The organism is Streptomyces sp. SX-6 (genome assembly GCF_059089585.1).
In genome coordinates this window covers 56,591-287,276 of sequence record NZ_JBTHHU010000002.1, presented here as the reverse complement: position 1 = coordinate 287,276, position 230,686 = coordinate 56,591, and the positions used below count along the sequence as shown (strand labels likewise).

Annotated in this window: 116 protein-coding genes and 4 pseudogenes (2 of these 120 cut by a window edge); 59 read left to right on the top strand and 61 right to left on the bottom strand. The window is 73.2% G+C overall.

The features are described from left to right. The 4 genes from ACV530_RS03415 to ACV530_RS03400 form a co-directional block, all read right to left on the bottom strand. On the bottom strand, positions 1-1,062 hold the 5' portion of the coding sequence (locus tag ACV530_RS03415; RefSeq protein WP_494330698.1) for a cytochrome P450. Its footprint begins 132 nt before the window's first position; 1,062 of the gene's 1,194 nt are visible here — the first part of the coding sequence; it begins with the start codon at positions 1,060-1,062; its stop codon lies beyond the left edge, outside the window. A gap of 71 nt (positions 1,063-1,133) precedes the next feature. Next, positions 1,134-3,944 (bottom strand): amino acid adenylation domain-containing protein, encoded by a 2,811-nt coding sequence (locus tag ACV530_RS03410; protein ID WP_494330697.1) that lies wholly within the window; start codon positions 3,942-3,944, stop codon positions 1,134-1,136. 38 nt (positions 3,945-3,982) lie between these two features. After that, positions 3,983-4,807, bottom strand: coding sequence for an SDR family oxidoreductase (locus ACV530_RS03405; protein WP_494330696.1), 825 nt, complete (start codon positions 4,805-4,807; stop codon positions 3,983-3,985). 3 nt (positions 4,808-4,810) lie between these two features. After that, positions 4,811-5,509 carry a thioesterase II family protein gene (locus ACV530_RS03400; protein ID WP_494330695.1) on the bottom strand — a complete coding sequence of 233 codons (699 nt, stop codon included), beginning with the start codon at positions 5,507-5,509 and terminating at the stop codon, positions 4,811-4,813. Positions 5,510-5,841: 332 nt separating this feature from the next. On the opposite strand from ACV530_RS03400, the gene ACV530_RS03395 reads away from it, so the two are divergent. Together ACV530_RS03395 and ACV530_RS03390 are read left to right on the top strand one after the other, a co-directional pair. After that, positions 5,842-12,273 (top strand): amino acid adenylation domain-containing protein, encoded by a 6,432-nt coding sequence (locus ACV530_RS03395; protein ID WP_494330694.1) that lies wholly within the window; start codon positions 5,842-5,844, stop codon positions 12,271-12,273. After that, on the top strand, positions 12,270-27,644 hold the full coding sequence (locus ACV530_RS03390) for an amino acid adenylation domain-containing protein (RefSeq protein WP_494330693.1): 15,375 nt from the start codon (positions 12,270-12,272) through the stop codon (positions 27,642-27,644). Before ACV530_RS03395 ends, ACV530_RS03390 begins: the two co-directional genes overlap by 4 nt. A 272-nt stretch (positions 27,645-27,916) precedes the next feature. Here the strand turns inward: ACV530_RS03390 and ACV530_RS03385 are convergent, their stop codons facing one another. Then, positions 27,917-30,889 carry a non-ribosomal peptide synthetase gene (locus tag ACV530_RS03385; RefSeq protein WP_494330692.1) on the bottom strand — a complete coding sequence of 991 codons (2,973 nt, stop codon included), beginning with the start codon at positions 30,887-30,889 and terminating at the stop codon, positions 27,917-27,919. A 411-nt stretch (positions 30,890-31,300) separates the two neighbouring features. Between ACV530_RS03385 and ACV530_RS03380 the strand changes: the two genes are divergently transcribed. Genes ACV530_RS03380 through ACV530_RS03360 form a run of 5 tightly spaced genes read left to right on the top strand, consistent with a single transcriptional unit; the run spans position 31,301 to position 53,001 of the window. After that, positions 31,301-38,332 (top strand): amino acid adenylation domain-containing protein, encoded by a 7,032-nt coding sequence (locus ACV530_RS03380; RefSeq protein ID WP_494330691.1) that lies wholly within the window; start codon positions 31,301-31,303, stop codon positions 38,330-38,332. Then, positions 38,329-42,381 (top strand): non-ribosomal peptide synthetase, encoded by a 4,053-nt coding sequence (locus ACV530_RS03375; protein ID WP_494330690.1) that lies wholly within the window; start codon positions 38,329-38,331, stop codon positions 42,379-42,381. Before ACV530_RS03380 ends, ACV530_RS03375 begins: the two co-directional genes overlap by 4 nt. Further along, positions 42,381-51,347: an amino acid adenylation domain-containing protein gene (locus ACV530_RS03370; RefSeq protein WP_494330689.1), complete on the top strand. Its 8,967-nt coding sequence runs from the start codon at positions 42,381-42,383 to the stop codon at positions 51,345-51,347. The genes ACV530_RS03375 and ACV530_RS03370 overlap by 1 nt, the downstream gene beginning before the upstream one ends. After that, the gene (locus ACV530_RS03365; RefSeq protein WP_494330688.1) at positions 51,344-52,096 is read left to right on the top strand and encodes a thioesterase II family protein; all 753 of its coding nucleotides are present in this window, start codon (positions 51,344-51,346) and stop codon (positions 52,094-52,096) included. The genes ACV530_RS03370 and ACV530_RS03365 overlap by 4 nt, the downstream gene beginning before the upstream one ends. Before the next feature lie 29 nt (positions 52,097-52,125). Further along, complete coding sequence (locus ACV530_RS03360) at positions 52,126-53,001, top strand: TauD/TfdA dioxygenase family protein (protein ID WP_494330687.1); 876 nt, start codon at positions 52,126-52,128, stop codon at positions 52,999-53,001. A 3-nt stretch (positions 53,002-53,004) separates the two neighbouring features. On the opposite strand, the gene ACV530_RS03355 is transcribed toward ACV530_RS03360, so the two are convergent. Then, the gene (locus tag ACV530_RS03355; protein ID WP_494330686.1) at positions 53,005-53,595 is read right to left on the bottom strand and encodes an Rv1733c family protein; all 591 of its coding nucleotides are present in this window, start codon (positions 53,593-53,595) and stop codon (positions 53,005-53,007) included. A 165-nt stretch (positions 53,596-53,760) separates the two neighbouring features. Between ACV530_RS03355 and ACV530_RS03350 the strand changes: the two genes are divergently transcribed. Beyond that, on the top strand, positions 53,761-54,039 hold the full coding sequence (locus ACV530_RS03350; RefSeq protein WP_494330824.1) for a DUF1540 domain-containing protein: 279 nt from the start codon (positions 53,761-53,763) through the stop codon (positions 54,037-54,039). Here ACV530_RS03350 and ACV530_RS03345 read toward each other — a convergent pair. Continuing rightward, a complete protein-coding gene (locus ACV530_RS03345; protein ID WP_494330685.1) occupies positions 54,036-54,659 on the bottom strand; it encodes a CBS domain-containing protein in 624 nt (207 codons plus the stop codon). The two genes, ACV530_RS03350 and ACV530_RS03345, sit on opposite strands and share 4 nt — an antisense overlap. A gap of 93 nt (positions 54,660-54,752) precedes the next feature. Here ACV530_RS03345 and ACV530_RS03340 point away from each other — a divergent pair, with 93 nt between their 5' ends. From ACV530_RS03340 to ACV530_RS03325, 4 genes are all read left to right on the top strand, one after another. Further along, on the top strand, positions 54,753-55,208 hold the full coding sequence (locus ACV530_RS03340) for a hypothetical protein (RefSeq protein ID WP_494330684.1): 456 nt from the start codon (positions 54,753-54,755) through the stop codon (positions 55,206-55,208). Positions 55,209-55,463: 255 nt separating this feature from the next. Continuing rightward, positions 55,464-56,798: a nicotinate phosphoribosyltransferase gene (locus tag ACV530_RS03335; RefSeq protein WP_494330683.1), complete on the top strand. Its 1,335-nt coding sequence runs from the start codon at positions 55,464-55,466 to the stop codon at positions 56,796-56,798. 13 nt (positions 56,799-56,811) lie between these two features. Beyond that, a complete protein-coding gene (locus tag ACV530_RS03330) occupies positions 56,812-57,819 on the top strand; it encodes a zinc-dependent alcohol dehydrogenase family protein (RefSeq protein ID WP_494330682.1) in 1,008 nt (335 codons plus the stop codon). Between the two features lie 25 nt (positions 57,820-57,844). Then, on the top strand, positions 57,845-59,500 hold the full coding sequence (locus ACV530_RS03325) for a sensor histidine kinase (protein ID WP_494330681.1): 1,656 nt from the start codon (positions 57,845-57,847) through the stop codon (positions 59,498-59,500). Positions 59,501-59,840: 340 nt separating this feature from the next. On the opposite strand, the gene ACV530_RS03320 is transcribed toward ACV530_RS03325, so the two are convergent. Both ACV530_RS03320 and ACV530_RS03315 read right to left on the bottom strand, forming a co-directional pair. Then, entirely contained in the window at positions 59,841-60,515 is a 675-nt protein-coding gene (locus ACV530_RS03320) for a response regulator (protein ID WP_494330680.1), read from the bottom strand. A gap of 98 nt (positions 60,516-60,613) precedes the next feature. After that, positions 60,614-61,123, bottom strand: a complete 510-nt coding sequence (locus ACV530_RS03315) for a MarR family winged helix-turn-helix transcriptional regulator (protein WP_494330679.1) — start codon at positions 61,121-61,123, stop codon at positions 60,614-60,616. 116 nt (positions 61,124-61,239) lie between these two features. On the opposite strand from ACV530_RS03315, the gene ACV530_RS03310 reads away from it, so the two are divergent. Both ACV530_RS03310 and ACV530_RS03305 read left to right on the top strand, forming a co-directional pair. Continuing rightward, complete coding sequence (locus tag ACV530_RS03310) at positions 61,240-61,629, top strand: VOC family protein (RefSeq protein WP_494330823.1); 390 nt, start codon at positions 61,240-61,242, stop codon at positions 61,627-61,629. A 69-nt stretch (positions 61,630-61,698) separates the two neighbouring features. After that, a complete protein-coding gene (locus ACV530_RS03305) occupies positions 61,699-62,085 on the top strand; it encodes a hypothetical protein (protein ID WP_494330678.1) in 387 nt (128 codons plus the stop codon). Here the strand turns inward: ACV530_RS03305 and ACV530_RS03300 are convergent. The 4 genes from ACV530_RS03300 to ACV530_RS03285 form a co-directional block, all read right to left on the bottom strand. Next, on the bottom strand, positions 62,025-63,209 hold the full coding sequence (locus ACV530_RS03300; protein ID WP_494330677.1) for an acyltransferase family protein: 1,185 nt from the start codon (positions 63,207-63,209) through the stop codon (positions 62,025-62,027). The genes ACV530_RS03305 and ACV530_RS03300 overlap by 61 nt on opposite strands. 116 nt (positions 63,210-63,325) lie before the next feature. Next, positions 63,326-64,312 (bottom strand): non-homologous end-joining DNA ligase, encoded by a 987-nt coding sequence (gene ligD, locus ACV530_RS03295; protein ID WP_494330676.1) that lies wholly within the window; start codon positions 64,310-64,312, stop codon positions 63,326-63,328. A gap of 2 nt (positions 64,313-64,314) precedes the next feature. Next, positions 64,315-65,631, bottom strand: a complete 1,317-nt coding sequence (locus ACV530_RS03290; RefSeq protein WP_494330675.1) for a phosphoribosyltransferase family protein — start codon at positions 65,629-65,631, stop codon at positions 64,315-64,317. Positions 65,632-65,716: 85 nt separating this feature from the next. Next, positions 65,717-66,148, bottom strand: a complete 432-nt coding sequence (locus ACV530_RS03285; RefSeq protein WP_494330674.1) for an HIT family protein — start codon at positions 66,146-66,148, stop codon at positions 65,717-65,719. A gap of 36 nt (positions 66,149-66,184) precedes the next feature. On the opposite strand from ACV530_RS03285, the gene ACV530_RS03280 reads away from it, so the two are divergent. The 3 genes and pseudogenes from ACV530_RS03280 (at position 66,185) to ACV530_RS03270 (ending at position 69,108) form a co-directional block, all read left to right on the top strand. Beyond that, on the top strand, positions 66,185-66,955 hold the full coding sequence (locus ACV530_RS03280; protein ID WP_494330673.1) for a DUF72 domain-containing protein: 771 nt from the start codon (positions 66,185-66,187) through the stop codon (positions 66,953-66,955). A 177-nt stretch (positions 66,956-67,132) separates the two neighbouring features. Continuing rightward, a pseudogene (locus ACV530_RS03275) lies at positions 67,133-67,513 on the top strand (L,D-transpeptidase); the annotation flags it as partial. 41 nt (positions 67,514-67,554) lie between these two features. After that, a complete protein-coding gene (locus ACV530_RS03270) occupies positions 67,555-69,108 on the top strand; it encodes a long-chain-fatty-acid--CoA ligase (protein ID WP_494330672.1) in 1,554 nt (517 codons plus the stop codon). A 7-nt stretch (positions 69,109-69,115) separates the two neighbouring features. Here ACV530_RS03270 and ACV530_RS03265 read toward each other — a convergent pair whose 3' ends face one another. The 3 genes from ACV530_RS03265 to ACV530_RS03255 are packed head-to-tail and all read right to left on the bottom strand — an operon-like array spanning position 69,116 to position 71,520. Continuing rightward, entirely contained in the window at positions 69,116-69,745 is a 630-nt protein-coding gene (locus ACV530_RS03265) for a pyridoxamine 5'-phosphate oxidase family protein (protein WP_494330671.1), read from the bottom strand. A gap of 60 nt (positions 69,746-69,805) precedes the next feature. Beyond that, a complete protein-coding gene (locus ACV530_RS03260) occupies positions 69,806-70,435 on the bottom strand; it encodes an MBL fold metallo-hydrolase (protein ID WP_494330670.1) in 630 nt (209 codons plus the stop codon). Then, positions 70,435-71,520, bottom strand: a complete 1,086-nt coding sequence (locus tag ACV530_RS03255) for an S-(hydroxymethyl)mycothiol dehydrogenase (protein WP_494330669.1) — start codon at positions 71,518-71,520, stop codon at positions 70,435-70,437. The genes ACV530_RS03260 and ACV530_RS03255 overlap by 1 nt, the downstream gene beginning before the upstream one ends. 121 nt (positions 71,521-71,641) lie before the next feature. On the opposite strand from ACV530_RS03255, the gene ACV530_RS03250 reads away from it, so the two are divergent. Further along, entirely contained in the window at positions 71,642-71,926 is a 285-nt protein-coding gene (locus tag ACV530_RS03250; protein WP_494330668.1) for a hypothetical protein, read from the top strand. Between the two features lie 50 nt (positions 71,927-71,976). Further along, on the top strand, positions 71,977-72,171 hold the full coding sequence (locus tag ACV530_RS03245; RefSeq protein ID WP_494330822.1) for a hypothetical protein: 195 nt from the start codon (positions 71,977-71,979) through the stop codon (positions 72,169-72,171). Between the two features lie 29 nt (positions 72,172-72,200). Here the strand turns inward: ACV530_RS03245 and ACV530_RS03240 are convergent, their stop codons facing one another. After that, the gene (locus ACV530_RS03240; protein WP_494330667.1) at positions 72,201-72,635 is read right to left on the bottom strand and encodes a cold shock domain-containing protein; all 435 of its coding nucleotides are present in this window, start codon (positions 72,633-72,635) and stop codon (positions 72,201-72,203) included. A gap of 174 nt (positions 72,636-72,809) precedes the next feature. Here ACV530_RS03240 and ACV530_RS03235 point away from each other — a divergent pair, with 174 nt between their 5' ends. After that, a complete protein-coding gene (locus ACV530_RS03235; protein ID WP_494330666.1) occupies positions 72,810-74,036 on the top strand; it encodes an FUSC family protein in 1,227 nt (408 codons plus the stop codon). A gap of 25 nt (positions 74,037-74,061) precedes the next feature. Here the strand turns inward: ACV530_RS03235 and ACV530_RS03230 are convergent, their stop codons facing one another. The 3 genes from ACV530_RS03230 to ACV530_RS03220 form a co-directional block, all read right to left on the bottom strand. Further along, positions 74,062-74,922, bottom strand: a complete 861-nt coding sequence (locus ACV530_RS03230; protein WP_494330665.1) for an isocitrate lyase/PEP mutase family protein — start codon at positions 74,920-74,922, stop codon at positions 74,062-74,064. Positions 74,923-75,238: 316 nt separating this feature from the next. Further along, complete coding sequence (locus ACV530_RS03225; RefSeq protein ID WP_494330664.1) at positions 75,239-75,778, bottom strand: DUF4232 domain-containing protein; 540 nt, start codon at positions 75,776-75,778, stop codon at positions 75,239-75,241. Between the two features lie 129 nt (positions 75,779-75,907). Further along, on the bottom strand, positions 75,908-77,110 hold the full coding sequence (locus tag ACV530_RS03220; RefSeq protein ID WP_494330663.1) for a DUF418 domain-containing protein: 1,203 nt from the start codon (positions 77,108-77,110) through the stop codon (positions 75,908-75,910). Between the two features lie 173 nt (positions 77,111-77,283). Between ACV530_RS03220 and ACV530_RS03215 the strand changes: the two genes are divergently transcribed. Next, positions 77,284-78,396: a winged helix DNA-binding domain-containing protein gene (locus ACV530_RS03215; RefSeq protein WP_494330662.1), complete on the top strand. Its 1,113-nt coding sequence runs from the start codon at positions 77,284-77,286 to the stop codon at positions 78,394-78,396. A 9-nt stretch (positions 78,397-78,405) separates the two neighbouring features. Here ACV530_RS03215 and ACV530_RS03210 read toward each other — a convergent pair whose 3' ends face one another. Beyond that, positions 78,406-78,798 (bottom strand): hypothetical protein, encoded by a 393-nt coding sequence (locus ACV530_RS03210; protein ID WP_494330661.1) that lies wholly within the window; start codon positions 78,796-78,798, stop codon positions 78,406-78,408. Between the two features lie 277 nt (positions 78,799-79,075). On the opposite strand from ACV530_RS03210, the gene ftsH reads away from it, so the two are divergent. Further along, positions 79,076-80,986, top strand: coding sequence for an ATP-dependent zinc metalloprotease FtsH (gene ftsH, locus ACV530_RS03205; RefSeq protein WP_494330660.1), 1,911 nt, complete (start codon positions 79,076-79,078; stop codon positions 80,984-80,986). A 10-nt stretch (positions 80,987-80,996) separates the two neighbouring features. Here the strand turns inward: ftsH and ACV530_RS03200 are convergent, their stop codons facing one another. Next, positions 80,997-81,284 carry a DUF1876 domain-containing protein gene (locus ACV530_RS03200; protein ID WP_494330659.1) on the bottom strand — a complete coding sequence of 96 codons (288 nt, stop codon included), beginning with the start codon at positions 81,282-81,284 and terminating at the stop codon, positions 80,997-80,999. Between the two features lie 3 nt (positions 81,285-81,287). Continuing rightward, on the bottom strand, positions 81,288-81,509 hold the full coding sequence (locus ACV530_RS03195) for a DUF1918 domain-containing protein (protein ID WP_494330658.1): 222 nt from the start codon (positions 81,507-81,509) through the stop codon (positions 81,288-81,290). Between the two features lie 171 nt (positions 81,510-81,680). Here ACV530_RS03195 and ACV530_RS03190 point away from each other — a divergent pair, with 171 nt between their 5' ends. The 4 genes from ACV530_RS03190 to ACV530_RS03175 all read left to right on the top strand — a co-directional run bounded on the left by ACV530_RS03190 (position 81,681) and on the right by ACV530_RS03175 (position 87,817). Continuing rightward, complete coding sequence (locus tag ACV530_RS03190; protein ID WP_494330657.1) at positions 81,681-83,171, top strand: AAA family ATPase; 1,491 nt, start codon at positions 81,681-81,683, stop codon at positions 83,169-83,171. A gap of 51 nt (positions 83,172-83,222) precedes the next feature. Continuing rightward, entirely contained in the window at positions 83,223-84,056 is an 834-nt protein-coding gene (locus ACV530_RS03185; protein WP_494330656.1) for a methyltransferase domain-containing protein, read from the top strand. A 157-nt stretch (positions 84,057-84,213) separates the two neighbouring features. Continuing rightward, positions 84,214-85,776: an adenosine deaminase family protein gene (locus tag ACV530_RS03180; RefSeq protein WP_494330655.1), complete on the top strand. Its 1,563-nt coding sequence runs from the start codon at positions 84,214-84,216 to the stop codon at positions 85,774-85,776. Between the two features lie 109 nt (positions 85,777-85,885). After that, the gene (locus ACV530_RS03175) at positions 85,886-87,817 is read left to right on the top strand and encodes a potassium transporter Kup (protein WP_494330654.1); all 1,932 of its coding nucleotides are present in this window, start codon (positions 85,886-85,888) and stop codon (positions 87,815-87,817) included. A 108-nt stretch (positions 87,818-87,925) separates the two neighbouring features. Here ACV530_RS03175 and ACV530_RS03170 read toward each other — a convergent pair whose 3' ends face one another. Next, positions 87,926-88,345 (bottom strand): CBS domain-containing protein, encoded by a 420-nt coding sequence (locus ACV530_RS03170; RefSeq protein ID WP_494330653.1) that lies wholly within the window; start codon positions 88,343-88,345, stop codon positions 87,926-87,928. Between the two features lie 91 nt (positions 88,346-88,436). Further along, positions 88,437-90,854 carry an ATP-binding cassette domain-containing protein gene (locus ACV530_RS03165; protein ID WP_494330652.1) on the bottom strand — a complete coding sequence of 806 codons (2,418 nt, stop codon included), beginning with the start codon at positions 90,852-90,854 and terminating at the stop codon, positions 88,437-88,439. A 184-nt stretch (positions 90,855-91,038) separates the two neighbouring features. Between ACV530_RS03165 and ACV530_RS03160 the strand changes: the two genes are divergently transcribed. Continuing rightward, positions 91,039-91,470, top strand: coding sequence for a DUF6234 family protein (locus ACV530_RS03160; protein ID WP_494330651.1), 432 nt, complete (start codon positions 91,039-91,041; stop codon positions 91,468-91,470). Positions 91,471-91,480: 10 nt separating this feature from the next. On the opposite strand, the gene ACV530_RS03155 is transcribed toward ACV530_RS03160, so the two are convergent. Further along, complete coding sequence (locus ACV530_RS03155) at positions 91,481-92,470, bottom strand: quinone oxidoreductase family protein (RefSeq protein WP_494330650.1); 990 nt, start codon at positions 92,468-92,470, stop codon at positions 91,481-91,483. Positions 92,471-92,560: 90 nt separating this feature from the next. On the opposite strand from ACV530_RS03155, the gene ACV530_RS03150 reads away from it, so the two are divergent. Continuing rightward, entirely contained in the window at positions 92,561-92,896 is a 336-nt protein-coding gene (locus ACV530_RS03150) for an ArsR/SmtB family transcription factor (protein WP_494330649.1), read from the top strand. Here the strand turns inward: ACV530_RS03150 and ACV530_RS03145 are convergent. The 3 genes from ACV530_RS03145 to ACV530_RS03135 form a co-directional block, all read right to left on the bottom strand. After that, entirely contained in the window at positions 92,893-93,870 is a 978-nt protein-coding gene (locus ACV530_RS03145; RefSeq protein ID WP_494330648.1) for a CapA family protein, read from the bottom strand. The two genes, ACV530_RS03150 and ACV530_RS03145, sit on opposite strands and share 4 nt — an antisense overlap. 124 nt (positions 93,871-93,994) lie before the next feature. After that, complete coding sequence (locus ACV530_RS03140; protein ID WP_494330647.1) at positions 93,995-95,482, bottom strand: amino acid permease; 1,488 nt, start codon at positions 95,480-95,482, stop codon at positions 93,995-93,997. A gap of 329 nt (positions 95,483-95,811) precedes the next feature. Then, positions 95,812-96,789 carry an ArsR/SmtB family transcription factor gene (locus ACV530_RS03135; RefSeq protein ID WP_494330646.1) on the bottom strand — a complete coding sequence of 326 codons (978 nt, stop codon included), beginning with the start codon at positions 96,787-96,789 and terminating at the stop codon, positions 95,812-95,814. A gap of 159 nt (positions 96,790-96,948) precedes the next feature. Here ACV530_RS03135 and ACV530_RS03130 point away from each other — a divergent pair, with 159 nt between their 5' ends. Beyond that, on the top strand, positions 96,949-98,199 hold the full coding sequence (locus ACV530_RS03130; protein WP_494330645.1) for an alpha/beta hydrolase family protein: 1,251 nt from the start codon (positions 96,949-96,951) through the stop codon (positions 98,197-98,199). Between the two features lie 3 nt (positions 98,200-98,202). On the opposite strand, the gene ACV530_RS03125 is transcribed toward ACV530_RS03130, so the two are convergent. The 4 genes from ACV530_RS03125 to ACV530_RS03110 all read right to left on the bottom strand — a co-directional run bounded on the left by ACV530_RS03125 (position 98,203) and on the right by ACV530_RS03110 (position 103,128). Continuing rightward, on the bottom strand, positions 98,203-98,865 hold the full coding sequence (locus ACV530_RS03125) for a methionine ABC transporter permease (RefSeq protein WP_494330644.1): 663 nt from the start codon (positions 98,863-98,865) through the stop codon (positions 98,203-98,205). After that, the gene (locus tag ACV530_RS03120) at positions 98,862-99,893 is read right to left on the bottom strand and encodes a methionine ABC transporter ATP-binding protein (protein ID WP_494330643.1); all 1,032 of its coding nucleotides are present in this window, start codon (positions 99,891-99,893) and stop codon (positions 98,862-98,864) included. The genes ACV530_RS03125 and ACV530_RS03120 overlap by 4 nt, the downstream gene beginning before the upstream one ends. 5 nt (positions 99,894-99,898) lie before the next feature. Then, entirely contained in the window at positions 99,899-100,786 is an 888-nt protein-coding gene (locus tag ACV530_RS03115; RefSeq protein ID WP_494330642.1) for a MetQ/NlpA family ABC transporter substrate-binding protein, read from the bottom strand. Positions 100,787-100,899: 113 nt separating this feature from the next. Continuing rightward, a complete protein-coding gene (locus tag ACV530_RS03110; protein WP_494330641.1) occupies positions 100,900-103,128 on the bottom strand; it encodes a WD40/YVTN/BNR-like repeat-containing protein in 2,229 nt (742 codons plus the stop codon). A gap of 187 nt (positions 103,129-103,315) precedes the next feature. Between ACV530_RS03110 and ACV530_RS03105 the strand changes: the two genes are divergently transcribed. Continuing rightward, entirely contained in the window at positions 103,316-105,163 is a 1,848-nt protein-coding gene (locus ACV530_RS03105; protein ID WP_494330640.1) for a glycoside hydrolase family 15 protein, read from the top strand. A 25-nt stretch (positions 105,164-105,188) separates the two neighbouring features. Here the strand turns inward: ACV530_RS03105 and ACV530_RS03100 are convergent, their stop codons facing one another. After that, positions 105,189-106,379 carry a serine hydrolase domain-containing protein gene (locus tag ACV530_RS03100; RefSeq protein ID WP_494330639.1) on the bottom strand — a complete coding sequence of 397 codons (1,191 nt, stop codon included), beginning with the start codon at positions 106,377-106,379 and terminating at the stop codon, positions 105,189-105,191. Positions 106,380-106,577: 198 nt separating this feature from the next. On the opposite strand from ACV530_RS03100, the gene ACV530_RS03095 reads away from it, so the two are divergent. After that, positions 106,578-107,321 (top strand): HAD family hydrolase, encoded by a 744-nt coding sequence (locus ACV530_RS03095; RefSeq protein WP_494330638.1) that lies wholly within the window; start codon positions 106,578-106,580, stop codon positions 107,319-107,321. After that, positions 107,318-109,708 carry a glycoside hydrolase family 65 protein gene (locus ACV530_RS03090; RefSeq protein ID WP_494330637.1) on the top strand — a complete coding sequence of 797 codons (2,391 nt, stop codon included), beginning with the start codon at positions 107,318-107,320 and terminating at the stop codon, positions 109,706-109,708. The genes ACV530_RS03095 and ACV530_RS03090 overlap by 4 nt, the downstream gene beginning before the upstream one ends. An 11-nt stretch (positions 109,709-109,719) precedes the next feature. Here the strand turns inward: ACV530_RS03090 and ACV530_RS03085 are convergent, their stop codons facing one another. Further along, complete coding sequence (locus ACV530_RS03085) at positions 109,720-110,085, bottom strand: ArsR/SmtB family transcription factor (RefSeq protein WP_494330636.1); 366 nt, start codon at positions 110,083-110,085, stop codon at positions 109,720-109,722. A gap of 105 nt (positions 110,086-110,190) precedes the next feature. On the opposite strand from ACV530_RS03085, the gene ACV530_RS03080 reads away from it, so the two are divergent. Continuing rightward, positions 110,191-111,441, top strand: coding sequence for an MFS transporter (locus tag ACV530_RS03080; RefSeq protein ID WP_494330635.1), 1,251 nt, complete (start codon positions 110,191-110,193; stop codon positions 111,439-111,441). A 9-nt stretch (positions 111,442-111,450) separates the two neighbouring features. Here ACV530_RS03080 and ACV530_RS03075 read toward each other — a convergent pair whose 3' ends face one another. Continuing rightward, on the bottom strand, positions 111,451-112,170 hold the full coding sequence (locus ACV530_RS03075; protein WP_494330634.1) for a B3/B4 domain-containing protein: 720 nt from the start codon (positions 112,168-112,170) through the stop codon (positions 111,451-111,453). 103 nt (positions 112,171-112,273) lie between these two features. Between ACV530_RS03075 and ACV530_RS03070 the strand changes: the two genes are divergently transcribed. From ACV530_RS03070 to ACV530_RS03050, 5 genes are all read left to right on the top strand, one after another. Beyond that, a complete protein-coding gene (locus ACV530_RS03070; RefSeq protein ID WP_494330821.1) occupies positions 112,274-112,837 on the top strand; it encodes a GNAT family N-acetyltransferase in 564 nt (187 codons plus the stop codon). Between the two features lie 220 nt (positions 112,838-113,057). After that, positions 113,058-114,095, top strand: coding sequence for a GDP-mannose 4,6-dehydratase (locus ACV530_RS03065; RefSeq protein ID WP_494330633.1), 1,038 nt, complete (start codon positions 113,058-113,060; stop codon positions 114,093-114,095). A 243-nt stretch (positions 114,096-114,338) separates the two neighbouring features. Beyond that, complete coding sequence (locus ACV530_RS03060) at positions 114,339-142,670, top strand: type I polyketide synthase (protein WP_494330632.1); 28,332 nt, start codon at positions 114,339-114,341, stop codon at positions 142,668-142,670. Then, on the top strand, positions 142,667-148,117 hold the full coding sequence (locus ACV530_RS03055) for a type I polyketide synthase (protein WP_494330820.1): 5,451 nt from the start codon (positions 142,667-142,669) through the stop codon (positions 148,115-148,117). Before ACV530_RS03060 ends, ACV530_RS03055 begins: the two co-directional genes overlap by 4 nt. Positions 148,118-148,156: 39 nt before the next feature. After that, positions 148,157-154,231 (top strand): type I polyketide synthase, encoded by a 6,075-nt coding sequence (locus tag ACV530_RS03050; RefSeq protein ID WP_494330631.1) that lies wholly within the window; start codon positions 148,157-148,159, stop codon positions 154,229-154,231. Between the two features lie 67 nt (positions 154,232-154,298). Here the strand turns inward: ACV530_RS03050 and ACV530_RS03045 are convergent, their stop codons facing one another. Continuing rightward, a complete protein-coding gene (locus ACV530_RS03045) occupies positions 154,299-155,492 on the bottom strand; it encodes a cytochrome P450 (protein ID WP_494330630.1) in 1,194 nt (397 codons plus the stop codon). Between the two features lie 224 nt (positions 155,493-155,716). Here ACV530_RS03045 and ACV530_RS03040 point away from each other — a divergent pair, with 224 nt between their 5' ends. After that, positions 155,717-175,999 carry a type I polyketide synthase gene (locus ACV530_RS03040; protein WP_494330819.1) on the top strand — a complete coding sequence of 6,761 codons (20,283 nt, stop codon included), beginning with the start codon at positions 155,717-155,719 and terminating at the stop codon, positions 175,997-175,999. Positions 176,000-176,068: 69 nt separating this feature from the next. Here ACV530_RS03040 and ACV530_RS03035 read toward each other — a convergent pair whose 3' ends face one another. From ACV530_RS03035 to ACV530_RS03005, 7 genes and pseudogenes are all read right to left on the bottom strand, one after another. Continuing rightward, on the bottom strand, positions 176,069-176,923 hold the full coding sequence (locus ACV530_RS03035) for an ABC transporter permease (RefSeq protein ID WP_494330629.1): 855 nt from the start codon (positions 176,921-176,923) through the stop codon (positions 176,069-176,071). 64 nt (positions 176,924-176,987) lie between these two features. Further along, positions 176,988-177,980, bottom strand: coding sequence for an ATP-binding cassette domain-containing protein (locus ACV530_RS03030; RefSeq protein ID WP_494330628.1), 993 nt, complete (start codon positions 177,978-177,980; stop codon positions 176,988-176,990). A gap of 96 nt (positions 177,981-178,076) precedes the next feature. Next, positions 178,077-181,301 (bottom strand): annotated as a pseudogene (locus ACV530_RS03025) (type I polyketide synthase); the annotation flags it as partial. Between the two features lie 111 nt (positions 181,302-181,412). After that, entirely contained in the window at positions 181,413-181,604 is a 192-nt protein-coding gene (locus ACV530_RS03020; RefSeq protein WP_494330627.1) for a ferredoxin, read from the bottom strand. Positions 181,605-181,676: 72 nt separating this feature from the next. Beyond that, on the bottom strand, positions 181,677-182,855 hold the full coding sequence (locus ACV530_RS03015; RefSeq protein WP_494330626.1) for a cytochrome P450: 1,179 nt from the start codon (positions 182,853-182,855) through the stop codon (positions 181,677-181,679). Positions 182,856-182,884: 29 nt separating this feature from the next. Further along, complete coding sequence (locus ACV530_RS03010; protein ID WP_494330625.1) at positions 182,885-183,943, bottom strand: DegT/DnrJ/EryC1/StrS family aminotransferase; 1,059 nt, start codon at positions 183,941-183,943, stop codon at positions 182,885-182,887. Positions 183,944-184,005: 62 nt separating this feature from the next. Continuing rightward, positions 184,006-185,385, bottom strand: a complete 1,380-nt coding sequence (locus ACV530_RS03005; protein WP_494330624.1) for a glycosyltransferase — start codon at positions 185,383-185,385, stop codon at positions 184,006-184,008. Between the two features lie 706 nt (positions 185,386-186,091). On the opposite strand from ACV530_RS03005, the gene ACV530_RS03000 reads away from it, so the two are divergent. The 6 genes from ACV530_RS03000 (at position 186,092) to ACV530_RS02975 (ending at position 197,413) form a co-directional block, all read left to right on the top strand. Continuing rightward, on the top strand, positions 186,092-186,676 hold the full coding sequence (locus ACV530_RS03000) for a LuxR C-terminal-related transcriptional regulator (protein WP_494330818.1): 585 nt from the start codon (positions 186,092-186,094) through the stop codon (positions 186,674-186,676). Between the two features lie 215 nt (positions 186,677-186,891). Then, positions 186,892-189,672 (top strand): helix-turn-helix transcriptional regulator, encoded by a 2,781-nt coding sequence (locus ACV530_RS02995; protein WP_494330623.1) that lies wholly within the window; start codon positions 186,892-186,894, stop codon positions 189,670-189,672. Further along, positions 189,672-192,209 carry an AAA family ATPase gene (locus ACV530_RS02990; protein WP_494330622.1) on the top strand — a complete coding sequence of 846 codons (2,538 nt, stop codon included), beginning with the start codon at positions 189,672-189,674 and terminating at the stop codon, positions 192,207-192,209. Before ACV530_RS02995 ends, ACV530_RS02990 begins: the two co-directional genes overlap by 1 nt. Further along, a complete protein-coding gene (locus tag ACV530_RS02985; protein ID WP_494330621.1) occupies positions 192,206-194,920 on the top strand; it encodes an ATP-binding protein in 2,715 nt (904 codons plus the stop codon). Before ACV530_RS02990 ends, ACV530_RS02985 begins: the two co-directional genes overlap by 4 nt. A gap of 254 nt (positions 194,921-195,174) precedes the next feature. Further along, positions 195,175-196,803, top strand: coding sequence for a GMC oxidoreductase (locus ACV530_RS02980; RefSeq protein WP_494330620.1), 1,629 nt, complete (start codon positions 195,175-195,177; stop codon positions 196,801-196,803). A gap of 109 nt (positions 196,804-196,912) precedes the next feature. Further along, the gene (locus ACV530_RS02975; RefSeq protein WP_494330619.1) at positions 196,913-197,413 is read left to right on the top strand and encodes a GNAT family N-acetyltransferase; all 501 of its coding nucleotides are present in this window, start codon (positions 196,913-196,915) and stop codon (positions 197,411-197,413) included. Between the two features lie 33 nt (positions 197,414-197,446). Here the strand turns inward: ACV530_RS02975 and ACV530_RS02970 are convergent, their stop codons facing one another. Further along, positions 197,447-197,662: a hypothetical protein gene (locus ACV530_RS02970; protein WP_494330618.1), complete on the bottom strand. Its 216-nt coding sequence runs from the start codon at positions 197,660-197,662 to the stop codon at positions 197,447-197,449. Between the two features lie 9 nt (positions 197,663-197,671). Between ACV530_RS02970 and ACV530_RS02965 the strand changes: the two genes are divergently transcribed. The 7 genes and pseudogenes from ACV530_RS02965 to ACV530_RS02935 all read left to right on the top strand — a co-directional run bounded on the left by ACV530_RS02965 (position 197,672) and on the right by ACV530_RS02935 (position 204,619). After that, positions 197,672-198,610: a cation diffusion facilitator family transporter gene (locus ACV530_RS02965; protein ID WP_494330617.1), complete on the top strand. Its 939-nt coding sequence runs from the start codon at positions 197,672-197,674 to the stop codon at positions 198,608-198,610. A gap of 76 nt (positions 198,611-198,686) precedes the next feature. Beyond that, a complete protein-coding gene (locus ACV530_RS02960; protein ID WP_494330616.1) occupies positions 198,687-199,907 on the top strand; it encodes a sensor histidine kinase in 1,221 nt (406 codons plus the stop codon). Between the two features lie 3 nt (positions 199,908-199,910). Next, entirely contained in the window at positions 199,911-200,873 is a 963-nt protein-coding gene (locus ACV530_RS02955) for an FUSC family protein (protein ID WP_494330615.1), read from the top strand. A 78-nt stretch (positions 200,874-200,951) separates the two neighbouring features. Further along, positions 200,952-202,184 carry a cytochrome P450 family protein gene (locus tag ACV530_RS02950; protein WP_494330614.1) on the top strand — a complete coding sequence of 411 codons (1,233 nt, stop codon included), beginning with the start codon at positions 200,952-200,954 and terminating at the stop codon, positions 202,182-202,184. A gap of 266 nt (positions 202,185-202,450) precedes the next feature. Continuing rightward, positions 202,451-203,304 (top strand): annotated as a pseudogene (locus tag ACV530_RS02945) (PP2C family protein-serine/threonine phosphatase). A 63-nt stretch (positions 203,305-203,367) separates the two neighbouring features. Then, positions 203,368-203,865: a hypothetical protein gene (locus ACV530_RS02940; RefSeq protein WP_494330613.1), complete on the top strand. Its 498-nt coding sequence runs from the start codon at positions 203,368-203,370 to the stop codon at positions 203,863-203,865. A 46-nt stretch (positions 203,866-203,911) separates the two neighbouring features. Beyond that, positions 203,912-204,619: a histidine phosphatase family protein gene (locus ACV530_RS02935; protein ID WP_494330612.1), complete on the top strand. Its 708-nt coding sequence runs from the start codon at positions 203,912-203,914 to the stop codon at positions 204,617-204,619. A gap of 4 nt (positions 204,620-204,623) precedes the next feature. Here ACV530_RS02935 and ACV530_RS02930 read toward each other — a convergent pair whose 3' ends face one another. Further along, positions 204,624-205,217 (bottom strand): TetR/AcrR family transcriptional regulator, encoded by a 594-nt coding sequence (locus ACV530_RS02930; protein ID WP_494330611.1) that lies wholly within the window; start codon positions 205,215-205,217, stop codon positions 204,624-204,626. A 50-nt stretch (positions 205,218-205,267) separates the two neighbouring features. Between ACV530_RS02930 and ACV530_RS02925 the strand changes: the two genes are divergently transcribed. After that, a complete protein-coding gene (locus ACV530_RS02925; protein ID WP_494330610.1) occupies positions 205,268-206,182 on the top strand; it encodes a DUF2867 domain-containing protein in 915 nt (304 codons plus the stop codon). Here the strand turns inward: ACV530_RS02925 and ACV530_RS02920 are convergent. The 3 genes from ACV530_RS02920 to ACV530_RS02910 are packed head-to-tail and all read right to left on the bottom strand — an operon-like array spanning position 206,122 to position 207,920. Continuing rightward, positions 206,122-206,406 (bottom strand): YciI family protein, encoded by a 285-nt coding sequence (locus ACV530_RS02920; protein ID WP_494330609.1) that lies wholly within the window; start codon positions 206,404-206,406, stop codon positions 206,122-206,124. The two genes, ACV530_RS02925 and ACV530_RS02920, sit on opposite strands and share 61 nt — an antisense overlap. A 12-nt stretch (positions 206,407-206,418) precedes the next feature. Continuing rightward, positions 206,419-207,288 (bottom strand): LysR family transcriptional regulator, encoded by an 870-nt coding sequence (locus tag ACV530_RS02915; RefSeq protein ID WP_494330608.1) that lies wholly within the window; start codon positions 207,286-207,288, stop codon positions 206,419-206,421. Between the two features lie 20 nt (positions 207,289-207,308). Further along, a complete protein-coding gene (locus tag ACV530_RS02910) occupies positions 207,309-207,920 on the bottom strand; it encodes a TetR/AcrR family transcriptional regulator (protein WP_494330607.1) in 612 nt (203 codons plus the stop codon). A gap of 125 nt (positions 207,921-208,045) precedes the next feature. On the opposite strand from ACV530_RS02910, the gene ACV530_RS02905 reads away from it, so the two are divergent. Further along, positions 208,046-208,918: an NAD(P)-dependent oxidoreductase gene (locus ACV530_RS02905; protein ID WP_494330606.1), complete on the top strand. Its 873-nt coding sequence runs from the start codon at positions 208,046-208,048 to the stop codon at positions 208,916-208,918. 7 nt (positions 208,919-208,925) lie between these two features. Here ACV530_RS02905 and ACV530_RS02900 read toward each other — a convergent pair whose 3' ends face one another. Next, a complete protein-coding gene (locus tag ACV530_RS02900; protein WP_494330605.1) occupies positions 208,926-209,771 on the bottom strand; it encodes a siderophore-interacting protein in 846 nt (281 codons plus the stop codon). Between the two features lie 31 nt (positions 209,772-209,802). After that, entirely contained in the window at positions 209,803-210,831 is a 1,029-nt protein-coding gene (locus ACV530_RS02895; protein WP_494330604.1) for an ABC transporter substrate-binding protein, read from the bottom strand. Between the two features lie 120 nt (positions 210,832-210,951). On the opposite strand from ACV530_RS02895, the gene ACV530_RS02890 reads away from it, so the two are divergent. Genes ACV530_RS02890 through ACV530_RS02880 form a run of 3 tightly spaced genes read left to right on the top strand, consistent with a single transcriptional unit; the run spans position 210,952 to position 213,922 of the window. Beyond that, entirely contained in the window at positions 210,952-212,016 is a 1,065-nt protein-coding gene (locus ACV530_RS02890; protein ID WP_494330603.1) for a FecCD family ABC transporter permease, read from the top strand. Positions 212,017-212,027: 11 nt separating this feature from the next. Then, complete coding sequence (locus ACV530_RS02885) at positions 212,028-213,056, top strand: FecCD family ABC transporter permease (RefSeq protein WP_494330602.1); 1,029 nt, start codon at positions 212,028-212,030, stop codon at positions 213,054-213,056. A gap of 50 nt (positions 213,057-213,106) precedes the next feature. Continuing rightward, positions 213,107-213,922: an ABC transporter ATP-binding protein gene (locus ACV530_RS02880; protein ID WP_494330601.1), complete on the top strand. Its 816-nt coding sequence runs from the start codon at positions 213,107-213,109 to the stop codon at positions 213,920-213,922. Positions 213,923-214,021: 99 nt separating this feature from the next. On the opposite strand, the gene ACV530_RS02875 is transcribed toward ACV530_RS02880, so the two are convergent. The 7 genes and pseudogenes from ACV530_RS02875 to ACV530_RS02845 all read right to left on the bottom strand — a co-directional run bounded on the left by ACV530_RS02875 (position 214,022) and on the right by ACV530_RS02845 (position 222,949). After that, a complete protein-coding gene (locus tag ACV530_RS02875; protein WP_494330600.1) occupies positions 214,022-215,482 on the bottom strand; it encodes an MFS transporter in 1,461 nt (486 codons plus the stop codon). Between the two features lie 63 nt (positions 215,483-215,545). Further along, entirely contained in the window at positions 215,546-217,333 is a 1,788-nt protein-coding gene (locus tag ACV530_RS02870) for an IucA/IucC family protein (RefSeq protein WP_494330817.1), read from the bottom strand. Between the two features lie 90 nt (positions 217,334-217,423). Next, positions 217,424-217,900, bottom strand: a pseudogene (locus ACV530_RS02865) (GNAT family N-acetyltransferase); the annotation flags it as partial. Further along, on the bottom strand, positions 217,897-219,213 hold the full coding sequence (locus ACV530_RS02860) for a lysine N(6)-hydroxylase/L-ornithine N(5)-oxygenase family protein (protein WP_494330599.1): 1,317 nt from the start codon (positions 219,211-219,213) through the stop codon (positions 217,897-217,899). The gene ACV530_RS02860 and the pseudogene ACV530_RS02865, both read right to left, overlap by 4 nt. A gap of 42 nt (positions 219,214-219,255) precedes the next feature. Beyond that, positions 219,256-220,746 carry a pyridoxal phosphate-dependent decarboxylase family protein gene (locus ACV530_RS02855; protein WP_494330816.1) on the bottom strand — a complete coding sequence of 497 codons (1,491 nt, stop codon included), beginning with the start codon at positions 220,744-220,746 and terminating at the stop codon, positions 219,256-219,258. 221 nt (positions 220,747-220,967) lie between these two features. After that, positions 220,968-221,867 carry a trypsin-like serine peptidase gene (locus ACV530_RS02850; protein ID WP_494330598.1) on the bottom strand — a complete coding sequence of 300 codons (900 nt, stop codon included), beginning with the start codon at positions 221,865-221,867 and terminating at the stop codon, positions 220,968-220,970. Between the two features lie 83 nt (positions 221,868-221,950). Next, complete coding sequence (locus tag ACV530_RS02845) at positions 221,951-222,949, bottom strand: Lrp/AsnC family transcriptional regulator (protein ID WP_494330815.1); 999 nt, start codon at positions 222,947-222,949, stop codon at positions 221,951-221,953. A 131-nt stretch (positions 222,950-223,080) separates the two neighbouring features. Here ACV530_RS02845 and ACV530_RS02840 point away from each other — a divergent pair, with 131 nt between their 5' ends. Continuing rightward, positions 223,081-224,631, top strand: coding sequence for an MFS transporter (locus ACV530_RS02840; protein ID WP_494330597.1), 1,551 nt, complete (start codon positions 223,081-223,083; stop codon positions 224,629-224,631). Here ACV530_RS02840 and ACV530_RS02835 read toward each other — a convergent pair. Beyond that, a complete protein-coding gene (locus ACV530_RS02835) occupies positions 224,620-226,026 on the bottom strand; it encodes an FAD-dependent oxidoreductase (RefSeq protein ID WP_494330596.1) in 1,407 nt (468 codons plus the stop codon). The genes ACV530_RS02840 and ACV530_RS02835 overlap by 12 nt on opposite strands. Before the next feature lie 63 nt (positions 226,027-226,089). Beyond that, complete coding sequence (gene polX / locus ACV530_RS02830; RefSeq protein WP_494330595.1) at positions 226,090-227,811, bottom strand: DNA polymerase/3'-5' exonuclease PolX; 1,722 nt, start codon at positions 227,809-227,811, stop codon at positions 226,090-226,092. 101 nt (positions 227,812-227,912) lie between these two features. On the opposite strand from polX, the gene ACV530_RS02825 reads away from it, so the two are divergent. Then, positions 227,913-230,252: a tetratricopeptide repeat protein gene (locus tag ACV530_RS02825; RefSeq protein WP_494330594.1), complete on the top strand. Its 2,340-nt coding sequence runs from the start codon at positions 227,913-227,915 to the stop codon at positions 230,250-230,252. Here the strand turns inward: ACV530_RS02825 and ACV530_RS02820 are convergent. Continuing rightward, positions 230,242-230,686, bottom strand: the 3' portion of a protein-coding gene (locus ACV530_RS02820; protein WP_494330593.1) for a hypothetical protein. The gene runs 1,328 nt beyond the window's last position; 445 of the gene's 1,773 nt are visible here — the last part of the coding sequence; its start codon lies off the right edge, out of view; it ends in the stop codon at positions 230,242-230,244. The genes ACV530_RS02825 and ACV530_RS02820 overlap by 11 nt on opposite strands.

Below are 230,686 nucleotides of genomic sequence, written 5' to 3'. Positions count from 1 at the left end.
CATCCGGGCCAGCCTCCTGCCGATGCAGAAGTGGACGCCGCGGCCGAAGCCGAGGTGTGCGTTGGGGGCGCGGCCGGCGTCGAAGGTGTCCGGGTCGGCGAACTCGCGCTCGTCCCGGTTCGCCGCGCCGCACCACGCCATGACCATCTTGTCCTCGGGAATGCGCTGCCCCGCGACCTCCGCCCCGTCCAGGCTCACCCGCATGACGCCCGCGAGCGGGCTCAGGAACCGCAGGGACTCCTCGATCAGTGTCGGTATCAGGGAACGGTCCTCGCGCACCCGCGCCGCCTGGTCCGGGAACGTCATCAGACACAGCGCCGTGTTGCCGATGAGCAGCTCGGTCGTGTGGTGGCCGTTGATCAGCAGACGGTTCGCGATGTTGCACGCCGCGGCCTCGGACAGCCGCTCGCCCTCGAACTCCGTGTGGACGAGCTGGCTCAGCAGGTCCTCGCGCGGCTTCTGCCGGCGCTCCTTGGCCAGCGAGGCCCAGTAGTCGCGCATCTCCCGCAGCATGCCGAACCGGTCGTCCAGCGTGTCGTCCTGCTCCTTGATCTCCTCGGGGGTGTCCAACTCGGCCGCATCGCCGAGGAGTTCGTCCATCCACCTCTTGATCAGGCCGCGGTCGTCCTTCGGGACGCCCAGCAGGGCCGAGATCACGGTCACCGGCAGCGGGTTCGCGAAGTCGGCGACCAGGTCGAACCGGTCCCGGTCCGCCAGGCCGTCGAGCAGCTCATGGATGATCTCGTGCACCTGCGGCTCGAGAGCGGACACCAGCTTGGGCGCGAAGGCGTGGTCGACCAGCCCGCGCAGCTTGCGGTGCTGCGGGGGGTCCATCTGCGCGAAGTCGCCCTCCTTGACCCAGTCCTCGACCGGGGTGTTCACCAGACGCCACCCGTCGTTGGAGAAGACCTCGGGCCGGGTGAGCACCTCGATGACCTCCGGATAGCCGTAGACCATCCACATGTCCAGTTGCTCGTTGTATTCGACCATGCGGCCCGGTCGTTTTCCGGTCAGCCAGAATTGCTCCGGATGTATGTCCCACTGGTCAACAAGCGAAGTCATGGCGCATATCCCTCTCAAGGTCGTTGCAGGCAGGCATGGTTGGCCCCGTCCCGGCGACGGGACAAGGACGTTCACCGTGGCGACCGTTCTTCGACGAGCCTGATGAAACGGTCCGCCGTCGAATGCGCGTAGAGGTCGCGAGGGCTCAGCTCGGGAAATCCGCGGTCCCGCATCATGCCGAGCATGCGGACCACCAGCAAGGAATTGCCGCCCATTTCGAAGAAGTTGTCCCCGCCGCGCACCGGCGTGCGCAGGCAGTCGCTCCAGATCCCGAGAATGTCCCGGGCGATTCCCTCGGGCGCGGCATCGTCCGGGCCGGGTGCCCGGCCCTCCGTGGCGGCGGCCGTCGGCGGCGGCAGCCGGGTGAGGTCCGGCTTCCCGTTCGCCGTCAGCGGTATCGCGGGGATCGCGGTGAGCGTGGCCGGCACCATGTAATCGGGCAGGATACGGCGCGCGTTGTCGAGGATCCGCCGGGTGCCGGCACCGTCCACGGGAACGACGTAGGCGTCGATCCGGCGGCTCGCCGGGTCGCCCGCAACGGCCTCGCCCACCACGACGATCGCCGCGTCCACCCCCGGGTCGTCCGCCAACACGGACCGTATCTCGCCGAGTTCGATGCGATGCCCGCGGATCTTGACCTGGTCGTCGAGCCTGCCGAGGTGGTCAAGGGTGCCGTCGGGCCGCAGCCGGCCCTTGTCCCCGCTCCGGTACAGACGCTCGCCCGTGTCCGCGTCCACGACGAACCGCAGTGCCGTCAGCTCCGGCCGGCCGAGGTACCCGTTCGCCACGCCCGCACCGCCGACATGGATCTCCCCGGCGGCACCGGGAGGAAGCACACGCCCCCGCGCGTCCCGTACGGACACCGACCAGCCCGGCAGCGGCCTGCCGACCGAGCGGGAACCCGCCGCGACATCCGCCGGGGTGACCGTCCGCGCGGTCACGTGCACCGTGGTCTCGGTGATGCCGAACATGTTCACCACACGGCACCGCGCGGGCGAATGCCGCGCGAACCAGGGCGCCAGCATCCCCACGTCCAGCGGCTCGCCGCCGAACACCACCAGCCGCAGGGCGAGTTCGCCCTTCTCCTGGCGGTCCGCCGGGACGAGCTGGGAGAACGCCGAGGGTGTCTGGCTGAGGACCGTGACACGCTGTTCCGCCAGCAGCCGGTGGAACGCGCGCGTGTCCCGGGCCACCCAGTGGGAGACGACGACCAGCCGCCCGCCGGTGAGCAGACAGCCCCAGATCTCCCACACCGAGAAGTCGAAGGCGGCCGAGTGGAAGAACGTCCACACGTCGCCCGGGCCCAGCCCGAAGTCCGCCGACGTGGCGTCCAGCAGGGCCGCCACGTTCCGGTGCGGAACGACCACGCCCTTCGGGCGGCCCGTCGACCCGGAGGTGTAGATCACGTACGCGTCGTCGTCCGGGCTCCCGGGCTCCTGCCGTGCCCCGGCACCGCCCGGCGCGGCCGGCCCGCCGGGGGCCACGACCCGCAGTCCCGCGACGGGCGGGAACGTCCCGGAGTCCCCGACGACGAGCGCCAGTCGCGCGTCCTCCGCGATGTACCGGAGGCGGTCCGGGGGATAGCGCACGTCCATCGGCACATAGGCGCCCCCCGCCTTCAGCACGCCCAGCAGCGTCACGACCAGCGAGGCATCCCGGTCGAGGCACACCCCGACCCTGCTCCCTCGGGTGACGCCCAGCGCACGCAGCCCGGCCGCGACCTTGTCCGCCCGGTCGTCGAGCTCCCGGTACGTCAGTGTGCCCGCGTCGTCGACGAGGGCCACGGCCTCCGGTTGCCGTCGTGCCATGTCCGCGACGAGCTCGTCGATCCGGGCCGTGGCACGCGGGCGGACACCCGCCCCGCCCAGGCGCACGATCCGCCGGGCCTCCTCCGCCTCGACGAACGGGACCTCCAGCAATGGGCGTTGGCCGCCATCGCCGGCCAGCCAGGCGGCCAGCCGCTCGACGGACGCACAGAACGCCTCGGCCACGGCGGGGGAGAACGCGCCCTTGTCGAACCAGCACGCCCCCGCGAACACGGTCAGCGGAAAGACGGGCGCCTGGCACGGCACGTACGTACGGTCGTCGGCGGCCGACGCCAACACCACGCCCACCGCCGGAAGTTCGCCCCCGGCCGCGGACACCGGCGCGGACGCGGCGGCCACCCGCGCGAGGACATCCGCGGGCACCGCCTCCTCCGCGCCGGTGTCCGCGACGCGCAGCACCTCCGCACGCGCGGCGTCCCGCGCGGTGTCGAGCCACCCCAGCTCGACGCCCCGGACACCGCTGTACCGGGCGACGGCCAGCGCCACCGCGGCCGGCAGCACACGCCCGTCGCGGGGCAGGGCGAGGGGACGGGCACCGACCACGCCGGCGCGCCGCGGATCCCCGAGCCCCCACTCCGCGGTGGCCCGCACCGCCGGGGGCTCCGGGGCGGGGCGCTCCGGCAGGGGCGGGACACGGACGTCCGTACCGGGGCCGGAGACCAGCACGTCGGCGACGGCGTCCAGGACGGCGCGCGGCACCCGCAGGCGCTCCGCGACGAGCACGAGGTCCGCCGTCCCGTCGGCATACCGCAGCAGCACCGCGCGCAGCGGGACCGCACGGTCGCCGAGGGGCCGCAGCGCCTCGCGCCGCGCCCGTGCCCGCGCGGCCGGGGCGTCGTACGGCTCCGGCACGGCGGTCTCCCACAGCCGCACGTCCCCCAGCTCCGGCCGCCGCCGGACGACTTCGGCCAGGCGGCCGCGGATCCGCGGCGCGCGGTCCGGGCCGGGGAGGCGCAGGACCAGGCTGTGGCACAGGCGCCCCCGGCCGGGGAGGGGCAGGGCGTCGGGCGGTGCGAGCCGCCCCGGTTCGGTGAGCGGCTTCGCGGCTGTCGCCATGGTGCGGCCTCCTGCTGGCTCGGAGCGGTCCTGGACTCTCACCGGCTGGTGAATCCGCCGTCGACGGTGAGCACCGTGCCCGTCACCTGGCAGGAGTCGTCACCGGCCAGCCAGACGGCGGCCCCCGCGACGCCGGTCGTCTCGACGAGCGCGTTCATCGGCTGGTCCCGCAGGAAGACCTCCTCGTGCTCCTCGGCGGCGATCCCCAGCGAGGACGCGATCTCCCCGAGCATCCGGCCCTCGACCAGCGGGTTGTCGCGCACCGAGCCGGGGCACAGCGCGTTGACCCGCACCCGGAAGGGCGCGTAGTCGAGCGCCGCGGCCTTGGTCAGGCCGACGAGGCCGTGCTTGGCCGCCACGTACGCGGCGAAGTTGCGGTAGCCCACGAGCCCGGCGGTGGACGCGACGTTGATGACGCTGCCGCGCCGGCGCTCCGTCATGGAGGGGGCAACGGCTTTGATCATCCGCCAGGCGCCGGAGAGATCGGTGTCCAGCATGAGCTGCCAGTCCGGCTCGCCGATCTCGTGCACGGGCACGCCCGACGGCGCGGCGATGCCCGCGTTGTTGACGAGGACGTCGATGCCGCCGAAACGGTCGAGCGCCTCCTCCACCGCCCCCTGGACGCCCGCCGGATCGCGCACGTCGACCGCGGCGGTGACGACGGCGCTCCCGTGCTCCTCGCACAGGGCCGCCGTGTGCTCCAACTGGGCCCTGCTGCCGAGCGGATACCCGACCGCCTCGATGTCATGGCCGATGTCGAGGAGCATCAGGTCGGCGCCCTCGCACGCGAACCTGACGGCGCACTCCCGGCCCAGTCCACGCGCCGCTCCCGTGATCACGGCCGTCCTGCCCTTGAGCAACATCCGTCACCGCCCGGCGATGGTGCGCAGCAACTCGCCCGGCGCATCGGCCAGGTACATATGGCCGCCCGGCAGTTCGGTGTACCGGAATTCGGCCGAGGTGGCGGACCGCCACTGCTGTGCGTGCTCGCGCGAGACCAGGGCGTCGTCCGCGCCGCGCAGTGCCGTGACCGGCACGTGCAGGGGCTCGTCCGACGACGGTTTGTAGTTCTCGTGCATGGCCACATCCGCACGCAGCACGGGCAGCAGCAGCTCGCGCAGGTCGGAGTCGGCGAGAGCGTCGTGCCGGTATCCCGCGAACTCCTGCACCCGCTCCAGGAATTCGTCGTCGCCGAGCCCGGTCGCCCGTGCGTCGCGCCCGTGCCACGGCCCGGGCGAGCCGCTGACGTACACGTGCCGCGGACCGGGCCGGCCGAGCCGCTCCAGCTCGCGCGCGATCTCGTAGCCCAGCACGGCGCCGAGGCTGTGGCCGAACAGCGCGAACCGGTCCGCCCCGGCGAGGAGACCGGCGATCAGGGGCGCGAGGTGTGCGGCGGCCTCGGTCGCCTCGGTGAAGGGTTCGTCCAGGAACAGCTCCTCGCGCCCGGGAAGTTGCAGCGGAAGGATCGTGATGCCGTACGTCGGGACGTCCTTCCAGGCGCGGTAGAAGCCGGCGCCGCTCCCGGCGAATGGCAGGCACACCAACGACAAGGGTTCTGGCGACATGGGTTTCCTCGTTCTTTCTCGAACGATTTCGCCGGGAGGCTAACCCGGCCGGTGAATCACAGGCAATCATTCCGTCGGCATCCCGTCAGCATCCTGCGGAGCACCGGGAGTTGGCTGTCCTGTCGACAGGACGGGCGGTCGTCCCGGAGGCGGAAGGCGCTTGACCGGGTCCTCCCCGGGCGTGAAGCTGGGGTCCTTCCCGAGGCGGTGTGACGTGCCCGGCAGGAGCCACCCGGAGAAATCCCGGGTTTTCGCGCGGGAATTGATGTCGGGGGACACAGCGCAATGTGAACCGATTCTCCGATCCTCTTGTTCGGGTGGGGTGATGAACTGTGTGCGCGACGATTCCTGGGCTGTTCGCACGGCAGGCGGCAGCGACACCGGAGGCCGTCGCGGTCGCGTCCGACGACCGCTTCCTGACCTACCGGGAACTCGACGAGAGGTCGGCCCGGCTGGCGGCGGAACTGCTGCGGCGCGGCGTGGGCCCGGAGTCGCTCGTGGCGGTGGCGCTCCCGCGCTCGCCGGACCTCGCGGTGGTGCTGCTCGGTGTGCTCAAGGCCGGTGCGGCCTACCTGCCGCTGGACCCCGAATACCCCCTCCGGCGGCTCGAGTTCATGCTGCGTGACACCCGGCCGGCGCTGCTGATCGCCCCGTCCGGCACACTGGAAGCCCTCCCCGGCCCATGTCCGCGCGTCACGCCGGAGGACCTCGAGCGGGACGGTCCCGCACCGGCTCCGGTGGAGCACGCGGAACAGCTCGCGTACGTGATCTACACCTCCGGGTCGACCGGCACCCCCAAGGGCATCGGCATCACGCACCGGGACGTGGTGGCTCTGGCCGCGGACAGGCGCTGGCAGGGCGGTGCCCACGCACGGGTGCTGCTGCACTCCCCGCTCGCGTTCGACGCCTCGGTCTACGAGCTGTGGGTGCCGCTGCTCACCGGCGGCCGGGTCGTCGTGGGCCCGGACACCGAGCCGGTCCCCGCGGAACTGGCCGCCCTGGCCGAACGGCACGGCGTCACCGGGGTCTTCCTGACCACCGCGTTGTTCAACCTTCTCGTCGAGGAGGACGCGGGCTGCCTCGCCGGGCTCCGGGAGGTCTGGACCGGCGGGGAACGCGTCGTGCCGCAGTCGTTCCGGCTGGCCCGACGAGCCTGCCCCGACACCGTGTTCGTCCACGTGTACGGGCCGACGGAGACGACCGTGTTCGCCACGAGCCACCGCACGGACCCCACCGCGCCCGCCGGCGGGGACGTCCCGATCGGCCGGCCGCTCGACGGCATGCGTGCCCACGTGCTGGGCGAGGACCTGTCCCCGGTGCCGCCGGGGACCCCCGGTGAGCTGTACCTCGCGGGCGAGGGACTGGCCCGCGGCTATGCGAACCGGACGGCTCTGACCGCCGGGCGGTTCGTCGCCTGCCCGTACGGTCCCGCCGGCGAGCGGATGTACCGGACCGGGGACGTGGTGACGGCGACCCCGGACGGCGACCTCGTGTACCTCGGCCGCGCCGACGAGCAGGTGAAGCTCCGGGGCTTTCGCATCGAACCCGGCGAGATCGAGGCCGTGTTGCTGTCGCACCCCGGCGTGGGCCACGCGGCGGTGGTCGTCCACGGGGGATCCGGCACGGGAGCGGGCCGCCGGCTGGTGGGATACGTGGTGCCGTCCACGGCCGGAGGCGACCGCGAGTTCGCGCTCGCCTCCGGCTTCATGACCGGCGAGCTGCGGCAGTACGCGGCCGAGCGGCTGCCCGCCTTCATGGTGCCCGCCGTGTTCGTGGTGCTGGACCGGCTGCCGCTGACCCCCAACGGCAAGCTGGACCGGGCGGCGCTGCCCGCCCCCGAGTTCACGGGCGGCGCCTACCGGGCGCCCGGCACCCGCGACGAGGAGGTCGTCGCCGGACTGTTCGCCGAGGTGATCGGACTCGAACGGGTGGGCACCGATGACGACTTCTTCGCCCTCGGCGGCGACAGCATCCAGTCGATCCAGGTGGTGACGCGGGCCCGGGCGCACGGGCTGGTCCTCAGCCCGCGGGACATCTTCCGGCACCGCACCGTGGCCGACGTGGCGGCGGCCGCCAACCCGGCCGGACGTCCGGCCGGAGAGCCGGAGCCCGACGGGCTCCCGGGCGGCGGCGTCGGGCGGATGCCTCTGATGCCGGTGGCACGCTGGATCCGGGACCTCGCCCCCGGCTTCGGCCGGCTGCTGCAGGCGGTGGTGCTCGAACTGCCGCCGGGCATCGGCCGCGACGGCCTGGCCGCGACCGTGACCGCGGTCCTGGACCGGCACGACCTGCTGCGCGCGCGCCTGGAACCGGACGGCCTGCTCGTCACCCCGCCGGGATCCGTGGACGCCGGCACGCTGATCAAGCGCGTCGCCTGCGACGGCGCCTGGTCCGGCGAGGCCTGGCGCCGGCTGCTGGTCGGTGAACTGGACGGCATCGCACGGCGGTTGAGCCCGGAGCGCGGCGTGATGGCGCAATGCGTCTGGTTCGACGCGGCGTCCGGACCGGGCCGGCTGCTGGTGGGGCTGCACCACCTCGTGGTCGACGGCGTCTCGTGGCGCATCCTCATGCCGGACCTCGCCGCGGCCTGGTCCCGGATCCGGGCCGGCGAGCCCCCGTCGCTGCCGCCCGCCGGAACCTCGGTGCGCCGCTGGGCGCACGCGCTCGCCGAGGCGGCCTCGTCCCCGGAGCGCACGGCCGAGTTGGCGGTGTGGCGGTCGGTCGTGGAGGGACCCGACCCGCTGCTCGGATCCCGGCGGCTCGACCCCGCGACGGACGTCATGGCCACCGTGCGCAAGACGCGCGTCCTGCTGCCGGTTCCGGTCACCGAGGCACTGCTGACCGCCGTGCCGAAGGCGTTCCGCTGCGGCACGGGCGACGCACTGCTCGCGGGACTGGCGCTGGCGGTCGCCGCCTGGCGCCGCGCCCACGGCACGGACGAGCCGTCGACGCTGCTGCGGCTCGAGGGCCACGGCCGGGAGGAGGACGCGGTCCCGGGCGCGGACCTGTCCCGTACGGTCGGCTGGTTCACCACCGTGTTCCCGGTGCGTCTGGACCTCGCCGGCATCGACCTCGAGGACGCGTTCGCGGGCGGCCCGGCGGCGGGCGCGGCGCTCAAGGCGGTCAAGGAACAGCTGAGGGCTCTACCCGGCAAGGGCCTCGGCTACGGGCTGCTGCGCCACCTGAACGACGAGACCGCCGCGGTGCTGCGCGACCACCCCCTCGGGCAGATCGGGTTCAACTATCTCGGGCGGTTCTCGCGCGCGGACATGCCCGAGGAACTGCGCGGCCTGGGCTGGACGCAGACCGGCGACCTCACGGAGTTCGCCGAACTGGCCGAGCTCGACGCGGGCCACGACGCGGACATGCCCGCGCTGTCCGAAGTGGACGTCAACGCCATGGTCACCGACACCGCCGAAGGCCCCAGGCTGGGCGCGCTGTTCGGGTCACCCGCCGGCGTGCTGCCGCCCGAGGAGACGGAACGGCTGGCCGGGCTGTGGTGCACCGCGCTCGAGGGCCTGGCCCGGCACGCCGCCGGGCCGGGCGCGGGCGGGCCGACCCCGTCCGACGTGCCGCTGGTCCGCGTGGGCCAGGACGAGCTCGACGCATGGCGGAAGCGCTTCCCCGGCTTCGTGGACGTATGGCCCCTGACCCCGCTGCAGTCCGGCATGCTCTTCGAGTCCATGGCGAAAGACGTCGGGGGAACGGACTTCGACGCCTACCAGGTGCAGTACGTGCTCCCGCTGTCCGGGCCGGTCGACCCCGCCCGGATGCGGGCCGCCGGACAGGCCCTGCTGGACCGGTACGCCGTCCTGCGCACCGCGTTCGTGCCCGACGCCGCCGGGGACCTGACCGGGCTGGTCGTCGAGGGCGTCGCCCTGCCCTGGCGGGAAGCCGACCTGGGCGACGAGCCCGTCGACCGGCTGCTGGCCGACGACCTGGCGGCGCACTTCGACCCCGCGGCCCCGCCCCTGCTGCGGCTGACGCTGGTCACCCGGGGCACGGACCGTGCGGAGCTGGTCCTGACCGCGCACCACGTGCTGTTCGACGGCTGGTCGATTCCCCTGCTCGTACAGGACCTGCTCCGCCTCTACGCCACCGGCGGCGACGAGACGGCGCTGCCGCGCGTGCGGGGATACCGGGACTTCCTGGAGTGGCTGTCCGCACAGGACCGCACCGCGTCGGCCCGGGCCTGGCAGGAGGAACTCGACGGATTCGCCGAACCCGCCCTGCTCGCCCCCGCCGTCCCGCCCCGTCCCGGCCCGGCCGGGGTCGGGCGGACCGGGGTGCCGCTGCCGCCGGACACCGCCCGCGCCCTGGTGCGGCGGGCCGCGGAGACGGGCGTCACCCTGAACACCGTCGTCCAGGGAGCGTGGGCCGTACTGCTGAGCCAGCTGACCGGACGCCAGGACGTGGTGTTCGGGGCCACCGTGGCCGGGCGCCCGCCCGCGCTCCCCGGCGTGGAGTCCCTCGTCGGCCTGTTCGTCAACACCGTTCCGGTACGCGTGCGTTGTGCCCCCGGGGAAACCTTCGAGGACGTCCTGACCACGCTGCACGACCGGCAGGGCGCGCTGCTCGACCACCATCACCACCCGCTGCACGAGATCCAGCGGGCCACCGGACTGCCCACGCTGTTCGACACCTATGTCGCCTTCGAGTCCTTCCCGCTGGACCGGGCCGGGATCGCCGAGGCGGGCCGGCAGGCCGGTGTCACGTTCACGGGCCTGCGGCCGTTCGCCACCACGCACTACCCGCTGTCCGTGATGGCGCTGCCCGACGGCGGCACCTCCCTGCGGCTGGAACTGCAGTACCGCCGCGACGCCTTCGACGCCGCGGCCGTCGAGGGCATCGCGCGGCGCTTCGGACGGGTGCTGGAGCAACTGGCCGAGGATACCGGCCGCCGGGTGGGCACGGTGGACCTGCTGGACCCCGCCGAACGCGAGCTGCTGGCGCGGGAGTACGGCGACACGGCCGCGCCCGCCACAGCGGCGACGGTCCCGGAACTGTTCGAGCGGCAGGCGGCGCGGACACCGGACGCGGTCGCGGTGGAGTCCGGCGACGTCTCGCTCACCTACCGCGAACTCGACGAGCGCGCCGACCGGCTGGCCCGCGGGCTCACCGCTCGCGGCACGGGCCCGGAGACGCTGGTGGCCGTCGCCCTGCCACGGTCGGAACACCTGGTCGTCGCCCTGCTCGGCGTGCTGAAGTCCGGCGCGGCCTATCTGCCGGTCGACCCGGCGCATCCCCGGCGGCGCCAGGAGTTCCTGCTCGCCGACGCGGCCCCGTCCCTCGTCCTCACCGACACGGCGACCGCCAAGGCACTGCCCGGCACCGGCGTGCCCCGGCTGCTGCTGGAAGAGATCTCGGACGCCCCCGGAACACGCGGCCCGCGGCCGGGGCCGGGGCCGGACAACGCCGCGTATGTGATGTACACCTCCGGCTCCACCGGGACCTCCAAGGGCGTGGCCATCTCGCACCGCAATGTGACCAGTTGCCTGCCCGCGCTGGTGGCCTCCCTCGGAGTCGGTCCCGGCGCACGGATGCTGGCGAGCGCCTCCGTCGGCTTCGACGTGTCCGTGTTCGAGATCTTCTCGACCCTGTGCACCGGCGGCACCGTCGAAGTCGTCCGCGACGTCCTGACACTGGGCGAACGCCGGAGCTGGACCGGCAGTGTGATCAGCACGGTCCCCTCGGCCTTCGCCGAACTCCTCGACCACATACCGGGCAGGATCCGCGCCGAGACCGTGATGCTCGCGGGCGAGGCACTGCCCGCGGCACTGCTGCGGCGGATCCGGGAGGCGATCCCCGGGGTCCGGGTGGTCAACGGCTACGGACAGACCGAGACCTTCTACGCCACCGCGTACTCCCTCTCCGGAACCGACACATGGGAGGGCGGCTCCGCGGGCGCCCCGATCGGCAGGCCGCTCGACACCGTGCGGGTGTACGTCCTCGGCCCCGGGCTCCGGCCCGTCCCGCCGGGCGTGGTGGGGGAGTTGTACGTCGCCGGGGCCACGGTCGGCCGCGGCTACCGCGACCGCCCCGGGCTGACCGCCGCACGGTTCGTCGCCGATCCGTCCGGGCCGGCCGGGGCACGGATGTACCGCACCGGGGACCTGGGCCGCCGGACCGCGGAGGGCCTGCTCGAGTACGCCGGGCGCGACGACGCCCAGGTCAAGATCCGCGGCGCCCGGGTCGAGCCCGCCGAGGTCGAGGCGGCGCTGACCGCGCACCCCGACGTCGGCCAGGCGGCCGTCGTCGCCCGCGACGGCCGCGGCACGAGCACCGCACGGCAACTGGTCGCGTACGTTGCCCCGGGCGGGACGCCCGAGGAGCTGCGCTCCTTCCTGGCGGGCAAACTGCCCGACTTCATGGTGCCGACCGCGTTCGTGGCCCTGGACAGGCTCCCGCTGATGCCCAACGGCAAGCTGGACCGCGCCGCGCTGCCCGAACCGGAGCTCACCGGGGCCGCGTACCGCGCGCCGCGCACCGCCCGCGAAGAGACGCTGTGCCGGCTGTACGAGGAGGCACTCGGCGTCGAACGGGTCGGCATCGACGACAACTTCTTCGCGCTGGGCGGGCATTCGCTCGTGGCCGTCCGCCTGATCAGCCGCGCCCGTGCGGAGCTCGGCGCCGAGATACCGGTCAGCGCGGTCTTCACCCGCCCGACCGTCGCCGAGCTCTCCCACGAGCTCGGCGGCACCCTGGCCACACCCGGCAGGCCCCGCCTGCGCAGGATGACCGACCGACGAGGAGACGCGCAGTGATCCCCCTGTCCTTTGCGCAGCGGAGGCTGTGGTTCATCGACCGGTTCGAGGGCCCCTCCGCCACCTACAACCTGCCGTTCGTGCTCCGCCTGACCGGGGCACTGGACGTGAACGCGCTGGCCTCGGCCGTACGCGACGTGATCGTCCGGCACGAGAGCCTGCGCACGCTGTTCGTCGAGGGCGCGGACGGCCTGCCCGCACAGCAGGTCGTGCCTGTCGGTGAGTTGGACGTACCGGTGCCGGTCCTCGACATGGCCCCGGGCGCCGTGGCCGAGGCGGTGGCCCACCGCTTCGACCTCGCCGCCGAGATCCCGGTACGCGCCCGGATCCTGCGCCGCGGCCCCGAGGAGCACATCCTCGTCCTGGTCGTCCACCACGCCGCCGCCGACGGCGAGTCCATGGCGCCCCTGGGCCGCGACCTGGCCACCGCCTACACGGCCCGGCTGCGCTCCGATCCCCCCGCGTGGCCCGAACTGCCCGTGCAGTACGCCGACTACACGCTCTGGCAGCGGGAGCTGCTCGGTGACCCGGACGACCCCGCGAGCGTGCTGGCCACCCAGCTGGGGTACTGGCGCGACGAACTCGCCGGAGCCCCCCAGCAGATACGGCTGCCCGCCGACCGCCCGCGCCCGCCCGTGGCGAGCCACCGCGGCGGCATGGTCGAGTTCGCCGTCGAACCCGGACTCGTCGCCGCCGTCGAGGACCTCGCACGGGCCCGCGGCGTGACACCGTCGATCGTGATGCAGACGGCCCTGGCCGTCCTCCTGCACCACCTCGGCGCCGGACCGGACATCACCATCGGCTCCACGACCGCCGGGCGCGCCGACGAGGAACTGACGGACCTGGTCGGCTTCTTCGTCAACACCTGGGTGCTGCGCGCCGACCTGTCCGGGAACCCGTCCCTCGGGCAGGTCCTGGACCAGGTGCGCGACAAGGCCCTGCGCGCCTACGACCACCAGGACCTCCCCTTCGAACGGCTGGTGGAGGCCCTGAACCCGGAGCGTTCCACCGCCTACCACCCGCTGTTCCAGGTGATGTTCACCTGGCAGGGCAACGCCCGGCTCGACCTCGCGCTGCCCGGCCTGGACGCCGTACTGGAGGCCGTCCCCACCCGGACCGCCAAGTTCGACCTGGAGTTCAACTTCGCCACCCGCTCTCCCGGCGAGGGCATGCACTGCAACCTCGAGTACGCGACCGACCTGTTCGACCGGTCCACGGCCACGGACATCGGGGCGCGCTTCCTGCGCGTCCTGCGGTGCCTGGCCCAGGCGCCGGGGACGCGGGCGGGCTCCGTGGACGTCCTGGACTCCGCCGAGCGCGCGCTCCTCGCCGCGTACAACGACACGGCCGTCCCGACGCCCGAGGTGACCGTGCCCGAACTGGTCGCGCGGCAGGCCGCGTTGACACCCGACGGCATCGCGGTGGTCTTCGGGGAACAGGAGCTGACCTACCGGGAGCTGGAGGAGCGCGCCGACCGGGTGGCCCGCGCGCTCGCCCGGCACGGCGCCGGCCCGGAGTCCCTCGTGGGCCTGGCACTGCCGCGGTCGGCGGACCTGGTGGTCGCGATGCTGGGCATCCTGAAGTCCGGCGCCGCCTATGTGCCCGTCGACCCCCGCTACCCGAGCGCACGGCTGGACCGCATCCTCTCCGAGGCCCGGCCCCGGCTGATCCTGACCGACGAGGGCACCGACACGGCGGGGGTACTGCCCGACGACGGCACCCCCCGGCTCCGCTTCGGCGACATCGGCCCCGACGACGCCGATGCTCCGACAGTTCGGATCCGGCCCGGCAACGTGGCGTACGTGATGTACACCTCCGGCTCCACCGGGGCGCCCAAGGGCGTCGCCATCACCCACCACGGCGTGGTCAACGGCGTGACCCGGCTGGCCTCCACGGCCGAACTGCGGCCGGGGTCGCGCACGCTGGCAGGCACGTCGGTCAACTTCGACGTGTCGGTGTTCGAGATCGTCACCACCCTCGCCGCGGGCGGCACCGTCGAGATCGTCCGGGACGTGGTGGCACTCGGGGAACGGCCCGCCTGGTCGGGCAGCGTGATCAGCACCGTCCCCTCGGTCTTCGCCGAACTGATCGACGACATCGCCGGCCGCGTCACCGTGGACACCGTCGTGTTCGCCGGCGAGGCGCTGCCCGCGTCCCTGGTGCACCGGGTGCGCGAGACCTTCGACGGTGTCCGGGTCGTCAACGCCTACGGTCAGAGTGAGAGCTTCTACGCCACCGCCCACGTTGCCGCCTACGTCGCCGGCCCGGACGGACCCGGCGGCTCCGGCAGCGCACCGATCGGGACACCGCTCGGCAACATGCGCACCTACGTGCTCGGCCCCGGACTCTCCCCGGTGCCCCTGGGCGTCGTGGGCGAGCTCTACGTCGCGGGTGCGGTGGGGCGCGGCTACCACGGGCGGGCGGGCCTGACCGCCGAACGGTTCGTGGCCGACCCCTATGGCCCGGCCGGCTCCCGGATGTACCGCACCGGCGACCTCGCCCGCTGGAACGCCGACGGACAACTGGAGTTCGCCGGGCGCGACGACGCCCAGATGAAGGTCCGCGGCTTCCGGATCGAACCCGGCGAGGTCGAAGCGGCACTGACCGCCCACCCCGGAGTGGCCCAGGCCGTGGTGACCACCTGCCAACGGCCGGGCGGCACCCAGCTGGTGGGCTACGTCGTCCCCGTGGGCGTGGGCGGCATCGGTACCGTCGAGAGCCTCGGCCACATCGACGTCGACCTGACCGCGGGCGTCTCCGCGGCGGAACTGCGCACCTTCGTGGCGGGCCGGCTCCCGGAGTTCATGGTCCCCGCGGCCTTCGTGATGCTGGACCGGCTGCCGCTCGCCCCCAACGGCAAGCTGGACCGCGCCGCGCTCCCCGAACCGGAGTTCAGGAGCGGCGCGTACCGTGCGCCGGGCTCGGCGACCGAGGAGGTGCTCGCCGGGGCGTACGCCGAGGTGCTCGGCCTGGACCGGGTCGGGGTCGACGACGACTTCTTCGCCGTCGGCGGGGACAGCATCCGTTCCATCCAGGTGGTGTCGCGGGCACGGGCGCGGGGCGTGGAGATCACGCCGCGGCAGGTCTTCGAGCGCCGCACCGTCGCCGAGCTCGCCGCCGTGGCCGGCAGCACGTCCGGCGCGAGCACACGGCTCGCGGAACTGGAGGGCGGCGGCCTCGGCCGGATGCCGCTGCCGCCGGTGGCGGAGTACCTGCGCGAACTGGGCGGCGGCATCGACCGGTTCTCGATGTCGATGGTGCTCGACCTGCCCCGGGACATCGACGAGGCGGGACTGCACGCCACGCTGCGGGCCGTGCTCGACCGTCACGACGTCCTGCGATCCCGGCTGGTGGAGCGCGGGCTGGAGGTGGCTCCGCAGGGGTCGACTGACATTGCCGCTCTGATCCACCGGGTCGATCGCCCCTGGGACGAGACGGCAGCAGCCGCCGAACTGGACGCGGCGACGGGCCGGTTGGACCCGTACGGCGGTGTCATGGCGCAGTTGGTGTGGTTCGAGCGGGCGGGGCGGCTGTTGGTCGTCCTGCACCATCTGGTCGTGGACGGCGTGTCGTGGCGGATTCTGCTGCCGGACCTCGCCGAGGCGTGGCGGGCGGTGACGGACGGGCGTGTCCCCGAGCTGCCGGAAGTGGGCACGTCGGCACGGCGCTGGACGTACGCGCTGCGGGAGGAGGCGTCGGCCGGACGCCGGGTCGCCGAACTCGACCTATGGCGCTCGGTGGTTGACGGCCCGGATCCGGTTCTGGGTGCGCGGCGGCTGGATCCTGCGGTGGATGTGGTCTCCACCGTGGACTACGTGTGGGCTCGGGTGTCGCCGTCGGTGGCGGAGGCGTTGCTGACTGCGGTGCCTGCTGCGTTTCGTAGTGGTGCGGGTGATGGGTTGTTGGCGGCGTTGGCGCTGGCGGTGGTGAGGTGGCGGGGGGTGGACGAGTCGTCGGTGCTGGTGCGGCTCGAAGGCCATGGACGCGAGGATGTGATCGAGGGTGCGGATCTGTCGCGGACGGTGGGCTGGTTCACGAGCATGTTCCCGGTGCGCCTGGATGTCGATGCGGACGGGACGCTGGCCGACGCGGTGAAGGCTGTGAAGGAGCGGATGCTGGCGGTCCCGGACAAGGGGATCGGTTATGGTCTGCTGCGGTATCTGAACGAGGAGACGGGCGCGGAGCTGGCGCAATTCCCCACGGGGCAGATTTCGTTCAACTACCTGGGCCGGTTCTCGTCGTCGGACATGCCCGAGCATCTGCGGGGTCTGGGCTGGACGCAGGCTATGGGGACGGCGGAGTTGGTGGCGGCGCCGGACGCGGACATGCCTGCGTTGTCGGTGCTGGACGTCAACGCGCTGGTGACGGAGTCGGGTGCGCTCACGGCGCGGTTCGGGTTCCCGACGGGCGTGTTGTCCCGGGACGAGGTGCAGGAGCTGGCGGATGCGTGGTGTGCGGCCCTCGAGGAGCTGGCCGCACATGTGAGTACGCCCGGTGCGGGTGGACTGACGCCCTCGGACGTGCCGTTGGTGGCGGTGCGGCAGAGTGAGATCGAGGAGTGGGAGCAGCGGTATCCGGGGCTCGCCGACATCTGGCCGCTGACCCCGCTCCAGTCCGGGCTGCTCTTCCACGCGATGCTGGCCGACTCCGCCTTCGACGCGTACCACGTCCAGTTCGTCCACCACCTGTCCGGCCGGGTCGATCCCGGACGGATGCGCGCCGCGGGGCAGGCCCTGCTCGACCGGTACCCCGCCCTGCGGACCGCGTTCGTGCCGAACGCCGAGGGGGACCACGTCCAGGTCGTGCTCGACCGGGTGGAACTGCCCTGGCAGCACCACGACTTGAGCGGGGCGAGCCCCGAGGAGCTGGAGCGGCTGCTGGCGAGCGACCGCACCACCCACTTCGACCCGGCCGCACCGCCCTTGCTGCGCATGTCGCTGGTGACCCTGGGGCCCGACCGCGCGGAGCTGGTGTTCACGGCTCACCACGTCCTGTTCGACGGATGGTCCGTGCCCCTGCTGATGCGGGACCTGTTGCGCCTCTACGGCTCCGCCGGTGACGGATCGGCGCTGCCCCGGGTGCGGGGGTACCGGGACTTCCTGGCATGGCTGACGCGGCAGGACCGGGAGGCCGCCGCCCGCGCATGGGCCGACGAGCTCGCCGGGGTCGATGAGCCCACACTGCTCGTCCCGGGCGCCGGGGACGGGACGGCCACCGCGGACATCGGGCAGGTCGACGTCCCGCTGCCGGCCGACCTGGCGGTCACCCTCTCCCGCCGGGCCGCCGAGCTGGGGGTCACCCTCAGCGTGCTGGTGCAGGGCGCCTGGGGGCTCGTCCTCGCGGGGCTGACCGGACGCCAGGACGTGGTGTTCGGTGCGACGGTCTCGGGCCGTCCCGCCGCGGTGGACGGCGTGGACGCCATGGTGGGGCTGTTCATCAACACCCTGCCGGTACGCGTGCGCTGCTCCCCCGAGGACACCATCACTGCCCTGCTGACCTCCCTGCAGGACCGGCAGGCGGCCCTGCTCGACCACCACCATCACGCTCTGGCCGACATCCAGCAGGCCGCCGGCCTGAGCGCCCTGTTCGACACTGTCGTGGTCTTCGAGTCCTTCCCGGTCGACCGCGTGGGCATCAGCGAGGCGAACAGCGAGGCCGGTGTGACGATCACCGGGCTCACCCCCTACAGCGGCAGCCACTACCCGGTCGCGGTGGTGGCGGACGCGGATCCCCATCTGAGGCTCGCCCTGCAGTACCAGCACGACGCGATCGACCACGCCTCCGTGACGTCCATCGGCGAACGGTTCCTGCGGGTGCTGTGCCACCTCGTGGAGGACCCGTACGGCCGGGCCGGGCAGATCGACGTGCTCACTCCCGCCGAGCGGAAGCAGGTCCTCGAGGAGTGGAACGACACGGCGCACCCGGTGCCGTCCGTCACGCTCGTGGAGGCGTTCGAGGAGCAGGCCGCCCGTACCCCCGACGCCGACGCCGTGGTGTTCGAGGACACCGCCCTGACCTACGCGGAACTCGACCGGCGGGCGGACCGCCTCGCACACCACCTGGCCGCCCGCGGCGTCGGACCCGAGACCGTGGTCGGCGTGATGCTGCCCCGCTCGGCCGAGATGGTGGTCGCGCTGCTGGCCGTCCTGAAGGCCGGCGGCGCCTACCTCCCCGTCGACCCGGGCCTGCCCGCCGAGCGGATCGCCTTCCTGGAGGCCGACGCACGCCCCCTGCTCACCCTCACGGACATCCCTGCAATGGGCCCCGGAGACAGCCCAGTTCATCCCGCCACCCCGGCGCACCCCGCCTACGTCCTGTACACCTCGGGATCGACGGGCCGCCCCAAGGGAGTGGTGGTCGAGCACGCGGCCATCGTCAACCGGCTGCTGTGGATGCGGGACGCCTACGGCGTGGCCGCGGGCGACCGGATCCTGCAGAAGACCCCGCTGGGCTTCGACGTGTCGGTGTGGGAGGTGTTCCTGCCCCTGATCACCGGTGCCACGCTGGTCGTCGCGAAACCGGACGGCCACCGCGACCCCGCCTATCTGGCCGGGCTCATCCGGGACACCGGGGTCACCATCGCGCACTTCGTCCCCTCGATGCTCCAGGCGTTCCTCCAGGAGCCCTCGGCGGGCGCCTGCACCAGTCTGCGTGAGGTCGTCTGCAGCGGTGAGGCACTGCCCCCGCAGCTGCGCGACCACTTCCACACCGTTCTCGGCGCACGGCTGAACAACCTCTACGGCCCGACCGAGACTGCGGTCGACGTCACCGCCGCCCCCTGCACCCGCACGGACACCGGACCGGTGACCATCGGCCGCCCCGTGTGGAACACACGGACCTACGTCCTGGACGCCGGCCTCAGGCCCGCCCCGCCGGGCGTGGCGGGGGAGTTGTACATCGCCGGCGACCAGCTGGCCCGCGGCTACCTCGGCCGTGCTGCCCTGACCGCCGGCCGGTTCGTGGCCGATCCGTACGGTGCGCCGGGCAGCCGGATGTACCGCGCGGGGGACCGGGTCCGGTGGGACGAACAGGGGCGCCTCGAATTCCTCGGCAGGACCGACGACCAGGTCAAGATCCGGGGGTTCCGGGTCGAACCCGGCGAGATCGAGAACGTGCTCGCCGGCCATCCCGCCGTCGCCCGGGCCGCGGTGACCGCCCGCGAGACCGCCGGCGGCCCCCAGCTCGTGGGGTACGTGGTGCCCGAGCCCGGCACGGCACCGGAGGTGGCCCGCCTGTGCCGGCTCCGGCGGGAGGGCCGGCTGGACGGGGTGGAACTGCACGAACTGCCCAACGGGATGCCGGTGTGCGCCCGCAACCGCTCCAACACGCTCTACCTGTACGACGAGATCTTCGGCAGGAACGAATACCTCAGAGGAGGGATCGCTCTCCCCGAAGGCGCCTGCGTGGTGGACGTCGGCGGTCACGTCGGCCTGTTCTCGCTCTTTGTGAAGACGCAACGGCCGGACTGCACCATCCACGCCTTCGAGCCGATGCCCGAACTGGCCGGGATGTTCCGGCTCAACGCCGAACTGCACGACATTGACGTCGTGCTCACCAACTGCGCCCTGGGACGCGAGCCGGGCCGCGCGGAGTTCACCTACTACCCGGACATGTCGCTGCTCTCCGGCCGGTTCGCCGACGAGCACGAAGAACGCCGCATGCTGGAACGCGTCCTCCACAACGACCGCGACCGCGGCGCGGACGACGACGCCATGCTGGCCGAACTGCTCACGGACCGGCTGCGGAGCGTCCCGGTCGACGTCGAGATACGGACGCTCTCCCAGATGATCCGGGAGAACGGCATCACGGTCATCGACCTGCTGAAGGTCGACGCCGAGAAGGGCGAACTCGACGTCCTGCTCGGGATCGAGCCCGAACACTGGCCGATCGTCCGGCAGATCGTCGCCGAGGTCCACGACATCGACGGCCGTCTCGACACCATCACCGCCCTGCTGCACGAACACGGCTTCCGCACCATGGCGGAGAGTTCGCGCGAGCTCGCCGACACCGGCATGTACTCCCTGTACGCCGTGCGGCCGGACAACGCCCCAGTCACATCCGCGCCGTTCACGGAGGAGAAGCGCTGGTACACCCCCGGCCGGCTCGCCGACGACCTCCGGGCGCACGCTGGGGAGCACCTGCCGGAACACATGGTGCCGTCGGCCGTCGTCGTCCTCGACACGCTCCCGGTGACCGCGAACGGAAAGCTCGACCGGGCCGCGCTGCCCGCCCCCGAGTTCGCGGGCGGCGCGGAGACCTCCCGGGATCCCGGCACCCCGCAGGAGGAGATGCTCCGCACCTTGTTCGCCGAGGTGCTCGGCGTGGAACGGATCGGCGTCGACGACGACTTCTTCGCCCTCGGCGGGCACTCGCTGCTCGTCACCCGGCTCGTCAGCCGGATCCGTACGGTCATGGGCGCCGACGTGCCGATCCGCACCGTGTTCGACGCGCCCACCGTCGCGCTCCTGGCCGCACACGTCCCGGCCGGAACCTCGGCACAGCCGCGGCTGCGGCGGGCCGAACACCGGCCGGAGCGCGTGCCGTTGTCGTCCGCCCAGCGCAGGCTGTGGTTCGCGGACCGGTTCGACGGGCCGTCCGCCACCTACAACCTGCCGGTGCTCCTGCGGCTCGAGGGCCCGCTGGACGTGCCCGCGCTGCGGGCGGCCGTGCACGACGTGGTGGCGCGCCACGAGACCCTGCGCACCCTCGTCGGCGAGGACGACGGGGTGCCGTACCAGCGCATCCTGCCCGCCGGTGAGGCGGTGCCGGACGTCCCCGTCGTCGAGGCCGGGCCGGACGAGGCAGACCGTCTGGTGGCCGGGGCGGTGACCCATGTCTTCGACCTCGCCGCCGAACTGCCGCTGCGCGTACACGTCTTCCGGCAGGAGCCGGAGGAGCACATTCTGCTGCTGGTCCTCCACCACATCGCCGGCGACGGCGAGTCCCTCGCCCCGCTCACCCGCGACCTGGGAACCGCCTACGCCGCCCGGCTGCGCTCCGAGCCCCCCGCGTGGCCCGCACTGCCCGTGCAGTACGTCGACTACACCCTCTGGCAGCATGAGCTGCTGGGCGACGAGAGCGACCCTGCGAGTGTCCTGTCGGCTCAACTTGCCTACTGGCAAGGCGAACTGGCCGGAGTGCCGCAGCCGCTGGCGCTTCCGGCCGACCGTCCCCGCCCGGCGGTCGCGGGCCATCACGGCGACCTGGTGGAGTTCACCCTCGACCCCGCCCTCACCGCCGCGGTGGAGAACCTGGCCGTGGCACACGGAGCGACGGTTCCCATGGTGCTCCAGGCGGCGCTCGCGGTCCTGCTGCGCGACCTCGGGGGCGGTGACGACCTGGCCATCGGGTCCCCGATCGCCAACCGCACGGATGCCGCCCTCGCCGATCTCGTCGGCTTCTTCGTCAACACCTGGGTGCTGCGCGTCCGGATGCCCCGGGAGCTCTCGTTCTCCGGGGTACTGGACCAGGTGCGCGACAAGGCGCTCGCCGCGTACGACAACCAGCACGCCCCCTTCGAGCGGCTGGTGGAGCTCCTCAACCCCGACCGCTCCACCGCCTACCACCCGCTGTTCCAGGTCATGTTCGGCTGGCAGAACATCGCGGCCGGGGACTTCGCCCTCGACGGACTGCGCACGGACCTGAGGACCGTCGCCAACGGGACCGCGAAGTTCGACCTGTTCCTCACCATGGCCGACGTACCGGACCGCGGTGTCGTGGGCAACCTCGAGTACGCCACCGAGCTGTTCGACCGCTCCACGGCGGACGGCATCGCGGACGGCTTTGTCCGTATCCTGCACCGGCTCGTGGCCGACCCGGACGCGCCGCTCGGCACGCCGGACAACGCCGCGGCGGACCGTACGCCCACGCCGCAGCCGGCCCTCACCCGCCGCGCGGCCTACCGGGCACCGCGGTCGGCCGTGGAGTCCGTCCTGGCCGAGGTGTACGCGGAAGTGGTCGGCCTGGACCGGGTCGGCATCGACGACGACTACTTCCTCGTCGGCGGGGACAGCATCCGCTCGCTCCAGGTGGTGTCGCGGGCACGGGCGCGGGGTGTCGAGATCACGCCGCGGCAGATCTTCGAGCGCCGCACTGTCGCTGGGCTCGCCGCGGCTGCCGGCGGACGTTCCGGAGCACCCGAGGTGCTGGCCGAGCTGGAGGGCGGCGGCACCGGCGACCTTCCGCTGCTGCCCGTCGCCCGCTACGTGCGCGAACTCGGCGGCGGGTTCGGCAGGTTCGCCATGACCGCTGTCCTGGACCTGCCCGACGGCATCGACCGGGACGGTCTTCTCGCGGTCCTCGCCGCGGTCCTCGACCGCCATGACGCCCTGCGCTCCCGCCTCGTCCCCGACGGCGGCCTGCGCATCGCCCCGCCCGGCACGGTCGACCCGGCCCCGCTGGTGCGTCGGGTCGCCCGGGGCGAGGACTGGCAGCAGGTGGCCCAGGACGAACTGGATGCCGCAGCGGACCGGTTGGACCCGGAGCGCGGCGTGATGGCGCAGTTCGTGTGGTTCGAGCCGGCGGGTCGGCTGTTGGTCGTCCTGCACCACTTGGTCGTGGACGGCGTGTCGTGGCGGATCCTGCTGCCAGACCTCGCCGAGGCATGGCGGTGCGTACGGGACGGCGAGCCGATCACGCTGCCGGAGGCGGGGACGTCGCTGCGCCGGTGGGCGCATGCGATGCGGGACGAGGCGGGTGCTGAGCGTCGTGTCGCCGAACTGGCCTACTGGCGTGCGGTGGTTGACGGTCCGGATCCGGTGTTGGGTGCGCGGCGGCTGGATCCTGCGGTGGATGTGGTCTCCACCGTGGACTACGTGTGGGCTCGGGTGTCGCCGTCGGTGACGGAGGCGTTGCTGACTGCGGTGCCTGCCGCGTTTCGTAGTGGTGCGGGTGATGGGTTGTTGGCGGCGTTGGCGCTGGCGGTGGTGAGGTGGCGGGGGGTGGACGAGTCGTCGGTGCTGGTGCGGCTCGAAGGTCATGGACGCGAGGATGTGGTCGAGGGTGCGGATTTGTCGCGGACGGTGGGCTGGTTCACGAGCATGTTCCCGGTGCGCCTGGATGTTGATGCGGACGGGACGCTCGCCGACGCGGTGAAGGCTGTGAAGGAGCGGATGCTGGCGGTTCCGGACAAGGGGATCGGCTATGGTCTGCTGCGGTATCTGAACGAGGAGACGGGCGCGGAGCTGGCGCAATTCCCCACGGGGCAGATTTCGTTCAACTACCTTGGCCGGTTCTCGTCGTCGGACATGCCCGAGCATCTGCGGGGTCTGGGCTGGACGCAGGCTGTGGGGACGGCGGAGTTGGTGGCGGCGCCGGACGCGGACATGCCTGCGTTGTCGGTGCTGGACGTCAACGCGCTGGTGACGGAGTCGGGTGCGCTCACGGCGCGGTTCGGGTTCCCGACGGGCGTGTTGTCCCGGGACGAGGTGCAGGAGCTGGCGGATGCATGGTGTGCGGCCCTCGAGGAGCTGGCCGCACATGTGAGCACGCCCGGTGCGGGTGGACTGACGCCCTCGGACGTGCCGTTGGTGGCGGTGCGGCAGAGCGAGATCGAGGAGTGGGAGCAGCGGTATCCGGGGCTCGCCGACATCTGGCCGCTGACCCCGCTCCAGTCCGGGCTGCTCTTCCAGTCGCTGCTCAGCGACGCGGCGTACGACGCCTACCACGTGCAGATGGTCCACCACCTGGCCGGAGACGTGGACCCCGGACGGATGCGCGCCGCGGGGCAGGCGCTGCTCGACCGCCATCCCGCCCTGCGCACCGCCTTCGTCGGCGACATGTCCGGCGACCCGGTCCAGCTGGTGCTGGACGGCGTCGAGCTGCCCTGGCAGGAGGCCGACCTGAGCGCCCTCGGCGAGGACGAACGGGACGGCGCCTTCCGGCAGTTCCTTGAAGAGGACCAGGACCTTCACTTCGATCCGGCCGTACCACCGCTGATGCGGCTCTCCCTCGTGCGGTTCGGTTCCCACCGCGCCGAACTGGTCCTCACCGCGCACCACGTCCTGTTCGACGGATGGTCTCTGCCCCTGCTGATGCGGGACCTGCTGCGCCTCTACGGCTCTGCAGGCGACGCCTCGGCACTGCCGCGGCCGCCCGCCTACCGGGACTTCCTGGTCTGGCTTTCGGAGCAGGACCACGAACGGTCCGTACGCGCATGGGCGGACGAACTCGCCGGGGTCGACGAGCCCACCTTGCTCGTGCCCGCGGGGAGCCAGGACGCCGACATGGGCAACACGCAACGGCTCGAGGTCCCGCTGCCGGATGACGTCGCGGAGGAACTCGCCCGGCGCGCGGCCGAGTTGGGCGTCACCCTCAACACGGTCGTGCAGGGGGCCTGGGCGCTCGTCCTCGCGGGCCTGACCGGGCGCCAGGACGTGATGTTCGGCGGCACCGTGTCGGGCCGTCCCGCCGCGGTGGACGGCGTGGACGCCATGGTGGGGCTGTTCATCAACACCCTGCCGGTACGGGTCCGGCTCTCGCCGTGGGACAGCGTCGGCACGATGCTGACCGCACTCCAGAACCGCCAGGGCGCACTGCTCGACCACCACCACTGTTCTCTCACCGACATCCACCGCGCCGTCGGACTCCCGACGCTGTTCGACACGGTGACGGTGTTCGAGTCCTTCCCCGACGACGGCACCGGCGCGGACACCGACGACGCCGCCGGGATCACCATCACCGGTGCCGCCTCGTCGAACGGGACCCACTACCCCCTGGGCGTCGCGGCGGTCGCCGAACCCCGGTTGCGCGTGATCCTCCAGTACCAGTGCGACCTGTTCGACGCGGCGACCGCCGAAGGGATCGCCGCCCGGTTCGCCCGCGTCCTGCGGCGGATGGCGGCCGATCCGGACACCCCGGTCGGGGCGATCGACGCCTTTCGGCCGCCCGCCGGTACGTACGACCTGCGGATACCCCAGGCGACGGCACCGGAGCTGTTCTCCGCGCAGGCCGCCGCGACCCCGGACGCCACCGCCGTGCTCTTCGAGGGCACGCCACTGACGTACCGCGAGCTCGACACCCGCGTCGCCCGGCTCGCCCATGAGCTCACGGCACGCGGCGTGGGCCCCGAGACGGTGGTGGCGGTGGCACTGCCGCGCTCGCCGCAGCTCGTGGTGGCGCTGCTCGCGGTGATGCGGGCGGGCGGCGCGTACCTGCCCGTCGACCGGACCCTGCCCGACGAGCGCATCGCCTTCATGACGGCGGACTCCGGCGCCCGGCTGGTACTGACGGACGGGACGACGGCCCCGAAGCTGTCCTCGCTCCCGGTGCCGGTGCTGCGGATGGACCAGGTCGAGGACCGGCCGGACCGCCCCGCCCCCTGCGCGGCGGCGCTCGACGGCACCGCGTACGTCATCTACACCTCGGGCTCGACCGGGCGGCCGAAGGGCGTCGCCGTCACGCACCGCGGCGTGGCCGCCCTGGCCGCGGCACACGTCGAACGACTCGGTGTCACCGCCGCCAGCCGGATGCTGCAACTGGCCTCGCCGAGCTTCGACGTGTCGCTCTGCGAGACGTTCACGGCACTGCTGTCCGGCGCGACCCTGGTGATGGCCGGCCAGGACCGCCTGGCCCCCGGGACCCCGCTGGCCGACACGATCGCCGCGCACGGGGTGACCCATGCGATGATCCCGCCCGCCATGCTCGCGATGGTGCCCGCCGGCTCGATGTCCACGGTGGAGTCACTGGTGGTCGGCGGCGAGGTGACCCCGCCGGCACTGATCGCCGAGTGGGCGCCGGACCGCGAGATGGTGAACGTCTACGGGCCCACCGAGACCACGGCCTGCGCCACCATGAGCGCGCCGCTGGCCGCGGGCACCGGCCTGCCGCCGATCGGCCGGCCGGTCCCGGACACCCGGGTGTACGTCCTGGACGGTGCCCTGCACCCGGTGCCGGACGGCACGGCCGGCGAGCTGTACATCGCGGGCGCGGGCGTGGCCCGCGGCTACGTCGGCCGTCCCGGTCTGACGTCGGCGCGGTTCGTGCCGTGCCCGTACGGACGGCCCGGTGAGCGGATGTACCGCACGGGCGACATCGTGGTCCGTACCGCGGACGGGGAGCTGACGTTCCAGGGGCGGGCCGACGACCAGGTGAAGATCCGGGGCTTCCGGATCGAACCCGGCGAGATCGAGGCGGCACTGCTCGCCCATCCCGCCGTCGCACGGGCCGCCGTGGTGGTCGACGACTCCCACGACGACCGGCGCCTCGCCGGGTACGTCGTGCCGTCGGCGCACGACACCGACGGGGAACTGCCCGCGGAACTGCGCCGGCACCTGCGGGCGCGGCTGCCGGAGTACATGGTGCCCTCGGCACTGATGGTGATCGGCGAGATGCCGTTCACCAGGAACGGCAAGCTGGACCGGACGGCCCTGCCCGCCCCGGACCGGGGCGGGGCGCACGGCGGCCGCTCCGCCCGGACAGCGCGGGAGGAGATCCTGTGCGGCCTGTTCGCCGAGGTCCTGGAGACGGGCCGGGTGGGCATCGACGACGGCTTCTTCGCCCTCGGCGGGCACTCCCTCCTCGCCGCCCGGCTGGTCAACCGGATCCGCGTGGTGCTCGGCGCCGACCTGCCGATCCGGACGGTGTTCCAGTCGCCCACGGTCGCCGGACTGGCCGCGCACCTGGAATCCGGCGGCGCGGCAGCGGGCCCCACGGACCCCTTCGCCCCGGTCCTGCCCATCGCCGACGGCACCGGCCCCGCCTCCCCGCCCCTGTGGTGGATCCACCCCGGAGGCGGCATCTGCTGGCCCTACCTGGGATTCGCCGGCCTGCTCCCGGCGGACCGGCCGGTCCTCGGCATCCAGGCCAAGGGCTTCGACGGAACGACCCCGCTGCCCGCCTCCGTCGACGCCATGGTGGCCGACTACGTCGCCGAAGTGCTGGCCGTGCAGCCGGCGGGCCCCTACCACCTGGCGGGGCTCTCCATCGGCGGCACCCTCGCCCACGCGATGGCGGCGGAACTCCAGCGGCAAGGGCACGAAGTGGCGCTGCTGGCCCTGCTGGACAGCGTCCCCAGCGGCTACCTGGCGAGCCACGCACCGCCCACCGCGGCCGAGGTGCGGGAGTACTTCCTCGAGCACCTCACCGGGCTGACCGGCACCGACGACGGCGCGTCCTTCCTGGACAACGCGGTCTCGGTGATCGTCAACCACACGAGGCTGATGCCGGAATTCCGCTCCCCGGCCTACCGCGGCGATGTCCTCTTCTTCAACGCCGTGCCGAAGCCGGAGGGGTCCTTCGCGGACCTGTGGCGGCCGCACATCGAGGGCACCGTGCACGTCCACGACATCCACAGCGCGCACGGCGACATGTACCTGCCCGGGCCGGCCGCCGAGATCTGCCGGATCATCGGCGCCGCACTGTCCAAAAAGTGAGATTTTTTACCCTCCCCCCTTGACTGCGGACATATAAGGAGGAAACTGGCGAATACACCAGGCAACCGGTGAGAGCCGCACCAACCGGTGGAGACGTCCGTCGGACCGAGTGACCCCCATCTCGGCAACTGGCCAGGCCCCCGGAAGGGCACGTACCGGTAATCGGAGCCGTCGGCGACGACTGAGACTCACGAATCGGTATGGAGCGCCGGGGGCTGATTCCTGTCTCAGCCCTCTCAGCCCTCTCAGCCCTCTCAGCCCTCTCAGCCCTCTCAGCACTCTTCCCGCAGCCCGGCGACCACGCCCGCGATGCCCTGGACGGTCGGTTCGTCGAAGTACGCGTGCAGCGGGACGTCGACGCCGAGCCGGTCGAGGATCCGGGTCGAGATCTGGGTCATCGTGATCGAGTGGCCGCCGAGGTCGAAGAGGTTCTCGGTGTCGCCCAGCCCTGGGAGCCGGAGCACCTCGCACCAGATCTCCCGCACCGTCTCCAGCACGTCCTCCCCGGCCGTCTCCGGGGCCGCCGTCTCCTCGGGCGGGCACGGCAGCGCCTGCCGGTCGAGCTTGCCGTTCGGCGTGGCGGGCAGGGCGTCGAGGCGGACGAAGGCCTCCGGCACCATGTACGCGGGCAGCGCGGCCGCCAGCTCCCGGCGCAGCTCGCCCTCCTCCGCGCCGCCGACGTGATAGCCGACCAGCCGGCCGTCCCGGACCGCGGCGGCGGCCCGGGCCACACCCTCCACCGCGAGCAGCCGTGCCTCGATCTCGCCGAGCTCGATCCGGAAGCCCCGGAGCTTGATCTGGTCGTCGGCCCGGCCGAGGAACTCCAGCCGTCCGTCGGCGCGTTGGCGCACCAGGTCGCCGGTCCGGTACATCCGGCTCCCCGGCGGGCCGAACGGGTCCGGCACGAACCGCTCGCCGTCCAGCTCCGGCCGGCCGAGATAGCCGCGGGCGACACCGGCCCCGGCGAGATAGAGGCCGCCGGGGATACCGGCCGGTACGGGGGCCAGGTGCCCGTCGAGCACGAAGGCCCGCGTGTTCGCGAGCGGGCGGCCGATCGTCACCCGGTCCGCGCCGTCGGCGATCTCGTCGTACGTCGACCAGATCGTGGTCTCCGTCGGGCCGTAGACGTTGACGAGCCGGCCGGTCCTCGGACGTAGCCGCTGCGCCAGGGGCCGGGGGAGCGGTTCCCCGCCGGTGAGCGCGGTGACCGCGGGGGCGTCGAAGCCGGAGTCCAGCAGCATGGCCCAGCCGGTCGGGGTCGCCTGGACATGGGTGATCCCGTGCCGGGCGGCCAGCTCGCACAGCGCGGCGCCGTCGCGCGCCTGGCTCTCGCTCGCCACGACCACTGACGCACCCGTGATCAGGGGGAGGAGGAGCTCGAGGCCGGAGATGTCGAAGGACACCGAGGTCGACGCCAGCCAGCGGTCGCCGGATCCGGCGCCGAGCAGGTCCCGGACCGACAGCAACAGGTTGGCCAGCGAGCGGTGTTCGATCTGCACGCCCTTCGGGCGTCCTGTCGAGCCCGAGGTGTAGATGACATAGGCCAGGTCGCCGGGTGCCGGAAGGGGAGCCGGGGCGGGTGTGTCCGGGCCGTCGACGGCAGCGGCCAGGGCGGTGTCGTCGAGTGTGACGGCGGCCCGGGCGTCCGCGGTGATGAACTCGAGCCGGGCGGCCGGGTAGTCCGCGTCCAGCGGGATATAGGCCGCACCGGCCTTGAGGACGCCGAGCAGACCCGCGACGAGCCGTTCCGAGCGGCGCGCACGCACCGCGACGAGCGCGCCCGGGCCGATGCCCTCGCTCCGCAGCCGGGCCGCGACCCGCCCCGCGGCGGCGTCCAGCTCGGCGTACGTGAGCCGCCGGTCCCCGTGGATCACGGCGACGGCGCCGGGCCGCCTCGCCGCCTGCTCGGCGACGAGCTCCGGCACGGTCCGCGCCGGGTACGCCACGGCCGTGTCGTTCCCGGCGGACAGCAGCCGTTCGCGCTCGTCCCCGTCGAGCAGCGGGAGTGCCGCCAGCGGGGTACCGGGGGAGGCCAGCACCTGGCCGAGGACGGTCAGCCAGTGCCGGCCCACGCTCTCGGCTTCCTCGCGCGCGATCGACTGCGGCGGGTACTGGAGCATCACGGCGAACCCGTCGGCGGCGTCGACCAGTTCGATGCGCAGCGCGTTGCGGGCCGTGTGGTTGAAGAGTCCCCAGCCCACCGATGTGGTGAGCCCCGGAAACGCGGGCACGTCCGTCGGGCGGAAGTACGTCAGCGAGACCGGTGCGAGGGCGACGCCCGGCTTCACCCCGGTGCCGGCGCGCCCGAGCGGGACGTCGCGCACCCGGTACAGCTCCCGCAGCCCCGACCTGACCCCGCGCGCGAAATCCGCGAACGGAACGGTGCCTTCCGGGGCGGAGGAGAAGGGGAGTTCATTGACGTGGACACCGATGCGGCGCCGCTGCTCCGGCGTGCGGGTGCCGAGGTCGAGCGCCGTGACCGGCACCGCGTTGCCGTAGCGGAACAGGAGGGCGTGCACGGTGGCGAGGAGCAGCTCGAAGCGGGTCACCCCGATGCGTTCCGCCACGGGGCCGATCCGCTCGCGCAGTTCGCCGGGCAGCCGGAACTCCACCGCCTCGCCGGCCCGCACGCCCCGGACCGCCCGGTCCAGGCCGGGGAGCACCACGTCGTCGCCCACCGGCGGGCGGCCGGCCCAGTACCGCTGCGCGGCAGGTACGTTGGCGGCGAGCCGCCGCTCCTCGTCGTCCTCCGGCATGGCCGGGAGCTCCGGGAGCCCGGTGCCGCCGCCCCCGGTCCCGGCCCGGTAGTACGCGGCGAGGTCGGTGAGGAAGACGTTCATCGACGGCCCGTCGAAGACCAGATGGTGGACGACCACGAGCAGCCGGTGCGCGCGCGGGCCGATGACCTGGAGCACCAGGCGGCACAGCGGACCACGGGCGAGGTCGAACGGCGCGACGATGTGCTTCCGCGTGGCCTGTGCGCTCTCCTGCTCCACCACCAGCCCGGGCAGCCCGGCGGCCGGCACCAGGTGGGGTGCGCCGGCCCGGTCCTCGACCGCGCTGGTGAGTTCCCGGTGCCTGCGCAGGACGGCGGCGCACGCGCGCTCCAGCGCCGCCACGTCCAGCTCGCCGTCGAAGCGCGCGGCGAACGGGAGATGGTGCACGGCACCGCAGTCGTCGACCAACTCGTTGAACCAGATCCCGCTCTGCGCAGCGGAAGCCGGACGGGGCGGAGCAACAGCCATTCGGGCACGTCCTGTCGCCGTCGGGAGAAGTGCGGCTGAGGAGAGGCCCCACGCCGGTCGGTCCGCTCAATCTGCCCGACGGCAACCCGGATATGCAACATTCCCGCCGGACGCCACCGCTTCCCGCCGCCATTACCGCCGGTCATCGGCGAACCGTTTGCATCCGCCAAATGCCTCCGGACTACAGGGCGTTCGGAGGCGCGACTCGCCGCGGAGATGAGGTTCCGTCAGGCGCTGTGAGAAACGTCCGGGCAATTGACCATTGACACACTCGGAGGCCCTGATCAACGATCACGGAGACGTCACCCCACGCAATGCCTCCCGCAGAGGAAGAACCACGTGCCGGCGATTCACACGTCCAGGAAGCAGACCGCCATCGAGCCGCTGGCGCATCGCACAGCTCCTTTGGCAATGTCTTTTGCGCAGCGGCGGTTGTGGTTTCTGTCGCAGATCCAGGGCGCGAGCGAGGCCTACCACATGCCGCAGGCCTTGGTGCTGCGGGGCCCGCTCGATCGCGAGGCGCTGAGCCGCGCCCTCGACGCACTGGTGGCCCGGCACGAGGTGCTGCGCACCCGGCTGGTTCCCGCGGAGGGAGAGGCGCTCCAGCGAATCGACCCGCCGGACTCCGGATTCTCCCTGCACCTGCACGACCTTTCCGGCTGCCCCGACGCCGACGACCGGCTCGCCCTCCTGCAACAGGAGGAGATCACCGCCCCGTTCGACCTGGCCCGGGGCCCGCTGGCCCGCGGCCGCCTGGTGACGCTGGCCTCCGACCGGCACGTCCTGATGCTGACCTTGCACCACATCGCGTCGGACGGCTGGTCCATGGGCGTCCTCATGCGGGAACTCGGTGCCCTCTACACGGCCTTTGGGGACGGTGCCTCCGATCCGCTCCCGCCGCTGCCGGTGCAGTACGCCGACTACGCCGCCTGGCAGCGCCAATGGCTCGCCGACGGCGTACCGGCCGGACAGGGCGACCACTGGAGGAGGGCCCTGGCCGGCGCCCCGGCGCTGCTCGAACTGCCCACCGACCGGCCGCGCCCCGCCGAACAGGACTACCGCGGCGGACAGCTGCGGATCGACATCGACGCGGAACTCACCGCCGCCCTCAAGGACTTCAGCAGGCGCCAGGGCAGCACCTTGTTCATGACCGTACTGACCGGCTGGTCACTGGTGCTTTCCCGGCTGTCGGGACAGAAAGACGTCGTGATCGGCACACCCACGGCCAATCGCCGCCGTGCCGAACTCGAAGGCCTCATAGGATTCTTCGTCAACACCCTCGCACTGCGCATCGACCTTTCCGGCAACCCGACCGTGGCCGGTCTGCTGAAGCGCGTCCGTGATGTGGCACTGGGTGCCCTGCAACACCAGGACCTGCCGTTCGAGCAGGTGGTGGAACTCCTCAACCCGGCGCGCAGTCTCGCGCATTCTCCCGTGTTCCAGGCGATGTTCGCCTGGCAGAACAGCGAGGAGGGCGAGCTGAAGCTCCCGGGAATCGACGTGAAGCCTTTGCATTCCCCCTACCCGGTCGCCAAGTTCGACCTGACACTTTCGCTGGCGGAAGAAGACGGCCGCATTGCCGGAACCCTGGATTACGCGAGCGCATTGTTCGACGCCGCGACGGTCGAGCGCCACGTCCGGTATCTGCGGCGGATCCTGGAACAGATGGCCGCGTCCCCCGACAGCCCGGCGGACGCCCTCGCCCTGCTCGACGAGCGGGAGCACCACGAGCTCACGGTGGAGTGCAACGACACGGGAACTCCCGCGGCCGTACGCACTGTCCAGGAGCTGTTCGAGGAACGCGCGGCGCAGGAGCCGACGGCCGTGGCGGTCGTCTGCGAAGGACAGCAGCTGACCTACGCGGAGCTCAACACCCGCGCCAACCGCCTGGCCCACCACCTCCGCGACCGGGGCGTGGGCCCGGACACCCCTGTCGCGATCTGCGCCGACCGCTCGCCGGAGACGATCGTGGCCCTGGTCGCGGTGGCCAAGGCCGGCGGCGCCCATGTACCGCTCGACCCGGACCACCCGGCCGGGCGGCTGGCCCACATGCTCCGCGACAGCGGCGCCGCACTGCTCCTGACCCGCGAGCGGCTGCGCCCGTCCCTGCCGGACGGCACCGTCCCCGTGCTCCGTCTCGACGCCGACCGAGCCGACTGGGCGCAGGCCCCGGCGGACGACCCGGTTCCGGTCCGCCGGTCCGGCCACCTCGCCTACGTGATCTACACGTCCGGCTCGACCGGCCGCCCCAAGGGCGTCGCACAGACCTGGCGGACCCTCGACAACCTGGTCCACTGGCAGCTGCACCATGCGTCGGACGGCCCCGCACCCGCCACGGTGCTGCAGTTCGCCTCCCTCAGCTTCGACGTCTCCGTGCAGGAGATCTGGAGCACCCTGTGCCAGGGCTCCGCCCTCGTGCTGCTGGGCGACGGCCGCCACAAGGAACTCGGCGCACTGCGCCGCTTCATCGCCGAGCAGGGCGTACAGCGCGCTTTCCTGCCCGCGGCCGTCCTCCAGCAGATCGCCGGCCTCGACGACGGCACCGCGCCACTGCCGGCCCCCGGCTGCGACATCGTCACCGCCGGCGAGGCCCTGCGGATCGGCGACGAACTGCGCGCCTGCATCACGCAGTTGGGAGGCGGCGCGCTCCACAACCAGTACGGGCCCACCGAGACCCACGTCGTCAGCCAGCACACCCTGCCCTGCGCCGACGCCGCCGCATGGCCGGCGCTGCCACCGATCGGCACGCCCATCGCGGGCGCCCGGCTCTACGTGCTCGACGAGCGGCTCCGTCCGGCCCCCGTGGGCGTCGTCGGCGAGCTCTACATCGGCGGCGTAAGCCTCGCCCGCGGCTACCTCGGCCGCCCGGGACAGACCGCCGAGCGCTTCCTGCCCGACCCTTTCGCCGGGCCCGGCACCCGCATGTACCGCAGCGGCGACCTCGCCCGCCGACGGGCCGACGGCGCCGTCGACTTCGCGGGCCGCGCCGACGACCAGATCAAGCTGCGCGGCTTCCGCGTCGAACCCGGCGAGATCGAGAACGTGCTGCGGCAGACGGCCCAAGTCCGCGAGGCCGCCGTGCTGCTGCGCGAGGACATGCCCGGCGACCCGCACCTGACCGCCTACCTCGCCGGCGACGCCACCGTCCCGGCCGTCCGCGACCACCTGCGCCTCCACCTGCCCGAGCACATGGTGCCCACCCGCTGGGTGACGCTCGACCGCCTCCCGCTCACGGTCAACGGCAAGCTCGACCGGCGCGCCCTGCCCGCCCCGGACCACAGCACCGGCAGCGCCGCCTACGAGGCGCCGCGCACCGCACCCGAAGCACGCATGGCCGCGATCTGGGCCGAGGTGCTGCGCCGCGAACAGGTGGGCATCCACGACGACTTCTTCGCCCTGGGCGGTCACTCGCTGCTGGCCACCCGGCTCATCCACCTCGTCAACCAGCGCATGCAGGCGCACCTCTCGCTGCGCAGCCTCTTCGCCAACCCCGTGCTCGCCGACCTCACCGCCGAAGTCGTGCGCGGCGACACCGACGAGGCCGCCGCCTTCGTCTTCCCGCAGCTCGAACCCGACCCGGCGGGCCGGCACCGGCCCTTCCCGCTCACCGACATCCAGCAGGCGTACTGGGTCGGCCGCGAAGCCACCATCGAGCTGGGCGGCGTCGGCGCACACGGCTACCAGGAGATCACCCTGCCCGCGTTCGACGAGGAACGCTTCACCCGGGCACTCAACCGGCTGATCGCCCGCCACGACATGCTGCGCGCCGTCTTCCACGGCGACGGCACCCAGCAGATCCTCGAGACGGTCCCGCCGTACCGCATGCCCCGGCAGGACCTGCGCGGCCTCGACCGCGCCACCGCCGAGCAGCGGCTGGACGCGATCCGCGAACGGATGTCGCACCAGCTCCTGGACGCCGGCCAGTGGCCCCTGTTCGAGTTCGCCCTGACCCTGCTCGACGACGAGACCCGCCTGCACATCAGCACCGACGCACTCATCGTCGACGCTGCCAGCTGGCGCATCATCGAACGCGAGCTGACCCGGCTCTACACCGACCCCGACGCCGAACTGCCGCCCCCTGCCGTGGAGTTCCGCGACTATGTCTTGGCCGAACGCGCCCTGCGCGGCACACCGCGCCACGAACGCGCGCTGCGCTACTGGCGGCAGCGGGCACCCGAGCTCGCACCGGAACCCGGGCTGCCGCTGGTGCGCAGGCCCGAGACCATCGGACGGCCGCGCTTCACCCGCTACGAGCACACCGTGCCGGCGGAGCGCTGGAGCGCGCTGAAGGCCACCGCCAAGGCGCGGGGCCTGACCCCCTCGGTCCTGCTGCTGACCGCCTTCTGCGAGGTGCTGGCACTGTGGAGCAGCCGGCCGCGCTTCACCCTGAGCCTGCCGCTGTTCAACCGGCTGCCGCTGCACCCCGGCATCAACGACGTGGTCGGCGACTTCACCTCGCTGGTGCTCCTCGAGGCCGACATCGACGCCGGGGCCGGCTTCCTGGAGCAGGCCCGCGCGGTGCAGGAGCAACTCTGGCAGGACATCGACCACTCCGCGGTCAGCGGGGTCCAGGTCGCCCGCGAACTCTCGCAGGCGCGCGGCACCCGGCAGACCGCCATGCCCGTGGTCTTCAACAGCACGCTGAGCGAGCTCGCACCCGAGGCCGACGACCGCCGGCTGGCCGCCGCACTGGGCGGCGAGACCGCCCACAGCATCACCCAGACCCCGCAGGTGTGGATCGACCACACCATCTGGGAGTCCGAGGGCAGCCTCCACTTCAACTGGGACAGCATCGACGAGCTGTTCCCCGAGGGCCTCGTGGCCGCGATGTTCGCCGCCCACTGCGACCTGCTGGAGCGCCTGGAGGACCCCGGCGCCTGGGACACCGCCCTGGACGGACTGCTGCCCGCCGCCCGCTTCGCACCGCCCGCGCCGGAACTGCCCGGACCCCGGCCCCTGCTGCACGAACTGTTCGACCAGCAGGCGCGGGCGACGCCCCACGCGCCCGCGGTCCTGTCGCCCGACCGCAGGCTGACGTACGGCGAACTGCGCAATGAAGCCCGTCAGTTGGCCGCACGCCTGCAGGAGCGCGGCGTGCGCCCCGGCGAGCTGGTCGCGGTCATGGCCGACCGCGGCTGGGAACAGGTGACCGCCACCCTCGCCGTTCTGTACGCCGGTGCCGCCTACCTGCCCGTCGACCCGGAGCTGCCCGCCGAGCGGGTCGCGTACGTCCTCGAACGGGCCCGAGCCCGGCTGGTCCTGCTCCAGCCGGGACAGGCCGCGGCCCTGACCCTGCCCGACGGCATCGGCCGCCTGACCGTCGACAAGGCCTCCTGCGGCGAGGACGGACCGGCCCTGCGCCAGGCCGACCGGCACGAGACCGACCTCGCCTACGTCATCTACACCTCGGGCTCCACCGGCACGCCCAAGGGCGTGGTCATCGACCACCGCGGCGCCGTCAACACGCTCCTCGACATCAACGAGCGCTTCGCCGTCGGACCCGACGACCGCGTCCTGGCCCTCTCCTCACTGAGCTTCGACCTGTCCGTCTTCGACATCTTCGGCACCCTCGCCGCCGGCGCCGCCGTGGTCACACTCGCACCCGAGACCGCCCGCGACCCGGAGCACTGGCTCGAGCTGCTGCACGCCCACCGCGTCACCGTCTGGAACTCGGTGCCCGCATTGCTCGGCATGCTCGTCGAGTACGCCGAGGCCGGGCACCCGCTGCCGCCGTCCCTGCGGCTGGCCATGCTCTCCGGCGACTGGATCCCCCTGCCCCTCCCGGCACGGCTGCGCACCCTGCTGCCCGCCGCCGAGGTCCACAGCCTGGGCGGTGCCACCGAGGCGTCGATCTGGTCGATCCACCACCCCATCGGCGAGGTGGACCCGGCCTGGCGCAGCATCCCCTACGGCAAGGCCCTCGGCCACCAGCAGTTCCACGTGCTCGACGAGGCGCTGCGCCCCCGCCCCGTCTGGGTGCCCGGCCGGCTCCACATCGGCGGTATCGGCCTCGCCCGGGGCTACTGGCGCGACGAGGCCGCCACCGCGGCCGGCTTCCTCACGCACCCCGTCACCGGTGAACGGCTCTACCACACGGGCGACCTGGGCCGGCTGCTGCCCGACGGCGGCATCGAGTTCCTCGGCCGCGAGGACGGCCAGGTCAAGGTGAACGGCTACCGCGTCGAACTGGGCGAGATCGAGGCGGCTCTCGAGGACCACCCGGACGTACGGGCCGCGGTGCTGCGGCTCCTGGGCGACACCCACGGCGACAAGCGGCTCGCCGCGTATGTGGTGCCGGACGGGGACGGGCTCGACGCGGCCGCACTGGCAGGCCACCTGGCGGGCCGGCTCCCGGCCTACATGGTGCCGTCCTCATTCACCCTCCTCGACGCGCTGCCCCTCTCCGCCAACGGCAAGGTCGACAAACGCCGCCTGCCCGACCCGGCGCCCGAGCCCGAAGTCCCGCACGAGGACGCGGTGTTCGACGGCCCGGAGGAGGAGCGCCTGGCCGCCGTCGTGGCCGAGGTGCTCGGACGCGAGGACATCGCACCGCACGCCAACCTGCTGCAACTCGGCGCGACATCGATCGACATCGTCCGCATCGGCAACGCGCTCTCGGGCGAACTGGGCTTCCGTCCGCGCCTGGCCGACCTGATGCGGCAGCCGACCATCGCCGACCTGCTCACCATGTACCGCGACAGCACGGTCACCTCAGAAGAGACGCCGCGCACCGCGGAAGCCGTCATCGACGACCCCGGCGCGCGCAAGGACTTCAAAGCGGCCGGACGGGGCATCCGCGCCTTCGGCGACGGCGCACCGGCCGTCGCCCTCGCCGCACCGGCGGACCCCGCCTTCGACCGCCGCTTCGACGACTGGCGCTCCGTACGGCAGTTCAGCGGCGAACCCGTCACCGCCGGGACCCTGGCCGCCCTGCTCGCCTGCCTGTCGCAGCGCGAACGGGACGGCGGGCCCAAGCGTCTGTACGGCTCGGCCGGCGGCAGCTACCCCGTCCAGACCTACCTCTACGTCAAGCCGGGACGCGTGGCCGGCGTGCCGGGTGGCGCCTACGCCTACGACCCGGCGCGACACCGGCTCGTGGCACTCGGCGAGGGCCGCGAGCTCGGCGCCGACGCGTACGACTACTTTGTCAACCGGCCGGTGTTCGAGGCGGCGGCGTTCGGCCTGTACCTGGTGGCCGAACTGGCGGCCATCGAGCCGCTCTACGGCGACCGGAGCCTCGACTACTGCCGTATCGAGGCCGGGGCCATGGGGCAGCTCCTGACCATGGCGGCCGCGGAGCAGGGGCTGGGCCTGTGCGGCATCGGCTCGCTCGAGGAGGCCGCACAGCTCGACCCGCTCTTCGAGCTCGGCCCCACCCACCGGCTGATCCATTCGATGGTCGGCGGCCTCCGCCAGGCCGAGACGGAAGACATAGAGATTTGAACGCCCACGCATTGCTGGCCCTGTTCGACCGGCACGCCATCGTCCTCACGACCGACGGCGACAAGCTGCGCTTCACCGCGCCCCGCGGCTTCCTCACCCCCGAACTGCGGGAGTCGCTGGGGCGGCACAAGCAGGAGCTGATCGCCCTCCTGCGCGAGCGCGACGGTGACGGACACCCCCTCGTCCGCCGGTCCGCCCCGGACGCGCCCGTACCGGTGTCCTTCGCACAGCGGCAGCTGTGGTTCCTCGACCAGCTCGCGCCGGGCAACCCCTTCTACAACAACCCCGCCGCCGTCGACATCGAGGGCGCCCTCGACATCGCGGCGCTCGAGCGCGCCCTGACCGAACTGGTCCGCCGCCACGAGGCGTTGCGCACCGTGTTCGACAGCGCCGACGGCGAGCCGCGGCAGATCGTACGGCCCGCCGGGCCGGTGGCGCTCCCGGTCACCGACCTGACCGCGCTGCCCGCGGACGAGCGGCGGGAACGGGCCCGCCGGGCCGCCGAGGACGACGCGCGCGTACCGCACGACCTCTCCACAGGGCCCCTCTTCCGCAGCAGCCTGCTCAAGCTGGCCGACGACCAGCACCGCCTGCTGCTCAACGTCCACCACATCGTCGCCGACGGCTGGTCGGTCGGCATCCTCGTACGGGAGATCGGCGCGCTGTACGGCGGCGCCGCCCTGCCCGAATTGGCCGTCCAGTACGCCGACCACGCCCTGTGGGAACGGCGGCGCCTCGACGACGGACTGATCACGCGTCAATTCGCCCACTGGACCGAACGGCTCGACGGCGCTCCCACCCTGCTCGCCCTGCCCACCGACCGGCCGCGCCCGGCGGTGCAGCGCCACCGCGGCGGGCGCCACACGGTGACGGTCGGCGCCGGGACCGTCCGAGGGCTGCACGCGGCGGGACAGGCCGGGCAGGCGACGCTGTTCATGACGCTGATGGCAACGTTGTCGGTCCTGCTGTGGCGCTACAGCGGCCAGGACGACATCTGCGTCGGCACCCCCTTCGCCAACCGCAACCACCGCGAGGCCGAGGAGCTGATCGGCCACTTCGTCAACACCCTCGTCATCCGCAGCGAGTTGGACCCGGAGCAGTCCTTCGCCGAGCTGCTGGACCAGGTGCGCGACCACGTCCTGGACGCCTACGCCCACCCGGACCTGCCCTTCGACCGGCTGGTCGAGGAGCTCCGGCCCGAACGCCACACCAGCCACTCGCCGCTGTTCCAGGTGATGCTGGCCGTGCACAACATGCCCCGCGGCACCCTCGAGCTGCCGGGCCTGACCATGCGGCCCGCGCACACCGGCACCGGGGCCGCCAAGTTCGACCTCGCGGTCGAGGTGGAGGACGAGGCCGAGGGGCTGCGCGTCTCCTTCGAGTACGACACCGACCTGTTCGACGCCACGACCGCCGAGCGCATGGCCGGCCACTACGTACGGCTCCTGGAGCAGGTGGCGGCCGACCCCGCGCGCCCGGTCGGCGGGATGCGGCTGCTGAGCCCCGCCGAGCGGCAGCGCCAGCTGTACACCTGGAACGCCACCGCGCGGGAACTCGCCGCACCGGCCGACCTCGCCGCGCGCTTCGAGGCCCAAGTCCACGAGAATCCCGACCGATTGGCGCTCGTCTGCGACGGCGAACGCCTCGACTACGCAGCCCTGGACCGGCGCGCCAACCGCCTGGCCCACGCCCTCCGCGCCCGCGGCGCGGGCCCCGGCCGGCTCGTCGGCCTGCACACGCGGCGCACGGCCGACCTGGTCGTCGGCATCCTGGCCGTCCTCAAGGCCGGAGCCGCCTACCTGCCGCTCGACCCCGCCCTGCCCGCCGAGCGCCTCGCCCGCATCGCCGAGGACGCCGGACCCCTCCTGGTGCTCAGCGACGCGCCCGAACCGCCCGAGGACTGGCACCCGTTCGGCAAGACCGAAGCCGACGGCGCGCGTGACGACGCGCCCGATGTCGCCGTCCACCCGGCCGACCTGGCCTACGTGATCCACACGTCGGGCTCGACCGGCCGCCCCAAGGGCGTGGCGGTGAGCCACGGCAGTGTCGCCAACCTGCTCGACCACTGGCTCGCACGGATCGGCGCCGCACCCGGCGAGGCGGCGGCACTGTGGTCCGGCTTCGGCTTCGACGTCTCCGTCCAGGAGATCCTGCTGCCGCTCACCAGCGGCGGCACGCTGCACCTGGTGCCCGAGGAACTGCGCGGCGACCCCGAGGCGCTCATGGCCTGGCTGCGCACCCACCGCATCGCGCAGGCCTATCTGCCGCCCGCCTTCGTCACCTGGATCGGCGAGGACCCCGCGCAGCGGCTGGCCGGGCTGGCGCTGCGCCAGTTGCTGGTGGGGGTGGAGCCCCTGCCCGAGGACGGCCTGCACCGCATGCGGGAGATCCTGCCGGACCTGCGCATCCTCAACGGCTACGGGCCCACCGAGACCACCGTCTACAGCACCGCCTACCTCGACCCGAAGCCACTGGCACGCCAGTGCCCGATCGGCCGGCCCCTGGCCAACACCCGGGTGTACGTGCTCGACGAGCGGTTCGAGCCGGTACCGGTCGGCGTGGCCGGTGAGCTGTACGTGGCCGGTGCGGGCCTCGCCCGTGGCTATCTGCACCGGCCGGGGGCGACAGCCGAGCGCTTCGTGGCCGACCCCTTCGTCCCCGGCGAGCGCATGTACCGCACCGGCGACCTGGCCCGCTGGCTGCCCGACGGCAACGCCGAGTACCTCGGCCGCAGGGACGACCAGGTCAAGCTGCGGGGCTTCCGCATCGAGCCGGGCGAGATCGAGGCGGCACTGCGCGAGGTGCCCGGCGTGCTCGAGGCGGCCGTCCTCGTCGACCGCGACGCCGCGGGCGCACCGCGGCTCGTCGCCGGTATCGGCAGGGGAGAGGCGCCGCAACGGGAGCCGGGCGCATGGCGCGAGGCCCTGTCGCGGCGGCTGCCCGGCTATATGATCCCCGCGGCGTTCGTCGAGCTGCCGCACCTGCCGCAGACCGCGAACGGCAAGCTCGACCGGGCGGAGCTGCTGCGGCGCGCACAGAGCGACGGGCCCGTCCAGGTCAACCTCGCCAGCCCGCGCGACCACATCGAACTGACGCTGTATCAGATATGGAAGCGGCTGCTGCTCCAGCCCGGTATCGGCATCCGCGACAACTTCTTCGACATCGGCGGCAGTTCGATCTCGGCCATCAAGCTGGCGCACGCCATCCGCGAGGAGTTCGGCGAGACCCTGCCGGTCCGCGACATCATGCAGTACTCCACCATCGAGGCGCTGGGAGGACGGCTGCGGCAGGGCTCCTCGGGCCGGCCGCCGAGCAACCTGATCGAGTTCCGCAAGGGCACGGGCCACCGCCGGGTGGTGTGCGTCCACCCCGCCGGGGGCACCGCCTTCTGTTACCTGTCCCTGGCGAAGACCCTGCCGGAGGACTGCGGCGTTTACGGCATCCAGTCGCCCGGCGTCAACCCCGGCGAAGCCTTCCTGCCCACGATCGAGGCCATGGCCGAGTCGTACCTGCGGCTCATCGAGCCGCTGCCCGACGGCCCGTTGGTGCTCACCGGCCTCTCCTACGGCGGCCTGGTCGCGCACGAGATGGGCCGGCGGCTGGCACTGGCCGGCCGCACCGAGCTGAGCGTGGTGATGCTCGACTCCCAGGGCACGGACGACGAGGAACTCCGGTCGCGGATCGCACCGGTGGAACTCGCCGAATTCCGCGACAAACTCGTCAAGTTCAACGGTATGTACCCCGGCATCGACGACCGGCAGATCGACCAGTACTTCCGCATCTACAACCACAACCGGCTCAGCATGCGCGACTACACGGTCCCGCCGACCCCGGGCCGGCTGGTCCTGATGCAGGCCGCCGCGGACGGGCAGGACACCCCGTACCTGAGCGGGATACGCGACTTCTGGCGCCGCCGCTCCGCCGGGCTCGTCGTGGATTCCGTGCCCTGCGACCACTGGGAAATGCTGGAAACCGACGAAGTGCTGCGGGTCGCCGCACTGCTGGAGTCCGAGCTGGACCGCTGTCCGGCCCCGGCACGGGAGGCCTGATGGACACCGGACTCGTCGAGGGCGTCCTCGCACAGGCACGCCGTACCCCGGACGCCCTCGCGGTCTCCGACGGCACAACACGCCTCGACTACGCCGGACTCGACGCCGCCAGTGCCGCCGTCGCCCGCGCCCTGCACCGCCACGGCGTGCGCCCCGGCCAGGCGGTGGCCGTCCGCCTGCCGCGCTCCTGGCAGCTGGTCTGCGCCATGCTCGGCATCCTGCGGCTCGGCGCCGTGGTGGTCCCGCTCGACGCGCAGAGCCCGCCCGAGCGGCGCCGCCACATCCTGGCCGACTCGGCCAGTACGGCACTGATCCATGACGGCACCGGCGAACTGCCCGACGGGGTGCGGGCGTTGTCCGTCACGGAGCTGCTCGAGGACGGGCCGGACAGCCCGCTGCCCCCGTTCACCGCCCCGCCGGTCTCCTTCGTCCTCTACACCTCGGGCACCACCGGCCGCCCCAAGGGCGTCGAGGTGCGCGACACCGGCATCGTGCGGCTGGCCCGGCCGGGCTGGATCGCCCTCGATGACGCGCCGCGCTTCGCCTGCCTGTCCAACCCGGCGTTCGACGCGCTGACCTTCGAGGTCTGGGTGCCTCTCCTGGCCGGCGGCTGCTGTGTGATCCTCGGCGACGAGGAGGTGCAGACGCCCCACCTGCTGGCGGCCGCGCTGCGACGCGAGCGCATCGACACCCTGTTCGTCACCGCGGCACTGTTCAACGCCGTGGTCGACAAGGTGCCGGACTGCTTCGCGGACGCCCGCCAGGTGCTGGTGGGCGGCGACCAGCTCAACGCCCGCCTGATCGGCCGCTGGTACCGCGACAACCCCGGCAGCTCCGCCCGGCTCGTCAACGCGTACGGGCCCACCGAAGCCACCACCTTCGCCGTCTGGCACCCCGTACCGCGCGACTTCGACGCGGACCTCGTGCCCATCGGCCGCGCCCTGCCGGACACCGGGACGCTGATCGTGGCCGACGGCGACCGGCTCGCCGCGCCCGGTGAAGTCGGCGAACTCCACCTCGCGGGCACCGGCCTGGCGGCCGGATACCGCAACCTGCCCGACGAGACCGCGCACCGCTTCGTCCACCTGCCCTGGCACGACGGCGGCCGCACCCGCTACTACCGCACCGGCGACCTCGTACGCCGCGACGCCGACGGGGTCATCACCTGCCTCGGCCGCGCCGACCGCCAGGTCAAGGTCCGCGGCTTCCGCATCGAACCGGGCGAGGTGGAACGGCAGATCGAGGCCCACCCGGTGGTGCGGCAGGCCCACGTCTGCGCCCGCCGCGACGAGCACGGCGTGAACGAGCTGCTGGCCTACCTGGTGCTCGGGGCCGACGTGCCGTACGAGGACATCGACCTCCACTTGACCGCCGCCCTGCCGCCCTACATGCGCCCGCACCGGATCCACCGGGTCGAGCGGCTGCCGCTCACTGCCAACGGCAAGGTCGACGAGACCGCGCTGCTGTGCCGCGACGACGCGCTCTGGCGGCCCGACGGCGACGGCGCGGCCGCCACGGCCTGGCAGCGCGAAGTGCTCGAGCTGGCCGGCGAAGTGCTGGGCGCGGACGGGCTGCGGCCCGGCGACCGCTGGGTCGCCGCCGGCGGCGACTCCCTCAAGGCCCTGCGGCTGCGCTTCGAGGTACGGCGCCGGTGGGGCCGCGAGCTGCCTCAAGCGCTCGTCCTGCAAGGGGACTTCGCGCAGCTCGCCGCCGCGATCGCGGCAGGCCGGGCGACACGCGACACGCCGTACCCGCCGCCGTCCGCCCCGGCGGGGGCGCGCTCGGCGCCGGCCACCTCCGAGCAGCAGCGGCTGTGGCTCCTCCAGCAGCGCACACCCCGGTCCACCGCCTACAACGTCAGCCTGGCGTTCCGGCTGACCGGCACGGTCGACACCACAGCCCTGCGGCGAGCACTTCAGCGGCAGGTGGAGCGCCATCCGGCGCTGCGGACCGCCTTCGAGGCCGCGCCCGAAGGGCTGCGGCAGACGGTGGCCGACCCGTACGACCCGTGGACGGAACCCGGCACCGCAGGGGCGGAACAACTCCTCGCCGAGCCCTTCGACTTGGCGCAGCCGCAGATGTTCCGGGCGTACTGGCTGCCGCAGGACGACGGTGGGGAGCTGCTGCTGAGTCTGCATCACATCGCGGTCGACGGCTGGTCGCTCAACGTGCTCTTCCGTACCCTCTCGGCGGACTACGCCGCCGCGCTGCGCGGGGAGGAGACGGCGGACGAGGACGGGGCCGTGCCCACCCCGCTCGACTTCGCCGTCTGGCAGGCCGAGTGGTTCGCGCACCCTGCCTACTGTGAGCAGCGGGCAGCGTTGCGCACCCACTTCACGGAGGACTTCACGGAGGAGGAACCGGGAGAGCCGCAGGCCCTTTCCGGAACCCGGCTGCTGCACACCACCCTCGGCCCGGACCACCGCGCCGCGCTCGACCGGCTGGGTGCCGAACTCGGGCTCACCCGGTTCCAGCTGCTGCTGGGCGTGTTCGCCTGGAGCCTGTACGGCGTGACCGGCCGCACCCGCCCGCGCATCGCGGGCCCGGTGGCCAACCGGCCCGTGCAGGACTTCGAGGCGAGCGTCGGCATGTTCGCCAACACCGCTCTGCTGCCCGTGCGGTTGACACCCCACGACGACCTGCGCACCCAGGTCCTGCGGCACGCCATCGACGCGCAGGCGGTGCTCGACCGGCAGGACGTGGCCCTGGACCATGTGCTGGCCGACCGGCAGGTCCCGGCCGATGTGCCGCCCTTCGACTTCCTGTTCGTGCTCGAGAACACCGACTTCACGGCGCTGGCATTGCCGGGCTGCGACTCCCGCCCCGTGTGGCCGCAGTCCCACGACGCGAAGTGCCCGCTGACGATGTACGTGATCGAGCAGGCCACCGGCTTCGACTGCCTGTGGGAGTACGCCGACGGCCACTTCGACGCCGACGAGGCGCAGGCCATGGCCGACCTGTTCCGGCAGGGACTGGAGCGGCTCGCCGAGGGCGGGACGACCACCCTGGCCGCCCTGGTGGCCCCCTACCGCGACAGTCTGCCCGAGCCCGGCCGCGGCGACGGGATGACGCCCGCCGTCGCCACGGTGGCCGATGCCTTCGCCCGCCAGGTCCGCCTCACCCCCGGCGCACCGGCCCTCGTGGCCGAGGGGCGCACGCTGACGTACGCCCAACTCGACGCCCACGCCGCGGCATTGGCCGCCGAGCTGCAGACGGTCCGTCATCTTCCGCCGACGGACGGACGGCCCGGCCGCGTGGCGCTCTGGTTCGAGCCGTCGGCCGAACACGTGGTGGCGCTCCTGGCCCTGGCCCGGCTGAACCTCACCGCCGTACCGCTCGACCCCTCCTACCCCACGGCCTTGCTGCGGCAGGTCCTGGATCAGGCCGAGCCCCTGTGCGTCCTGCTGCCGCCGGGCGGTGAGGACGCCTTCGACGCGCTCGGCCGGGGACAACTGCCGTGCCACCCGGTCACCCTGACCACGACCGCCGAGGCCCCGCCCCTGCCGCCGCACGCCGGACGGCCGCTCTACACCCTCTTCACCTCCGGCTCCACCGGAACGCCCAAGGGCGTCCAGGTACCCGACAGCACCCTGTGCAACCTGCTGCAGTGGCAGGCCGAGTCCGGCGGCCTGGGGGAGCCCGCCGTCACCCTCCAGTTCTCCATGCTGTCCTTCGACGTCTCCTTCCAGGAGATCTTCACCACCCTGTGCGGCGGCGGCTGCCTCCACCTGGTGCGGCCCGGCCTGCGGCAGGACGCCCCCGCCCTGCTCGACCACCTCGAAGAGGCGGGCATCGAGCGCGTCTTCATGCCCTACGTGGCCCTGCAACTCCTCGCCGAACACGGAGCCCACCTCGGCCGTCACCCCTCACGGCTGCGCGAGGTGATCACCGCGGGCGAGCAGCTCGTGTGCACCGACGCCATCCGCCGCTGGTTCACCGGCCTGCCCGGCGCCCGCCTGTTCAACCACTACGGGCCCACCGAGACCCATGTGGTCAGCAGCCTCTGCCTCGACGGCGACCCGGCGCTGTGGCCGGAACGCCCGGCGATCGGCAGGCCCGTGGCCAACGCCTGGCTGCGGGTGGTCGACGAGGCCGATCAGCCCGTACCGCCGGGCCGGCCCGGCCGGCTGCTCATCGGCGGGCCGATGGCCGCGCCCTGCTACCTCGGCGACACCGAGCTCAACCGCACCCGCTTCACCGAACTGCCCGGCCTCGGACGCTTCCACCGCAGCGGCGACCGCGCCCGCTTCGACCGCCAGGGCCTGCTGCACTGCCTCGGCCGCGACGACGACCAGGTCAAACTGAGCGGCCACCGGCTCGAGCTGGGCCAGGTCGAGGCAGCCCTGCTGCGCCACCCCGCCGTCACGGGCGCCGTGGTGGTGCCCGACGGCGGACGGCTGGTGGCCTGTCTGCAGTGCCGCGGCGAGGCTCCGGACCCCGGAGACCTGGCGCGCCATCTGGCCCCCCTCCTGCCCGCCCACGTACGCATCGACCGCTTCCGCCGCCTCGACGTCCTGCCCCGCACCCCCAGCGGCAAGGCGGACCGCCGCCGGGCCCTGGCCGCACCCGGCGAGGACCTGCGCCCGCGCACCGCCGCCGCACCGGCACTCTCGCCCCTCGAGGCCCGGCTGGCCGAGCTGTTCGAGGAGGCCGTCGGCAGGCCCGTCGGACCCGAGCAGACCTTCTTCGACGCCGGAGCCACCAGCCTCGGCCTGATGCGCTTCCACCTGCGCTGCACCGCCGGAGAGGGACTGCCGCTGACCGTCCCCGACCTGTTCGAGCACGTCACCGTCCGCGGCCTGGCCCGCTTCCTGGACGGCCGCCCCGAGGAACAGCACACGGACCCCGCCACCGCCCCCGGCGAACCCATCGCCGTCATCGGCATGGCCGTCCGCCTGCCGGGCGCCCCCGACCTCGCCGCCTTCTGGGAGATGGTGCGCACCGGCGGCAGCGGCATCGAGCACTTCGACGCCGCCGACGGCCTCGTCGGCGCCCGCAGCCAGATGGACGGCCTGCTCGCCTTCGACCCCGGCCACTTCGGCATCAGCCGCCAGGAAGCCCGGCTGATGGACCCCCAGCAGCGCCACCTGCTGATGAGCTGCGCCCAGGCGCTGGCGCACGCCGGCATCGCCGACCCGTCCGGGCAGCGCATCGGCATCGTCGCCGGCTGCGGTGAGAACACCTACTTCCAGGCCATGCTGCGCGAAGCCGACCCGGCACACCTGCCCGACGGCTTCCGGCTCGCCCTGCACCACGACAAGGACTTCCTCGCCACCAAGGCGGCCTACCACCTCGGCCTGACGGGCCCCGCCCTCACCGCCCAGGCGGCGTGCGCCACTTCGCTCGTGGCCGTCCACCTCGCCGCCGGCCTGCTGCGCCAGGGCGACGCCGAGGTGATGCTGGCCGGCGGCGTGCTCGTCGACACCCAACTGAAGGACGGCTACCGCTACAAGCCCCAGCACATCTTCTCCCGGGACGGACACTGCCGGCCCTTCGGCGACGACGCGGACGGCACCGTCGGGGCCAGCGGCGTCGGTGTGGTGGTGCTCAAGCCGCTGAGCCTCGCACAGCGCGACGGCGACACCGTCTACGCGGTGATCACCGGCTCGGCCCTCAACAACGACGGCGCGGGCAAGCTCGGTTACAGCGCACCCTCGCTGGCCGGCCAGCGCGAGGTGATCCGCACCGCGCTGCGCCGCAGCGGCCGCGGAGCCGCCGACCTGGGCTACGTCGAGGCCCACGGCACCGGCACCCGGCTGGGCGACCCGGTCGAAGTCGGCGCACTGCGCCAGGCGTTCGGCCTCACGGAACCCGGCCACTGCGCGCTGGCCTCGGTGAAGAGCCAGATCGGCCATCTCGGCGCCGCCGCCGGTGTGGCCGGCCTGGTGCGTGCCGCCCTGGCCGTCCACCACGCGGTGATCCCGCCCAACGCCGGCTTCCGCCGCCTCAACCCGCAGATCGGCGACCCGGCGCCCTTCCACATCCCGGAGCGGGCCCTGCCCTGGCCCGACGGCCGGCCACGGGTCGCGGCGGTGAGCAGCTTCGGCATCGGCGGCACCAACGCCCACCTCGTGCTCGAGGCCGATGAACCCCCAACCTCCGTGCCGGACACGGCCGTTCCCTGCCTGACGCTCTCCGCGAGCAGCACGGCAGGCCTGCATGCCGACGCCGCCCGCATCGCCGACTACCTCGAGGCCCACCCCGAGGCGTACGGCCAGGTGCTGCGACACCTCCAGGCCGGACGCCCCGCACAGCGCCTGCGGATGGCGGCCGCCTGCGCCGACGCCGCCGCCGCGGTGGACTGGCTCCGTACGGCAGCCGGCACCGAAGTGACGCCCACCGGCACCACCGTGCCCGCCGGCGGCCGTACCGCCGCCGACCTGGCCGACGCCTGGCTGGCCGGTGACTCGATCGCCTGGCCCGCCGGACCGGCGCAGGCGCTGTGGGACTTCCCGCCGCCCGCCTTCGACCTGGCCGACTACGACTTCGAGCGCGCCGGCAGTGCCCCCGAACCGCCGCAACCGCCGCAGCGGCTCCCCGAGACCGAGTGGCTGCACCAGCCGCACTGGGTACGGCTGCGCCGCGCCGTCACCGGAACCCACCTGCCCCGCCCGGTCGTCGTGCTGACCGCCCGGCCCCTGGACACGGCGGCCCTGCGCCCCCTCGAGGCATCCGGCGCCCGGGTCGTACGGGTCAGTGCGGCCGACGGCTTCGCCCCGCTGCCGGACGGCAGTTACCACGTCGACCCCGCCGACCCGGCCTCGCTGCGGAAACTGCTCGAGGCGCTGGACGGACCCGCCACGGACGGCATCGACTGGCTGCACGCGCTGCCGCTGGACCTCGACGGGCCGGTGGGGGAGGACACCCTGGCCCGCGCCCGCTGGGCCTGCCTCGACACAACGGCCGCGCTGCTGCAGGCCGTTGGGAGCATGGCCCGGCCGCCGCACCTGCGCACCTGGTGGCTGTCGTACGACGCCCAGCCCGTCGACGGCACCGTACGGCGGCCCGAGGCCGGACTGCTGGCCGGAGTCAGCGAGGTCGCACCCCAGGAGTGCGCCGTCGACAGCCACTGGCTGGACCTGCCCGGCAACGACCCGGCCCATTGGGCACACCTGCTGCCCGCCCTGCTGGCCGAGGACGCACTGCCCCGGCGGCTGGCGCTGAGGCACGACTACTGGTGGCGGTCGGCCCTGCTGCCCGTGGCCGCACCCGCCGCGTCCGCGCCGTCGGCACTGCCCGCCGCACAGGGGGTCCACGTGATCCTCGGCGGCACCGGCGGCATCGGCAGCAGTATCGCGGCCTGGCTGCTGGAACGGACCGACTGCCGGGTGGTCCTGGTGGCACGACGGCCCCAACTGCCGCCCGCTCTGGAGCCGTTGGCCGGGCGGGTCCGGCTGATCGAGTCCGACCTGGCCGAGGAGGCGCCCGAAGCCGTACTGGCCCGGATCGCCCGCCACGCCGAGCGGGTCGACGGCGTGGTCCACGCCGCCGGTGTGGCGGCCGGCGGCCTGATCGCCCGCCGTGACACCGCCGCGATGCGGCAGGCGACGGCGGCCAAGCTGAACGGCGCCCTGGTCGCCGAGCGGCTGATCCAGCGCCACCGCCCGGCCTTCGCCCTCTTCTGCTCGTCCATGGCGGCCTGGTTCGGCGGCGTCGGCCAGCTCGACTACGCCGCCGCCAACGGCCTCCTGGACGCCTTCGCCCACCACGGGACGGCGGACGGGGCCACGCCGCGGACCGTCATCGGCTGGGACATCTGGAACGACACCGGCATGGCCCTCGACGCCCTGCGGACGGACGCCCGCCACCAGGCCCACCTGGCGGTCGGCCTGACGACGGAGGAAGGACAACGGCTGGTCGACCGCGCCCTGCGGCTGCAACTGCCGCACCTGCTCGTCTCCACCACGGACCTCGAACGGTCCCGCGACTTCTACGCGCCGCCCGTGAACGAACAGGCGGCTCCCGTCGAAGAAACCGACGGGGCCGTCGCGGAGCTCACCGATTGGCTGTGCCACTGGCTGGGGGCCGAGCACCTGGACCCGGCCGCCTCGCTCTACGACCTGGGCGCCGACTCGCTGACCCTGCTCGACATGATCGGCGAGGTGAAGCGGCTCTTCGGCGTGGAGCTCGACCTGGCCCGGCTGAGCCACCGCGTCAGCCTGGCCGAGGTGCTGGAACGGATCGGCGAGACGGCACCGGACCTGCCCGACAGCGACCCGGTGGCACTCGAGGTCTGGCAGGAGGGCACGGGACGGGACCTGCTGTGCCTCGTCCACCCGGTCGGCGGCGACATCCAGGCCTACCGGGCCCTGGTCGCGCGGCTCGACCCGCGGCTCACCGTCTGCCTGATCGCCGACCCCGCGCTCCGGCAGCCGGACCTGCCGCCCTGGACGCTCGGGGAACGGGCCCGGCGCTACCACGCCGCGCTCCAGCGCCGCTTCCCCCACGGCACTTGGCGATGGCAGCTCGCAGGCTGGTCGTTCGGGGCCTGGGTGGCGCTGGCGATGGCCGCCGAGGCGGAGGCGGCCGGACGGCCTGCGGACGCGCTCCATCTGCTGGACCCGCCGCCGCCCGGCGCCGGTGCAGGCTTCCGGGCATACGACGAGGCCCAGCTCGCGGAACTGTTCGCCCACGAGCTCCGCCAGGGCGGTGCGGACGGGGCGGCGGGCCCGGAGGCGCAGGCCTACACCGAGCGGCTGGCGCGCTGCTGCCGCGCCAACCTGGCCGCCATGGCGCACTACGAGCTGCCGCGGCCCACCCGTACCGCCACCCGGCTGTGGCTCGCGACCCGGCCGACGGCCGGCCTGCCGGACCACGGCTCGCCCGACGAACAACTACGGCTGTGGCAAGCCCACTTGCCGTCCCTGGCGGACGGGCGCTGTCTCGACGCCACGCACTACGACATCGTCCGGCCGCCGCATGCGCACGCGGTGGCCGAGGTCATCAACGCAGAAAGACTCCTGTGAACAACCCCAGCACCTGGTTCACCCCGGGCCCCGGCACCGAGGCCCCCGTACGACTGTTCCTCTTCCCCTTCGCCGGCGGCGGAGCCTCCGCCTTCCTGCCCTGGCAGGACGCGCTGGCCCCGCAACTGGAGCTGCGGATCGCCCTGTTGCCCGGCCGCGCACCCCGCCTGCACGAGCCGCCGCTGGGCGACATGGACGAACTCGTCGCCCGGCTCGCCCGGGCCGTCGCCGCCCTCGCCGACAAGCCCTTCGCCTTCTTCGGCCACAGCCTCGGCGCGCTCGTGGCCTTCGAGGTCACCCGCGAACTGCGCCGCCGGGGCCTGCCGGGCCCACAGACGCTGTGGGTGTCCGGCGCCGAGGGGCCGCAGACCCGCGCGGCCGGACCCCGCCTGCACGACCTGCCCGAAGCGGAACTGCTCGACGCCCTGCGCGGCTACAACGGCACACCCCCCGAAGTCCTGGCCAACCGGGAGCTCATGGAACTCCTGCTGCCCGGACTGCGCGCCGACTTCGCCCTGGACGAGCGCTACGCCTACCGCGCCGAGAAGCCCCTGAACGTACCCGTCCGCCTGCTGCTCGGCGACCGGGACCCCTACGTCGAACCGGACCGCGCCCTCGGCTGGGAGCGCGAGACCACCGGGCCGCTGCGCACGCACGTCTTCACCGGCGACCACTTCTTCATCGGCCCCCACCGGGAGGCCGTCGTCGCACTGCTCACCGGGGAAGCGCCGGACAGCCGCGCCGCCTGACGCCCCGACCCGCCACCACAGGAGGATCAATGGAACAGTTCGTACTGGACGCCCTCGAGCGCATCACCACACGACCGCGGGAGCCCTACACCACCATCGGCGTCGAACCGCTGACGCCGGTCATCGGCGCCGAGGTGTCCGGCGCGGACCTGTCGGCCGAACTCCCCGAGGACCGACTGGCCGAGATCAGGCGGGCGTTGCTGGAGCACCACGTGCTGGTCTTCCGCGACCAGGTGCTCTCGGCCGAGGACCACAAGCGCTTCGCCGCCTGCTTCGGCGAGCACCGCATGATGCCGCTGGCCGACCCCGAGAAGGGCGACCCGGCCATCCTCGAGGTGAGCGCCGACAGGAACTCCCGCTGGGTGGCCGGCGAGGACTGGCACACCGACGGCACCGCCGACGCCGAAGTCGCCCTCGCCCAGCTGCTCTACGTGACCCGCGTACCGGAGCCCGGCTGCGGCGGCGACACCCTGTTCGCCAACATGCACCTGGCGTACGACGTGTTGTCGCCCGCGATGAAGACGCTCCTCGAGAGCCTGACCGCGGTCCACGACGGGCTGATCCCGTGGAAGGGCTACACTCCGCCGCCCGAGTACGTCGTCCCCAGGAACGAGCACCCGGTGGTGGTGCGGCACCCCGAGACCGACCGCAAGATGCTGTTCGTCAACCGCGGCTTTACCTCGCACATCCCGCAGCTGTCGGAGCGCGAGAGCAGGACGGTGCTCGACATGCTGTTCGCCCACATCGAGGCCGAGCCCATGCTCCACTGCCGGGTCCGCTGGACGCCGAACACGCTCGTGCTCTGGGACAACCGCTGCACCCAGCACCACGCGGTGTGGGACTACTACCCCCACGCGCGCTACGCCCAGCGGGTCTCCGTCAACGGCTGGAAGCCGCAGGCCTGAGACTCACCGGCGCGAGCGTCCCGACCACTCGGGCTCCAGGCGGTCCCACTCCGCCTCCCAGCGCGCGTACCGTCTGCGGTCCAGCGCGAAGGCGACGGCCTTGTGCGTCCCGTACGCGGCCCCGGCCAGCGCGGCGGCCGAGATGCCGCCCATGAGCCAGCCGGTCGCCCCGGCCGACTCCATGCTCAGTGGCCGGCCGGTGACGGCGCCCTTGCCGTTCACCCAGATCCGTACGGGCGCCCCCTCGCGCGCGTTCGCCGGCACCCTCGCGGTGCCCGTACGGGTCCTGCCGTCGGTATCGGTCCAGCGCACCGGCGCGTTCTGCAGGCTGTCCCCGGAGGGGAAGGCGTCCTCGGGGACGCCGCGGCCGTCCCCCGCGACGTACGCCGTGACCTGGTGCCGGCCGGCGGACTGCGCGTGGGCGATGCGCGCCTGGCCGGCGTACGCGGCGGTGCCGACGGTGAACGGGACCGTGGCGAGCCCGGCGAGCAGGACGAGCATCAGCAGGGCGTCGAACCAGGCCTGCGTGCGCCCGTACGCGCGGCGCAGGGGCGGGCCGGGTCCCGCTGCGGACGGCTGACCCCGTGCGGTCATGGTGTGCCTCCCTCGGCCGGCGGCCAGGTGCTCTCTCCATGGTTACGCCATCGGCTGCTGCTGTCCGGGTGAACGGGTGCGGCCACCGGTGTCACCGCGCGGCACGGGAGGAAGGCATGCGGCGCCCGCGCGAGCCGGACCGCACAGCGAGGAGGACCCGTGGAAATGCCCCAGGTGGCCGTGTGCCAGGTCGAGGAATGCGCGTACAACCAGGACAGTGCCTGCCATGCGCTGGCCATCACGGTCGGTGACGCGGTGCACGCCCGCTGCGACACGTACTTCACCTTCCCCTCCAAGGGCGGCGACGCCTCCGCGACCGGCCGGGTCGGTGCCTGCAAGGTCTCCGGGTGCATGCACAACGTCGGCCTCGAGTGCCAGGCCCCCGGCATCACGGTGGGCGCCATGCAGGACGCGGCCGACTGCCTGACGTACGTCGCGCGTTAGCTCCCGGTGAGCTCGACCTCGACGTTCACGACGCCCTCGACGGTGCGGACGAGCCGGGCCAGCAGCGGGAGTGCTGCCGTGTCGGCCGGTGAGCCCGAGAGCGTGACGACGCCCTCCGCCACGCGCACGTCCACGGGGGGCGGTTCGCCGGGGAACAGGCGTGCCACGAGCTCGTCGCGCACCTCACGGGCGATGTCCGCGTCGTCGCGGAGGTAGACCTTGAGCAGGTCGCCACGGCTGACGATGCCGGTCAGCATCCCCTCCTCGTCCACGACAGGCAGGTGCGTGACGTTCTTGCGGGCCATGGCCCGGGCGGCCTCCGCCAGGGTCGCGCGGGCGTGCACGGTGACCGCGGGCGTGCTCATCAGCTCCTGGGCGCATGCCGTGTCCGCCTTCGGCTCGTCGCCGGCCTCCTTCGGCAGCAGGTCCGTCCCGGAGACGACGCCGACGACGCGGCCCTCGCCCGCCAGCACCGGCACCGCGCCGACCTTCCACTCCGCGAGCGTCCTGGCGATCTCCCTGTAGGAGGCGGTGCGGCTGACCGCCACGACCGTCCGCGTCATCACGTCGCCGACGGTGCGCGGGGCGTGACCCGTCTTCGGGCACGTCTCCGTGTTCATGTCCGGCTCCTTCCGAAGCGGTTGCGGGGGCATTGACGGACCGAGTGGCACGCGGGACGCTCGGCGCCTCGAACACGAAATCGGAGGGCCGTGGTGAAGAGACAGAGACCGTTACGCCTCGCGGTAGCGCTGGCCGTCACCGCCGCGGTGCTGGGCGCCGGGACGGTGACGGCGACCGCCGCCACGCCCGCACGGAGCCTCACGGCGGCCGTCGTGACCGACGACCCGACGCCGGAGGAACAGGACCACCTGCGGCAGGTGGCGGGCTCCATCTGGGACGACTCGCTGGCCGCCCAGTGGAACATGAACAGCGACGTGGCGGCCGTCCTCTCGACGGCGACCGGCGAGATCCTCAAGTGCTCCGAGGCCTTCGCCCTGGTGCCCAAGCCGCCGGGGTTCAGGCCCGGGATCGGCTATCTGGTCGGTTACTGGAAGAACATCCGTGACTACTTCCTGGTGGTGGCCAAGCACAGAACGTACGGCGCCTGCGTGAAGGCGACGGCCCTGAACTACCGCTCCGCGATCGAGATGGCCTCGGCGGGCATCTGACGCGAGCATCTGACGCGGGCGTCCGGCGAGAGTGGACGGGAAGGCCCATCCGCTTCTCGCGGATCCTGATTGCGCGGTGCACGGTCGTCAACCGCTTCTCCGCGTCTCTCCTCAGAGTCCTTCCCGTCACTTCCAGCACACCACGTAACGCCGCTTCCCGCCAGGCCCGGGCCGTCATCGTGCCCGGAGCACGGGAAAGGCCGATCCTGGAAGGAGCCGCAAGCCGCGCTCCGGGCGACCGGGGAGGTGCCGACGATGTCCGAAGCGACGACCACCGACCTCTACGAGGTCACGATGGCCCTCTCCTACCTGCGCGAAAGAATGACGCGCCCGGCGACATTCAGCCTGTTCGTCCGGGACCTGCCGCCCGACCGGGGCTTCCTCGTCGCCGCAGGGCTCGAATCGGTCCTCGACCATCTGTCGGCCCTCCGCGTCGACGCCGAGGACGTGGACACCTTCGCCGCCGCCCTGGGGCGGCCGGCCGAGGACCTGGAGCCCCTGCTCGGCCTCGAGTTCACCGGCGAGGTGCGGGCCATGCCCGAGGGACGCGTCGCACTGGCCGGGGAACCCCTGCTGGAGATCACCGCCCCGCTGCCGGAGGCCCAGTTCGCCGAGACCTACGTGCTCAACCGGATCAGCCACCAGACCGTCGTCGCCTCCAAATGCGCGCGCTGCGTCCTCGCCGCCGACGGCCGCCCGGTCGTGGACTTCTCCCTGCGCCGCACGCACGGCCCGGACGCCGGCCACCAGGCCGCCCGGCTCGGGGCGCTGGCCGGTTTCGCCGGGACCAGCAACGTCGCCGCCGCGCACGCCGCCGGCCTGCCCACGGTCGGCACGATGGCCCACTCCTACATCGAGGCGTTCGGGAACGAGGAAACGGCGTTCCGCGCCTTCGCCCGCGCCAACCCCGGCCCGGTGACCTTCCTGGTGGACACGTACGACACCGAGACGGGCGTGGCCACGGCGGCTCGCGTACTGCGCGACCTCGGGCCCGTCCCCGGGAGCGCCGTCCGGCTGGACAGCGGCAACCTCGAGAAACTGGCGGTACGGGCCCGCGCCCTCCTCGACGACGCCGGCCTGCCCGGGGTGCGGATCGTGGCGAGCGGCGGCCTGGACGAGTTCTCCGTGGACCGCCTCGTCCGCTCCGGGGCACCCATCGACGTGTACGCGGTCGGCACCCGCGTCGGCGTCTCGGCCGACGCCCCCTTTCTCGACTCCGCCTACAAGATCGTCGAGTACGACGGCCGCCCCGTGATGAAGCTGTCGGCGGCGAAGGTCTCCGCGCCCGGGCGCAAACAGGTCTTCCGCGGGCCGGGCTGCGTGGACGTCATCGGCCTCGAGGACGAACCGCCGCCCCCGGGAAGCGTTCCACTGCTGGAAACGGTCATGCGGAACGGGCGGCGCACCGCGGAGCGCCCCGGGCTCGGCGAGGCCCGGCGGCGGTGCGCGGCCGACCTCGCGGCCCTGCCGCCCGAGGCCCGGCGGATCCTGTCGCCCGTCGCACCCCGAGCGGCCCTGTCCGGCCTGCTCACCGCCCTCGCCGTCCGGGTACGGCACCGCATCGAACGGGAACTCGTCCCCGAGGCGTGACATGGAAGGCGCTGTGACGACCCGTGCCTGGGAGGTCGACCACCCCGCGCCAGCCGCGCGGCACCCGCTGCGGCGCGTGGAACGCCCGCTCGGCCCCCCGGAGACGACCGAGATCCTCGTCGAGGTGGCCGCGTGCGGCGTGTGCCGCACCGACCTGCACCTCGCCGAGGGAGACCTGCCGTCGCACCTGCCGCACTGCACCCCCGGCCACGAGATCGTCGGCCGGGTACGGGCCGCGGGACCGGACGCCGAGGGCTTCGCCCCGGGCGACCGCGTCGGCCTCGCCTGGCTCGCGGGCACCTGCGGCACCTGCCCGTACTGCCGGACCGGCCGGGAGAACCTCTGCCCGCACTCGACGTACACCGGATGGGACCGGCACGGGGGCTACGCCCTGCGCACCACGGCCGACTCCCGCTACGCCTACCGGCTGCCGGAAGGCCCGCCGGACGAGGAACTGGCACCGCTGCTGTGCGCCGGGATCATCGGCTACCGGGCACTCGAACGCGCCGCGCTCCCGCCCGGCGGCCGGCTCGGCATCTACGGCTTCGGTGCCTCCGCCCACCTCACCGCACAGCTGGCGATCGCCCGGGGCGCGACCGTCCACGTCCTCACCCGCGCCGAACGGGCCCGGCGCCTGGCCCTCGACCTCGGGGCGGCCTCCGCCGGCGGCTCCCACGACCCGCCCCCCGAACCCCTCGACGCCGCCATCCTCTTCGCACCGGCCGGCGACCTCGTCCCGGTCGCCCTCGCCGCCCTCGACCGCGGCGGCACCCTCGCCGTGGCCGGCATCCACCTCACGGACATCCCGGTCCTCCGCTACCAGCAACACCTCTTCCAGGAACGCACGCTGCGCAGCGTCACCGCCAACACCCGCGCCGACGGCCGTGCTTACCTCGCCGAGGCCGCCCGCAGGCCTCCTGTCGTACACGTGCAGCGCTACCCCATGAGCCGGGCCGACGAGGCGCTCGCCGACCTCGCCGCGGACCGGGTCACCGGAGCCGCCGTGCTGGTCACGGGCTGAGGCCGACTACCGTGTTCTCCGGATCATGGGGAGGACACACGTGGAGAACACCGGGAGCGCACCGGCGCGCCTGCACCGGCTGCGGATGGACGAGCTGCTGGAGGAACTCCAGGCCCGGCTGGACGCGGCACGCGGCACCCGGGACCGCGTCCACCACCTGCTCGAGGCCGTGCTCTCCGTCGGCCGCGGGCTCGACCTCGAACACGTCCTGCGGCGCATCGTCGAGGCCGCCGTGCTGCTCGTCGACGCCCGCTACGGCGCGCTCGGCGTGATAGGGCCCGACGGACGGACGCTGTCACAGTTCCTGACGGTGGGTCTGACGGACGAACAGACCGGCGCCATCGGGCCGTTCCCCTCCGGCCACGGCATCCTCGGCGAGCTCATCCACCACCCGCAGCCGCTGCGCCTGCCCACCATCCCCGGCCATCCCTCCTCGTACGGCTTCCCGCCCGGCCACCCGCCGATGCACAGCTTCGTGGGGGTGCCGATCCGGGTGCGCGAGCAGGTCTTCGGCAACCTGTACCTCACCGAGAAGCGCGACGCGGCGGACTTCGACGACGAGGACGAAGAGGTGCTCTCCACCCTCGCCGTGGCCGCCGGCGTTGCCATCGACAACGCCCGGCTGTACGAGGAGTCCACACGCCGCGAGCGCTGGCAGCGCGCGGGCACACAGGTGACGACCCGTCTGATGTCCGGCAGTGCCCCGCAGGACGTGATGACGCTCGTCGCCGAGCTGGCGAAGGAGAACACGGGCGCCGCGCTCGCCGCGTTCTCGCTGCCGCTGTCCGGCAGCGACGCGCTGACCGTCGAGGCGGCGGTCGGGGCGGGGGCCGACGGCGTGCTCGGCCGCGTCCTGCCCGCCGACGAGCCCCTCGCGGCGCTGGCCGCGTCCGGCCCCGCGGTGGCGGTGCCCGTCGAGTCGGACGGCGGCGGGGTGCGCGGGGTGCTGCTGCTCGTACGCGACGACGGAGGGCCGGAGTTCTCGGACGAGGAGACCGAACCGCTGCGCGCCTTCGCCGGCCAGGCCGCGCTGGCCATGGAACTCGCCGAACGGCGCGCAGACGCCGAGCAGCTGGCGCTGCTCGAGGACCGCGACCGGATCGCCCGCGACCTGCACGATCTGGCGATCCAGCGGCTGTTCGCGACGGGCATGACGCTGCAGAGCACCAGCCGGTTCATCGACCACCCGGCGGCCGCGGAGCGCGTTCAGCGCGCCGTGGACGACCTGGACGAGACGGTGAAGATCATCCGGTCGACGATCTTCGGGCTGCGCTCCCGGGAGACCGCGGACCGGCACGGGCTGCGCACCCGGGCGGTACGGACGGTGGGCGAGGCCGCCGCGGCCCTCGGCTTCGCGCCGAGCCTGCGGATGGAGGGCCTGCTCGACACCCATGTGCCGCGCACGGCCGTCGACGACGTGGTCGCGGTCCTGAGCGAGGCCCTCGCCAACGTCGCCCGGCACGCCCGGGCCGCCTCCGCGGATGTCGCCGTGGTCAACGACGGCCGGAACCTCGTGCTGACCGTCGCCGACAACGGCGTGGGCACGCCCCCCGGCGGCCGCCGCAGCGGCCTGCGCAACCTCGCGGAGCGTGCGGAGCGGCACGGCGGGCGACTGGACCTCGCACCGGGCCCGGACGGCGGCGGCACGGTCCTCACCTGGCGGATCCCCCTGCCGGCCTGAGGCCTGCGGCCCGGGGTGCGGTGCTCGCGCATTCCGCCGGCCCCTCGCCGCCGCGGCGCAACGCCGCTACGGCGGGTCTTTTCCGGGGGCTCCGGGGCATGGCCCCGGCCCTGGCCTTCGGCTCCCGGGGCCCGGCTCCCGGACCTCGGGCCCTAGCCTCCGGCCCTCATACGCCGGGCCTCGGGCCCTGAAGCCCGGGCCCCGAACGCCGGGCCGCGAACCCCAAACCCCGGGGCCCGGGGGCGGAGCCCCTGAGTTCTTTCCCGCCGCGGCGGCGGTCAGCCACGATGGTGGAGCCCGGCGGTGCCGAACCGGCAGCACTCACGGGCGCCGGACAGGCCTACGGCCTACGCGCCTCGGTCGCGAGCACCGCGGCCTGGATGCGCCGCTCGACGCCGAGCTTGGCGAGCAGCCGGGAGATGTGGTTCTTGACCGTCTTCTCCGACAGGTACAGCCGCAGGCCGATCTGACGGTTGGTGAGCCCGTCGCCGATGAGCTCGAGGATCTCGCGCTCCCGCGGGGAGAGGGCGGACAGCCGTGCGTCCTCCGGCTCGGCCTCCTCCTCGGCGCGCAGGCTGCTCATCAGGCGGGCGGTGGTGGCCGGGTCGAGCATGGACCGGCCCGAGGCCACGGTGCGGATCGCGGTGACCAGGTCGGCGCCCTTGATCTGCTTGAGGACGTACCCGGCGGCCCCCGCCATGATCGCGTCGAGCAGCGCATCGTCGTCGTCGAAGGACGTGAGCATCAGACAGGCCAGCTCCGGCATGCGGGAGCGCAGCTCCCGGCAGACCGTGACGCCGTCGCCGTCGGGCAGCCGTACGTCCAGCACCGCGACGTCGGGGCGGAGGGCGGGCCCGCGGGCGAGGGCATGGGCGATGGTGCCGGCCTCGCCGACGACGGTGATGTCGTCCTCGGTCTCCAGCAGGTCGTACAGCCCCCGCCGGACGACCTCGTGGTCGTCCACCAGGAAGACCCGGACCGGCCGCTCCGGGGAGAATGCCCTCGCCTGTTCCACAACCCGCTCCCGCTCCCTGTCCATGCTCCTCCGGCCTTCAGCGATCATGACCCCGGGCCCTCGCCGGCGCCATGGGCCGAACGGCCCATGGCCGCCCGTCAGCCCGCCGAGGCGGCCATCAGCCGCCGGAGCAGGTCGTTGAGGACGGCGGCTTCGTCCGGGGCGAGGGTGCTCAGCGCCTGCCGCTGCACGGCGAGTCCGGCACCGACCGCCTTCTCGATGAGCTCCAGCCCGGCGGGCGTGAGAATGACCCGTACACCGCGCCGGTCCTGCGGGTCGGGCGAGCGCGTCACGTATCCGGCGCGCTCCAGCTTGTCCAGCCGGCCGGTCATGCCGCCGGTGGTGAGCATCAGGGTGGCCGTGAGCTCGCGCGGGGAGAGCGTGTACGGCTCGTCCGCGCGCCGCAGCGTGGCGAGGACGTCGAACTCGCCGCGGCCGATGCCGAAGCGCGCGTACTCCTTCTCGATCCGGTCGCCCATCAGCCGGGTGATCCGGTAGATGCGGCCGAACGCGGCCATCGCCCCGGTCTCCAGGTCGGGGCGGACCCGGGCCCATTGCTCGATGGTGGCGTCGACGTGGTCCGGGCGGGCGGGGGTCTCGCGGTCCATGGGGCCAGTCTCGCACAGGAATGTTTCAGCGAAAAGAGACTTGACGCTAAGTAGCTTGCCGCTAAGCTAATTTTCGTCCACGAGAACACGAGACATGAGATCTGGGAGCAGTCATGGTGCGCGTGATCGGTTTCGACCACCTCGTCCTCAACACCGCCGATGTCGAGCGGTCCCTGGCCTTCTACTGCGGCAAGCTCGGCCTCGAGCCGGTCCGTGTCGACGAGTGGCGCGAGGGCAGGGTGCCCTTCCCGTCGGTGCGGGTGAGCCCGTCGACCATCATCGACCTGGTGCGCGGCCCCGAGGGGGCCGCGTCCGGATCGAACGTCGATCACATCTGCCTGGTCGTCGAGCCCCTCGACTGGCAGCAGGTCGTCGACTCGGGGGAGTTCACGGTCGTCGACGGGCCCGGCGAGCGGTTCGGCGCCCGTGGCACGGCGGTCTCGCTGTACGTGACCGACCCCGACGGCAACACCGTGGAGCTGCGTTGGTACCCGCAGGACGCCTGACGCGCGTCGATCTTGGGTAGGGAGTGCCGGGCTGTTCGACGCCCGTGCGTTCCCGACCAAGGAGGAAGCGTGCACCACGCCATCCGTACCGGACTCGTCGCCCTCACCGCCGCGGGCCTCGCGGCCCTCGCCGTGCCCACTGCGCGGGCCGAGTCGTCCGCGGCCTGCCGCAAGGGCGAGTTCTGCCTGTTCAGCGGGCCGCACCAGTCGGGGAAGGTGCTCTACCGGCTCGATGTGAAGGTGACCAGGACGGCCTTCACGTTCCCCGAGGTCGACGCGCTCGAGCCGCCGGTCGTGCCGCGGTCGGCGCACAACCCGATACCCGACTCCTTCGGCTGCATCGTGCGGCTCAACGACAAGCCGCACTTCGCCGGTGACGAGCAGGAGATCAGCGGCTACGGCGCCGCGGAGCTGACGGGCGCCCCGGTGGGCTCGATCACCCCCGACTGCGGCTGACCCGCACGCCGCGGCGGCCGCTCCCAGCGGCGGAAGACCGCCCACAGCCCGGCGAGCGCGAGGGCGAAGACCGGCAGCCAGCACAGCCGGACCGCGATCCAGCCAGGGGTCGTGGGCGCGGTGTGCAGGCCGGGCAGGGGACCGGTCGCGAGCCCTGCCGCGGTGACGGCCATCATCGCGGTCTGGTGCCAGAGGAAGACCGTCATGGCGGACATGTTCACCAGGGCCACGGCCGCCCACGCCGCCGGCCGCCGCATCGCGCGGCGCAGCGGTTCGCGCAGCAGCAGGGCCAGCCCGCACTGGGCGAGGCCGAAGGCGACGGCCGCCAGGGTGGGCGGGTTGAGGTTGGAGACGGCGGCGCCGGGCACCCCGACCATGCTCGCCGGGTAGCCGAACCCGGCGATGAGGACGGCCGTCGCCGCCCCTCCGCCGACCAGCAGCGCGAGCCCCGCGCGCCGCCCGGCGAACCTCCCCCGGGCACAGGCCGCGCCGAGCGTGTACGGGACGAACCAGCCCGCGGCCACGTTGATCCAGCCCGTCCAGGACGGGCCGTCCAGGCCGAAGCGGACCAGGTCCACGCACAGGACGACGGCGAAGGGCACGAGCGGGTGCGTCCGGACGGCCAGGGGAGTGGCGGCGGTCAGCGCCGCGAACACCAGCAGGAACCACAGAGGGTCGACCGCCAGCGCCACCAGGGTGTGCACCGTGTCCGGGTCCGTACCGGCCGCGGTCATCGCGCCGCACGCCACGGCCCACACGGCGAGCACGGCGGCGACGGGCCGGCCCAGCCGGGCCAGGCGTGCCCCGAGCCAGGCCCGGTGGCCCGTGCCGCGAGCCAAGGCGGCGGCGTGGCTGCGGGCGGCGCAGAGCCCGCCGACGAAGAAGAAGACCGCGAGGGTCTGGAACAGCCACGACACCGGCGCCAGCCACGGCATGCGCGCCAGCGGGCTCGTGCTGCTCAGCGCCCCGTCACCGGTGCCGACGAGAGCGGTCACCAGCCAGTGGCCGAGGACGACACCGAGGATCGCGAAGGCCCGCAGCGCGTCGACGGCACGGTCGCGGCCGGGCGGGGTCGCGTCGTCCACGCGGCGTGCGAGAGAGGCGAGGAGGACCGACGGAGTCATGGGGGGCGTCCTTCCGGCCGGGGATTCGTACGGCCGGACGATAGGGACGGGGTCTGCCGCCGGGCGTCACACCGGGGAGCCAAACCGGGGGTGGCACCCCGGTATGACGCGGCCGGTCAGGCCCTCCCCGGCCGCTCGCGGACCACGTCGGCGGCGGCCTTGTCGTCGCGCAGGCCCAGGAAACGGGGCTGGCGCAGCCGCCCGGCCCGCGTCCACTCGGTGAAGCCGACCTGCGCGACCAGCTCGGGGCGCACCCAGTGCACGCCCCGCTCCCGGACCTCGCCGTGGAACGGCGAGCGGTCCTGTTCCAGGGCCTCCAGCCGGCGGTGCAGCCGGCGCAGGGCCGCGTCGTCGAACCCGGTGCCCACCTTCCCCGCGCAGCACAGCTCCCCGCCCTCGTAGTAGCCCAGCAGCAGGGCCCCGAACCCGGTCCTGCCGCCGGACGGTTCGGTGAAGCCGCCGATGACGAACTCCTGGCCGGCGCCGCAGCGGAGCTTGAGCCAGTCCGGGGAGCGCCGGTGCACATAGGCGGCGTCGGCCCGCTTGGCGATCAGCCCCTCCCAGCCCCGGCGGCAGGCCTCCTCCAGGAGGTGCCCGCCGTCGCGGTTGCGGTGCGGGGTGAAGCGCAGGGGCGGCCGGAAGTCGAAGGCGTCGCGCAGCAGCACCTTGCGGGAGCGCAGGGGCAGGCCCGTGACGTCGGTGCCGTCCAGGCGCAGCAGGTCGAAGAGGTAGTAGACGACGGCGACCCCGCTCGCCCGCGCCCGTGCGGGGTTCGTGATCTGCATCCGCCGCTGCAGCCGGGCGAAGTCGGTGCGGCCCCGGTGCGGGGCGACGATCTCGCCGTCCACCGTGAAGTCGGCGAAGAGCTGGGCGCCCAGCGCGTCGGCGATCTCCGGGTAGGTGCCGTTCAGCGACTGGCCGCTCCGGGACCGCAGCCGCACCCGCCCCGCGCGGCACGAGGCGAGGACGCGCACCCCGTCCAGCTTCCGCTCGAAGATCCAGCCGTCGTCGAACGACCGGCGGTCGCCGGGCACCGCCAGCATGGGCTGCCCGATGTCGTCGGATCCGATGTCGTCGGACCCGATGTCGTCGGAGGGGCCCATCGTCACGAGGCCGCGGCGGGCGCCGACGGCGTCAGGTGCTGGGTGAACCAGTCACGGGCCAGCGCCGAGACGGTGTCCAGCGCCCCGGGCTCCTCGAACAGGTGCGTGGCACCCGGCACGACCTCGAGCCGGTGCTCGCAGCGCATCCGGGACGCCGCCTGCCGGTTGAGGTCGAGCACCGTCTCGTCGCTGCCCCCGACGACGAGCAGCGTGGGCGCGGTGACCTCGCCCAGCCGCGCCAGGGCCAGGTCGGGGCGCCCGCCCCGGGAGACCACGGCCGCGATGTCGCCCGGACTCGCGTCCGCCGCCGCCCACAGCGCCGCGGCGGCGCCGGTGCTGGCGCCGAAGTAGCAGACGGGCACGGACTGGCGGCGCAGCCAGACGGTCACCTCCGCCAGCCGGTGGGCCAGCGGCTCGACGGCGAACACGTTCGACCGGTCCGTGGCCTCGGCCGGGGTGAGCAGGTCGAACAGCAGCGTGCCCAGCCCCGCCTCGTTGAGCGCTTGCGCCACGGCGCGATTGCGCGAGCTCAGCCGGCTGCTGCCGCTGCCGTGCGCGAAGGCCACGACCGCGACGGCGCCGGCGGGCATGGTCAGATCGCCGTCCAGCGTGACGGTGCGGTGGTCCACCGCGAGCTGCACGGGAGCGGCGGTGTGGATGTGCGAGGCTGTCGCGGCCGGCGGGCCGACCGTGCTCTGCCGCAGCAGCGCGACGACCTCCTCGTCCTCGGTCTGGGAGAAGTCCCGGTACCACTCGCCGACCGCCGAGAAGAACGCGGGCGTCGACAGGCACACCAGCTCGTCCACCTCCGCGCGCAGCTCCTCCACCGCGTCCGGCGGGCCCACCGGCACCGCCAGCACCACCCGCGACGCGCCCTGGGCCCTGGCAACCCGGCAGGCGGCCGCCGCGGTCGACCCCGTCGCGATGCCGTCGTCCACCACCACCGCGGTCCGGCCCTCGAGCGGGATCCGCAGCCGGCCGCCGCGGAACCGCTCGGCCTGCCGGTCGAGTTGGGCCTCCTCGCTGCGCTGGACCTCGGCGAGATCGTCCTCGTCGACGCGGCTCATCCGCATGATGTCGTCGCGCACGACGCGGATGCCGCCCTCGCCGAGGGCGCCGAAGCCCAGCTCGCGGTGGTAGGGGACACCCAGCTTGCGGACGAGGATGACGTCCAGCGGGGCGTTCAGCTCCCGGGCGACCTCGAAGGCCACGGGGATGCCCCCGCGTGGCAGGCCCAGCACGACGGGATGCTCACTGCGCAGATGCCGCAGCCGCTGCGCCAGGCGGCGGCCCGCATCCGTCCGGTTGTCGAATCGCATGATCCACCTCCGGCTCCCGGTACGGCTCCGGACGACGGGACAGGCCCCGGTTCCAGTATTCGGCTTCCCGCGCGGCGGACCAACTTCACAGCCCGTCCCCGCCCAGCGCCGCCCGGACCCGGGCCGCCACCTGTGCCGCCTCCTCGTCCGAGGCGTAGCGCGTGCGCGGCCAGAAGAAGCCGCGCAGCCCGTCCTTGCGGTTGCGCGGCACGACATGGACGTGGAAATGCGGCACCGACTGACTGATCCGGTTGTTGGCGGCGACGAACGTCCCGGCCGCGCCCATGCCGCGCTCCACCGCCCCGGTCACCAGCTGCACCCCGGTGAAGAACGGGCCCACGTCCCCTGCGGGCAGGTCGGTCAGCGTCTCGGCGTGGCACCGGGGCACGACCAGCACATGGCCGGGGAACAGCGGCCGCGCGTCCAGGAACGCCACGGCCGTGTCGTCCTCGTACACCCGGTGGGCGGCCCGCTCGCCCGCCGCGATCGCACAGAAGACGCACATCTCGTCACTCATGGTGAAGATCTCCGGTGTCGGGGGAGGGATCGTCCCATGCCTCTCCTCATCGGAACCTCGGGATGGCAGTACGCGGACTGGCGGGGTGATCTCTACCCCGCCGGGGTCCCCCAGCGGCTGTGGCTGGAGGAGTACGCCCGTCACTTCGCGACCGTGGAGAACAACAACGCCTTCTACCGGCTGCCCTCCCCGGAGACCTTCGCCTCCTGGCGCGAGCGCACGCCCGAGGGGTTCGTGATGGCCGTCAAGGCCAGCCGCTACCTGACCCACATCAAACGGCTGCACGACCCGGAGGAACCGGTCGAGCGGCTGATGCGGCACGCGGCCGGCCTCGGCGGACGGCTCGGGCCCGTCCTGCTCCAGCTGCCGCCCACCCTGCGCGCGCACCCCGAGGCACTGGACGCCGCGCTCGCCTGCTTCCCCGCCGGAACGCGGGTGGCCGTCGAGCCCCGGCACACATCGTGGTGGACGGACGAGGTACGGGCCGTGCTCGAGCGGCACGGTGCCGCCCTGTGCTGGGCCGACCACGACTCCCGCCCGGTGACGCCCCTGTGGCGCACGGCCCCGTGGGGCTATGTGCGCTTCCACTGCGGGCGCGCCCGGCCGTTCCCGCGCTACGGGCGGCAGGCGCTGGCGACCTGGGCCCGGCGCGTCGCCGACGCCTGGCCCGACGAGGCGGAGGTGTACGCGTACTTCAACAACGACCTCGGCGGTGCCGCCGTCCACGACGCCGCCGCCTTCGCCCGGGCCGCCGCGGCCCTCGGACGCACCGTCAGCCGCACCCCGCTCGCCTTTACACAACGATGACGATAAACCGTCCGAATCTCGTGCAACCGTTCGATGATGTGCGTTGTCCAACGGTTCATGACAAGTACTCGAAGTGTGCTCACCAGACGGCTGGGCGTCCTGGTCGCCGCCGCGGGCCTCGCCCTGCCGCTCGCCGTCACGACGGGCGGGACCGCACAGGCCGCGTCGCACACCACGGCCCGCAAGTGCCCCACCAACAAGGGGCGGATCGCCTGCGTCGACCTGACCCGCCAGGTCAGCTGGATCCAGAACGGCAAGAAGATCACCTACGGCCCCGTGCACATACGCTCGGGCCGCAAGGGATTCACGACGCGCACCGGCCTGAAGAAGATCTACTGGCGCGACAAGAACCACGTGTCGAACCTGTACGACGTCCGCATGCCGTACAGCCAGTTCTTCGACCGCGGGCAGGCCTTCCACGCCATCAGCGGCAGCGTCTGGTCGCCCCCCGGCTCCCACGGCTGCGTCAACATGCGCCTCAGGGACGCCAAGGCGTACTGGAACATGCTCCGCACCGGCGACAGCGTCTATGTGTACGGCCACAAGCCGGGCACGTGAGCCGTCTGGAAGGCGCCGCCCCGCGGGGCTAGGCTGGCCCGGTGGCCGCTCCCACCGCGCAACACCCGCAGACACTCGGCGACTTGACGGCCCACTGGGCCGCCCTGGCACCGGAGCGCGAAGCCCTCGCCTTCGAGGACCGGCGATGGACGTGGCATCAGCTGCACCGGCGCAGCCGCCGGCTCGCCGGATGGCTGCGCACGGCCGGCATCGGCCGCGGCGACCGCATCGCCTTCCTCGACCGCAACCACTCCGCCTGCCTCGAGGCCACCTTCGCCGCCGGCGCCCTCGGCGCGGCCAACGCCGTGCTGAACTGGCGCCTGGCGCCTGGCGAACTCGCCCACGTCATCGAGGACTCCGGCGCCCGCCTGCTGTTCGTCGGCGCCGGCCTGCTGGAAGCCGTACGGCCCGCGCTCGCCGGCCTCCCCGCCGCCCCGCGCGTCGTGGTGGTCGGGGGAGAAGCGGACGCGTACGAGCAGGCGATCGCCGCCTGCGACCCCGCCGAGGACCTGCCCGGGGCCGCACCGGACGACACCTGCCTGGTCCTCTACACCTCCGGCACCACCGGCTTCCCCAAAGGGGCCGAACTCACCCACGAGTGCCTCATCCGCCACGCCGAGGCCGCCCACACGGTCCTCGCGTTCGGCGAGGGCGACCGCAACATCGTCGTCCTCCCGCTCTTCCACGTCGGAGGCATCGCCTTCGCCCTCACCGGCCTGCTGGCCGGAGCCCCGACCCGGCTGCTCCGCGACCCCGCACCCCGGGCCGTCTGCGAGGCCGTCGCCGACGGCGGTACCCACCTCCTGCTCGTGCCCGCCATGCTGGCCGGCGTCGTCGGCGCCGGGGCGGAGGTGACCGAGGCGTTCGGGCGGCTGCGTCACTGCCTCTACGGCGCCTCCCCGATGCCCCTGCCCCTGCTGCGCAGAGCCCTCGAGCTCTTCCCCGGCACCGGCTTCACGCAGCTGTACGGCATGACGGAACTCGCCGGCGCGGTCACCGCCCTCACCTCCGACGCCCATCACGACACCGCCCGGCCCGACCGGCTCACCTCCGCGGGCCGGCCCCTGCCGGGCGTGGAACTGCGGGTCGTCGGGACGGACACCGGAACGGACGTCCCGCCCGGCGAGGCCGGGGAGCTGTGGGTCCGTACCCGGCAGTGCATGAAGGGCTACCTCGGCAAGCCGGAGGCGACGGCCGCGACGGTCACCGAGGACGGCTGGCTGCGCACCGGCGATGTGGCCCGTGTCGACGACGGAGGCTTCGTCTTCATCGAGGACCGGCTCAAGGACGTCATCATCACCGGCGGCGAGAACGTGTACTCCGCCGAAGTCGAACGCGTCCTCGTCGAGCACCCCGCGGTGGCCGAGGCCGCGGTGATCGGAGTGCCCGACGAGACCTGGGGGGAGGCCGTGACGGCCGTCCTGACCCTGGCCGACGGCGCGGAACTCGACGAGGCCGGCCTGCGCGCCTTCTGCCGCGACCGCCTCGCGGGCTACAAGTGCCCGCGCACCGTCACCGTCGTGGACGCCCTGCCGCGCAACGCGACCGGCAAGGTCGACAAGGGCGCGCTGCGCAGGGCGGGTTCAGCGGGGTGACCGGCGGTCAGCCGTAGAGCCGCTCCGCATAGGCCGGCCCGTAGTAGCACTCGAGCTCCTCCAGGGAGTCGTCCGGCCGCTCCAGCTTCTTCGAGATACGGGCACGCGACGGCGCCGCCTCCGGATTCCACGTGCCGGACTTCCACAGCTCCGACCGCAGGAACGCCTTCGAGCAGTGGTAGAAGACCTCTTCGATCTCGACGACGATCGCGAGCTGCGGCCGGTGGCCCCGCACGGTCAACCGGTCGAAGAACGGCGCGTCACGCACCAGCCGGGCCCGGCCGTTGATGCGCAGCGTGTCCCCGCGGCCGGGTATCACGAAGATCAGGCCGACGTGCGGGTTGGACAGGATGTTGTGGAAGCCGTCCGCCCGCCGGTTGCCGGGCCGTTCGGGGATGACGATCGTCGTGTCGTCGAGGACCAGGGTGAACCCGGCGGGGTCGCCCTTCGGCGAGACGTCGCACGTACCGTCCGCGGCCGAGGTCGCCACCAGACAGAACGGCGAGCCCGCGAGCCACTGCCGGTCGACCTCGTCCAGGCGCGGCCGGGCCTTGAGCGCGACACGCTCGGCCGGCGGGCCGAGCAGCTCCCGCAGCTCGGCGGCATCGGAGATTTCCGTCAAGTCCGTTGTGTCCACGCGACGTTCCTTCCCTGCCGGTTCCGTTCTTCCCGCCACCGAGACTACGTCACACCACTGTCAGTGCCCCCGGGCGATCCACTCGTCCAGGTGGGACGCCTCGGCGCCGATCGTGGTCGGCTCCCCGTGACCGGTACGGACGGTCGTCGTGGGATCCAGCGTCAGCAGCCGGTCCCGGATCGACGCGACGATCGTCGGGAAGTCGGAGAACGACCGGCCGGTGGCACCGGGACCGCCCCGGAAGAGCGTGTCACCGGTGAACACCGTGTCAAGGGCGGGTGCGTGGAGACAGACCGCGCCCGGCGCATGCCCCGGCGTGTGCAGCACCGTCAGCTCCGTGCCCGCCACCCGCAGCACCTGACCGTCGGCCAGCTCCCCGTCGGGCTTGCGCTCCGGGTGCGTACGTTCCCACAGCGGCAGGTCGGCGGGGTGCAGCAGGACGGGGGCTCCCGTACGGTCCGCGAGGGCGGGGGCGGCGCCGATGTGGTCGTCGTGGGCGTGCGTGCACACGACGGCGACCAGCCGGCGGTCACCGACCGCCGCCGCGATCGCCTCTGCGTCGTGTGCCGCGTCGATCACGACGGCCTCGTGGTCGTCACCGACGATCCAGACGTTGTTGTCGACCTCCCAGACCCCGCCGTCCAGCGAGAACGTCCCGGAGGTGACGAGGTGTTCGATGCGGGCCGCCATCAGAACACCACCACCGAGCGCAGCACATCGCCCTGGTGCATCCGCTCGAACGCCTTCTCCACGTCGTCCAGCCCGATGGTCTCGGTGACGAACGCCGCCAGGTCGAGCCGTCCCTGCAGGTGCAGGTCGACGAGCATCGGGAAGTCCCGCGAGGGCAGGCAGTCGCCGTACCAGGAGGACTTCAGGGCACCGCCGCGCCCGAAGACGTCCAGGAGCGGTAGCTCCAGGGTCATCTCCGGGGTGGGCACGCCCACCAGGACGACCGTGCCGGCCAGGTCACGGGCGTAGAAGGCCTGCTTGTACGTCTCCGGGCGGCCGACCGCCTCGATGACGACATCGGCGCCGAAGCCCCCGGTCAGCTCGCGGATGGCCTCGACCGGGTCCGTGGTCCGCGAGTTGACGGTGTGGGTCGCGCCCATGCGGCGGGCCGTCTCGAGCTTGCGGTCGTCGATGTCGACGGCGATGATCCGCCCCGCCCCGGCCAGCCGCGAGCCCGCGACGGCCGCGTCGCCCACGCCGCCGCAGCCGATGACGGCGACCGAGTCACCACGGCCCACCTGCCCGGTGTTGATGGCCGCGCCGATGCCCGCCATCACCCCGCAGCCCAGCAGCCCGGCCACCGCGGGGGAGACCGCGGGGTCGACCTTCGTGCACTGACCGGCGGCGACCAGCGTCTTCTCCGCGAAGGCGCCGATGCCCAGCGCGGGGGAGAGCTCGCGCCCGTCGGCCAGCGTCATCTTCTGCCGGGCGTTGTGCGTGTTGAAGCAGTACTGCGGACGGCCCCGCAGACACGCCCGGCACTGGCCGCACACCGCACGCCAGTTGAGGATCACGAAGTCGCCGGGCGCCACCTCGGTCACGCCCTCGCCGACCGCCTCGACCACCCCGGACGCCTCGTGCCCCAGGAGGAACGGGAAGTCGTCGCTGATGCCGCCCTGCTTGTAGTGCAGGTCCGTGTGGCACACACCGCATGCCTGCACCCGCACGACCGCCTCGCCGGGCCCCGGGTCCGGCACCACGATCGTCTCCACCCGGACCGGCTCGTTCCTGCCCGGTGCGACGACTCCACGGACTTCCTGTGCCACGGGACTGCCCCTTTCTTGATCACAGCTGTGGGGCCACTCTCGCGCACGCCGGTGCCCGGCGTCCAACGGCCCGTCGGAGCGCGGCGCCGGTACCGTGGCCCGCAGGACCGAGGAGGAACCGATGGATGCCGTGCTGAGGACCGTGATAGACGGGGAACTCGTGGAGCTGCCCGCCACCGCCGCCGGCATCCGCTCCGCTCTCGAAGCCCTCGACGCGGACCGGGCCCGGGCCTTCGACCGGGAGATCGCGGGCCTGTCCGCCGCCGGGCTCCGTGCCGCCCTGATCCGCTGGGCCCTGGCGGCCACCGCGGCGGACCAGGAGGACGAGGATCTCTTCGACCGCCTCGAGCGGGGCGAGGACATCGGGGCCGTCTCCGGGGAGGCCGCCAGTCCGGAGTCGGCGTGAGCGGCTACCGCGTGCAGTACGCACCGCCCGCCGACCGGGTCCTCGCCGCCATGGACACCGCCCTGCGGGCCCGCTTCGACAGCGGCGTGCGGGGCATGGCGGACGACCCGTACGGACACGGCTCCGCCCCCATCGACACGGAGGAGGACCGGCGCGAGGCCACCGTTGCCGACGTCCTGATCCGCTACTACATCAGCCGGAGCGTCCTGACCGTCACCGTCGTCCGGGTCGTCCACCTCATATGAGTCCGCTTATGAGTCCGCTGCCGAGTCCGCTACGCCTCGACCCAGCCGTGGTGGGTCGCGACCCGCACCAGACGCTGGCGCACGAGCACGATCTGCTCCGCCGTCATCGTCGGCGCGGAGGAGAGGAGAGCCTCGGTGATCTCGTCGAGGAACTCCTTGGTGGTCAGGACGTCGCAGTCGCCGTCCTCCCCGCCGGAGTGCGCCGGGAACGCGGAACGCGACGCGGGGGCGCGGTCGACGAGCCGGACGTTGGAGGCCTTCAGACCCCGGTCGCCCTCCTCCACGGTGAACTCCACGAACGTGCCCGGAACGATCAGGCGCTTGTCGGCATCCACGTCGTTGACGTGCACGAAGACATCCTCACCGCCGGTGTCGGGCGCAACGAAGCCATAACCACGAAATTCGTCGAAGCGAATTATTTTACCCGTAACCACAGACAATTCCCCACCTACACCACGTGACATCACGGTCTGTTCGCAGACCCGAAGGGGACCATACTCACCGCCACACGCAGGCACAATCCCCGCGTAGGGGTAGGGACGTTGAGGGGATCCGGGCAGCGGAACGGCGGACCGCCGGCCGGGTGGCAGCTCCCGCGTCCCCGGGGCTTCACCGCCGCGAACGGGAATGCGGATATCGTGCCCGACCTCATCGAGCCCCTGGCGGCGCTGGCGCGACGGGGCAAGGAGCCCGCAGTCGCGCAGACGGTGCGCTCCACGGCCGCCGCGGTGATCTCGTACGTCGTGGCACTGACGCTCAGCAGGGAGCCCGCGCCGCTGACCGCGCCGCTCACGGCGCTGCTCGTGGTCCAGGTGACCCTCTACTCCACCCTCACCACCGGTATCCGCCGGGTGAACTCCGTGGTGGCCGGCGTGCTGATCGCCATCGGCTTCAGCGTCCTGGTGGGACTCACCTGGTGGAGCCTGGGCCTGATCATCTTCGCGTCGCTGGTCATCGGACGCTTCGTACGGGTGGGTGAATTCGTCCCCGAGGTGGCGATCAGCGCCATGCTCGTCCTCGGCGTCACCCGGGTGGCCGAGACCGCGTGGGACCGGGTGCTCGAGACCCTGATCGGCGCGGTCGTCGGGCTGCTGTTCAACGTGCTGCTCGTCCCCCCGGTGTGGGTCGAGCCTGCCGGCGAGGCCATCCTGGAACTGGCGGGCCGCATGCACGAGCTGCTGCGGCACCTCGGCGCGGCCGTCGCCCGGCCCGTCCCGGTGGCGGAGGCGGCCGCCCGGCTGCACGAGGCGCGGCGCCTGGACCACGACATCGCCGAGGTGGACGCCTCGCTGCGGCAGGCCGAGGACAGCCTCAGGCTCAACCCGCGGGTCAAGGAGGGCCTGCTCTCCCGGATCGTGCTGCGCACCGGCCTGGACGCGCTGGAGATCTCCGCCGTCGTACTGCGGGTGATGTGCCGGACGTTCACCGACCTCGCCAAGGAACGGATGGACGAGCCGCTGTTCCCGCCGAATGTGGCGACCGCCCTCGGGGACGTCCTCGGCCATCTCGCCCGTGCCGTCGAGAGCTTCGCCGTGCTGATCACCACTCAGGTGAGCGCCAGCGCCGAGGCGGCCGAGGCCCGGCTCGCCGAGGACCTCGCCATCGCCCGGCGGAGCCGGGACCGGGCCGCGCACCTTCTGCTCGGCGACGTGCGCCGCTACCCCCGCCAGTGGCAGCTGCAGGGAGCGCTGCTGGCGGAGGTCGACCGGGTGCTGGCGGAGCTGGACGTGGAGAAGAGGTCCGAACGTCTCTGGGAGGAACTCGACCGCCACTCCCGCGAGTTGCGGGAGCGGTGGCCGACGCTCCACCAGGTCAGGCACCGCCTGGTCAGGAGTCGCTTCGGCAGCCGCAGCAGCCGCTCCTGACAGCGGGTCCGGTCAGCGGGTCCGGTCAGCGCAGGGCCGGCTGCGCCGGGGCGTGGTGACGGCTGATGTTCTTCTCGAGCAGGCCCAGGCACTCGGAGACGCCCACGCTCGAGGGGGTGAACTCCGGCAGCCTGCCGTCGTCCTGCTTGAGCTGCGCCAGCGCCCCGTCCATCGCCGTCTGCGCGGCGAACAGGCACGGAGTGCTGTATATCGCCACGTCCACCCCGAGCTCGCTCAGCTCGGGCAGCGAGAGCCGGGGGGACTTGCCGCCGGCGATCTGGTTGAACAACAGCGGCTTGTCGCCGATGACATCGCGGACCTTGCGGATCCAGTCGACGCTGCGCACGCCGTCGACCAGGATGACATCGGCGTCCGTCGCCGCGAGCGCCTTGGCGCGGCGCAGGATCTCGGCCTCCTCCGTGGCGTCCGTACGGGCCACGACCACGAGGTCGCGCCGGGAGTCGAGCACCATCTCCAGCTTCTCGAGGTACTCCTCGAGCGGGAGCACCTGCTTGCCGTCCACGTGCCCGCAGCGGCGGGGGCGCTTCTGGTCCTCCAGGATCACGCCGGACGCGCCCATGGACTCGAGGAGTTGGACCATGTGGCACGCCGTCTCCGGGTCCACGTAGCCGTCGTCGATGTCGACCAGCAGGTGCTGCTTCGGGAAGGCCAGACGTAACCGCTGTACGAACGCCGCGATGTCGGACCAGGCGATGAACCCGATGTCCGGCAGGCCGTAGTGCGACGCGGCGAATCCGAAGCCGGAGACGAACATGCCGTCGTAGTGCTGGGCCGCGACCGAGGCGGAGAACATGTCGAAGACGCCGATGAGCGGCGTCGTGCTGTCGGATGCGATCGCTTCGCGTAGCCGATTCGGGTGGTTCACGATACCCTCCGGTGTGGGTTGCACGGCGTACCGCGCCGACCGCTGCCGCCAAGCTCGGGTCGGCCCGGATCGTGCCGTCGATCGAGGATTCCCGGGAGCTTGCTCGTCAAGACGGGCTCCCGGGTTTTCAGTTACCTCAAGAAGCGGCGTGGAGTCCTGGCATCAGACTCTGCCGCAAGTGCTGCGGTGAAGTGCCCCAACGCGAGCCCACATTCACTTGAACTCCTGTCCGTCACTTCTGCTCGGACATTAGTCAAGGATTGGTCATGCGGCAATATCGACCCGGTAAATTTGCCTGCGTTGGGGCGATTTCGCGTCAACCGCGCAGCGGCACCTTGTGCGCCACGGCCGTGATGTGCAGTTCGCCGAAGTCGACGAGGTCGTTCAGGGCGATGGTGCGGTGCGTCGTCGAACCGGGCGGAGTGACCTCCAGATAGGCGGCGTTGTGCGCCTCGGAGCCCGTGTGGGTCCAGGCGACGACGGCCTGCGCGCTCTGCCCGGGCTCGAGGTACACGAGCTTGTTGCCCGGGTCGTCCGCGTACCAAGTGGTGCCCCGCACCGCCTTGGTGGGCAGGTTCTCGTGCCGCGCGTTCTCGAGGCCGAGCCCCGGGTATCCGCGCATCGCACAGGTTCGGCCTGTCGTGTTCCTGAACTCCAGGGTGCCGCCCGCGTGGTTCATCCCCCCGCCGAGCCGCTCGGCGAATCCGATCCGCAGACCGGAGGTGTGACAGGTGGGGGTCGACGACGCCGCGGCGTCCTGTGCCGGGGCGGCCTGGGCGAGGCCGCCCGCGGCGGTGACGGCGAGCGCGGCGCCCGCGAGGGTGGCGCCCGCACGGCGCGCGACGGTGATGGTCATGAGTGCTCCTTCTCCGGTACGTCCCACGGCGGTTCCCCCGGTGAAGCTCACAGATGCTTCACCCGCCGTACCCATCAGGGCCATCTGCCCGCCTACCCATGGCCATAGCTGTGAACACCATGTGTCCGGTCACCTCAGATGACGGGCCGCCAGGGTGGCGTGATTCACCAGGTACTCCAGTGGCCCCCGGGAGAAGAACCGCAGCCAGACCACCGCCAGCACGGTGACGGTCGCGAGGAAGGCGAGCAGCACGTACGGCGACGACCCCGGCACGTTCTCGATGTCCAGCGCCCAGATCCCGGCGATGTTGAGCACGTAGGCGGTCAACGACATCCGGCCGACCGCCGTCAGCGGATGCGCCAGGCGCCGGAAGCGCGGCAGCGCGTCGACGGCGATCACGCAGAGCGCGAGGACGGCGACTGCCACCCCGGTGCTGCCGACGACCGACGGCGTGGTCTCGCTGTGCGGGGAGGCCGCCAGCAGCCAGGCCGGGGTGTCGCCCGTCGGATAGCCGGCCGTGTCCGACCACCACGAGACCGCGGCGGACGGCCCGCCGTCCCCCGCGCCGGGGAAGTCCGCCGCGAACAGCCGCAGCGCCAGCCACGATCCGCCGTACCCGAGCACGGCGAGCAGGATGCCGGTGGCGGCCAGCCGGATGCGTACGACCGCCGACGCGAGGTCGAGACGGGCGACGGCCATGCCGGCGATCACAAAGGGCATCCAGGTCAGCACCGGGTAACTGCCCGTGAAGAGGAGGTCGATGAAGCCTTCCGTGCCGCTGATCCGGGCGAGCGGGTCGTGAAGCGCCGCCCGCTCGGCCCAGGTGCCGCTCTCGATCAGGGACTGCGTCACGTACAGCACCTGCGGCAGCACCAGCGCCGAGACGGCCGCGACCATTGCCAGGGTCCGGGCCCGCAGCCGGTGCAGGGGGAGGGCGAGGACGAAGTACAGGCCGTAGTAGGCGAGGATCACGTCGACCTGGGTGCCCGCCATGGTGAGCGCGGTGCCCAGCGCGAGCAGCACGGCGGAGCGGATGAGGACCTTGCCCACGGCCTGCCGTCCCGCCCGGCCCGTCCTGGGTTTCGGGCGGCCCGTCATGAGGATCAGCGAGAACCCCGCCAGGAGGGCGAACAGTGCGGACGCCCTGCCATGGGCGGGCTCCATCAGCAGGCCGGAGATCCCGCCGTTGTCCGGATCCGGGCCGACATGGGCGGCGTACATGCCGAAGACCGCGATGCCACGGGCCAGATCGACACCGGCCAGCCGGATCTTCGGCGCGGGGTGGTGGTCCGTGCGGACCGGTAAGAGGGTGAGCGGAGCGTGGTGCGACATGCCTCCAGCGTGAGGCGGACGTCAAGGGGAACGGGGAGTTTTTCGTGGAATTTGTAAGGTGGTTGGGATCTGACGGCGCGTCGGACCATGCAACGCACCTGCACAGTGCGCCAGTTGGTGCTGACGTGACGCGGCTGCCGTGAGAGGTGCCATGTTGACGTACGATCGCGATCATGCCCGTATCGCCCTCCGCCACCGTCCTCGACCGCAAGGCCCTCAACCGTGCCTTCCTCGACCGGCAGTTGCTGCTCCGGCGCAGCGGGCTGACCGCGCTGGAGGCCGTCGAGCACCTGGTGGGCCTCCAGGCGCAGGCCCCGGTTCCGCCCTACTACGGTCTGTGGACCCGGCTCGCGGACTTCCGGCCCGAGGGCCTGGCACGCTCGCTCACCGACCGCGGCGCGGTGCGCATCGCCCTGATGCGCGGCACCGTCCACCTGGTCAGCGCCCGCGACTGCCGGGCGATACGGCCGTGGGTGCAGCCCTGCCTCGAGCGCGGCCTGAAGAGCGCGTACGGCGGGCAGTTGCACGGCCCGGAGGCGGCCGAGGTCGCCGCGGCCGGGCGTGAACTCCTCGCCGACGGGCCGCTGGGCTCCGCGGAGCTGGGCCGGCTGCTCCACGAACGGTGGCCCGCCCACACCCCCTCCGCTCTGGTCAACGTTGCGCGCGCCCTGCTGCCGCTGGTCCAGGCGCCGCCGCGCGGCGTGTGGGGACGGAGCGGACAGACCACCTACACCACGGCCGAGGACTGGCTCGGCGCCCCTCTCGACGCCGAGGCGGCACCGGACGCGCTCGTCCTGCGCTACCTCGCCGCGTTCGGCCCCGCCACCGTCAAGGACATCCAGGCATGGTCCGGCCTGACCAGGCTGCGCGAGGTGACCGAGCGGCTCCGGCCGCGCCTGGTGTCCCTGCGGGACACCGAGGGCAACGAGCTCCTCGACCTCCCCGACGCCCCGCGCCCCGGGGCGGACGTCCCCGCGCCCGTACGCTTCCTGGCCCCGTTCGACAACGCGATCCTCTCCCACGCGGACCGCCGCCGGATCATCAGCGACGAGCACCGCAAGGCGATCGGCACCAAGAACGCCCTCATCCCCGGCACCGTCCTGGCCGACGGCTTCGTCCGGGGCGCCTGGCGGATCGAGCGCGACCGCACCGCCACCACGCTGCACATCGAGCCCTTCGCGCCGCTGACAGCGCGGCAGCGCACCGAACTCGCCGAAGAGGGTGAGCGGTTGCTGCTGTTCGCGTCCGACGGGAACGGAGCCCGCGACCTGCGGTTCGCCGGCTGATCGCGGCGGCTACGCGCCCGGCAGCGGCGTCAGCCGCAGGCGGACCTCCAGCTCGTGCTCGCCCGGGACCGTGCCCCGCTCCTCGGTCCCGAAGACCGCCGCCAGCTCCTCCGTGACCTGGTGCACCGGGTCCGCCGCACCGAACAGATCCGCCTCGATGGTCTCCGGGAGCGGAACCGGCACGGCCTTCGCATGCGGCCGGCGCGCCCGGGTGTCGACGACCGTGCACCACACCAGCGGATTGCCCGAGCCCGAACGCGGGATGGCGGACCCGGCGGGGACCACGTCGGTGCCCCCGGGGAAGGCGGCCAGCAGGACGCCCACGACGGCGTCCGCGGCCTCCTGGCCGCAGCCCGTCAGATGGACACTGACGTGGTGCGCGCTCTCGGTGGTGCTGGTCACCGGTGCTCCTTCGCCGTCAGGCCGTCAAGTGGCCGCTGCCGTGCCGGGACTTGCCTCGACCGTACGGGACACCACGCCCCCCGGCACCCGGGCTGCGCCCATTCGCGCGACGCGCGACGTCCCCGGGGCGGACGGGGGCACTCTGGAAGGAGAGACAGCTGCGCCGAACGGCGCATGCAGGACCCGTTCGGCCCTGCCGACCACCGCCGGAATCCATGATCCTGGTGGCTGGGCACCGTGGCGTCGCCCACGGACGCCCGTGAAAGAGAGCGGTTCTGTGATCACACGAGTTCGCCTGCCGCACCGGCACCTGACGCCCCCGGTCCGGCCCGGACCGGAGGGACAACCGCCCCAGCGGCCGGCCCCGCAGCCCTCGTCCTCCTGGGGCCGGTGGATGCTGGCGCTCGTCCTGACGACGTTCGTGATCGTACTGCTGCTCGCCCGGGGCTTCTCCGGAGCGCCCCGCCAGCAGGAGTCGTACAGCGACTTCGTCGGCAAGGTGAACGCCGGACAGGTGCAGATGGTCGACATCAACGAGAAGGGAACTGTCACCGGCACCCTCAAGAACGGCACCCAGTTCACCACCCAGATCCCCACCGCCCTGGGCTCCGGCCAGCTCGAACAACAGCTGCAGTCGCACAGCGTCCAGATCACCGCCTCGCAGAGCAGCGGCGGCAGCCCCTGGCTGTCGATCCTGCTCGCCTTCCTGCCCCTGCTGCTCCTCGGCGGCTTCTTCCTGTGGAGCGCACGCCGGGCGGCCAGCTCGCTCACCGGCGGCATCAGCACCATCGGCCGCTCCCGGGCGAAGATCATCGAAGCCGAGCGGCCCACCACCGGCTTCGGCGACATCGCCGGGTACGACGGCGTCAAACAGGAGATCGGCGAGGTCGTCGACTTCCTGCGCAACCCCGACCGCTACGCCCGGGCGGGCGCCAAGGGACCCCGCGGCGTGATCATGGTCGGACCGCCCGGCACCGGCAAGACCCTCCTGGCCCGCGCCGTCGCCGGGGAGGCAGATGTGCCGTTCCTGTCCGTGACCGGCTCGGCCTTCGTCGAGATGTTCGTCGGCGTCGGCGCCTCGCGCGTACGCGACCTCTTCGACGAGGCCCGCAAGCGCGCCCCCTCCATCATCTTCATCGACGAGATCGACGCCGTCGGAGGCCGCCGGGGCGGCGGCACCCGGCTCGGCGGCAACGACGAACGGGAGCAGACCCTCAACCAGCTCCTCGCCGAGATGGACGGCTTCGACCAGGGCACCGGCATCGTCGTGCTCGCCGCCACCAACCGGCCCGACGCCCTCGACCCCGCCCTGCTGCGCCCCGGACGCTTCGACCGCCAGGTGACCGTGCCGCTGCCCAACCAGGCCGAGCGCGCGGCGATCCTCGTCGTCCACGCCCGCGGCAAGTCCCTCGACCCCGGCGTCGACCTGTCCACCGTCGCCCGCGCCACCCCCGGCTTCTCCGGCGCCGACCTCGCCAACCTCGTCAACGAGGCGGCGATCAACGCCGTACGGGCCGACCGCGCCACCCTCACGCCCGACGACCTGGACACCGCCCGCGACCGGGTGCTGCTCGGCCGCCGGGAGACCTCCAACGCGCTGCTCCCCGAGGAGCGGCGCTCGGTCGCCGTGCACGAATCCGGGCACGCGCTGGTCGCGGCGCTGTGCGAGCACGCCGACCCGGTGGCCAAGGTGACCATCCTGCCCGCGGGGGTCTCGCTCGGCGTCACCGAGCAGCTGCCCGAGGCCGAGCGCCACCTGTACACCGAGGGCTACCTCATCGACCTGCTCGCCGTGCGGCTCGGCGGCCGGGCAGCGGAACTGGTCGTCTTCGGCGAGGGATCCACGGGCGCGGCCAACGACCTGGCCGGGGCCACCCAGATCGCCACCCGCATGGTCCGGGAGTTCGGGCTGTCCCCGGCACTGGGCCCCATCGGCTACGCGTCGACGAGCCCGCAGTTCCTCGGCGAGAGCCCGGAGGACCTCCTGCGCCGGCCCTACTCCGAGCAGACCCAGCGCGTCGTCGACGAGGAGGTCGCCCGGCTCATCCGGCACGCCGAGGACCGGGCCCTGGCCATGCTCCGGGAGAACCGGCCCGCCCTGGACCGGCTCGCCGACCTCCTGGTCGCCAAGGAGACCGTCGACGGCTCCGTCGTCCTCGACGTGCTGCGCGGCGGCCCGGCGCCCTGACGGGGGAGCCTCAGAGCTCCCAGCCGTACATCGGCGACGTCCTGGGCTCCGGTGCCGCGCCCCTGGCCGCGACGTCCTTCTCGGCCGTGCCCAGCAGCTTCTCGCCGAGGTCGCGCAGGGCGCGGCCCGCCGCGAACTCGTCGCCGATCACCGGCACGTCCTTGTCACCGGGCGCGCGGCGGGCCGCTCCATGGCCCTTGAAGGACGCGGTTCCGGTGTCGAGGACCGCCTCCGCCTTCGTCGTTCCCTCGTCCTCGGTCAGGTCCACCCGGACCTTCCAGTTCGCCGTGTGGTGCATCGTTCACCCCTGGGTCGTCGGACGGGCCGTGCCCGTCCGTTCCGCCTGGCGCACATGCGCGTCGGGGCCGGGGAACACGAGGCTCACCCTCTGGCTCCCCTTCCAGCGCACGTCATAAGGGGGCGTGCCGTCGGTGTGGTGGAGGCCGACGATCTCGCCGTCCTTCTTGGCCGTGTCGGCGTGCCGGCTCTCGACAATGAGGTGATCACCAAGATGTGCGTGCATGATCATCGCCGCTTTCCGGGAGTCCTCTTTCCGGGAGTTCTCGGTTCTCCGGGAGTCTTTCGGTTTCTCTGTCCATTCTGCGCGCTCCGTCCCGCGCGGCGCGCGGGACGGCGAGGTCTACTGGAAGAGCAGGAGCACACCTCACCGCCCACCGAACGATGGGAGCGGCCCGTGCCACGACCGGACGCCGCCACCCTCCCCGCCAGACCGGCCGACATGTTCGACAGGGAGGCCGAGTGGGAGGAGCTCGTGCGCTTCGCGACCGGCACCGGCCCCGGCCCCGCGCTGGGCATCGTGTCCGGGCGGCGCAGGCAGGGCAAGTCCTTCCTGCTCGAGGCCCTCACCCGGGCCACCGGCGGCTTCTACTTCGACGCCCAGGAAGCGGTCGAGGCCGAGTCCCTGCGCCGCCTCGGCGACCGGTTCGCCGAGCACACCGGCGCCGCCCGGCCGCCCCGCTGGACCCGCTGGGAGGATGCCGTCGACGCCCTGCTCGCGCTCGGCGACCCGGGACCGCTGCCCGTGGTGATCGACGACTTCCCCCACCTCGTCCGGCAGAGCCCGGCCCTGCCGTCCGTCCTCCACGCCGCCGCCCTCCGGCAGGCCGGCGCCGGGGCGCCGGGGCGCCTGCGCCTGCTGCTGAGCGGCCCCACCACGACGGTGATGCACCGGCTCTTCAGCGGCCCCGCCCCGCTGCACGGGCTCGTGGGACTCGAGCTCACGGTGCGGCCGTTCGACTTCCGCGGCGCCGCCCGGTTCTGGGGCATCGACGACCCGCACCTCGCCGTCCTCGTGCACACGGTCGTGGGCGGCACCCCCGCCTACCGGCGCGACTACGTGTGCGACGACGCCCCCGCCGACGCGGCCGACTTCGACGCCTGGGTGTGCCGCACCGCCCTCAACCCCCGTGTCCCGCTGTTCTGGGAGTCGCGCCGGCTGCTGGAGGAGGAGACGGACCACGCCGACCGCGTGCTGTGCCACTCGGTCCTGGCCGCGATCGCCACGGGCTGCTCCAGCCGCGGGGAGATCGCCGCCTCGCTCGCGCACCCGCTCACCGGTGTCTCCCGCGCCCTGGCGCTGCTCTCGGACTGCCAGTTGCTGCGCGCCGAGCCCGACGCGTTCAAGCCGGGCCTGGCACGGTACGAGATCACCGAACCGCTGCTCGCCTTCGAGCACGCCGTCGCCTGGCCGCACCGCTCCGCCCTCGAGCAGGAGGGCGCCGCAGAGGTCTGGCGCCGGGCCCGCACCTGCTTCGAGACGGCGCTGGCCGCCCCGCACTTCGCCCGGATCTGCCGCCGCTGGGCCGTGGACCACGCCGGCCCCGCCACCTTCGGCGCCCGCCCCTCCTCGGCGTCCCACGGCACGCTGGACGACCCGGGGCAGGGCGAGGGCATCGACCTCGACGTCGTCGTCCGCGGCCCGGCGGACGGCCGCCCGGACACACTGCTGTCGGCCGGCCTCACACGGTGGGACGCGCCCATGGACACCGGCGACCTGGAACGCCTCCGCCACGCACTGGCCGTCCTCGCCGGCCGCGGCGAGGACACCGGCCACGCCCGGCCCGCCTGCTACGGCGCGGCCGGGTTCTCCTCGGGCCTGCGCGAGGCCGAGGCTGCGGGCGAGGTCGTCCTCGTCGGCCCCGACCGCCTCTACCACGGTGAATGACAGTACGGGGACGGAGGTTTGCGCCCCCTGAGGTGTGCGGAGGATTGGGTCATGGGTGACAACACGACCACGCGCGCCACGGACACCGCCCGCAACTACTACGACTCCGCCGACGTCGACGGCTTCTACGCCACCGTGTGGGGCGAGGACATCCACACCGGCATCTACGAGCATCCCGACGAGCCGGTCGCCCGGGCGACCCAGCGGGCCGACGCCGAGGTCGCCGCCCGGGTCGCCGACCTCCTCGGGCCGGACCGCACCGTCCTCGACCTCGGCTCGGGCTACGGCGGCGCGGCACGCCACCTCGCCCGCAACTTCGGCTGCCACGTGGTCGCCCTCAACATCAGCGACGTGCAGAACCGGCGGCACCGCGAACTCAACACCCGCCAGGGGCTCGACAAACTCATCGACATCGTCTCCGGATCCTTCGACGACATCCCCGCACAGGACGGGCAGTTCGACGTCGTATGGACCCAGGAAGCCGTCGTCCACAGCGGCGACCGGGCGCACACGCTGTCCGAGGCGGTCCGCGTCCTCGCCCCCGCCGGCGCCCTGGTCCTCACCGACATCATGGCGATCGACGACACCCACGAGGAGGCACTGCGCCCGCTTGCCGAGCGCCTCAACGTCAGCACCCTCCCCACACCGGCCTTCTACCGCGAACAGCTCACCCGCCTCGGACTCCAGGTGCGCTTCGATGACTTGAGCGAGAACCTGCTGCCGCACTATCGCCACCTCGCCGCGGACGTGAAGCGGCACGGCGGCGAACTCGCCGGTGCCGTGGGCGAGGAGTACCTGGAGCGACTGCGAACGAACCTTCCCCTGTGGGTCGACGCATGCGAGAAGGGGCTTCTCTCCTGGGGGATCTTCCACGGCCGCCGGTGAGCAACACGCGGTGAGCAACACGCGATGAACAACACACGGTGCGCACAAGGCGCGTGAGTACTCTTGGGCCCGCTCAAGTCGCCGCCGGGCTCCAGGAGGCCAAGTGAACCACCGTACGCGCACCGACCGTTCGCCGCTAGAGGGGACCTGCAGAGGCGTGTGGCCTGTCAGACGCGCACTGCGGCGCACCCTCCTGGCGGCGATGGTCTGCGCGGCGGTCCTGCCCTCCCTGGGCGCGTCAAGTCCCGCCAGGACAACGGGGGATCCGGAAGCGGCGACGGCCGCGTACCTGGAAGGCATCCGCGACGACAAGGACCGGCTGCGGGCCTTCCTCGAGGCGATGCCGAAGGGCGCGGACCTGCACAACCACCTCGACGGTGCGGCCTCCGCCGACCTGTTCCTGCGCCTCGCGTCGCAGGATCGACTCTGCATCGAGAAGGGCACGTTCCGCGCGGTGACGGGACCGTGCGCCGCGGGCAGCCGGCCCGCCGCCGACGCCGGGCACGACGAGGAGTTCCGCCGCGGGATCGTCCGCGCCTGGTCCATGCTGGACTTCGTGCCCGGACGGGAATCCGGGCACGACCACTTCTTCGCCACCTTCGACAAGTTCGCACAGGCGGCCGCCGGCCACATCGGCCTGCTGCTGAGCGAGGTCGCCGACAAGGCGGGGGAGCAGCACCAGTTCCACCTGGAGACCATGGTCACGCCCGCCCCGGAGGCCGTGGCCGCACTCGCCCGCAGGACCGGCTACGACGACAACCTGCCCAGGCTCCGGCGCACGTTGATGGCCGCCGGCGGGATCGGCCGACTGGTGGCGCTCGTGCACGGCCAGACGGACGCGGCCATGGCGGAGTTCCGGTCGGCGTCCCGGTGCGGAACCGCCGCGCCCCACGCCGGCTGCGCCCTGTCGGTGCGCCTCATCACCCAGGCGGACCGTACGGGCGCGCCCGTCCAGACTTTCACCGAGCTGCTGCTCGGCTTCGAACTGGCCCGGCACGACCGGCGGTTCGTCTCGGTCAATCTGGTCTCGCCCGAGGACGACCCTGCCGCGCTGCGCAATTACGGCCTCCACATGCGCATGCTGGACTGGCTGCACACGCAGTACCCGGAGGTCCCGATCGCCCTGCACGCCGGTGAACTCGTGCCGGGCCTGGTGCGGCCCGCGGACCTGCGTTCCCACATCCGGCAGGCGGTGCTCACCGGGCATGCGCAGCGGATCGGCCACGGTGTCGACGCGCGCTGGGAGGACGACCCGGAGGATCTGCAGTGGACGATGGCCGGGCGGCGGGTGCTGGTGGAGGTGCCGCTGACCAGCAACGCCCAGATCCTGGGCGTGTCCGGGCGCCGGCATCCTTTCGCCTTCTACCGCAGGCACCATGTGCCGGTCGCTCTCGCCACGGACGACGAGGGCGTTTCGCGGACCGACATCACGGCTGAGTACCAGCGGGCGACGAGCACGTACGGCCTGGATTACGCCGCGCTCAAGGAGCTGGCCCGTACGTCGCTCGAGTACGCGTTCCTGCCGGGCCGCAGCCTGTGGCGCGGCCGTGACGGGTTCACGGTGGTTCCCGAGTGCGTGCGGGTCCGTCCGGGCTCCGGGCGCCCCGGTGCGGCGTGCGCGAAGTTGCTGGCGGCGAGCCCGAAGGCGGCGGTGCAGTGGCGGCAGGAGGGGGCCTTCACGGCCTTCGAGCACGCCGTCGCGCGGGACCGGCGCCGGTGAGTCACCCGCCTGCCGCACGCACCTCCCGGTGGTGGTGCCACACGGTCGGTATCGTCCGCCGCAACGCACCAGACCTGCAGCACAGCAGCCCGTGCCGAGGAGGACCACCATGGCCGGCCAGCGGCACGAGACTCCGTCGGACGACTCGCACGACACGGTAAGCCTCGCGCTGATGATCGGTGCCCTCGGTGTGGTCTTCGGCGACATCGGGACCAGCCCGATCTACACCCTCCAGACCGTGTTCAACCCGAGCGACCCCCACCCCGTCCCGGTCACCACGCAGAACGTGTACGGGGTGGTGTCGCTCGTCTTCTGGTCGGTGGTGATCATCGTCCTGGTCACCTATGTGCTGCTGGCGATGCACGCCGACAACGACGGCGAGGGCGGCATCATGGCGCTGATCACCCTGCTGCGGCGATGGAGCTCCGAGCGGAGCCGGCGGGCCACCGTCACCCTGGCCGCACTGGGCATCTTCGGCGCATCGCTGTTCCTCGGCGACAGCATGATCACCCCGGCGATCTCGGTGCTCTCCGCGGTCGAAGGGCTCAAGGTCGTCGAGACGTCACTGGAAAGCGTGGTCGTGCCCGCCACCGCGGCGATCATCGTGGTGCTGTTCCTGATGCAGCGCAGGGGAACCGCGGCCGTGGGCCGGGTGTTCGGGCCCGTGATGATCGCCTGGTTCGTGGCCATCGGAGCGGCAGGCGTCGTCGGCATCACCGACCACCCGCAGATCCTCAAAGCGCTGTCGCCCACCTACGCCCTGGACTTTCTGACCGGCCATTTCGGCACCGCCTTCTTCTCCCTGGCCGCGGTCGTGCTCGCGGTCACGGGTGCCGAGGCGCTCTACGCCGACATGGGGCACTTCGGCCGCCGGCCGATCACCTACGTCTGGATGATCCTCGTCTTCCCCGCATGCGTGCTGAGCTACTTCGGCCAGGGCGCGCTGATCCTCGCCGCTCCGGACAAGATCAGCAGCCCGTTCTTCCTGCTCGTGCCCGACTGGGGACGGCTGCCGATGGTCCTGCTGGCCACGGCGGCGACGGTGATCGCCTCCCAGGCGGTCATCACCGGCGCCTACTCGGTCGCCTCCCAGGCCGCCCAGCTCGGCTACCTGCCGAGGCTGCGGATCGCGTACACCTCCGAGTCCACCATGGGCCAGATCTACGTTCCCTGGATGAACTGGCTGCTGATGGTCTCGGTCCTCACCCTGGTCTTCGCCTTCCGCAGCTCCGCGGCGCTGGCCTTCGCGTTCGGCATGGCGGTCACCGGCACCATCACCATCACCACCCTGCTGTTCTTCTACGTCGCCCGTGCGAAGTGGAGCACGCCCCTGTGGCTGGTCGCCGTCGGCGCGACCGTGCTGCTCTTCGTGGACCTGCTGTTCGTGGCCGCCAACCTGACCAAGCTCGTCCACGGGGCGTGGCTGCCGCTGCTGATCGGCGTCACCGCGTTCACCGTCATGACGACCTGGGAGCGCGGCCGGGAACTCGTCACCGCGGAACGAGCACGGCACGAAGGCTCGCTGAGCGAATTCATCGACCGTCTGCGCAGCGGGAAGGAGCCGACGCTCCGGGTGCCCGGCACGGCCGTCTTCCTCAACCGGGGCAAGCAGACCGCGCCGCTGGCCATGCGGGCCAACGTCGAGCACAACCATGTGCGGCACGACCACGTCGTGATCCTTTCCATCGAGACCGAGCCCGTGCCCCGCGTCCCGGCCGACCAGCGGATCGTCGTCAACGGCCTCGGCTACGCCGACGACGGGATCGTCCATGTCACCGCCCGGTTCGGCTACATGGAGACACCGGAGGTGCCCAGTGCGCTGGCCATGCTCGAACCGGCCGGAACCGAGGGGCAGTTGCAGCCCGACCAGACGTCCTACTTCCTGTCGAAGATCGAGCTCCGGCGCGGGAAGGCGCCGACGATGGCTCCCTGGCGCAAGCGGCTGTTCATCGCCACCTCCTACATCGCGGCCGACGCCGCCGAGTACTTCGGCCTCCCTCGCGACCGCACGGTCATCATGGGCTCGCACATCGAGGTGTAGGCGCGCTCTTCGAGGCGCTGGTCGTCGGCCACCGCGCCTCGGCGACCGGGCTGCCCTTCGCCCGCGTGCCGGGCGCCGCTGACGCCCGGCACGCGGGGGGGGGGCTTCCTACGACCGCGCGTAGACCATGCCCACGAACTCGGCGATCTGGTCGTCGGAGAGGTGCCGCGCCAGGTCCGCCTCGCTGATCATGCCGACGAGCTTCTTGTCCTCGATCACCGGCAGCCGCTTGATGCGGTGGCTCTCCATCTCGTTCAGCACGCCGTCGACGTCGGCGTTCGCATCGATCCAGCGCGGGGTGCCCTCGCAGAGCTTCGCGCATGTGGTCTTCGCCGGATCATGTCCCACGGCCACGCACTTCACGACGATGTCGCGGTCGGTGATGATGCCGCACAACCGCTCGTTCTGGTCGCTGACCGGCAGCGCGCCGACACCTAGCTGCTTCATCAACTGGGCGGCGCGGTCCAGGGTTTCCTCGCGGTATATCCACTGGGCGCCGGGGTGCATGATGTCCTTGGCCGTCGTCATGATCGCCTCCTGGCGTGGGTGACCCCCGGGCTCCATGCTCTCCCGGCGGGCCCCGGACCCCGCATCGGCGTACTCCATACGGGGGACGCCGTCAGCCGCCCACGTAGGCCGCGAGGTGCTCGCCGGTAAGCGTGGAGCGGGCGGCGACGAGATCGGCGGGCGTGCCCTCGAAGACGATCCGGCCGCCGTCGTGACCGGCACCGGGGCCGAGATCGACGATCCAGTCGGCGTGCGCCATGACCGCCTGGTGGTGCTCGACGACGATCACCGACTTGCCCGAGTCGACGAGCCGGTCCAGCAGGCCCAGCAACTGCTCGACGTCGGCGAGATGCAGGCCGGCGGTCGGCTCGTCGAGGACGTACACGCCGCCCTTCTCCGCCATGTGCGTGGCCAGCTTGAGCCGCTGCCGCTCGCCGCCGGACAGCGTGGTCAGCGGCTGGCCGAGGGTGAGATAGCCGAGCCCGACGTCGGAGAGCCGGCCGAGGATGCGGTGCGCGGCGGGCGTACGCGCCTCGCCGGCGGCGAAGAACTCCCCGGCCTCGGTCACGGACATCGCCAGCACCTCGCTGATGTCACGGCCACCGAGGTGGTACTCCAGCACCGACGCCTCGAACCGCTTCCCCTCGCACTCCTCGCAGGTGGTGGAGACGCCGGCCATCATCGCCAGGTCGGTGTAGATGACACCGGCGCCGTTGCACGTGGGGCACGCGCCCTCGGAGTTGGCGCTGAACAGCGCCGGCTTCACGCCGTTGGCCTTCGCGAACGCCTTGCGGATCGGGTCGAGCAGCCCCGTGTACGTGGCCGGGTTGCTCCGCCGCGAGCCGCGGATCGGAGCCTGGTCGACCGACACCACTCCCGCATCGGCCGCCCACGACTGTTGACACAGCGAGCCGTGCACGAGCGAGCTCTTGCCGGAGCCGGCCACGCCGGTGACGACCGTCAGCACCCCGAGCGGGATGTCGACGTCGACGCCCCGCAGGTTGTGCGTCGTCGCGCCGCGCACCGGAAGCAGGCCGCTGGGCTTGCGCACCGTCTTCTTGAGAGAGGCCCGGTCGTCGAAATGGCGGCCCGTGATCGTGCCCCCGGCCCGCAGCCCCTCGACGGTGCCCTCGAAGCAGACGGCGCCGCCCGCCGTACCGGCGCCGGGGCCGAGGTCGACGACATGGTCGGCGATCGCGATCACCTCGGGCTTGTGCTCCACGACGAGCACCGTGTTGCCCTTGTCCCGCAGGCGCAGCAGCAGGCTGTTCATCCGCTGGATGTCATGGGGGTGCAGGCCCGTGGTGGGCTCGTCGAAGACGTAGGTCACATCGGTGAGCGAGGAGCCGAGGTGGCGGATCATTTTGACGCGCTGCGCCTCGCCGCCCGACAGCGTGCCCGCGGGCCGGTCGAGCGAGAGGTAGCCCAGGCCGATCTCCACGAACGAGTCGAGCGTGTGCTGGAGCGTGGCGAGCAGCGGGGCCACCTTGGGGTATCCCCTGCTCGAAGAGCTTGGGGAAGGTTCGCGGAGGCCGCGGACCCAGTCGGCCAGGTCGCTGATCTGCATCGCGCAGGCGTCGGCGATGCTGATCTTCTTGATCTTCGACGACCGGGCGGCCTCGCTGAGCCGGGTCCCGTCGCACTCGGGACAGGTGGTGAAGGTGACCGCCCGGTCCACGAACTCCCGGATGTGCGGCTGCATCGCCTCCCGGTCCTTGGCGAGCATCGACTTCTGGATCCGCGGGACCAGGCCCTCGTAGGTCATGTTGATGCCCGCGATCTTCATTCTGGTCGGCTCGCGGTGGAGGAAGTCGTGCAGCTCCTTCTTGGTGAACTTGCGGATCGGCTTGTCCGGGGCGTAGAAGCCCGACTCGCTGTAGAGCCGGTAATTCCAGCCGCCCGCCTTGTACCCGGGGATGGTGAGGGCGTCCTCGGCGAGCGACTTGGAGTCGTCGTAGAGCTGGGTGAGGTCGATGTCGGTGACCGCGCCCCGGCCCTCGCAGTGCGGGCACATGCCGCCGGTGATGCTGAAGCTGCGCCGCTCCTTCACGGTCTTCCCGCCGCGCTCGAGCGTGACCGCGCCGGCTCCGCTGATGGAGGCGACGTTGAAGGAGAACGCCTTGGGCGAGCCGATGTGCGGCTTGCCGAGCCGGCTGAAGAGGATGCGCAGCATCGCGTTGGCGTCGGTGGCCGTGCCGACCGTGGAGCGGGGGTCGGCGCCCATCCGCTGCTGGTCGACGGTGATCACGGTCGTCAGCCCGTCGAGCACGTCGACCTCGGGCCGTGCCAGGGTCGGCATGAAGCCCTGCACGAAGGCGCTGTAGGTCTCGTTGATCAGCCGCCGCGACTCCGCGGCGATCGTGTCGAAGACCAGCGAGCTCTTGCCCGAGCCGGAGACGCCGGTGAAGACCGTGAGCCGGCGCTTCGGTATCTCGACGCTGACGTCCTTGAGATTGTTCTCGCGCGCGCCGTGCACGCGGATCAGGTCGTGGCTGTCGGCGAGCGTGTCCGTCTTCGGGGCCGTGCTCATCGTGTCTCCATCTGCCGGGCGGGGCCGCCTGTGGTCCGCTGTCCACCACGGTAGGGGTGGGGTCTGACAGCCTAGGCACGGCCCGGTGACCGCCGCTTCTCGATTCCTGACCGATTGCCCGGGCCACATACATGAGTACGCGTACTCATGCGCCCGCCTCGCCCGCGCGGGCAGCATGGTCGGCATGAACCTGCCTGTTGCCCCGCCGGCATTCGACGCCTCCGCCGGCTCCGCCCGGAGCCGGCGTGCCGACCTGGGTGCCGACATCGGCGCCGGGTGCGGCCTGGTGGTCCTGGAACTGGTCACCCTGGTGGGGATCTTCGGCTTCTGGCTCCTCTCCGGGTTCAACCTCGACCCCGGAAAGACCGTCAGGACCGACTCGTTGTGGGGCTATCTGGTGGCCGCCGCCGGAGTCGGTGTCTTGTCCGTCGTGGCGGCCGCGGTCGCCGCTCGCGCCCGGGCGATCGTGACCGTCATCAGCCAGGGCTTCATGGCCGCGGTGATCGCCTCCATCGTCCTCGGCGGTGTCGCGGTGCAGTCCCGCGAGGACGCGCGGGACTCGACCGCCGGGAACGCCTGCCACGATGCGCCGACCGTGTCGTGGTGCGACGGCTGACCGCAGGGCGTCAGTCGCCTGCCACGCGCAGCAGAAGCTTGCCCGTGCTGGTGCGGCTGCCCATCAGACGGTGCGCCTCCGCCGCGTCGGCGAGCGGGAATTCGGCTGTGACGGGAAGCTTCACCGTCCCGTCGGCCACCGTACGGAAGGCCCGCTCCGTCAGCTCGCGCAGCGCGTCCGGCGCCGTACCGGCCATGGCGAGGACGGAGAGCCCGGCCACCGCGTGGCCCCCGCCGCCCAGATCCTCCTGGCCCACCTGCCACGGCTCCGCCGAGCTCGCGTTGCCGAAGGAGACCAGGCGGCCGAAGGGAGCGAGAACGTCCAGGCCCGCGCGCAGGGTGTCGCCGCCGACCGGGTCGAGGACCAGGTCGACGCCCCGGCCGCCCGTCGCACGGCGCACGTCCTGCGCGAAGTCCGTGCCGGTGGTGTCGGTGAACACCTCGTCGTAGCCGTGCCGCAGGGCGTACGCGGCCTTCGCGGGCGAGGACACCACGCCGTACACCGCGCCTGCCCCGGCCGCCTTCGCCAGCTGGCCGACGACCGTGCCCACGCCGCCCGCCGCGCCCTGCACCAGCACCGTCTCGCCGGCCCGCAGCCGTCCCGTCTCGTGCACGAGGGCGTGCGCGGTCGGGAGTACGGTCGGCAGTGCCGCCGCGGTGCGCAGGTCGATCCCCTCGGGGAGCGCGAAGACGGCCGTCGCGTCGGCGACGGCGACCTCCGCGTAGCCGCCGTGCGGCAGGAACGCGGCGACGCTCTGCCCCGGCCGGAACCCGGCCACGCCCCGGCCCACCGCGCGGACGCGGCCGGAGACCTCCAGGCCCGGCCGGAACGGCAGGGACGGCACCCGGTAGCCCGTCGAACGGGCCTTGAGATCGGCGAAGTTGACGCCCGCCCAGGCCACGTCGACGCTCACCCGGCCCGGCCCCGGCTCGGGAACCCCGGCCTCCACCACCTCGAGCACCTCGGGACCGCCGTACTCCCGGACCTCAATTGCGCGCATGACAGCACACACCCCTCACCGAGTGTTCAATGAAAAGCGAACAGTCTGGAGTGTATGGTTGCCGTCGAACACTCGGCAAGGGGAGGACACATGACGGACTGTTCCGGCAGCCACCGCACCGCCCCCGTGCACATCCACCCCGACAACGTGCCCGTCCAGGCGGCCCTCTCGGCGCTCGCCGACCCCGTACGGATGCGGCTCGTACGGGAGTTGGCCGGTGCGGAGGACTGGTCGCGCAGTTGCGGGGGCTTCGATGTGCCGGTAGGCAAGGCCGCCCTCAGCCACCACTTCGCGGTACTGCGCGCGGCGGGACTGGTCGAGCAGCGGGACGAGGGGCCCAAGCGCGTCAACCGGCTGCGCCGTGCGGAGTTCGAGGCCCGGTTCCCGGGGCTGCTCGGTCTCGTGCTGCGCGAGGGAGACTTCTAGCCCGGCCGCGCCCACTCCACCACCAGCCGGCCGTCCTCCCGCTCCGTCACCGCGGTGCCGAGGGCCGCACAGGCGCGGGAGAAGCGGTGCCGGATCCATGCGCGGTCCACGTCGCGCGCCAGCACCGTACGGCAGTAGTCCAGGTACAGCGGCACGGCCTCGAGCCGGACCGGAACGGGACCGTCCAGCGTGACCAGGAACAGCAGGCCCAGGTCGTTGCGCAGCTGCGAGTCGACCGCGTAGTCGTCGACGAAGTCGCCCATGTCGTAGACGATCCGGTCGCCCACGCCGTGGAAGACGTGCGCCGAGTGCCCGGCGATCAGCGTCGCCCCCGCCGCGCGCAGCTCCGCCGCCGACCCCCGGACGTACGGCGGCGGACGCGAGGTCATGTTCGGCCCCCAGTGCGGCGTGACCAGCACGACGTCGGCCGCCTCCCGCGCCCGCGCCACCGCGTCGTACAGCCAGCCCGGCACGGCGTGCCGCAGGTCGGCGAAGGCGACGCCGGGGCGGTCCTCACCGGCGGCGAAGTCCTCCGGGTGGTCCGTGGCGCCGATCACGGCCAGCCGCAGCCCGCCGGCCTCCAGCACCGCGAACTCCCGGGCCGCGTGCACGTCCGGGCCCGCGCCCACTACCCGGACCCCGGCCGAGGACAGCAGCGCGAGCGTGTCCGCCAGGGCGTCGAAACCGAAGTCCAGGGCGTGGTTGTTGGCCAGCGTCACACAGTCCACGCCCAGCTCCGCCAGCACCGTGGCAGCGGACGGCGGGGCGCGGAAGAAGAAGGGCTTGCCCGGGGCGGGCCAGGGCTCGCCCCGGTCGGAGACACAGCACTCGAGGTTGAGGACGACCAGGTCGGCCTCCGCGAGGATGCCGGTGACCTCGTCGCACAGAAGCGTCCCCGGCCCGGACGCCGGCGCGAGCTGCTCGGCGACGCCGCGCCCCAGCATGGTGTCCCCGGCCAGGGCCACCGTGATCACTGCGGTACGCCTCCGTCCCTCCCCCTTCTCGTACCTCAAGTCTCGGCGCGCCCGCCGCCCGCCGCAAACACGAAGCCGCCGGGAGCAGCGCTGCTCCCGGCGGCGGTCATGTGGGGTACGGGCCCTACGGCTTGCCCGCGGCCTCCTTCAGCTCGGCCGCGCGCTTGACACGGTCCACTCGGCCGCGGACGAGGAACCAGCCGCCGACCAGGGCCGCCGCGATCAGCGGCAGGCACAGCACCGTGGTGCGGTCGGCGCCCTTGTCGGCTGCCATCAGACCCAGCACGGAGGCCAGGAAGACCAGCGTGATGATCTGGGTGTACGGCGCGAAGGGGAGGCGGTACTTGGGACGGGTGACCAGACCCTGCTTGGCGCGCCGCCAGAAGAGCAGCGAACAGAGCATGATCATGCCCCAGGTGCCGATGATGCCGATCGCGGCGAAGTTCAGGACGATCTCGAACGCGTCCGCGGGGACCACGAAGTTGAGACCGACGCCCAGAACGCAGAACCCGGCGGTGAGCAGGATGCCGCCGAAGGGCACCTGGCCCTTGTTCATCTTCGCGGTGAACTTGGGCGCCGAACCCGCCATGGCCATCGAGCGCAGGATGCGGCCGGTGGAGTAGAGACCGGAGTTGAGGCTGGAGAGCGCCGCGGTGAGGACGACCAGGTTCATCACGCCGGCCGCGTACGGAACACCGATCTTCGACAGGACGGTGACAAACGGGCTCTCGCCGCCGTGGAACGCGGTGTACGGCAGGAGCAGCGCGAGCAGGATGACCGAGCCGACGTAGAAGATGCCGACGCGCCACATGATCGAGTTGATCGCCTTGGGCATGATCTTCTCGGGGTTCTCGGTCTCACCCGCGGCGACGCCGCACAGCTCCACCGAGGCGTAGGCGAAGACGACGCCCTGGATGACGAAGAGCATCGGCATCACGCCGGTCGGGAAGATGCCGCCGTGGTCGAGCATGTTCGACAGGCCCGGGGTGCTGCCGCCGACGTCGTGCTGGGTCATCAGCAGGAAGATGCCGATGAACATGAAGACGACGAGCGCGCTCACCTTGACGATCGCGAACCAGAACTCCATCTCGCCGAAGTACTTCACCGAGATCAGGTTCACGGTGAGGACGACCGCGAGGGCGATCAGCGCGAGCACCCACTGCGGGACGCTGCTGAACAGGTGCCAGTAATGGGTGTACGTGGCGACGGCCGTGATGTCGGCGATGCCGGTGGTGGCCCAGTTGAGGAAGTAGAGCCAGCCGGCCGTGAACGCGCCCTTCTCGCCCATGAACTCACGGGCGTACGAGACGAACGCGCCGGAGGACGGGCGGTGCAGAACGAGCTCACCGAGCGCCCGGACGACGAAGAAGGCGAAGAGCCCGCACACCGCGTAGGCGATGAAGAGCGAGGGTCCCGCGGTGTGGAGCCGGCCACCGGCGCCGAGGAAGAGGCCGGTGCCGATCGCTCCGCCGATGGCGATCATGTTGACGTGGCGGGACTTGAGGTCCTTGCTGTATCCCGCGTCACCGGCGTCGACGTGGGGGGACGACGCCGGAGCCGGCGCGGACACGCCGGGCTGGGGATCGGCCGCAGTGAGGGTGCGGTCACTCATGGGGTACTTCGCCTTCGTTCGAGGGGGGAGCGGGCCAGGCCGCGCGAAGGTGGGTCATGGCACATGCGGCGGCAGCGGCCCGTGGGCCCACTGCCGTGCAAATCCATGCGCTGAATGGTGTGGGTGTTCCGTATTCACGTCAAGAGTTCAAGAACACGTTGTTTACATGTGCGCTTTTCGCAGGTCAGAAGCTTGTCAGGGGTGGTCGGGCCGCGTGCTGCTTACGCATAGCCCAGATTCCGGTTGTTACCGGCACTCCAGGAAGAACACACGGTTACATCGCATAAGCAAACGGTGGTGAAGTGGTCTCGATCACGAAGTGCCCCGGGTCACACGACAGAGGCGGAATCACCGCGTCCGCGCACCAGCAGGCTCCCCAGGGCGGTGCGCCGGTGCAGGACCGCCCGCCCCGCGCGGACCGTCGTGACCAGGCCCGCGCCGCGCAGGGCCGCGGCATGGGAGGAGGCGGTGGCATTGCTGACGCCCAGCCGCCGGGCCAGCCCGCTGGTGGTGTGCTCCTCCGCGAGCAGGAGCAGCGCGTCGAGGCGGGTCCGCCCGAGCACCCCGGCCAGCGCGCCGTCCGTGCCGCCCGCCCCGGCGAGCGGTAGCGGCAGGCCCGGACCGGCCGGGTACGTCAGGGCCACGGGCCCGCCCGGCGCATCGGCGAGGACCGGGTGACCGGGCCCGTGGAAAGTGGGCAGGAGCAGCACGCCCCGGCCGCCCGGCCGGACCTCGTACTCCCGGGGCGCCTGAAGCTCCCAGACGCCGCCGTGCAGCCGGCTCCCGGGAACGAGCGCGGTGAGCGCCGCACCGGCACCGTGCTCGGCCACGGTCAGGGCATGCCGGGTGAACTCGGCGTGGTGCAGGTCCTGCACCACGTCCCACACGGGGCGCAGGACCGTCTCGAACGCCGCGTGCTGCGCACGGCGCACGAGATGCCGGGCATCGGCATCGCCCCGGCGGAGACCGCGGATCCACGGCGGGGCCGTGTGCCGGGCATACACCCGCTCGATCTCGGTGCACACCAGCTCCCGCGGCGCGGCCAGGACGGCGTCCAGCCCTTCCTCCAGGGTGTCGCTGAACACGTCGAGGAAGCAGGGGGCCTCCATGCCGGGGACCAGCTCACCCAGCGGCACCGCGACATCGGGCAGCGAGCGGAACAGCCGCTGCCGCCAGCGGCCGAGGAGCAAGGGATCCGTACCGCTGCATAGCAGCACGAGGGCCGCGTTCAGCTCCTGCAGCGGGGCGGGCCGGGGCGCGAACCGGACACGGGCGAAGTCGTCGGCCGTGAAGTGGATCCGGATCACTGCTTCTCCCCGCGGCGCCGCGCCATCGTTTCGGGCAGGGTCGAAACCATCGCCTCGTGCCCCCGCCGTGCGCCAGGCTCCCGGTCGTGCCCCCGGCATTCACCCAGCAACTGCCGGACGGCACAAGGACCGACGTCACAGAGACGCAAGGGGAGGACCATGTCCCGCACGAACACGGCCGCCACCGGGGTGACCCGACGGACCGTCACCACATCCGCCGTCGCGGCCGCCGCGCTGCTGCTCACCGGTGGCACGGGCATCGCACAGACGCGGATACGGGAAAAGGTCGAGGTCGCCCTGCGGCTGCCCGCGCCCACCGGGCCGCACCGCATCGGGATCACGACGCTGTATCTCGTCGACCGCTCCCGCCGCGACCCGTTGACGCCCGGGATCCCCGTCCGGGAGGTGATGGCCACGGTGTTCTATCCGGCCAGGGCCGTCCGTGGCCATCGGCTCGCGCCGCAGATGACCGGTGGAGCGGCCAAGGTCTTCGGGGAGTACGACGTCTACGCCCACCCGTTGCCGAAGGCCGGTGTCGACTGGGCCGCCACCTCGACGCACGCGCACACGAACGCGCCCGCCCAGGCCGTACGGCGGCCGGTGCTGCTGTACAGCCCGGGAGGCGGTGACCCGCGCACCCTCGGCACCATGACCGCGGAGGAACTGGCGAGCCACGGCCATGTGGTGGTGACCGTCGACCATCCCGGGGACGCCAGTGCCGTGGACTTCCCCCGTGCGACCGCGTACCGGAAGGAGAAGGTCCGTACGACCTCGCTCCCCCCGCGGGACCCCAGGGAGGACCCGAGGCTCTTCCGTACCCTGATCGAGACCCGGATCGCCGACCTCCGCTTCGTGCTGGACCGGCTCGAGGACCTGGCGGCCGGGCGAAACCCCGACGCCGCGGGGCGCCCGCTGCCCGAGCACCTCGGCCGGGCGCTGGACCTGCGCCGCGTGGGCGTCTACGGCCACTCGGCGGGCGGCACCACGGCGGCCGAGGCGATGTACGAGGACCGCCGCATCAAGGCCGCGGTCAACCTGGAGGGCTATCTGGACTGGGCACCCGAACGGCCCGGGCGACCGGGGGAGTTGCTCCCGGTCGCCCGGCACGGTGCGGACCGGCCGCTGCTGCTCGTGGGGTCCGAGCGCTTCACGCACCGCCAGGAGCTGGAGAAGTCCTGGTCCGCCGTCCTCGCCCACCCCGGAGGGCACACCCGCCGACAGCGGATCGGCCGTGCCGCGCACCACGTGTTCACCGACTTCGCCGCCATGGCGCCCCAACTGCAGGACGCCGGGCTGATGTCCGCGTGCGAGAGGGCCGCGCTGATCGGCACGATCGGCCCGGCCGACTCGGTGCCCATGGTGCGCGGCCGGGTACGCTCGTTCTTCGCCCGGCACCTGCCGCCGCGCTGACGGTCACCTGCGCAGCACCTTGCGGGCCAGGAAGTTGCCCAGCAGCTGGGCGACTTGGACCAGCACGATGAGCACGGCGACGGTCACCACCATCACCGAGGTGTCGAAGCGCAGATAGCCGTACGACATCGCGAGGTGCCCCACTCCGCCGCCGCCCACGGTGCCGGCGACGGCCGAGAAGTCGATCAGGGCCACCAACATGAAGGTGAAGCCGAGGACAAGGGGTCCCAGGGCCTCCGGCACCAGCACGGTGAGGATGATGCGCAGCGGGCTCGCGCCCATCGACCGCGCGGCCTCGATCACGCCCGGCTCGACGGACAGCAGATTGCTCTCGACGATCCGGGCGACACCGAACGTGGCCACGACCACCATGGGGAACACCGCCGCGTCGGTGCCGATCGCCGTGCCGACCACGCCGCGGGTCACCGGGGAGAGCGCCACGATGGCGATGATGAACGGGATGGGCCGGACGACGTTGATCAGTGCACTCAACATGGCGTGCACGGCGCGGTTCTGCAGGAGGCCGCCCTTGCGGGTCGCGTAGAGCGCCAGGCCCACCGCCATGCCGAGGACGGCGGACAGGGCCAGGGTGACCAGCACCATGTACACGGTCTCGCCGGTGGCGTCGACGACCTTGACCCAGAATTCGTTCCAGTCGACCTTCACCGGACACCTGCCGTCGTCGTGTGCGGGGCGAGCCGGGCGAGGACGGCGTCGATGTCGGCGTCCTCGCCGCGCAGTTCGAGGGTCACGCCGCCGAGCGGGCGGTCCCGGACCTCCATGACGCCCGCGTGGGCGATCGTGAAGTCCACGCCGTGCTCGCGCAGCAGCCGGGACAGGCCGCCGTCCCCGTCCGGGTCCCGGCCGACCGGCACGGTGACCAGGCGTCCGCCGTGCCGGGCCCGCAGCCGGGCCAACTCCTCGTCGTCCGGCCGGTCCTGGAGCGCGGACCGCACGAACACCTCGGTGACGGGGTGCCGCGGCCGGGAGAAGACGCTGTGCACGTCCCCGGTCTCCACGACCCTGCCGTCGGCCATCACGGCCACGTGGTCGCACAGCGAGCGGACGACGTCCATCTCGTGTGTGATGAGGACGATGGTGACGCCCAGTTCACGGTTGACCCGCCGCAGGAGGGCGAGCACCTCGCGGGTGGTCTGCGGGTCCAGGGCGGAGGTCGCCTCGTCGCACAGCAGCACGCTCGGCGAGGTGGCCAGGGCACGGGCGATGCCCACCCGCTGGCGCTGGCCGCCGGACAACTGCTCGGGGTGGCGGCGGGCGTACTCGTCCAGACCCACGAACCGCAGGGCCTCCAGCGCCCGTTCACGTGCCGCGGCACGCCTCAGTCCGGACAGCCGCAGCGGGTAGACGACGTTGCCGAGCACGGTGCGCGAGCGGAAGAGGTGCACCTGCTGGAAGATCATCCCGATGGAGCGCCGCACTTCGCGCCGCTGCCGTTCGCTCATCGCACCGAGGTCCCGGCCGTCGATCAGGACGCTGCCCGACGTGGGCGCCTCCAGGTGGTTGACGATCCGCAGCAGCGTGCTCTTGCCCGCGCCGCTGTGGCCCACGATGCCGAAGACGCTGCCCCGCGGGATGGTCAGGGACACCCCGTCCACCGCCCGGTGGCCGGTCTCCTTGCCCCGGGTCTTCTTGCCCTGGGAGAAAGTCTTGCCGACGTCGCGTAGTTCGATCATCGCGGTCACTTCCCCTGCCCGTTCCCCTGCCCGGCGAGCCGGCCGAGTTCCTTCTCGAGCTCGGGCCGCGGGATGTCCACCTGGTAGCGGGCGCCCTTCGCCGAGTCGCGCACCGCCTTCTGCACCGTGCGCGAGCGGTACAGCTCCACGATCTTCCGTACGTACGCCTTGTCCTTGTCCTTCGCCCGGGCGGCGATGACGTTGACGTACGGGCGCGCGGTGGCGCTCTCGGGGTCGTCGTGGAAGACGGACCGTTCCACGCTGTAGCCCGCCTGTTCGGCGACCCCGGCGTTGATGACCGAGGCGGCGGTGTCCTTGAGGGCGCGCGGAGTCTGCTGGGCGTCGACCGGCGTGATCTTCAGGTGCCGCGGGTTGTCCGCGATGTCGTCCGGGGTGCCGTAGATGCCGGCCCGGTCCTTGAGCGTGACCAGCCCGGCCGCCTGGAGCACCAGCAGGGCGCGGCCCTGGTTGGACGGGTCGTCGGGGATCGCGATCCGCGCACCGTCCGGAATGTCGCCGGGCTTGCGGTACTTGAGCGAGTACAGCCCCATCGGCGCCACCGAGGTCGAGGTGACCGGCACGATGTCGGTGCCGTTCTGGGCGTTGAACTGGCTGAGGAAGGCGAGGTGCTGGAAGGCGTTGAGGTCGATGTCACCGTCGGACAGCGCCTTGTTGGGCAGCTGGTAGTCCTCGAACGTGACGACCTTGACCTTGATCCCCGCCTTCTCCGCCTCCTTCGCGAGCACGTCCCACTCGGGGTCCGCGCCGCTTACCCCGATCCGTACCTCGTCGCCGGCCTCCGGGCCGGACAGGCCGCAGGCCGACAGCAGGAGTGCGAGGGCGGCGGCTGCGGACGCCGCCGCGACACGGCGGCGGGAAAGGGCGTGGTGCATGGGAACTCATTTCCAGGCAGGAGAACGACTCTTGGATCGTATGGACGAATCGGCCAACTGCCTGGAAATGAAAGGAGCTGTTCATGGTTCTGCAAGAGAACTGAAGAAAAGGGCTACGGAACGCGGATCATCTGGAAGCCCCGCCCGAATGTGGCCGCGACCAGCCGGTGGTGGGCGCCGTCGTACTCCAGGGCGGACACCGGCACCAGCGGCAGCCCGGAGCCGAGCCGCCGCCAGCCGTGCCCGCGGGTGGTGAACACGCCCTGGTCGGTGGCCGCGTACAGGACGCCGTCACGGCCCTGGACCACGTCGTTCACCGGCGCCTGCGGCAGGTTCCCGGACAGGTCCCGCCAACTGCGGCCCCCGTCACGGGTGAACAGTAGGTGCGGCTGCGGTGAGCCGGAGCGGTAGCCGGAGAGCGCGACGTACGCCCGTGCAGGGTCGCGCGGATCGACGGTCACCCGCGTCACCCACGGCTGCCCCTCGAGCACCCGGGTCCAGTGCCCGCCCAGGTCACGGGTCACCCAGACACGGCCGTCGTCGGTGCCCGCCCACACCGTCCGGCCGTCGCGCGCGGGCGCGATGGTGGTGAGCGTGCCGTACGGATAGGAGTCCTTGCCCGGGCCGCCGGTCAGGTCGGGGCTGATCACCTGCCAGGTGGCGCCCCCGTCGGCCGAGCGGTTGAGCCGGTTGCCGCCGTAGTAGACGACCTTCGGATCCACCGGGTCGAGCCGGACCGGGGTGAACCAGCCGCGCCGGTCCGCCGTGGTGCCGTCCGAGAAGCCCGTCATCGTCGTGCCGCCGTCCGTGGACCGGGCACAGTCGCCGTACTGGGAGCAGGCGTAGACGCGGTCACGGTCCGTGGGGTCGATCAGGTTCTGCAGTCCGTCGCCGCCCAGGTACTCGTTGAACCGCGGCCCGCCCCAGGAGCGCACGGAACCGTTGTCCTGCGCGCCGCCGGAGATCCGGCCGGTGTCCTGCGGGGTGACGGCCACGCTGTACAGCTGGGTCCACGGCTCGTACACCGCCTTGCTCCATCCGCCGTCACCGGCCGCGTCCGAGCGGTAGACGCCGCCGTCGTTGCCCAGGTAGACGCGCGAGGGGCGGCGCGGATCCCAGACCATCGCGTGCTGGTCCGCGTGGACGGAGCCGCCGGCCGACCAGGTCGTGCCGCCGTCCTTCGAGGTCATCAGGCCGACCCCCGCCACATGGACGTGCCGGGCCCGGAGCGGGTCGACCCACACCTTCCCGAACCACCACGAGTAGCCGCCCTGCGACCGCTTCAGCGCCGGGCTGTCCGGCAGCCTCGACCAGGTGGTCCCGGCGTCGCCCGAGGTGAGGAACCCGGTGAAGTCGCCGTCCGCGCCGCCCGTGACGGCGTACAGCCGCCCCGGCTCGGAGGCGGCGACGCCGAGCCCGATGCGGCCGGTGCCGCCCTCCGGCAGCGGCAGGTCCAGCCGCCGCCAGGACGCCCCGCCGTCGTCGGAGCGCCACAGCCCGGACCCGGGGCCGCCGTACTCACGCCGCTCGGGCGTGCGGCGGTGGTCCCACAGCACCGCGTACACCCGGCCCGCGACGGCCGGGTCGAGCTGGACGTCGACGGCACCGGTGAACTCCCCGGGCACCCCCAGCACCCGCTTCCACGAGGCCCCGGCATCCGTGGACAGGTACACGCCCCGGTCACCGCCGGGGGAGTAGAGCGAACCGGTCGCCGCCACCAGCACCCGCGCCGGATCGCGCGGGTCCACCGCGATGGCGCCCACCGTCCCGGAGTCGCGCAGGCCCGCGAAGCGCCAGTGCGCGCCGCGGTCCGTCGAGCGGTACACCCCCGTGCCCTCGTACGTCAGGCTCCCGCCGCCCGGATTGGGCTCCCCGGTGCCCGCGTACAGGGTGCCGTCCGGCGCCGCGGCGACCGCGCCCATGGCCTGGGTGGCCCCCGCCGGCCACGCCGGGCGGAACGTGCGCCCGGCGTCGCCGGAGCGCCACAGCCCGCCGCTCGCCGACGCCGCGTAGAGGGTGTCCGCGCGCTGCGGGTCGAGGGCGAGCGAGACGACCCGCCCGCCGATGTTCACCGGGCCCAGCGGCTGCCACCGGCCCGGTGCCGTGGGCAGCGCCGCGGCCTCGTCCGCCGCACGCCGGTAGGCCTGGCGGGGCAGCGCCTGCCCGGGGATCGCCTTCTGCCGGTAGCTGTACTCGGCGGGCGCCGCCGGACCGCGGACCCGCCCCGGCGAGCCCGCGGCCGCGCCCACGGGCGGTGCCGGTGCCAGCAGAGCGGCGGCCGCCACCACGGCCACGGCGGCGATACGGCGGCGTAAGGATCTCGAGGATCTCGATGGGGTCACAGTGCACTCCTCGCACCACATTGGGAAGGACGCCTGCTGTGCATCACGAGGAGCAAGTCTCGACCAACTGCGCAGGGAACACCAGTAGTTGACAGCAGTCCGGCAGGACTCGCGGGCCCCGGGCGCATTCGCCCCGCCACGGCGGTATAACGGGTGGTGTGACCTGTCCCGCGAAGGAGGGGCACACATGAAACACGACCTCGGCGCGCACCCTGTGGCCTATCTCCCGATCGAGGACCACGGCATCATCGGCGACCTGCGCACGGTCGCCCTCGTGGGGGTCGACGGCACGATCGACTGGTGCTGCCTGCCCCGCTTCGACTCGCCCTCGGTCTTCGGCTCCCTCCTCGACTCCCGGCGCGGAGGCTCCTTCTCCGTCACGGTCCGGGACGTCGAGCGCACCAAACAGATGTACATGCCGGACTCCAACGTCCTGCTGACCCGCTTCCTGGCCGAGCAGTCCGTGGCCGAGCTGTACGACTTCATGGTCCCCGACCACCCCGCCTGCCCCGCCTCGAGCGCCCGCCAGATCATCCGCCAGGTCAGGGTGCTGCGCGGGCGGGTCACCGTCGACGTGCACTGCCGCCCCGCCTTCGACTACGGCCGCGCCCCGCACACGCTCACCACCGGCACCGGGGCAGGCGCCCGCTTCGACAGCCCGGCCGGATCACTGGCGCTGCGCTCGTCCGTACCGCTGTACGCCGCGGAGGACGGCGCGGCGCGCGCCACCGTCACCCTCGAACCCGGCCAGTCCCTGGCACTCGCCGCCCAGTGGGGCGGCGAGCCGGGCGGCATCGGCTGCGACGAGGCGACGAAGCTGCTCGACAGCACCCTCCAGTACTGGGACGGATGGCTGCGCCACTCCCAGTACCACGGCCGTTACCGGGAAGCGGTCGAGCGCTCGGCGCTCGCCCTCAAGCTCCTCGTCCACCAGCCCACCGGCGCCCTCGTCGCGGCACCGACGACCTCGCTGCCCGAGTCCTTCGGCGGCAGCCGCAACTGGGACTACCGCTACACGTGGATCCGCGACGCCGCCTTCACGCTCTACGCCCTGATGCGCCTGGGCTTCACGGAGGAGGCCGCGGCCTTCATCGACTGGCTCCACCAGCGCTGCGTCGAGGCACCGCCGGGCACCGGACTCCAGGTGCTGTACGGCATCGACGGCCGCTCCGACCTGCCCGAGACGGTGCTCGACCACCTCGAGGGCTACCGCGGCGCCCGGCCCGTACGCATCGGCAACGCCGCCGCGCTGCAGACCCAGCTCGACATCCACGGCGAGCTGATGGACTCCGTCTACCTCTACAACAAGCACGGCGAGCCCATCTCCTACGAGCTGTGGGAGGCCCTGGGCCGGCAGCTCGACTGGCTCGAGAAGCACTGGGAGGACCCGGACGACGGCATCTGGGAGACCCGCGGCGGCCCGCAGCGCTTCACCTACTCCGCCCTGATGACCTGGGTCGCGTTCGAACGGGCCCTGCGCATCGCCCGGCACCGCGGCATGCCGGCCCCCGTCGAGCGGTGGCGCGACACCGCGTCCGAGGCCTACCGCTTCGTCCAGGAGCGGTGCTGGGTCCCGGAACTCGGCGCCTACTGCCAGAGCGCGGACAGCACGACGCTGGACGCCTCCCTGCTGGTGATGCCGCTGGTGAAGTTCGCCGGGCCGAAGGACCCGCGCTTCCTGTCCACGGTCCGCCGGGTCGAGCAGGAGCTCGTCAGCGACAGCCTTGTGCACCGCTACTGCGCCGACGACGGACTGACCGGCGGCGAGGGCACGTTCAACCTGTGCTCGTTCTGGTACGTCGAGGCGCTCGCACGCGCGGGCCGGGTGGGCGAGGCACGCTACGTCTTCGAGAAGATGATCACCCACGCCAACCACCTCGGCCTCTACGCCGAGGAGATCGGCCCGGCGGGAGAGGCCCTGGGCAACTTCCCGCAGGCCTTCACCCACCTCGCCCTGATCAGCGCCGCCGTCAACCTCGACCGCGCGATCGGCGAGCGGCGCGCCCCCGTCTCCCGGCACTGCCGCCTGAGCTGACGATCCGTCACTTACCGCACAGTGATCACTTACCGCACAGTGCGTCGTCCGCCAGCCTGCGGGTGGCGACATTGAGGGTGACCAGGTCGGGGCTGCTCCCGGCGCTGGTGACCGACACCGCGACGGACCGCCGCCCGTCGGGCGTGACACCGGTGCGGGTGTAGGAGCCGAGCCCGTCGCCCTCGTGGTGCCAGTAGCCGCCGCCGCAGGACAGCGGGGTCCAGCGCAGCCCCAGACCGTACCCGCCGCGCGGCCACTCGGCCAGGTCCTCCTTCGCACCGGTGCGGGCCACGGTGTGCTGCATGGCGGCCAGTTGGGCCTTCGGGAGCAGCCTGCCGGTGACCAGGGCGCGGAAGAAGGTGTTCAGGTCGGCGGTCGTGCTCACCACCCCGGAGTCCGCGGTGTGCTGCAGGCTGTGCTCCGTCACGTCCAGCCGCGCCCCCGTGGGGGTGCGCAGGAACACGGTCGCGTGCGGGCCGGGCAGATAGGGGTTCGTGCCCGGCACGTAGGTGTGCCGCAGCCCGAGAGGAGCGATGATCCGGTGCTCGACCTGCTCCCGCCAGCCGAGGCCGCCCGCCTTCTCGGCGATCATCGCGGCGAGCAGGTAATTGGTGTTGGAGTACGCCCACCGCGGGTGGCGGTGGTCGGGGGTGAACAGCGGGCGGTGGCTCATCGCGAGGGCGACGAACTGCGCGGCCGGTGTGGCGTCGTACCGGTTCCCCTCGAAGTCCTGGGCGAGCTTGCGGGCGAGCTCGGGGTCGTTGACGTAGTCGAACAGCCCGCTGGTCTGCTGCAGCAGATCCCGGACCGTGATCCGGGACCCGTCGTTGCCGTTGCCGGAGACGACGCCGGGCAGCCACTTCTCCACCGTGTCCTCCAGCGACAGCCGCCCCTCGGCGGCCAGTTGGAGGACGACGACGGAGGTGAACGTCTTGGTCGTGCTGGCGATGCGGAACTGCGCGTCCCACGGCACCTGGCTCCCCGACCGCGCGCGGACGGCCCCCCGGCCGGTCTCCGCCTCGGCGAGGACGGTCACGTCCTTGCCCGCCGCCCGTACCGCCCGCACATCCGCCTCGAGCGCGGTGGCACCGGCACGCGCGGGCGCGCCCTGGGGGCGTGCCTCGGCGACGCCGCCCGCGAGCACGGCGACGGCCAGGGCCACCGCTCCCGTCCGGCCCGCTCTCGTCCAACGGCCCGTGCGTCCGTACGCGCGCATCACGCTTCCCTTTCGTCCCCTGGCCCGTTCCCGGGCCGGTCTGTTTCCGTGGATCCATCACATCAGCGCGCACGGCGGGGGACCATGGGCCCAGGGCACTGGTCCGAGGTGGTGCCAGCACCACCCTTGCGACGGCCTGAACGAGTGATTCACCGGGCGTACGGGCACCCGGTGGACGATCCCGGGAAAGGGGAGAGCGTGACCACCCTGGGCCTTCCCGACTCCGTACGCGCCTGTCTGTTCGACCTCGACGGCGTGCTCACACAGACGGCGACCGTGCACGCCGCCGCGTGGAAGGAGACGTTCGACGCCTATCTCGCCCGGCGCGACGGCCCCGGATTCCGCCCGTTCGACCCCGTCGCCGACTACGACGCGTACGTCGACGGCATGCCCAGGGCCGACGGCGTACGCACCTTCCTCGCCTCGCGCGGCATCCACCTGCCCGAGGGGGACGCCGGTGACCCGCCCGACCGCGACACCGTGCAGGGCATCGGCAACCGCAAGAACGCGCTCGTCCTGAAGAAGATCAGGGAGACGGGCGTCGACGCCTACCCCGGTTCCGTCCGCTATGTGCGGGCCGTACGGGACGCGGGCCTGCGGCGTGCCGTGGTGTCCTCCAGCGCCAACTGCCGTGACGTGCTGGTCGCGGCGGGCATCGAGGACCTCTTCGAGGTGCGCGTCGACGGTGTCGTCGCCGCGGAGCGGCACCTGCCGGGCAAGCCCCACCCGGACACCTTCCTCGCCGCGGCCCGCGAGCTGGGCGTGGCCCCGGACCGGGCCGTCGTCTTCGAGGACGCGCTCGCCGGGATGGAGGCCGGCCGGTCCGGGAACTTCGGCTACGTCGTCGGCGTCGACCGGGTGGGCCAGGCCGCCGCGCTGCGCGAGCACGGCGCGGACGTCGTCGTCGAAGACCTCGCCGAACTGCTGGGAGACACCCCTTGATCACTCACCCGGCCTATCTGGTCGACCCCTGGTGCCTGCGCGAGACCGAGCTCAATCTCGACGTGCTCTCCCAGAGCGAGTCGGTGTTCGCGCTCGCCAACGGGCACGTCGGCTGGCGCGGCAACCTCGACGAGGGCGAGCCGCACGGCCTGCCCGGCACCTACCTCAACGGTGTCTTCGAGTTCCGCGACCTGCCCTATGCCGAGGCCGGTTACGGCTACCCGGAGTCCGGACAGACCGTCATCAACGTCACCAACGGCAAGGTGATCCGGCTGCTCGTCGACGACGAGCCCTTCGACCTGCGCTACGGCAAGCTGCAGCGGCACGAGCGCGTCCTCGACTTCCGCACCGGCCTGCTGCACCGCACGGCCGAGTGGACCTCGCCGAGCGGCCGCAGCGTACGGGTCCGGTCGACCCGGCTGATCTCCTTCACCCAGCGCGCCGTGGCGGCCATCGCCTACGAGGTCGAGCCGCTCGACGGCGACGTACGGATCGTCGTCCAGTCGGAACTGGTCGCCAACGAGCAGCTGCCCGCCGCCAACGGCGACCCCCGCACGGCCGCCGAGCTGGAGAACCCGCTCGTCCCCGAGGAGCACTACGCCCACGGCTCCCGGATCCGGCTGCTGCACAGCACCGCCCGCAGCGGACTGAAGGTCGCGGTGTCGGCCGACCATGTCGTGGACGGCCCGGAGAAGACCGAGGCCTGCTCCGAGTCCAGTGAGACCCTCGCCCGGCTCACCATCACCTCGAGGCTGGGCGAAGGACAGCGGCTGCGTGTGGAGAAGTTCGTCGCCCACGGCTGGTCCGCCGTCCGGTCCGTGCCCGCCGTGCACGACCAGGTGGACGCCGCCCTCGCGGCTGCCGTCAGCACCGGCTGGGCCGGGCTGCTCGCCGAACAGCGCCAGTTCCTCGACGACTTCTGGTCCCGCGCCGACGTCGAGGTGGACGGGGACGCGGAGATCCAGCAGGCCGTGCGGTTCGCCCTGTTCCACGTCCTGCAGGCCGGCGCACGCGGCGAGGCGCGCGCCCTGCCCGCCAAGGGGCTCACCGGGCCCGGCTACGACGGCCACTGTTTCTGGGACACCGAGTCCTTCGTCCTGCCCGTGCTGACCTACACCGCCCCGCAGGCGGTGGAACAGGCGCTGCGCTGGCGCCACAACACCCTGCCCGCCGCACAGGAGCGCGCCGGCCAACTGGGGCTCCACGGCGCGGCGTTCCCCTGGCGGACCATCAACGGCGACGAGTGCTCGGCCTATTGGCCCGCGGGCACCGCGGCGTTCCATATCAACGCCGACATCGCCGATGCCGTCGTGCGCTACCTCTGCGCCACCGACGACGACGTCTTCGAGCAGGAGGTCGGACTGCCGCTGTTGGTGGAGACCGCCCGGCTGTGGCGCTCCCTCGGCCACCACGACCACCACGGGGACTTCCACATCGACGGCGTCACGGGGCCCGACGAGTACAGCGCGATCGCGGACGACAACCTCTACACGAACCTGATGGCCCAGCACAATCTCCGGGCGGCAGCGGCGGCGGCCGAACGCCACCCGGACCGGGCGGGCGTCCTGGGCGTGAACGACGAGGAGACCGCGGCCTGGCGCGACGCCGCCATGCGCATGACGCTGCCCTACAACGCCGAACTCGGCGTCCACGAGCAGTCCGCGGGCTTCACCGGGCACCAGATGTGGGACTTCCCGGGGACGGAGGACGACCAGTACCCGCTGATGCTGAACTTCCCCTACTTCGACATCTACCGCAAACAGGTCATCAAGCAGGCGGATCTGGTGCTCGCCATGTTCCTGCGGGGCGACGCCTTCACCCAGGAGCAGAAGGCCCGCAACTTCGCCTACTACGAGCAGCTGACGGTCCGTGACTCGTCCCTGTCCGCCTGCACCCAGGCGGTCATGGCCGCCGAGGTGGGGCACATGCGGCTGGCCTACGACTACCTGGGCGAAGCGGCCATGATGGACCTGTTCGACCTGGAGGGCAACACCCGCGACGGCATCCACATCGCCTCCCTCGCGGGCACCTGGTTCGCGCTCGTCATGGGCTTCGGCGGCATGCGCGACCACGGCGGGGGTGTGCTGGCCTTCGCCCCCAGGCTCCCCGAACAACTGGGGCGCCTCGCCTTCACCGTGCAGATGCTGGGGCGGCGGCTGCGGGTGGAGATCACGGGCACCACCGCGACGTACACCCTGCTCGAGGGCGAGGCCCTCGAGATCCGGCACTGCGGCGAGCCGCTGACCGTGGCGCCCGGGGCGCCCGAGTCCCGCCAGGTGCCGGCGCTGGCCGCCGGCCCCGCGCCGGAACAGCCGCCCGGCCGCGGCCCGGCACGACGCCGGGCCGTCGCCCACTCCGGCGAGCCGGAACCGGCGTCGCCGCACTGAGCCGGCGGCCGTCAGTCCGCGGGCGGCGTCCAGTCGGCGACGAGGCTGAGCAGGCCCGGGAAGCGGGAGTCGAGGTCGTCCACCCGCACATGGCTGCGGCGCTCCAGGCCGTACTGGCGCTGCCGGGTGACACCGGCCTCGCGCAGGGCGCGGAAGTGGTGGGTGAGCGAGGACTTGGGCCGGTCCAGCCCGAACCAGGCGCAGGTGTGGTCGAAGTCCTCGGATTCCAGCAGCAGTTTGCGCACGATCGTCAGGCGCAGCGGGTCGCTCAGCGCACCCATCACCACCTCCAGCCGCAGGTCCTCGACGGCTGGTTCCGGCAACGGGGCGGGCAGGTCGGCGGGTTCCGGCATGACCTTGACGGCGGGCCGTGTCATCGGTTTCTCCTCGCGACGGTCGGCTAAGTACGAGTTCCATCGTACTGCATGCTATGTTCGAGAAAACTCGTAGTGGAGCTCGTCAGCTCGTCAAAAGGAGTCCCCATGACGGACATTCGGCCTGCCCTCCTGGACGCACGGCCTGTCGCGCGGCACATCACGGAGGAGCGCCGCGTCGCGCCCCGGTGGTGGATATGGCTCGCGGCCTGGCCCGTGACCGCGGTGTTCGTGCTCTCCAACGCGGCGACGCCGCTCTACGTCCTCTGGCAGCGGGACATCGGATTCTCCAGAGGCATGCTGACCATCGTCTTCGCCTGCTACATCGCCGGGCTGATCGGCTCGTTGCTGGTGTCGGGCGTGCTCTCCGACCGGATCGGGCGCAAACCGGTCCTCCTGCCGGCACTGGCGCTCGCGGCGGCGGCCTGCGTGATCTTCGCGACCGCGACCTCCGTGGCGGCGCTCATGGTGGCCCGGCTGCTGACGGGCATCGCGGTCGGTGCGGTCGTCTCGGCGGGCATGGCGGCGGTCGCGGACGTGGCGGGACCGACGCGCAAGCGCCTCGCGGCGCTGCTGGCCTCGAGCGCGATGGTGCTCGGCGCGGGCGTCGGCCCCCTGCTGGCCGGCGTGCTCTCCGAGCTCGCGCCCGCCCCGACGACGACGGTCTTCCTGGTCGAAATCGTGCTGCTGGCCCTGGCGTTCGCCGTCGTCCTGAAGATGCCGGTGCAGCGCCCGGCCGGACGCGGCGCCGGGGCGTGGGTGCGGCTGCCGGGCGTGCCGCGGGACAACCGTACGCACCTGGTGCTCGGCATCGCGGTCTTCGCCCCCGGCATCACGGCCACCTCGTTCGTGCTCTCGCTGGGGCCGTCCCTGCTGGCCGGCCTGCTGGGCACGACCAGCCGCATCGTGGCCGGCGCCATGGCCTTCGTGATGTTCCTCGCCGCGACGGGAGTCCAGTTCGCGGTGCGCCGCCTGAGGCTGCGTCACCTCCTCGTCGCCAGTGCGGTGAGCACGGCCGCGAGCATGGTCGCCCTCGTCGCCGCGGTGCAGTTCTCGTCGGTCGTCCCCCTTGTCGTCGCGGCGGTGCTGGCCGGCGCCGGCCAGGGCATGGGGCAGCTCGGCGGGCTGTCCCTGCTGAACGCGGGAGTGCCCGCCGCGCGGCTGGCCGAGGCCAACGCGGCCATGAACGTGGGGGGTTACGTCCCCGCGGGCGTCCTGCCCGTCACGGCCGGCTTCCTGAGCGATGCCATCGGCCTGCCCGCCGGGGCGACGGTCTTCGGGACGGTGCTCATCGCCGTCGCGGTGACCGGCGGCATCGTCGTCACCCTCCTCCGCGGCCGGATCCCCGAGGCTGCCTGAGCCGTGCGGCTACCGCACCAGGCGCGAGGCGACTGTCGCGCCCGGGCTGCTCGCCAGCAGGGCCTCGGTGAGGGCGTCACCGGCGGCGTCCAGGGCGTCGTCGCCGAGCGGGCCGAGCGCGTCCAGGATGAACGCCGCCCGCGTGGTGCTGTGGGTGAGCCGGGTGCGGGTGCACTGGCGCCAGTTCCAGCGGCGGCACGTGACGCCCGAGTCGTCCCGCCACACGACCTCGCCCGGCGGGCAGTGCTCGGTCACGGCCTCGCCGCCCGCGGTCGTCTCGAACGGCTCGTCGCCCGTGGCGCGCACCAGTCGCGCCGCACCGGCGTAGTGGTCCAGGTCCTCGCCGCCGAGCGGCAGGACGTGCGCCACCGAGACCGCGTTGTAGATGTCGGTGAGCCGGTCCACCCGCGGCAGCCCCGCGTCCACCCGGCGCAGCAGCGCCTCCGCGCTGGGGCGGGTGCGCTGCGGCTTCGCCCCGAAGGCGCGGAACGCCTCGCGCCAGGCGGCCAGGTGCGGGTGCTCCTCCACCGGCATCCCGGCGAGCCAGGCCCGCGCGGTCTCCTCGGCCGCGGTGAGCAGCCGCTCGCTCGCCTCGTCGCTCGGCCCCGGGCGCAGCCCCTCCGCGGCGACGACCAGGGCGCGGTAGTCGGGTCGCAGTTCCCGTACGGCGGGATCCACGGTGACGGTGTCGAGCCAGGCCTTGAGGTCGGCGGTGTCTGCTGCGGCCATGAACACTCCAGGATCAGTATTGTGTACTGGATGGTTCTTTGAAATGTACCATCCGCAAAAAGGGCAGGCGCCCGGCGGCGGACGAGGTCACACTGCCGTGATGCTGACCATCCGAGCCGCGCTCACCGCGGACCTTCCTCTCCTCCAGGACCTGGAACGTGCCGCCGGCCTGCAGTTCCGTGACATCGGCATGCCGGAGATCGCCGACGACGCCCCGCCGTCGCTCGAGGAGCTCGACCGCCACCGGCGGGCCGGGCTCGCCTGGGTCGCGGCCGACGGAAGCGGCCCCCCGGCGGCCTACCTCCTCGCCGAGCCCGTCGACGGCGACCTCCACGTGGAACAGGTCTCGGTGCACCCGGACAGCGCCCGGCGCGGGGTGGGCCGGGCGCTGCTGGACCACCTCGCCGACCGGGCCGCCGCCGACGGCATCCCGGCGCTGACGCTGACCACCTTCGCCGAGGTGCCGTGGAACGCCCCCTACTACGCGCGCTGCGGGTTCCGGATCCTGGCCGACGGACAACTCACGCCGGGCCTGCGGGAGATCAGGCGCAAGGAGGCCGCCTGCGGCCTGGACCGGTGGCCGCGCGTGTGCATGCGACGGCCGGTCCCGGCAGCGGCTCCTCAGGCGAGGCCGAACACCTCGATGTCGTCCTCCATCGGCCGGTAGCGCCCCGGATCCGTGTCGACGCTCATGCCGCGCTGCTCCGGTGGGTGGCGATGTGCTGCTCGAGCGTCCGGTCCGGCCTATTCGTGGCCATTTTGGCGCACACGCGCCCGAAGACTCGGAAATTCCTTAGGTCGCTCCGTGGTTCCGTGAGCCTGCCGAGCGCTGGGTGAGGACGTGTGGCCCTCGACCGGCTTTGTCCGTGGCAGTGAAAGGGGACCGAATGTCCAAGTGCGCGCTGATCACCGGGATCACCGGGCAGGACGGCTCGTACCTCGCCGAGCATCTGCTCGCCGAGGGCTACCAGGTGTGGGGCCTGACCCGGGGTCAGGCCAACCCCCGCAAGGACCGGGTGGCCAAACTGATACCGGATCTGTCCTTCGTGGACGGTGACTTGATGGACCAGGGAAGCCTGGTCACGGCTGTGGACATGGTGCAGCCGGACGAGGTGTACAACCTCGGGGCGGTCTCGTTCGTCCCCATGTCCTGGCAGCAGCCGGAGCTCGTCACCGAGGTCAACGGCACCGGGGTGCTGCGGATGCTCGAGGCCATCCGGATGGTGAGCGGGCTGGGGAAGTCCTCCGGCGGGAGCGACGGGCACGGCCAGATCCGCTTCTACCAGGCGTCGTCCTCGGAGATGTTCGGAAAGGTGGTGGAGTCGCCGCAGAGCGAGCGGACCCCCTTCCACCCGCGCAGCCCGTACGGGGTGGCCAAGGCGTACGGCCACTACATCACCCAGAACTACCGGGAGTCGTACGGGGTGTTCGGGGTCTCGGGGATCCTCTTCAACCACGAGTCGCCCCGCCGCGGGGCGGAGTTCGTGACGCGGAAGATCTCCCTGGCGGTCGCTCAGATCAAGCTGGGCATGCAGGACAAGCTGCTGCTCGGCAACCTCGACGCGGTCCGCGACTGGGGCTTCGCGGGGGACTACGTCCGCGCCATGCACCTGATGCTCCAGCAGGAGCGGGCCGGGGACTACGTGGTGGGCACCGGCCGAATGCACTCGGTACGGGACGCCGCGCGCATCGCCTTCGAGGCCGTGGACCTGGACTGGGAGGAGCACGTCGTGGTGGACCCGGCCCTGGTGCGGCCCGCCGAGGTCGAGACGCTCTGCGCCGACCACGGCAACGCCAGCCGGGAACTGGGCTGGGAGCCCGAGGTCGGCTTCGAGGAGCTGATGCGGATGATGGTGGAGTCCGACCTCCGCCAGGCCGGCTACCAGCGGGACCACCGCGAACTGCTCGCCGCCGCCGGCTGGTAGGGCTCGCCGGCGAACACCCTGCTCACACCCGCCACGGAAGCCCGGGTCGGCCGACTCTAGGGAATTCCGTGGCCCCGCCCGCCGAGACTGGGCGTGTGGCGTGCGGGAAGTCGAGCAGTGCCCCGGGCGGGGCCTCCTGATGACTCAGTCGCTGTGGAACAGCCATCCCGAGTACCGGATGTCCACATCGAAATCCTCTGCTGTCCGTCGGTCTTGAGATGGGTTGAGTTGAACGTGGCGAAGATGGACAAGGAACAGAAGCTCCGGGACTACCTGAAGCGGGCGAGCGCCGATCTGCGGCGGTCCCGGCAGCGGGTGGGCGAACTGGAGGCGGCGGCCCGCGAGCCCATCGCGATCGTGGGCATGAGCTGCCGTTTCCCCGGGGGCGTGACGACCCCCGAGGAACTCTGGTCCATGCTCGTCGCGGGCGAGGACGGCGTCACGGAGTTCCCCGCCGACCGCGGGTGGGAGTCGGTGACGGAAGACGTCGGGAACGCGGCGGAGTTCCACGGCGGATTCCTGCACGACGCAGCCGAGTTCGACGCCGGATTCTTCGGGATCTCCCCGCGCGAGGCCCTCGCGATGGACCCCCAGCAGCGGGTGCTGCTGGAGTCCTCCTGGGAGGCGTTCGAGCGGGCCGGCATCGACCCGGCCGCGGTCCGGGGCACCCGGACGGGCATGTTCGTCGGGGCCATGCCCCAGGAGTACCGGGTCGGCCCGGAGGACGACGTCCAGGGCTTCACCCTGACGGGCAACACCACCAGCATCCTGTCGGGCCGGCTCTCCTACTTCTTCGGGGCCGTGGGCCCGGCGGTGACGGTCGACACCGCCTGCTCGTCCTCCCTGGTGGCCCTGCACCTGGCCGCCCACTCCCTGCGTCAGGGCGAGTGCTCCCTGGCGCTGGCCGCGGGCGTCACGGTGATGTCCTCGCCCACCACGTTCGTGGAGTTCAGCCGCCAGGGCGGGCTGTCCGCCGACGGCCGCTGCCGTTCCTTCGCCGACTCCGCCGACGGCACCGGCTGGGCCGAGGGCGTGGGCGTACTGGTCCTGGAACGGCTCTCGGACGCCCGCCGCAACGGGCACGAGGTCCTGGCCGTCGTACGGGGTTCCGCCGTCAACCAGGACGGTGCCTCCAACGGACTGACCGCCCCCAACGGCCCCTCCCAGCAGCGGGTGATCGAGCAGGCGCTGGTCAGCGCGCGGCTCTCGGCCGACGAGGTCGACGTCGTCGAGGCGCACGGCACGGGAACCACCCTCGGTGACCCGGTCGAGGCCCAGGCGCTGCTCGCCACCTACGGCCGCAACCGCGCCGAGGACCGCCCGCTGCTGCTGGGCTCCGTCAAATCGAACCTCGGTCACACCCAGGCGGCGGCCGGCATGGCCGGCGTCATCAAGATGGTGCTGGCCATGCGGCACGGCACGCTGCCCCGCACGCTGCACGTCGACGCGCCGTCCACGCACGTCGACTGGACGGCGGGGGCCGTACGCCTGCTGACCGAGCAGGTCCCGTGGCAGCGGGGCGAGGCGCCGCGCCGGGCCGGCGTGTCCTCGTTCGGCCTCAGCGGCACCAACGCGCACACGATCCTGGAGGAAGCGTCGTCCGCGCAGGAGGACACGGAGGAGACGGGGGACACCGGGGAGACGCCCGAAGCCGTCGAGCCGATCGCCGCGGGCGCCGCCCCCTGGCTGGTCTCCGGCCGTACCCGGGAGGCCCTGCGCGCCCAGGCGGCCCGCCTGCTGGACTTCCTCACCGCCCGCCCCGGCCTCGCCCCCGTGGACGTGGCCCACTCGCTGGCCACGGCCCGCTCCGGCCTCGAACACCGCGCCGCGTTCACCGCCGCCGACCGCGACGCGGCCCTCGCCGCCCTCACCGCACTGGCCGCCGGCGAACCCGCGCCGGGCCTGGCCCAGGGCGCCGTACAGGGCCGCGCCAAGCTCGCCTTCCTCTTCGCCGGCCAGGGCTCCCAGCGGCCGGGCATGGGCCGTGAACTCCACGCCCGCTTCCCCGTGTTCGCCGCCGCGCTCGACGAGATCCTCGCCCACTTCGACGAGGGCCTCGAACGGCCCCTGAAGGACGTGCTGTTCGCCGCCGAGGGCACCCCCGAGGCCGAACTGCTGAACGGGACCGGCTACGCACAGCCCGCCCTCTTCGCCCTCGAGGTCGCGCTCTACCGGCTCGCCGAATCCCTCGGCGTCAAGCCGGACTTCCTCGCCGGACACTCCATCGGCGAGATCGCCGCCGCCCACGTGGCCGGGGTCTTCTCGGCGGCCGACGCCGCGGCCCTGGTGCTCGCGCGCGGCCGGCTCATGCAGGCGCTGCCCGCAGGCGGCGCCATGGTCGCGCTGGAGGCGACGGAGGACGAGGTCCTGCCGCTGCTGGAGGACCGGCGGGACCGGGTCTCGATCGCGGCGGTCAACGGGCCCGACGCGGTCGTCGTCGCCGGCGCGGAGGACGAAGTCGCCGCCGTCGCCGGGCACTTCGCCGAGCTGGGCTGCAAGACCAAGCGGCTGAAGGTCTCGCACGCCTTCCACTCCCCGCTCATGGAACCCATGCTCGAGGAGTTCCGCGCCGTCGTCGCCGGCCTCACGCCGCAGGCGCCCGTCATCCCGGTCGTCTCCGGCCTGACCGGCACCCTCGCCACGGTCGAGCAGCTGACCTCCCCCGACTACTGGGTGGACCACGCCCGGCACGCCGTCCGGTTCGCCGATGCCCTCGCCTGGCTGAGCGGTCACGGCGTCGGCACCTTCCTCGAACTGGGCCCCGACGGCGTCCTGTCCGCCATGGCCCAGGCATGCCTCGACGGCACCGCCGAGGACGCCCCCGAGGACGCCCCCGAGGACGCCCCCGCCACGCTCGCCGTGCTGCGGCCGGGCCGCCCCGAGGCCGAGACCCTCACCACCGCACTGGCGGGCCTGTACGTCCGGGGCACGGCCGTCCGGTGGGAGCCCTGGTTCGCCGACACCGGAGCCCGGCGCACGGACCTCCCCACGTACGCCTTCCAGCGCCGCCGGTACTGGCCCAAGAGCCTGCCCGCACACGCGGGCGATGTCCGTGCCGCGGGCCTGGGCGCCGCCCGTCACCCGCTGCTGGCGGCGGCCGTGTCGGTCGCCAACTCCGACGGCCTGCTGCTCACCGGCCGGCTGTCGCTGCGCACCCACCCCTGGCTGGCCGGTCACGCCGTGCGCGGCACCGTCCTGCTCCCGGGCACCGCCTTCCTGGAGCTGGCCGTCCGCGCCGGGGACGAGACCGGCTGCGGCCGCGTCGAGGAACTCACCCTGGCCGCCCCCCTGGTGCTGCCCGCCGAGGGCGGCGTGCAGGTGCAGGTGTGGGCCGGCAGCCCGGACGAGTCCGGCCGCCGCGCGCTGAGCATCCACTCCCGCCCCGACGGGCCGGAGGAGCTGCCCTGGACGCAGCACGCCGCCGGCACCCTCGTCGCCGGCGAGCACCGTACCGGCTTCGACGCCACCGTCTGGCCCCCCGCCGGCGCCCAGCCGCTCGACCTCGACGGCTTCTACGACCGCATGAACGACGGCGGCTTCGCGTACGGCCCGCTGTTCCGGGGCCTGCGCGCCGCCTGGCGCGCCGGTGACGACGTCTACGCCGAGGTGGCGCTGCCGGAGACGGACGCCGCCGACACCGGCTCCTTCGGCATCCACCCGGCCCTGCTGGACGCCGCCCTGCACGCCTCGGCCTTCGCCGGCCTCGGCGGGCAGGCCCAGGGCGGCCTGCCCTTCTCCTGGCAGGACGTGACCCTGCACGCGAGCGGGGCGACCACCGTCCGGGTCAGGCTGACCCGGACCGACGACGACGCGGTGGCGATCGCCGTCGCCGACCCCACGGGCGCCCCCGTGGCCTCCGTCGGCTCGCTCGTCCTGCGCGCCATGCCGGACGCGGAGCTGACCGCCGCCTCCCTCGCCCGCGACGCCCTGTTCGAGCTGCGCTGGGCCCCGCCGGCAGACCCCGCCGGAGCCGAGCCCGCCACGGTCGGTGTCCTCGGCCCGGACCTCTTCGGTCTCGCCGGGGCCCTGGCCTCGCCCGACCGCACCGTCACCGCCCTGACCGGCCTGGACGCCGCCGTCGGTGCCCCGGACGTCGTGCTCGTCCCCGTCGCCGGTACCACCGGCGACGACCCGGTCGCCGCCGCGCACACCCGTACCGCCCAGGTCCTGGAGCAGCTGAAGGCCTGGCCGGCGAGCGAGCCGTACGCCGGCTCCCGGCTGGTCTTCGTCACCCGCGGCGCGGTCGCCACCGACGGCCGGCGGGCGCCGGACCCGGCGGCCGCCGCCGTCTGGGGCCTCGTACGCGCCGCGCAGACCGAACAGCCGGGCCGCTTCGGCCTGTTGGACCTCGACCCCGCCGGGCCCGCCACACCGGCGCTCGGCCGCGCCCTGGCCATGGACGAGCCGCAGACCGCCGTCCGCGACGACGCCGTGCTCGTGGCCCGCCTCGCCCGCGCCCGGACACCGGAGCCCGGCACCCCGTGGAACCCCGAGGGCACCGTGGTGCTCACCGGCGCCACCGGCGGCCTGGGCCGCGTCCTGGCCCGGCACCTGGTCGCCGAGCGCGGCGTACGGCACCTGCTGCTCGTCAGCCGCCGGGGCGCCGCCGCCGAGGGCGCCGACGAGCTCGTCGCCGAACTGACCGGACACGGCGCGCGCGTCGCCGTCGAGGCGTGCGACCTCGCCGACCGCGCCGCCGTGGACCGGCTGCTGGCCGCCGTGCCCGCCGAACACCCCGTCACCGCCGTCGTGCACAGCGCCGGCACCCTCGACGACGGCGTGATCGAGTCGCTGACCCCCGAGCGGATCAGCGCGGTGCTGCGTCCCAAGGCCGACGCCGTATGGCACCTCCACCAGGCCACCCGGGGACTGGACCTGGCCGCCTTCGTCGTCTTCTCCTCCCTCTCCGGCACCGTGGGCGCGGCGGGCCAGGGCAACTACGCCGCCGCCAACGCCTTCCTCGACGCCGTCGCCCAGCTCCGCCGCGCCGACGGGCTGCCGGGCCTCTCCCTCGGCTGGGGCCCGTGGGCGCCCACCGGCGGCATGACCGGCGGGCTGACCGACGCCGACCTCCGGCGCCTGGCCCGCCTGGGCACGCCCGCGCTCACCGAGGACCAGGGCGTCGCGCTCTTCGACGCCGCGGTCGCCGGCACAGCCGCCGTCCTGCTGCCGGTCCGGCTGGACCTCTCCGTGCTGCGCGTCCAGGACGAGGTGCCGGCGCTGATGCGCGGCCTCGTCCGTACCCCCGTCCGCCGCGCGGTGGTCTCCGGCTCGGAGACGGCCGTCAGCCTCGTCCAGCAGCTGTCCCGGCTGGACGAGACGGGCCGCGCCGAGGTGGTACGCGACCTCGTGGCCGGCCAGGTGGCCGCCGTGCTCGGCCACTCCGGGGCCGCCGAGGTCGACGCGGAGCGCTCGTTCCGCGAGCTGGGCTTCGACTCGCTCACCGCCGTGGAGCTGCGCAACCGGCTCCGCACGGCCACCGGCCTGCGCACCGCCGCGACCGTGGTCTTCGACTACCCGACCGTCGCCGCGCTCGCCGCGCACATCCTCGGCGAGCTCATGGGCTCCGAGGCCGCCGTCACGGCCGCCGCCCCCCGCGCCGCGGGCGACGAGGACCCCGTCGTCATCGTCGGCATGAGCTGCCGCTACCCGGGCGGCGTCGCCTCGCCCGAGGACCTGTGGCGGCTGGTCAGCGAGGGCACCGACGCCATCTCGGGCCTGCCCACGGACCGCGGCTGGGACCTGGAGACGCTCTACGACCCGGACCCGGACCGTCTCGGCACCTCGTACAGCCGCTTCGGCGGATTCCTGCACGAGGCGCCCGAGTTCGACCCCGCGTTCTTCGGCATGAGCCCCCGCGAGGCCCTGGCCACCGACTCGCAGCAGCGGCTGCTGCTGGAGGCGTCCTGGGAGGCCGTCGAGCGGGCCGGGATCGACCCGGTGTCCCTGCGGGGCAGCCGCACCGGCGTGTTCGCCGGTGTCATGTACAACGACTACTCCGCCGCGCTCGCCGGCGGGCAGTTCGAAGGCCATCAGGGCAGCGGCACCGCGCCGAGCATCGCCTCCGGGCGTGTGTCCTACGCCCTCGGGCTGGAGGGCCCCGCCGTCACCGTCGACACGGCCTGCTCGTCCTCGCTCGTCGCCATGCACTGGGCGATGCAGGCGCTGCGCGCGGGGGAGTGCTCGCTCGCCCTGGCCGGCGGCGTCACGGTGATGTCGACGCCGGGCGCCCTCATCGAGTTCTCCCGGCAGCGCGGCCTGTCCCCGGACGGCCGCTGCAAGGCGTTCTCCGACAGCGCCGACGGTGTCGGCTGGGCCGAGGGCGTGGGCGTACTGGTTCTGGAACGGCTCTCGGACGCCCGCCGCAACGGGCACCGGGTCCTGGCCGTCGTACGGGGTTCCGCCGTCAACCAGGACGGTGCCTCCAACGGGCTGACCGCCCCCAACGGCCCGTCCCAGCAGCGGGTGATCCGGCAGGCGCTGGCAGGCGCCGGACTGACCGTCGCGGACGTCGACGCGGTGGAGGCGCACGGCACCGGCACCACGCTCGGCGACCCCATCGAGGCCCAGGCCCTCCTCGCCACCTACGGCCAGGACCGCGACCCGGCGCGTCCGCTGCTGCTGGGCACCGTCAAGTCCAACATCGGCCACACCCAGGCGGCGGCCGGCGTGGCCGGCGTCATCAAGATGGTCATGGCCATGGACCGGGGCGTGCTGCCCCGCACCCTGCACGCCGACGAGCCGTCCTCGCACGTGGAGTGGGACACCGGAGCGGTGCGCCTGCTCACCGAGGAGACCGGCTGGCCGGAGACCGGCCGGCCGCGCCGGGCCGGCGTCTCCTCCTTCGGCTTCAGCGGCACCAACGCGCACATCCTCCTCGAAGCGGCCCCCGACCCGCGCGACGAGCCCGGACAGCCGTCGCTCGTACCGGCCGCCGTGCCGTGGACCCTCTCCGGCAGGAGCCGGGCCGCGCTCCGCGACCAGGCCGCCCGCCTGCGGTCCTTCCTCGACGACCGCCCCGCGGCCGACCCGGCGGACATCGGCCTCTCCCTGGCCACCACCCGCACGGCCTTCGACCAGCGGGCCGTCGTGACCGGCGACCGCGACGAACTGCTGCGCGCGCTCGCCGCGCTGGCCGCCGACCGGCCGGACCCCGCGCTCACCGAGGGCGAGACCGGCGGCGCCGGCAAGCTGGCCGTGGTGTTCTCCGGGCAGGGCAGCCAGCGCCCCGGCGCGGGCCGTGAACTGTACGCGCGCTTCCCCGCGTTCGCCGCCGCCCTCGACGAGGTGACGGCCGCGCTCGACCCGTACCTGGACCGCCCCCTCAAGGACGTCCTGTTCGCCCAGGAGGGCACCCCCGAGGCGGAGCTGCTGGGCCACACCGCGTGGACCCAGCCCGCACTGTTCGCCATCGGCGTCGCGCTCCACCGCCTGCTGCGCACCTGGGGCATCCGCCCCGACGTGCTGCTCGGCCACTCCATCGGCGAGATCACCGCCGCGCACGTCGCGGGCGTCCTCTCGCTGCCCGACGCGGCCCGCCTGGTGACCGCGCGGGGACGGCTGATGCAGGAGCTGCCCCCCGGCGGCGCGATGATCTCCCTCCAGGCCACCGAGGACGAACTCGCGCCGCTGCTCGCCGGGCGCGAGCACGAGGTCTCCGTCGCCGCCGTCAACGGCCCCCACAGCGTCGTGGTCGCCGGGGACCTGGCCGCCGTCGAGGAGATCGCCGCCCACTTCGCCGACCGGGGCCGCAAGACCAAGCGCCTCGAGGTCAGCCACGCCTTCCACTCGCCGCTCATGGAGCCCGCGCTCGACGGGCTGCGCGAGGTCGCCGCCGGGCTCACCTACCACGCGCCGGACGTGACCGTCATCTCCGGCCTGACCGGACACCCCGCCACCGACGACGAACTGCGCTCCGCCGACTACTGGGTCGCGCACGCCCGCGGCGCCGTACGCTTCGCCGACACCATGCGCGCCGCGCACGACCGCGGCGCCGGCACCTTCCTCGAACTCGGCCCCGACAGCGTGCTCTCGGCCGCCGCCCAGGACGCCCTCGGCGACGACGCGGACGCGCACATCGTCCCGATGCTGCGCACCGGGCGCGGCGAGGAGCGCTGCGCGGCCACCGCCCTCGCCCGGCTGCACGTGCGCGGCACGGCCGTCGACTGGCCCGCGTACTTCGCCGGCACCGGGGCCCGTACCGTGGACCTGCCCACGTACGCCTTCCAGCACGAGCGCTACTGGCCCGAGGCCGCCGCCCCGGCCCGCGTCCCGCAGGCCGCCGCCGACCCCGCCGACGCCGAGCTGTGGGGCGCCGTCGAACGAGGCGACGCCGCCGGGCTCGCCGGGCTCCTCGGCCTGCGCGACGAACAGCACGCCTCCCTCTACGCGCTGCTGCCCGCCCTGTCCTCCTGGCGCCAGCTCCGGCAGGAGAAGGCCCTGCTGGACTCCACCCGCTACCGCGTCGCCTGGCACCCGGCCCGGCCGGCCGCCGCCCCCGTTCTGGACGGCACCTGGCTGGTCGTCACCGCCGAAGGGACCGACGGCGACGAGATCCTGGACGCGCTGCGCGGCCACGGCGCCCAGTTCGAGACGCTCGTCCTGGACGCCGCCTGCCACGAGCGCGCCGAACTCGCCGCCCGCCTCGACGCCGTACGCGATCCGGAACGGCCCCTCTCCGGCGTGCTGTCCCTGCTTCCCCTCGCCGACGGGCCCGGATCACCGGCCGCCGGACTGCCGGCCGGGCTCGCGCTCAGCCTCGTCCTGATCCAGGCGCTCGCCGACACCGAACTCGCCGCGCCCGTCCGGACCCTGACCCGGGGCGCGGTCACCACCGGCGCCGCCGACCCGCTCACCAACCCGGTCCAGGCGGCGGTCTGGGGCCTGGGCCGCGTCGCCGCCCTGGAACACCCCCGGCTGTGGAGCGGCCTGATCGACCTGCCGCCCGTCCTCGACGGCCCCGCCACCCAGCACCTCGTCAGCGCCCTCGCCGCCCGGGGCGGCGAGGACCAGATCGCCATCCGCGCCACCGGCGCGCTCGGCCGGCGCCTGGTCCGCCACCCGCTCGCCGAACTGCCCCCGGCCGGCGCCTTCACCGCGCGCGGCACCGTGCTCGTCACGGGCGGCACCGGAGCGCTCGGCGCCGAGGTCGCCCGCTGGCTCGCCCGCAGCGGCGCCGGCCACCTCCTGCTCACCAGCCGCCGCGGCCCCGACGCTCCCGGAGCCGCCGAACTGGCCGCCGAGATCGAGGACTTGGGCGCCCGGGTCACCATCGCGGCCTGCGACACCGCCGACCGCGACGCGCTCGCCGCGCTGCTCGCCTCCGTACCGGACGAGCACCCGCTGACCGGCGTCGTGCACGCGGCCGGCGTCGGCCAGGCGGCCGCCCTCACCGACACGCCCCTGGCCGCCGCCACCGAGGCGATGGCCGCCAAGATGCTCGGCGCGGCCCACCTCGACGCCCTCCTCGACGGCCACGAACTCGACTTCTTCGTCCTGGTCTCCTCGATCGCCGGCGTGTGGGGCAGCGCCGGGCAGAGCGCGTACGGCGCCGCCAACGCCTACCTCGACGCCCTCGCCGAACACCGGCGGGCCCGTGGCCTGCCCGCGACCTCGGTGGCCTGGGGCCCCTGGGGCGAGCTCGGCATGGCCACCCACGAGGCCGTGGCGGACCACCTGCACCGAACCGGGCTGCGCTTCCTCGCCCCCGCCACCGCCCTCGCCGAACTGCGCCGCGCGGTCGTCCAGCAGGACGTCACCGTCACGGTCGCCGACATCGACTGGGAGCGCTACCACCCCGTCTTCACCTCCGCGCGCCCCAGCCTCCTCTTCGACGAGCTGGCCGACGTCCGGGCCCTCGGGGACGACGGCGGCGAGAGCGCCGCACCGGAGTTCGCCGCCCGCCTGCGCGGCCTCGGCGAGGACGAGCAGGAACGGCTGCTGTCCGACCTGGTACGCGCCGAGGCGGCCGTCGTCCTCGGCCACGCCTCCACCGACGGCGTCTCCGAACGGCGGGCCTTCCGCGAGGCGGGCTTCGACTCGCTGACCGCCGTGGAACTGCGCAAGCGCCTCTCCACGCTCACCGGCCTGGCCCTGCCCGCCACGCTGGTCTTCGACTACCCGACCCCCGGCGTCCTCGCCCGCCATCTGCGCGCCGAACTCCTGGGCACGGGCGCCCGGTCGGCCGCGCCCGTGGCCGTACCGGCACCGGGCGGCTTCGACGAGCCCGTCGCCATCGTCGGCATGAGCTGCCGCTTCCCCGGCGGAGTCCGCTCCCCGGAGCAGTTCTGGGAGCTCGTCTCCGACGGCGTCGACGCCATCTCCGACTTCCCCGTCAACCGCGGCTGGACCACCGGCCTGTACCACCCGGATCCGGACAACCCCGGCACCACGTACTCCACCCAGGGCGGATTCCTGCACGACGCGGGCGAGTTCGACGCCGGATTCTTCGGCATCTCGCCCCGCGAGGCGCTGTCGATGGACCCCCAGCAGCGGCTGCTGCTGGAGACCACCTGGGAGGCGTTCGAGCAGGCCGGCATCGACCCCTCGGCCGTCCACTCCACCCCGACCGGGACCTTCATCGGCTCCACCTACCAGGAGTACGGGTTCGGCCTCGACGACCCCTCCGCCGGCCACCTGGTCACCGGCACCAGCCCGAGCGTGCTCTCCGGCCGGCTCGCCTACCTCTTCGGCCTCGAAGGTCCGGCGGTCACCGTCGACACGGCCTGCTCCTCGTCCCTGGTCGCCCTGCACCTCGCCTGCCAGTCGCTGCGCAACGGCGAGAGCTCGCTGGCCCTGGCCGGCGGCGCGACCGTGATGACCAACCCCAGCCCCTTCGTCGCCTTCAGCCGGCAGCGGGCCCTGGCGGGCGACGGCCGCTGCAAGGCGTTCTCCGACGGCGCCGACGGCATGACCCTCGCCGAGGGCGTCGGCATCCTCGTCCTGGAACGGCTCGCCGACGCCCGGCGCAACGGGCGCGAGATCCTCGCCGTCATCCGCGGCTCGGCCATCAACCAGGACGGCGCCTCCAACGGCCTGTCCGCCCCCAACGGCCCGGCCCAGCAGCGCGTCATCCGCCAGGCCCTCGCCAACTCCGGCCTGGCCCCGGCGGACATCGACGCCGTCGAGGCGCACGGCACCGGCACCGCCCTCGGCGACCCCATCGAGGCCCAGGCGCTGCTGGCCACCTACGGCCGGGACCGCGACGCCCGGCACCCGCTGCTCCTCGGCTCGGTGAAGTCCAACATCGGCCACACCCAGTCGGCGGCCGGCGTGGCCGGCGTCATCAAGATGGTCATGGCGCTGCGCCACGGCGAACTGCCGCGCACCCTGCACGCCGACACCCCCTCCAGCCACGTCGACTGGACCCCCGGCACGGTCTCCCTGCTGACCGGGGGCGCCGACTGGCCCGACGGCGAGCGCCCGCGCCGCTGCGCGGTCTCCTCCTTCGGCATCAGCGGCACCAACGCCCACACGATCCTCGAAGAGGCCCCCAAGGCGGCCCCCGTACCGGAAGCGGAGCCGCCGGCCCCGGCCGGCGGAGCCGTCCCGTGGGTGCTGTCCGCGCGGACCCCCGGCGCCCTGCGCGCCCAGGCCGCCAGCCTCGCCGCCCTGCTCGACGGCGAACAGCCGCCCGCCGCCCTCGATACCGGCCACTCCCTCGTGGCCACGCGCACCCTCTTCGACCACCGCGCCGTCGTCGTCGGCACCACCGACGACGACCGGGCGGCCGCGCTCCGGGCCCTCGGCGAGGGGCAGTCCGCCCCGGGCATCGTCCAGGGCACCGCCGACACCGACGGCCGGACCGTGTTCGTCTTCCCCGGCCAGGGCTCCCAGTGGGCCGGCATGGGTGCGCGACTGCTGGACGAATCCCCGGTCTTCGCCGAGCGTCTGCGCGAATGCGCCGCCGCCCTCTCGGCGTTCACCGACTGGTCGCTGCTCGACGTCCTCCGCCAGGCCGAGGGCGCGCCCACCCTGGACCGCGTCGACGTCGTCCAGCCCGCCTCGTTCGCCGTCATGGTCTCGCTGGCCGAACTGTGGCGCGCCCACGGCATCACCCCCGACGCCGTCGTCGGCCACTCGCAGGGCGAGATCGCCGCCGCCGCCGTCTCCGGCGCCCTGTCGCTGGAGGACGCCGCCCGGGTCGTGGCCCTGCGCAGCCAGGCCATCGCCCGGGTGCTGGCAGGCTCCGGCGGCATGATGTCCGTCCCGCTGCCCGTGGCCGACGTCGAACGGCGCCTCGCCGCGTACGAGGGCCTGTCCGTCGCCGCCGTCAACGGCCCCCGCTCGGTGGTCGTCTCCGGCGCTCCCGGGCCGCTGGAGGCCCTGCTGGCCGAGCTGGCCGCCGAGGACGTCCGCGCCCGGCGCATCGCCGTGGACTACGCCTCGCACTCCGCGCAGGTCGAGCTGTTGCGGGACGAACTCCGTGACGCTCTCGCCCCGGTCCGCCCCCGCCCCGCGCAGGTGCCGTTCTTCTCCACGGTCACCGGCGACTGGCTCGACACCACCGGGCTCGACGCCGGCTACTGGTACACCAACCTCCGGCAGACCGTCCGCTTCGAGCCCGCCGTACGTGAACTCCTCGCGCAGGACCACCGCTTCTTCATCGAGGTCAGCTCCCACCCCGTCCTCGCCATGGGCATCCAGGAGACGGCCGAGGCGGCCGACACCCGGGCCGCCGTGCTCGGCACGCTCCGCCGCGAGACCGGCGGCACCGACCGCTTCCTGACCTCGCTCGCCGAGGCCTTCGTCCGGGGCGCGGCCGCCGACTGGTCCCGCGTCTTCGCCGGCACCGGGGCCCGCCGGGTGCCGCTGCCCACGTACGCCTTCCAGCGCGAATACCTGTGGGCCGTCCCCGCCGCGCCGCAGGACCGGCACGAGACCGACCCGGCGGACGCCGAGTTCTGGACGGCGGTCGAGGCGGAGGACGTCGACTCCCTCGCCTCCAGCCTCCGCCTGGACCGCACCGCCCTGGGCCCGGTCCTCCCGGCGCTGTCGCACTGGCGCAAGCGCCGCCGCGACCTGTCGACCGTGGATTCCTGGCGCTACCGCCCCACGTGGAAGCCGCTGACCGGCCTGCCCGCCGCCACCCTGACCGGCACCTGGCTGGTCGTCACCACCGAGGACACCGACGCCGAGGACGTCATGGACGCCCTCGCCGCCCACGGCGCCGAACCGCGCACGCTCGTCCTGGACGACGCCTGCCAGGACCGTACGGCCCTGGCCGCGCGCCTCGCCGCACTCGACGGCCTCGCGGACCTCACGGGCGTGGTGTCCCTGCTGGCCGCCGCCGAGGAGCCGGACGACCGGCACCCGGCGCTCGCCACCGGGCTCGCCCTGACCGTCGCGCTCGTCCAGGCGCTCGGCGACGCCGACCTCGGCGCACCCCTGTGGTGCCTGACCCGGGGCGCCGTCTCCACCGGCCGCGCCGACCGGCTGACCCGGCCCGTCCAGGCCCAGATCCACGGCCTCGGCTGGACGGCGGCCCTCGAACACCCGCAGCGCTGGGGCGGCGTCGTCGACCTGCCCGAGCACCTCGACCGGCGCGCCGCCGAACGCCTGGCCGCCGTCCTCACCGGCCGCACCGGCGAGGACCAGCTCGCCGTCCGCGCCTCCGGCGTCCTCGCCCGCCGCGTCGTCCGCGCCGCCCCGTCGGACGCGGACCCGGCCCGCCCCTGGTCCCCCCGGGGCACCACCCTCGTCACCGGCGGCACGGGCACGCTGGCTCCGCACCTGGCCCGCTGGCTCGCCCGGCAGGGCGCCGGGCACATCGTGCTCACCAGCCGCCGCGGCCCGGCGGCACCCGGCGCGGCGGACCTCGTACGGGAACTCGCCGAGCTGGGCTGCGAAGCCACCTACGCCGCCTGCGACCTGACGGACCGTGACGCGGTGGCGGAAATGCTCGGCGCGCTCAAGGCCGACGGCCGCACCGTCCGTACGGTCGTGCACACCGCCGTCACCATCGAGCTCGCGACGCTCGCCGACACGACCCTCGACGACTTCGCGCGGGTCATGGACGCCAAGGCCACCGGCGCCCGGCACCTCGACGAACTCCTCGACGACGACGAACTCGACGCCTTCGTCCTGTACTCCTCCGCCGCCGGCATGTGGGGCAGCGGAGCACACGCCGCCTACGTCGCCGGCAACGCCTACCTCAACGCCCTCGCCGAGCACCGGCGGGCCCGGGGCGCCCGCGCCACCGCCGTCTCCTGGGGCATCTGGGCCGACGACCTCAAGCTCGGCCGCGTCGACCCCGGCCAGATCCGCCGCAGCGGACTCGTCTTCATGGACCCCCAGCTGGCCCTCACCGGACTGCGGCAGGCCCTCGACGACGACGAGACGGTCCTCGCGATCGCCGACGTGGACTGGGAGCGCTACCACCCCGTCTTCACCTCCGGGCGGCCCGCCCCGCTCTTCGACGAGCTGCCCGAGGTCCGGCGGCTGACCGAACAGAACACCGAAGTCACGGAATCCGGCAACGAGTTCACCACCAGGCTCCTCGGGCTGGCGGCCGCCGAGCAGGACCGCCTCCTGCTCGATCTGGTACGCGCCGAGGCCGCCACCGCGCTCGGCCACGCCTCCCCGGACACCCTCTCCGAGCAGCGGGCCTTCCGCGACGTCGGCTTCGACTCCCTCACCGCCGTCGACCTGCGCAACCGGATCGCCGCCGTCATCGGGCTGGCCCTGCCGAGCACCATGGTCTTCGACCACCCCAACCCGCTCGCGCTCGTGGCCTACCTGCGCGACGCGATCGCGGGCGCCCGCACCGGGTCCTCCGCCGCCGTGCCCGCCGTCGCGGGATACGCCACCGACGAGCCCATCGCCATCATCGGCATGAGCTGCCGCTACCCGGGCGACATCACCTCCCCGGAGGACCTGTGGCGGATCGTCACCGAGGGCGGCGACGTCACCGGCGAGTGGCCCACCGACCGGGGCTGGGACACCGAGGGCCTCTACGACCCCGACCTCGGCCGGCCGGGCCGCACCTACTCGACCCGTGGCGGCTTCCTCCACGACGCCGCCGATTTCGACGCCCCCTTCTTCGGCATCTCGCCCCGCGAGGCGCTGGCCATGGACCCGCAGCAGCGGCTGCTGCTGGAGACCTCCTGGGAGGCGCTGGAGCGTGCCGGCATCGACCCCGCCACCCTGCGTGGCAGCAGCACCGGCACCTTCATCGGCGCCAGCTACCAGGACTACGCCGCCAACGCCGCGACCCCGGCAGGCGGCGAGGGACACGCCATCACCGGCACCATCTCCAGCGTCCTGTCCGGCCGCCTGTCCTACACCTACGGCTTCGAGGGCCCGGCCGTCTCGCTCGACACGGCCTGCTCCTCGTCCCTGGTCGCCCTGCACCTGGCCTGCCAGTCGCTGCGCAACGGTGAGAGCTCCCTCGCCCTCGCCGGCGGCGTCAGCATCATGTCCACGCCGTTCTCGTTCATCGGCTTCAGCCAGCAGCGGGCGATGGCGGCCGATGGCCGCTGCAAGGCCTACTCCGACGCCGCCGACGGCATGAGCCTGGCCGAAGGCGTCGGTCTCGTCCTCGTCGAGCGGCTCTCCGACGCCCTCCGCAACGGGCACGAGGTCCTGGCCGTCATCCGGGGCTCCGCCGTCAACCAGGACGGCGCCTCCAACGGGCTCACCGCCCCCAACGGCCCGTCCCAGCAGCGCGTCATCCGCCAGGCCCTCGCCAACGCCGGAGTGGCCGCCGCCGACGTCGACGTCGTCGACGGACACGGCACCGGCACCGCCCTCGGCGACCCCATCGAGGCCCAGGCCCTCCTCGCCACCTACGGCGAGAACCGCGACCCCGAGCGGCCGCTGCTGCTCGGCTCGGTCAAGTCCAACATCGGCCACGCCCAGATGGCGTCCGGCGTCGCCAGCGTCATCAAGATGGTCATGGCCATGCGCCACGGGACCGTCCCGCAGAGCCTGCACATCGACCGGCCCTCCTCGCACGTCGACTGGAGCTCCGGCGCCATCCGGCTGCTCACCGAGCCGCTGGCCTGGCCCGACGCCGGGCACCCGCGCCGCTCGGCCGTCTCCTCCTTCGGCCTCAGCGGCACCAACGTCCACACCGTCCTCGAACAGGCCCCGGACCGGCGGCCCGAGGAGCCGGCGGCGGACCCGGCCGGGGTGCTGCCCCTGACGCTGTCCGGCCGTACCGAAGCGGGCCTGCGCGCCCAGGCCGGCCGGCTCCTGACCCACCTCGCCGACCACCCCGGGACGCCGCTCACCGACCTCGCCCACTCCCTCGCCACCACCCGGGCCGCCCTGGAGCACCGCGCGGCCGTCGTCACCGACGATCACGACGCGCTCATCCGCGCCCTGACCGCCCTCCGCGACGGCACCCCCGACGGCGGCCTGATCACCGGCGGCCGGAGCCGCGGCCGCCTGGCCTTCCTCTTCACCGGCCAGGGCAGCCAGCGTCCCGGCATGGGACGCGAGCTCTACGAACGCCACCCCGTCTACGCCGAGGCCCTGGACGCCGTACTGGCACGCTTCGACCTCGAACTCGACCGCCCGCTGCGGGAGATCCTCTTCGCCGCCCCGGACACCCCCGAGGCCGCGCTGCTCGACGACACCGGCTACACCCAGCCGGCCCTCTTCGCCCTCGAAGTGGCCCTGTTCCGGCTCGCCGAGTCCTGGGGCCTGCGCCCCGACTACGTCGCCGGGCACTCCATCGGCGAGTTCGCCGCCGCGCACGCGGCCGGAGTCCTCTCCCTGGAGGACGCCTGCACCCTCGTCGCGGCCCGCGGCCGGCTGATGGCCGCCCTGCCCGCCGGCGGCGCCATGGCCTCCGTCGAGGCGGCCGAGGACGAGGTACTGCCGCTGCTCGCCGGGTACGAGGGGCGCGTCTCCGTCGCCGCCGTCAACACCCCGACGTCCCTCGTCGTCGCGGGCGACGAGGACGCGGTGCTCGCCGTCGCCGCCCGGGTCGAGGAGCTCGGCCGCCGCACCAAGCGGCTGCGCGTCAGCCACGCCTTCCACTCGCCGCACATGGACGCGATGCTGGCGGACTTCGCCCGCGTCGCCGCGGGCGTCACCTACCACGCGCCCGTCGTGCCGCTGGTGTCCACCGTCACCGGCGACCTCGCCACGGCCGACGAGCTCGGCACGCCGGAGTACTGGACCGGGCAGGTCCGGGGCACCGTCCGGTTCGCCGACGCCGTCCGCCGCCTCACCGGACACGGTGTGACCACCTTCTTCGAACTCGGCCCGGACGGAGTGCTCTCCGGCGCCGTACGCGGCACCGTCGACGCGGACAGCGGCGCCGTCGCGGTCCCGGCGCTGCGCCGCGACCGCCCCGAGGACCCGGCGCTCACCACCGCCCTCGCCCGCCTCCATGTGCACGGCGTACGGGTCGACTGGCCGGCGGTGTTCGCCGGCACCGGCGCCCGGCGGACCGAGCTGCCGACCTACCCCTTCCAGCGCGAGCGCTACTGGCCCGAGACGCCCGCCGGGACCACCGCCGACGCGGGCCCCGCCGACGAGGCGGACGCCGCGTTCTGGTCGGCGGTCGAGCGCGCGGACCTCTCGTCCCTGGGCACCTCCCTGGAGCTGGACGACGACACCCTCACCGCCGTCGTCCCCGCCCTGGCCTCCTGGCGCCGCAAGCGCCGGGAGCACGCCACCGTCGACGGCTGGCGCTACCGGGTCACCTGGAAGCCCCTCACCGGCCCGGCCGGCCCCGCACTCCCGGCCGGCACCTGGCTGGTGCTCGCCCCGGCCGGCGCCGCCGACCCGGCCTGGCACGACGCGGTCGTGGGCGCCCTCGGCACCGACACCGTCCGCGTCGACGTCACCACCGCGCTCCGCGCCGGCCTGGCCGGCCGCCTGCGGCAACTGGCCGAGGAAGGCCACGAGTTCACGGGTGTACTGTCCCTGCTCGCGACGGACGACGCGTACGACGAGGACGGCGTCCCCGCCGGCCTGTCGCTGACGACGGCCGCCGTCCAGGCCCTGGGCGACGCCGGCATCGAGGCGCCCCTGTGGTGCGTGACCCGCACCGCCGTGGCCGTCGGCCGCTCCGAACAGCCCGCCCGCCCGGCCCAGTCGGCCGTCTGGGGACTCGGGCGGGTCGCCGCTCTCGAACACCCGGAGCGCTGGGGCGGCCTCGTCGACCTTCCCGACGAGCTCACCGGCCCCACCCTGCGCCGGCTGGCCGCCGTACTCGCCGGAAGCGACGGCGAGGACCAGCTCGCCGTACGCGCCACCGCGACGTACGGCCGCCGGCTGGCCCACCACCCGGTCGGGGACGCCCCCGCGCCCGCCGGGTTCCGGCCCGCCGGCACCGTGCTCGTCACCGGCGGCACCGGCGCCCTGGGCGGCCATGTCGCCCGCTGGCTCGCCGCACGCGGCGCCGAGCACCTGCTGCTGGTCAGCCGGCGCGGCGCCGACGCCCCGGGAGCCGGTGAACTCCGCGCCGAGCTGGCAGACTTGGGTGCCCGGGTCACCCTGGCCGCCTGCGACATCGCCGACCGCGACGCGCTCGCCGCCGTCCTGGCCGCGATCCCCGAGGAGCACCCGCTCACCGCGGTGTTCCACACCGCCGGCACCGTCGACGACGGCGTCATCGACGCGCTCACCCCGGAGAAGTTCGCCGCCGTCCTGCGCGCCAAGGTCACCGCCACGCTCGCCCTCCACGAGGCGACCCGGGGCCACGACCTCACTGCCTTCGTGCTGTTCTCCTCGATCGCCGGCACCCTCGGCGCGCCCGGTCAGGGCAACTACGCCGCCGCCAACGCCTTCCTCGACGCCTTCGCCGAGCACCGCCGCGCGGCGGGCCTGCCCGCGACCTCCATCGCCTGGGGTCCCTGGGCCGAGGCGGGCATGGCCGCCGACGGGGCCGGCATCGAGAGCCGGGTCCGCCGCGGCGGCTTCGCCCCCATGGCCCCCGAGGCGGCCCTCACCGCCCTGCGCCACGCGATCGAGCACGACGCCACGGTGCTGACCCTCGCCGACATCGACTGGGCGCGCTACGCGGAGGCCTTCACCGCGCTCCGCCTCAACCCCTTCGTCGGCGACCTGCCCGAACTGCGCCGCACCGGCACCACGGTGACGGCCGGGACAGCGGAGACCGCCCTGCGGGAACCGGCCCTGCGCCGGCAGCTCGCCGGGCTCTCCCCGGCCGCCCGCCCCCGGTTCGTCCTCGACCTCCTGCGCGGCCAGGTGGCCGCCGTCCTCGGACACTCCGGCACCGGGAACATCGGCGCCGACCAGCCCTTCAACGACCTCGGCTTCGACTCGCTGACCATCGTCGAACTCCGCAACGCCCTGACCGCCACGACCGGCCTGAAACTGCCCGCCACACTCGTCTACGACCACCCGACCCCGCTCGCCCTCGCCGACTTCCTGCTCGCCGAGCTCCTCGACACACTGCCCGACACCGGCCCGGCCCTCCCGGACCCGGCCGGCCGGGCGGCCGACGACGACCCCGTCGTCATCGTCGGCATGAACTGCCGCTTCCCCGGCGGAGTCCGGTCCCCCGAGGACCTCTGGCAGCTGCTGATCCGCGGCGGGGACGCGATCTCCGGCTTCCCCGCCGACCGCGGCTGGGACCTCGACGCGCTCGCCCAGGGCGCCTCGGCCACCCTCGACGGCGGATTCCTCGACGGCGTCGGCCTCTTCGACGCCGCCTTCTTCGGCATCTCGCCCCGCGAGGCGCTGGCCATGGACCCCCAGCAGCGCCTGCTGCTGGAGACCGCCTGGGAGGTCTTCGAGCGCGCCGGCATCGACGCGACCACCCTGCGCGGCAGCCGCACCGGCGTCTTCGTCGGCACCAACGGCCAGGACTACGTCAACCTCCTGCGCCGGGGCACCGCCGACGTACGCGGCCACGTCGCCACCGGCAACACCGCCAGCGTCATGTCCGGCCGGCTCTCGTACGCCTTCGGCTTCGAGGGCCCGGCCGTCACCGTCGACACGGCCTGCTCGTCGTCGCTCGTCGCCCTGCACATGGCCGCCCAGTCCCTGCGCAGCGGCGAGAGCACGCTGGCGCTGGCCGGCGGTGTGTCGGTCATGTCCAGCCCCGACGCCTTCACCGAGTTCACCGTCCAGGGCGGGCTCGCCCCCGACGGCCGCTGCAAGGCGTTCGCCGACGCGGCCGACGGCACCAGCTGGGCCGAGGGCGTGGGCGTCCTCGTCCTCGAACGGCTCTCCGACGCCCGCCGCAACGGCCACGACGTCCTGGGTGTCGTACGCGGCACCGCCGTCAACCAGGACGGCGCCTCGAACGGCCTGACGGCCCCCAACGGGCGCGCCCAGCAGCGCGTCATCCGCCAGGCCCTCGCCGACGCCGGCCTCGCCCCCGCCGACGTCGACGCCGTCGAGGCCCACGGCACCGGCACCCGGCTCGGCGACCCCATCGAGGCCCGGGCCCTCGCCGCCGCCTACGGCCGGGACCGGCACCTCCCGCTGCTCCTCGGCGCGGTCAAGTCGAACCTGGGCCACACCCAGGCGGCCGCCGGCGTCGCCGGCATCATCAAGACGGTCCTGGCGATGCGGCACGGCACCCTGCCCCGGACCCTGCACATCGACACCCCGTCCACCCACGTCGACTGGACGGACGGCACCCTCTCGCTCGTCACCGAGCAGCAGGCGTGGCCGGAGACCGGGCACGCCCGCCGGGCCGGCGTCTCCGCCTTCGGCGTCAGCGGCACCAACGCCCACGTCATCATCGAGCAGGCGCCGGAGCCGGAGCCCGCGGCGGACGAACCCGCCACGGCGCCGGGGCCGCTCGTGCCCTGGCCGGTGTCGGGCAGGTCCGAGGCCGCGCTGGCGGCACAACTGGAGCGGATCTCCGCACTGACCGGCCCGTCGCCGGCCGACGTGGGGTACTCGCTGGCCACCGGCCGGGCCGCGTTCGCCCACCGCGCCGTCCTGCTGGCCGACGGCGGGCAGGTCACGGAACTCGCCCGCGGCACCGTCCAGGACGTCACCGGGAAGCTCGCGGTGCTGTTCTCGGGCCAGGGCTCGCAGCGGATCGGCATGGGCCGGGAGCTGTACGCGCGCTTCCCGGTGTTCGCCGGGGCGCTCGACACGGTGGCGGCCCACTTCGACGCCGAGCTGGAACGGCCGCTCCACGACGTGATGTCCGGCGCCGTGGACGGGCTGGACGAGACCGGCTGCACGCAGCCGGCGCTGTTCGCGCTCGAGGTGGCCCTGTTCCGGCTCGTCGAGTCGTGGGGCGTGAGCCCGGACCTCGTCGCCGGCCACTCGATCGGCGAGATCGCGGCGGCGCATGTGGCGGGGGTGTTCTCGCTGGAGGATGCCTGCCGTCTGGTGGCGGCGCGTGCGCGGCTGATGCAGGCACTGCCCGCCGGCGGCGCGATGGTCGCCGTCCGGGCCACCGAGGAGGAGGTGGCCGCGCGGCTGGTCGACGGCGTGTCGATCGCGGCGGTCAACGGCCCCGAGGCCGTCGTCCTCGCCGGGGACGAGACCGAAGTACTGCGGATCGCCGGGGAGTTCACCGCCGAGGGTCGCAAGACACAGCGCCTGACGGTCAGTCACGCGTTCCACTCGCCGCTGATGGAACCGATGCTGGACGGTTTCCGCCGGGTCGTCGAGGGCCTGTCCTTCGAAGCACCGCGGATTCCGGTCGTGTCGAACGTGACCGGTGAGCTCGCCACGGCGGAGCTGCTGTGCTCGCCCGAGTACTGGGTGCGGCATGTCCGCGAGACCGTGCGCTTCGCCGACGGCGTACGCGCACTGGCCGCCGAAGGCGTCTCCGCCTTCCTGGAACTGGGCCCCGACGGCGTGCTGACGGCGATGGCCCAGCACAGCCTGGACGGCGCCCCGGTGGCCGTGTCCGCCCTCCGCAAGGACCGGCCCGAGGAGCAGGCCCTGCTGACCGCCCTCGCGCGCCTGCACGTGGCGGGTGTCGGGGTGGACTGGGCCGGACCCTTCACCGGTACCGGTGCCCGCCGGGTCGGCCTGCCCACGTACCCGTTCCAGCGCGAGTGGTTCTGGCCGGAGAGCGCGCCTGTGAGGCAGGGTCAGGAGGACCCCGCCGACGCCGCGTTCTGGGCCGCGGTGGAGTGCGGGGACCTGGAGTCGCTGTCGGCCGGCCTCGGCCTGGACGACGCCTCTCTGTCGGCCCTCGTGCCCGCCCTGGCCTCCTGGCGCCACCGGCGCGCCGAGCGCTCGACCGTCGACGGCTGGCGCTACCGCGTGACGTGGAAGCCGCTCACCGGCACCGCGCCGGGCGCCCTCACCGGACCGTGGCTCGCGCTCGTCCCGGCGGGCAGCGCCGACGACGAGTGGACCGCCGCCGTGGTCGCGGCCCTCGGCGACGACGCCGTACGCGTCGAGGCCGACGGCATCGCGCGACTCGCCGGCCGGGAAACCGCTTTCGCGGGTGTCGTCTCGCTGCTCGCGGACACGTGGCAGGGCGAGGCGATACGCGCCCTGGCGGAGGCCGGTATCGACGCCCCGCTGTGGTGTGTCACCCGTGGCGCGGTGTCCGTGGGGCACACGGACACCGAGGTGAACACCGCCCAGGCCGCTCTATGGGGACTCGGGCGGGTGACCGCCCTGGAGCACCCCGGGCGCTGGGGTGGTCTCGTCGATGTGGCGCACGTCCTCGACGAGCGCTCGGCGGACCGGTTCCGCGCCGTCCTGTCCGGCACCGAGGACCAGGTGGCGCTGCGGCCCGCCGGCGCCTTCGGGCGCAGGCTGGTGCGTGCCACCGCCGATGCCCAGGCGGCGCCCTGGCAGCCGTCCGGTACGGTCCTGGTCGCCGGCGGAGCAGCCGGCTCCGGAGGCCACGTCGTCCGCTGGCTCGCCGAGCAGGGAGCCGGGCACATCCTGCTGGCCGCACCGGACGCGGCTGAGCGGAACACCGAACTCGACGGCATGAGCGACCGGTTGACGCTCGTCGCCTGTGCCCCGACCGACACCGAAGCGCTCCTGACCGCGCTCGCCTCGCTCCCGGAGACGCAGCCGCTGACCGCGGTGGTGTACGCCGACGAGCCCGGAGCGGGTACGGACCTGGCAGCGCTGCACGCGAACGTCGAGAGCCTGGCGGCCGTGGCCGAGACGGCCGTCGACGACCGGCCCCTGGACGCGTTCGTCCTCTTCTCCTCCGTCGCCGGCACCTGGGGCGCGAGCGGCCGGGGAGCGGAAGCCGCCGCCGGAGCCCTGCTGGATGCCCTGGCACGGCAGTACCGGGCGCGCGGACTGCGTGCCCTGTCGGTCGCCTTCGGCGGCTGGGCGGAGCTCACCGACGACAGCCTGACCGCGCATCTGCGGGCCAACGGGCTGCCCGTGATGGACGCCCGGCGGGCCCTGTCGGCGCTCGCCCGCTCGGTCGACGACGCCGCCTCGGTGACGATCGCCGACGTGCGGTGGGACCGGTTCGCGCCGGCCTTCACCCGTAACCGCCGCAGCACCCTCTTCACGGACCTGCCCGAGGCCCGCGAGGCCCTGGCGGGCCCCGACGGCACCGGCCGGGACACGGCGGTCGCCGCGCCCGGACTCCGGGCGGACCTCGCGGCCCGCCGGGCCGCCGAGCGTACGGACGCACTGCTGGCCGTGGTCCGCGCCGAGGTGGCCTCGGTGCTCGGGTTCGCCGACGCCGACGCCGTCCCCACCGGACAGACCTTCCGGGACCTCGGCTTCGACTCCCTGACCGCCGTCGACCTCCGCAACCAGCTCGCCACCGCGACGGGCCTGTCCCTGCCCGCCACGCTCGTCTTCGACTACCCGACGGCCGAGGCGCTGGCCGGCCACCTGCTGGCCGAACTCCTCGGCGAGGACGGCGAGAACGACGCCGAGCGGGCCGGGACGGCCGCCGTACCGGCGCGGGGCGCCACCACGGCCGACGACCCCGTGGTGATCGTCGGCATGAGCTGCCGCTACCCCGGCGGCGTCCGCTCGCCCGATGACCTGTGGGACCTGATCGCGGCCGGCGGCGACGCCATCGGCGGCTTCCCCACCGACCGGGGCTGGGACCTCGACCGGCTGCTGCGCGGCGACCGGGACGGCCGCGGCCGCACCGTCGCCCGGGAGGGCGGATTCCTCTACGACGTGGCGGACTTCGACCCCGGCTTCTTCGCGATCTCCCCGCGCGAGGCCATGGTGATGGACCCGCAGCAGCGCATCCTGCTGGAAGCCTCCTGGGAGGCCCTGGAGCGGGCCGGCATCGACCCGGCCGGGCTGCGCGGCGGTGACACGGGCGTGTTCATCGGCGGCGGCTCCGGCGACTACCGGCCCGAGGCGGGCCAGCTCGGCCACGCGCAGACCGCGCAGTCGGCCAGCCTGCTCTCCGGCCGGGTGTCCTACTCCCTCGGCCTGGAGGGCCCGTCCGTCAGCGTCGACACGGCGTGCTCGTCCTCGCTGGTGGCCCTCCACCTGGCCGCCCAGGCGCTGCGCAACGGCGAGTGCCCGATCGCGCTGGCCGGCGGTGTGACGGTGATGTCCACCCCGGTGAACTTCGTCGAGTTCGGGGAGATGGGAGCCCTCGCGCCGGACGGCCGCTGCCGGGCCTTCTCGGCCTCGGCCGGCGGCACCGGCTGGTCCGAGGGCGTCGGCGTCCTCGTCCTCGAACGCCTCTCGGACGCCCGCCGCAACGGGCACGAGGTCCTCGCGGTCCTGCGCGGCTCGGCGATCAACCAGGACGGCGCCAGCAACGGCATCACCGCCCCCAACGGCCCCTCGCAGCGCCGCGTCATCCGCCGGGCCCTGGCCGACGCCGGGCTGGCCCCGGCCGACGTGGACGCCGTGGAGGCCCACGGCACCGGCACCACCCTGGGCGACCCCATCGAGGCACAGGCGCTGCTGGCCACCTACGGCCAGGACCGCGAACGTCCGCTGCTGCTGGGCTCGTTGAAGTCCAACATCGGACACACCCAGGCGGCCGCCGGCGTCGGCGGCGTCATCAAGATGGTCCTGGCGATGCGGCACGGCGTCCTTCCCCGGACCCTGCACGTCGACGAGCCCTCGGCGCACGTCGACTGGACCGCGGGCGCCGTCGAGCTCCTGACCGACGCGACCGCGTGGCCGGAGTCCGGCCGCCCGCGCCGGGCGGGCATCTCCGCCTTCGGCGCCAGCGGCACCAACTCCCACGTCATCATCGAGCAGCCCGCACCGGCCGGCGCGCGGCACCGGCCCGCCGAGGAGGACCACGGCCTGCTGCCCGTACCCGTCTCGGCCGCCGCGCCGGACGCGCTCCGGGACCAGGCCCGGCGACTGCACACCTACGTGACCGAACGCCCCGAACTCACCGTCACCGAGCTCGCGCTGTCCACGGCGACCCTCCGGTCGGCCTTCACCCATCGGGCCGCAGTCCTCGCCGGCAACCGCGACGACCTGCTCCAGGGCCTGGCCGCGCTGGCCGACGGCCTCGACACCCCGCGGGTCGTCCGGGGCGACACCGAGGCGCGCCGGGGCAAGCTGGCGGTGCTGTTCTCCGGCCAGGGCTCGCAGCGCGTCGGGATGGGCCGGGAACTCGCCGCCCGCTTCCCGGTGTTCGCCGAGACCCTCGACGCCGTGACGGAGCGTCTGGACGCCGAGCTGCAACTCCCGCTCCGGGAGGTCATGTTCGGCGACGCGGAACGGCTGAACGAGACCGGATACACCCAGCCCGCCCTGTTCGCCATCGAGGTGGCACTGTTCCGGCTCGTCGAGTCCTGGGGCATCCGCCCGGACTTCGTCGCGGGCCACTCCGTCGGCGAGATCGCGGCGGCGCACGTGGCGGGAGTCTTCTCCCTGGCGGACGCCTGCCGGCTCGTGGCCGCCCGGGCGCGGCTGATGAACGGCCTGCCCGCCGGTGGCGCCATGGTCGCCGTCAAGGCCACCGAGGAGGAGGCGCTGACGCACCTGACCGACGGCGTCTCGATCGCCGCCGTCAACGGCCCGGACTCGGTGGTCCTGTCCGGCGACGAGGCCGCCGTCCTCGCTCTCGCCGAGAAGTTCACGGCCGACGGGCGCAAGGCTAGGCGTTTGCGGGTCAGTCATGCGTTTCACTCCCTGCACATGGACGCCATTCTCGAGGACTTCCGAGAGGTCGCCCGGAGCATCGCCTACGACGCCCCGGCGATCCCGCTCGTGTCCAACCTGACCGGCGAGGCGGCGACCGGGCAGCAGGTGTGCTCCCCGGACTACTGGGTGAGCCATGTCCGTGAGGCCGTCCGCTTCGGCGACGGCGTACGCACCCTCGCCGGGCGCGGCGTGTCCGTCTTCCTGGAGCTCGGCCCCGACGGCTCGCTGTGCGCCATGGCCCAGGACACCCTCGACGCCCTGTCCGCGCAGGCGGTGACCGTACCGGCCCTGCGCAAGGACCGCGGCGAGGAGGCGGCCGTGCTCACCGCGCTCGCCCGGCTGCACGTCGGGGGAGCGAACCCGGACTGGCCCGCCGTGCTCGGGACGGACGGGACCGCACCCCGCCGCACCGACCTGCCCACCTACCCGTTCCGGCACCTGCGGTTCTGGCCGGAGACGCAGCCGGACGCCGGCCCGGCCGGCGGCGAGGACGACGGCTTCTGGTCGGCCGTCGCGGACGAGGACTTCGCCTCGCTGGAGGCGACCCTGAACGTCGACGGCGACGCGCTGTCCAAGGTGCTCCCCGCCCTCGCGGACTGGCGCCGCCGGCGCGGCGACCTGAACACCGTCGACGGCTGGCGGCAGCAGATCACCTGGAAGCCGCTGACCCCCGGGTCCGCCCGGACCCCGGCGGGCCACTGGCTCGCCGTGCTCCCGGCCGGACACGCCGGCGATCCCTGGACCGCCGACGTCCTGGCCGCCCTCGGCCCGGACCTCACCCGCCTGGAGGTCGACGGCCCCGACCGCGAGGAACTGGCCGGACGGATACGGCAGTTGACCGCCGACGGACGCGAGTTCGCCGGAGTGGTCTCCCTGCTCGCCCTCGCGGAGGCACCCGCCCCCGCCGGACCCGCGCTCACCACGGCCCTGATCCAGGCGCTCGGCGACGCGGACCTCCCCGCACCCCTGTGGTGCGTCACCCGGGGCGCGGTCGCGGCCGGCCCGTCCGAGCCGCTGCCCGGACTCGTCCAGGCCGCCGTATGGGGACTCGGCCGGGTCGCCGCTCTCGAACACCCGGAGCGCTGGGGCGGCCTGATCGACCTGCCCGGCACCCTCGACGAACGGTCCGTGGAACGCCTCGCCGCCTTCCTCGCGGCCCCCGGCGACGAGGACCAGGTCGCGATCCGGCCCTCGGCCGTACTCGGCCGCCGCCTGGTGCCCGTACCGGCCGGGCGGACCGCACAGGAGTGGAGGCCCACCGGCACCGTCCTGATCACCGGCGGCACCGGGGCACTCGGCGCCCATGTGGCCCGCGAGCTGGCCCTCGCGGGAGCACGGCACCTGCTGCTCGTCAGCCGCCGGGGCGCGGACGCACCCGGCGCCGACGGACTGCGGGCCGAACTCACCGCCCTGGGCGCGGAGGTCACCCTCGCCGCCTGCGACGCGGCCGACCGCGAAGCGCTCGCCGCGGTCCTCGCGGACATCCCGGCGGAGGCTCCCCTCACCGGCGTCGTCCACACCGCGGGCATCCTCGACGACGGCGTGCTCGACAGCCTCACTCCGGACCGCTTCGAGGCCGTCTTCCACGCCAAGGCCGCCTCCGCCCTGGCCCTGCACGACCTCACCCGGGACCTGGACCTGGCGGTGTTCGCCCTGTTCTCCTCCACGTCCGGCGCCGTCGGCAACGCCGGCCAGGCCGGCTACGCCGCCGCCAACGCCGTCCTGGACGCCCTCGCCGAACAGCGCCGGGCCGAGGGCCTGGTGGCGACCTCGATCGCCTGGGGCCCCTGGAACGGCAGCGGCATGGCCGCCGACGGAAGGGCCGCCGAGGTGGCACGGCGCACCGGACTCCGGCCGCTGGACCCCGTCCTCGCCGTCACGGCACTGCGCCGGGCCGTCATGGACGGCCGTCCCGCCGAGGTCGTCGTCGACGTCGAACACGACCGGTTCGTACGGCACTTCACCGCCGTACGCCCCAGCCCGCTCCTCGCGGAGCAGGCCGGCGCCACGGACCGCACCGCCGCGCCCGGCGCGGAGCAGGCTCCCGGCACCGGCCTGCGGGAGCGGCTGACGGGGCTGTCGCCCGCGCAGCGTTCCGCGGCCGTACTGGACCTGGTACGCACCCGGGCCGCCGCCGTACTCGGCCACTCCACGGCCGACGCCGTCGGCGCCGACCGGGCGTTCCGGGACCTCGGCTTCGACTCCCTCAGCGCGGTCGAGCTGCGCAACCAGCTCAACGCCGCGACGGGACTGAGCCTCGCCGCCACGCTCGTCTTCGACCACCCGAACCCCGCCGACCTCGCAGGCCACATCCTCGGCCTGCTCGTCCCGGAGAGCGGGCCCCGCGGGACGGACGCCGACGGCCTCGACCAGTCCGGCCTCAGGGCCCTTCTCGCCACCGTCTCCATGGCCCAGCTGCGCGAGATCGGCGTACTCGAACCCCTGCTGAAGCTCGCGGCCGCGCAGACCGCGGCACCGGACGGCGGCGAGGACGACGCCACGACGGAGGCGCACGCCTACGACGAGTCGATCGACGCGATGGACATCGCCGGCCTGGTGCAGGCGGCACTCGACAGCAATTCCCACCAAGAGCGCTGAAAGAGCGGACCATGACCACATCCAGCGAAAGCGTCGTCGCGGCCCTCCGGGCCTCGCTCAAAGAAGCCGAACACCTGCGCCGGCAGAACCGCAAGCTCGTCGCCGCGGCCACCGAGCCGATCGCGATCGTGGCGATGAGCTGCCGGTACCCGGGCGGCGTGCACTCGCCCGAAGACCTGTGGGAGCTCCTGGCCGCCGGCGAGGACGCGATCGGCGCGTTCCCCACGGACCGCGGCTGGGACCTGGACGCCCTGCGGGACGCCGGAGTCGACCGGCGCGGAAACGCCGTCAGCCAGGAAGGCGGATTCCTCGACGGCGCCGGCGACTTCGACGCGGACTTCTTCGGGATCTCGCCGCGCGAGTCCCTCACCATGGACCCCCAGCAGCGGCTGCTGCTGGAGACCTCCTGGGAGGCGATCGAGCGGGCCGGCATCGACCCGGTGTCGCTGCGCGGCAGCCGCACCGGCGTGTACGTCGGCACGAACGGCCAGGACTACGCCTACCTGCTGGTGCGTTCCCTGGCCGACGCCACCGGCGACATCGGCACCGGAATCGCCGCCAGCGCCACCTCCGGCCGGCTGTCCTACACCCTCGGCCTGGAGGGCCCGGCGGTGACCGTCGACACGGCCTGCTCCTCCTCGCTCGTGGCCCTGCACACGGCGGCCCAGGCCCTCCGGGCCGGCGAGTGCTCCCTGGCCCTGGTCGGCGGAGTCAACGTCATGTCGTCCCCCGGCTCCCTGATGGAGTTCAGCCGGCAGGGCGGGCTGGCGGCGGACGGCCGGTGCAAGGCGTTCGCGGACGCGGCCGACGGCACCGGCTGGTCCGAGGGGGTGGGTGTCCTCCTCGTCGAGCGCCTGAGCGACGCCCGCCGGAACGGTCACCCCGTGCTCGCGGTCGTACGGGGTTCGGCCGTCAACCAGGACGGCGCCTCCAACGGCTTCACCGCCCCCAACGGCCCGTCCCAGCAGAGGGTGATCCAGCAGGCCCTGGCGAGCGCCGGGCTGACGGCCTCGGACGTGGACGCGGTGGAGGCCCACGGCACGGGAACACCGCTCGGCGACCCGATCGAGGCGCAGGCGCTGCTGGCCACATACGGTCAGGACCGCCCCGAGGACCGGCCGTTGCTGCTGGGTTCGGTGAAGTCCAACCTCGGACACACCCAGGCGGCGGCCGGCGTGGCGGGGATCATCAAGACCGTCATGGCGATGCGGCACGGTGTGCTGCCGCGGACCCTGCACGTGGACGCGCCGTCGTCCCATGTGGACTGGTCGGCCGGTGCGGTGGAGCTGCTGACGGAGGCTCAGGAGTGGCCCAAGTCGGACCGGCCGTGGCGGGCGGGCGTGTCGTCGTTCGGGATCAGCGGCACCAACGCGCATGTGATCCTGGAACAGGCGGACGCGGCCGAGGAGCCGTTGACAGATCCGGACCCCGTGCCCGACCTGGTGCCGTGGCCGGTGTCGGGCCGGTCCGCGGAGGCGCTGGCGGCTCAGATCGAGCGGATCTCGTCGCTGCGGGGTACGGCATCCCCGGTGGACATCGGGTTCTCGCTCGCCTCGGGCCGTTCGGCGTTCGAGCACCGGGCGGTGCTGCTGGCGAAGGACGGCGAGCTGACCGAGGCGGCCCGGGGCCGGGCGGAGACGGGTCGTCAGCTCGCGGTGTTGTTCTCGGGTCAGGGTGCGCAGCGGGTGGGGATGGGCCGGGAGTTGTACGGCCGGTTCCCGGTGTTCGCGGAGGCGTTGGATGCGGTGCTGGCGTATTTCGATGGTGAGTTGCGGGAGGTGATGTTCTCCGACGCCAGGCGTCTGGACGAGACCGGTTATACGCAGCCTGCGTTGTTCGCTGTCGAGGTGGCGTTGTTCCGGCTGGTGGAGTCGTGGGGTGTGCGGCCGGATTTCGTGGCGGGGCATTCGATCGGTGAGGTGGCGGCGGCACATGTGGCGGGGGTGTTCTCGCTGGAGGATGCCTGTCGTCTGGTGGTGGCGCGTGCGCGGTTGATGCAGGTGCTGCCGGTGGGTGGTGCGATGGTCGCGGTCCAGGCCGCGGAGGACGAGGTGTCTGCGCGGTTGGTCGACGGTGTGTCGATCGCGGCTGTCAACGGGCCCGAGTCCGTGGTGATCGCCGGAGACGAGGCCGAAGTCCTGCGGATCGCGAAGAAGTTCACCGCCGAGGGGCGTAAGACCCAGCGGCTGTCGGTGAGCCACGCTTTCCACTCGCCGTTGATGGACCCGATGCTGGAGGACTTCCGGCAGGTGGTCGCCGAGGGGCTGTCGTTCCAGGCGCCGGAAATCCCGATGGTGTCGAACGTGACCGGCGGGATCGCCACCGAGGAACTGGTGTGCTCGGCCGACTACTGGGTGCGGCATGTCAGGGAGACTGTGCGGTTCGCCGACGGGGTGCGCGCCCTGGCGGCCGAAGGAGCGTCTGTTTTCCTGGAGTTGGGTCCGGACGGTGTGCTGACGGCGATGGCTCAGCACAGCTTGGACGGCAGTGGCGGTCAGGTGGCCGTGTCGGCTCTGCGCAAGGACCGGTCGGAGGAGTCGGCGCTGCTGACCGCGCTCGCCCGCCTGCACGTGGCGGGAGTCGGCGTGGACTGGGCCGGATTCTTCGCCGGTACGGGCGCCCGCCGCGTCGACCTGCCGACGTACCCCTTCCAGCACGAGCGGTACTGGCCGCAGCCCGCCGCGCTCGCCGGGGATGTGGCCGGCGCGGGTCTTCAACCGGCCGGGCACCCCCTGCTGGGGGCGACGCTCACCCTCGCGGACTCCGGCGAGGTGGTGCTCACGGGCAGGCTGTCGTTGCGGACGCACCCGTGGCTGACCGACCACGCCATAGGCGGCAACGTGTTCTTCCCCGGAACCGGCTTCCTGGAACTGGCGATGCGCGCCGCCGACCACGCCGGCTGCGACCGCGTCGAGGACCTCGTCCTCATGACGCCGCTGGTGCTCCGGGAGGAGGGTGCCGCGCAGGTGCAGGTGCTGGTCGGGCCCGCCGACGAGGCGGGCGCCCGCACGGTCTCCGTACATTCGCGCCCGGACGGCGACCCGGACCGGCCGTGGGTGCAGCACGCGGGCGGCACGCTGACCAGCGGAGAGCGGATCGTGGACTTCGGTTCCCCGGTCTGGCCGCCGCAGGGCTCGGTGGCCGTCGACCTGGAGGACTTCTACGAGGGGACCGGCTACGGACCGGCCTTCCAGGGCCTGCGCTCGGTGTGGCGGTGCGAGGACGGTGCCTGCGTCGAGGTGGCGCTGCCGGGCCGGGTCGCCGAGGAGGCAGGGGCCTTCGGGATCCACCCGGCGTTGCTGGATGCGGTGTTGCAGACGCACCGGATGGCCGGTGTCGGCGGCGAAGACGATCAGTTCCTGCCCTTCGCCTGGCGGGGTGTGTCGCTGCACGCGGGCGGCGCCTCGGTGCTGCGGGTCCGGGTGGTGAAGACCGGTGAGGACTCGATGTCCATCGCGGCCGTCGACGTCGAAGGCGCCCCCGTCCTGTCCGCCGAGGCGATGGTGATGCGGGCCTACCAGGCTCCTGCCGCCGGCCGGTCGGCGACGCGAGGCGGCGCGGAGCAGGGCTCACTGTTGTCACTGGACTGGGTCGAGGCTCCCGAGGTGTCGTCCGCTGCGTCCCGGTGTGTGTCCCTGGGTACCGATGAGCTGGGTGTGGGCGCGTCGGTCGCATCCCTGGCGGAGCTCGCCGGCGACGAGGACTTCGTCGTGGTTCCTGTGTCCTCCGGTGCGGGCGACGATGTCCCGGCTTCCGCCCATGAGTTGACGGCCTGGGTCCTTGGCCTGCTTCAGGAGTGGGCGGGCCTGGAGGCCGGTGCTGCGCGTCTGGTGTTCGTGACGTGTGGGGCCGTGTCGGCCGGTGCGGGCGAGTCCGTACGTGATGTGGCCGCGGGTGCGGTGTGGGGTCTGGTGCGCTCGGCGCAGTCGGAGTACCCCGGGCGGATCGCGCTGGTGGACCTGGAGGACCAGGACGGGGATCTCGTGACGGTGCTCGCGGATCTGCCCGGCCTGCTGGCCGGTGGCGACGGCCAGTTCGTGCTGCGTGACGGTGTTGTCCGGGTGGGTCGGCTCGCTGAATCGGGCACTCCTGGCGGCGAGTCGGGGCGGCTCTGGGATCCGGAGGGGACGGTACTGGTCACGGGTGGTACTGGTGGTCTGGGTCGTGATCTGGCCCGGCACTTGGTGGCCGGGCGTGGTGTGCGGCATCTGCTGTTGGTGAGCCGGAGTGGTCCCGGAGCGCCGGGTGCGGGTGAGTTGCGGGAGGAGCTGGCTGCCCTCGGTGCCGAAGTGACGGTCTGTGCGGCCGATGTGGCGGATCGTAAGGCGGTGGACGCGATCGTGGGCTCGGTGCCCGCCGCGCATCCGCTGACCGCTGTGATCCACACGGCCGGTGTGCTCGACGACGGTGTGATCGCCTCCCTGACCCCGGACCGGCTGTCGGCGGTGCTGCGCCCGAAGGTGGACGCCGCCTGGCATTTGCACGAGGCCACCAAGGACCTCGACCTGGCCGCGTTCGTCCTGTACTCCTCGATCTCCGGTGTGCTCGGTGCTGCGGGGCAGGGCAACTACGCCGCCGGAAATGTCTTCCTCGACTCGTTGGCCTCGTACCGTGCGGGCCAGGGCCTGCCCGTGCAGTCCCTCGCCTGGGGCGCCTGGGGCCAGGGGAGTGGTATGACGGCCGGTCTTTCCGGCGCGGACATGCAGCGGATGGCCTCCTACGGGACCGCACCGCTGAACCTCGAGCAGGGCTTGGCCCTGTTCGACGCCGCCACCGTGAGCGGCGCGGCCCACCTGGTCGCGATAGGCCGGTCCTCGGGGACGGTACGCGCCCAGGGGCCCGTACCGGCGGTGCTGCGCGGGCTGGTCAAGGCTGCCCGTCGCACGGCCGTGAGCTCCACGGGCGGTGCCGCGGCAACGGCGACGCTCGCTCACCGGCTGCGGCTGGCACGCCCGGAGGAGCGTACCCGCCTGATGGTCGATCTGGTGTGCACCGAGACTGCTGCCGTACTCGGGCACGCCTCGGCCAAGAACGTCGACGCCCGGCGGGAGTTCAACGAGCTGGGCCTCGACTCCCTGACCTCCGTCGAACTGCGCAACCGGCTCGCTGACCTCACCGGACTGCGGCTGAGCGCCACACTGGTCTTCGACTACCCCAACCCCACCGTCCTCGCCGACCACTTCGTCGCCGAGCTGGTGGACGAGGCCGCCACGGGCCCGGCCCTCCTGGCGGAACTCGAACGGCTCGGCTCCGTGCTCGCCGCCAGCGAGCCCGACGCCCGTACCAGGGCCGACGTCGCCGGTCGGCTGGCGCGGATCCTGGACGACTGGCGGGGCGACGCGGCGGAGGAGAACGGCGCAGGAGTCGCCGAGCGGATCGAGGCCGCGAGCACCGACGAGATCTTCGCCTTCATCGACAACGAGCTCGGCCGTCACAGCGATCGCTGAGTCCGGCCCCCCTTTTTTTGATACGGAAGGTTCCACGGCATGCCGAACGACAAAAAGCTCGTTGACTACCTCAAGTGGGTCACGAACGACTTGCACCAGACCCGCCAACGGCTTCGAGAGGTCGAGTCCGCCAAGCAGGAGCCCATAGCGATCGTCGGGATGTCCTGCCGGCTGCCGGGCGGCGTGCGGTCGCCGGAGGAATTCTGGCAGTTGCTGAGCGAGGGCCGGGACGGCGTCTCGCCGTTCCCCAAGGACCGAGGCTGGGACCTGGACCTGCTCGTCGGCGACGGAAGCGGCAGCAGCGCGACCGCCGAGGGCGGCTTCGTCGACGCGGCCTCGTTCGACGCGCACTTCTTCGGCATCTCGCCCCGCGAGGCCGTGACGATGGACCCCCAACAGCGCATCCTGCTGGAGGCGTCCTGGGAGGCACTGGAGTGTGCCGGAATCGACCCCGTGTCCCTGCGCGGCACCGAGACCGGCGTCTTCGTGGGCACGAGCGGCATCGACTACGTCAACACCGTGATGAACTCCCGCGAGGACATCGAAGGGCACGGCAGCACCGGCCTCATCGCCAGCATCCTGTCAGGCCGGATCTCGTACAGCTTCGGTCTGGAGGGCCCGGCCGTCACCCTCGACACCGCCTGCTCCTCCTCGCTCGTCTCACTGCACCTGGCGGCCCAGGCGCTGCGCTCCGAGGAGTGCTCGCTGGCGCTGGTCGGAGGCGTGACGGTGATCTCGACGCCGATGAGCTTCATCGGATTCAGCCGGCAGGGCGGGCTGGCGGCGGACGGCCGGTGCAAGGCGTTCGCGGACGCGGCCGACGGCACGGGCTGGTCCGAGGGGGTGGGTGTCCTCGTCGTCGAGCGCCTGTCCGACGCCCGGCGGAACGGTCACCCCGTGCTCGCGGTCGTACGGGGTTCGGCCGTCAACCAGGACGGCGCCTCCAACGGCCTGACGGCGCCCAGTGGTCCGTCGCAGCAGCGAGTGATCCGGCAGGCGCTGGCGAGCGCCGGGCTGACGGCCTCGGACGTGGACGCGGTGGAGGCGCACGGTACGGGTACGCCGCTGGGTGACCCGATCGAGGCGCAGGCGCTGCTGGCGACGTACGGCCAGGGGCGCGATCCCGAGCGTCCGCTGCTGCTGGGTTCGGTGAAGTCCAACCTCGGCCACACGCAGGCGGCGGCCGGTGCCGCAAGTCTCATCAAGATGATCCTGGCGATGCGGCACGGTGTGCTGCCGCGGACCCTGCACGTGGACGCGCCGTCGTCCCATGTGGACTGGTCGGCCGGTGCGGTGGAGCTGCTGACGGAGGCTCAGGAGTGGCCCAAGTCGGACCGGCCGTGGCGCGCGGGCGTGTCGTCCTTCGCCATCAGCGGCACCAACGCCCACGTCATCATCGAGCAGGCACCGGACGCCGAGGAGCCCGAGGTCGAGGAAGGGCCGCGGACCTCGCCGTCGGCCGTGCCGTGGCTGCTCTCCGCGAAGTCCGAGGAGGCACTGGCCGCGCAGCTCGAGCGGGTCTCCGCGCTGACCGACCGGTCGCCTCTCGACCTGGGCTTCTCGCTGGCGACCACCCGGGCGCATTTGGAGCACCGCGCGGTACTGCTGGCCGAGGGCGGCGACACCGTCGAGGTGGCGCGCGGATCCGCCGGGCACGCGGCCGGGAAGCTCGCGGTGTTGTTCTCGGGTCAGGGTGCGCAGCGGGTGGGGATGGGCCGGGAGTTGTATGGCCGGTTCCCGGTGTTTGCGGAGGCGTTGGATGCGGTGCTGGCGTATTTCGACGGTGAGTTGCGGGAGGTGATGTTCTCCGACGCCAGGCGTCTGGACGAGACCGGTTATACGCAGCCGGCGTTGTTCGCTGTTGAGGTTGCGTTGTTCCGGCTGGTGGAGTCGTGGGGTGTGCGGCCGGATTTCGTGGCGGGGCATTCGATCGGTGAGGTGGTGGCGGCGTATGTGGCGGGGGTGTTCTCGCTGGAGGATGCTTGCCGTTTGGTGTCGGCGCGTGCGCGGTTGATGCAGGCGTTGCCGGTGGGTGGTGCGATGGTCGCGGTCCAGGCCGCGGAGGACGAGGTGTCTGCGCGGTTGGTCGACGGTGTGTCGATCGCGGCTGTCAACGGACCGGAGTCCGTGGTGATCGCCGGTGTCGAGGCCGAAGTCCTGCGGATCGCGGAGAAGTTCACCGCCGAGGGACGCAAGACCCAGCGGCTGTCGGTGAGCCACGCCTTCCACTCGCCGTTGATGGACCCGATGCTGGAGGACTTCCGCCGGGTGGCGGAGGAACTGTCCTTCCAGGCGCCCCGGATCCCCGTCGTCTCGAACGTCACCGGCGAGCCGGCCGCGGAAGAGCTGCTGTGCTCGGCGGATTACTGGGTGCGGCATGTCAGGGAGACCGTGCGGTTCGCCGACGGCGTGCGCGCCCTGGCGGCCGAAGACGTCGGCGTCTTCCTGGAGTTGGGTCCGGATGGTGTGCTGACGGCGATGGCTCAGCACAGCTTGGACGGCAGTGGTGGTCAGGTGGCCGTGTCGGCTCTGCGCAAGGACCGGTCGGAGGAGTCGGCGCTGTTGACCGCGCTCGCCCGCCTGCACGTGGCGGGTGTCGGCGTGGACTGGGCCGGATTCTTCGCCGGTACGGGCGCCCGCCGCGTCGACCTGCCGACGTACCCCTTCCAGCGCGAGCGCTTCTGGCCCCGGCCCGCCGCGCTGTCGGGGGACGTCACCGGGGCGGGCCTCCGCCCTGCCGAACACCCCTTGCTGGGAGCGACGTTCACTCTGGCGGGCTCCGGCGAGACGGTGTTCACGGGCAGGCTGTCGTTGCAGTCGCACCCGTGGCTGGCCGACCACGTCATGGGCGGCACTGTGCTCTTCCCGGCCACCGGCTTCCTGGAACTGGCGATGCGCGCCGCCGACCAGGCCGGCTGCGACCGGATCGAGGAGCTCGTCCTGATGACTCCGCTGGCGCTCCCGGAGGACGGCGCCGCGCAGATCCAGGTGCTGGTCGGGGATGTCGACGAGACGGGCGCCCGCGCGGTCTCCGTGTACTCGCGTGCCGACGGCGTCTTCGACCAGCCGTGGGTGCAGCACGCGCACGGCACGCTGGTAGCGGGGGAGCGGGTGGCGGAGTTCGGTTCCCCGGTCTGGCCGCCGCGGGACGCGGTGGCCGTCGACCTGGAGGACTTCTACGAGGGGACCGGCTACGGACCGGCCTTCCAGGGCCTGCGCTCGGTGTGGCAGTGCGAGGACGGCGCCTGGATCGAGGTCGCCCTGCCGGACGAAGTCGCCGCGGAAGCCGGCACCTTCGGGATCCACCCAGTGCTGTTCGACTCGATGCTCCAGTCGCGCCGGCTGGCCGGTGTCGGCACCGAGGGCGACCAGTTCCTGCCGTTCGCCTGGCAAGGGGTGTCGCTGCACGCCGGGGGAGCCTCGGTGCTGCGGGCCCGGGTGACGAAGACCGGCGAGGACTCGGTGTCCATCGCGGCCGTCGACGTCGAAGGCACACCCGTCCTGTCTGTCGACGAGCTCATTCTGCGCGGTGGTCAACTCGACTCTGCGAAGACCCCGTTGAGCGCGGGTCGCAGCGCTCTGCTGTCGCTCGACTGGGTGGCGGCGCCCCCCGGAACGGCATCCGCCGCACCCCGGTGCGTGTCCCTGGGCGCCGACGAACTGGGTGTGGGCGCGTCGGTCGCGTCTCTGGCGGAGCTCGCCGGCGACGAGGAATTCGTCGTGGTTCCGGTAACCGGCGCGGGCGGCGACACGCCTGCCCGTACGCACGAGCTCACCGCCTGGGTCCTTGGCCTGCTTCAGGAGTGGGCGGGCCTGGAGGCCGGTGCTGCGCGTCTGGTGTTCGTGACGTGTGGGGCCGTGTCGGCCGGTGCGGGTGAGTCCGTACGTGATGTGGCCGCGGGTGCGGTGTGGGGTCTGGTGCGCTCGGCGCAGTCGGAGAACCCCGGGCGGATCGTGCTCCTCGACCTGGAGGACCAGGCCGGGGATCTCGTGAAGATCCTCGCGGACATGCCCGGTCCGCTGGCCGACGGTGACGGCCAGTTCGCGGTGCGCGACGGCGGCATTCGGGTGGCCCGGCTGGCCGAATGGGCCGGTGACGCCGAGGAGTCGGCGCGGGCCTGGGACCAGGACGGGACGGTACTGATCACGGGTGGTACCGGTGGTCTGGGTCGTGATCTGGCCCGGCACTTGGTGGCCGAGCGTGGTGTGCGGCACCTGCTCCTGGTCAGCCGGAGCGGTTCCGAGGCACCCGGTGTGGGTGAGTTGCGGGAGGAGCTGGCCGCCCTCGGTGCCGAAGTGACGGTCCGAGCGGCCGATGTGGCCGACCGCGAGGCCGTGGACGCGATCGTGGGATCCGTGCCCGCCGCGCATCCGCTGACCGCCGTGATCCACACGGCCGGTGTGCTCGACGACGGCGTGATCGCCTCCCTCACCCCCGACCGGCTGTCGGCGGTGCTGCGCCCGAAGGCGGACGCCGCCTGGCATCTGCACGAGGCCACCAAGGACCTCGACCTGGCCGCGTTCGTCCTGTACTCCTCGATCTCCGGCGTGGTCGGCTCCCTGGGACAGGGCAACTACGCCGCCGGAAATGTCTTCCTCGACTCGTTGGCCTCGTACCGTGCGGGCCAGGGCCTGCCCGCGCAGTCCCTCGCCTGGGGCGCCTGGCACCAGGGAGGCGGTATGACGGCCGGCCTTTCCGACGCGGACATGCAGCGGATGGCCTCCTACGGGACCGCACCGCTCAGCCCCGCCCAGGGCTTGGCCCTGTTCGACGCCGCCACCGCGAGCGGCGCGGCCCACCTGGTCGCGATAGGCCGGTCCTCGGGGACCGTACGCGCCCAGGGGCCCGTACCGGCGGTACTGCGCGGCGTGGTCAAGGCTGCCCGGCGCACGGCCGTGAGCTCCACGGGCGGTGCCGCGGCAACGGCGACGCTCGCCGACCGGCTGCGCGCCGCGCGTCCGGAGGAGCGTACGACCCTGATGACCGACCTCGTACGCGCCGAGGCCGCCGCCGTACTCGGGCACGCCTCGGTCAGGAACATCGACGCCCGGCGGGAGTTCTACGAGCTGGGCCTCGACTCCCTGACCTCCGTCGAACTGCGCAACCGGCTCGCCGCCCTCACCGGACTGCACCTGTCGGCAACCGTGGTCTTCGACAGCAAGACCCCAGCCGACCTCGCGGACCGGCTCTACGCCGACCTGGCCGCACAGTCGGTCCTCGACGGCTCAGCCTCCCAGGCGGGCCTCCTCCCGGCCGCCGCGCCGGAGGCCGACTCGCTGGAGCGGCTGTTCCTCGACGCCTTGGACAGTGGCAGGACGCCGGAGGCCCAGCACATGCTCGCCGCCCTCGGCGCGCTCCGCCCGACCTTCGAGAGCACCGCCGAACTGGAGGATCTGCCGCTCCCGGCCACCCTCGCCGAGGGCGCCGGCACACCGCGGCTGATCTGCGTCAGCACACCCACCGCCAACGGCGGCGTACACGAATACGCCCGGCTCGCCGCGCCCTTCCGGGGCGAGCGGCACGTCAGCGCGCTGCCGCTGGTCGGCTTCGCCACGGGGGAGCGGCTGCCGGCCAACCCCGAGACCGCCGTACGGGTCGTCGCGGAGAGCGCGCTGCGGGCGAGCGATGGCGAACCCTTCGTCCTGCTCGGCCACTCCTCCGCCGGGGCCTACGCCTACATGGCGGCGGGGCTGTTGGAGGAGACCTGGGGCATCAGGCCCGAGGGCGTGGTGCTGCTCGACACCCTCAGCCTGCGGCACGAGAAGGACGAGGCCATCGACTACACGGGTCTGATGAAGCGTCACTTCCTGACCGACGAGGTCTCGCCGGTACGGATGACGAACTCCCGGCTGTCCGCCATGGCGCGCTGGATGGGCATGCTGAACCGGCTCGAGGTCCGGCACACGACCGCCCCCGTACTGATCGTCCGCGCCACCAGGCAGACGGCCGGCGTCGAGACCGGCTCGGGCCTCGACGGTGAACAGCACGGCGGCCTGATCCCGTCCCCGGACGTCCGGAGCGTGGACGCGGACCACTTCTCCATGGTCCGCGACGACGCCGCGGAGACCGTGCGGGTCGTCGGGGAATGGCTCGACTCGCTCGGCGACGTGTAGCGACGAGAACACCGAGGCGGGCGGCCACCGGGCCGCCCGCCTTCGCGTATCCGACTGAGGATCAGCCTTACCAGACGATGCGGAGCTCCGCGAAGCCGCCCGACAACTGGCCTTCCTTCTGGCGCAGTTCCTCCACCGGAACCTCCAGGCGCAGGTCCGGCAGCCGGGTGAACAGCTTGGTGAACATCGTCTTGAGCTCCAGACGCGCGAGGGGTGCGCCGATGCAGTGCCAGATGCCGTGGCCGAAGGACAGATGCGGGTTGGGGGCCCTGTCGACGTCGAACTCGCCCGGCCCGTCGAACGCCCGCTCGTCGAAGTTGGGCAGGCCGAGATCGAACAGGACCAGGTCCCCGGCCCGTATCGTCACCCCGCCGAACTCCATGTCCTCGCTGGCGTAGCGCGGCGGCAGGACCGACCCGCCGGCCCGGGCGGTCCGCAGCACCTCCTCCACGGCGCGGTCCATCACCTCGGGGTCGGCCAGCGCCGCCGCGCACTGGCCGGGGTGGGCGGCCAGCAGCGCCACGCCGTTGTCCATGATGCTCGCGACGCTGTCCAGCCCGGCGAACAGCAGCCCCGAGACCAGGTGCGCCACGCGGGCCTCGGACAGCTCGCCGTCGGACAGCCGGGAAATGATGTCGGGGCCGGGCTCGGCCCGCTTGAGCTCGACCAGCCCTTCCACGTACGCGGACAGGGAGCTCAGCGCCTTCTCGGCGCCGTCCCGGTCGTTCAGCACGGCGAGGCCGGACAGCAGGACGGTCAACTCCTCGCGGCGCTCCGGCGGCACCCCGATGACGTCGCAGAGCACCGTGAGGGCGAACGGCACGGAGAGCCGGCCGTGCAGGTCGCCGGGCGGCCCCTGGGCGATGAACGCGTCCAGCAGGGCGTCCGCCGCCGCCTCCACCTTCGGCTTCATCTCCAGCACACGCCGGGCCGAGAACAGCGGTGTGAGCGCCCGGCGCATCTCGGCGTGCTGTCGGCGCCCGGCCTCGGCGTCGCCGTCGGAGATCAGCAGCTCCAGGAACGGACTGCGTACGTACTGCGCGGCGCCCGCCGGGTCGGGGTGCGTGCGGCCGATGCGTTCGTCGTGCAGCAGCTGCTTGAGCTCGGCATGGCGGGTCACCAGCCACGCCTCGTCCCCGGCGGGGGTACGCACCCGGTGGATCGGCCCCCGGTCCTGCAAGGCGCGCAGGAGCGGGCTCAGTTCCAGCGTCTTGGGCGGTTCGAGGCGGAGGCAGGGCAGGTCGCGGGAAGAGGCGGTCATGGGGAAGTCCCTTACGTGTCTGCGGACGTGACGCGGAAGGGCCGACGCTAGCGACCTCGGGACCGGGAAAGCCCTACAAATTGGCCCGGGTTGGGTGCTTCCGGCAGGAACGACTAGGGAAACGCGCAGTCCGCCGTCAGGAAGATGGTGGGGAATACGGTCGGACGCGCGTGTCGGTGCTCAGTGCCGCCGGTCCGGCATCCACCGAGCGGATGGGCGTCCTGATGTCGAACGAGGAGAAGCTGCGCGAGTATCTCAAGCGCGCGATCGCGGATCTCCACGAGACTCGCCAGCAGTTGGGCGAGACGGAGCAGAAGCAGCGCGAGCCGATCGCGATCGTCTCCATGGCCTGCCGCTTCCCCGGTGGCGTCCGCTCGCCCGAGGAGCTGTGGGAACTGGTCCGGGACGGCGTCGACGCGATCTCCTCCTTCCCCGGCAACCGTGGCTGGAACCTCGACGGGCTCTTCCACCCCGACCCCGGCCACCAGGGCACCTCCTACGCCCGGGAGGGCGGATTCCTCCACGACGCCGGCGAGTTCGACCCCGGCTTCTTCGGGATCTCCCCGCGCGAGGCCCTCGCCATGGACCCGCAGCAGCGGCTGCTCCTGGAGACCGCGTGGGAGGCCGTCGAACGGTCCGGCATCGACCCGGCGTCCCTCGCCGGCAGCGCCACCGGCGTGTTCGTCGGCACCGGCCACGGAGGGTACGACGCCGAGGGCGTCCGGCGCTCGGACGAGGTCGGCGGGCACCTGCTCACCGGCAACCTCATCAGCATCGCCTCGGGCCGGATCTCCTACGCCCTCGGCCTCGAGGGCCCCGCACTGACGGTGGACACGGCCTGCTCCTCGTCACTGGTGGCACTGCACCTGGCGGCACACTCCCTGCGGCGGGGCGAATGCTCCCTCGCCCTCGTGGGTGGTGCGACCGTGATGTCCACCCCGCAGTTGTTCGTGGACTTCTCCCGCCAGCGCGGGCTCGCCCCCGACGGCCGCTGCAAGCCCTTCGCGGCGGCCGCCGACGGCACCGGCTGGAGCGAGGGCGTCGGCATGCTGGTGGCCGAGCGGCTCTCCGACGCGCAGCGCAACGGCCACCCGGTCCTGGCGGTCCTCCGCGGCTCGGCCGTCAACCAGGACGGCGCCTCCAACGGGCTCACCGCCCCCAACGGCCCGTCCCAGCAGCGCGTCATCCGCCAGGCGCTGGCCGCCTCCGGACTCACCGCCGCCGACATCGACGCCGTGGAGGCCCACGGAACCGGCACCACCCTCGGCGACCCCATCGAGGCCCAGGCCCTCCTCGACACCTACGGGCAGCAGCGCCCGGCGGACCGGCCCGTACTGATCGGCTCCCTCAAATCCAACATCGGGCACACCCAGTCCGCCGCCGGTATCGCCGGCGTCATGAAGATGGTCATGGCGATGCGGCACGGGCAACTGCCCGGGACCCTGCACCTGGACGAGCCCACCCCCCACGCCGACTGGGACGAGGGCCACGCCCGGATCCTCACCGGGCTCGAGCCCTGGCCCGAGGCCGGCCGGCCGCGCCGCGCGGCCGTCTCCGCCTTCGGCATCAGCGGCACCAACGCCCACGCCGTCCTGGAGGAGGCGCCTTCGCGCGACACCGATCCGGCGCCCGCCCCGGCCGCCCGGCGCGGCGCGCTGCCCTGGGTCCTGTCCGCGCGCACCGACGAGGCCCTGCGGGCCCAGGCCGCGCGGCTCGCCCGGCACGTCCGTACCCTGACCCGTCTCGAACCGGCCGGCGTCGCCCACTCCCTGGCGACCACCCGGTCCCTCATGGAGCACCGCGCCGCCGTGGTCGCCACCGACCGGGACGCGTTCCTCGCCGGCCTGGACGCCCTCGCCGAGGGCCGCACGGCCGCCGGACTGGTGACCGGCGTCGCGGCCAAGGCGCCCCTCGCCTTCCTCTTCTCCGGCCAGGGCTCCCAGCGCCCCGGCATGGGGCGCGAACTGTACGATTCCCACCCCGAGTTCGCCAAGGCGTTCGATGCGGTCTGCGCCGAGCTCGACCCGTACCTGGACCGGCCGGTCCGCGACATCGTCCTCGCCGAGGAGGGCACGGCCGACGCCGCCCTCCTCGACCGGACCGCGTACACCCAGGCCGCGCTCTTCGCCCTGGAGACCGCCCTGTTCCGGCTCGTCGAATCCTGGGGCATGGCACCGCAGTTCGTCGCCGGCCACTCCATCGGCGAGCTCGCCGCCGCCCATGCGGCGGGCGTCCTCTCCCTGACGGACGCCGCCCGGCTGGTCGCCGCGCGCGGCACCCTCATGCAGGCGCTGCCCGAGGGCGGCGCCATGGTCGCGGTCCAGGCCACCGAGGAGGAGATCCTCGCCTCCGTCGCCGGCCACGAGGACCGCGCCGCCCTCGCGGCGGTCAACGGGCCCGACTCCACAGTGATTTCCGGCGACGAGGAGGCCGTCGCCCGCATCGCCGCCCACTGGGAGGCGAAGGGCCGCCGCACCAAGCGGCTCCGGGTGAGCCACGCCTTCCACTCCCCGCGCATGGACGGCATGCTCGACGACTTCCGGGCCGTCGCCGAGAGCCTCACGTACCACGCCCCCCGCATCCCCGTCGTGTCCACGGTCACCGGCGAGCCCGCCACCGCCGATCAGCTGCGGTCGCCCGGGTACTGGGTCCGGCAGGTCCGCGAAGCCGTACGCTTCCACACCGCCGTACGGACCCTCGCGGCCGAGGGCGTCACCGCCTTCGTCGAGATCGGTCCCGGCGGCGTGCTCACCCCGATGGTGCGGGACTCCCTGACCACTGTCGAACAGCTCACCGCCGTCCCGCTCCTGCGCACCGGCCGCCCCGAGAACCAGGCCCTCGCCGAGGCCGTCGCCACCGCCTCCGCGCACGGCGCCCGCGTCGACTGGCCCGCCGTCCTCGGCACGCCCGGAACCATCCCCGTCGAGCTGCCGACCTACGCCTTCCAACGCCAGTGGTACTGGCTCGACGCGGCCGCCACGGCCGGCGGGAACCCGGCCGCCGAAGCGGGCGAAGCCGGATTCTGGGAGGCCGTCGAACGCGAGGACCTGGAGGGCCTGTCGGCCGTCCTGGCCCTCGACGGGAACGAGGCCGGCCGGCTCGGCAGTCTCCTCCCCACCCTCTCGTCCTGGCGCAGGCAGCGCAGGACCCAGGCGACGGCGGACAACTGGAGCTACCGTACGCACTGGACGCCCCTCGCCACCGCCAACGGCCCCACGGCCACCGGGAACTGGCTCGTCGTCCTCCCCGGAGACGCCACCGACGACCCCTGGGCCGGCCAACTCCTCGACACCCTGCGCGAGCAGGGCCTGCGCGCCGAAACGCTCGTCCTCCCCGAAACCGGCACCGGCGCCGACACCGTCGAACTGCCGGACGGCCCCGTCGACGGCGTGCTCTCCCTCCTCGCCCTCGACGAACGCCCCCACCCCCGCCTCCCCTCCGTACCGCGGGGCGTGGCCGCCACCACCGCCCTGCTGCGGGCCCTGGAGACCTCCGGCGGCCGGGCGCCGCTGTGGAGCGTGACCCGCGGCGCCGTCGCGGTCGACCACCAGGAGCCGCTCACCGCCCCCGTACAGGCACAGGTGTGGGGCCTCGGGCGCGTGGTCGCCCTGGAGTCCCCGCAGAGCTGGGGCGGCGTCGTCGACCTCCCCGGGACCGTGGACACGCGCACCGTCGCCGCGCTCCTCGGCACCCTCGCCGGGACCGAGGACCAGGTCGCGATCCGGCCCGCCGGCGCCTTCGCCCGCCGCCTGGCACGCATCGCGCCCGGCGGCGACACCGGCGCCCGATGGACCGCACACGGCACGGTCCTGGTCACCGGCGGCACCGGTGCGCTCGGCGCCCGGGTCGCGCACTGGCTGGCGGACGCCGGGGCGGAACACCTGGTGCTCACCGGCCGCAGGGGCCTCGACGCCCCCGGCGCGCCGGAGCTCGCGGCCGAACTCGCCGGCCGGGGCACCCGGGTCACCGTCGCCGCCTGCGACGCCGCCGACCGCGACGCCCTCGCCGCCGTCCTCGCGGACATCCCCGAGGACCTGCCCCTGACCGGTGTCGTCCACGCCGCCGGCGTGCTCGACGACGGCGTGCTGGAGGCCCTCACCCCCGAACGCTTCGAGACCGTCCTGCGCCCCAAGGCCACCGCCGCCCGCCACCTCCACGAACTCACCCGGGACCTGGACCTGGAGATGTTCGTGCTGTTCTCCTCGGTCGCCGGTGTCCTGGGCAACGCCGGCCAGGCCAACTACGCCGCCGCCAACGCCTTCCTCGACGCCCTCGCCGAACAGCGGCGCCGCGAGGGCCTGCCCGCCACCTCGGTCGCCTGGGGCCCCTGGGCCGACTCCGGCATGGCCACGGACGGCGACGTCTCCGACCGGCTGAACCGCGACGGACTGCGCCCCATGGCCCCGGACCCCGCTCTCGCCGCCCTCCGCCAAGCCCTCGCCCAGGGCGCGGCCAACGTGACCGTGGCCGACGTGGACTGGCCGGTGTACACCCCCGCCCTCACCGCCGTCCGCCCCAGCCCCCTCGTCGCCGACCTCCCCGAGGTGCGCCAGGCCCTCGGTCCCAACGGCCGTACACGCGAAGGCCGTTCCCCGCTGCGCGACCGCATCGGCGCGCTCCCGGCCGCCGAACAGGAACAGGCCCTCGCCGACATGGTCCGGGACGAGGCCGCGAAGGTCCTCGGACACCCCTCCCCGGACACGGTCGACCCCCGGCGGGCCTTCCGCGAGATGGGCTTCGACTCGCTGATGGCGGTCGAACTGCGCAATCGCGTCTCCGCCGCGGCGGGACTCGGGCTGCCCGCCACCCTGTTGTACGACCACCCCACCTGCACCGCGATCGCCGCCTACCTGCGTGACCGGCTCCTGGACACCGCCGGGCCCGTGGCGGCCGTGGCACCCTCGGCCGCGGCTCCCGACGAACCCGTGGCGATCGTCGGCATGGCCTGCCGCTTCCCCGGCGGCGTGAGCACCCCGGAGGCTCTCTGGCGGCTGCTTTCCCAGGGCGAGGACGCCATCGCCCCCTACCCGGCCGACCGGGGCTGGGACATCGAACGGCTCTACCACCCCGACCCCGACCACCAGGGCACGAGTTACGCCCGCGGGGGCGGCTTCCTCGACGACCCGGCGGGCTTCGACGCGGACTTCTTCGGGATCTCCCCGCGCGAGGCCCTCGCCATGGACCCGCAGCAGCGCCTGCTCCTGGAGACCACCTGGGAGGCCCTCGAACAGGCAGGCATCGACCCGGAGTCCCTGCGCGGCAGCAGCACCGGCGTCTTCGCCGGCACCAACGCCCAGGACTACCGCGCGGTCCTGGACACGGCACGGGACGAGGTCGCCGGACACGCGCTCACCGGCAACGCCATGAGCGTCGTCTCCGGCCGCGTCGCGTACACCTTCGGCTTCGAGGGTCCGGCGGTCACGGTCGACACGGCCTGCTCGTCGTCGCTGGTGGCACTGCACATGGCGGTCCAGTCCCTGCGGTCGGGCGAGTGCTCGCTGGCCCTCGCGGGCGGCGTGACGGTGATGTCGACGCCGTCGGCCTTCGTGGAGTTCGCCCGGCAGCGCGGGCTGGCCCCCGACGGCCGCTGCAAGCCGTTCGCGGCGGCCGCCGACGGCACGGGCTGGGGCGAGGGCGCCGGACTGCTGCTCGTGGAACGGCTCTCCGACGCCCGCCGCAACGGGCACCGCGTCCTCGCGGTCGTCCGCGGCACGGCCGTCAACCAGGACGGCGCCTCCAACGGCCTGTCCGCCCCCAGCGGCCCGTCCCAGCAGCGCGTCATCCGCCAGGCCCTGGCCAACGCCGGTCTGGCCGCGTCCGACGTCGATGCCGTGGAGGCCCACGGCACGGGCACGACGCTCGGCGACCCCATCGAGGCCCAGGCGCTCCTCGCCACCTACGGACAGGACCGGCCGCAGGGCCGGCCGTTGTTCCTGGGGTCTGTGAAGTCCAACCTCGGGCACACCCAGGCCGCCGCCGGCGCGGCCGGGGTGATGAAGATGGTGCTCGCGATGCGGCACGGCGTCCTGCCGAAGACCCTGCACGTGGACGAGCCCACCCCGCACGTCGACTGGTCCGAGGGCACGGTCGAGCTGCTCGCCGAGCGCACGGAATGGCCCGGCACGGGCCTCCCCAGGAGGGCGGCCGTCTCCGCGTTCGGGATCAGCGGCACCAACGCGCACGTGATCCTGGAGCAGGCCGAGCCCGAAGCACCGGACACCACCCCCGAAGCGGCGGCAGCCGGCCCGGTGCCGCTGCTGCTGTCCGGCAGGAACGAGGCGGCCCTGCGCGCCCAGGCGGAACGCCTGCTCTCCCACCTCGACCGCGAGCCCGCACCACGGCCGGCGGACGTCGCCCGCACCCTGGCGACGACCCGCACGCACTTCCCCCACCGCGCCGCCGTCCAGGCCGACGGCCACGACGCGGCGGTGCGCGCCCTGACCGCCCTGGCCGGCGGTGACGCGGACGCCGCCCTGGCCACGGGCGCGGCCCGCACGGGCAAGGACGCCGTGCTCTTCTCGGGTCAGGGTTCGCAACGGCTGGGGATGGGCCGTGAGTTGCACGGTTGCTTCCCGGTGTTCGCGGAGGCTTTCGACGCGGTGTGCGCGGGGCTGGACGAGCACCTGGACCGTCCCCTGCGGGAGGTGGTCTGGGGCGACGACGCCGACCTGCTGAACCGGACCGCTTACGCCCAGGCGGCGCTGTTCGCCGTCGAGGTGGCGCTGTACCGGCTGGTGGAGTCCTGGGGCGTACGCCCGGACTTCGTGGCCGGCCACTCGGTCGGGGAGATCGCCGCCGCGCATGTCGCGGGTGTCTTCTCGCTGCCCGACGCCTGCGCACTGGTGGCGGCGCGCGGCCGGCTGATGCAGGCCCTGCCGGCCGGCGGCGCGATGGCCGCCATCCGGGCCACCGAGGACGAGATCCGCCCCCGCCTGACCGACGACGTCGCCGTGGCGGCCGTCAACGGCCCGTCCTCCACCGTCATTTCCGGCACCGAGGCGGCCGTCGAGGCGATCCGGTCCCACTTCGAAGGCGAAGGCCGGAAGACCAGCCGACTCCGGGTCTCGCACGCCTTCCACTCGCCGCTGATGGACCCGATGCTGGACGACTTCCGCGCCGTCACCGAGGGCCTCGCCTACGGCACGCCGGAGCTCACGGTCGTCTCGAACGTGACCGGTGCCCCGGCCACGGCGGAGGAACTGCGCAGCCCCGAGTACTGGGTGACCCACGTCCGCGAGGCCGTACGGTTCGCCGACGGGATACGTGCCCTGCACGCCGAGGGCGTGACCCGCTTCCTGGAACTGGGGCCCGACGGCACGCTGTCGGCCATGGCGGGCGAGTCGCTGCCGGACGGGACGACGCCCGTCCCCGCCCTGCGCAAGGACCGCCCGGAGGACGCGGCCCTCCTCGCCGCCCTCGGCCGGCTGCACGTCCAGGGCGCCGATGTCGACTGGTCCGCGTTCTTCACCGGCACGGACGCGCGCGTCGCCGACGACCTTCCGACGTACGCCTTCCAGCACGAGAGGTTCTGGCCCACACCCGGCCGCACGGGCGCCGGGGACATCGGTGCCGCCGGCCTCGAAGCGGCAGGGCACCCGCTGCTCAGCACCGCCGTGGAACTGTCCGACGGCGACGGCCTGTTGTTCACGACCCGCCTGTCGCTCCAGTCCCATCCCTGGCTGGCCGACCACAGGATCCTGGGTTCGGTCCTGCTGCCGGGCACGGCGTTCGTCGAACTCGCCGTCCGCGCCGCCGACGAGGCGGGCTGCGACCGGATCGACGAACTGACCCTGGCCGCCCCGCTGGTCCTGCCCGAGCACGGCGGCGTCCAGGTGCAACTGCGCGTCGGCCCCGCCGACGAGTCCGGCAGGCGCACCCTGACCGCCCGCTCCCGGCCGGAGGGCGAAGGCGACCGCCCGTGGGTCCGGCACGCCACCGGCGTCCTCGTGACGGGCGACCGGACCCCGGAGCCCGGCCACGACTTCCGCACCGGATCCTGGCCGCCCGCCGACGCCGAGGCCGTCGATGTGACCGGCCTCTACCAGGACTTCGCCGACCGCGCATTCGACTACGGAACGCATTTCCGGGGCCTGCGCGCGGCGTGGCGCCGGGGCGACGAGATGTTCGCCGAGGTCGCCCTGCCCGAGATCGCCGAGGCGGACGCCCCCGCGTACGGCCTGCACCCGGCGCTGCTCGACGCGGCCCTGCACGTCTGCGCCCTCAACGGGGTGGAGCAGGGTGTCGTGCCGTTCTCCTGGGAGGGCGTCTCGCTCCACGCCTCCGGAGCCTCGGCCGTACGGGTCCGGGTCGTCCGGCACGGTGCCGACACGGTGTCCGTCGATGTCGCGGACGGCGAGGGCGGGCCGGTCGCCTCGGTCGAGGCCCTGACCGTACGGGCCGTCTCCGCCGGTCAGCTGGACGGCGGCGCGGGCCCTGCCGGGCGCGACGCGCTGTTCCAGGTGGACTGGAATCCCGTACGCCTGCCCCCGGCCGGGAGCGCGGCGACCGTGGCCACGATCGGCTCCCTCGCGGGCTCGGCGTTCGAGAGCCACGCGGACCTGGTGTCCCTGGCCGGCTCCGGCCGGGTGCCGGAAGCGGTGCTGGCTCCGGTGCTGCCCGGTTCCGGTGCCGTGGTGGAGTCCGTCCACGACACGGCGGCCCGGGCGCTGGGGCTGGTGCAGGCGTGGCTGACGGACGAGCGGTTCGCGGATGCGCGGCTGGTGTTCGTGACCCGGGGTGCGGTGGCCGGTGCGGATCTCGCCGGGGCCGCCGTCTGGGGCCTGGTCCGCTCCGCCCAGTCGGAGAACCCGGGCCGCTTCGGCCTGGTGGACCTGGACGCGGAGGCCGACACGGCCGTCCTGCCGCGAGCCCTGGCCTCGGACGAACCCCAACTGCTGGTGCGGGGCGCCGAGGTACTGGCCGCCCGGCTCGCCCGGGCCCGGGCACAGGTGTCGGACACGCCCGCCCGGTACACGAGCGGCACAGTTCTGATCACCGGTGGTACGGGCGGCCTCGGCCGTGTGATGTCGCGCCATCTGGTCGCGGAGCACGGCGTACGGAGCCTGCTGCTGGTCAGCCGCCGCGGCCCGGCCGCCGCAGGCGCCGACGAGCTCGTCGCCGAACTGACGGACCAGAACGTCGAGGTGACGGTCGAAGCGTGCGACGTCACCGACCGGGCCGCCGTGGCGGACCTCGTGGCCCGGCATTCCCCCACCGCCGTCGTGCACACCGCGGGCGTCCTCGACGACGGTGTGGTGGGCTCGCTGACCCCGGAGCGGCTGGCCACCGTGCTGCGTCCGAAGGTGGACGCGGTCTGGAACCTGCACGAGGCCACCAAGGACCTGGAGCTGGACGCCTTCGTCGTCTTCTCCTCCGTGGCCGGCGTCATCGGCGGCCCGGGCCAGGCCAACTACGCGGCCGGCAACGCCTTCCTGGACGCCCTGGCCCACCACCGCCGGGCCCAAGGGCTCCCGGCGGTGTCACTGGCGTGGGGCCCCTGGTCCCAGGACGGCGGCATGACCGGCACCCTGTCGGACGCCGACCTGCAGCGCATGGCCCGTTCGGGCATGCCCGAACTCACCCCCGCCGAGGGCGTGGCACTCTTCGACGCCGCACTGGCCGCCGACGCCGCGCACGTGGTCCCCGTGCGATTCGACCTCGCTGTGCTGCGCCGGCAGGAGGACCTTCCCCCGCTGCTGCGCGGACTGGTCCGGACCCGCGCCCGTCGTTCGGCGGTCGTCGGCTCGGCCGCGGCGGCCGGCCTCGTGGGACGCCTGTCCCCGCTGGGCGCCGTCGAACGGCGCGAAGTGCTCCTGGACGTGGTGCGCGCCCAGGTCGCCGTGGTCCTCGGCCACGCGGGCCCGCAGACCGTCGACCCCACCCGGGCCTTCCAGGAACTCGGCTTCGACTCCCTGACGGCGGTCGAGCTGCGCAACCGGATCAACAACGCGACAGGGCTGCGGCTTTCGGCCACCGCCGTCTTCGACTACCCGACGGCGGACGCGCTGGTGGCGTTCCTGCTGGACGAACTGTTCGGCGGACAGCCGGAGGTGGACGCGCCGTCGCCGGTACGGGCACCGGCCACTGCCGACGACCCCGTGGTGATCGTCGGTATGAGCTGCCGCTACCCCGGCGGTGTCACCTCGCCCGAGGACCTCTGGCGGCTGGTGTCCGACGGCGTGGACGCCGTATCCGGCTTCCCGACGGACCGGGGCTGGGACGTCGAGTCGCTCTACAACCCCGACCCGGACGCCGTCGGCACCTCGTACACCCGCTCCGGCGGATTCCTCCACGAGGCCGGGGAGTTCGACCCCGAGTTCTTCGGCATGAGCCCCCGGGAGGCGCTGGCGACGGACTCGCAGCAGCGGTTGCTGCTGGAGACGACGTGGGAGGCGCTGGAGCGGGCGGGCATCGACCCGGCCGCGCTGCGGGGCAGCCGGACGGGTGTCTTCGCCGGCGTCATGTACACCGACTACAGCGAGATCCTGGTCGGCGACCAGTTCGAGGGGTATCGCGGCAACGGCAGCGCGGGCAGCATCGCCTCGGGCCGGGTGTCGTACACCTTCGGCTTCGAGGGTCCGGCGGTCACGGTCGACACGGCCTGCTCGTCGTCGCTGGTGGCACTGCACTGGGCGGCCCAGGCGCTGCGCTCCGGCGAGTGCACCCTGGCGCTGGCGGGCGGTGTCACGGTGATGTCGACGCCGACGACCTTCGTGGAGTTCTCGCGGCAGCGCGGGCTGTCGGCGGACGGCCGGTGCAAGGCGTTCTCGGACGCGGCCGACGGCGTCGGCTGGGGCGAGGGCGTGGGGATGCTGGTGCTGGAACGCCTGTCGGACGCGCGCCGCAACGGCCATCGCGTGCTCGCGGTGGTGCGGGGTTCGGCGGTGAACCAGGACGGCGCCTCGAACGGTCTGACGGCGCCGAACGGTCCGTCGCAGCAGCGGGTGATCCGGCAGGCGCTGGCGAGTGCCGGGCTGTCGGCGGCCGATGTGGACGCGGTGGAGGCGCATGGTACGGGTACGACGCTGGGTGACCCGATCGAGGCGCAGGCGCTGTTGGCCACGTACGGTCAGGACCGCCCCGAGGACCGGCCGCTGCTGCTGGGCTCGGTGAAGTCCAACATCGGCCACGCACAGGCCGCTTCGGGCGTCGCCGGCGTAATCAAGATGATCATGGCGATGCGCCATGGAATCCTGCCGAGGACTCTGCACATCGACGCTCCGTCGTCGCACGTGGACTGGTCGGCCGGCGCCGTGGAACTCCTCACCGAACCGGCCGAGTGGCCGGTGTCCGAGCGCCGCCGCGCGGCCGTCTCCTCCTTCGGAGTCAGCGGCACGAACGCGCACGTGATCCTGGAACAGCCGGAGCCGGTCGCCGCCGAACCCCCGGCAGCCGACCTGAGCGGACCCGTACCCCTCCTGCTGTCCGGCAAGAGCGAGGCGGCTCTGCGAGCCCAGGCGGCCCGCCTGTTGTCCCACCTCGACGGCGAGCGCGGACTGCGTCCGACGGACGTCGCGTACTCGCTGGCGACGGGCCGCTCGGGCTTCCACCACCGTGCGGTGGCGCTGGGCGCCGACCGGGACGCCCTGACGCTGGCCCTGTCGGGACTCGTGGTCGGCGAACCCGGCCCGGGCGCGGTCGAAGGGTCGGTCCGCTCCGGCAAGTCGGCGTTCCTGTTCTCGGGTCAGGGTTCGCAACGGCTCGGCATGGGCCGTGAGTTGCACGGTTGCTTCCCGGTGTTCGCGGATTCCTTCGACGCGGTGTGCGCGGGGCTGGACGAGCACCTGGACCGCCCCCTGCGGGAGGTGGTCTGGGGCGACGACGCCGACCTGCTGAACCGGACCGCTTACGCCCAGGCGGCGCTGTTCGCCGTCGAGGTGGCGCTGTACCGGCTGGTGGAGTCCTGGGGCGTACGCCCGGACTTCGTCGCCGGGCACTCGATCGGCGAGATCGCCGCCGCACATGTGGCGGGCGTGTTCTCGCTGGCGGACGCGTGCGCCCTGGTGGCGGCGCGCGGCCGCCTGATGCAGGAACTCCCGGCCGGCGGCGCGATGGTCGCGGTCCGGGTGACGGAGGACGAGGTACTGCCGCACCTGACCGAGGACGTCGCGATCGCGGCAGTCAACGGCCCGTCGTCGGTCGTGGTCTCCGGTACCGAGGACGCGGTGCTCGCCGTCGCGGCCCACTTCGCGGGGGAGGGACGCAAGACCAGCAGGCTGCGGGTCTCGCACGCCTTCCACTCGCCGCTGATGGAGCCCATGCTGGACGGCTTCCGCGAGGTGGTCGCGCGCCTGTCGCCCGGCGTGCCGGACGTGCCGGTCGTGTCCAACCTGACGGGCCGCCTCGCGGAGCCCGGGCAGCTCGCCTCCGCCGACTACTGGGTGCGCCACGTGCGGGAAGCGGTGCGCTTCGCGGACGGCGTGCGTGCCCTGGAGACGGAGGGTGTGACGCGGTTCCTGGAACTCGGCCCGGACGGTGTCCTGTCGGCCATGGCCCGGGAGTCCCTCCCGGAGGACGCCGTGGTCACGCCCGTGCTGCGCAAGGACCGGCCCGAGGACGCGACGGCTCTCGAAGCCCTGGCCCGGATGCATGTGCACGGCGCGCGGGTGGACTGGGCGGCGTTGTTCGCGGGCACCGGGGCCCGGCAGGTGGACCTGCCGACGTACGCGTTCCAGCACGAACGGTTCTGGCCGTCCGGCGGGGCGGTGCGCGCGGGCGACGTACGGTTCGCGGGCCTGGGCTCGGCGGAACACCCCCTGCTGGGCGCCGCGGTGGAACTGGCGGGCTCCGGCGGTCAGTTGTTCACGGGACGGCTGTCGACCTCGTCGCACCCGTGGCTGGCGGATCACGTCGTGCTGGGCTCGGTGCTGGTGCCGGGTACGGCACTGGTGGAGCTGGTGCTGCGGGCGGCCGACGAGGCCGGCTGCGACCTGCTCGAAGAGCTGACGCTGGCCGCGCCGCTGGTGCTGCCCGCCTCGGGTGCCGGTGTACGGGTGCAGGTGTGGGTCGGCGAGCCGGACGACTCCGGTCGCCGGCCGGTCGCGGTGCACTCGCGCGCCGACGAGGAGCCGTGGACGCTGCACGCGAGCGGTGCCGTGACCACGGGCGCGAAGCCTCTGGCCTTCGACACGTCGGTATGGCCTCCGGCCGGTGCCGAAGAGGTCGATGTGACGGACTGCTACGAGCGGTTCGTGGCCGCCGGGTTCGCGTACGGCCCGGTCTTCCAGGGCCTTCGGGCGGTCTGGACCCTGGGTGAGGACGTGTACGCCGAGGTCCGGCTGCCCGAGGGGACGGAGGCCGCCGCCTACGGCCTGCACCCGGCGCTCTTCGACGCCGCGCTCCACGCGTCGGCGTTCGGCGGGGGAGACGACGCGGGCGGCGTCCCGTTCTCCTGGACCGGAGTGTCCCTGCATGCCGCAGGCGCCTCGGACGTCCGTGTGCGCATCCGCCGCGTCGAAGGCGGGATGGCGATAGCGCTGGCCGATCCGTCCGGCGCGCCGGTGGCCTCGGTGGATTCGCTGGTCCTGCGGCCGGTGTCCGCCGACCGGTTGAGGGCCGACGGGCGGGACTCCCTCTTCACGCTCGACTGGGTGCCTGTCGCCCTTACGGGCGGGAGCGTCGAGCTCGGGGTCCCCTTCCGCAGCCTGGCCGATCTGGAGTCCCTGGCCGAGGCCGGCGTCCCCGAGGTGGTCCTGGTGACGCCCGTCGCCGGGAACACCGGCACGGTGGAGGCCGTACACGCTGCCACTGCTTGGGCGTTGGAGCTGGTGCAGGCGTGGCTGGCGGACGAGCGGTTCGCGGATGCGCGGCTGGTGTTCGTGACCCGGGGTGCGGTGGCCGGTGCGGATCTCGCCGGGGCTGCCGTGTGGGGTCTGGTGCGGTCGGCGCAGTCGGAGAGCCCGGGCCGGTTCGGCCTGGTGGACCTGGACGGCGACGCGGCCGTACTGCCGCAGGCACTCGCCACGGACGAGCCTCAGCTGCTGATCCGTGACGGCCGGGCCTTCGCCGCTCGCCTGCGCCGGGCGCAGGCGCGGAACACTGCGGATGCCGCCTGGGACACCTCCGGAACGGTTCTGATCACGGGTGGTACGGGTGGTCTGGGCCGCGTTGTGGCACGGCACTTGGTGGCCGAGCACGGGGTGCGCGGTCTCGTACTGGTGAGCCGTCGCGGCCCGGCCGCCGAGGGCGCCGAGGAGCTCGTGGCCGAGCTCGCGAGGTACGGGGCGGACGCCGTCGTCGAAGCCTGCGACGTGACCGACCGTGCGGCCGTGACCGATCTCATGGCCCGTCACCCTGTCACCGCGGTGATACACACCGCGGGCGTCCTCGACGACGGGGTGATCGGTTCGCTGACGTCCGAGCGGCTCGCGGCCGTGCTGCGACCGAAGGTGGACGCGGCCTGGCACCTGCACGAGGCGACCAGGGAAAGGGAGTTGGACGCGTTCGTGGTCTTCTCCTCCGTGGCGGGCGTCTTCGGTGGCGCCGGCCAGGCCAACTACGCGGCCGGCAACGCCTTCCTGGACGCGCTGGCCCACCATCGCCGGGCGGCGGGGCTTCCGGCCGCGTCGCTGGCGTGGGGCCCCTGGTCCCGGGACGGCGGCATGACCGGCACGCTCACGGACGCCGATCTCCAGCGCATCGCCCGCTCCGGCATGCCCCCGCTCTCCGCGGAGGAGGGCGTCGCGCTCTTCGACGCGGCCCTCGGCACCGACGGCCCGGCCGTACTCCCGGTCCGCCTGGACCTGGCCGCGCTGCGTGCCCAGGGCGAACCCATGCCCCTGCTGCGCGGCCTCGTCCGGACGCGCACCCGGCGCTCGCCGGCGGCCGGTTCGGCCACGGCGTCCGGCCTCGTGCAGCGCCTGGCCGGCCTGCCCGGGACCGAGCGGCACGCGGCCCTGCTGGACCTGGTGCGCGACCGGATCGCGGCGGTCCTGGGCCACGCCCGCCCGGAGACGGTCGACCCGGCGAAGGCGTTCCAGGACCTCGGCTTCGACTCCCTCACCGCGATCGAACTCCGCAACGGGCTGGGCAAGGCCACCGGCCTCCGGCTGCCGGCGACGGCCGTGTTCGACTACCCGACGGCCGACGCCCTGGCGGGTCACCTCCTCGACGAACTCCTCGGCGCGGAAGGCGCGGAAGCGGACATGCCGCTCCCGGTGTCCGCCCTGCCGTCCCCGGCGGACGACCCGGTCGTCATCGTCGGCATGAGCTGCCGCTACCCCGGCGGTGTCACCTCGCCCGAGGACCTCTGGCGGTTGGTGTCCGACGGCGTGGACGCCGTATCCGCCTTCCCGGCCGACCGCGGCTGGGAGATCGACGACACCTACGACCCCGACCGCGAGGGCGCCATCGCCACCCGCTCCGGCGGATTCCTGTACGACGCGGGGGAGTTCGACCCCGAGTTCTTCGGGATGAGCCCCCGGGAGGCCCTGACCACCGACGCCCAGCAGCGGCTGCTGCTGGAGACTGCGTGGGAGGCTCTCGAACGCGCCGGGACGGACCCTGCCGCCCTGCGCGGCAGCCGTACCGGCGTCTTCGCGGGCGTGATGTACCACGACTACTCCCAGCTCCTCGCCGGGCGCGAGTTCGAGGGGTACCAGGGCAGCGGCAGCGCGGGCAGCATCGCCTCGGGCCGGGTGTCGTACACCTTCGGCTTCGAGGGCCCCGCCGTGACCGTGGACACCGCGTGCTCGTCGTCGCTCGTCGCCCTGCACCTGGCGGCGCAGTCCCTGCGGTCGGGCGAGTGCTCGCTGGCGCTGGCCGGCGGTGTGACGGTGATGGCGACGCCCGCGACGTTCGTGGAGTTCTCCCGCCAGGGCGGACTGTCGCAGGACGGTCGCTGCAAGGCGTTCTCGGACGCGGCCGACGGCGTCGGCTGGGCCGAGGGCGCCGGCATCCTCGTGCTGGAACGCCTCTCGGACGCGCGACGCAACGGCCACCCGATCCTGGCGACCGTACGCGGCAGCGCCGTCAACCAGGACGGCGCCTCCAACGGCCTCACCGCCCCCAACGGCCCGTCCCAGCAGCGGGTGATCCGGCAGGCGCTGGCGAGTGCCGGGCTGTCGGCGGTCGACGTGGACGCGGTGGAGGCGCACGGTACGGGTACGACGCTGGGCGACCCGATCGAGGCGCAGGCGCTGTTGGCCACGTACGGCCAGGACCGCCCCGAGGACCGGCCGTTGCTGCTGGGCTCGGTGAAGTCCAACCTCGGCCACACGCAGGCCGCTTCGGGCGTCGCCGGCGTGATCAAGATGATCATGGCCATGCGTCACGGCGAGCTCCCGCGCACCCTGCACGTCGACGAGCCCTCGAGCCACGTCGACTGGAGCGCGGGCGCCGTCGAGCTGCTGACCGAGCGGACCGCCTGGCCCGAGGGCGACGGCCCGCGCCGCGCGGGCGTCTCCTCGTTCGGCATCAGCGGGACGAACGCCCATGTGATCCTGGAACAGCCCGCGCCGGAGCCGGCCCGGGCCGGGGAGGCGACGCAGGACGCGGACCGGCTCGTACCGCTGGTGATCTCCGGCAGGTCCGCGACCGCGCTGCGGGCCCAGGCGGCCCGCCTGCTGGACCGTCTCGACCACGACCGCGGGCTCCGGATCGTCGACGCCGCGTACTCGCTGGCGACGAGCCGCTCCGGCTTCCACCACCGCGCGGTGCTGCTCGCCGCCGACCGGGACGCCGCGCTGCGCTCCCTGTCCGCCCTGGCCGAGGGCCGGAGCGTGGCGGACGGCGTGGCGGAGGGCGAAACCCGTACGGGCAAGCGTGCCTTCCTCTTCTCGGGTCAGGGTTCGCAGCGGCTGGGGATGGGCCGGGAACTGTACGCCCGGTACCCGGTGTTCGCGGAGGCTTTCGACGCGGTGTGCGCGGGGCTGGACGAGCACCTGGACCGCCCCCTGCGGGAGGTGGTCTGGGGCGACGACGCCGACCTGCTGAACCGGACCGCGTACGCCCAGACGGCGCTGTTCGCGATCGAGGTGGCGCTGTTCAGGCTCATGGAGGCGTGGGGCGTGCGCCCCGACCACCTGCTGGGTCACTCCGTCGGAGAGATCGCCGCCGCGCACGTGGCCGGTGTCCTCTCTCTGCCGGACGCCTGCGCGCTGGTGGCGGCGCGCGGCCGGCTGATGCAGGCGCTGCCCGAGGGCGGCGCGATGGCGGCGATCGGGGCGCCGGAGGATGACATCCGGCCGCTGCTCACGGAGGACGTCGCGATCGCGGCCGTCAACGGCCCGTCATCGGTGGTCGTCTCCGGAGCCGAGGACGCCGTGGAGGCGATCCGCTCCCGCTTCGAGGCCGAGGGACGCAGGACCAGCGGGCTGCGGGTCTCGCACGCCTTCCACTCGCCGCTGATGGAGCCCATGCTGGACGAGTTCCGCGCGGTCGCCGAGCGCGTGGCGTACGGTGTGCCGGCCATCCCGGTCGTCTCCGACGTCACTGGTGAGCCGGCCACCGCCGAGCAACTCGGCTCGGCCGAGTACTGGGTCCGCCACGTCCGCGAGGCCGTACGGTTCGCCGATGGCGTGCGCACGCTGGGGACCCAGGGCGTGACCGTGTTCCTGGAGCTCGGCCCCGACGGCGCCCTCTCCGCCCTCGCCGCGGAGTCCGCGCCCGACGGAGCCGTCCTCACCCCCGTCCTGCGCAAGGACCGGCCCGAGGAGCAGGCGCTGCTCACGGCCCTGGCGCGGCTGCACGTCCGGGGCGTGCCGGTCGACTGGTCCGCCGTGTTCGCCGGCACCGGCGCCCGGCGGATCGACCTGCCGACGTACGCCTTCCAGCGCACGCGCTTCTGGCCCGCGGCAACGGTGGCCCGCTCCGGCGATGTGCGGTTCGCGGGCCTGGGCCCGGCGGAGCACCCGCTGCTGGGCGCGGCGGTCGAACTGGCGGGATCCGGCGGGCTGTTGTTCACCGGCCGGCTGTCGACGTCCTCGCACCCGTGGCTGGCCGATCACGTGGTCCTCGGCTCGGTGCTGGTGCCGGGCACGGCGCTGGTGGAGCTCGCGCTGCGCGCGGCCGGCGAAGTGGGCTGCGAGGTGCTGGAGGAGCTGACGCTCGCGGCACCGCTGGTGCTGCCGCCCTCCGGCGGCGGCGTGCAGGTGCAGGTGTGGGTCGGCGAGCCGGACGAGTCGGGCCGCCGTTCCGTGGCGGTGCACTCGCGCGCGGGTGAGGAGCCGTGGACGCTGCACGCGAGTGGCTCGGTGACCACGAGTGCGGAGCCCTTGACGTTCGATACGTCGGTGTGGCCTCCGGCCGGTGCCGAAGAGGTCGATGTGACGGACTGCTACGAGCGGTTCGAGGACGCCGGATTCGCGTACGGTCCGGTGTTCCGGGGCCTCCGGGCGGCCTGGCGGCTCGGCGGCGACGTGTTCGCCGACGTCCTGCTCCCCGAGGGCACGAACAGCGCCGGCTACGGCCTGCATCCGGCTCTCTTCGACGCCGCGCTGCACGCGTCGATGGCGGCCGGGGGAGAGGGCGAAGGGGCCGTCCCGTTCTCGTGGAGCGGGGTGTCGCTGCACGCCTCCGGCGCCTCTCACGTCCGTGTCCGCATCCGTGCCGTCGAGGCCGGGGCGTCGATCGCGATCGTGGACCGGGCCGGAGCGCCGGTCGCCTCCGTGGACGCGCTCGTCGTACGTCCGATCTCCGCCGACCAGCTGCGGACCGGTGACAGGGACTCCCTCTTCACGCTCGACTGGGCCGGAATCCGGCCCGCCGGCGAGCCCCTCGGGTCGCTCGCCGTGCTCGGCACGGACACCGAGGGCCTCCTGAAGGGGCTCCCGCTCCCGGTCCACGCGGACCTGGACGCCCTCGCCGGGTCCGGCGCACCCGACGCCGTCCTCGTCCCGGTGCCCGCCGGAGCCGCCGACGCCGTGGAGGCCGTACACGCCGCCACTGCTCGGGCGTTGGAGCTGGTGCAGGCGTGGTCGGCGGACGAGCGGTTCGCGGATGCGCGGCTGGTGTTCATCACCCGGGGCGCGGTCTCCGGTGACGATCTCGCGGGTGCCGCCGTGTGGGGTCTGGTGCGGTCGGCGCAGTCGGAGAGCCCGGGCCGGTTCGGCCTGGTGGACCTGGACGGCGACGCCGACGTGACGGCCCTGCCCCGGGCACTCGCCTCCGACGAGCCTCAACTGCTGCTCCGCGACGGCCGGTTCCTCGCGGCCCGGCTCGCCCGGGCGGAGGCGCGGAACACCGCGGATGTCCCCTGGGACGCCTCTGGAACGGTCCTGATCACCGGTGGTACGGGCGGTCTGGGACGGCTGATGGCCCGTCACCTGGTGGCGGAGCACGGCGTACGGAGCCTGCTGCTGGTCAGCCGCCGTGGCCCGGCCGCCGCAGGCGCCGACGAGCTCGTCGCCGAGCTGGCGGAGCAGGGCACCGAGGTGACGGTCGAGGCGTGCGACGTGACCGACCGGGCCGCCGTGGCGGACCTGGTGGCCCGGCACTCCGTCACCGCGGTCGTGCACACTGCCGGGGTCCTCGACGACGGCGTCCTCGCGTCGCTGAACCGGGACCGCCTGGCGGCCGTGCTGCGTCCGAAGGTGGACGCGGCCTGGAACCTGCACGAGGCGACCAGGGACCGGGAGCTGGACGCGTTCGTGGTCTTCTCCTCCGTGGCGGGCGTCTTCGGCAGCTCGGGCCAGGCCAATTACGCGGCCGGCAACGCCTTCCTCGACGCCCTGGCCCACCACCGCCGGGCGCTGGGGCTCCCCGCCGTGTCCCTGGCATGGGGCCCGTGGTCCCAGGACAGCGGCATGACCGGCACCCTCACCGAGGCCGACCACCGGCGCATCGCCCGCTCCGGGATGCCGCCGCTGTCCGCCGGGGAAGGCGTCGCCCTCTTCGACGCCGCCCTCGCCACCGACGGGGCCGCACTGGTCCCCGTCCGCCTGGACCTCGCCGCCCTGCGCGCCCAGGGCGAACCCCGGCCGCTGCTCCGGGGCCTGATCCGTACGGTGGCGCGTCGCGAGGCGGCGGCCGGTACGGGGGCCGAGGCCGCGTCCGGCTTCGCGCAGCGCCTGGCCGGGCTGTCCGAGGCGGAGGGACGCGAGATGGTGCTGGAGGCCATCCGGGAACAGACCGCGGTCGTACTGGGCCACGACGGGACCGCGGGGATCGCCCCGGACCGGGCTTTCCAGGACCTCGGCTTCGACTCGCTGACCTCCGTCGAGTTCCGCAACCGGATCGGTGACCTCACCGGGGTCCGGCTGCCTGCGACGCTGCTCTTCGACCACCCGACGCCCGTGGAGCTCCTCGACCACCTCTACGGCCTGGTCGCCCCCGGGTCGCCCTCCGGACCGGAGGCGCTCCTGGGCGAACTCGACCGGCTGGAGAAGGCGTTCGGCGGACTCGACGTCCCGGAAGAGCTGCATGAGCAGATAGCGGGCCGCCTGGAGGTGCTGAAGTCCAAGTGGGGCGCCCTGCGCGGTGGTTCCCAGGGCGAGGAGGAGTTCGACTTCGACTCCGCCTCCGACGACGAGGTCTTCGACCTCCTCGACAACGAGCTCGGCCTGTCCTGACACCACGAAGCGGCCCGTACCAGTCGATCCTGGTACGGGCCGCTTCGCCGTGCGGAGGAGAGGGGCGGCTCAGAGCGGGCGGCGGAAGCCCACCACCGCGAGGACACCGCCCACGACGGCGATGACGCTGCCGATGAGCACCGCGATCAGGGCGGACCCGGTGCCGGGCATGTCGAGCGCGAGCGAGCGCGTCGCGTCGATCGCGTACGTCAGCGGATTGACGTGGGCGACCACGCGCAGCCACATCGGCAGGTCGTCGACCGGGACGTAGCCGCTCGAAGCGAACATCAGGGGGAGGATCGCGATGACAGCGAGGTTCTGCATGGGCTCGGCCCGTCGCAGCCACGCGGCCGCGGCGATGAACGCCCACCCCAGGGTCCAGGTGATGAAGAGCGCCAGCCCGGCCGAGGCGAAGAGCTTCCCCGGGCCGCCCCGGGGGGAATAGCCGAGCACGGTGACGGCCAGCACGAAGATGATCGCGACCTGGACCGTGGAGCGGACCAGATTCGCCAGACTGCGGGCGATCAACAGCGAACTGGGGTGGATGGGGAGGCTGCGCAGTCGGGCGACCATACCGTTCTTGAGGTCGTCCACCACTCCGATCCCGGACTGGATCGCGGACTGCACCGCGTTGTCCACCAGGATCGCCGGCATGACGAAGTCGAGGTAGCCGATCCCCTCGGGGAAGTGGGCCGACCTGCTCATCCCGCTGAAGACCTGGGTCAGCATGAACAGGATGATCACCGGTTGGATCAGGCCGAAGAGGACCACGCCGGGATCGGTCACCAGCGCCCGCATCGACCGGCCGGTGAGGATACGGATCTGGGTGAACATCGAACAGCCGTCCCATGCGGCCGTCGGCCCCGGGGCGGAACCCGGGGCCGACGGTGCCGAGTCGGTGGTGTCGATGACTTGTGCGGTCATGGAGTCTCCACGATCTGTTCGATGAACGACGTGCCTGGGCAAGGCGCAAGGGCGCGAGGGCGGTTCACGACGCGGGGGGCGTGGGCCGGGTGACCCGGTCGGCCAGCGTGAGGTAGACGTCGTCGAGGCTCGGCTCCCCGAACGACAGCTCCGTGGCCTCGATGCCCGCCTGGTCCAGGGCCCGGATCACGACCGCGACGTCCTTCGACGCCTCGATGACGATGACGATGGTGCCGTTCTCGTGGTCCGGCACCGGCTCCAGGCCCGCCCGCCGTACGGCCTCGCAGGCCACTGCCGGGTCGGCCGCGGCATCCGGGGTCACCGTCACCGTGCGCCGCCCCACCGTGGCCTTCAGCTCGGCGGAGGTGCCGCTCGCGATCACCGCGCCGGCGGAGAGCACGGCGATGGAGTCCGCGAGCCGGTCCGCCTCGTCGAGGTACTGGGTCGTGAGGAGAACCGTGGTGCCCTCGGCGACGAGCCCCTCCACGATCTCCCAGAGGTTCAGCCGGCTCGACGGGTCCAGGCCCGTGGTCGGCTCGTCGAGGAAGATGACGTCCGGGTGGCCGACGAGGGAGGCGGCCAGGTCGAGCCGCCGGCGCAGACCGCCGGAGTACGTGCCCGGTCGGCGCTCCGCGAAGTCCTGGAGGCCGAACAGCTCCAGCAGCTCGTCGGCCCTCGCCCGGGCCGGCCTGCGGCCCGCGCCGAGCAGCCGGGCCAGCAGGACGAGGTTGTCCCGCCCCGAGAGCAGGGGGTCGACCGAGGCGAACTGGCCGGTGAGACCGATGCGTTTGCGTATTTCGCGCGGTTCGCGCGTGACGTCGAAGCCGGCGACCGCCGCTCGCCCCGAACTGGGCGGCAGGGCGGCGGTCAGGACGTTGACGAGGGTGGTCTTGCCCGCGCCGTTGTGGCCGAGCAGGGCCAGTACGGTTCCCCGGGGCGCGGAGACACTCACCGAGTCCAGGGCGCGCAAGGAACCGAAGATCTTGCTGACGCCGTCCGCCTCGATCATGATGTCCCCGGCCGTCCGGGCAGCGGTGGGCCAAACGAGCCCGCTCATGGCTGATCTCTCCCGCAGATGAGTGTTCCGAGTGCCGCGCGGAAGGGATCCCGGCGGCTGTCGTGTCCCGGTGGGGCCCGCCCCCACCGGGGCGTGTCACCCCGCCCCGTCCAGCAGGCGGAACAGGTCGTCGTCGCTGGCCGAGGACAGGTCGAGCGCGTCGGCCGGGGACGGGCGGTCCGCGCCGGCCGAGGGCGCCTCGGCCGGGCAACGGGCCGCCACCGCCTTCAGCCGCGCCGCCGTGTCCGCGGAGACCGGCGCGCCGGCCGCGAGCAGGGACTCCAGCTCGGCGACCACGGCAGCCGTGTCACGGACGGCGGCCGGTACCGCGAGCCGGTCGCGTACGAGCCGGACGACGGCGTCGGGCGTGGGATGGTCGTACACGAGCGTGGCCGGGAGCCGTACGCCCGTGGCCGCCGCGAGCCTGCTGCGCAGCGCCAACGCGCCCACCGAGGTGATCCCCATGTCCAGGAAGGCCCGGCCGCCTTCGTCGCTCCGCAGATCCTGGATGCCCAGGGCGGCCGAGACCTCGGTGAGGACCAGGGTCAGCACGAGCGCGTCCTGCGCGGGGTCGTCGAGGCCGGACAGCCGGTCGGCCAGGGCCGGCGGCTCGTTGTCGGCCACGGGCTCGTCCCCGGCGCCCGCCGTGTCGCTCCCGGCGGCCTCGGACCCCAGCCAGAACCGCCGCCGCTGGAACGCGTAGGTCGGCAGGGGAACGGGGCGCGCCCCGGGCAGAACCGCGTTCCAGTCGACGGGAACGCCGTGGGCGTGCATCCGGGCGACGGCCGTGAGCACGGCGTGCCGCTCGCTCTCACCGACGCGCAGGCTCGGCACGATGGCGGCCCCGGAGCCGGTGCCGGCGGGGTCCAGGCATTCGTCGATCGCCGGCGTGAGCACCGGATGAGGACCCAACTCCAGGAAACCGGTGACGCGTTCGTCCCGGAGCCGCTCGATCGCGTCCTTGAACCGCACCGACTCCCGTACGTGCCGCAGCCAGTGGCCGGGGTCGTGGGCGTCCTCGGCCGTCAGGTGCTTGCCGGTGGTGGTCGAGACGACGGGGATGACGGGCGTGGCGTAGGACAGCCCGCGGAGGACCGCGCCGAACTCCTCCAGCAGGGGGTCCATGAGCGGCGAGTGGGCGCCGTTGTCCGCGACCCGCCGGTTCTTGTGGCCGGCGGCATTGAGCCGGTCCGTGACCACGGCCAGCGCCGTCTCGGCGCCCGAGAACACGACGGAGTACGGCCCGTTCACGGCGCCGATCGACACGGGTCCCGGCAACCCGGCGAGGAACGACACCGCTTCGCTCTCCGAGACGTGGGCCGCCACCATCGCCCCGCCGGGTGGCAACGCGTCGATCAGCCGGGCCCGGGCCACCACCAGTGTGCAGGCGTCCTCGAGACCGAGCCCGCCCGCCACATGAACGGCGGTGGTCTCGCCGGCCGAGTGTCCCGCCAGGTGGTCCGGGACCACGCCCCAGGACTCGAAGAGCCGGTACAGGGCGACCTGGAGGGCGAACAGGGCGGGATGCGCGTAGGAGTTGTCCTCGAGGAGGGCCGCCTCGTCGGAGTCGGGGTCGGCCCACATCACCGAGAGGAGCGGCCGGTCCAGCAGGGTGTCCATGGTGGCGCACACGTCGCGCAGCGCTGCGTCGAACACGGGGAACGCCTCGGCCGCCCGGCGCCCCATGCCGGACCGCTGGCCGCCCTGGCCGGCGAAGACGATGGCCAGTCCGCCCGGCGAGGAGTCCTCGACGGTGACCGCGGAACTCTGCTTGCCGCTGCCGAACTCGGCGGCCGCGGACAGCAGTTCCGCGCGGCCGGAGCCGCTGATCACGGCCCGGTGGCCGTGCAGCGCGCGCGTGCCGGCCAGCGAGTGGGCGACGTCCCGCGCGGACAGCCCGGGGTCGGCCCGTACCTGCTCGGCCAGCCGTCGCGCCTGCGCGCGGAGCGCCGCCCGGCTGCGGGCGGACAGGATCCAGGGCACGGCCGTGTCGTCGGCGTCGTCGGCGGGCGTGCCGTCCGTGCCGTCGTCGGCCGGTGCCTCCTCCAGGATCACATGGGCGTTGGTGCCGGTGAGCCCGAAGGAGGACACCCCTGCCCGGCGCTTACGCCCGTTCTCCCGGGGCCAGGGCCGGGCCTCGGCCAGCACCCGCACCGAGCCGTCGGACCGGTCCGCCCGGGACGACGGCTCGTCCACGTGCAGGGTCCTGGGCAGCAGGCCGTGGCGCATCGCGAGCACCGTCTTGACGATCCCGACGACTCCCGCGGCGGCCTGGGTGTGTCCGAGGTTCGACTTCACCGAGCCCAGCCACAGCGGCCGGCCGTCGGGGCGATCCCTGCCGTACGTGGCCAGGAGGGCCTGGATCTCCACGGTGTCGCCGAGCGGTGTGCCGGCGCCGTGGCCCTCCACGGCGTCGACGTCCCGCGGTGCCAGCCGGGCGTCCGCCAGGGCCTGGTGGATGACGCGCTGTTGGGCTGGGCCGCTCGGCGCGGTGAGCCCGTCGGAGGCGCCGTCCTGGTTGACGGCGGAACCGCGTACGAGCGCCAGGACGCGGTGGCCGTTGCGCCGGGCGTCCCCGAGCCGTTCCAGCAGGAGCAGTCCCGCGCCCTCGGACCAGGCCGAACCGTCGGCGGCGTCCGCGTAGGCCCGGGAGCGGGAGCCGGGGGACAGCGCGCCCAGCCGGGAGAACCGTGCGAAGGGCGCCGGTGAGGCCATGACGGCGACGCCGCCGGCCAGCGCGAGGGCGGACTCGCCCGACCGCAGGGACCGGCAGGCCAGGTGCAGGGCGACGAGGGAGGACGAGGAGTCGGTGTCCACCGTCAGCGCGGGGCCCTCCAGCCCGTAGGTGTGGGCGATGCGCCCGGAGACCGCGCTCCCGGCGGTCCCGGTGGCCAGCATGCCCTCCAACTCGCCGTGGTTCACGGGTGGGTCGGCGGCGTAGCCGCCGTGGGACGCGCCGGTGAACACGCCGGTGCGGGTGTCCTTCAGGGTCGTCGGGTCGATGCCCGCCCGTTCGAAGGTCTCCCAGGCGGCTTCGAGGAGCAGGCGCTGCTGCGGGTCGGTCGCCGTCGCCTCCTGCTCGGAGAAGCCGAAGAAGCCCGCGTCGAAGTGGCCCGCGTCGTGCAGGAAGCCGCCTTCGCGGGCGCAGGTCGTGCCGGGGCGGTCGGGGTCGTCGCCGAAGAGGCGGCCGAGGTTCCAGCCACGGTCCTCGGGGAAGCCGGACATCGCGTCGGCCTCGCCGGAGAGCAGTTCCCACAGGGCTTCGGGGGAGTGGGCCCCGCCCGGCAGCCGGCAGGCCATGCCGATGACGGCCACGGGCTCGGCGGACGGATCGTTCGTGTAGTCATCTGTCTGGACGGGCACCTTCACTCCCGGATTCGAGCGCTTTCATCGGTTGGGGGACGCGGCCGGCGGGTCACTCCGGGGCGGACGTCAGCCCTCGTGCACGGTGATCGCCCGGGACGGGCAGAGGCCGGCCGCCAGCCGGACCTTGGCCGCGTCGCCGGTGCCGGGCGCGGCGAGGAGGGCGACCAGCCCGTCCTCGTCCTGGTCGAAGATCTCCGGCGCGGTGAGCACGCACTGGCCCGCTCCCACGCAGCGGTCGGGGTCGACGGTGATACGCATGGTGGTGTCTCTCCTGCGGTGGATGGGGGCCCGCCGGACGGCCGGAGGCGCGTCCGGCGGGCAGGGGTTCCGCTACCAGCGGACCGGCAGCTCGTGCAGGCCGTACAGCACGCCGTCGTGCTTGAAGGCCAGCCCTTCTTCCGGCACGTCGAGCCGGAGCGTCGGGATGCGCTCGAAGAGCTTGCGGTAGGCGATCTCCATCTCGACCCGCACCAGGTTCTGCCCGAGACACTGGTGCACGCCGTAGCCGAAGGCCACATGGTGGCGGGCGGACCTGGCGGGGTCGAACATGTGCGGGCACTCGAAGGCGTTCCCGTCGTGGTTGGCCGCCGCGACCAGCGGCACGATGCCGTCGCCCGCCTTGACGAGCTGTCCCGCGATCTCCACGTCCTCGACCGCCACCCGCAGGGACACCAGGTCGGCGACCGAGTGGAAACGCAGGGTCTCCTCCACGGCCCGGTCGTCGCCGATCCACTCGGGGTTCATGAGGAGCGTGACCACACCGAGTGCGATGTTGTTGGCGGTCGTCTCGTGGCCGGCGATGAGCAGCAGCATCAGCACGCCCGACAACTCGTGCGGGGCGATCGCGCCGTTGGCCAGCAGCCGGCTGATCAGGTCGTCGGCGGGCCACTTCTCCTTGATGGCCACCAGCCGCTTGATGTACCGCAGGAGGTCCGCGGCGGCGGCCTCCCGCTGCTGGTCGGTCGAGGCGTGGATGGCGACCAGGGTGCGCGTCCTGGACTCGAAGAACTCGCGGTCGGCGGGCGGCACTCCGAGCAGCGCCGAGATCACCAGCGAGGGGATGGGCAGGGCGAAGTCCGCGACGAGATCGGCGGAGTCGCCCGCGGCCAGCATCTCGTCGAGGCGCTTCTCCACCGTGCTCTCGATCGCCGGCCGCATCGCCCGGACCCGCCGGACGGTGAACTCGGGGATGAGCGCCTTGCGGAACCGGTCGTGCTCCGGGGAGTCCATCCCCACGAACCAGCCCGGGATCTGCTCCTGGCTGGGCACCCCCAGGGTCGTGCCGGCGGTCGGGAACCCCTTGTGCTGCGGGTTGGAGCTGATCTTGGGATTGGTCAGGACGGCACGTACGTCCTCGTGCCGGGTGACCAGCCAGGCCCGGTTGCCGTTGGGCACGTGGGTGAGGACCAGCCCCTCCTGCTCCCGGTAGTCCGCGTAGTCGGGCGGCGGGAAGGGCGCGCCGGGCTTGCGCTGCGGAAAGTCGACCACCAGCGGGTCGGTGTGCGTCATGTGCGGATTTCCCCTCTTGGCCGGGCCGGTCAGCCCACGCCGTAGAACGCGCGGACCTTGCCGATCACGAAGTCCTGGTCGGCGGCGGTCAGTCCGGTGTGCGTGGGCAGGTACAGCCCGTCCTCGGCGAAGACGTTGGCGTTGAGCGAGGGCCAGTCGGGGCTGAAGTACATGGGCTGCCGGCTCATCGGCTTGAAGAAGAGCCGGGTCTCGATGGACTGGTCGGCCAGGAACGCCCGTAGCTCCTCACGGCGTTCGGCCCGGAGGTCGTACATCCACAGCACGTCGCGCGGCGGCATCAGCGTGATGCCGGGGACGTCGGCGAGGCCCTCGTCGTAGCGCTTCTCGATCGCGCGGCGGATCTCGAGGATCTCGTCCAGCCGCTCGGTCTGGCCCAGGGCGACGGCGGCCTGCATGGCCGTCATCCGGAAGTTGTAGGCGACCTTCTTGTGCAGGAAGCTGTGGTCCCGGGTGAAGGCCATGGCGCGCAGGTGCTCCAACTGCCCGGCCAGCCTGGGGTCGTCGGTGAGGCAGATGCCGCCCTCGCCCGAGGTGATGATCTTGTTGGCGAAGAGCGAGTAGCAGGCGATGTCGCCGACCGGCCGGATGCCGTGGGCCTCGGCGGAGTCCTCGACGACCCGCAGGTTGTGCTGGAACGCGATGTCCATGATCGCGTCCATGTCGCAGCGCCGGCCGTAGATGTGGACGGGCATGATGGCCTTCGTCCGCGAGGTGATCTTCTCCTCGATGAGGGTGACGTCGATGTTGAGGTCGTCCGCGCAGTCCACGAAGACGGGCGTCGCCCCGGTGTAGGTGACTGCCCACGCGGAGGCCACCATGGTGAACTCGGGGACGATCACCTCGTCGCCCGGGCCGATCCCCAGTGCCCGCAGGGCCAGCGTCAGGGCGGCGGTCCCGGAGGAACACGCGACGCCGTGCGCGACCGCGTTGTAGTCCGCGAAGGCCCGTTCGAAGCGCTGGATCATGGGGCCTTGGGACGATATCCAGCCGTCGCCCACGGTGGCGGTGACGTATTCCAGCTCTCTGCCGTCCAGGGCGGGCCTGGACACGGGGTACTTGAACGACATCGTCGGTTGCTTCCTTCTCGTATGGTCCGGGTGCCTCGTGCGGTCCGCGTGCCCTGGCGTCTTCACGCCAGGGCCGGGAGCCCGAGGATCAGGGAGGCGGCGGTCTCCCGGCCGCCCGCCGCGTGTTGCAGGGCGCTGAGCCGCTCCGCGTTCTCGCGGAAGGAGGGGGTGCCCAGCACCCGGGTGAGCTTGTCGACGACGTCGCCGACGGAGAGGTGCTGCGGCCGGTCCAGGGTCAGGCTGATGCCGAAGTCCCGGCCGCGCACGGCCTGGTCGAAGCAGTCCACCCACAGCGGCCGGACCACGAGCGGTTTGCCGAAGTACACGCCCTCGTTGAAGCCGTTGCCGCCGCCGTGGGTGAAGAACACCTTCACGTTCGGATGGGCGAGAACGTCGTGCTGCGAGGGAACCCAGCTCTCGATACGGAGGTTGGCCGGCAGCGACTCCGCCGGCGGGAGCAGGCGCTGCTGCTCCCTGGACAGCTTCCACAGCACCTGGTGCCGGCCCTCCAGGCGGCGGGCGACCTCCACGATGGAGCCGACCTCTGCCCGGGTCAGCCGGGTGATGGTCCCGAGCCCTATGTAGACGACGGACGACTGGGCGTCCAGCCAGTGCGAGAGGTCCTCGTCGTCCGGGGCCTCCGGAAGCGGCGGGACCATCGTGCCCACCAGCCGCATCTTCTCCGGGACGTCGAAGGGGTAGTCCAGCTCCGCGATCGAATTGCACAGGACCATCTCGGCCTTCTCGATCCTCGCCATCTGTCCGAGCGAGGGGAGGCCGAGTGCCGTACGCCGACGGCTGTCCGCCGCGAGGACCCTGCCCATCCCGGGCGTGCAGAACAGCGCGAGGGTCCTGAACCTGAACAGCTCGTTGCTGACGCGCTGGGCGAGGGTCATCCTGACCGGCAGCCCGGTGTGGGGGACCGGGAAGCCCCTCGGGGTGTAGCTCTTCCCGAAGGGCGTGTGCGACGTCAGCACGTTGCTCGGCAGGAACGGCACGCTCAGCACGTACGGGATCTTCCGCGCGATGGCCAGCTCGACGGCGAAGGAGCTGATCGATTCGATGACCATCAGCTTCGGCCGGACCTCGTCGACCACGGCTTCGAGCCGGCGGAACTTCACCGCCTGGAGGTCGGGCCGGTAGGTGTGCCGGATGACCGCGCGGTGGGCCTTGAAGCGTGAGGACTGGGTGACCTCGCGGTAGATCCGGTCGTCCCAGGTCACGGCCGACAGTTCGGGGATGACCTCGCCCAGGGAGGCGAACTCCACCGGCGAGCCGCCCTCCCCGATCCTCTTGACGTCGTCGCGCCGAGGTTCGTCGGTGGCGAACCAGAGGTCCTCCACCCCTTGGCGGGACAGCTCGCCCGCCAGCACGAGCATCGGATTGAGCAGGCCGCTCTCCGGAAGGCTGACGAAGAGGATCGGCCGTCGGGCGGAGTCCATGGGTTCCCTTTCAGCGGTGGCAGGCAGGCACGTCGAACACGTCCGGTGCGGGGCGGCCGACGTACTCACCTTTGATCTCACGCCGGATGCCGGGAAATCCTTAGACTCCGCCGCCCGCTCCCTCGCGCGCGGTGGCTGTCACGCCGGGTGCCGGGCGCCCCGACGGCGGCCGGCACGCGTTCCCGCGCGCCGTGGAAATGCTTGACGCGTTTTTGTCGCGAACACCGCGACCGGGTGCGGCGCGTATTCCGAGGGTGAATCGAGTGCGGTGACGGGGCATTTTTCAATAGCCATGCCGTCCCGGCCCGGCGCCCATGAATTCGTCGCCCTCGATCCGGCTTCCTGACGTGGCGTGGCCGTCCGTGTTCGGAGAGTGAAATCCCGCCCCGGGAGTGGCGTAAAAGTTTCGGACATTGGCGTGATTCGGATCCGAACCGGGTCACCGAAGCTGCGAGCCGGGTACCGAACTTTTTCGGCGGAGCCGCAGATTTAAGCATCCACGTCATGGCGGTCGTTGACCCCTGGACTAGTAGTTAACTAGCCTTCCAAAAAGTTTTTCGCTCCACACGTGAAGCTTCATGAAAGGGATATCCCCTTGTTGGATGCACCCCCCATGCGAATTGATTCGACCCGACTCGCGGCGCACGACAACCCGGTGGGCCAGGTCAGGTCTGTGGGCGCACACCAGCAGCCCGACCAGTCAGGCATGTGTATGGCGAGTCTCGACGCGGCCCTGACCATCCAGCAGGCGAACCAGGAGTTCTTCCGGCAGTTCAACGGCTCGTCCGAGGAACTGTGCGGCCGCAGCATCCGCGACGTGGTGCATCCGAGCGTCCAGCAGCCGCTGATGCGGCAGTTCTCCCACTTACTGGAAGGCAGGCGCCAGCGCTTCGTCACCCCCGTCATCACCGCGGGCTCCGAGGAGGAGTCGGCTTTCACTGTTCCCCTCACCGCGGTCGCGGTGCGCGGCGGCCTGCCCGGCACGACAGCGATCCTGGTCATGATGCCCACGACCCGGGACGCCGAGGAGGCGCGCGTGGTCACCAGCCGGAAGAAGATCCTCTCCGAGATGGACGCCCGCATTCTCGAGGGCATCGCCGCCGGCGTCTCCACCATCCCGCTGGCCTCGCGCCTCTATCTGAGCCGGCAGGGAGTCGAGTACCACGTCACCTGTCTGCTGCGGAAGTTGAAGGTGCCCAACCGCGCCGCGCTGGTCTCCCGCGCCTATTCCATGGGTGTACTCAAGGTCGGCACCTGGCCGCCCGAGGTCGTGGAGGACTTCGTGAAGTGACGGAGACATCGTGAAATGACCCGGACGCCGCCCCTCCGGTACGGGCGGCGGCAATCCGGCCACAATGTCCGCTTGTGGCTCAAAGGTGTGTGGAATCGGCGGGTTGCTCTTCCTAGGGTCGTGTCGACTGGATCATGCAGACCGGCCCCCCGGGCCGGCCGCCGGCGCCCCGCTCGTCCTCCGGGACCGCGTCCGGCTTCGCGAAAGGGAACACTGTGGCGGTCACCCCACAGACACGTCATGAGTCCTTCCAGGGCCTGGTCGGCCGAACCGCCGAACTGAACAGCTTGCTGCGGCAGGCCGGCCTGGCCCGGGCGGGGGCCGCGCGGGCCGTACTGGTCCGGGGCCCGGCCGGAATCGGCAGAACCAGCCTGCTGGACGCCGTCACCGTCCGCCTGCGGTCCGACGGCTTCACCGTACGCACCATCGGCTCCTTGCCCGGCCGGGGCCCCGATGTGCAGCCCCTCCCCGCCGGGCCCCTGCCGACGGGACTCCCGGGCTCGCCGGCCGATCCGTACGCGGACCACCGGCGGCTGCACGGCCGGATCCTCCGGCTGCTCGCCGACGGCCCGCTGGCCGTCGTCGTCGACGACGCCCAGTCCTGCGCCGAATCGTCCCTGCGCTGCCTGGACTTCGTCCTGCGCCGCGTTGCCGCGCACCCCCTCCTCGTCCTCCTCGCCCAGCGCGCGGAGAGCGACGGCCCCGGCACGGCCGTCCTGGCCGAACTGCTGGCCCAGGACCGGTGTGCGCTGCTGGAACTGGGACCGATGAACGAGTCCGGCACCGGCCGCCTGATCGAACGGACACTGGGCGGGCCCGTGGACCCGCTCTTCGCCCGCCGCTGCGCGGAGATCTGCGGCGGCAACCCGCTGCTGCTCGGCCGGCTGCTCGACGGGCTGCGCACGGCCGGGATCCGCCCCGACCGCGACGGTGTGCGCCGGCTGCGCGGTGTCCACGACGGCATCCTCGCCCCGCTGATCCCGGACTTCCTGGCCCTCCAGCCGCACCCCGTACGACAGGTGGCCACCGCCCTGGCCGTCCTCGGCCAGGCCGACCCCGACCTGCTGGGCATGCTGTCCGGCGTCTCGCGCCGGCACGTGGAGGCCGCGCTGGGCGTGCTGCGCCGGTTCGAGGCCGCGGTCCCCGGGCCGCGCGGGGCGGTGATGCGCAACCGCTTCCGTCGGGCCGTCCTCACCAGCATGCTGGATGACACCCTGCACGAGCTGCGGCTCCGGGCCGCCCGGCTGCTGAACGACGCCGGCCGGCCGGCCGCCGACATCGTCGGCCAACTCCTCCATCTGAAACGCGTCGACGAACCCTGGATGCTCGCCGTGCTCCGCGATGCCATCGCCGAGGCACCCGGCGGGATCGCCACCGAGTTCGTGGCCGTCTGCCTCCGGAGCGCCCTGAAGACACGACTGACGGCGGACGAACGCAAGGACGTGCACCGGGAATTGGCGCGCGCCTGCGCCAACATCGCCCCGGCCGCCGCCCTGGAGCACCTGCGCGAGGCCCTCGCCGCCGCCGCGGACATCCGGGAGAAGGCCGCCATCGCCGTGGAGTACGGCATCTCGGCCGTCGGCACCCACCAGGCCGCCGACGCCGCCCGCACGCTCGGCGACGTCCTGGACGGCCTCGACGCGGGCCCGGACGCCGACGACGAACTCCGCGCCACCGTCGCCTCGACCCTGCTGGTCGCCGCCGTCAACGACAGGACGGCCATGCCCGTGGCCCGCGAACGGGCCCGCGCCTGGCGGCAGCCGCGCGGCGACAGCCCCGCCGAGCGCCAGCTCCTGGCCGCCATGAGCACCATGGCCTGCCTGGAGGGCAGACCGGCCGAGGAGGCCGCCGCGCTCGCCCGCACGGCGTTGCGCGTCGAGGAGGCCGCCTCCGTCGGCTGGTGGGGCGTCGGCGCCGCCACAGTCCTCGGCCTGGCGGACGCCACCGACGAGGCCCTGACCGGCCTGGAACGCGCCTGCGCCGGCGGCCTCGCGCCGCACGGCGCCTGGATCCGGGTCGGGGCGCTGGCCTCCTGGTCCCTCACCCTCCACGACGCCGGCGACATCGGCGGCGGGCTGCGGCACGCACGGGCCGCCCTCGCGCTCGCCGAGCGGTCCTTCCCGGGCGAACCCGTGCCCACGGCCCAGCTCGCCCTGAGCGGTTCGCTGCTCTCCGCCGACCGGACCGCCGAGGCATGCCGCGTACTCGACCAGGTCGTGCGCACCGACGCCCTGCTCGAACGCCGCATCTTCGAGTGGCACCACTACCTCTTCGTCCGGGGCCGGGCACTGCGCCAACAAGGCGATCTGGAGGGCGCCGTGGCGGCGTGGCTGCGGTGCGGCAGCAGCCTGGCGGAGGCCGGCGTGGCCAACCCGGTCCTGGTCCCCTGGTGGCTGTCCGCCACCACCACCCTGGTCCGCCTCGGCCGGACCGCCGAGGCCGCCGAGGTCGTCGAACGGACCCGGGCGGACGTACGGCGCTGGGGCACCCCCCGGGCCCTCGGCCTCGGCCTGCTCGCCGCCGCCTGCGTCGCCGAGGGCCGGACCCGGCTGCGGCTGCTCGGCGACGCGGTGGACTCCCTGGCCGCCTCGCCGGCCCGCCTGGAACTCGCCAAGGCCGAATACCAGCTCGGCCACGAACTGCTGCTCCACGGCGACGCCGACGGCGCCCGCCGCCATCTGCGCCGCGTCATCGAACGGGCCAGGCACAGCGGCTACCACCTGCTCGCCGCCACCGCCCGCAAGGCGCTGATCACCGCCGGCGGACGGATGCCGCAGCTCGCCGCGAACCCGCTCGACTCCCTCACCGACAGCGAGCGCCGCGTGGCCGCGCTGGCGTGCGGCGGAGCGAGCAACAAGAAGATCGCCGAGGTGCTGTTCATCGCCACCCGCACCGTGGAGATGCACCTGACCAACGTCTACCGCAAACTCGACGTCCGCGGCCGCGCCGAACTCCCCGACGGCATCCCGCCGGCCGGCCTCCTGGCGGCGGGCTGATGAGCGGGCCGCGGCCCGGCGGTGACGGTTCGCCCGGCACCGACCGTACGCCCGCCGCCACCCCGGACGGCCCACCCCTCCCCGGCCGCGAGCCGGAAGAGGCGCTGCTCTCCGCCGCGTTGCGCCGCCTCCGCCGGGGCCGGCCCGTGCTCGCCGAGGTGGGCGGTCCGCCCGGCATCGGGCGCAGCGCCCTGCTGGACCGCGCGGTGGCCCTGGCCGGACAGGCCGGTGTCCGGGCGATCGCCGTCCAGGCGTGCCCGGAGGACCCCGGCCCGCCCCTCGGTCTCGCCGTACAACTGCACAACGCCCTGACGCGCGGCGGCCGGGGCGCGGGGGACTCGCGGGTCCTCGACCGGGCCGCCCTGTGCCGGGACGTCCTCGCCGCCGCCCGCACCGGGCCGCTGCTGCTCGTCGTCGACGACGTCCAGTGGGCCGACCGGGCGTCGCTGCGCTGGTTGCAGAGCCTCGCCCGGCGCCTCGCGGGCACTTCCCTGATGTTCCTCACCGCCCGCAGCGACGCCCTGCCCGCCGGCCCGGACGACCACATCACCGCCTGCCCGCTGGACGACGAGGACGCCGTGGCCCGGTACGTCCTCCCCCTCGGCCCGCTGCCGGACGCGGTCGTCGGCCGGATCCTGGACGGTGCGTGGACCGTCCCGGGCGACCCGGCGTTCCGGGCGGCGGCGGCCCGGGCCGCCGGCGGGAACCCCGCCCTGCTGCGCTCGGTCATCAGCCGGTTCGCCCGGCACGGATGGCGGCCGACCGCCGACCACGTGCCCCAACTCGCCGACTGCGCCGAGGAGGCCGTCCGGCAGCGCGCCGGGCACATCCTCGCCGTGCTGCCCCCGGACCTCCGCGACGTCCTGCGCGTCGTCGCGGCCGCCGGGCCAGACTGCACCCACTCCATGATCACCGCTCTCGCCGGGGCGCGCCCGGCCCGCGCCCTCGGCCGGCTCGCCGGCACCGGCCTGCTCGTCCCCGGCGACCGGCCCGCCTTCCGGCACCCGGCGGCCGCCGGGACCGTCCTGGCCGGCATGGGCGTCCGGAACCGCGAGGAACTCCACGCCCGCGCCGCCGCCTGGGCGTACCGGACCGCCGCCCCCGATGCCCTGGTGGCCCGCATGCTGCTGAACGCGCCGCCCACCGACGACACCTGGGCCGCCGGCCTGCTGCGCGGCGAGGCCGCCCGGCTCCGCGCCGTCGGCCGGCCGGACGAGGCCGCCCGGCTGCTCCACCGCGCCCTGCGCGAACCGGTGCCGCCCGAGCGGCGCGTCGAGCTGCTGACCGAACTCTCGGCCGCCGTCCTCCCCGCCGACCCGGCCGCGGCCGGCCGGCACCTGCGCCAGGCCCTGCTCACGGACGGCGGCGGCACCGCCGGACCCGCCTGGGTGCAGGCCGCCGAATCCCTGGTGATCAGCGGCGACATGGCCTCCGCCCAGCCACTGATCGCCCGGGCCGCCGGGCGCGCCGCACCGGACGGCGAGTCCGCGAGGGCCCTGCGCGCCCTGTACTGGCTCGCCGAACAGAGCGAGCCGGAGACCGCCGACGGGCTCGACCACCCCCCGGTCCCCCCGCTGCCGGCCCGGCCCACCGACGCGGCGGAGGCCGCGGCCGCGGCCTGGCGCACCGCCCTTCGCGGCCGGGACCCCGGCCTGGCCCGCCGACTGGCCCGTACCGCCCTCGCGCCCGACGCCCGCCCCGCCGCGCCGCTGCTCCTCCGGGTGGCGGCCGCCCACGCGCTGGTGCTCGGCGGCGACCACGACGAGGCCCGTACCGTCCTCGACACCGTGGTGGTGCGGGCCCGGCACGCGGACGCCCGCCAGGTCGCCGGGCTCGCCCTCCTCGTCACCGGCCTCGCCGAACTGGACCGGGGACGACCCGACGCCGCGTCGGAGGCGCTGGACCGGGTCCGGGAGACCCTGCCCGGCGACCGCCGGCCCCCGTTCCTCGCCCCGGGCCTGACCGGCCTCGCGGCATTGATACGGCTGGAACAGGGCGAACCGGACGCGGCCGAGCGGCTGCTGGACCGCGCCGACCCGGTCCGCAACGCGGCCGGGCTCTCCGGAGCCCTTCTGTACTACGCCCGGGGTCGCACCCGCCTGGCGCGCGGCCACCGGGAGGAGGCCCTGGCCGATCTGCTGGAGTGCGGCCGCAGGCTGCTCGCCCGGCAGGTGACCAACCCCGCCTTCCTGCCCTGGCGTTGTGCCGCCGCCGCGGCGAGCGATAGGCTCGCGGACCCCGCCCCGTCCGCCCGGGAACAGCCCCCCGTACGGGCCCCGGACGGCCCCGGCGCCCGGGCCCGCGGCGATACGCCGCCCGCCGCCCGACCGGCGGACCGGCGCGAACTGACCCGCGCCGAACTGCGGGTGGCCGTCATGGCCGCCGACGGCCTGCCCAGCAGGGCCATCGCCGCCGCACTGGCGGTCACCCCGCGCACCGTCGAACTCCATCTGACCAAGACCTACCGCAAGCTGGGCATCCAGGGCCGGCCCGAACTGGCCGCCGCGCTGCGGCACCGACCGAAAGCGAGACCATGACCCCCCTGCGCGGCCGAGAACGCGAACTCGCCCTGATCACCGCGGCGATGGACGCCGCACACCGGGGCGACGGCCGCCTGCTGGCCGTGACCGGCGGCATCGGCATCGGCAAGACCGCTCTGCTGCGCCGGCTGCCCGCGCTCGCCGCGCCGCACGGCCTGCACGTCCTGACCGCCGGCTGCGCCCCGCAGGAACAGGACTTCCCCATGGGCGTCGTGAGTCAGCTCCTCGACCCGCTCCCGGGCTGCGGGCCCCTCGACCCCGTCCCCGGCCCGGACCGCTTCACCGACCTCCTCGGCCTCGTCGCCGAACGCGCCCGGGAACAGCCTCTGTTGATCCTCGTGGACGACGTCCAGTGGGCCGACCCGCTCTCCCTGCGCTGGCTCGGCGGCCTCGCCCAGCGGCTGCCAGGCATGCGCGCCGTCCTGGCGGTCGGCGTACGGGAGGGCGAGCCGGGCGCGGACACGCCGGGGGTACGGGCGCTCGTCGAACACGCCGCCCCCCTCCTCCACCTGGCCCCGCTGCCCCCGGAGGCCCTCGCACGCCTGGTCGCCGACCGCCTGGGCCGCCCCGGCGACCCCGCGCTGACCGACGCCTGCCACCAGGCGTCGGGCGGCAACCCCCTGTTCGCCGTCGCCGCGCTCACCGCCCTCGCCCCCGACGGGCCGGTCCACCGGCCCGTGGCGCTGCCCGAGCGCCTCGCCGTCGCCCTGCGCTCCCAGCCCGCACCGGTACGCCAGCTCGCCAGGGCACTGGCCGTCCTCGACGAGGAGGACGGCCTCGAACTGGCCGGCCCGCTCGCCGGACTCGACACCGTCGGAGCCGAGGAGGCCGCCCGCTGCCTGCGCCGCCTCGGCCTGCTGGCCGAGGGCCCCGCACCGCGCTTCGTCCACCCGTCCGTACGGGAGGCCGCCGAGGAGTCGATGACCCCTGCGGAACACGAGGACATCCACCTGCGCGCCGCCCGGCTGCTGTACAGCGGCGGCCTCCCGGCCGAACGGGTCGCCGCCCAGCTCCTCGCCGTCACCTCGGGCCACGACGGCTGGGCCGCCGAGGTCCTGCGGACTGCCGCGACCGCCGCCCTGCGGCGCGGCGCCCTCCAGGAGGCGGCCCGCTATCTGCGCCGCGCCCTGCTCGGCAGCCCGTCGTCCGGCGCCGACCGGGCCGCCCTGTTGCTCGACCTGGCCACGGCCGAGCGCGACGTCGACCCGCCGGCCGCCGTACGCCACCTCTCCCAGGCCCTGATCCTGCTCCCCACCCCCGCCGGGCAGGCCCTCGCCGCCGCCCGCATCCCGCCCTTCCTGCTCGGCAGTTGTCCCCCGTCGGTCATCGACACCGTCGCGAAGGCGGCCGCCGGCCTGGGCGAGCCGGATCTCCTCACCGGTGCCGAACGCCAGGCGGCCCTGCGCCTGGAGGCCCGGTTGCGCCACATCGCCGTGGCGGGCCCCGGCGACATCGGGCGGAGCGCCGGCCGATTACGGCGTCTGGGCGGCATGCCCCCGATGCGCACCGCCGCCGAACGCGAACTCGTCGCCGTACTGCTGCACGGCGCCGCCGTGACCCAGGGGATGACCGCTGCCGAGGCCGCGTTCCAGGCCAACCGCGTCCTCCAGCACGAACCCGCGGCCCCCGGCCACGTCCACACCGCGCTGACCCTCCTGTGCGCCGTCCTGGCGGCCGCGGAGTCGCTGGACGCCATCGGCCCCTGGCTGGCCACCGCGCGGGAGAGTGCCGCCCGGGACGGCGCCCCCGTCCCCCGAGCGGTGATCGCCGCCGAGCTCGCCCATGTCCAGCTGGCCCGGGGCCGGCTGCGGGACGCCAGGGCCCACGCCGAGGAGGCGGTCGCCCTCGGCGCCATGGAGTGGGCCACGCTGACCTCCATGACCGCCCTTGTCGCGGTCGCCGTCCACAGCAGGGACACCGCGCTGACCCGGCGGCTGCTCGCCCAGCGCCGCGAGGTCGCCGAGCACGACTACCGGCCGTCCCCCCTGCAACTGCTCAGGGCCTCCGTCGCGGCGGTCGAGGGAGACCCGGCCACGGCCCTGGAGTACGTCCTCGACTGGGGCCGCTCGGCCGAACGCGCCGACTGGCGCAACCCCGCCCTGGCCCCCTGGAGGACCTGGGCGGCCGGCCTGTACCACCGGCTGGGCCGGCCCGAGCCGGCCCACAACCTCGCCGACGAGGAGTATGAACGGGCCGTCGCCTGGGGCACCCCGGCCGCCATCGGCCGCGCCCTGCGGACCAGGGGCGTGCTCACGGCGGGGGAGCAGGGCATCGAGCTGCTGCGCGAGTCCGCCGACACGCTGGAGGGTTCCGTGAATGCCATGGAGGCGGCGCGCACCGAACTGCTCCTCGGACGAAGGCTGTTGGACGCCGACCGGTATGCCGAAGGGGAGAGCCGTCTGTGCCGGGCCCGCGACCGGGCCCTCGACTGCGGAGTGCCGTGGATCGCCGACCGGGCACGCCGGGACCTCGCCGACTCGGCGGGTTCCCGGACCTCGGTGGCGATGGCGGCGCTCACCCGGGCCGAACGCCGGGTCGCCGGGCTCGCCGCCCACGGCGTGTCCAACAAGGACATCGCCGAGCGGCTGGAGGTGAGTTCGCGCGCGGTGGAGAAGCACCTCACCCGCGTCTACCGCAAGCTCGACGTCACCGGACGGACGGAACTGGCCGCCTTGGCCCCCCTGCTGCCCGATGCCACGGTCGGCTGAGCGGTGTACCCGGCCGGAACGGCTCGTACCGTACCGAACCGAAGTACGCCCCTACCCGAGGTAACCGAACCCTCGGGCCGGCAGCCACAGGGTTAGCCCGCCCGGTCCGGATCGCGTTGACAGTCTTCGCGCGGTGTCCATAGCGTCCCTTCCGGGCCGGGTCGCAGCGCAACGCCTTCCCGGCCGCTTCCGGCCGTGTCGTCCGCCGGCCCCTCAACCACCTTTCCCTACCCGGAAGTTCAGGAGAAAACCGCGTGGTAGCTCACCAGCATCTGTCGCGCCGCCGCCTGCTCGGTCTGGCGGCCCTGGGTGCCGCCGCACTCGCCGGCCAGACCACGATCGGCGCCGCCCCCGCCACGGCCGACGGCGACAGCGGGACGTTCGTCCCCGCCGTCGTGATCGGCACCGGCTACGGCGCGGCCGTCTCCGCGCTGCGCCTCGGCGAGGCGGGGATCCCCACACTGATGCTGGAAATGGGCCAGCTGTGGAACCAGCCCGGCCCGGACGGCAACATCTTCTGCAACATGCTCAGCCCCGACAAGCGCTCCAGCTGGTTCAAGAACCGCACCGAGGCCCCGCTCGGCAGCTTCCTCTGGCTCGACCTGGTCAACAAGAACATCGACCCCTACGCGGGCGTGCTGGACCGTGTGAACTTCGACCAGATGTCCGTCTACGTGGGACGCGGCGTCGGCGGCGGCTCCCTCGTCAACGGCGGCATGGCCGTGACGCCCCGCCGCGGGTACTTCGAGGAGGTCCTGCCGCAGGTCGACGCCGCGGAGATGTACAACCAGTACTTCCCGCGCGCCAACACCATGCTCCGGGTCAACCACATCGACCACGGCTGGTTCGAGGACACCGAGTGGTACAAGTTCGCCCGCGTCTCCCGTGATCAGGCCGGCAAGGCCGGTCTCGGCACCGTATTCGTCCCCAACGTCTACGACTGGGACTACATGCGGCGCGAGGCCGCCGGCGAGGTGCCGAAGTCCGCGCTGGCCACCGAGGTCATCTACGGCAACAACCACGGGAAGATGAGCCTCGACAAGACCTACCTGGCGGCCGCCCTCGGCACCGGCAAGGTCACCATCGAGACGCTCCACCAGGTGAAGCGAATCCGCCAGCAGAAGGGTGGCGGCTATGTCCTGACGGTGGAACAGAAGGACGCCAACGGCCGCCTGCTGGCCACCAAGGAGATCGGCTGCCGCCACCTCTTCCTCGGCGCCGGCAGTCTCGGCACCACCGAACTGCTGCTCCGCGCCCGGGAGACCGGCGACCTGCCCGACCTCAACTCCGAGATCGGCGCCGGCTGGGGCCCCAACGGCAACATCATGACCGCCCGCGCCAACCACATATGGAACCCCACCGGCTCCCACCAGTCCTCCATCCCCGCCCTCGGCATCGACGACTGGGACAACCGCGACAACCCCGTCTTCGCCGAGATCGCCCCCATGCCGGCGGGCGTGGAGACCTGGGTCAGCCTCTACCTGGCCATCACCAAGAACCCCGAGCGCGGCACCTTCGTCTACGACGCCGCCCGCGACCGGATGAACCTCCGCTGGACCCGGGACCAGAACGCCCCCGCCGTCAACGCCGCCAAGTCCCTGTTCGACCGGATCAACAAGGCGTGCACGACCATCTACCGCTACGACCTCTTCGGCGGCAAGGCCAAGAACTTCGCCGACGACTTCTGCTACCACCCGCTCGGCGGCTGCGTCCTGGGCAAGGCCACCGACGGCTACGGCCGCGTCTCCGGATACAAGAACCTCTACGTGACCGACGGCTCCCTCATCCCCGGCAGCATCGGCGTCAACCCCTTCGTCACCATCACGGCGCTGGCGGAACGGAACGTGGAGCGCGTCATCAAGCAGGACATCACCGCGTCTTGAACCGGAGGGGCGTCAGCAGTTCTTCACGTGACCAGATCGGGGCGTAGTCGTAGGCACGGGTGACTCTCATCGGTCATGGCCGGATATTACTGGGCGGAGGAGTTGGCTCGTGGTGGTGCGGTTGACGCCCGTCGGGGAGGACGTACTCGAGGCACTGCTCGCGGTGGCCGTCGCGGATGCCGCACCCGAGGAAGTGATGCCGCCGGTGGACGGCCCACCCGGCTGGACGGCGGACCGGCGCGCCGCGTTCCGCCGCTTCCACCGCGCCCGCTACCCGGGGCTGTGCGGAGTGCACCACACGGTCGCGTATGCGATCGAGGCCGACGGAGCGGTCGTGGGCATGGTGCGGCTGTCCCGGCGCGAAGCCGAGGGCACGGCGGAGACCGGCATGTGGCTCGCGCGCACGGCCCGGGGCAAGGGCATCGGCACCCAGGCGCTGCGGGCACTGCTGGCCGAGGCGGTCCGCGCGGGCGTGCACACCGTGCTCGCCGAGACCACGGCCGGCAACACCGCGGCGATCGGCGTGCTGCGGCACTGCGGAGCCGTGCTCGGTACGGGCACGGGCGCCGCGGTCCACGCCCGGATCCGGCCGTCCGATGACGCGCCATAAGACGGCATTAGAGGCGGATATCGATAACCGTATTCACCGGGGCCTGTTATTGATAATCGTCTCCATTGCAGCCTTTGATAATCCCGCCCACATGCGCTTCACTTCCCTCTGTTCATTCGTGACTCGATGGGGGTCTTCGTGAAACTGTGGCGCGCTCATGCCGACGGTGAAAACCATGCGCAACACCAGCACGGGCATGATCACGCCCACGATCACGACCATGGTGGCCATGGCCACGGCCATGCTCACAGCCATGGCGTGGCCAAGGACGCGGACCGCCGATGGCTGTCGATCGCCCTGGGGCTCATCGTCACGTATATGGCGGTGGAAGTCATCGTCGGTATTGCCGCGCATTCGCTGGCACTGATGTCGGACGCGGCGCACATGCTGTCCGACGCGGCATCCATCGTGCTGGCACTGGTCGCCATGAAGCTCGCCGCACGGCCGGCCCGGGGCACCTACACCTATGGCCTGAAGCGGGCGGAAATTCTCTCCGCCCAGGCCAACGGCCTGACCCTGCTGCTGCTTTCCGTCTGGCTGGCCTACGAATCCGTGCAGCGGCTGGTGAACCCGCCGGAGGTCCAGGGCACGCTGGTGCTGACGACCGCACTGACCGGAGTGGCCGTGAACATCGCCGCCGCGTGGTGCATGTCGAAGGCCAACCGCTCCTCCCTGAACGTCGAGGGCGCGTTCCAGCACATCATCACCGACCTCTACGCCTTCATCGCCACCGCCGTGGCCGGCGCGGTCGTGGTGTTCACCGGCTTCGCCCGGGCCGACGCCATCGCCTCGCTCGTGGTGGTCGCGCTGATGGTGCGCTCCGGCCTGTCCCTGGTCCGGGCCGCCGGACGGATCTTCCTCGAGGCCGCCCCCTCCGGGGTGCACCCGGACGCCGTCGGCGACCGGATGGCCGAGCAGGACGGCGTGGTGGAGGTGCACGACCTCCACGTCTGGGAGATCACCTCGGGCGACGTGGTGCTGTCCGCCCACGTCCTGGCCGAGCCCGGCGACGACTGCCACGCGGTGCGCCAAACCTTGCAGGACACCCTGCGCGACGAGTACGGGATCACGCACACGACGCTCCAGGTCGACCACGCCGACGACGTCCTTGTCGGCGTCGGTGCGGGTAGCCGGGCGGACCGGCACTGCGAGGAGCCGCACGGCACCGTGCACCACCGGGGGCCGCACGCCCACTGACGGCCCCGCGCCGCAGGCCGGCGGGCCCGGCCTCGTCTAATGTCACAGACGTGCTGTGCCCGCAAAGGCCGTGGTCATGACCACGCGATGGCGCGAGGAACGGACGCGCGACATGGTCGCGCAGTCGTCCCGCAGTGTCGCCTGGGTCAGACTCCTCATGATCGTCCCGCTCCTGTTCGCGGGAGAACAGCCCACGGCCGTCTTCTACGCCGCCGACTGGTTCCACGGCCTGCTCGGCCTCTACCTCCTCTGGTCCGTCGGACGGCTCGTATGGGTCCACCGCCACCCGGTGACCGGCGTACCCAGCGCCGCCGTCGCGCTCGCCGTCGATCTCACCCTGATCACCGCGCTGGCGGCGGCCTCCGGAGGCCACTCCTCCCCGGTCCGCTACGCCTACTTCATGTGGCCCATGGCCACCGTCCTGTGGCAACTGCCCAGGGTCACCGCGGTGTTCGGCGTGGTGTGCATGGCCGGCTACACCGTGATGTCACTGCCGGCCTGCTCGCCGTCCTGCATCGACGAGGCCTGGCCCGTCACCGTGGACGAGGCGTACCTGCTGTGGACCGTCGCGGCCTCCGTCGTGATCGCCTGGCTCCTCGCCCAGCGCACCCGGCGCGTCGGCGAACTCCTCGACACCCGCGAGCTGTTGCTGGACGACGCCCTGGACGCCGAGACCCGCGAGCGCGCACAACTCGCCGACGCCCTGCACGACGGAGCCGTCCAGAACCTGCTCGCCGTCCTGCACGACCTCGAGGAGGCCGGGGAGGAGCTCGAGGGGAACGCCCCCTCCGACGCTCTCACCCGTGCCGAGAGCGGCATCCGCGCAACGGTCGCGGAGCTCCGCGAGGCCATCTTCGACCTCCACCCGCAGGTCCTCCAGGCCGCCGGGCTGGGCGCCGCCCTCGAGGCCGCCGGGGAGCGGTTCGCCCGGCGCGGTGGCTTCACCGTCCACTACGACGTGCACCTGTCCGACCGCACCGGCCACGACTCCCTGCTCTACTCGGCGGCCCGCGAACTGCTCGGCAACGTGGTCAAGCACGCCCACGCCACCGAGGTATGGGTGAGCCTGGCCACGGACGGCGACGAGACCCTGCTGACCATCCGTGACAACGGCACCGGCTTCGACCCACGGATTCTCGGACAGCGGCTGCGCGCCGGACACGTCGGACTGACCAGCCACTACGTCCGCGTCGAAAGCGCAGGCGGCCGCTTCGACGTCGACAGCGCGCCCGGCGGCCCGACGACCGTAGAGGTCCGGCTGCCCAACACCGCCGCGGCACCGGCCCGGGACCGCTAGCCCATGCCCGGCACCCTCGCGGACCTCCTGCGCCCGCAAGGCCGGCCCCGGTACGCCGACGGCATCGCGGCGGGCGTGGCCCTGGCCGGTCCGCTTGTGGCCGGCATCCGCACCGGGCACCCCGGCATGGGCGCGTCCGTCGCGCTGCCCGCGGTGCTGATGGCGATGCCCCTCCCGGCCGGTGCCGGACTCGCCGAGCGGGCGCGCCGCCTGGCGGCCCGCGCCCTGTGGATCACCGCCGCGGGCGTCTACACGGCCCTGGCCGGAACCGGGGTGGCGGCCCTGGCACCCGGCGTGGCCGTCACCGCCCTCGCCGGAGCACTGCTGCCCCGCGTGGGCACCACGGGCGCCCTCGCCGTCCTGCTCGTCGGCATCACGGGCACCGGCAGCACACAAGCGGTGCCCGGGCTCCTCCAACTGACCGGCTGCGCATGGACGGCGGCCCTGCTCCTGCCCCGCCACCACCGCCCCGTCCCACCGGTGCGACAGGAACCACCCACCCCAGGGGATGTCCGCCACGCGACCCGGCTCGGCGTCCTGGTCGGCGGCGCCACCGCGCTGACCGGATGGCAGGGCTCGCTGTGGGGCGAAGGACACTGGCTGGTCACCTCGCTGCTCCTGACCCTGCGGCCCACCCGCGAGGAGACCCGGGTCAAGTCGCGGAAACGGCTGCTGGGCAACAGCCTGGGCGGGGTGGTCACCGCGGCGGTGCTGCTGCCCCGCCCCGGACCGGCGGTCGTGGCAGCCGTCGTCGGCGTGACCGGCGCCGCGGCCTACGCCTTCCGCCCCGCCAACTACGCGTACTGGGCAATCGCCTCCCCGCTGCTGCTCCTGCTCCTCTCCGACTTCGACAAACCCCTGCCCTGGTACGCCGTGGCCGTCCGCGTCGCCGCGAACCTGGTGGGCGGGTGCATCGCCGTCCTGGCGACCCGCCTGCTCTGGCCCGCCGCCGACCGCGAGTTGTAGGAACCGCACAGGACGGCCCCGGCAGCGCTGCACGGTCCCGGCGGTCCCCGCGAGCCCGTGATCGGTGAGGATGATCGGGTGCCCGAGCCCCTGAACCCCGCCGATCCCGCCTTCGCGCGCGACCCCCACCCGTACTACGCCCGCCTGCGCGCCCGAGGACCCGCGACACGAGTGGCGCTGGCGAACGGCACGCACGCCTGGTTCGTCACCGGCTACCGGCAGGCCCGTACCGTCCTCGCCGACCCCCGCTTCTCCAACATCCCGCCTCAGGCCGCGGGCCGCCCCAAGCCCGACTCCCCGGCGCAGCGCGCCCGCGGCTGCCTCGCCCGCCACATGCTCAACTCCGACGCCCCCGACCACACCCGGCTGCGCCGGCTCACCACCGCGGCCTTCACCCCGCGCCGCGTCGACGCGCTGCGCCCGCGCATCGAGACCCTGACCGCCGGCCTGGTGACCGAGCTGACGCGGCGCCTGGAACGGGAGGGTGGTGCCGATCTGGTGGACGCCTTCGCCTTCCCCCTGCCGGTGCTGGTCATCGGCGAGGTGCTGGGCGTGCCGGAGGCCGACCGGGACGACCTGCGGACGTGGACGTACCGGGTGGGATCGCCCGCCGACGCACTCGAGGCGGGTGCGGTCGAGGACGCGTGGACCCGGCTCCACGCCTACTTCACCGAACTCATCGGCCGCAAGCGGCGCACACCGGGCGACGACCTCTTCAGTACGCTGGTGCACGACGCGAGCGAGGGCGGCCTCGACGACGGCGAACTGCTCGCCATGGCCTTCCTGTTGCTGTTCGCCGGCTACGAGACGACGATGAACCTCCTCGCCTCCGCCACCCTGTCGCTGCTCACCCACCCCGATGAACTGGCCGCCGCCCGGGAGGGCGGCCCCCGGCGCTGGGCGGCCGTGGTGGAGGAGACCCTGCGACACGCCAGCCCGCTGGAGGGGACGACATGGCGGCGTACCACGGAGCAGGTGGACCTCGGCGGGGGAGCGGTGATCCCGGCCGGGGACTCGGTCCTGGTCGTCCTCGCCGCGGCGAGTCGTGACCCCGAGCACTTCCCCGACCCGGACGCGTTCCGGCCCGGCCGCCATCTGGCCGACGGCGCACGGCCCGCGCCCCACGCGGCGTTCGGCCACGGCCCGCACTTCTGCCTCGGCGCCCGCCTGGCCCGGCTGGAGGCGGCGATCGCCCTGCCACAGCTCTTCACGGCGCTGCCCGGCCTCCGCCTGGCCGCCGACCCGGCGGAACTCCCTTACCGGCCCGGCCTGTTGGTGCGCGGCCCCCGGGAACTCCCGGTCACGGCTTGACCTTGCCCCTGGGGCAAGGCCCAGCATCGGCCGTGCCGGGCGAGGCGCCCGGTGCGAGGAAGGAGCGGGCAATGGGGGAGCGGGCATGGGGCTGCTGACGATCGGGGCGTTCGCGAAGGCGTCCCGGCTACCGCCGAAAGTACTGCATCGCTCCGTAATGCTTCTGGTGCGCTCAGTGCATCGTCGGGGATGACAGCCAAATCCCCAACAACCCGAGTGGGTCTCGAACTTGCTCCGGCGGCCGGGAGGATCGTCGCCGGACAGGCATGACCTGTCAAACTCCCCGGAGCGATCCAGGGGAGAATCTCCCGGATTCATCCGGGAGAGAACTTCAAGATCCGGCGCAGCTCGAACAGGCCCTGCTGGGCGCGTGGCTGCGCAGGCTCGGTACGCCTCCATCCCGCATCCGGACCGTGTGCGGGATGGAGGCGGCCTGGTGCGCGAGAGCAACCAGGACGCGGTGTACGCGGGTTCGCGCCTGCTCGCCGTCGCGGACGGCTTCGGACCCGGCGGGGACCGCGCAGGAGCGGCGGCCATCGACGCGCTCAAGCGGCTGGAGCACGAGAGCGTCCCGGCGGGCAGCCTGCTCAACGTCCTCGAGGACGCCGTCGGGCAGGCCAACCTGGCTGTGCGCGGCGTCGCCGAGTCCGATCCGGCCGCGTCCGAGTATGTGGGCACGACGCTCACCGCGATGCTGTGGACCGGCTCCCGGATGGCGCTCGTGCACATCGGCGACTCCCGCGCGTATCTGCTGCGCGACGGCGAGCTCTTCAGGATCACCCACGACCACACCATCGTGCAGGCGATGGTCGACGAAGGCCGCATCACCCCGGAGGAAGCCGCCTCCCATCCCCAACGCGCCCTGCTCCTGCGCGCGTTGACGGGACAGGCCGGATGCTCCCCGGACACGCGCCTGCACGACGCCCGTCCGGGGGACCGCTATCTGCTGTGCTCCGACGGCCTGTCCGGCGTGGTCCCGGACGGCGAACTGCACCGCGTCGCCTCCACGGTCGCCGGCCCCGAGGAAACGGCGCGCGAACTCATCGCTCTGGCCAACCGCCTGGGCGGCCCGGACAACGTCAGCTGCGCGGTGGCGGACGTCTCACGGCTCGCTGCCTGAGCGGGTCCGTCGCCGGAGGAGGGGGCGTCGAGGAGCGGGCGCCGGTCCGCGTAAGGTGGCGGAATGACCACCCGTGCCTTCGATGCCGCCATGACCGCCCTCAGCGAGAACACCTGGCTTCCCTCGGGCGAGGAAGCGGCTCTGGGCAGGGACTTCTTCACCCGCCGGGACGCGCTCGGGCAGCGGCTGCTGCCCGGTATGCCCGAGTGCCCGGACCCCCAGGGGTGGGCGACGCAGCACGTGCTGTGGCTGGAAGACGTCGCCCGCCTCGCCCACGGCATCGTGGAGCTCTGGCGCGGATACCTGCCGGGCAGCCACATGGTGGCGCTGCTCGACACCTACGCGGACCAGGCCCGCATAGCCTCCCCGCTCGCGGCCCGGCTGTCCCAGGCATGGGACGCCGAGCGGCCGGACCCCTGCTCGCAGGAACAGACCGCCTGGTGGGAGCAGTGGCACCTCCCGGACGCCGAGCGCCAGGAGCTCGACGTGCTGACCCACCGTCTGATCACCATCGGCGCCATGCTGGTCACCGCCGTCGCCAGGGGAGAAGCGGGCAACTGACCGGCCGCGCCGTGTCCGCCCCGCGCCGCCGGGGTACGGCCAGGGCATGCCCGAACCGATCCTTTTCCCTTGCGGCCTCGCGCAGTTGACCGTCGTCCGTCACGGACAGAGCGAGGCCAACGCGCTGTTCGCCCGTGCCGATGACGTGCCGGTGCCGCCCGACCGCGCCGACGCCGACGTACCGCTGACACCGGAGGGCATCCGCCAGGCCCGCGCGGCAGGCTGCCGGCTCGCCGCCCTGCCCGTGTCCGCGCGCCCGGAACTGGTCATCTGCTCGCCCTATCTGCGGGCGCTGCGGACCTGGGACGCGATGGCCCGCCGGGCAGGGGAGCTGGGGTACGAGCCCCCTGCCGCACTCGTCGACGAGCGGGTGCGCGACCGCGAGACAGGCGTGCTGGAACTGCTGCCGCCGCACGCGGTCCGGCTCCACGCACCACAGGAGGCGGCCCGCCTCGAGCGCTCCGGCACCCGGTGGTACCGGCCGCCGGGCGGCGAGTCGCACGCCGATGTGGCCGTGCGCATACGGGATTTCCTCACCGAACTGCGCGACGGCGCCGCGGGGCGACGCGTCCTGGTCGTCTCCCACGACGCCGTCGTGGTGGCGGTCCGCCATGTCCTGGCCGGAATCGGCGGTCCCGTCCCGGACCCGGCACCCGTGCCGAATGCCTCGGTCTCACGCTGGGACGGCGACGGCCGGTACCTGCACCTCGCCGAATTCGGCGCGACCGGCCACCTGGAGGCCGGACCGGAGTGACGGGCTACGCCCGCACGAGGTTGTCGATCATCTCGTCCAGATGGCGCGTCAGTTCCTCGCCGGACGGCAGCGTCTCGCCCGTGACCTGGTAGAGCTGGGCGTGCCCGAGATACACCGAATAGCACAACAGGCCACGGCGCCGGGCCTCTTCGGACGGGAAACCCAGCTCGGTGAAGAGCTCCGTGAGATAGCCGACCCGCCGTTCGGTCACCCGGTGCAGGACCGCGGCCACTTGGGGGTGTCCCGAGGTGGCGAGCAGGGTGACCTCGAGACGGTCCTCGACTGCCCGGCCCACCGACAGCGCGAACAGAGCGCGCAGCCGCCGCACCGGATCCGGCTCCGCCGCCAGGGCCACGATCACCGCCTCGGTCCGCGTCTCCTGCCAGCGCTCCAGGGCCGCTTCGACCAGTGCGTCCCGGTTGTCGAAGTGCCAGTAGAAACTGCCCTTTGTCGTGCCCAGCCGGACCGCGAGCGGCTCGACCGCCACCGCCGCGAGCCCGCCCTCGCCGATCGCGGCGAGCGCGGCGTCGGCCCAGTCCATGGCCGTCAGCCGCCTGCGTTCGCCCCTCTTGGGGGACCTCTCCCTGTTCACCGTCACATCCGTACGCTACCGTATGGTCAAACATACGCAGGCGTATGGAGGGGGACATGACCGCAATCCGTAACGTTCATGAACGGCTCATCGAGGCGCCCGCCGAGGCGGTCGGCGCTCTCGTCGACCGGCTGTCCGCCGACGACGATCCGCTCTGGCCCAGCCCGGCCTGGCCCCCGATGCGCTTCGACCGACCGCTCGCCGTCGGCGCCGACGGCGGACACGGCTTTGTCCGCTACCGCGTCACGGCCCACGAGCCCGGACGCCGTGTGCGCTTCGACTTCACACCCCCGTCGAACGGTTACCACGAACTGACCGTCGAGCCCTGCGGCGACGGCCGCTGCCGGGTGCGGCACATCTTCGAACAGGTCCGGGACGGCAAGGACTTGGCGATATGGAACCTGCTCATGCGCCCCGCGCACAACACCGTCGTCGAGGAACTCTTCGACAACATCGAACGCGTCCTCACCGGAGGCCCGCGCAGGCCCGTCCGCTGGACCCCCTGGGTCCGCCTGATGAACATGCTGCTGTGGGACAGGCCCGTCGCGGCGGAGCTCCCCGAACACGCCCGGCTCGTCCGCACCGCCTTCGCCCGCACCGACTTCGCGGATGCCTGGCAACTGGCGCTCCGCCCCGGGATGTCCCGTGAACTCGGTTCCTGGCAGGCCGTGTTGTCCAACAGTGCCCTCCCCGTCGTGGCGCACGAAGGCGACGAGCTCCTGATGGGCCAGGACGGCCGGCATCTCGACTACCGGGCCTCCCTCCTCGTCGGCCCGGACAGCGTGACCCTCAGCTCCGTCGTCCGCACCCACAACGCCGCCGGACGGGCCTATTGGGCCGTCATCCGGCGGTTGCACCCGGTCGCGGCCCGCCGCGCGCTGCGCCGCGCGCACCGGAAGGTGGCACTGGATCAGCCCACGGGGATGCCCGGCAGCGCGGACCGCGTCGGCTCGATCTCGAAGAGCTCGTAAGTCGCCGCGCCCGTGCGGATGAACGGGTCCTCGGCCAGGATGGCCTCCAGCCGTTCGAGGTCCACGCCCCGCGCGAGGAACGCGCCGCCGGTACGCGGCACCCTGCGGCCGGCCAGGACGAAGACCCCGGCCTCGAAGAGCGGGTCGACATGCGCGTAGTGGTCGGCGAGCAGGGCGTCGATCCGCTCGAGCGGTACTTGATAGGTGAGCAGTACGAAGAACATGCCCACAGTCCATCAGGGCGCCGCGGGGCCGTCCACGACGTGTTTCCTCACATGTGTGAGGGTGCGGCTAAGGGCGGTTCCGCTGAGGCCCGGCCGCCAGGCCAGGGCCAGTCTGTGCCGTGGTGCCGCGTCCGCGAGGGGGCGCCAGACGAGCCCGTCGTCCGCCGCCGAGGCGGGCCGCAGAGCCACGACGCGTCCGCCGTCCGTCAGTTCGGCGAGCACGATCGAGCGCCGTGCGGCGGCGATGCGCAACCGGGGCTCCCAGCCGCCCGCACGGCAGGCCGCCAGCACCATGTCGTGGTAGCCCGGGGCGAACTCCCGCCGGAACCACAGGAGTTCCTCCTGCGCCAGGTCCGTCCAGCTCAGCGCCGCCCGTTCCGCCAGCGGGTGCGCCGCGGACAGCAGCACGCCCAGCGGCTCGTCGGAGACGACCAGGGCGTCCAGCCCGCCGGTCTCGGCCGGGAGCGTCACCAGGCCCAGCTCCGCCTCCCCGCGGCCCAGCCGGGCGAGCTGGTCGGACGTCGGTGCGGCGTCGAGCTCCAGCTCCGCCCCGGCGGCACGGGCCGCCGCGCGCAGCCCGTGGAGCAGCGCGGCCGGTGTGCCGGGCACCACGCCGGCGCGCAGGAGCGGCCGTTCGGCCGCGGCGGTACGGGCGGTGCGCAGTGCGCGGTCGGCCGCCGCCAGGACCGCGCGGGCCTCGGGGAGCAGGGCCTCGCCCGGCGCGGTCAGGGTCATCCCGGCCGGGGTGCGGACGAACAGCGCGGCGCCGACCTCGCGTTCGAGCGCCTTGATCTGCTGGCTGAGCGAGGGCGAGCTCAGCCGAAGCCGCTGCGCGGCACGCGTGAGGTTGGCCTCCTCCGCCACCGCGCAGAAGTACGTCAACTGCCGGAACTCCACGGCCTTTACCGGTGGGCGCGGATCAGCAGGGCGAGATGCTTGCCCGCGGTCAGCAGCGGCTCCTCGCTCTGCAGGACCTGAGCGGTCAGCTCGGCGCCCTCGAGGGTGTTGACGGTCGTCCGGGCCAGCTCGCGGGCGTCGTCCTCGGACATCCCGGAGGTGTGCAGCCGCTCCGCGACCAGGTCGCACCAGTGCTGGATGGCCTCGGCGCAGGCCCGCTGGATGTCCGGGGAACGGCCCAGTGTCTCCAGGGCGGTGGCCGTGACCGGGCAGCCGTCCGTCCAGCCGGACTCGCGCAGGGCGCGGGCGAGCAGCCGGGTGCAGGCGAGGACCGCCTCGGCCGGATCGCCCTCGGTGCCGAGCCCGTCCCGCAGGATCCCGGCGAACTCCTCGTCGCCGTGGCGGATCGCCGCGACGGCCAACTCCTGCTTCCCGCCCGGGAAGAAGTGGTAGACGGAGCCGAGCGTCGCCTGTGCCTCGCGGGAGATCTGCTTGATGCCCGTGCCCTCGTAGCCCTGGCGCTGCAACAGGCGCGACGCCGTCCGCACGATCCGCTCGCGGGTGCCGAGCGCGGCTTCTCCGTCGGGGGCGGCGTCGCGCCGCGGTGTGGTCTGCACCCCGCGAGCGTACCGGATACCGGATAGAGCGCTCGTTCTAGTTCCTGTGCTACGTTTCCGATCACTGGATAGAGCGATCGTTCTAGCCGCATCCGCGGCCAGTCGTATCCACAGGAGGGGAACTCATGAGCAAGCAGGCAGTCACCGTCATCGGACTGGGCCCCATGGGGCAGGCGATGGTCACCGCGTTCCTGGAGAACGGCCACCCCGTCACCGTATGGAACCGGACCGCGGCCAAGGCCGCCCCGCTGGTCGAGCAGGGCGCCGTCCTCGCGTCGTCGGCCGAAGAGGCGCTGGCGGCCAACGAGTTGGTGGTCCTGAGCCTGACCGACTACGACGCCGTGTACGCGATCCTCGACCCGGCCGCCGCTGCGCTCGCCGGCCGGGTCCTCGTCAACCTCACCTCGGACACCCCGGACAAGGCCCGCGCCGCGGCGGCCTGGGCCGCCGGGCACGGGGCCGAACACCTCACCGGCGGCGTGCAGGTCCCGCCGCCCCTGATCGGCAAGCCGGGTGCGTCCACCTTCTACAGCGGTCCGCGCGAGGTCTTCGACGCCCACCGCGAGACCCTGGAGGTGCTGACCGAGGCCGACTTCCGCGGCACCGACCCGGGCCTCGCGGCGATGTACTACCAGGCGCTGATGGCCATGTTCTGGACGACCATGCTCAGTTGCTACCAGGCGTTCGCCATCGCCGGTGCCCACGGCGTCACCGCGGGGGAGATGCTGCCCTACGCGTCCAGGATCACGGCGATGATGCCGCACTTCCTCCAGACCTACGCCCCGCACATCGACGCCGGTGCCTACCCCGGCGACGTCGACCGGCTGGCGATGGGCGCGGCGAGCGTCGGCCACGTCCTGCACACCGGCAAGGACGCCGGGGTCGACACGACGCTGCTCGAGGCGGTCGACGCCGTCTTCCGGCGGGGCATGGCCGCGGGCTTCGCGGAGAACAGCTTCTCCAGCCTGATCGAGGTGCTCAGGAAGCCCGCGGCCTGACGGGGCTTCAGGCCGCGGCCGCCTCCGCGCGCAGGTCCTCCTCGGAGGCGCCGAGGCGCCAGTAGCCGGTGAAGGCGACGTGCCGGCGGTCGAGGCCGCGCTCGCGGACGAGGTGGCGGCGCAGCGTCCGTACGGTCCCGGCCTCGCCCGCGATCCAGCAGTACGGGGTGGTGCCGGGCAGCGCGGCGGAGCGGACCGCGTCGGCGAGGCCGGCTCCTTCGCCGCGGACGAGCCAGGTGATGTCGGCGTCGGCCCGGGTCGGCAGGGGCTGGATGTCACCGGCGTGCGGGACCTCGATCCAGACCGCGGCCGGGGTGCCCGCGGGCAGCCAGTCCAGGATGGCCGCGGCGGCGGGCAGCGCGGTCTCGTCCGCGGCGATGAGGACCGCGTCCGTACCGGCCGCCGGGCGGAACCCGACGCTCTTGTTGTCCGGGACGGCCGGGCCGAGGAGCATGACGCGGTCGCCCGGCCGGGCCGAGGCGGCCCAGCGGGCCGCCGGTCCGGCCGCCGCGCCGGGGTCCGCGGCGTCCACGCCGTGCAGGACGAAGTCGACGTCGATCTCATCCGGTTCGCGGCGCTGCTCGCGCACCGTGTACGAGCGCATGACGGCGCGCGCCGCCGGGTCCATGGCACGCCACCGCGCGAACCAGCCGTCGCCCGCCTCGACGGGGACGACCGGGGCCTCCTGGCCCGGGTGCGGCAGGAAGAGCGAGAAGCTCTGGTCCCGCCCGCCGCTCGCGAAGTCCGTCAACTGCTCACCGGCGAAGGTGATCCGGACCAGGGACGGTCCGAGGCGCGAGCTCCGTACGACATGCGCGTCGAAGAAACGGAACGGGCTGGTGGCGGTGGTCATGCCGGGTTCTCCTTCCGCGAACGGTGGGGGATCAGAGCTTCTTGGCGCTCTCGACGGCCTTGGCGAGGCTCTCGAGGAGCGGGGCGGAGCCCGCGTAGCTGAAGCGGGGCACGGACTGCCAGGGCGTGATCTGGCCCGCCTTGACCGCGGGCAGCTCGGACCACGCGGGCTTGGCGGCGAGGTCCTTGGGCTGCAGGGCGGTGCCGCGGTTGTCGAGCAGGACGAGGTCGGCCCGGTACTTGCCGGCGTTCTCCCAGCTGAGGCTCTCGAAGTAGCCCTGCTTGTCGGGCTTGTCGGGGACGATGATGTCGACGCCCAACTGGCGGAAGTACATCAGGTCGGAGCTGACCTCCGGGTTGGAGGCGTAGAAGAGGTCCGCGCTGCCGGAGGCGGCCAGCACCTTCAGCCCGCCGTTCGCCTTGGCGGCCTTGCGCACCTTCTCCGCCGCGGCCTCGAAGCGGGCCTTGGCGTCGGTGACCTTCTTCGCCGTCAGGTCGGCGCCCAGGGAGGCGGCGAGTTCGGCGTAGCGCCGGACAGGCTCGGTGAGAGGAACCCGGGCGGTACGGATCGCGACGCTCGGCGCGAGCCCCAGGATCTTCTTGCTGCTCTCGTCCGGCACGTACCACAGCGAGTCCGGCTCGTACATGTGCGTCACCAGCAGCTCGGGGCGCAGGGCCGCGTACTTCTCGATGCTGAACTCGCCCCAGACGTTGCCCAGGATCTCCACCTTGGAGATGTCCAGGTCGCCGGCCTGGGGGTCCGCCTTGCCGTCCTTCTGCTTCGTCTCGCCGAAGACGCCGACGAGCTGCTTGTCGAGCCCGAAGTCGTGCAGGGCGGCTGCGGTGCCGGTGAAGGCGACGATGCGCCGCGGGGCGGAGCGGGTGGTGACCTTCTTCTTCCGGTCGTCGGTGAACGACCAGGAGCCGCCCTTGGTGTCGCCTCCGCCGGAGCCCGAACCGCCGCTCCCGCCGCAGGCGGTGAGCAGGGCACCCAGGCCGAGGGCGCTTCCGCCGGTGAGCAGGGCGCGGCGGGAGAGATGGACGTTTCCGGCAAGTGACATGGAAGTGACTCTCGTACGCAAAGGGGGCCCGAAGGCTTGGAACATGGTTAGGTTAACCTAACCTTAGTCTTGTTCGTGGTCGGGGTGGTTCGCCGCCTCGGCCCCTACCGGAGTCCGTACGTGTCCTTGACCAAGTCACCGCAGGCCATGGGGGGTTCGCCGACGGCGTCGGCACCCCGGGGGCGGCCACCCGGCGGGCGCAGCGCAGCACGCGTCGCCGGACTGCTCGGCTCCCTGCTCCTTCTCCTCGCCGTCCTGGCGCTGAGCATCTCCGTCGGCGCCAAACAGCTCTCGCCCGGCGAGGTCTGGCACGGCCTGACCGACCCCGGCGCGAGCGCGTACCTCCAGGTGCACCGGATGCGGCTGCCGCGCACCCTGCTCGGCCTGCTGGCCGGCACCGCACTCGGCCTCGCCGGCGGCGTGATGCAGGCCCTGACCCGCAATCCGCTGGCCGACCCCGGCCTGCTCGGCATCAACGCCGGCGCCTCCGCCACCGTCGCCTCGGGAGTCGCCTTCCTCGGCGTCACCTCCTACAACGGGCAGGTGTGGCTCGCCTTCGCCGGCGCGGGTGCCGTCTCGGTGCTCGTGTACCTCGTGGGCGGCGGCCGCGGCGCGAGCCCCGCACGGCTCGCGCTCGCCGGGGCCGCGCTCAACGCCACCCTCTACTCCTTCGTCAGCGCGGTGATGCTCATCAGCACCGACTCGCTCGACAAGATGCGCTTCTGGACGGTCGGTTCCCTCGCCGGTGCCTCGCCCGGCACGGCCGCCCGGCTCGCGCCCTTCGTCGCGGCCGGACTGCTGCTCGCCCTCGTGCTGGCCCGCCCGCTCAACGCCCTCGCGCTGGGCGACGATCCGGCACGGGCGCTCGGCGCCCGCCCCGCCAGGGTCCGCGCGGCCGGCCTCGTCACGGTGACCCTGCTGTGCGGCGCGGCCACCGCGGCCTGCGGGCCGATCGTCTTCGTCGGCCTCATCGTGCCGCACCTCGTACGGGCCGTGACCGGCCCCGACCTGCGCTGGCTGCTGCCCTACTGCGCCGTGCTCGCCCCCGTGCTGCTGCTCGGCGCCGACGTGCTCGGCCGGGTACTGGCCCGCCCCGGCGAACTCCAAGTGGGCATCGTCACCTCGGTCCTGGGCGGCCCGCTCTTCCTCTACTTCGTCCGGCGACGGAAGGCGGTACGGGCATGAGGACTGCCGGCATGAGAACCCTGCGAACCCCCGGCGGGATCTCCCTGCGCTACCGGCCGCGCGCACTCGCCGCCGGAGCCGGATGCGCACTCCTGGCCCTGGCCATGGCGGTGCTCGCCCTCGGCAGCGGCGACTACCCCCTGAGCCCCGGCCAGGTGCTCACCGCCCTCGTCGGCAACGGCACCCCGGCCGACGACTTCGTCGTCAACGAACTGCGGCTGCCCCGCGTCGTCACCGCCCTCCTGGTCGGCGCCGCACTGGCACTCGCCGGAGCGGTCTTCCAGTCGCTCGTGCGCAACCCCCTCGGCAGCCCCGACGTCCTCGGCTTCACCCACGGCGCGTCGGCCGGGGCGCTCGCCGTCGTCGTCGCCGGCGGCGGCAGCGCCGCGCTCGCCGGCGGAGCCGTCGCCGGCTGCCTGGCCACCGGCGTGGCGGTGTACCTCCTGTGCCGGCCGGGCGGACTCCACGGCTACCGGATCGTCCTGATCGGCATCGGCCTCTGGGCGATCCTCTCCGGCGTCAACGGCTACCTGATGACCCGCACCACGCTCACCGACGCCGCACGCGCGATGCTGTGGCTCACCGGCAGCCTGGACGGACGCGGCTGGGACAGCGTGGCACCACTGCTCGCCACCCTCGCGGTCCTGGTGCCCGTGGTGCTCCTCGGCTGCGAACGGCCGCTGCGCATGCTGGAGATGGGCGACGACACCGCCAATGCCCTGGGCGTGCCCGTCCGACGGCTGCGCCTCGCCCTGCTCACGGCCGCCGTCCTCCTGGTCGCCGTCGCCTGCGCCGCGGCCGGACCGGTGTCCTTCGTGGCCCTCACCGCACCCCAGCTCGCACGCCGGCTGACGAACGCGCCCGGTCCCAACCTGCTGCCCTCGCTGTGCATGGGCTCGGCCCTGCTCGTCACCTGCGACTGGCTGGCCCAGCGCGTCGTCCCCGGACACCAGTTGCCGGTCGGCGTGGTCACCGGCGTCCTCGGCGGCGGCTATCTGGTGTGGCTGCTGGCCGCACAGCGCAAGGCGGGCCGCATATGAACACGCCGCATATGAACCACTTGACGACACCTGACAACGGAGCACACGACATGGAGCACGACGCGGCGGCACGCCTGACCGGGAACGGGCTCACCCTCGCCTACGAGCAGCGCACCATCGCCGAAGGCCTGACCGTGGCCATACCCGACCGGTCCTTCACGGTCATCGTCGGCCCCAACGCCTGCGGGAAATCCACCCTGTTGCGCGCCCTCTCCCGGATGCTCAAGCCCGCCGCCGGGAACGTCCTGCTCGACGGGCAGGACATCGCCTCGCTGCCCGCGAAGAAGCTGGCACGCACCCTGGGACTGCTCCCGCAGTCCTCCGTCGCGCCCGACGGCATCACCGTCGCCGACCTCGTCGCCCGCGGCCGCTACCCCCACCAGAGCCTGCTGCGCCAGTGGTCGGACGAGGACGAGCGCGTCGTCGGCGAGTCCATGGCCGCCACCGGGGTGGCCGACCTCGCGGACCGCCGCGTCGACGAACTCTCCGGCGGCCAGCGGCAGCGCGTGTGGATCGCGATGGCGCTCGCCCAGCAGACACCGCTGCTCCTGCTGGACGAGCCCACCACCTATCTCGACATCACGCACCAGATCGAGATCCTCGACCTGTGCGCGCGCCTGCACGAGGAACAGGGCCGCACCCTGGTCGCCGTGCTCCACGACCTCAACCAGGCCGCCCGCTACGCCACTCACCTCATAGCGCTGCGCGGCGGGCAGGTGGTGGCGCAGGGCACGCCGGACGAGGTGGTGACCGCCGAGCGGGTGGAGGAGGTCTTCGGCCTGCGGTGCCGGGTGATCCCCGACCCGGAGACCGGCACCCCCCTGGTGGTCCCGGCCGCGCGACAGCGTGCGGTGGCTGCCGTGTAGCGGCGACGAAGACACAGACGAATCCGGCGAACCGGGGACCGGTTCGCCGGATTCGTCATACCGGGCGGACGAGCCCGGCACACGGACTCCGCGGAGCGGCTACTCCGCACTCCGCGCCGCACGGCGCAGCAGCAGGGCCGACAGCCAGCCGCCCAGGAACACGGCCGCCGCGCCCACCAGTTGGGCGGTGCTCACGCCGGAGGCGAACGCATCCGTGATCCGCGCCCGCTCCGCGGCCGTCCGCGCCGCGGCCAGCGCGTCCGGCAGCGAGTCCGAGGCGAAGCGCGAGCCCAGGACCGCGCCGAGGACGGCGACCCCGAGCCCGTAACCGCACTCGCTCAGCGTGCCGTTGACACCCGCGCCCACACCGGCCTTCTGCGGCGGAATCGCGGACATGATCGCGTTGTGCATGGTCGGCAGGGCGAGCGCGATGCCGGCGCCCATGAGGACCAGCCCGGCGAACATCGCACCGTACCCGCCGGAACCCAGCACGGCGACCGCCGCCAGCCCCGCGGCCAGGGTGGTCATGCCGCAGGCGATGGTGAGCGGAGTGCCGAGGCGGGCCGCCAGACGGGCGCCGACGCCGGACAGGTTGACCACCAGGACCGTCAGCGCCAGGGGAGCGGTGCGCAGACCGGCCTCCAGCGGCTCGTATCCGAACACGAACTGGAGGTCCTGGGTCAGCAGGAACATCGAACCGCCCAGGCCGAAGGCGACGAGGACGCCGCCCGTCACCGCCCCGATGAAACGTCGGTCGCGGAAGAACCCCATGTCCAGCATGGGATGCGGCACATGACGCTCCCAGGCCACGAATCCCGCGAGCGCCGCGAGACCGACCGCGGCCGAGAACAGCACCTCGCCGGACAGCCAGCCGTGCCCGGGGCCGGAGATGATGGCGAACACCACCGCGCTCATGCCCACGGTGGACAGCAGCGCGCCGATGAGGTCGGGCGGGGAACCGTCCCGGTTCCTGGACTCGGGGATGAACACGGCGGCAGCGGCGAGGCCGACGAGCACGACCGGGACGTTGACCAGGAAGATCGCGCCCCACCAGTAGTGGTCGAGCAGCACGCCACCGATGAGCGGGCCGACCGCCGCGCCCAGCGAGTTGACGGTCGCCCAGATGCCGATCGCCCTGGGGCGCTCGGCATCGTCGAAGACCTGGACGACGACGGCGAGCGTGGTGGTCGTCAGCAGGGCCCCGCCGACTCCCATGCCCGCCCGCGCGGCGATCAGCTGGCCGGGGCTGTGCGCGAAGGACGCGGCGACCGAGCCGAGGCCGAAGACGGCCAGGCCCGCGAGGAGCATCAGCCTGCGGCCGTAACGGTCCGCCGCGTTGCCGGAGGCGAGCAGCAGACCGGCCTGCACGAGCGTATAGGCGTTGATCATCCACTGGATGTCGGCCGTGCTCGCCCCCAGTTCACCGGACAGGGACGGTATCGCGACACCGAGGACGGTGTTGTCGAGCAGCACGGTGAGCTGCGCGAGGCAGATCACCGCGAGGATCAGCCACCGGGTGGGGTGGGCTGTCGTGGCAGGGGCGGCGGCCACGGCAGGCATAGGGACTCCTGGAGGGAAAAGAGGAGGGGACCGGCCCCGCCACACGGGCGGGGCCGGTCACGGTCAGGAGCGCGGCGCGAAGCGCGCGATCGGGTTCTCGAGCGTTCCGACGAGCTGGAGCGCCCCGGCAGGGTCGGCCAGGTCGACCATCTGCCGGTTGTCACGCAGCTGCAGCCGGTTGAGGCACGACAGGGCGAAGCGCTCCGCGAACAGGTCGTACTGCCCGAACTTCCCGGCCAGTTGGGGAACGGACTCCCGGTAGTCCGCGACGCACGCCGCCACGGCCGACCAGAAGGCCTCCTCATCGAGGACGCCCTCGCTGCTGAGGATGCCGTTGAGGAAGCGCAGGAAGCAGTCGAAGACGTCCGTGAAGACCGACAGCACCTTGATGTCGTCCGGCACATCCGCGCGGACGCGTTCCACCTCCGGGGGCAGCACCGCATCAGGGTCCATGACCACGATCTCCTCGGCGAGATCCTTGAAGATCACCCGCTCGGGAACGCCGTTCTCCAGCACGAGGATGACGTTCTCCCCGTGCGGCATGAACGCGAGGTCGTACGCGTGGAGGCAGTGCAGCAGCGGCGTCAGGTACGCGTCGAGATAGCGCCGCAGCCAGACCTCCGGCGCCAGCCCCGACTCCGCGATGAGCGCCCCCGCGAACGAGGCCCCGTCGCGGTCGACATGGAGCAGCGACGCCATGGTCGCGAGCCGCTGCCCCGGCTCCAGCAGCGGTACGGGACTCTCCCGCCACAACGCCGCGAGCATCTTGCGGTACGGGGAACCCTTGGCGGTGGCCGCCTCGTACTGCCGGTGGTGGTAGCCGACCGCCGCCCGCTCGCGGATGAGGGCGAGGCCCGTACGCTTCAGCACCTCGTCTCCGGCGACCAGATCCGCCAGCCAGTCGTTGATCGCGGGCGTGGCCTTCATGTACTCGGCCGAAAGGCCGCGCATGAAGCCCATGTTGAGCACGGACAGGGCCGTCTTCACATAGTGCTTCTCCGGCGCGCTCGTGTTGAAGAACGTACGGATCGACTGCTGCGCCAGATAGGTGTCGTCGCCGTGGCCGAGGCACACCAGGTCGCGCCGGGCGACCTCGCCCGCGAACGTCACCGACAGCTTGTTCCACCACTGCCAGGGGTGGACCGGGATGAGGTGGAAGTCCTCGAGGTCGAGGCCGAGTTCACCCATCGTGTCCGCGAACCGGGCGAGCACGGACGGCCCCAGCTCGGAGCGGATCAGCCCGTCGTAGTCGAGACCGGCGCCCGCCGAGAACGCCGACAGCTCGCGGCGCGCGGCCAGCCAGATCAGTTGCACGGGCGAGGCCGCCTCGGGGGCGTAGGCGCGGTACTCGTCGACACCGAAGCCGAGCCGCCCGTTGTTCGCGACGAAACAGGGGTGGCCCTCGGTCATCCCGGTCTCGATCGTCTGGAACGGGGCGCGGGCCAGGTCGGCCGACCGTACGGGCGGGGCGGCCAGCTTGAAGGCGCTGCCCGCGAGCGTGCTGCCGATCTCCTCCAGGTACACCGGCAGGACCTCGTCGCTCAGCCCGAGCGCACCGCGCAGCTCGGTGATCAAGTCGATCGCGTCGAGCGGCAGTTCGGCGTCGCCCCGGTGCCGGGTGATGTTGTCCGCGTCGATCAGCCAGTGGTCCAGCGTCAGCACCCGGGCCGCGAAGCGGTACTCGGTCCCGCCGTCGTCGCTGCGCACGGCGTACCGGTCCCCGTCGAGCGCCTCGGGAGCGATCAGACGCTCGTGGGAGAACTCGGCGAGAGCCTTGCGCACCAGGAGCCGGTTGGCCCGGTCCCACAGTTCGGGGGTGAGATGGGCGACGGCGTCGCGGGGAGCGGGCAACGGGTTCTCCGGGGCGCGGGCGGCCAGGAACCGCTCGCGGGTGCAGAAGCTGAGGTAGGCGTCCTTGCCGGGCTTGGCGACGGTGCCGGCGATCTCGAAGCCGACGGCCGCGTTGAGCGCGTGGACCGCGGTGTTGCGGACGTCGGGTTCGACGACGACGCGCCGGGTCGCCGGGTCGGCGAAGAGCAGTTCCATCACGGTGGTGATCACGGCCCGGGTGAACCCGTGCAGGGGAGTGCCGGTGGGAGCGCACAGGAAGTGCATGCCGACGTCGCCCTCGCGGGCCGCGTACAGGCCGACGAGCTCGACACGGGCCGGGTCGTAGCGCTCGACGAGGAACGCGGGACGGCCGTTGTGCAGGCCGAGGAAGGCGTCGTGGTACGGGTGGGCGTCGATGTCCCGGTAGACCTGCTCGACGTCCTCCACGGAGGCGTCCTGCATCATCCAGAACGCGGCCTTGGGATGCGTGACCCAGCCGTGCACCAGTTCCGCGTCGGCGCCGGGGTCGAGGGGGCGTACGGAGAACTCGCCGAGCCGCCCGTCGGTGCGGGTGAATGCCGTGATCATGCGGTCGCGGCCTCCAGAGCACCGGCCGGGACCCCGAACTCCTGGAAGGCGATGGCCTTCTCGACGGGGTAGACCTCGCGGCCGAGCATCTCGCGGATGATCCATGAGTTGCGGTACGCGCCCATGCCCAGGTCGGGGGAGGTGACGCTGTGGGCGTGCACGCCGGAGTTCTGCAGGAACACCCCGTCGCCGGTGACGTCGACGCTGTAGTTGCGGGCGATGTCGAAGCGTCCCTTGTCGTCCCGGCGGAGACGGCCGGCCACGGGGGCCAGGAAGCCGGGAGCCTCGTAGCGGTAGCCGGTGGCGAGGACCAGCCCCTGCGTGGCGAGCGAGAAGTCCGCCTCCTGCTCCTCGTGCCGCAGCCCCAGGGTGTACGTGCCGCTCGCGGCGTCGTACCGGGCGTCCGTCAGCGCCGTGTTGGTCAGCAGCCGCGTCGGGCACGGGCCGCGGCGGTTCTTGATGTACAGCAGGTCGAAGATGTCGTCGACGAGAGCGGAGTTGATGCCCTTGTAGAGGTTCTTCTGCGAGTCCACCAGCCGGTCGCGGGTGGCCGCGGGCAGCGCGTGGAAGTAGTCCACGTACTCCGGCGAGGTCATCTCCAGCGTGAGCTTGGTGTACTCGAGGGGGAAGAACCGGGGCGAGCGGGTGACCCAGGTGAGGGTGTAGCCGTGGGCGTCGATGTCCTGGAGCAGGTCGTAGTAGATCTCCGCCGCGCTCTGCCCGCTGCCGACGACGGTGATGCTCTCCTTCCGCTGGAGCGCGGACTTGCCGTCCAGATAACGGGAGTTGTGGATCGCGTCGCCGCCGAGACCGCGGCAGCTGTCGGGGACGTACGGGGGCGTGCCGGTGCCCAGGACGAGCCGTCGGCCGCGGAAGGTCCTGCTCTCGCCGGTCGCGAGCTCCTCGGCGGTGACGACGTAGACCTCCTCGGCCTCGTCGTACTCGACCAGGGTCACCTGGTGGCCGAAGCGCACGCTGGTGAGCTTCCCGGCCGCCCAGCGGCAGTAGTCGCTGTACTCGGCCCGCAGGGGGTAGAAGTTCTCCCGGATGTAGAAGGAGTACAGCCGGCCCGATTCCTTGAGGTAGTTGAGGAACGAGTACGGCGAGGTGGGGTCGGCGAGCGTCACCAGGTCGGACATGAACGGCGTCTGGAGCGTGCTGTGCTCCAGGAGCATGCCGGGGTGCCAGTCGAAGGACGGCTTGTTGTCGAGGAACAGCCCGTCGAGTTCCCCGAGGGGCTCGGTCAGGCAGGCCAGGCCCAGGTTGAACGGGCCGAGGCCGATGGCGATGAAGTCATGCGGGGCGCGGGACACGGTGTCTTCCAGGTCTTCCGAGTCGTGGTGGGCGAGGGGTGGTTACGCGGCGGCCTGTTCGGCCAGGAAGTGGCCGGCGTGTCCGGCGATCAGGTCGAGGACGGCCGCGATGTCGTGCAGCGTGGTCTGCGGGTTGAGCAGGGTGAACTTCAGGTAGTGGCGGCCGTCGACGACCGTGCCGGCCACGACGGCCAGCCCCGAGGCGAACAGCGCGTCCCGCGCGTGCAGGTTGACCCGGTCGGTCAGGGCGGGGTCCGTGCCCGCCGGCGGCACATAGCGGAACACCAGCGTGCTGAGCGTGGGTTCGGTGACGACCTCGAACCGGGGGTCGTCGCGCAGCAGCCGCCAGCCCTCGGCGGCACGGTCCACCACCTCGTCGAAGAGCCTGCCGACGGCGTCCGCGCCCATGATCCGCAGCGTCAGCCAGAGTTTGAGGGCGTCGAAGCGCCGGGTGGTCTGCAGGGACTTGTCGACCTGGTTGGGGATGCGCTTCTTCACGCTCCGCACCGGGTTGAGGTAGTCGGCGTGGTAGGTGACGTGCCGCAGGGTCAGGTGGTCCCGGACGATCAGCGCACTGGAACTGACCGGCTGGAAGAAGGACTTGTGGTAGTCCACCGTCACCGAGTCGGCCCGCTCGATCCCGTCCAGCAGACCGCGCCTGCGGGAGACCAGCAGGCCGCAGCCGTACGCCGCGTCGACGTGCAGCCAGGCCCCGGCCCGCTCGCACAGGTCGGCGACCTCCGGCAGCGGGTCGATGCTGCCGAAGTCGGTCGTGCCGCCGGTGGCGACGACGGCCATGGGCACGAGGCCCTCGGCACGGCAGCGGTCGAGTTCGCGGGCCAGGGCGTCGGGCCGCATCCGCCGCCGCTCATCACAGGGCACCGTGATGACGGCCTCGGCCCCGAGGCCGAGCAGCGTCGCCGACTTCTGGACGCTGAAGTGCCCGCACTCCGAGGCGAGGATGCGCAGCCGCGGCAGGATCTCGGCCGTCCGCAACGCGGTCGGCGAGTTCTTGCGGACCGTCAGGCACGCCTCGTCACGGGCCAGCAGCAGCGCCTGCAGATTGGACTGCGAGCCGCCGCTGGTGAAGATGCCGTCCGCGTTCTTCCCGAAGCCGACGCGCCCCGCCGTCCAGTCGATCAGCCGGCGCTCGATCAGGGTGCCGCCCGCGCTCTGGTCCCAGGTGTCGAGCGAGGAGTTGACCGCGGACAGCACCGCCTCGCCCAGCACGGCCGGGATGACCACCGGGCAGTTGAGGTGGGCGAGATAGCGCGGATGGTGGAAGTAGACGGCGTCCCGCAGGTACACGCGCTCGAGCTCGTCCAGAGCCGCGGCCTCGTCGCCCAGCGGCCGGTCGAGGTCGATCTGCGCGACCGCCGGCGCGAGCCGGTCCGGGGTCATGCCGGTGAACGGGCGGTCGGCCCCGGCGAGGCGGTCCGCGACGCGTTCGACGCCCTCGGCCACCGAACGCCGGTAGGCGTCCACCGTCCCGGCGCCCAGCAGATGCGCCCGGTCGTCGGACGACGCGGATATCGGCCAGGCCGCCGGAGCCGCGGCGAGGGGGAAAGCGGGAGAAGTCACGATGTGCTGCCTCCAGAGGCATCAAGATCACCAGGGGAAGTAAGGCAAGCCTAACCTAACTTCTCGGTCGTAGGGCACGCAAAAGGGCCCGCGGCCGTGCCGCGGGCCCTGACGGACCGCCGGAAGAGAGCCGGAGTCGGAAGAGAGCCGGGAGAGAGCCGGGAGAAAGAGCGTCAGATGCGCTGCGCCCGGTCGAAGACCGCCCGGGGAGCCGCGCTCAGATTGGGGCCGAACATAAGGGTCGGAGTCAGCGAATCGAGCGCGCTGTTGACCGAGACCAGCGTGCCCTGGCCCGTCCTGGCGTCGAAGTCCGCCAGCCAGGGGCCGCCGCTGGACCCGCCCGTCATGTCACAGGGGATCTTCTGCTGGTCGTCCGACGCCGCCTTCGCGGTGCCCGCGCAGTAGAGCAGTTCCTCGCCGCGCTGCGGACGGGACGCCGGGTAGCCGAAGGCCGTCACCTTGCCGCCCGGCTTGCGGCCGAACGCCACCTTCTGGCCGCCGACCGCATCGGTGATCCGCTTGCCCTTCACCGGATCCACGACCAGCGCCGCCACATCGGTCCGGGAATCCTTCGCCCACGACTCCGGCGTCACGGTCGTACGCACCGGGAACACCTCGTACGGACGGGCCCCCTTGGCGTAGCCCGGCACGAACACCATGTCCATGTAGGTGAAGTACGGCGAGGATCCGCGCCGTACGCAGTGGGCCGCGGTCATCACCACCGAACGGTTGCCGCTCTTGACGGCGGTCGCGGTGCACCAGGTGTCCGCACCCGTGCCGTTGACGAAGAACAGGCGGCCGACGGTCTTCATCGGCGCACCCTTCCAGGTCTTCGTCATCGGGCCGGTACGGCCGAGGTCGGGGACGGTGCCGCCGACCTTCTTCATGCGCTGCGGCGTCCAGTACGCGAGCGCCTGCTGCCGCTCCTTGGCGGTGTAGTTCACCTGGGCCAGCCGGGGAGCGGAGGTCCGGGCCGGCGTGGCGGCGTCCGCCACGGCCGGGACCGCGCCGAGGGCGGCGGCAGCGGCCAGGGCGACGACGGACAGCCGCCGGGACAGGGGTGAAACGCGCATGATGCGGTCGTCTCCTCGTGAAGCGAAATGATGCGAAAGGGAGTTCTCCCGCGAGGAGACGACCGGGTGAATACGCGCGGTTCCTAGATCGCCCAGAGCGGCCCGGGACCCTTGATCGTGCGGTGGATCGGCGCGGTGCTGGTGTGCTGGACACCGGGCAGCGCGGCGACGGGACCGGTGAGATAGCGGTAGAACGCCCCGGCGTCACGGGTGCTGATGCTCGCGTAGACGTTGGTGGTGCCGGTGGTGGCCGCCGCGAAGCACACCTCCGGATGCGCGGCGAGCGCCGCGCCCGCCGCCTCGAGGTGGCACGGCTCGATCCGCAGCCACAGCGCGGCGTGGAACTGGCTGTCCAGGAGCCGCGGGTGGTAGTCCACGTCGAAGTAGAGCGTGCCCGACGACCGCAGCTCCGCCAGCCGGCGGCGGACCGTGTTCGGCGACCAGCCCGTGACTGCGGCCAGTTCGCCCGCCGGCGTGCGCCCGTCCTGCTCCAGCGCGTCCAGCAGGCGCCGGTCGGCCTCACCGAGCGGACAGTGCCCGGCCGGTTCGGCGGGAGCCGGACCCGGGGCGTGCTTCGGTGCCAGCGCCGCGACCTGGTCCGGCGTCAGCGGACCCGCCTTGGTCATCTGGTTGTGCTCGTGGCCGAAGAAGACGTGCAGCAGACAGTGCGCGGAGACCTCCACGACGCGGGGCGTGCGCGGCAGCTTCTGCATCAGCAGCGCGTCACCCGGCCCCGGGCCCTGCGGACGGGCCACGCACGTGATCTCCGTCCCGCCCGAGGTGAGGGTGACCCAGGTGGTGTCCGGCCGCCGCGCCAGCGCCTCGCCGACCGACGCGGCGGCATCCGGCGCACAGCGCACCCGCACGAACCAGGGCGTCTCGCCGGACCGCAGCGGATCCGTCAGGCCGAGCACCCGCAGGGTCCCCGTGGTGCGCAGCTTCGTGTAGCGGCGGGCCACGGTCTGGTCGGAGACCCCGAGGACCTCCGCGATCCTCCGGAACGACGCGCGGCCGTCGATCTGCAGGGCGTGCGCGAGCTGCCGGTCCTGGGAGTCAAGATCGGGCAGCAGCGCCGGAGGCATGTCGAGTTTCACCACTCCACGCTAGCCCAATGTCGGATTTCGCCTCCGACCCCGGCCCCGGGTGTGGATCGCCGCAGGCCGGCCGCAAGCTGTCGGACCGAGACACCCCCCGAGAAAAAGGATCAACAGCAATGCGCAAGTGGTGGCCACTGGTGGCCGTGTGCCTGGGAGCGTTCATGCTCCTGGTGGACGTCACCATCGTCAACGTGGCCCTCCCGGACATGGGCGGCGATCTGCACGCCGACTTCTCGGCCCTCCAATGGGTCGTCGACGCCTACGCGCTGGCCCTGGCGGCGCTGCTGCTCGCGGCCGGCTCGCTGGCCGACCTCTTCGGACACCGCAGGCTCTACGTCGCGGGGCTGACCGTGTTCGCCCTGTCCTCCCTGGCCTGCGGCATGGCGTCGGACGCCGGTGTCCTGGTGGCCGCACGGGCGGTGCAGGGAGCGGGCGGCGCCGCGATGTTCGCGACCTCGACCGCCCTGCTCGGCGCCACCTACCAGGGCCGGGACCGGGGCGTCGCGTTCGGCGTCTGGGGAGCCGTCAACGGGGCCGCCGCCGCGGCCGGCCCCGTCCTCGGCGGACTCCTCACCGAGCACATCGGCTGGCAGGCCATCTTCCTGGTCAACCTCCCGGTCGCGGCGGCCGCCGTCCTGCTGACGCTGCGCGTCGTCGGGGCCGACCGCACCGGCCACGAGGCACGGCGCGGCGGGGTCGACGTGCCCGGCGCCGTGACCTTCACCCTCGCCACGGCGTCCGTCACCTACGGCCTGATCCGCGGCAACGACTCCGGCTGGACGTCGGCGACGGCCCTGGGCGCCTTCGCCGTGGCCGCGGTCTCGCTCGTGGCCTTCGTCCTGTTCGAGAACCGCGCCGCCCGCCGCGGCGGCCGGCCCATGCTCGACCTGGCCCTGCTGCGCAGCCCGTCGTTCGCCGCCCTGATGGGCGGGGCACTGCTCCTCCAGGCCGGCGCGTTCGGCTGCCTCGTCCTGGTCTCCCTCTGGCTGCAGTCGGTGCTCGGCCTCGGCCCCGTCGAGGGCGGCCTGGCCCTGACCCCGATGGCGGCGGTGTCCTTCCTGGTCGCCGTGACCGCCGGCCGCCACATCCAGCGGCTCGCGCCGCGCTGGACCGTCGGCGTCGGCCTGCTGGTGATAGCCGCCGGCATGTTCCTGCTGTACGCCGCCGTCTCGGCCGGCTCCACCCGCTCCGACCTCGTGGCCGGACTGGCCGTGGCCGGAGCCGGAGTCGGCCTGGCCACGCCCGTGCTCGCCTCGGCCGCGGTGGGCAGCGTCCCGCCGCAGCGGATGGGCATGGCGGCCGGAGCCGTCAACACCTTCCGCCAGCTGGGCATGACCCTGGGCATCGCCGTACTGGGCGCCGTCTTCACCGCCCGGGCCCGGCACGTCCTCGCCGGCGGGGACCTCGTGCCCGACCCCCACGCGGCGGCGTCCGCACTCGCCGGCGGCAAGGCGCGGGCGCTGATCGCCGCCGCGCCCGGGGAGCGGCGCGACGCGGCCGGGCACCTGGTCCACCAGGCCTTCGCCGGCGGACTGCAGCAGGTCTTCCTCTGCTCCGCCCTCGCGGCGGCGCTCGGCGGCCTGCTCGTCCTGGCCTTCTTCCGCCCCGCCGCCCGGCCGGCCCCTGCCGCCACGGAACGCCCCGCGAGCCCGGTGTCAGTCCGCTGACCCCTCCCGCTCCGGGAGCCCGCCGGACGCCGGGGGCATCGGGCCGAGCAGCACCGACTTCATGACCGACGGCGCGAAGAAGGCGGAGACCGGGGCCTCGAGCGCCTGCACCCGCCGCAGGACGTCCCCGAGTTCCCGGTCGTCCGTGGCCCGGATCTGAAGACGGCGCACGTACCAGTCGACCGGGCGGTCCGCCAGGCGCGGCCGCAGGGCGTTGCCCTCGGCGCCGGGCGTGTTCTTGTCGCTGCCCGCCGAAATGTCCCAGGACTGGCGGGCAGCGGCGGACAACGCCTTCTGCACATGCCGCGTCGTGGGCGTACGGCCCGTGCCGTTCAGCGCGTCACGCAGCGCGAGGGCGCCGAGCGCGGCGACCGTCATGCCCTGCCCGTAGATGGGATTGAACGCGCACAGCGCCTCTCCCGTGGCGAGGAAACCGGCCGGGCGGCGGCCGGGCCGGTCGTAACGGCGCCGGAGATTGGCGGTCCTGCGGAACCCGTGGACGGCCGAGACCGGCTCGGCCTCACGCAGCCACTCGTGCAGCACGGGATGCGGGAGCCCCGCCGTGAAATCGAGGAAACCGGCCTCGTCGGTGGGGACGTCGCAGCCGCGCGCCCCGAAGAGGGTGACGACATGACGGTCACCCTCCACGGGCAGCATCACCGCACCCCGGGGCTGGGTGGCGTTGGGCATGAAGTACAGCCCCCGGAAGGGCAGTTCACGGCATCCGGGCCCGGCGCGGAAGAAGCGCGTGGAGTAGGCGAGACCGACGTCGAGCCGCTCCTCGTGCGGCGCTTCGGCACCGAGCGCGGTCAGCCACGCGGACGCACGCGAGGAACGGCCCGAGGCGTCCACCACCAGATCGGCCTCCAGCCGCCGGGCCTCCCGCGACGCCTCCCGTCCGCGCCCGCGCACCTGGACACCCCGCACCCGGGCCGCGTCACCGAGCAGCCCGGTCACCTCCGTGCCCTCCAGCACCGTGATCCGCGGGTCGGCCAGGACCCTCCGGCGCACCAGCCACTCGGTCAACGGCCGTGATGCGCTGAGGATATGGATGTTCGACGGGGTGCGGCGGAACCAGCGGCCGTTCTGCCACTGTGCCATGTCGCCGGGCAGGCCCAGCAGATGGGCGCCGTGCTCCCGAAGGTCCCCCAGGACCCCCGGCATCAGCTCCTCCAGCGCCTCCTGCCCGCTGTCCAGCAGCAGATGCGTGTGCCGGTCCTGCGGCACACCGGACCGGGACCCGGGACCCTCGGGAAGGCGGTCCCGCTCGACGACGGTCACCGTGTCGGCATGCGCCGCCAGCACCCGGGCCGTGAGCAGCCCGGCCATACTGCCGCCCACGACCACCGCACGGCGCCGCGGCCGGCCCGTCGCCTGCCCGTTGACCTTGTCCACGCTGACCCTCCCTGCGATCGCCCACTGCCGTGGGCGATCGTATGCGCCCCCGTGTCCCGCCGGTCAGCCGCCAGGACGCAGAAAGCGCCGCAACCGTTGCAACGGCCAGGTGTTGATCACGTCGTCCTTCGTCAGCCACCCGCGCTGCGCCGTCCCCACGCCATAGCGCATATAGGGCAGATGCGTCACCGAGTGCGCGTCGGTGCTCACCGCGAACTTCACCCCGTACCGCTTCGCCCGCAGGATGTCCTCGTCGCACAGGTCGAGCCGTTCGGGGTGCGCGTTGATCTCCAGCGCGGTGCCGGTCCTCGCACAGGCCTCGAACACCGCGTCGAAGTCGGCGTCGATGCCCGGCCGTTTGCCGATCAGCCGCGTGGTGGGATGGCCGAGAATCGCCACATGGGGGTTCTCGCAGGCGCGCACCAGCCGCCGCGTCAGCTCCTCGCGGCTCTGGCGGAAGTGCGAGTGCACCGAGGCGACGCACAGATCGAAACCCTCGAGGAACTCCCCGGGCCAGTCCACCTCGCCCTCCGGCCCGATGTTGAGCTCGGTGCCGTGCAACAACCTCATCCTGCGGTGTTTTCCGTCGAGTTCGCGCACCTTCTCGCGCTGGGCGAGCATCTTCGCGTCGGTCATGCGCTGCATGGCCAGATCGGGAGCGTGGTCGGTCACGGCGTAGTACGCGTAGCCGCGCTCCGCCGCCGCGGCGACCATGTCCTCGAGAGAGGCGAGACCGTCGGTGAGGTCGGTGTGGGTGTGCAGATCACCCCGGATGTCGCTCTCCTCCACCAGCTCCGGGAGCTCGCCCCGCAGACCGGCCGCGATCTCGCCACGGTCCTCCCGCAGTGTCGGAGGGATCCACGGCAGCCCGAGCCGCGCGTAGATGTCCTCCTCCGCCGCCGAAGTGATCTTCCGTCCGCTCCCGGCGTGGAACAGGCCGTACTCGGACAGCTTGTACCGGCGGCGCACGGCCATCTCACGGATGCGGATGTTGTGCGCCTTGGACCCGGTGAAGTACAGCAGCCCCGCACCCCAGGAAGCGGGCGGCAGCACTCGCAGATCCACCTGAAGCCCCTCGGTGGTGCGCACGGACGTCTTCTTCTCGCCCTGCGCGATCACCTCGGCCGTGTACGGGAGTTCGCGCAGGGCCTCCATGAACGCCGCCGACCGCCGGGCGGCGACCAGCACGTCGACGTCCCCGATGGTCTCCCGCATCCGCCGCAGCGACCCCGCGTACGTGCACCCCTCGCACCCGCTCACCTCCGACAGATCGGCGACCACCTGCTCCGCGACCTCCATCGCGGCACTGAGCAGGATCCGGCCGCCCGCCTTCCGCATGAGTTCGATGCCGTGCAGGATGTTCTGCTCGGTCTTCTCCCCGAAGCCCTTGAGGCCCCGCAGCCGCTCCCCGCGCACCGCGTCCAGCAGCTCCTCCACGGAGGAGACGCCCAGTTCCTCGTACAGGACCATGGCCTTGCGCGGGCCGAGCATGGGAATCGACATGAGCGCGCGGACCCCGGCCGGGACCGACGTCCTGGTCTGCTCGATCGCGGCGACGTGCCCGGTGTGCAGGAACTCCACCACCTTGTCGGCGATCGACCTGCCCACATTGGGGATCTCCCGCAGGCCCTCGGCGTCGAGCTTCGCCACATCCTCGGGAAACCCCCCGATCGCCCGGGCGGCCTTCTCATAGGCACGCACCTTGAAGGCGTCGCCACCCGTGATCGCGACGAGATCGGCGTACTCCTGGAGCAGCGCCTCGACCTCCGCGTTGGACCGCGCCATGTCTTCAGCGTGCCACTCGGACGGCACTGGCACATTCCGGGATGCCCCGCAGGGAACACGGGAGCGATATCGTCTCCCCGACGACGAAGGGGAGGGGCTTCGTGGATCCGTTCAGCATGTCGGCAGTGCTCTCGGCGGTCGACACCGTGACATCGGGCGCCCTGTCGGGAGCGGCCGGGGAGATGGGGCGGCGGAGCTCGGAAGGGCTGGCCCGGCTCGTACGGCGCACATGGCGCCGCACCGCCGACGCCGACGACGACCCCGAACTCCCCGTCGGCGACGGCGAGCGCCGCGCCCTGGCGGACCTGCTGTGCGAACACGCCCGTACGGACCCCGACTTCGCCCGCGACGCGGCCGCCTGGCTGCGGGACGCGCAATGGCTGCCGTACACCGCCCCCGGCGCGTCACGTCCGCAGATGCTGCCCTCGACGACCACCACGTTCACCGACCGCGACGCCGTCCGGCACGAGCTCGCCGCCCTGATGGAGGACGGCACGGACACCGTGGGCACGCCGGCCGTGGCCGTGCTCGTCGGCCCCGGCGGCATCGGCAAGACCGCCACCGCCGTGCAGTGCGCGCACGAGCTCAAGGACCGTTTCCCCGACGGCCAGTTGTACGCCGACCTGGCGGGCGGTTCGGCCGCCACGGCCCTGCCGCCGTCCGACGTGCTCGTCGACTTCCTCGAACAACTCGGCGTCCCGCCGGGCCGGATTCCCGCCGACGAACGCCGCCAGGCCGGCCTCTACCGCGACCGGATGGCCGACCGGCGGATGATCGTCGTTCTCGACAACGCCCACTCGCCCCGCCAGGTCCGCCCGCTGCTCGCCGCCGCACCCGGCTCCCTGGTCCTCGTCACCAGCCGCTACCGCCTCGACGAGCTCGCCGCGGACCCTGGCGCCCGGATCATCCCGGTCGGCCCGCTGTCGGCGGCCGACTCCGTCCTCCTGCTCGCCCGCATCGTGGGCCGGGAACGCATCACCGGCCACGGACGGGCCGCCCTGGCCGTGGCCCGCAGATGCGGCGGCGTACCGCTCGCCCTGAGCGCCACCGGCGCCCGCATCGCGGTACGGCACCACCTCACCTGGGAAACCGTGGACCGGCAGCTCGCGGAACGGGAACCGGAGGCAGACACCATGGGCGAGCACAGCGCCGACCTGTCCTACGCGGAGCTCGGCCCCCGGGCCGCCCGCCTCTACCGGCTCCTCGGCACCTGGCCGTGGCCCGGCATCACCGTCGCCGCCGCGGCACGCGCGGCCGACGCCGGCGAGGACGAGACACGCGCCCTCCTCGAGGAACTCGCCGGCGTCCACCTGCTCGAGGAGATCGCCGAGGAACGCTACAGGTTCCACGACCTCGTCCGCCGCCACGCCGAACAGCGGGCCCGCGAGGAGGAGGGCCACCAGGGCATCGCGGCAGCACTCCGCCGCACGATCACCTGGTATCTCGGTCTCGCCGCGGCCGCCGACCTGCGCGTCGTCCCCTCGCGCTGGCACCTCGGCCCCGCCTACCTCCGCCTCGGCCCGCCCGACGGACGCACCCCGGAGGACGGCCGCGCAGCCCTGGCCGAACTGCGCCGCGAGCGCGAGAACCTCGCCGCCGCCGTACGGGCCGCGGCCGAGTACGGCTTCGACGACCTGGCATGGCAGCTCTGCGAGGCCATGTGGGGCCTGCACCTGCGACTCGGCTTCCACCAGCAGGCGGTGGGCACCCATCTGACGGGAGTCGAGGCCGCCCGCCGCAGCGCCGACGCCTTCGGCGACCCGCGCGCCGAAGGCCGCATGCTCACCCAGCTCGCCTTCGCACACATGGGACTCGGCAGCCTCCTCGACGCCGAGGACGCCCTCACCGCCGCGGCCGTCGCCGACGAACGCGCGGGACACCGCCGGGGACAAGCCACCGCCGTCGAAACGCTCGGGCTGCTCCGCCTCAAGCAATGGCGCTACGCCGAGGCGGAGGAATGCTTCGCCTCCGCCCGGCGGATCCTCCTCGCCATGGGCCCCGACGAGGACGGCGCACCCGACGTGCCCCGCGCCACGGCCCTGCTCGACCACCACACCGGCCGCGCCCTGCGCGGACAGGAACGTCACGACGACGCCGTCCGCCAACTCCACGGCGCACTCGCCGCGTTCCGCGCACTGGCCGAGCCCGACTTCTACAACGAAGGCCGCGTGTACATGAGCCTGGGCGAGACCCACCTGGACGCGGGCGACCCCGTCGCCGCCCGCGTCTGCCTCGAACGGGCCCTCGCCATCATGCACAAGGAAGGCGCCGAACTGCAGCAGGCGGACACCGCCGAGATGCGCGCCCGCTGCGCCCGCGAACTGGACGATCCCGTGCGGGAAGCGGAGGATCTGAGCACGGCCGCCGCCCTGTACGAACGCAACGGCGAGCCCGGCGCTGCGGCCCGGGTACGGGCCCGCCTGGCCGAGCTCACGACGTGAGGTGCTCGACGCGGACGCGGTGCCGTTCGGCCCCCGTGACCACCGTCATACCGCCGTCCGGCGAAGGGAGTTGCCGCCCCGGAGCGAGCCACGCGTGGAGCGCGGACGCATAGGCCGCCGGGTCGCACAGGTCGGCCCGGCCGTGCGCGTCCGGTGCCGCGGTCAGACGCACGAGGGCCCCGTCGCGGGTGCGCACGGTGCAGCTGTCCGGCGCGGTGACGTACGCGGCGAGCGCACAGTGCGGGTGGCGGTCGAGAACCTCCGCGGTCCAGGCGGCCGGCGGGCCCAGCCGTGGGTCGTCGGCCGGGGCATGGCGCACGATCACATCGGCGATGCTCAGCCGCCCCGGGTCCGTGGTGTCCTCGTGCACCGCCGTGTGGGCACTCTCGGCGTGCACGTCCTCGGGCTCGTACGCCGCGTCCGCGAAGCGGGTG

Excerpts from the sequence above, each read along its gene's own strand:
- ACV530_RS03215 (WP_494330662.1), top strand. The coding sequence starts at position 77,284 with ATGCCCGTATCGCCCTCCGCCACCGTCCTCGACCGCAAGGCCCTCAAC.
- ACV530_RS02925 (WP_494330610.1), top strand. The coding sequence starts at position 205,268 with ATGACCGCAATCCGTAACGTTCATGAACGGCTCATCGAGGCGCCCGCC.
- ACV530_RS03005 (WP_494330624.1), bottom strand. The coding sequence starts at position 185,385 with ATGGACTCCGCCCGACGGCCGATCCTCTTCGTCAGCCTTCCGGAGAGC.
- ACV530_RS02900 (WP_494330605.1), bottom strand. The coding sequence starts at position 209,771 with ATGACCACCGCCACCAGCCCGTTCCGTTTCTTCGACGCGCATGTCGTA.
- ACV530_RS03000 (WP_494330818.1), top strand. The coding sequence starts at position 186,092 with ATGTGTATGGCGAGTCTCGACGCGGCCCTGACCATCCAGCAGGCGAAC.
- ACV530_RS02905 (WP_494330606.1), top strand. The coding sequence starts at position 208,046 with ATGAGCAAGCAGGCAGTCACCGTCATCGGACTGGGCCCCATGGGGCAG.
- ACV530_RS02845 (WP_494330815.1), bottom strand. The coding sequence starts at position 222,949 with ATGCCTCCGGCGCTGCTGCCCGATCTTGACTCCCAGGACCGGCAGCTC.
- ACV530_RS03030 (WP_494330628.1), bottom strand. The coding sequence starts at position 177,980 with ATGAGCGGGCTCGTTTGGCCCACCGCTGCCCGGACGGCCGGGGACATC.
- ACV530_RS03140 (WP_494330647.1), bottom strand. The coding sequence starts at position 95,482 with ATGAGTGACCGCACCCTCACTGCGGCCGATCCCCAGCCCGGCGTGTCC.
- ligD (WP_494330676.1), bottom strand. The coding sequence starts at position 64,312 with ATGGGCCCCTCCGACGACATCGGGTCCGACGACATCGGATCCGACGAC.
- ACV530_RS03045 (WP_494330630.1), bottom strand. The coding sequence starts at position 155,492 with ATGACCGCCTCTTCCCGCGACCTGCCCTGCCTCCGCCTCGAACCGCCC.
- ACV530_RS03020 (WP_494330627.1), bottom strand. The coding sequence starts at position 181,604 with ATGCGTATCACCGTCGACCCCGACCGCTGCGTGGGAGCGGGCCAGTGC.
- ACV530_RS03400 (WP_494330695.1), bottom strand. The coding sequence starts at position 5,509 with ATGTCGCCAGAACCCTTGTCGTTGGTGTGCCTGCCATTCGCCGGGAGC.
- polX (WP_494330595.1), bottom strand. The coding sequence starts at position 227,811 with ATGGCGCGGTCCAACGCGGAGGTCGAGGCGCTGCTCCAGGAGTACGCC.
- ACV530_RS03015 (WP_494330626.1), bottom strand. The coding sequence starts at position 182,855 with ATGACGCACACCGACCCGCTGGTGGTCGACTTTCCGCAGCGCAAGCCC.
- ACV530_RS03170 (WP_494330653.1), bottom strand. The coding sequence starts at position 88,345 with ATGACGACGGCCAAGGACATCATGCACCCCGGCGCCCAGTGGATATAC.
- ACV530_RS03100 (WP_494330639.1), bottom strand. The coding sequence starts at position 106,379 with ATGCGCGCGTACGGACGCACGGGCCGTTGGACGAGAGCGGGCCGGACG.
- ACV530_RS02940 (WP_494330613.1), top strand. The coding sequence starts at position 203,368 with ATGACCACCCGTGCCTTCGATGCCGCCATGACCGCCCTCAGCGAGAAC.
- ACV530_RS03080 (WP_494330635.1), top strand. The coding sequence starts at position 110,191 with ATGACGGACATTCGGCCTGCCCTCCTGGACGCACGGCCTGTCGCGCGG.
- ACV530_RS02920 (WP_494330609.1), bottom strand. The coding sequence starts at position 206,406 with ATGTTCTTCGTACTGCTCACCTATCAAGTACCGCTCGAGCGGATCGAC.
- ACV530_RS03105 (WP_494330640.1), top strand. The coding sequence starts at position 103,316 with ATGAAACACGACCTCGGCGCGCACCCTGTGGCCTATCTCCCGATCGAG.
- ACV530_RS03130 (WP_494330645.1), top strand. The coding sequence starts at position 96,949 with ATGTCCCGCACGAACACGGCCGCCACCGGGGTGACCCGACGGACCGTC.
- ACV530_RS02850 (WP_494330598.1), bottom strand. The coding sequence starts at position 221,867 with ATGCGCGTTTCACCCCTGTCCCGGCGGCTGTCCGTCGTCGCCCTGGCC.
- ACV530_RS03250 (WP_494330668.1), top strand. The coding sequence starts at position 71,642 with ATGGATGCCGTGCTGAGGACCGTGATAGACGGGGAACTCGTGGAGCTG.
- ACV530_RS02895 (WP_494330604.1), bottom strand. The coding sequence starts at position 210,831 with ATGTCACTTGCCGGAAACGTCCATCTCTCCCGCCGCGCCCTGCTCACC.
- ACV530_RS03285 (WP_494330674.1), bottom strand. The coding sequence starts at position 66,148 with ATGAGTGACGAGATGTGCGTCTTCTGTGCGATCGCGGCGGGCGAGCGG.
- ACV530_RS03360 (WP_494330687.1), top strand. The coding sequence starts at position 52,126 with ATGGAACAGTTCGTACTGGACGCCCTCGAGCGCATCACCACACGACCG.
- ACV530_RS03410 (WP_494330697.1), bottom strand. The coding sequence starts at position 3,944 with ATGGCGACAGCCGCGAAGCCGCTCACCGAACCGGGGCGGCTCGCACCG.
- ACV530_RS03035 (WP_494330629.1), bottom strand. The coding sequence starts at position 176,923 with ATGACCGCACAAGTCATCGACACCACCGACTCGGCACCGTCGGCCCCG.
- ACV530_RS03150 (WP_494330649.1), top strand. The coding sequence starts at position 92,561 with ATGACGGACTGTTCCGGCAGCCACCGCACCGCCCCCGTGCACATCCAC.
- ACV530_RS02880 (WP_494330601.1), top strand. The coding sequence starts at position 213,107 with ATGGAGCACGACGCGGCGGCACGCCTGACCGGGAACGGGCTCACCCTC.
- ACV530_RS03200 (WP_494330659.1), bottom strand. The coding sequence starts at position 81,284 with ATGCACCACACGGCGAACTGGAAGGTCCGGGTGGACCTGACCGAGGAC.
- ACV530_RS03010 (WP_494330625.1), bottom strand. The coding sequence starts at position 183,943 with ATGTCGTTCAAGTACCCCGTGTCCAGGCCCGCCCTGGACGGCAGAGAG.
- ACV530_RS03345 (WP_494330685.1), bottom strand. The coding sequence starts at position 54,659 with ATGAACACGGAGACGTGCCCGAAGACGGGTCACGCCCCGCGCACCGTC.
- ACV530_RS03065 (WP_494330633.1), top strand. The coding sequence starts at position 113,058 with ATGTCCAAGTGCGCGCTGATCACCGGGATCACCGGGCAGGACGGCTCG.
- ACV530_RS03165 (WP_494330652.1), bottom strand. The coding sequence starts at position 90,854 with ATGAGCACGGCCCCGAAGACGGACACGCTCGCCGACAGCCACGACCTG.
- ACV530_RS03115 (WP_494330642.1), bottom strand. The coding sequence starts at position 100,786 with ATGCACCACGCCCTTTCCCGCCGCCGTGTCGCGGCGGCGTCCGCAGCC.
- ACV530_RS03385 (WP_494330692.1), bottom strand. The coding sequence starts at position 30,889 with ATGGCTGTTGCTCCGCCCCGTCCGGCTTCCGCTGCGCAGAGCGGGATC.
- ACV530_RS03185 (WP_494330656.1), top strand. The coding sequence starts at position 83,223 with ATGGGTGACAACACGACCACGCGCGCCACGGACACCGCCCGCAACTAC.
- ACV530_RS02960 (WP_494330616.1), top strand. The coding sequence starts at position 198,687 with ATGACCACGCGATGGCGCGAGGAACGGACGCGCGACATGGTCGCGCAG.
- ACV530_RS03085 (WP_494330636.1), bottom strand. The coding sequence starts at position 110,085 with ATGACACGGCCCGCCGTCAAGGTCATGCCGGAACCCGCCGACCTGCCC.
- ACV530_RS02875 (WP_494330600.1), bottom strand. The coding sequence starts at position 215,482 with ATGCCTGCCGTGGCCGCCGCCCCTGCCACGACAGCCCACCCCACCCGG.
- ACV530_RS02935 (WP_494330612.1), top strand. The coding sequence starts at position 203,912 with ATGCCCGAACCGATCCTTTTCCCTTGCGGCCTCGCGCAGTTGACCGTC.
- ACV530_RS03040 (WP_494330819.1), top strand. The coding sequence starts at position 155,717 with ATGTCGAACGAGGAGAAGCTGCGCGAGTATCTCAAGCGCGCGATCGCG.
- ACV530_RS02840 (WP_494330597.1), top strand. The coding sequence starts at position 223,081 with ATGCGCAAGTGGTGGCCACTGGTGGCCGTGTGCCTGGGAGCGTTCATG.
- ACV530_RS03380 (WP_494330691.1), top strand. The coding sequence starts at position 31,301 with ATGTCTTTTGCGCAGCGGCGGTTGTGGTTTCTGTCGCAGATCCAGGGC.
- ACV530_RS02985 (WP_494330621.1), top strand. The coding sequence starts at position 192,206 with ATGACCCCCCTGCGCGGCCGAGAACGCGAACTCGCCCTGATCACCGCG.
- ACV530_RS03335 (WP_494330683.1), top strand. The coding sequence starts at position 55,464 with ATGTCCGAAGCGACGACCACCGACCTCTACGAGGTCACGATGGCCCTC.
- ACV530_RS03195 (WP_494330658.1), bottom strand. The coding sequence starts at position 81,509 with ATGCACGCACATCTTGGTGATCACCTCATTGTCGAGAGCCGGCACGCC.
- ACV530_RS03370 (WP_494330689.1), top strand. The coding sequence starts at position 42,381 with ATGGACACCGGACTCGTCGAGGGCGTCCTCGCACAGGCACGCCGTACC.
- ACV530_RS03290 (WP_494330675.1), bottom strand. The coding sequence starts at position 65,631 with ATGCGATTCGACAACCGGACGGATGCGGGCCGCCGCCTGGCGCAGCGG.
- ACV530_RS03225 (WP_494330664.1), bottom strand. The coding sequence starts at position 75,778 with ATGACCATCACCGTCGCGCGCCGTGCGGGCGCCACCCTCGCGGGCGCC.
- ACV530_RS03220 (WP_494330663.1), bottom strand. The coding sequence starts at position 77,110 with ATGTCGCACCACGCTCCGCTCACCCTCTTACCGGTCCGCACGGACCAC.
- ACV530_RS03325 (WP_494330681.1), top strand. The coding sequence starts at position 57,845 with ATGGGGAGGACACACGTGGAGAACACCGGGAGCGCACCGGCGCGCCTG.
- ACV530_RS03350 (WP_494330824.1), top strand. The coding sequence starts at position 53,761 with ATGCCCCAGGTGGCCGTGTGCCAGGTCGAGGAATGCGCGTACAACCAG.
- ACV530_RS02955 (WP_494330615.1), top strand. The coding sequence starts at position 199,911 with ATGCCCGGCACCCTCGCGGACCTCCTGCGCCCGCAAGGCCGGCCCCGG.
- ACV530_RS03405 (WP_494330696.1), bottom strand. The coding sequence starts at position 4,807 with ATGTTGCTCAAGGGCAGGACGGCCGTGATCACGGGAGCGGCGCGTGGA.
- ACV530_RS03355 (WP_494330686.1), bottom strand. The coding sequence starts at position 53,595 with ATGACCGCACGGGGTCAGCCGTCCGCAGCGGGACCCGGCCCGCCCCTG.
- ACV530_RS03160 (WP_494330651.1), top strand. The coding sequence starts at position 91,039 with ATGAACCTGCCTGTTGCCCCGCCGGCATTCGACGCCTCCGCCGGCTCC.
- ACV530_RS03300 (WP_494330677.1), bottom strand. The coding sequence starts at position 63,209 with ATGACTCCGTCGGTCCTCCTCGCCTCTCTCGCACGCCGCGTGGACGAC.
- ACV530_RS03260 (WP_494330670.1), bottom strand. The coding sequence starts at position 70,435 with ATGGCGGCCCGCATCGAACACCTCGTCACCTCCGGGACGTTCTCGCTG.
- ACV530_RS03240 (WP_494330667.1), bottom strand. The coding sequence starts at position 72,635 with ATGTCACGTGGTGTAGGTGGGGAATTGTCTGTGGTTACGGGTAAAATA.
- ACV530_RS03060 (WP_494330632.1), top strand. The coding sequence starts at position 114,339 with ATGGACAAGGAACAGAAGCTCCGGGACTACCTGAAGCGGGCGAGCGCC.
- ACV530_RS03155 (WP_494330650.1), bottom strand. The coding sequence starts at position 92,470 with ATGCGCGCAATTGAGGTCCGGGAGTACGGCGGTCCCGAGGTGCTCGAG.
- ACV530_RS03050 (WP_494330631.1), top strand. The coding sequence starts at position 148,157 with ATGCCGAACGACAAAAAGCTCGTTGACTACCTCAAGTGGGTCACGAAC.
- ACV530_RS03280 (WP_494330673.1), top strand. The coding sequence starts at position 66,185 with ATGCCTCTCCTCATCGGAACCTCGGGATGGCAGTACGCGGACTGGCGG.
- ACV530_RS03245 (WP_494330822.1), top strand. The coding sequence starts at position 71,977 with ATGGACACCGCCCTGCGGGCCCGCTTCGACAGCGGCGTGCGGGGCATG.
- ACV530_RS03075 (WP_494330634.1), bottom strand. The coding sequence starts at position 112,170 with ATGGCCGCAGCAGACACCGCCGACCTCAAGGCCTGGCTCGACACCGTC.
- ACV530_RS03175 (WP_494330654.1), top strand. The coding sequence starts at position 85,886 with ATGGCCGGCCAGCGGCACGAGACTCCGTCGGACGACTCGCACGACACG.
- ACV530_RS02990 (WP_494330622.1), top strand. The coding sequence starts at position 189,672 with ATGAGCGGGCCGCGGCCCGGCGGTGACGGTTCGCCCGGCACCGACCGT.
- ACV530_RS02885 (WP_494330602.1), top strand. The coding sequence starts at position 212,028 with ATGAGAACCCTGCGAACCCCCGGCGGGATCTCCCTGCGCTACCGGCCG.
- ACV530_RS03120 (WP_494330643.1), bottom strand. The coding sequence starts at position 99,893 with ATGATCGAACTACGCGACGTCGGCAAGACTTTCTCCCAGGGCAAGAAG.
- ACV530_RS03315 (WP_494330679.1), bottom strand. The coding sequence starts at position 61,123 with ATGGACCGCGAGACCCCCGCCCGCCCGGACCACGTCGACGCCACCATC.